General features: G+C 40.0%; 213 protein-coding genes, 33 tRNA genes and 8 pseudogenes (2 of these 254 running past the window's edge). 162 read left to right on the top strand and 92 right to left on the bottom strand.

The window, feature by feature from the left end:
* Positions 1-24: the 3' portion of a DUF6464 family protein gene (locus ACE1CI_RS15895; protein WP_413267175.1), read on the top strand. It extends 342 nt beyond the left edge of the window; the window shows 24 of its 366 coding nt (coding positions 343-366); the start codon falls outside the window, past its left edge; it ends in the stop codon at positions 22-24.
* A 7-nt stretch (positions 25-31) separates the two neighbouring features.
* On the opposite strand, the gene fmt is transcribed toward ACE1CI_RS15895, so the two are convergent.
* Both fmt and ACE1CI_RS15905 read right to left on the bottom strand, forming a co-directional pair.
* Positions 32-1,036 (bottom strand): methionyl-tRNA formyltransferase, encoded by a 1,005-nt coding sequence (fmt, locus tag ACE1CI_RS15900; protein WP_413267174.1) that lies wholly within the window; start codon positions 1,034-1,036, stop codon positions 32-34.
* Between the two features lie 55 nt (positions 1,037-1,091).
* Complete coding sequence (locus ACE1CI_RS15905; protein ID WP_413267173.1) at positions 1,092-1,862, bottom strand: OmpA family protein; 771 nt, start codon at positions 1,860-1,862, stop codon at positions 1,092-1,094.
* A gap of 227 nt (positions 1,863-2,089) precedes the next feature.
* Here ACE1CI_RS15905 and ACE1CI_RS15910 point away from each other — a divergent pair, with 227 nt between their 5' ends.
* On the top strand, positions 2,090-2,986 hold the full coding sequence (locus ACE1CI_RS15910; protein ID WP_413267172.1) for a hypothetical protein: 897 nt from the start codon (positions 2,090-2,092) through the stop codon (positions 2,984-2,986).
* A 45-nt stretch (positions 2,987-3,031) separates the two neighbouring features.
* On the opposite strand, the gene ACE1CI_RS15915 is transcribed toward ACE1CI_RS15910, so the two are convergent.
* Positions 3,032-3,523: a TIGR00725 family protein gene (locus tag ACE1CI_RS15915; protein ID WP_413267171.1), complete on the bottom strand. Its 492-nt coding sequence runs from the start codon at positions 3,521-3,523 to the stop codon at positions 3,032-3,034.
* A 21-nt stretch (positions 3,524-3,544) separates the two neighbouring features.
* Here ACE1CI_RS15915 and ACE1CI_RS15920 point away from each other — a divergent pair, with 21 nt between their 5' ends.
* On the top strand, positions 3,545-4,513 hold the full coding sequence (locus ACE1CI_RS15920) for a DUF389 domain-containing protein (RefSeq protein WP_413267170.1): 969 nt from the start codon (positions 3,545-3,547) through the stop codon (positions 4,511-4,513).
* A 493-nt stretch (positions 4,514-5,006) separates the two neighbouring features.
* Complete coding sequence (locus ACE1CI_RS15925; protein WP_413267169.1) at positions 5,007-5,630, top strand: hypothetical protein; 624 nt, start codon at positions 5,007-5,009, stop codon at positions 5,628-5,630.
* A 336-nt stretch (positions 5,631-5,966) separates the two neighbouring features.
* Here ACE1CI_RS15925 and ACE1CI_RS15930 read toward each other — a convergent pair whose 3' ends face one another.
* A complete protein-coding gene (locus tag ACE1CI_RS15930; protein ID WP_413267168.1) occupies positions 5,967-6,848 on the bottom strand; it encodes a 4-hydroxybenzoate solanesyltransferase in 882 nt (293 codons plus the stop codon).
* 244 nt (positions 6,849-7,092) lie between these two features.
* On the opposite strand from ACE1CI_RS15930, the gene ACE1CI_RS15935 reads away from it, so the two are divergent.
* The 5 genes from ACE1CI_RS15935 to ACE1CI_RS15955 all read left to right on the top strand — a co-directional run bounded on the left by ACE1CI_RS15935 (position 7,093) and on the right by ACE1CI_RS15955 (position 11,194).
* A complete protein-coding gene (locus ACE1CI_RS15935; RefSeq protein ID WP_413267167.1) occupies positions 7,093-7,305 on the top strand; it encodes a hypothetical protein in 213 nt (70 codons plus the stop codon).
* A 151-nt stretch (positions 7,306-7,456) separates the two neighbouring features.
* On the top strand, positions 7,457-8,380 hold the full coding sequence (locus ACE1CI_RS15940) for an Rpn family recombination-promoting nuclease/putative transposase (protein ID WP_413267166.1): 924 nt from the start codon (positions 7,457-7,459) through the stop codon (positions 8,378-8,380).
* A gap of 61 nt (positions 8,381-8,441) precedes the next feature.
* Positions 8,442-8,663, top strand: a complete 222-nt coding sequence (locus ACE1CI_RS15945) for a hypothetical protein (RefSeq protein WP_413267165.1) — start codon at positions 8,442-8,444, stop codon at positions 8,661-8,663.
* Between the two features lie 26 nt (positions 8,664-8,689).
* Positions 8,690-10,339: a Ppx/GppA phosphatase family protein gene (locus tag ACE1CI_RS15950; protein WP_413267164.1), complete on the top strand. Its 1,650-nt coding sequence runs from the start codon at positions 8,690-8,692 to the stop codon at positions 10,337-10,339.
* A gap of 66 nt (positions 10,340-10,405) precedes the next feature.
* Positions 10,406-11,194 (top strand): Rpn family recombination-promoting nuclease/putative transposase, encoded by a 789-nt coding sequence (locus ACE1CI_RS15955; RefSeq protein WP_413267163.1) that lies wholly within the window; start codon positions 10,406-10,408, stop codon positions 11,192-11,194.
* A gap of 517 nt (positions 11,195-11,711) precedes the next feature.
* Here the strand turns inward: ACE1CI_RS15955 and ACE1CI_RS15960 are convergent.
* Positions 11,712-12,002 carry a hypothetical protein gene (locus tag ACE1CI_RS15960; RefSeq protein ID WP_413267162.1) on the bottom strand — a complete coding sequence of 97 codons (291 nt, stop codon included), beginning with the start codon at positions 12,000-12,002 and terminating at the stop codon, positions 11,712-11,714.
* A gap of 454 nt (positions 12,003-12,456) precedes the next feature.
* Here ACE1CI_RS15960 and ACE1CI_RS15965 point away from each other — a divergent pair.
* The 4 genes and pseudogenes from ACE1CI_RS15965 to plsY all read left to right on the top strand — a co-directional run bounded on the left by ACE1CI_RS15965 (position 12,457) and on the right by plsY (position 15,823).
* Positions 12,457-13,258 (top strand): annotated as a pseudogene (locus ACE1CI_RS15965) (MlaE family lipid ABC transporter permease subunit).
* Between the two features lie 128 nt (positions 13,259-13,386).
* Entirely contained in the window at positions 13,387-13,773 is a 387-nt protein-coding gene (locus ACE1CI_RS15970; RefSeq protein WP_413267160.1) for a DUF3119 family protein, read from the top strand.
* Between the two features lie 22 nt (positions 13,774-13,795).
* The gene (locus tag ACE1CI_RS15975; RefSeq protein WP_413267159.1) at positions 13,796-14,941 is read left to right on the top strand and encodes a DUF3086 domain-containing protein; all 1,146 of its coding nucleotides are present in this window, start codon (positions 13,796-13,798) and stop codon (positions 14,939-14,941) included.
* Positions 14,942-15,172: 231 nt separating this feature from the next.
* Entirely contained in the window at positions 15,173-15,823 is a 651-nt protein-coding gene (gene plsY, locus ACE1CI_RS15980; RefSeq protein WP_413267176.1) for a glycerol-3-phosphate 1-O-acyltransferase PlsY, read from the top strand.
* Positions 15,824-16,182: 359 nt separating this feature from the next.
* On the opposite strand, the gene ACE1CI_RS15985 is transcribed toward plsY, so the two are convergent.
* Positions 16,183-17,889, bottom strand: a complete 1,707-nt coding sequence (locus ACE1CI_RS15985) for an NB-ARC domain-containing protein (RefSeq protein ID WP_413267158.1) — start codon at positions 17,887-17,889, stop codon at positions 16,183-16,185.
* Between the two features lie 204 nt (positions 17,890-18,093).
* Here ACE1CI_RS15985 and trpS point away from each other — a divergent pair, with 204 nt between their 5' ends.
* From trpS to ACE1CI_RS16020, 7 genes and pseudogenes are all read left to right on the top strand, one after another.
* Positions 18,094-19,527, top strand: coding sequence for a tryptophan--tRNA ligase (trpS, locus tag ACE1CI_RS15990; protein WP_413267157.1), 1,434 nt, complete (start codon positions 18,094-18,096; stop codon positions 19,525-19,527).
* A gap of 2 nt (positions 19,528-19,529) precedes the next feature.
* Positions 19,530-20,513, top strand: coding sequence for a hypothetical protein (locus ACE1CI_RS15995; protein WP_413267156.1), 984 nt, complete (start codon positions 19,530-19,532; stop codon positions 20,511-20,513).
* 24 nt (positions 20,514-20,537) lie between these two features.
* Positions 20,538-21,356: a hypothetical protein gene (locus ACE1CI_RS16000; protein WP_413267155.1), complete on the top strand. Its 819-nt coding sequence runs from the start codon at positions 20,538-20,540 to the stop codon at positions 21,354-21,356.
* Positions 21,357-21,442: 86 nt separating this feature from the next.
* Entirely contained in the window at positions 21,443-22,822 is a 1,380-nt protein-coding gene (locus ACE1CI_RS16005) for a M14 family zinc carboxypeptidase (protein WP_413267154.1), read from the top strand.
* Between the two features lie 10 nt (positions 22,823-22,832).
* Complete coding sequence (locus ACE1CI_RS16010) at positions 22,833-23,516, top strand: anthranilate synthase component II (RefSeq protein WP_413267153.1); 684 nt, start codon at positions 22,833-22,835, stop codon at positions 23,514-23,516.
* A 125-nt stretch (positions 23,517-23,641) separates the two neighbouring features.
* Positions 23,642-23,884 (top strand): DUF433 domain-containing protein, encoded by a 243-nt coding sequence (locus ACE1CI_RS16015; RefSeq protein ID WP_413267152.1) that lies wholly within the window; start codon positions 23,642-23,644, stop codon positions 23,882-23,884.
* Positions 23,868-24,026 (top strand): annotated as a pseudogene (locus tag ACE1CI_RS16020) (DUF5615 family PIN-like protein); the annotation flags it as partial. The gene ACE1CI_RS16015 and the pseudogene ACE1CI_RS16020, both read left to right, overlap by 17 nt.
* A 320-nt stretch (positions 24,027-24,346) precedes the next feature.
* Here the strand turns inward: ACE1CI_RS16020 and proC are convergent.
* From proC to der, 7 genes and pseudogenes are all read right to left on the bottom strand, one after another.
* Positions 24,347-25,147, bottom strand: coding sequence for a pyrroline-5-carboxylate reductase (proC, locus tag ACE1CI_RS16025; RefSeq protein ID WP_413267150.1), 801 nt, complete (start codon positions 25,145-25,147; stop codon positions 24,347-24,349).
* A 133-nt stretch (positions 25,148-25,280) separates the two neighbouring features.
* Positions 25,281-25,895, bottom strand: coding sequence for a cell division protein SepF (locus ACE1CI_RS16030; protein WP_496615514.1), 615 nt, complete (start codon positions 25,893-25,895; stop codon positions 25,281-25,283).
* A 385-nt stretch (positions 25,896-26,280) separates the two neighbouring features.
* Positions 26,281-26,964 (bottom strand): YggS family pyridoxal phosphate-dependent enzyme, encoded by a 684-nt coding sequence (locus tag ACE1CI_RS16035; protein WP_413267148.1) that lies wholly within the window; start codon positions 26,962-26,964, stop codon positions 26,281-26,283.
* Positions 26,961-27,230 carry a transcriptional coactivator PipX gene (gene pipX / locus ACE1CI_RS16040; RefSeq protein ID WP_413267147.1) on the bottom strand — a complete coding sequence of 90 codons (270 nt, stop codon included), beginning with the start codon at positions 27,228-27,230 and terminating at the stop codon, positions 26,961-26,963. The genes ACE1CI_RS16035 and pipX overlap by 4 nt, the downstream gene beginning before the upstream one ends.
* Positions 27,231-27,431: 201 nt before the next feature.
* Positions 27,432-28,391: an energy-coupling factor transporter transmembrane component T family protein gene (locus ACE1CI_RS16045; RefSeq protein ID WP_413267146.1), complete on the bottom strand. Its 960-nt coding sequence runs from the start codon at positions 28,389-28,391 to the stop codon at positions 27,432-27,434.
* 59 nt (positions 28,392-28,450) lie between these two features.
* Positions 28,451-28,808 (bottom strand): annotated as a pseudogene (locus ACE1CI_RS16050) (four helix bundle protein).
* Positions 28,809-28,879: 71 nt separating this feature from the next.
* Positions 28,880-30,241, bottom strand: coding sequence for a ribosome biogenesis GTPase Der (gene der / locus ACE1CI_RS16055; RefSeq protein ID WP_496615515.1), 1,362 nt, complete (start codon positions 30,239-30,241; stop codon positions 28,880-28,882).
* A gap of 281 nt (positions 30,242-30,522) precedes the next feature.
* Here der and ACE1CI_RS16060 point away from each other — a divergent pair, with 281 nt between their 5' ends.
* Together ACE1CI_RS16060 and ACE1CI_RS16065 are read left to right on the top strand one after the other, a co-directional pair.
* The gene (locus ACE1CI_RS16060; protein WP_413267143.1) at positions 30,523-30,726 is read left to right on the top strand and encodes a type II toxin-antitoxin system HicB family antitoxin; all 204 of its coding nucleotides are present in this window, start codon (positions 30,523-30,525) and stop codon (positions 30,724-30,726) included.
* Positions 30,723-30,950, top strand: coding sequence for a type II toxin-antitoxin system HicA family toxin (locus tag ACE1CI_RS16065; protein ID WP_413267142.1), 228 nt, complete (start codon positions 30,723-30,725; stop codon positions 30,948-30,950). The genes ACE1CI_RS16060 and ACE1CI_RS16065 overlap by 4 nt, the downstream gene beginning before the upstream one ends.
* A gap of 52 nt (positions 30,951-31,002) precedes the next feature.
* Here the strand turns inward: ACE1CI_RS16065 and ACE1CI_RS16070 are convergent, their stop codons facing one another.
* Together ACE1CI_RS16070 and ACE1CI_RS16075 are read right to left on the bottom strand one after the other, a co-directional pair.
* Positions 31,003-31,713 carry a tRNA1(Val) (adenine(37)-N6)-methyltransferase gene (locus ACE1CI_RS16070; protein WP_413267141.1) on the bottom strand — a complete coding sequence of 237 codons (711 nt, stop codon included), beginning with the start codon at positions 31,711-31,713 and terminating at the stop codon, positions 31,003-31,005.
* A 9-nt stretch (positions 31,714-31,722) separates the two neighbouring features.
* Positions 31,723-34,965: a PAS domain S-box protein gene (locus ACE1CI_RS16075; protein WP_496615516.1), complete on the bottom strand. Its 3,243-nt coding sequence runs from the start codon at positions 34,963-34,965 to the stop codon at positions 31,723-31,725.
* Positions 34,966-35,154: 189 nt separating this feature from the next.
* Between ACE1CI_RS16075 and ACE1CI_RS16080 the strand changes: the two genes are divergently transcribed.
* Positions 35,155-35,427, top strand: coding sequence for a DUF4212 domain-containing protein (locus tag ACE1CI_RS16080; RefSeq protein ID WP_413267139.1), 273 nt, complete (start codon positions 35,155-35,157; stop codon positions 35,425-35,427).
* 86 nt (positions 35,428-35,513) lie between these two features.
* Positions 35,514-37,202 (top strand): sodium:solute symporter family protein, encoded by a 1,689-nt coding sequence (locus ACE1CI_RS16085; protein WP_413267138.1) that lies wholly within the window; start codon positions 35,514-35,516, stop codon positions 37,200-37,202.
* A gap of 180 nt (positions 37,203-37,382) precedes the next feature.
* On the opposite strand, the gene ACE1CI_RS16090 is transcribed toward ACE1CI_RS16085, so the two are convergent.
* The 3 genes from ACE1CI_RS16090 to ACE1CI_RS16100 form a co-directional block, all read right to left on the bottom strand.
* Positions 37,383-37,847, bottom strand: a complete 465-nt coding sequence (locus ACE1CI_RS16090) for a QcrA and Rieske domain-containing protein (protein WP_413267137.1) — start codon at positions 37,845-37,847, stop codon at positions 37,383-37,385.
* A gap of 161 nt (positions 37,848-38,008) precedes the next feature.
* Complete coding sequence (locus tag ACE1CI_RS16095) at positions 38,009-38,293, bottom strand: peptidase (RefSeq protein ID WP_413267136.1); 285 nt, start codon at positions 38,291-38,293, stop codon at positions 38,009-38,011.
* 119 nt (positions 38,294-38,412) lie between these two features.
* A complete protein-coding gene (locus ACE1CI_RS16100; RefSeq protein ID WP_413267135.1) occupies positions 38,413-38,997 on the bottom strand; it encodes a hypothetical protein in 585 nt (194 codons plus the stop codon).
* Positions 38,998-39,207: 210 nt separating this feature from the next.
* On the opposite strand from ACE1CI_RS16100, the gene ACE1CI_RS16105 reads away from it, so the two are divergent.
* Positions 39,208-39,591, top strand: coding sequence for a DoxX family protein (locus tag ACE1CI_RS16105; RefSeq protein WP_413267134.1), 384 nt, complete (start codon positions 39,208-39,210; stop codon positions 39,589-39,591).
* Between the two features lie 22 nt (positions 39,592-39,613).
* On the opposite strand, the gene glsA is transcribed toward ACE1CI_RS16105, so the two are convergent.
* Positions 39,614-40,588, bottom strand: a complete 975-nt coding sequence (glsA, locus tag ACE1CI_RS16110) for a glutaminase A (protein ID WP_413267133.1) — start codon at positions 40,586-40,588, stop codon at positions 39,614-39,616.
* A gap of 118 nt (positions 40,589-40,706) precedes the next feature.
* On the opposite strand from glsA, the gene ACE1CI_RS16115 reads away from it, so the two are divergent.
* Both ACE1CI_RS16115 and ACE1CI_RS16120 read left to right on the top strand, forming a co-directional pair.
* Positions 40,707-41,675 carry an SGNH/GDSL hydrolase family protein gene (locus tag ACE1CI_RS16115; protein ID WP_496615517.1) on the top strand — a complete coding sequence of 323 codons (969 nt, stop codon included), beginning with the start codon at positions 40,707-40,709 and terminating at the stop codon, positions 41,673-41,675.
* Positions 41,676-41,736: 61 nt separating this feature from the next.
* On the top strand, positions 41,737-42,756 hold the full coding sequence (locus tag ACE1CI_RS16120; protein ID WP_413267131.1) for a sodium:calcium antiporter: 1,020 nt from the start codon (positions 41,737-41,739) through the stop codon (positions 42,754-42,756).
* Between the two features lie 142 nt (positions 42,757-42,898).
* On the opposite strand, the gene ACE1CI_RS16125 is transcribed toward ACE1CI_RS16120, so the two are convergent.
* The 3 genes from ACE1CI_RS16125 to ACE1CI_RS16135 all read right to left on the bottom strand — a co-directional run bounded on the left by ACE1CI_RS16125 (position 42,899) and on the right by ACE1CI_RS16135 (position 47,704).
* Positions 42,899-46,048, bottom strand: coding sequence for a tetratricopeptide repeat protein (locus ACE1CI_RS16125; protein WP_413267130.1), 3,150 nt, complete (start codon positions 46,046-46,048; stop codon positions 42,899-42,901).
* A 5-nt stretch (positions 46,049-46,053) separates the two neighbouring features.
* Entirely contained in the window at positions 46,054-47,217 is a 1,164-nt protein-coding gene (locus tag ACE1CI_RS16130; protein WP_413267129.1) for an AAA family ATPase, read from the bottom strand.
* Between the two features lie 292 nt (positions 47,218-47,509).
* Positions 47,510-47,704 (bottom strand): hypothetical protein, encoded by a 195-nt coding sequence (locus tag ACE1CI_RS16135; protein WP_413267128.1) that lies wholly within the window; start codon positions 47,702-47,704, stop codon positions 47,510-47,512.
* Between the two features lie 317 nt (positions 47,705-48,021).
* Between ACE1CI_RS16135 and ACE1CI_RS16140 the strand changes: the two genes are divergently transcribed.
* Positions 48,022-48,327, top strand: coding sequence for a Mo-dependent nitrogenase C-terminal domain-containing protein (locus ACE1CI_RS16140; protein WP_413267127.1), 306 nt, complete (start codon positions 48,022-48,024; stop codon positions 48,325-48,327).
* A gap of 59 nt (positions 48,328-48,386) precedes the next feature.
* On the opposite strand, the gene ACE1CI_RS16145 is transcribed toward ACE1CI_RS16140, so the two are convergent.
* On the bottom strand, positions 48,387-48,884 hold the full coding sequence (locus ACE1CI_RS16145; protein WP_413267126.1) for a 2TM domain-containing protein: 498 nt from the start codon (positions 48,882-48,884) through the stop codon (positions 48,387-48,389).
* Between the two features lie 291 nt (positions 48,885-49,175).
* Between ACE1CI_RS16145 and ACE1CI_RS16150 the strand changes: the two genes are divergently transcribed.
* Complete coding sequence (locus tag ACE1CI_RS16150) at positions 49,176-50,270, top strand: site-2 protease family protein (protein ID WP_413267125.1); 1,095 nt, start codon at positions 49,176-49,178, stop codon at positions 50,268-50,270.
* A gap of 69 nt (positions 50,271-50,339) precedes the next feature.
* On the opposite strand, the gene ACE1CI_RS16155 is transcribed toward ACE1CI_RS16150, so the two are convergent.
* Both ACE1CI_RS16155 and ACE1CI_RS16160 read right to left on the bottom strand, forming a co-directional pair.
* On the bottom strand, positions 50,340-51,032 hold the full coding sequence (locus ACE1CI_RS16155) for a hypothetical protein (protein WP_413267124.1): 693 nt from the start codon (positions 51,030-51,032) through the stop codon (positions 50,340-50,342).
* 5 nt (positions 51,033-51,037) lie between these two features.
* A complete protein-coding gene (locus ACE1CI_RS16160; RefSeq protein WP_413267123.1) occupies positions 51,038-51,667 on the bottom strand; it encodes an AAA family ATPase in 630 nt (209 codons plus the stop codon).
* 214 nt (positions 51,668-51,881) lie between these two features.
* Here ACE1CI_RS16160 and ACE1CI_RS16165 point away from each other — a divergent pair, with 214 nt between their 5' ends.
* The 3 genes from ACE1CI_RS16165 (at position 51,882) to ACE1CI_RS16175 (ending at position 54,133) form a co-directional block, all read left to right on the top strand.
* Positions 51,882-53,225 carry a cytochrome P450 gene (locus tag ACE1CI_RS16165; RefSeq protein WP_413267122.1) on the top strand — a complete coding sequence of 448 codons (1,344 nt, stop codon included), beginning with the start codon at positions 51,882-51,884 and terminating at the stop codon, positions 53,223-53,225.
* A gap of 217 nt (positions 53,226-53,442) precedes the next feature.
* Positions 53,443-53,745 carry a type II toxin-antitoxin system HigB family toxin gene (locus ACE1CI_RS16170; RefSeq protein ID WP_413267121.1) on the top strand — a complete coding sequence of 101 codons (303 nt, stop codon included), beginning with the start codon at positions 53,443-53,445 and terminating at the stop codon, positions 53,743-53,745.
* Positions 53,726-54,133 (top strand): helix-turn-helix domain-containing protein, encoded by a 408-nt coding sequence (locus tag ACE1CI_RS16175; RefSeq protein WP_413267120.1) that lies wholly within the window; start codon positions 53,726-53,728, stop codon positions 54,131-54,133. The genes ACE1CI_RS16170 and ACE1CI_RS16175 overlap by 20 nt, the downstream gene beginning before the upstream one ends.
* A 21-nt stretch (positions 54,134-54,154) precedes the next feature.
* On the opposite strand, the gene ACE1CI_RS16180 is transcribed toward ACE1CI_RS16175, so the two are convergent.
* Together ACE1CI_RS16180 and ACE1CI_RS16185 are read right to left on the bottom strand one after the other, a co-directional pair.
* Positions 54,155-55,321: a U32 family peptidase gene (locus ACE1CI_RS16180; RefSeq protein ID WP_413267119.1), complete on the bottom strand. Its 1,167-nt coding sequence runs from the start codon at positions 55,319-55,321 to the stop codon at positions 54,155-54,157.
* Positions 55,311-56,540: a U32 family peptidase gene (locus ACE1CI_RS16185; protein ID WP_413267118.1), complete on the bottom strand. Its 1,230-nt coding sequence runs from the start codon at positions 56,538-56,540 to the stop codon at positions 55,311-55,313. Before ACE1CI_RS16185 ends, ACE1CI_RS16180 begins: the two co-directional genes overlap by 11 nt.
* Positions 56,541-56,787: 247 nt before the next feature.
* On the opposite strand from ACE1CI_RS16185, the gene ACE1CI_RS16190 reads away from it, so the two are divergent.
* The 3 genes from ACE1CI_RS16190 (at position 56,788) to ACE1CI_RS16200 (ending at position 59,376) form a co-directional block, all read left to right on the top strand.
* The gene (locus ACE1CI_RS16190; protein WP_413261012.1) at positions 56,788-58,221 is read left to right on the top strand and encodes an MFS transporter; all 1,434 of its coding nucleotides are present in this window, start codon (positions 56,788-56,790) and stop codon (positions 58,219-58,221) included.
* A gap of 68 nt (positions 58,222-58,289) precedes the next feature.
* A complete protein-coding gene (locus ACE1CI_RS16195; protein WP_413261011.1) occupies positions 58,290-58,736 on the top strand; it encodes a hypothetical protein in 447 nt (148 codons plus the stop codon).
* Positions 58,737-58,791: 55 nt separating this feature from the next.
* Positions 58,792-59,376 (top strand): PspC domain-containing protein, encoded by a 585-nt coding sequence (locus tag ACE1CI_RS16200; protein ID WP_413261010.1) that lies wholly within the window; start codon positions 58,792-58,794, stop codon positions 59,374-59,376.
* Positions 59,377-59,379: 3 nt separating this feature from the next.
* Here the strand turns inward: ACE1CI_RS16200 and ACE1CI_RS16205 are convergent, their stop codons facing one another.
* On the bottom strand, positions 59,380-59,808 hold the full coding sequence (locus ACE1CI_RS16205; protein WP_496615518.1) for a hypothetical protein: 429 nt from the start codon (positions 59,806-59,808) through the stop codon (positions 59,380-59,382).
* Here ACE1CI_RS16205 and cmoA point away from each other — a divergent pair.
* Entirely contained in the window at positions 59,798-60,568 is a 771-nt protein-coding gene (gene cmoA / locus ACE1CI_RS16210; RefSeq protein ID WP_413261008.1) for a carboxy-S-adenosyl-L-methionine synthase CmoA, read from the top strand. The genes ACE1CI_RS16205 and cmoA overlap by 11 nt on opposite strands.
* A gap of 124 nt (positions 60,569-60,692) precedes the next feature.
* Entirely contained in the window at positions 60,693-61,676 is a 984-nt protein-coding gene (cmoB, locus tag ACE1CI_RS16215) for a tRNA 5-methoxyuridine(34)/uridine 5-oxyacetic acid(34) synthase CmoB (RefSeq protein ID WP_413261007.1), read from the top strand.
* A 247-nt stretch (positions 61,677-61,923) separates the two neighbouring features.
* Here the strand turns inward: cmoB and ACE1CI_RS16220 are convergent, their stop codons facing one another.
* The 3 genes from ACE1CI_RS16220 to ACE1CI_RS16230 form a co-directional block, all read right to left on the bottom strand.
* Positions 61,924-62,199 carry a helix-turn-helix domain-containing protein gene (locus ACE1CI_RS16220; protein WP_413261006.1) on the bottom strand — a complete coding sequence of 92 codons (276 nt, stop codon included), beginning with the start codon at positions 62,197-62,199 and terminating at the stop codon, positions 61,924-61,926.
* Between the two features lie 386 nt (positions 62,200-62,585).
* Positions 62,586-65,117 (bottom strand): endonuclease MutS2, encoded by a 2,532-nt coding sequence (locus ACE1CI_RS16225; RefSeq protein ID WP_413261005.1) that lies wholly within the window; start codon positions 65,115-65,117, stop codon positions 62,586-62,588.
* Positions 65,118-65,208: 91 nt separating this feature from the next.
* Entirely contained in the window at positions 65,209-65,391 is a 183-nt protein-coding gene (locus tag ACE1CI_RS16230; protein ID WP_413261004.1) for a hypothetical protein, read from the bottom strand.
* A 441-nt stretch (positions 65,392-65,832) separates the two neighbouring features.
* Between ACE1CI_RS16230 and ACE1CI_RS16235 the strand changes: the two genes are divergently transcribed.
* Positions 65,833-66,531: a PEP-CTERM sorting domain-containing protein gene (locus ACE1CI_RS16235; protein ID WP_413261003.1), complete on the top strand. Its 699-nt coding sequence runs from the start codon at positions 65,833-65,835 to the stop codon at positions 66,529-66,531.
* Between the two features lie 111 nt (positions 66,532-66,642).
* On the opposite strand, the gene ACE1CI_RS16240 is transcribed toward ACE1CI_RS16235, so the two are convergent.
* The gene (locus tag ACE1CI_RS16240; RefSeq protein ID WP_413261002.1) at positions 66,643-67,008 is read right to left on the bottom strand and encodes a VOC family protein; all 366 of its coding nucleotides are present in this window, start codon (positions 67,006-67,008) and stop codon (positions 66,643-66,645) included.
* Between the two features lie 151 nt (positions 67,009-67,159).
* On the opposite strand from ACE1CI_RS16240, the gene ACE1CI_RS16245 reads away from it, so the two are divergent.
* The 6 genes from ACE1CI_RS16245 to ACE1CI_RS16270 all read left to right on the top strand — a co-directional run bounded on the left by ACE1CI_RS16245 (position 67,160) and on the right by ACE1CI_RS16270 (position 75,525).
* The gene (locus tag ACE1CI_RS16245) at positions 67,160-67,417 is read left to right on the top strand and encodes a hypothetical protein (RefSeq protein WP_496615519.1); all 258 of its coding nucleotides are present in this window, start codon (positions 67,160-67,162) and stop codon (positions 67,415-67,417) included.
* Positions 67,418-67,527: 110 nt separating this feature from the next.
* Positions 67,528-68,721, top strand: a complete 1,194-nt coding sequence (locus ACE1CI_RS16250; protein WP_413261000.1) for an acyltransferase family protein — start codon at positions 67,528-67,530, stop codon at positions 68,719-68,721.
* A gap of 64 nt (positions 68,722-68,785) precedes the next feature.
* A complete protein-coding gene (locus tag ACE1CI_RS16255; protein ID WP_413260999.1) occupies positions 68,786-69,724 on the top strand; it encodes a sialate O-acetylesterase in 939 nt (312 codons plus the stop codon).
* Positions 69,725-69,932: 208 nt separating this feature from the next.
* On the top strand, positions 69,933-70,487 hold the full coding sequence (locus ACE1CI_RS16260) for a Uma2 family endonuclease (RefSeq protein WP_413260998.1): 555 nt from the start codon (positions 69,933-69,935) through the stop codon (positions 70,485-70,487).
* Positions 70,488-71,173: 686 nt separating this feature from the next.
* On the top strand, positions 71,174-75,271 hold the full coding sequence (locus ACE1CI_RS16265; protein ID WP_496615520.1) for an nSTAND1 domain-containing NTPase: 4,098 nt from the start codon (positions 71,174-71,176) through the stop codon (positions 75,269-75,271).
* A gap of 89 nt (positions 75,272-75,360) precedes the next feature.
* Complete coding sequence (locus ACE1CI_RS16270) at positions 75,361-75,525, top strand: hypothetical protein (RefSeq protein ID WP_413260996.1); 165 nt, start codon at positions 75,361-75,363, stop codon at positions 75,523-75,525.
* 731 nt (positions 75,526-76,256) lie between these two features.
* Here ACE1CI_RS16270 and ACE1CI_RS16275 read toward each other — a convergent pair.
* Positions 76,257-76,329: transfer RNA gene (locus ACE1CI_RS16275), tRNA-His, on the bottom strand.
* A gap of 116 nt (positions 76,330-76,445) precedes the next feature.
* Here ACE1CI_RS16275 and ACE1CI_RS16280 point away from each other — a divergent pair.
* From ACE1CI_RS16280 to ACE1CI_RS16345, 14 genes are all read left to right on the top strand, one after another.
* Positions 76,446-76,850, top strand: a complete 405-nt coding sequence (locus ACE1CI_RS16280; RefSeq protein WP_413260995.1) for a DUF4359 domain-containing protein — start codon at positions 76,446-76,448, stop codon at positions 76,848-76,850.
* A 112-nt stretch (positions 76,851-76,962) separates the two neighbouring features.
* On the top strand, positions 76,963-77,217 hold the full coding sequence (locus ACE1CI_RS16285) for a GUN4 domain-containing protein (protein ID WP_413261013.1): 255 nt from the start codon (positions 76,963-76,965) through the stop codon (positions 77,215-77,217).
* Between the two features lie 273 nt (positions 77,218-77,490).
* Complete coding sequence (dpsA, locus tag ACE1CI_RS16290; protein ID WP_413260994.1) at positions 77,491-78,045, top strand: DNA starvation/stress protection protein DpsA; 555 nt, start codon at positions 77,491-77,493, stop codon at positions 78,043-78,045.
* Between the two features lie 165 nt (positions 78,046-78,210).
* Positions 78,211-79,245, top strand: coding sequence for a GTPase ObgE (obgE, locus tag ACE1CI_RS16295; RefSeq protein ID WP_413260993.1), 1,035 nt, complete (start codon positions 78,211-78,213; stop codon positions 79,243-79,245).
* A 259-nt stretch (positions 79,246-79,504) separates the two neighbouring features.
* Positions 79,505-83,188 (top strand): PAS domain-containing protein, encoded by a 3,684-nt coding sequence (locus tag ACE1CI_RS16300; RefSeq protein WP_496615521.1) that lies wholly within the window; start codon positions 79,505-79,507, stop codon positions 83,186-83,188.
* A 304-nt stretch (positions 83,189-83,492) separates the two neighbouring features.
* Positions 83,493-86,897, top strand: a complete 3,405-nt coding sequence (locus ACE1CI_RS16305) for a type 2 lanthipeptide synthetase LanM family protein (protein ID WP_413260991.1) — start codon at positions 83,493-83,495, stop codon at positions 86,895-86,897.
* A 398-nt stretch (positions 86,898-87,295) separates the two neighbouring features.
* Positions 87,296-87,889 carry a Nif11-like leader peptide family natural product precursor gene (locus ACE1CI_RS16310; protein WP_413260990.1) on the top strand — a complete coding sequence of 198 codons (594 nt, stop codon included), beginning with the start codon at positions 87,296-87,298 and terminating at the stop codon, positions 87,887-87,889.
* Between the two features lie 192 nt (positions 87,890-88,081).
* Positions 88,082-88,705 carry a Nif11-like leader peptide family natural product precursor gene (locus ACE1CI_RS16315; RefSeq protein WP_413260989.1) on the top strand — a complete coding sequence of 208 codons (624 nt, stop codon included), beginning with the start codon at positions 88,082-88,084 and terminating at the stop codon, positions 88,703-88,705.
* A gap of 188 nt (positions 88,706-88,893) precedes the next feature.
* The gene (locus ACE1CI_RS16320; protein WP_413260988.1) at positions 88,894-91,701 is read left to right on the top strand and encodes a two-partner secretion domain-containing protein; all 2,808 of its coding nucleotides are present in this window, start codon (positions 88,894-88,896) and stop codon (positions 91,699-91,701) included.
* 92 nt (positions 91,702-91,793) lie between these two features.
* Positions 91,794-94,550: a two-partner secretion domain-containing protein gene (locus tag ACE1CI_RS16325; RefSeq protein WP_413260987.1), complete on the top strand. Its 2,757-nt coding sequence runs from the start codon at positions 91,794-91,796 to the stop codon at positions 94,548-94,550.
* A 21-nt stretch (positions 94,551-94,571) separates the two neighbouring features.
* Entirely contained in the window at positions 94,572-97,184 is a 2,613-nt protein-coding gene (locus ACE1CI_RS16330) for a CHAT domain-containing protein (protein ID WP_413260986.1), read from the top strand.
* A 26-nt stretch (positions 97,185-97,210) separates the two neighbouring features.
* Positions 97,211-98,836, top strand: a complete 1,626-nt coding sequence (locus tag ACE1CI_RS16335; RefSeq protein ID WP_413260985.1) for an NHLP bacteriocin system secretion protein — start codon at positions 97,211-97,213, stop codon at positions 98,834-98,836.
* Positions 98,837-99,517: 681 nt separating this feature from the next.
* Positions 99,518-101,707 carry an NHLP family bacteriocin export ABC transporter peptidase/permease/ATPase subunit gene (locus ACE1CI_RS16340; protein WP_413262582.1) on the top strand — a complete coding sequence of 730 codons (2,190 nt, stop codon included), beginning with the start codon at positions 99,518-99,520 and terminating at the stop codon, positions 101,705-101,707.
* A gap of 190 nt (positions 101,708-101,897) precedes the next feature.
* Positions 101,898-104,828: an NHLP bacteriocin export ABC transporter permease/ATPase subunit gene (locus tag ACE1CI_RS16345; protein WP_413262583.1), complete on the top strand. Its 2,931-nt coding sequence runs from the start codon at positions 101,898-101,900 to the stop codon at positions 104,826-104,828.
* A 99-nt stretch (positions 104,829-104,927) separates the two neighbouring features.
* Here the strand turns inward: ACE1CI_RS16345 and ACE1CI_RS16350 are convergent, their stop codons facing one another.
* Positions 104,928-105,344: a hypothetical protein gene (locus ACE1CI_RS16350; protein ID WP_413262584.1), complete on the bottom strand. Its 417-nt coding sequence runs from the start codon at positions 105,342-105,344 to the stop codon at positions 104,928-104,930.
* 372 nt (positions 105,345-105,716) lie between these two features.
* Positions 105,717-108,314 (bottom strand): EAL domain-containing protein, encoded by a 2,598-nt coding sequence (locus tag ACE1CI_RS16355; protein WP_413262585.1) that lies wholly within the window; start codon positions 108,312-108,314, stop codon positions 105,717-105,719.
* A 724-nt stretch (positions 108,315-109,038) separates the two neighbouring features.
* On the opposite strand from ACE1CI_RS16355, the gene ACE1CI_RS16360 reads away from it, so the two are divergent.
* From ACE1CI_RS16360 to ACE1CI_RS16385, 6 genes are all read left to right on the top strand, one after another.
* Positions 109,039-109,761: a DUF928 domain-containing protein gene (locus tag ACE1CI_RS16360; RefSeq protein WP_413262586.1), complete on the top strand. Its 723-nt coding sequence runs from the start codon at positions 109,039-109,041 to the stop codon at positions 109,759-109,761.
* Positions 109,762-109,954: 193 nt separating this feature from the next.
* A complete protein-coding gene (locus ACE1CI_RS16365; RefSeq protein ID WP_413262587.1) occupies positions 109,955-112,981 on the top strand; it encodes a PAS domain-containing protein in 3,027 nt (1,008 codons plus the stop codon).
* 199 nt (positions 112,982-113,180) lie between these two features.
* Positions 113,181-113,396, top strand: a complete 216-nt coding sequence (locus tag ACE1CI_RS16370) for a DUF2949 domain-containing protein (protein ID WP_413262588.1) — start codon at positions 113,181-113,183, stop codon at positions 113,394-113,396.
* A 139-nt stretch (positions 113,397-113,535) separates the two neighbouring features.
* Positions 113,536-113,772, top strand: coding sequence for a hypothetical protein (locus tag ACE1CI_RS16375; protein WP_413262589.1), 237 nt, complete (start codon positions 113,536-113,538; stop codon positions 113,770-113,772).
* A gap of 71 nt (positions 113,773-113,843) precedes the next feature.
* Entirely contained in the window at positions 113,844-114,251 is a 408-nt protein-coding gene (locus ACE1CI_RS16380) for an acyl-CoA thioesterase (protein ID WP_413262590.1), read from the top strand.
* A gap of 10 nt (positions 114,252-114,261) precedes the next feature.
* The gene (locus ACE1CI_RS16385; RefSeq protein WP_413262591.1) at positions 114,262-114,786 is read left to right on the top strand and encodes a GAF domain-containing protein; all 525 of its coding nucleotides are present in this window, start codon (positions 114,262-114,264) and stop codon (positions 114,784-114,786) included.
* Here ACE1CI_RS16385 and ACE1CI_RS16390 read toward each other — a convergent pair.
* Positions 114,779-115,042, bottom strand: coding sequence for a PQ-loop domain-containing transporter (locus tag ACE1CI_RS16390; RefSeq protein WP_413262592.1), 264 nt, complete (start codon positions 115,040-115,042; stop codon positions 114,779-114,781). The two genes, ACE1CI_RS16385 and ACE1CI_RS16390, sit on opposite strands and share 8 nt — an antisense overlap.
* A gap of 331 nt (positions 115,043-115,373) precedes the next feature.
* Between ACE1CI_RS16390 and ACE1CI_RS16395 the strand changes: the two genes are divergently transcribed.
* Positions 115,374-115,604, top strand: a complete 231-nt coding sequence (locus ACE1CI_RS16395) for a type II toxin-antitoxin system Phd/YefM family antitoxin (RefSeq protein WP_459564008.1) — start codon at positions 115,374-115,376, stop codon at positions 115,602-115,604.
* Positions 115,601-115,990 carry a type II toxin-antitoxin system VapC family toxin gene (locus tag ACE1CI_RS16400; protein ID WP_413262594.1) on the top strand — a complete coding sequence of 130 codons (390 nt, stop codon included), beginning with the start codon at positions 115,601-115,603 and terminating at the stop codon, positions 115,988-115,990. Before ACE1CI_RS16395 ends, ACE1CI_RS16400 begins: the two co-directional genes overlap by 4 nt.
* A gap of 151 nt (positions 115,991-116,141) precedes the next feature.
* Here the strand turns inward: ACE1CI_RS16400 and ACE1CI_RS16405 are convergent, their stop codons facing one another.
* The gene (locus ACE1CI_RS16405) at positions 116,142-116,516 is read right to left on the bottom strand and encodes a hypothetical protein (RefSeq protein WP_413262595.1); all 375 of its coding nucleotides are present in this window, start codon (positions 116,514-116,516) and stop codon (positions 116,142-116,144) included.
* 56 nt (positions 116,517-116,572) lie between these two features.
* Entirely contained in the window at positions 116,573-117,070 is a 498-nt protein-coding gene (locus ACE1CI_RS16410) for a hypothetical protein (RefSeq protein WP_413262596.1), read from the bottom strand.
* Between the two features lie 598 nt (positions 117,071-117,668).
* On the opposite strand from ACE1CI_RS16410, the gene ACE1CI_RS16415 reads away from it, so the two are divergent.
* On the top strand, positions 117,669-119,120 hold the full coding sequence (locus tag ACE1CI_RS16415; RefSeq protein WP_413262618.1) for a helix-turn-helix domain-containing protein: 1,452 nt from the start codon (positions 117,669-117,671) through the stop codon (positions 119,118-119,120).
* On the opposite strand, the gene ACE1CI_RS16420 is transcribed toward ACE1CI_RS16415, so the two are convergent.
* Both ACE1CI_RS16420 and ACE1CI_RS16425 read right to left on the bottom strand, forming a co-directional pair.
* Positions 119,117-119,563 (bottom strand): DUF29 domain-containing protein, encoded by a 447-nt coding sequence (locus tag ACE1CI_RS16420; protein ID WP_413262597.1) that lies wholly within the window; start codon positions 119,561-119,563, stop codon positions 119,117-119,119. The two genes, ACE1CI_RS16415 and ACE1CI_RS16420, sit on opposite strands and share 4 nt — an antisense overlap.
* A 75-nt stretch (positions 119,564-119,638) precedes the next feature.
* Positions 119,639-120,193, bottom strand: a complete 555-nt coding sequence (locus tag ACE1CI_RS16425; protein ID WP_496615522.1) for a hypothetical protein — start codon at positions 120,191-120,193, stop codon at positions 119,639-119,641.
* 136 nt (positions 120,194-120,329) lie between these two features.
* On the opposite strand from ACE1CI_RS16425, the gene ACE1CI_RS16430 reads away from it, so the two are divergent.
* Entirely contained in the window at positions 120,330-120,578 is a 249-nt protein-coding gene (locus ACE1CI_RS16430) for a type II toxin-antitoxin system prevent-host-death family antitoxin (protein WP_413262599.1), read from the top strand.
* A 246-nt stretch (positions 120,579-120,824) separates the two neighbouring features.
* On the opposite strand, the gene ACE1CI_RS16435 is transcribed toward ACE1CI_RS16430, so the two are convergent.
* On the bottom strand, positions 120,825-123,176 hold the full coding sequence (locus ACE1CI_RS16435) for a glycoside hydrolase family 31 protein (RefSeq protein ID WP_413262600.1): 2,352 nt from the start codon (positions 123,174-123,176) through the stop codon (positions 120,825-120,827).
* A 126-nt stretch (positions 123,177-123,302) separates the two neighbouring features.
* On the opposite strand from ACE1CI_RS16435, the gene ACE1CI_RS16440 reads away from it, so the two are divergent.
* The 3 genes and pseudogenes from ACE1CI_RS16440 to ACE1CI_RS16450 all read left to right on the top strand — a co-directional run bounded on the left by ACE1CI_RS16440 (position 123,303) and on the right by ACE1CI_RS16450 (position 124,437).
* Complete coding sequence (locus ACE1CI_RS16440; protein ID WP_413262601.1) at positions 123,303-123,512, top strand: type II toxin-antitoxin system HicB family antitoxin; 210 nt, start codon at positions 123,303-123,305, stop codon at positions 123,510-123,512.
* A pseudogene (locus tag ACE1CI_RS16445) lies at positions 123,505-123,716 on the top strand (type II toxin-antitoxin system HicA family toxin). The gene ACE1CI_RS16440 and the pseudogene ACE1CI_RS16445 overlap by 8 nt, the downstream one beginning before the upstream one ends.
* Before the next feature lie 22 nt (positions 123,717-123,738).
* Positions 123,739-124,437 carry a Uma2 family endonuclease gene (locus tag ACE1CI_RS16450; RefSeq protein ID WP_413262602.1) on the top strand — a complete coding sequence of 233 codons (699 nt, stop codon included), beginning with the start codon at positions 123,739-123,741 and terminating at the stop codon, positions 124,435-124,437.
* Between the two features lie 324 nt (positions 124,438-124,761).
* On the opposite strand, the gene eno is transcribed toward ACE1CI_RS16450, so the two are convergent.
* The 6 genes from eno to ACE1CI_RS16480 all read right to left on the bottom strand — a co-directional run bounded on the left by eno (position 124,762) and on the right by ACE1CI_RS16480 (position 134,140).
* Complete coding sequence (gene eno / locus ACE1CI_RS16455) at positions 124,762-126,048, bottom strand: phosphopyruvate hydratase (protein ID WP_413262603.1); 1,287 nt, start codon at positions 126,046-126,048, stop codon at positions 124,762-124,764.
* 171 nt (positions 126,049-126,219) lie between these two features.
* Entirely contained in the window at positions 126,220-126,471 is a 252-nt protein-coding gene (locus tag ACE1CI_RS16460; RefSeq protein ID WP_496615523.1) for a hypothetical protein, read from the bottom strand.
* The gene (locus tag ACE1CI_RS16465; RefSeq protein ID WP_496615524.1) at positions 126,468-129,911 is read right to left on the bottom strand and encodes an efflux RND transporter permease subunit; all 3,444 of its coding nucleotides are present in this window, start codon (positions 129,909-129,911) and stop codon (positions 126,468-126,470) included. Before ACE1CI_RS16465 ends, ACE1CI_RS16460 begins: the two co-directional genes overlap by 4 nt.
* A gap of 200 nt (positions 129,912-130,111) precedes the next feature.
* Complete coding sequence (locus ACE1CI_RS16470; RefSeq protein ID WP_413262606.1) at positions 130,112-131,644, bottom strand: efflux RND transporter periplasmic adaptor subunit; 1,533 nt, start codon at positions 131,642-131,644, stop codon at positions 130,112-130,114.
* A gap of 620 nt (positions 131,645-132,264) precedes the next feature.
* Complete coding sequence (gene mgsA / locus ACE1CI_RS16475) at positions 132,265-133,536, bottom strand: methylglyoxal synthase (RefSeq protein WP_413262607.1); 1,272 nt, start codon at positions 133,534-133,536, stop codon at positions 132,265-132,267.
* Between the two features lie 94 nt (positions 133,537-133,630).
* Complete coding sequence (locus ACE1CI_RS16480) at positions 133,631-134,140, bottom strand: DUF1269 domain-containing protein (protein ID WP_413262608.1); 510 nt, start codon at positions 134,138-134,140, stop codon at positions 133,631-133,633.
* On the opposite strand from ACE1CI_RS16480, the gene ACE1CI_RS16485 reads away from it, so the two are divergent.
* The 8 genes and pseudogenes from ACE1CI_RS16485 to ACE1CI_RS16520 form a co-directional block, all read left to right on the top strand.
* The gene (locus tag ACE1CI_RS16485; RefSeq protein WP_413262609.1) at positions 134,139-134,366 is read left to right on the top strand and encodes a hypothetical protein; all 228 of its coding nucleotides are present in this window, start codon (positions 134,139-134,141) and stop codon (positions 134,364-134,366) included. The genes ACE1CI_RS16480 and ACE1CI_RS16485 overlap by 2 nt on opposite strands.
* Before the next feature lie 150 nt (positions 134,367-134,516).
* Positions 134,517-136,178 (top strand): alpha/beta hydrolase, encoded by a 1,662-nt coding sequence (locus tag ACE1CI_RS16490; protein ID WP_413262610.1) that lies wholly within the window; start codon positions 134,517-134,519, stop codon positions 136,176-136,178.
* Positions 136,179-136,209: 31 nt separating this feature from the next.
* A complete protein-coding gene (locus ACE1CI_RS16495) occupies positions 136,210-136,467 on the top strand; it encodes a hypothetical protein (protein ID WP_413262611.1) in 258 nt (85 codons plus the stop codon).
* Positions 136,468-136,525: 58 nt separating this feature from the next.
* Positions 136,526-137,191 (top strand): hypothetical protein, encoded by a 666-nt coding sequence (locus ACE1CI_RS16500; RefSeq protein ID WP_413262612.1) that lies wholly within the window; start codon positions 136,526-136,528, stop codon positions 137,189-137,191.
* Positions 137,192-137,194: 3 nt separating this feature from the next.
* Positions 137,195-140,068 (top strand): CAAX protease, encoded by a 2,874-nt coding sequence (locus ACE1CI_RS16505; protein WP_413262613.1) that lies wholly within the window; start codon positions 137,195-137,197, stop codon positions 140,066-140,068.
* 190 nt (positions 140,069-140,258) lie between these two features.
* Positions 140,259-140,885, top strand: coding sequence for a DUF3611 family protein (locus ACE1CI_RS16510; protein ID WP_413262614.1), 627 nt, complete (start codon positions 140,259-140,261; stop codon positions 140,883-140,885).
* A complete protein-coding gene (locus ACE1CI_RS16515; RefSeq protein ID WP_413262615.1) occupies positions 140,878-141,930 on the top strand; it encodes an AI-2E family transporter in 1,053 nt (350 codons plus the stop codon). The genes ACE1CI_RS16510 and ACE1CI_RS16515 overlap by 8 nt, the downstream gene beginning before the upstream one ends.
* Before the next feature lie 81 nt (positions 141,931-142,011).
* A pseudogene (locus ACE1CI_RS16520) lies at positions 142,012-142,317 on the top strand (alanine:cation symporter family protein); the annotation flags it as partial.
* A 151-nt stretch (positions 142,318-142,468) separates the two neighbouring features.
* On the opposite strand, the gene ACE1CI_RS16525 reads toward ACE1CI_RS16520, so the two are convergent.
* Positions 142,469-145,555, bottom strand: coding sequence for a GAF domain-containing hybrid sensor histidine kinase/response regulator (locus ACE1CI_RS16525; protein ID WP_413262616.1), 3,087 nt, complete (start codon positions 145,553-145,555; stop codon positions 142,469-142,471).
* Positions 145,556-145,796: 241 nt separating this feature from the next.
* Between ACE1CI_RS16525 and ACE1CI_RS16530 the strand changes: the two genes are divergently transcribed.
* The 51 genes and pseudogenes from ACE1CI_RS16530 (at position 145,797) to ACE1CI_RS16780 (ending at position 165,487) form a co-directional block, all read left to right on the top strand.
* A complete protein-coding gene (locus ACE1CI_RS16530) occupies positions 145,797-147,155 on the top strand; it encodes an AAA-like domain-containing protein (RefSeq protein ID WP_496615525.1) in 1,359 nt (452 codons plus the stop codon).
* Positions 147,156-147,191: 36 nt separating this feature from the next.
* The gene (locus ACE1CI_RS16535) at positions 147,192-148,229 is read left to right on the top strand and encodes a hypothetical protein (protein ID WP_496615526.1); all 1,038 of its coding nucleotides are present in this window, start codon (positions 147,192-147,194) and stop codon (positions 148,227-148,229) included.
* Positions 148,230-148,329: 100 nt separating this feature from the next.
* Positions 148,330-148,866 carry a methanogen output domain 1-containing protein gene (locus ACE1CI_RS16540; RefSeq protein WP_459564010.1) on the top strand — a complete coding sequence of 179 codons (537 nt, stop codon included), beginning with the start codon at positions 148,330-148,332 and terminating at the stop codon, positions 148,864-148,866.
* Positions 148,867-148,903: 37 nt separating this feature from the next.
* Entirely contained in the window at positions 148,904-150,304 is a 1,401-nt protein-coding gene (locus ACE1CI_RS16545) for an ATP-binding protein (RefSeq protein ID WP_413262631.1), read from the top strand.
* Positions 150,305-150,307: 3 nt separating this feature from the next.
* On the top strand, positions 150,308-153,799 hold the full coding sequence (locus ACE1CI_RS16550; protein ID WP_496615527.1) for a WD40 domain-containing protein: 3,492 nt from the start codon (positions 150,308-150,310) through the stop codon (positions 153,797-153,799).
* Between the two features lie 632 nt (positions 153,800-154,431).
* Positions 154,432-155,028 (top strand): group I intron-associated PD-(D/E)XK endonuclease, encoded by a 597-nt coding sequence (locus ACE1CI_RS16555; protein ID WP_413262633.1) that lies wholly within the window; start codon positions 154,432-154,434, stop codon positions 155,026-155,028.
* Positions 155,027-155,100 (top strand) — tRNA-Asp (locus ACE1CI_RS16560). Before ACE1CI_RS16555 ends, ACE1CI_RS16560 begins: the two co-directional genes overlap by 2 nt.
* Before the next feature lie 7 nt (positions 155,101-155,107).
* Positions 155,108-155,185: transfer RNA gene (locus ACE1CI_RS16565), tRNA-Glu, on the top strand.
* A gap of 3 nt (positions 155,186-155,188) precedes the next feature.
* Positions 155,189-155,265, top strand: a tRNA-Cys gene (locus tag ACE1CI_RS16570).
* A gap of 11 nt (positions 155,266-155,276) precedes the next feature.
* Positions 155,277-155,352 (top strand) — tRNA-Met (locus tag ACE1CI_RS16575).
* A 3-nt stretch (positions 155,353-155,355) separates the two neighbouring features.
* Positions 155,356-155,426, top strand: a tRNA-Trp gene (locus ACE1CI_RS16580).
* Positions 155,427-155,580: 154 nt separating this feature from the next.
* Positions 155,581-155,655: transfer RNA gene (locus ACE1CI_RS16585), tRNA-Glu, on the top strand.
* A gap of 11 nt (positions 155,656-155,666) precedes the next feature.
* Positions 155,667-155,748 (top strand) — tRNA-Tyr (locus tag ACE1CI_RS16590).
* Between the two features lies 1 nt (position 155,749).
* A tRNA-Met gene (locus ACE1CI_RS16595) sits at positions 155,750-155,824 on the top strand.
* A 3-nt stretch (positions 155,825-155,827) separates the two neighbouring features.
* Positions 155,828-155,914: transfer RNA gene (locus ACE1CI_RS16600), tRNA-Ser, on the top strand.
* Between the two features lie 4 nt (positions 155,915-155,918).
* Positions 155,919-155,991: transfer RNA gene (locus ACE1CI_RS16605), tRNA-Arg, on the top strand.
* A 267-nt stretch (positions 155,992-156,258) separates the two neighbouring features.
* Positions 156,259-156,570 (top strand): hypothetical protein, encoded by a 312-nt coding sequence (locus ACE1CI_RS16610; RefSeq protein ID WP_374791898.1) that lies wholly within the window; start codon positions 156,259-156,261, stop codon positions 156,568-156,570.
* Positions 156,561-156,633: transfer RNA gene (locus ACE1CI_RS16615), tRNA-Phe, on the top strand. The genes ACE1CI_RS16610 and ACE1CI_RS16615 overlap by 10 nt, the downstream gene beginning before the upstream one ends.
* A gap of 58 nt (positions 156,634-156,691) precedes the next feature.
* Positions 156,692-156,767 (top strand) — tRNA-Asn (locus ACE1CI_RS16620).
* A gap of 9 nt (positions 156,768-156,776) precedes the next feature.
* Positions 156,777-156,852: transfer RNA gene (locus ACE1CI_RS16625), tRNA-Gln, on the top strand.
* 5 nt (positions 156,853-156,857) lie between these two features.
* A tRNA-Gln gene (locus ACE1CI_RS16630) sits at positions 156,858-156,931 on the top strand.
* A gap of 6 nt (positions 156,932-156,937) precedes the next feature.
* Positions 156,938-157,011, top strand: a tRNA-Leu gene (locus ACE1CI_RS16635).
* Positions 157,012-157,014: 3 nt separating this feature from the next.
* A tRNA-Pro gene (locus ACE1CI_RS16640) sits at positions 157,015-157,088 on the top strand.
* Between the two features lie 3 nt (positions 157,089-157,091).
* Positions 157,092-157,165 (top strand) — tRNA-Leu (locus ACE1CI_RS16645).
* 25 nt (positions 157,166-157,190) lie between these two features.
* Positions 157,191-157,267 (top strand) — tRNA-Leu (locus tag ACE1CI_RS16650).
* Positions 157,268-157,272: 5 nt separating this feature from the next.
* Positions 157,273-157,344: transfer RNA gene (locus tag ACE1CI_RS16655), tRNA-Lys, on the top strand.
* Between the two features lie 8 nt (positions 157,345-157,352).
* Positions 157,353-157,429 (top strand) — tRNA-Lys (locus tag ACE1CI_RS16660).
* A 75-nt stretch (positions 157,430-157,504) separates the two neighbouring features.
* Positions 157,505-157,807, top strand: coding sequence for an HNH endonuclease (locus ACE1CI_RS16665; RefSeq protein WP_413262634.1), 303 nt, complete (start codon positions 157,505-157,507; stop codon positions 157,805-157,807).
* A 58-nt stretch (positions 157,808-157,865) separates the two neighbouring features.
* Positions 157,866-157,939: transfer RNA gene (locus ACE1CI_RS16670), tRNA-Leu, on the top strand.
* Between the two features lie 11 nt (positions 157,940-157,950).
* Positions 157,951-158,028 (top strand) — tRNA-Met (locus tag ACE1CI_RS16675).
* A gap of 5 nt (positions 158,029-158,033) precedes the next feature.
* Positions 158,034-158,105: transfer RNA gene (locus tag ACE1CI_RS16680), tRNA-Thr, on the top strand.
* Between the two features lie 46 nt (positions 158,106-158,151).
* A complete protein-coding gene (locus tag ACE1CI_RS16685) occupies positions 158,152-158,781 on the top strand; it encodes a hypothetical protein (protein ID WP_413262635.1) in 630 nt (209 codons plus the stop codon).
* 489 nt (positions 158,782-159,270) lie between these two features.
* Positions 159,271-160,116: a TIGR02452 family protein gene (locus ACE1CI_RS16690; RefSeq protein WP_413262636.1), complete on the top strand. Its 846-nt coding sequence runs from the start codon at positions 159,271-159,273 to the stop codon at positions 160,114-160,116.
* 92 nt (positions 160,117-160,208) lie between these two features.
* Positions 160,209-160,279 (top strand) — tRNA-Gly (locus tag ACE1CI_RS16695).
* Between the two features lie 117 nt (positions 160,280-160,396).
* Positions 160,397-160,470 (top strand) — tRNA-Arg (locus ACE1CI_RS16700).
* 8 nt (positions 160,471-160,478) lie between these two features.
* Positions 160,479-160,553: transfer RNA gene (locus ACE1CI_RS16705), tRNA-Val, on the top strand.
* A 10-nt stretch (positions 160,554-160,563) separates the two neighbouring features.
* Positions 160,564-160,636, top strand: a tRNA-Arg gene (locus tag ACE1CI_RS16710).
* A gap of 891 nt (positions 160,637-161,527) precedes the next feature.
* A tRNA-Ala gene (locus ACE1CI_RS16715) sits at positions 161,528-161,598 on the top strand.
* Positions 161,599-161,652: 54 nt separating this feature from the next.
* A tRNA-His gene (locus ACE1CI_RS16720) sits at positions 161,653-161,726 on the top strand.
* A gap of 5 nt (positions 161,727-161,731) precedes the next feature.
* Positions 161,732-161,814 (top strand) — tRNA-OTHER (locus tag ACE1CI_RS16725).
* A gap of 104 nt (positions 161,815-161,918) precedes the next feature.
* Positions 161,919-162,050, top strand: coding sequence for a hypothetical protein (locus tag ACE1CI_RS16730; protein WP_413262638.1), 132 nt, complete (start codon positions 161,919-161,921; stop codon positions 162,048-162,050).
* A 123-nt stretch (positions 162,051-162,173) separates the two neighbouring features.
* Positions 162,174-162,407: pseudogene (locus tag ACE1CI_RS16735) on the top strand (chloramphenicol acetyltransferase); the annotation flags it as partial.
* A gap of 96 nt (positions 162,408-162,503) precedes the next feature.
* Positions 162,504-162,635 (top strand): annotated as a pseudogene (locus ACE1CI_RS16740) (EF-Tu C-terminal domain-related protein); the annotation flags it as partial.
* A gap of 112 nt (positions 162,636-162,747) precedes the next feature.
* Entirely contained in the window at positions 162,748-163,380 is a 633-nt protein-coding gene (locus ACE1CI_RS16745) for a Vat family streptogramin A O-acetyltransferase (RefSeq protein WP_413262639.1), read from the top strand.
* 92 nt (positions 163,381-163,472) lie between these two features.
* Positions 163,473-163,772: a BrnT family toxin gene (locus ACE1CI_RS16750; RefSeq protein WP_413262640.1), complete on the top strand. Its 300-nt coding sequence runs from the start codon at positions 163,473-163,475 to the stop codon at positions 163,770-163,772.
* A complete protein-coding gene (locus ACE1CI_RS16755; protein WP_413262641.1) occupies positions 163,735-164,010 on the top strand; it encodes a BrnA antitoxin family protein in 276 nt (91 codons plus the stop codon). The genes ACE1CI_RS16750 and ACE1CI_RS16755 overlap by 38 nt, the downstream gene beginning before the upstream one ends.
* 103 nt (positions 164,011-164,113) lie before the next feature.
* Positions 164,114-164,446: pseudogene (locus ACE1CI_RS16760) on the top strand (hypothetical protein); the annotation flags it as partial.
* A 98-nt stretch (positions 164,447-164,544) separates the two neighbouring features.
* Entirely contained in the window at positions 164,545-164,745 is a 201-nt protein-coding gene (locus tag ACE1CI_RS16765; protein WP_178381540.1) for a hypothetical protein, read from the top strand.
* Positions 164,745-164,999, top strand: a complete 255-nt coding sequence (locus tag ACE1CI_RS16770; RefSeq protein WP_413262642.1) for a ParE family toxin-like protein — start codon at positions 164,745-164,747, stop codon at positions 164,997-164,999. The genes ACE1CI_RS16765 and ACE1CI_RS16770 overlap by 1 nt, the downstream gene beginning before the upstream one ends.
* 26 nt (positions 165,000-165,025) lie before the next feature.
* Positions 165,026-165,172 (top strand): hypothetical protein, encoded by a 147-nt coding sequence (locus ACE1CI_RS16775; RefSeq protein WP_413262643.1) that lies wholly within the window; start codon positions 165,026-165,028, stop codon positions 165,170-165,172.
* Between the two features lie 48 nt (positions 165,173-165,220).
* Positions 165,221-165,487, top strand: a complete 267-nt coding sequence (locus ACE1CI_RS16780) for a ribbon-helix-helix domain-containing protein (RefSeq protein ID WP_413262644.1) — start codon at positions 165,221-165,223, stop codon at positions 165,485-165,487.
* A gap of 28 nt (positions 165,488-165,515) precedes the next feature.
* Here ACE1CI_RS16780 and ACE1CI_RS16785 read toward each other — a convergent pair whose 3' ends face one another.
* The 14 genes from ACE1CI_RS16785 to ACE1CI_RS16850 form a co-directional block, all read right to left on the bottom strand.
* Complete coding sequence (locus ACE1CI_RS16785; RefSeq protein ID WP_459564011.1) at positions 165,516-166,298, bottom strand: hypothetical protein; 783 nt, start codon at positions 166,296-166,298, stop codon at positions 165,516-165,518.
* A gap of 108 nt (positions 166,299-166,406) precedes the next feature.
* On the bottom strand, positions 166,407-167,615 hold the full coding sequence (locus tag ACE1CI_RS16790; protein WP_413262646.1) for an AAA family ATPase: 1,209 nt from the start codon (positions 167,613-167,615) through the stop codon (positions 166,407-166,409).
* Positions 167,616-167,678: 63 nt separating this feature from the next.
* Positions 167,679-168,230 carry an RNA 2'-phosphotransferase gene (locus tag ACE1CI_RS16795; protein ID WP_459564012.1) on the bottom strand — a complete coding sequence of 184 codons (552 nt, stop codon included), beginning with the start codon at positions 168,228-168,230 and terminating at the stop codon, positions 167,679-167,681.
* Positions 168,231-168,363: 133 nt separating this feature from the next.
* The gene (locus ACE1CI_RS16800) at positions 168,364-168,549 is read right to left on the bottom strand and encodes a hypothetical protein (RefSeq protein ID WP_413262648.1); all 186 of its coding nucleotides are present in this window, start codon (positions 168,547-168,549) and stop codon (positions 168,364-168,366) included.
* A 242-nt stretch (positions 168,550-168,791) separates the two neighbouring features.
* Positions 168,792-169,250 carry a DIP1984 family protein gene (locus tag ACE1CI_RS16805; RefSeq protein ID WP_413262649.1) on the bottom strand — a complete coding sequence of 153 codons (459 nt, stop codon included), beginning with the start codon at positions 169,248-169,250 and terminating at the stop codon, positions 168,792-168,794.
* A gap of 82 nt (positions 169,251-169,332) precedes the next feature.
* Positions 169,333-169,737, bottom strand: coding sequence for a hypothetical protein (locus ACE1CI_RS16810; protein WP_413262650.1), 405 nt, complete (start codon positions 169,735-169,737; stop codon positions 169,333-169,335).
* Positions 169,738-169,825: 88 nt separating this feature from the next.
* Positions 169,826-170,050, bottom strand: coding sequence for an NfeD family protein (locus ACE1CI_RS16815; protein WP_413262651.1), 225 nt, complete (start codon positions 170,048-170,050; stop codon positions 169,826-169,828).
* A 142-nt stretch (positions 170,051-170,192) separates the two neighbouring features.
* Positions 170,193-171,626, bottom strand: a complete 1,434-nt coding sequence (locus ACE1CI_RS16820; RefSeq protein WP_413262652.1) for a vWA domain-containing protein — start codon at positions 171,624-171,626, stop codon at positions 170,193-170,195.
* Between the two features lie 552 nt (positions 171,627-172,178).
* Entirely contained in the window at positions 172,179-172,619 is a 441-nt protein-coding gene (locus ACE1CI_RS16825) for a hypothetical protein (RefSeq protein ID WP_413262653.1), read from the bottom strand.
* Positions 172,620-172,627: 8 nt separating this feature from the next.
* Positions 172,628-173,014 (bottom strand): 50S ribosomal protein L7/L12, encoded by a 387-nt coding sequence (gene rplL / locus ACE1CI_RS16830; protein WP_413262654.1) that lies wholly within the window; start codon positions 173,012-173,014, stop codon positions 172,628-172,630.
* A gap of 70 nt (positions 173,015-173,084) precedes the next feature.
* A tRNA-Phe gene (locus ACE1CI_RS16835) sits at positions 173,085-173,150 on the bottom strand.
* A 550-nt stretch (positions 173,151-173,700) separates the two neighbouring features.
* On the bottom strand, positions 173,701-173,901 hold the full coding sequence (locus tag ACE1CI_RS16840) for a hypothetical protein (RefSeq protein WP_413262655.1): 201 nt from the start codon (positions 173,899-173,901) through the stop codon (positions 173,701-173,703).
* Positions 173,902-174,376: 475 nt separating this feature from the next.
* Positions 174,377-175,336, bottom strand: a complete 960-nt coding sequence (locus tag ACE1CI_RS16845) for a GNAT family N-acetyltransferase (protein ID WP_413262656.1) — start codon at positions 175,334-175,336, stop codon at positions 174,377-174,379.
* A 433-nt stretch (positions 175,337-175,769) separates the two neighbouring features.
* Positions 175,770-176,540, bottom strand: a complete 771-nt coding sequence (locus ACE1CI_RS16850) for an HAD family hydrolase (protein WP_413262657.1) — start codon at positions 176,538-176,540, stop codon at positions 175,770-175,772.
* 131 nt (positions 176,541-176,671) lie between these two features.
* On the opposite strand from ACE1CI_RS16850, the gene ACE1CI_RS16855 reads away from it, so the two are divergent.
* Both ACE1CI_RS16855 and ACE1CI_RS16860 read left to right on the top strand, forming a co-directional pair.
* Positions 176,672-177,235: a Uma2 family endonuclease gene (locus ACE1CI_RS16855; protein WP_413262658.1), complete on the top strand. Its 564-nt coding sequence runs from the start codon at positions 176,672-176,674 to the stop codon at positions 177,233-177,235.
* A gap of 295 nt (positions 177,236-177,530) precedes the next feature.
* On the top strand, positions 177,531-178,166 hold the full coding sequence (locus tag ACE1CI_RS16860) for a ThiF family adenylyltransferase (RefSeq protein WP_413262659.1): 636 nt from the start codon (positions 177,531-177,533) through the stop codon (positions 178,164-178,166).
* Positions 178,167-178,277: 111 nt separating this feature from the next.
* Here ACE1CI_RS16860 and rbp read toward each other — a convergent pair whose 3' ends face one another.
* On the bottom strand, positions 178,278-178,583 hold the full coding sequence (gene rbp / locus ACE1CI_RS16865; RefSeq protein WP_413262660.1) for an RNA-binding regulator: 306 nt from the start codon (positions 178,581-178,583) through the stop codon (positions 178,278-178,280).
* A 167-nt stretch (positions 178,584-178,750) separates the two neighbouring features.
* A complete protein-coding gene (locus ACE1CI_RS16870) occupies positions 178,751-179,842 on the bottom strand; it encodes a glycolate oxidase (RefSeq protein ID WP_413262661.1) in 1,092 nt (363 codons plus the stop codon).
* Between the two features lie 112 nt (positions 179,843-179,954).
* Here ACE1CI_RS16870 and ACE1CI_RS16875 point away from each other — a divergent pair, with 112 nt between their 5' ends.
* Together ACE1CI_RS16875 and ACE1CI_RS16880 are read left to right on the top strand one after the other, a co-directional pair.
* The gene (locus tag ACE1CI_RS16875) at positions 179,955-180,377 is read left to right on the top strand and encodes a lysozyme inhibitor LprI family protein (protein ID WP_413262662.1); all 423 of its coding nucleotides are present in this window, start codon (positions 179,955-179,957) and stop codon (positions 180,375-180,377) included.
* Positions 180,378-180,432: 55 nt separating this feature from the next.
* Positions 180,433-180,963, top strand: coding sequence for a hypothetical protein (locus ACE1CI_RS16880; protein ID WP_413262663.1), 531 nt, complete (start codon positions 180,433-180,435; stop codon positions 180,961-180,963).
* Between the two features lie 92 nt (positions 180,964-181,055).
* Here ACE1CI_RS16880 and ACE1CI_RS16885 read toward each other — a convergent pair whose 3' ends face one another.
* The gene (locus ACE1CI_RS16885) at positions 181,056-182,009 is read right to left on the bottom strand and encodes a DUF1350 family protein (protein ID WP_413262664.1); all 954 of its coding nucleotides are present in this window, start codon (positions 182,007-182,009) and stop codon (positions 181,056-181,058) included.
* A 219-nt stretch (positions 182,010-182,228) separates the two neighbouring features.
* Positions 182,229-182,906, bottom strand: coding sequence for a hypothetical protein (locus tag ACE1CI_RS16890; RefSeq protein WP_413262665.1), 678 nt, complete (start codon positions 182,904-182,906; stop codon positions 182,229-182,231).
* Positions 182,907-183,202: 296 nt separating this feature from the next.
* Here ACE1CI_RS16890 and hemC point away from each other — a divergent pair, with 296 nt between their 5' ends.
* Complete coding sequence (gene hemC, locus ACE1CI_RS16895) at positions 183,203-184,168, top strand: hydroxymethylbilane synthase (protein WP_413262666.1); 966 nt, start codon at positions 183,203-183,205, stop codon at positions 184,166-184,168.
* Positions 184,169-184,301: 133 nt separating this feature from the next.
* The gene (glgA, locus tag ACE1CI_RS16900; protein WP_413262667.1) at positions 184,302-185,708 is read left to right on the top strand and encodes a glycogen synthase GlgA; all 1,407 of its coding nucleotides are present in this window, start codon (positions 184,302-184,304) and stop codon (positions 185,706-185,708) included.
* A 2-nt stretch (positions 185,709-185,710) separates the two neighbouring features.
* On the opposite strand, the gene ACE1CI_RS16905 is transcribed toward glgA, so the two are convergent.
* From ACE1CI_RS16905 to ACE1CI_RS16915, 3 genes are all read right to left on the bottom strand, one after another.
* Complete coding sequence (locus ACE1CI_RS16905; protein ID WP_413262668.1) at positions 185,711-185,881, bottom strand: hypothetical protein; 171 nt, start codon at positions 185,879-185,881, stop codon at positions 185,711-185,713.
* Entirely contained in the window at positions 185,862-186,044 is a 183-nt protein-coding gene (locus ACE1CI_RS16910) for a hypothetical protein (protein WP_413262669.1), read from the bottom strand. The genes ACE1CI_RS16905 and ACE1CI_RS16910 overlap by 20 nt, the downstream gene beginning before the upstream one ends.
* Positions 186,045-186,912: 868 nt before the next feature.
* Positions 186,913-188,004: a peptidoglycan DD-metalloendopeptidase family protein gene (locus tag ACE1CI_RS16915; protein WP_496615528.1), complete on the bottom strand. Its 1,092-nt coding sequence runs from the start codon at positions 188,002-188,004 to the stop codon at positions 186,913-186,915.
* Between the two features lie 166 nt (positions 188,005-188,170).
* Here ACE1CI_RS16915 and ACE1CI_RS16920 point away from each other — a divergent pair, with 166 nt between their 5' ends.
* Positions 188,171-189,379 carry an HhoA/HhoB/HtrA family serine endopeptidase gene (locus tag ACE1CI_RS16920; protein ID WP_413262671.1) on the top strand — a complete coding sequence of 403 codons (1,209 nt, stop codon included), beginning with the start codon at positions 188,171-188,173 and terminating at the stop codon, positions 189,377-189,379.
* Positions 189,380-189,537: 158 nt separating this feature from the next.
* Here ACE1CI_RS16920 and ACE1CI_RS16925 read toward each other — a convergent pair whose 3' ends face one another.
* The 3 genes from ACE1CI_RS16925 to ACE1CI_RS16935 all read right to left on the bottom strand — a co-directional run bounded on the left by ACE1CI_RS16925 (position 189,538) and on the right by ACE1CI_RS16935 (position 191,980).
* The gene (locus tag ACE1CI_RS16925; protein ID WP_413262672.1) at positions 189,538-189,903 is read right to left on the bottom strand and encodes a DUF760 domain-containing protein; all 366 of its coding nucleotides are present in this window, start codon (positions 189,901-189,903) and stop codon (positions 189,538-189,540) included.
* Between the two features lie 249 nt (positions 189,904-190,152).
* Complete coding sequence (gene scpB, locus ACE1CI_RS16930) at positions 190,153-190,647, bottom strand: SMC-Scp complex subunit ScpB (RefSeq protein WP_413262673.1); 495 nt, start codon at positions 190,645-190,647, stop codon at positions 190,153-190,155.
* Between the two features lie 88 nt (positions 190,648-190,735).
* Positions 190,736-191,980 carry an IS1/IS1595 family N-terminal zinc-binding domain-containing protein gene (locus ACE1CI_RS16935; protein ID WP_413262674.1) on the bottom strand — a complete coding sequence of 415 codons (1,245 nt, stop codon included), beginning with the start codon at positions 191,978-191,980 and terminating at the stop codon, positions 190,736-190,738.
* A gap of 82 nt (positions 191,981-192,062) precedes the next feature.
* Here ACE1CI_RS16935 and ACE1CI_RS16940 point away from each other — a divergent pair, with 82 nt between their 5' ends.
* The 6 genes from ACE1CI_RS16940 to ACE1CI_RS16965 all read left to right on the top strand — a co-directional run bounded on the left by ACE1CI_RS16940 (position 192,063) and on the right by ACE1CI_RS16965 (position 197,058).
* Entirely contained in the window at positions 192,063-193,571 is a 1,509-nt protein-coding gene (locus tag ACE1CI_RS16940) for a UbiD family decarboxylase (RefSeq protein WP_413262675.1), read from the top strand.
* A 95-nt stretch (positions 193,572-193,666) separates the two neighbouring features.
* On the top strand, positions 193,667-194,149 hold the full coding sequence (locus ACE1CI_RS16945) for a DUF6232 family protein (protein WP_413262676.1): 483 nt from the start codon (positions 193,667-193,669) through the stop codon (positions 194,147-194,149).
* A gap of 139 nt (positions 194,150-194,288) precedes the next feature.
* Positions 194,289-195,071, top strand: a complete 783-nt coding sequence (locus ACE1CI_RS16950) for a DUF4058 family protein (RefSeq protein WP_413262677.1) — start codon at positions 194,289-194,291, stop codon at positions 195,069-195,071.
* 79 nt (positions 195,072-195,150) lie between these two features.
* Positions 195,151-195,846, top strand: a complete 696-nt coding sequence (locus ACE1CI_RS16955) for a Uma2 family endonuclease (RefSeq protein ID WP_413262678.1) — start codon at positions 195,151-195,153, stop codon at positions 195,844-195,846.
* Positions 195,847-195,912: 66 nt separating this feature from the next.
* Positions 195,913-196,155 (top strand): type II toxin-antitoxin system HicB family antitoxin, encoded by a 243-nt coding sequence (locus ACE1CI_RS16960; RefSeq protein WP_413262679.1) that lies wholly within the window; start codon positions 195,913-195,915, stop codon positions 196,153-196,155.
* A 123-nt stretch (positions 196,156-196,278) separates the two neighbouring features.
* Positions 196,279-197,058 carry a TdeIII family type II restriction endonuclease gene (locus tag ACE1CI_RS16965; protein WP_413262680.1) on the top strand — a complete coding sequence of 260 codons (780 nt, stop codon included), beginning with the start codon at positions 196,279-196,281 and terminating at the stop codon, positions 197,056-197,058.
* Positions 197,059-197,196: 138 nt separating this feature from the next.
* Here the strand turns inward: ACE1CI_RS16965 and ACE1CI_RS16970 are convergent, their stop codons facing one another.
* From ACE1CI_RS16970 to ACE1CI_RS16980, 3 genes are all read right to left on the bottom strand, one after another.
* Positions 197,197-198,237: a DNA cytosine methyltransferase gene (locus ACE1CI_RS16970; protein WP_413262681.1), complete on the bottom strand. Its 1,041-nt coding sequence runs from the start codon at positions 198,235-198,237 to the stop codon at positions 197,197-197,199.
* 118 nt (positions 198,238-198,355) lie between these two features.
* On the bottom strand, positions 198,356-198,592 hold the full coding sequence (locus ACE1CI_RS16975; protein ID WP_413262682.1) for a type II toxin-antitoxin system Phd/YefM family antitoxin: 237 nt from the start codon (positions 198,590-198,592) through the stop codon (positions 198,356-198,358).
* A gap of 11 nt (positions 198,593-198,603) precedes the next feature.
* A complete protein-coding gene (locus ACE1CI_RS16980; RefSeq protein ID WP_413262683.1) occupies positions 198,604-198,735 on the bottom strand; it encodes a hypothetical protein in 132 nt (43 codons plus the stop codon).
* Between the two features lie 110 nt (positions 198,736-198,845).
* Between ACE1CI_RS16980 and ACE1CI_RS16985 the strand changes: the two genes are divergently transcribed.
* Positions 198,846-199,184: a hypothetical protein gene (locus ACE1CI_RS16985; protein ID WP_413262684.1), complete on the top strand. Its 339-nt coding sequence runs from the start codon at positions 198,846-198,848 to the stop codon at positions 199,182-199,184.
* 69 nt (positions 199,185-199,253) lie between these two features.
* Here ACE1CI_RS16985 and ACE1CI_RS16990 read toward each other — a convergent pair whose 3' ends face one another.
* Positions 199,254-200,075 (bottom strand): SDR family NAD(P)-dependent oxidoreductase, encoded by an 822-nt coding sequence (locus ACE1CI_RS16990; RefSeq protein WP_413262685.1) that lies wholly within the window; start codon positions 200,073-200,075, stop codon positions 199,254-199,256.
* A gap of 612 nt (positions 200,076-200,687) precedes the next feature.
* Between ACE1CI_RS16990 and ACE1CI_RS16995 the strand changes: the two genes are divergently transcribed.
* The 3 genes from ACE1CI_RS16995 (at position 200,688) to ACE1CI_RS17005 (ending at position 203,720) form a co-directional block, all read left to right on the top strand.
* On the top strand, positions 200,688-201,623 hold the full coding sequence (locus tag ACE1CI_RS16995; RefSeq protein WP_413262686.1) for a bestrophin family protein: 936 nt from the start codon (positions 200,688-200,690) through the stop codon (positions 201,621-201,623).
* Between the two features lie 26 nt (positions 201,624-201,649).
* Complete coding sequence (locus tag ACE1CI_RS17000) at positions 201,650-203,380, top strand: WD40 repeat domain-containing protein (protein ID WP_413262687.1); 1,731 nt, start codon at positions 201,650-201,652, stop codon at positions 203,378-203,380.
* A 267-nt stretch (positions 203,381-203,647) separates the two neighbouring features.
* A tRNA-Glu gene (locus ACE1CI_RS17005) sits at positions 203,648-203,720 on the top strand.
* 115 nt (positions 203,721-203,835) lie between these two features.
* On the opposite strand, the gene ACE1CI_RS17010 is transcribed toward ACE1CI_RS17005, so the two are convergent.
* The 3 genes from ACE1CI_RS17010 to ACE1CI_RS17020 all read right to left on the bottom strand — a co-directional run bounded on the left by ACE1CI_RS17010 (position 203,836) and on the right by ACE1CI_RS17020 (position 208,474).
* Positions 203,836-205,524 carry an ABC1 kinase family protein gene (locus ACE1CI_RS17010; protein WP_413263850.1) on the bottom strand — a complete coding sequence of 563 codons (1,689 nt, stop codon included), beginning with the start codon at positions 205,522-205,524 and terminating at the stop codon, positions 203,836-203,838.
* A gap of 174 nt (positions 205,525-205,698) precedes the next feature.
* Positions 205,699-207,135, bottom strand: a complete 1,437-nt coding sequence (locus tag ACE1CI_RS17015; RefSeq protein ID WP_413263849.1) for a sensor histidine kinase — start codon at positions 207,133-207,135, stop codon at positions 205,699-205,701.
* Between the two features lie 427 nt (positions 207,136-207,562).
* Entirely contained in the window at positions 207,563-208,474 is a 912-nt protein-coding gene (locus ACE1CI_RS17020; protein ID WP_413263848.1) for a hypothetical protein, read from the bottom strand.
* Between the two features lie 225 nt (positions 208,475-208,699).
* Between ACE1CI_RS17020 and pgl the strand changes: the two genes are divergently transcribed.
* From pgl to ACE1CI_RS17045, 5 genes are all read left to right on the top strand, one after another.
* The gene (gene pgl / locus ACE1CI_RS17025) at positions 208,700-209,437 is read left to right on the top strand and encodes a 6-phosphogluconolactonase (protein WP_413263847.1); all 738 of its coding nucleotides are present in this window, start codon (positions 208,700-208,702) and stop codon (positions 209,435-209,437) included.
* Between the two features lie 82 nt (positions 209,438-209,519).
* Positions 209,520-210,275 (top strand): double zinc ribbon and FHA domain-containing protein, encoded by a 756-nt coding sequence (locus ACE1CI_RS17030; RefSeq protein WP_413263846.1) that lies wholly within the window; start codon positions 209,520-209,522, stop codon positions 210,273-210,275.
* A 30-nt stretch (positions 210,276-210,305) separates the two neighbouring features.
* Complete coding sequence (locus ACE1CI_RS17035; RefSeq protein WP_413263845.1) at positions 210,306-210,746, top strand: FHA domain-containing protein; 441 nt, start codon at positions 210,306-210,308, stop codon at positions 210,744-210,746.
* A 96-nt stretch (positions 210,747-210,842) separates the two neighbouring features.
* Entirely contained in the window at positions 210,843-212,954 is a 2,112-nt protein-coding gene (locus ACE1CI_RS17040; RefSeq protein ID WP_459564037.1) for a CBS domain-containing protein, read from the top strand.
* Positions 212,955-213,279: 325 nt separating this feature from the next.
* On the top strand, positions 213,280-213,687 hold the full coding sequence (locus ACE1CI_RS17045; protein ID WP_413263844.1) for an FHA domain-containing protein: 408 nt from the start codon (positions 213,280-213,282) through the stop codon (positions 213,685-213,687).
* Here ACE1CI_RS17045 and ACE1CI_RS17050 read toward each other — a convergent pair.
* Positions 213,663-214,424, bottom strand: coding sequence for a DUF2459 domain-containing protein (locus ACE1CI_RS17050; protein ID WP_413263843.1), 762 nt, complete (start codon positions 214,422-214,424; stop codon positions 213,663-213,665). The two genes, ACE1CI_RS17045 and ACE1CI_RS17050, sit on opposite strands and share 25 nt — an antisense overlap.
* Positions 214,425-214,566: 142 nt before the next feature.
* On the opposite strand from ACE1CI_RS17050, the gene ACE1CI_RS17055 reads away from it, so the two are divergent.
* From ACE1CI_RS17055 to ACE1CI_RS17065, 3 genes are all read left to right on the top strand, one after another.
* Positions 214,567-215,340, top strand: coding sequence for a PRC-barrel domain-containing protein (locus ACE1CI_RS17055; protein WP_413263842.1), 774 nt, complete (start codon positions 214,567-214,569; stop codon positions 215,338-215,340).
* A gap of 75 nt (positions 215,341-215,415) precedes the next feature.
* Positions 215,416-216,027 carry a Uma2 family endonuclease gene (locus ACE1CI_RS17060; protein ID WP_413263841.1) on the top strand — a complete coding sequence of 204 codons (612 nt, stop codon included), beginning with the start codon at positions 215,416-215,418 and terminating at the stop codon, positions 216,025-216,027.
* 210 nt (positions 216,028-216,237) lie between these two features.
* A complete protein-coding gene (locus ACE1CI_RS17065) occupies positions 216,238-218,196 on the top strand; it encodes a protein kinase domain-containing protein (protein WP_413263840.1) in 1,959 nt (652 codons plus the stop codon).
* A gap of 141 nt (positions 218,197-218,337) precedes the next feature.
* Here the strand turns inward: ACE1CI_RS17065 and ACE1CI_RS17070 are convergent, their stop codons facing one another.
* From ACE1CI_RS17070 to bchB, 6 genes are all read right to left on the bottom strand, one after another.
* Positions 218,338-218,601, bottom strand: coding sequence for a ParE family toxin-like protein (locus tag ACE1CI_RS17070; RefSeq protein WP_413263839.1), 264 nt, complete (start codon positions 218,599-218,601; stop codon positions 218,338-218,340).
* Complete coding sequence (locus ACE1CI_RS17075; protein WP_413263838.1) at positions 218,598-218,828, bottom strand: hypothetical protein; 231 nt, start codon at positions 218,826-218,828, stop codon at positions 218,598-218,600. The genes ACE1CI_RS17070 and ACE1CI_RS17075 overlap by 4 nt, the downstream gene beginning before the upstream one ends.
* A 304-nt stretch (positions 218,829-219,132) precedes the next feature.
* Positions 219,133-219,594: a DUF29 domain-containing protein gene (locus ACE1CI_RS17080; protein ID WP_413263837.1), complete on the bottom strand. Its 462-nt coding sequence runs from the start codon at positions 219,592-219,594 to the stop codon at positions 219,133-219,135.
* Complete coding sequence (locus tag ACE1CI_RS17085) at positions 219,591-219,812, bottom strand: hypothetical protein (protein ID WP_413263836.1); 222 nt, start codon at positions 219,810-219,812, stop codon at positions 219,591-219,593. The genes ACE1CI_RS17080 and ACE1CI_RS17085 overlap by 4 nt, the downstream gene beginning before the upstream one ends.
* Positions 219,813-219,967: 155 nt before the next feature.
* Complete coding sequence (locus tag ACE1CI_RS17090) at positions 219,968-220,243, bottom strand: hypothetical protein (protein WP_413263835.1); 276 nt, start codon at positions 220,241-220,243, stop codon at positions 219,968-219,970.
* A 79-nt stretch (positions 220,244-220,322) separates the two neighbouring features.
* Positions 220,323-221,849 carry a ferredoxin:protochlorophyllide reductase (ATP-dependent) subunit B gene (gene bchB, locus ACE1CI_RS17095; RefSeq protein WP_413263834.1) on the bottom strand — a complete coding sequence of 509 codons (1,527 nt, stop codon included), beginning with the start codon at positions 221,847-221,849 and terminating at the stop codon, positions 220,323-220,325.
* Between the two features lie 34 nt (positions 221,850-221,883).
* Between bchB and ACE1CI_RS17100 the strand changes: the two genes are divergently transcribed.
* The 3 genes from ACE1CI_RS17100 (at position 221,884) to ACE1CI_RS17110 (ending at position 223,142) form a co-directional block, all read left to right on the top strand.
* The gene (locus ACE1CI_RS17100; protein WP_413263833.1) at positions 221,884-222,156 is read left to right on the top strand and encodes a hypothetical protein; all 273 of its coding nucleotides are present in this window, start codon (positions 221,884-221,886) and stop codon (positions 222,154-222,156) included.
* 70 nt (positions 222,157-222,226) lie between these two features.
* On the top strand, positions 222,227-222,715 hold the full coding sequence (locus ACE1CI_RS17105) for a hypothetical protein (protein ID WP_413263832.1): 489 nt from the start codon (positions 222,227-222,229) through the stop codon (positions 222,713-222,715).
* A 262-nt stretch (positions 222,716-222,977) separates the two neighbouring features.
* Complete coding sequence (locus ACE1CI_RS17110) at positions 222,978-223,142, top strand: hypothetical protein (protein WP_413263831.1); 165 nt, start codon at positions 222,978-222,980, stop codon at positions 223,140-223,142.
* Positions 223,143-223,161: 19 nt separating this feature from the next.
* On the opposite strand, the gene ACE1CI_RS17115 is transcribed toward ACE1CI_RS17110, so the two are convergent.
* Positions 223,162-223,731 carry a CAP family protein gene (locus ACE1CI_RS17115; RefSeq protein ID WP_413263830.1) on the bottom strand — a complete coding sequence of 190 codons (570 nt, stop codon included), beginning with the start codon at positions 223,729-223,731 and terminating at the stop codon, positions 223,162-223,164.
* Positions 223,732-224,383: 652 nt separating this feature from the next.
* Here ACE1CI_RS17115 and ACE1CI_RS17120 point away from each other — a divergent pair.
* Complete coding sequence (locus tag ACE1CI_RS17120; RefSeq protein ID WP_413263829.1) at positions 224,384-224,830, top strand: DUF29 domain-containing protein; 447 nt, start codon at positions 224,384-224,386, stop codon at positions 224,828-224,830.
* A gap of 156 nt (positions 224,831-224,986) precedes the next feature.
* Here ACE1CI_RS17120 and rph read toward each other — a convergent pair whose 3' ends face one another.
* Together rph and ACE1CI_RS17130 are read right to left on the bottom strand one after the other, a co-directional pair.
* Entirely contained in the window at positions 224,987-225,715 is a 729-nt protein-coding gene (rph, locus tag ACE1CI_RS17125; protein ID WP_413263828.1) for a ribonuclease PH, read from the bottom strand.
* Between the two features lie 22 nt (positions 225,716-225,737).
* The gene (locus ACE1CI_RS17130; protein ID WP_413263827.1) at positions 225,738-226,301 is read right to left on the bottom strand and encodes an adenylate kinase; all 564 of its coding nucleotides are present in this window, start codon (positions 226,299-226,301) and stop codon (positions 225,738-225,740) included.
* Between the two features lie 186 nt (positions 226,302-226,487).
* Between ACE1CI_RS17130 and ACE1CI_RS17135 the strand changes: the two genes are divergently transcribed.
* The 3 genes from ACE1CI_RS17135 to ACE1CI_RS17145 all read left to right on the top strand — a co-directional run bounded on the left by ACE1CI_RS17135 (position 226,488) and on the right by ACE1CI_RS17145 (position 227,958).
* Positions 226,488-226,910: an NYN domain-containing protein gene (locus ACE1CI_RS17135; RefSeq protein WP_413263826.1), complete on the top strand. Its 423-nt coding sequence runs from the start codon at positions 226,488-226,490 to the stop codon at positions 226,908-226,910.
* Positions 226,907-227,152 (top strand): hypothetical protein, encoded by a 246-nt coding sequence (locus ACE1CI_RS17140; RefSeq protein WP_413263825.1) that lies wholly within the window; start codon positions 226,907-226,909, stop codon positions 227,150-227,152. Before ACE1CI_RS17135 ends, ACE1CI_RS17140 begins: the two co-directional genes overlap by 4 nt.
* Positions 227,153-227,397: 245 nt before the next feature.
* The gene (locus tag ACE1CI_RS17145) at positions 227,398-227,958 is read left to right on the top strand and encodes a P-loop NTPase family protein (protein ID WP_413263824.1); all 561 of its coding nucleotides are present in this window, start codon (positions 227,398-227,400) and stop codon (positions 227,956-227,958) included.
* A gap of 95 nt (positions 227,959-228,053) precedes the next feature.
* On the opposite strand, the gene ACE1CI_RS17150 is transcribed toward ACE1CI_RS17145, so the two are convergent.
* From ACE1CI_RS17150 to ACE1CI_RS17160, 3 genes are all read right to left on the bottom strand, one after another.
* Positions 228,054-229,649: a vWA domain-containing protein gene (locus ACE1CI_RS17150; protein WP_459564038.1), complete on the bottom strand. Its 1,596-nt coding sequence runs from the start codon at positions 229,647-229,649 to the stop codon at positions 228,054-228,056.
* A gap of 201 nt (positions 229,650-229,850) precedes the next feature.
* Complete coding sequence (locus ACE1CI_RS17155; RefSeq protein WP_413263822.1) at positions 229,851-230,381, bottom strand: deoxycytidylate deaminase; 531 nt, start codon at positions 230,379-230,381, stop codon at positions 229,851-229,853.
* Positions 230,381-230,686, bottom strand: partial view of a thymidylate synthase gene (locus tag ACE1CI_RS17160; protein ID WP_413263821.1) — the end only. It continues 1,185 nt past the right edge of the window; 306 of the gene's 1,491 nt are visible here — the last part of the coding sequence; the start codon falls outside the window, past its right edge; its stop codon occupies positions 230,381-230,383. The genes ACE1CI_RS17155 and ACE1CI_RS17160 overlap by 1 nt, the downstream gene beginning before the upstream one ends.

Genomic DNA, 230,686 nt, shown 5'->3' on the forward strand with positions numbered 1-230,686 from the left:
GAATCATCGGCTGCTGCCCAATAAAGTTCCATCACTGACCATTTTCTAAAACCTCTCCGACTGTTAAACGAGTTCCATTCACAAAATCCCATCCCGACTGGGGACGTTTACCAGCTATTTGAACTTCTCTAAGTAGCAAAAGTCCCTCTCCGGTTTGAATGATGGGCCCAATTCCCTTGGCAAGACTTACGACTTCCCCTGGTTTACCAACATGAGAAGATAAATTAGCCCAGTCTTTTTCTAACACTTTCAAGGATGGGGGTAAATCTGCCCAGTACTCGGAGCCAAGGGGGGCAGTAGCGGTAATTTTGAGCGAATTTCCCCGTAAAGTTGCTACACAATCGGGATAAAATCCTCTAATTTGGTTGTGTAATGCGATCGCTTTCCGTGACCAATCGATCGCATAATCCGGCTTTTTAATCAGAGAAGCATAAGTAGCTATGGAATCATCTTGAGGAATCGGTTCAATTTCTTGGCGCTGCAATTTTAACAGGGTTTCTATTAATAAATCTGCCCCTATTTGAGATAACACTTTAGCTAAATCTAGGGAATTATCTAATAATGCGATCGGTGTCTTTGCTTTTAACAACATGGCACCAGTATCCATCCCCGCATCCATCAACATGGTAGTAATACCCGTTTCCTTTTCCCCATGATACAGACACCATTGAATTGGGGCAGCACCTCGATATTTAGGCAAAATGGAACCGTGAACATTCACACAACCAATTTTGGGCATATCTAAAATTTGCACAGAAAGTATTTGCCCGTAAGCTACCACCACGAAAACATCTGCTGCTGTTTCTTGCAATAAAGCCAAAGTTTCTTCATCTTTTTTAATTCTGGTTGGTTGCCAAACTGGTAATTGATGAGTTAAAGCCAACTCTTTCACCGGAGAAGGTATTAATTGATTACCTCTACCCCGACGTTTATCCGGTTGAGTAACTACAGCCAAAACTTCAAACTCTGGATGATTTAACAGTTTTTCCAGGGTAGGAACCGCGAATTGTGGTGTGCCAAAAAAGATGATTTTCATTAATTAAGTAAAAGGAACAGGGAACAGGGACAAAAGGAAAGCGAAAATCTAAAATTTATTTGGGGGTTACTTTAATTTCTACCCGGCGGTTAAATTGCAGGTTGGTTTGATTTTCATCGTTAATTAAAGGATTAGTTTCGCCGTAACCTACAGGTATCCAGGTATAGGATCGATCCAAGGTAGAGGAGAGATATTGCGCGATCGCTTCTGCTTGGCGAAAGGATAACGCCAGATTGTTACTTGCTTCACCCACACTATCAGTATGCACGCCGATCGCAACCGTTGCGCCTGGGTAATTTTTTAACTCATCAACCAACTTATCCAAAACTGGTTTTCCCTCAGTTAATAGAAAACTTTGGTTATCTTCAAACAAAACATCCGCAGGAAATTTTGCCACCAGAGTATCTCGATTAATCAGCGGTTGGGTAGATAAAGCTAATTGACTAGCGCTTGGGAGTTGAGCCAAGTTTACCCGCAATTGTTGCCGAATTGCTTTAATTCTGGCTTCTAGTTTAGGGTTATTGCCCCTCGTCTTTAACTGTCTTTCCCAGCGTTGTAACTCTGTTTCCAGTTGCTTCCTTTGCGCCGTTGTCAATTGCGCCTTCGTCTGGGGTTGAGCAGCAACGTTAAGATTATTACTACTCTCATCAGCATCCATCCCTGGAATTATTTCCGGTACTTTAGCTACCAAAGGTTTTTGCGGCGTTGATGCAGGATAAACAGTAGCTAATGCCACACCCAACAGGGCAGCGAAACCACCTCCTACCACCAACAATAAAAGTCTAAACAGAAAAACTAAGAAAAATCGCCCCATATTGATTTTCATAAGTTTATCGGGAGCCAAAAAAACTTAATCCTGTTGAGCCTTTTTTGTCAAGTCACCTAAAGAAGTAAGTTCTATTTAACCCCGTAAAACAACTAGGGAAGGTATCTTAAAAACCATAAAAAAATTCCCACCTACTCTAGCAATTTGTCCAGATATGTATAGAATATGCTCAACCGTTCCTTTGGCCGTTCCTCCTTACACTAGAAGCGCTCTCAAGAGAAATAGCAATGTTTAAACGTCCACTGCATATCTGTCAGTATCTAATCAAACCACGCCAGTTAACCCTGACAACTGTGCTAGTTATCGTTTCCGCTTTAGTTGCGGGAAATTTATCGGCTTCTGCTAAAAGGGTAGTACAAGTAAAAGCTGTTACGGAGCAAGTACCTAATGAAAAAACTGTTCCCGCAGTTCGCCCAACTGTGCCAGTAACAGAACCATCTCAAGCTCAGGTCGATCCTTTGGACAGTCCCTATCCTGTACCTTGGAATTGGGTGATGTCAACTCATGAACAGGTGAGTTCTACTAAAGGTTCGGGAGTTCGCTTCTACCGCACTCCCTCAGTGATTTCGCCAGATGGTAAGTATGCGGCTTACAGTCGGGTGCAACTGCGAGTCAAGCCGGAACTCTATCAGAGTCATGTTAGTAGTGTGATGTTTGTGGAGAATTTACAAACTAAACAGTTGCGAGTGGTGACGGCTAGTTCTCCTTTAGCGAACAATCCGAATAAAGCCAAAGAAGCTGGGGATATGCCTGGGATTGTGACTATTTTAATCCCGGTTTCTTGGTCAGCAAGTGGCGATCAACTTTTGGCGCGTCAGTTTGAAGGTAGCCTCAGCGCCAGTGATGCTTCTGACTATGCAGTAGTTTGGGATCGCAATAGTGGTCGCAGTAATACAATTTCTCCTAGCAATGCTGCCGAATATGGTCAAGCAATTTTGCTAGGTTGGAGTAAAGCTAACCCAAAAGATGTGATTTTCCAAGCCGGGGAATTAGGCGACGAAAAACGTCAATTATGGGCAGTTAATATTCAGGGTAAGACGATCGCCGCTAAACTTGAAGATCAGCCGATCGTTTTTGGCAGCACCGTAAAACAAGCTTGGGCAGGCCCTCAAGCTGGTTGGTGATCTAGATCCCCTCTAGATCCCCGACTTCTTCAAGAAGTCGGGGATCTAGGTAGCCAAAAACTGAGTTACTAACTCAATAGCTGAAGCCGGATTTTGCGCGATCGCCACTTGATCTTTAGCTAAACTTTGAAAAAAAGCTTGGCTATTGTGATCATTATTTAACAAAATTACTTTTTTATTTGCCCTCAAAGCTAAAGCAATTTCGGAAGCAGTTCCAGCACCCATACCACAAGCAATAATCACATCGCTGGAAAGCACATTAATATTATTTCGCGCATTTCCTAAATCGGTAACAATGGCAATATCTACAGCAACAGAAGCAGTGGTAATATCAGAGGAAGGAAGAATACCGACGGTTAAACCATTGGCGGCTTTTGCACCTTTACTGGCAGCATCCATTACACCTTCATTTCTTCCCCCTGTGAGCAATACCCATCCAGCTTGGGCAATTAATTTTCCTAGCTGATAAGCATTTTCTAAATCCAGGTTTGTGGCGTTATTGCCAGGGCCCATGACACCAATAATAATTTTTCTCATCACAATCTCTAAGTTTTTAAAATGGCAAAAATATCTATAGATACTGTCAAACAAATGCGGCAGGAGTTGCAGGACGATTCCCAACTAAATTTTAACTTTATGATTCTGACCATAGGTGCTTGTTTGATCGCTACCTTTGGTTTAGTTAGCAATAGTGCAGCTGTAATTATTGGGGCGATGATTGTTGCACCATTAATGATGCCGTTGCGGGGAGCAGCTTTTGGGGCGTTGGAAGGAGATCCAAAGTTATTGAGCGAAGCTGTTAAATCGATCGCCATTGCCACTTTGCTTTCAACTCTAACTTCATGGTCGATCGGGCGTGTAATTGGTTTACCTGAATTTGGCTCGGAAGTTCTGGCTCGCACTGAACCAACTTTACTGGATTTGGGAGTGGCTGTAACCGCTGGTGCGATCAGTGGTTTTGCTAAGGTAAGACCAAAAATTAGTGATGCTTTCGCCGGAACTGCGATCGCCGTTGCCTTAATGCCCCCCATCTGTGTAGTTGGCTTAACTTTATCTCAAGGAATTTGGAATTATAGTTGGGGCGCTTTCTTACTTTATCTGACCAATCTTTTGGGCATTGTCCTTGCTTGTATGTTGGTGTTTATCGGTGCTGGTTATGCTAAGTACAACCATGCTTTCAATTGGACTTTAGGGATGGCTAGCATTTTAGTGATCCCTTTGGGAATCAGTTTTTTTCAACTCCTCAGACAAGCCCAACTTCACCACACGATCAAGACGATTCTCCTTAACCGTACTATTACGGTGGGTCAAATGGTGGAACTGAAACATACTAATGTTGACTGGTCAGCCAAGCCACCAGTAGTTTACTTGACAGTGCGAAGTAACAACCTGGTTACTCCCAACCAAGTTCACCTGGTAGAAAATTTCCTTTCCAAAGAAATGGGCAGACCTTTTACTCTGGTGTTTCAAGTTGAACAAATTCAGGAAGTCAGAGCCAAAGACTCCGTAGATTCACCTAAAGAATAATTTTTACTTCCGTACAAGAGGACTCCAAGGCAGAAAGTTCCCAGAAAAGAAGGTTTGTCTTCAGCTTTTTTTCCACAGTATAGTTATTTATGCTACGCTCCACTAGTTACTTCTACTATTATTTCTGGTTTGTACTGTTAACTAAGGGCTGCGTGTATTCACATAAACTTTAAACAGCCGCTTCTCAGGGGAATTGGCTGGAAACCTTGTCAACTTTATCTTTTGGTAAATCTCAAGTAAAAAAGCTCAGATGAGATGGTTATAAAGTTTATGTAAAATTACTGATAAGTGCTTGAGTTTACGGATAAACTTACATAAGTTAAGTAATAAGCAACAAAAAACAGAGTAAAATTACATAGTAATTTCTTCCCTCTGGTCTGTTCGAGTTACAAATTGCCTGAGTAGCTCTTACTAGCCTGAAGTGTTGGCGATCGTACTCCGTTAACATCTACTCAATCAAACGGTTAACTCTAGGGGAATCAGTAAAATGTATATGAGTAATACCATAGAAACCATTACAGGAAAGAATGGAATAAATAAGAGGAATAGTTATAAAGAATTAGTGGCAAAAAATTCGGCAATAAAGTTAGTTACAACTCCTGCCAAATTAAGAGCAAACGATATAGTAGATTGGTCAAAATTCGGTAAAGAATTTGATTTGCTTTCCAGTCCTTTGCGGGTTCATTCTCGCAATGGAGTCCAACTAAAAGTAAGTTCTAGCGGAAATTTTCTGCGACTTGATGAAGGTAGCGGAATCAAAGGAAAATTTCCATCAGGAGACAAATTACTGTTTTTAGAGTTTTCTGATAGTGCAATTACAATTGATTTTGCTACCCCTATTTTTGGTATTGGTACACAAATTCAAAGGGCATTTTTTGGGGCTTTCACAGGAGTAATTGAAGCTTTCGATCAGAGTGGTAAAAGTTTAGGCAAATTCAGTGTTCGCGGTAACAGTGACAATCCTGATAATGACTCAGCACCATTTATCGGTGTACTGAGTAAAACCGCTAATATTAGCAGAATCATCTTATATGTACCAGAAAATGGTGGTTATGGCTTTACTATTAACGGGTTGCATTTAGTCACTCGCAATTGGCAGCATAATGCAGGTTTTTAAACTACACCCCAAAAACCCGGTTTCTTAAAGAAACCGGGTTTTTTTTAATCATTGAACCGGGACTGTGGACGGGGAGGGGTTTGGGGTGGGGTTGGGTGCAGCGCATCTTCCTAGAGAATTGGTATGAGATCTTGCACCATGAAGCGGAGCCTGGAGTTTCTCGTTCCCTGGTTGAACCAGGGAACGAGGGAACACGAGGGAACGAACGAGGGAACGAGGGAGCCTCTGTTTTGCACCACGAGGCGGAGCCTCTGTTTTTCTCGTTCCCTGGTTGAACCTGGGAACGAGGATTGGGAGGTTCTACCTCCAAAAGTGGAGCAAGATTTGAGTTAAATATTAAAAAATCAATCCCCAAATCATTCCGGCAAGTAATCCAAACCCAATCCAGACGTTTTGGCGAAAGATTTGCCCATAAACGGGTCTTGGTAAATCGGCGTTGCGTAATTGGGAATAATGCCAAATCCAGCCAACTACGGCGGCGACAAAAGCTAACCAAAAGCCGAAATGTAGCTGCATATCTATCCCTAACCAAGCTAGCAAAAAAGCAGTGCCAAAAAAGAAAATTCCCACTGCTTCTGGTGCAAATTGACCAAAAAATAAAGCACTCGAATTAATCCCAATGCGGCGATCGTCTTCTTTGTCACTCATGGCATAAACCGTATCAAATCCCAGCGTCCAAAATACTGTCGCACCCCAAAGTAACCAAGTATCAAATTCTAAATTTCCTACTGCTGCACTCCAACTAATTAATACCGCAAAACCCCAAGCAATTGATAACACTAATTGGGGAATAGGAAACACTCGTTTAGCTGTAGGGTAAAAAATAATTACGGGAATTGCAGCGACGCATAACCAAAAGCTTAAAGGATTTAGATAAAATGCTAACACACCTGCACAACATAAAGCGATAATCGCGATCGCAATTCCGGTGCGAATAGATAAAGCGCGAGAAGCGAGAGGACGTTCTTTGGTTCTTTCCACTTGCGGATCGATATCACGATCCCACAAATCATTCACCACACAACCAGCTGCACTTGTAGCTAAACTCCCTAAGACTATTACCCCGACGAGTAGCGCTGGTGGTGTGCCCCTAGCAGCCAAAAACACTGCCCAAAGTGCAGGTATCATTAAAATTAAACGTCCTGCTGGTTTATCCCATCTCAACAGTCGAATTATGGTAGCGCCGGGAAAGTTTTGCTGTGTGTCTTGAGTGAGCATAGTTTGACTACGATATCAATACTTTACCTGTTATTTTTGTAACTCAATTATACAAGATATATACCTCTTTCTGTTATGTTGTTGTTGTTATAAGTAGGTGCAAATAAATAAAGTGAAAATAGTTATCTATCAATGGGGCGGGCTAGGAGAGCCCGACGAGAGTTTTACGCTAACCTAGAAATTCAAAAAGAGTAAAACTTTGGGAGTAAAACTTTAAGATCAAATATATTCTGGAGTAAACAATATGGAATTCGCTGTTTGCATCAATAACACAAATTACTCAGCTTCCTTAGAAGTTCGCAAAATTTATCAAGTTTTACCCGACCCTCAAGCCAACAATCATAAAATGATTCGCGTCATTGATGAATCGGGAGAAGATTATTTATACCCTAGCAGTTACTTTATGCCGATCGATTTATCTGAATCCCTTCAACAAGCACTTGCTACCTGCTTCTAAAATAAACTCAAAAACCGAGTTTATGCTCCCGTTCATCGAGCGATTAAAATTGGTTTACCATTGAGAAGCGTTGATGTATCGATCGCTCAATAAAATGGTAGAATTAGTGCAGTATATGAGATTATTTTGAGTTAGTCAAAAGAGAAAAAATATGAGATTTATTAGTCCCAAAGTCGATTATGCTTTTAAAAAAATCTTCGGTTCTTCCCAAAGCCAAGAAATCTTAATCAGCTTTCTCAACGCCATTATTTATGAAGGCGAGAAAGTCATTCAATCCTTAACCATTGTCAACCCTTATAATCCCGGTCAAATCCTCAGTTTAAAAGAAACATATTTAGATGTCAAAGCTATTTTAAATGATGGTTCTATCGTCCTCATAGAAATGCAAATAGCGCGAGTAAGTGCTTTCAGCAAAAGGATAATTTATAACCTGGGAAAAGCTTATACAAATCAACTAGGGATAGGCGAAAATTACCTCAGTCTTACCCCAGTAATTGGCGTGACAATAACTGATTTTATTCTGTTTAACGAAACTCCCGATGTCATCACCGAATTTGTGTTTCAGGAAAAGACGAAAAAATTTCCCTATCCCGATGCTGAATTGCAGATGATATTTATAGAATTGCCGAAATTTAAGAAAAAATTGTCAGAGTTAACAAGTTTAAGCGAGCGGTGGATTTATTTTATTAAAGAAGCAGCCACCTTAGATGAAATTCCCCAAACTTTAGGAGAAGTCAGCGAAATCGAACTGGCGTTAAATATTGCCAATCAAGCTAACTTGACAGTAGAAGAGTTAGAAGTAGTAGAACGCCGAGCGATGATGTTACAAGATGAAAAAGGACGGCTAACTTATGCCAAAGAAGAAGGGAGAGAAGAAGGCAGAAAAGAAGGCGAACAACAGGGAAAATCGCGATTAATAATCCGTCAACTGAAAAAGCGTTTTGGAGAAATATCAGAGGCGATAACGAGCCAAATTGAAAACTTATCTATTCAATATTTGGAAAGTTTAGGAGAAGATTTTTTAGACTTTAACAGTCTATCAGATTTGGAAAGATGGTTGGAAAGGCGTATTTAGGAAGTACTCGTTTTATCGATCGCTTATCCTAGAAATCCAATAATGCCAGCATGAAGGGCGTATGGATATTCTCTCACTGCCATCTAATGAATTTGAGCAGCTGAAAAAATGGTTGTTCGACTTAGATTATGAACGCTGGGACGAACAGCTAGAGCAGGACATTGCAGAGGGTAAATTAGAGGCATTAGCGCAAGAGGCGATCGCAGAGTTTGAAGCAGGACATTTTATCCATCGCCAGGAAAGTAGGCGAAAAACTGATATTATTCCTGAAGGGAGGGGGTGAAGGCTCTCACCCTAAATACAATTTTTATGGGAAATCCTGTTGTGGAAAATCAGGTAAATATTCCTAGTGCTACTGGGGAAAAAAATCGCATTCTCGCTGCTATTGATATAGGGACTAATTCGATTCACATGGTAGTGGTACGAATTATGCCGGAACTACCAGCTTTTATGATTATTGAACGGGAAAAAGATACAGTCAGGTTAGGCGATCGCGATCCCGATACCCACAATTTAAAACCGGAAGCAATGGAAAGGGCAATTTCGACTTTACATCGTTGTCGAAAACTTGCCAAAACTTTGAATGCAGAACAAGTTATTGCTGTGGCGACTAGTGCGGTACGCGAAGCACCTAATGGGCGAGATTTTCTCAAGCAAGTAGAAGCGGAAACTGGGTTATTTGTCGATCTAATTTCTGGACAAGAGGAAGCAAGAAGGATTTATTTAGGCGTTTTGTCGGGGATGGAATTTAATAACCAACCCCATATTATTATTGATATTGGCGGTGGTTCTACTGAATTAATTTTAGGAGATAGTCACGAAGGGCGATCGCTTAGTAGTACCAAAGTTGGTGCAGTCAGACTTAGCGCTGAATTTATTAGCACCGATCCGATTAGTAACTCGGAATTTTATTACCTGCAAGCTTACATTCGGGTAATGTTAGAAAGAGCAGTTGACGATCTAAAAGCTAATTTAAAACCTGGTGAATCTCCCCGTTTAGTCGGAACTTCGGGGACAATTGAAGCTTTAGCGATGATTCACGCTAGGGAAAAATTTGGCATGATTCCTAACCCTTTGAATGGCTATCAATTTAGCTTAAAAGATTTAGGAGAAATTGTAAATCGCCTTCGCAAAATGAATAACTCAGAACGTGCTGCTATACCGGGAATGTCCGATCGGCGATCGGAAATTATTTTAGCGGGCGCTTTAATTTTACAAGAAGCGATGTCTTTATTAGGCACAGAAAGTATTACTATTTGTGAGCGAAGTTTGCGGGAAGGTGTCATAGTTGATTGGATGCTGACTCATGGTTTAATTGAAGATCGGTTGCGCTATCAAAGTTCAGTTAGAGAACGCAGCGTATTCCAATCTGCTCAAAAATATCGAGTTGATTTAACACATAGTCAAAGAGTCGCGGAATTTGCGCTAAGTATCTTCGATAAAACTAAAGGTAAGTTACATAATTGGGGAGAGTTAGAAAGAGAATTACTCTGGGCAGGTGCTATTTTACATAATAGCGGACACTATGTTAGTCATTCATCACACCACAAGCATTCTTACTATTTAATTCGCTATAGCGAGTTACTTGGTTACACGGAAACTGAAATCGAACTAATTGCTAATTTAGCTCGGTATCACCGCAAAAGTACCCCCAAGAAAAAACATGAAAACTATCGGAATTTACCTACAAAAGAATATCGCCAAATGGTGAGTCAATTAAGTGCTTTCCTGCGAATAGCGGTAGCATTAGATAGAAGACAAATTGGTGCTATTAGTCGCTTGGAGTGTGAGTACCTCCCCCAATTGGCAGAATTGCGCTTAAAACTTTTCCCTTCTTTCCCAGATGATGATTGCGCCTTAGAACTTTGGAGTTTAAATTATAAGAAAGATGCTTTTGAAGCTGAGTATAGCTTGAAATTAGTTGCTCAATTGGAACCTACTGCTGTTACTGTTGGTTAAGGATACAAATAACTTGTCGAAGTTGAGATGGCGCGATCGACCCTCGATCTGCGAAAATGAAAGTTCATGAAAACAAACAGCCTGTTTTATCACCTATTGCAAAATTTTCCTAGTGTCTTTTTTGAACTGATTGGACACCCGCCCACAGAAACCAGCGGCTATGAGTTTCAATCTGTCGAAATTAAAGGTACAAATCAAAGAATTGATGGCATATTTATTCCCGCTAAACGCACCCGTCAACCAATTTATTTTGTTGGCGTACAATCTCAATTCGATGAAGATTTTTACTATCGATTTTTTACGGAAATCTTTCTTTATTTAGATCAAAATAAATCTAACAGAGATTGGTTTGCTGTGGCGGTTTATCCCCGTCGCCTGATTGAATCAGTAGTCCCAAGACCTTACCAATGGTTAATAGAAAGTGACCATATCAAGCGTTTGTACTTAGATGAATTAGGACTGGTTGCTAATCAATCATTGGGTTTGGGAATGTTAAAATTACTGGTGGAAGATGAAGCTAAAGCTCAACAAAGAGCCGAGTATTTAATTCATCAAATCCAGCAACTAAGTTCCAGTAAAGAACAAGCAACCTTGGCGGATTTATTGACAACAGTTTTAACATATAAATTCCCACAATTGGGAATTCAGGAGTTAACGAAAATGTTTGAATTAAGCGAATTAAAACAAAGCAAACTTTATCAAGAAGCTAAGACAGAAGGAAAATTAGAAACGGTTCCTCTGTTATTAGAATTAGGATTGAGCGTGGAGAGAATTGCTCAAGAATTACATTTAGATCTTGTCCAAGTGAAACAAGCGGCTAAAGAATTAGCTGGTCAAGAAACCACTTTGGAATAGCTGTTTTGGGGACTGGGGACTGGGGACTGGGGACTGGGGACTGGGGATTGAGGAATTTGTGTGAGTTGACACTCTCCGACCTAAAGGTACGGAGATTCTTAGTTCATCGAGTCCACTTAATACAGAAAATTACTTTTGAGCACCAGAGGTGGTTCTCTCCCTAAGCGTTTAATAGTTCGGGTATGCCCTACCCTACTTGAGAATACTAATATTGTGTTCTCTGTACTTGGTGCTTAAAGATTTTACCTGAACAAGCATTCCTGTTCAGAACCTCATATCTTTAGTTTTGAAGGTTCAATGTATCCGTTAGATACGAGGTTTTTAGAGAGGTTAATTACCTTTCCTCTGGAATCCACTGTAGCATATAAAGCCGTCCTTCTAGGACGGGGTTTTAAACCTAATTTTTTGATAAAGAACTGGCATAATGAAAAATAAATTTCGCGTAAAATTCCACAGGTGTTAAGACCACCAAAAATCACCAAGTCTTGAATTTGCTCAGGGTAAAGCCCAGGACTGTTTAATTTCCCCGCAGTGTTTGATACCTGTAGGAAGCATAAGTGTCAAAAATTGCCCCTACGACAGCGAAAGCAAACCCGATCGCAAAAACTCCTTCCATCGGGGAACCATCACCAAAAATTTCCAGAAACCTCGCCAGTCCCTCTATCCCAGACTGACAAAGAATTTCAAAACCGGGAACAAAACCCACCAAAGACAGACCAACTAAGATTGCACCAATCAGAAATACTGGAGCAACGAAGCTGAAAGCAGTGGTCAGCAGTAAGCGAAAGAACTTCGGTAGAATACTCATGTTCGGAAATGATATTGCAATTGAACTGAGTCACGGCAAGTTGATTGATTAACCTTGCCAATATATACAATAAGCGCTATACCCGAATTCTGACCCAAAGTTTAAAAATCTTAAATCTTCCTTAAGAAATCGTAGGGTAAAGCACAAGTTTTGTAATAAAGCCAGTTGCTAGTTATGAGCTTAAACATTTTCGATCCCCCTAAATCCCCCTTACTAAGGGGGACTTTGAAACGGTTTTTCCCTCTGGGGTAAGGAGGACTGTGAAAGGGTTTTTCCCTTGGGTAAGGAGGACTGAGAATCGGTTTTTCCCTTGGGTAAGGAGGACTGTGAATCGGTTTTCCCTCTTGGGTAAGGAGCACTGTGAATCGGTTTCCCCCCTTGGTAAGGGGGGTTAGGGGGGATCGGACCGACAATATTTGGGCTATTAGTGTAAAGCGGAACAGAGAAGAATATAGTGAGCCAAACAAGTTCTAATTCAGATTTAGAGAAATGGGGGCGGCGTTTAGTAGCGGCGATTTTCCTGGGTGGACAAGTTATAGTCCATTTACTCAAGGGTAAAATTCATCGGCGCAACACCTTAGAACAAATGGCAACAGTTGGGCCAGAATCATTATTAATTGCCTTGATCACAGCTGCTTTTGTCGGGATGGTGTTTACAGTGCAGGTGGCGCGAGAGTTCATCAGTTTGGGCGCAGGTAACACCGTCGGCGGAGTTTTAGCATTAGCCTTAGCCCGTGAACTCGCACCGATTCTGACTGCGGTAGTATTAGCAGGGAGAATTGGTTCAGCTTTTGCGGCGGAAATTGGCACAATGAGAGTCACAGAACAAATAGATGCTCTGTATATGTTAAAAACCGATCCGATCGACTATTTAGTGATTCCCCGTGCGATCGCCTGTTGCTTAATGCTGCCAATTTTAACGCTCATGAGTTTAATCACTGGCTTGTTTGGTGGGTTAATCATTTCTAGTACCCTATATGGAATCTCGGAGTCAGTATTTTTAGATTCCGTGCGGGGATTTTTTTCTCTCAGTTTGGGATATTTGTAGTGGCGAGATTAAAGCTTTTTGCTTTGGCGCTTTAATTGCGATCGTCGGTTGTAGTTGGGGTTTGACTACTTCCGGCGGTGCCAAAGGTGTGGGACAATCAACCACAACCGCTGTAGTAACTGCCTTGCTAGCGATCTTTATTAGCAACTTCTTTTTAAGTTGGTTAATGTTCCAAGGAACAGGCAGTGCGGTTTTTCAAAGTTTGTGAGTCAGGGGACTGGGGACTGGGGACTGGGAAAGTTCCAAGGAACAGGCAGTGCGGTTTTTCAAAGTTTATGAGATACTGACCATTTAAAATAGTAATGGTTTGTGTTTGTAAGTTAGGAAGGAAAGACGGTGACTACGGCTACTCCGATCGGATCGCAACAAACTGTTGAATTAGCTCCCAGCTACACCATACCTTTAGTTTTAGTTTTGGGCGCAATACCATTGATCGTCGTGCTACCTTGGCTGAGTTTGGTAATTGCGGTTTTTGGCTTGTTCCTGTTGTTCCAAACTGTCACCATTCGGCTAAAATTTACCCCAACAGCTTTAGAAGTGTATCGCTCTCAAAAATTGATTCGCAACTTTCCTTACTCCGAATGGCAAAATTGGCGGATATTTTGGCCTCCTGTACCAATTTTGTTCTACTTTAAAGAAGTTAAAAGCATTCACTTTTTGCCGATTATTTTCGATCCTCAAATGCTACAAACCTGTTTAGAACAGCGCTGTCCCCGGAATTAGTTGTTATTTGTTATTACTTTAAATGAATTCAGACTCATCCCCTTTGCAAAAATCAGACTCAGAACCGAATATCGATCCTTGGGCAGATCCCCCAAAGGAAACTACCACAGTTGAAGCTATTCCCACACCATTGCAAATTCCCACAACTGATTTGAATCCAGTAGTAATATTGAGTAATTCCTCACCAGAAAATGAAGTAAATACCTGGGAACAAAGAGTAGCCCAATTGCAGCAGCAAGAACGAATGCTCAAACAACAGATTGCTAGTTTGCAAGGTGACTACACGCAACAAATAGCAGAAATGCAAACTGCTATGAGTCGGGTAGTGCAAGAAAGTTTGCTTTCTTTAGAACAAAGGCGACAAACTTTACAATTAGCAGTAGAACAATTAGAACGTCGCCAAGAACGCATTCGCCAGGAAATGAAAACGACTTTTGCAGGTGTTTCCCAAGATTTAGCAATTCGCGTTCAAGGTTTTAAAGATTATTTAGTCGGGAGTTTACAAGATTTAGCAACGGCGGCGGAACAATTAGATTTAGTTCCCCAAACTGATGAATCAGAAATGGTGGAAGTTAAAGAGGCGAAACCAGCAAAAGATACCTCTGGAACTCCTCAATTTGCTGAACAAGGTTTTGAGGAGCAAGCAAAGAGAATTCGCAGATTATTAGATCAATATCGCACTCGCCCAGATTATTATGGCCCGCCTTGGCAATTGCGTCGTACTTTTGAACCAATTCATGCCGAAAGAGCTTCTCAATGGTTCTTTACTCAAGGTGGGAAGGGTGCGTTGCGATCGCTAGGAACTCGCTTACAAAATATCTTGGTTGCTTCGTCGATCGTTTCGGTTTTAACAGATCTGTATGACGATCGCCTCCGCACTTTAATTTTGGCAAATAGTCCCGAACGTTTGGGAGAGTGGCGACGCGGTTTACAAGACTGTTTAGGCATCTCTCGCGGCGATTTTGGGCCCGATCAAGGTTTGGTATTATTTGAAGCGCCAGAACCTCTGGCAATCAAAGCAGAAAGGATAGTTAAAGAAGGAGATTTGCCGTTAATTATTATTGATGAAACAGAAGATAAAATTAATCTTTCTGTGCTGCAATTTCCCCTTTGGTTAGCCTTTGCACCCGATCCGCAATCTCCTAACTATTCTTCCGATCGGTATTAGTTGGGGATGATGGCGAGGTTGGGGATGATGGCGAGGTTGGGTAAGGGAATAAACATACCTTCTCAGATCCCCCAACCCCCGAACCCAAGGGGGCTTTACAGATCCCCCAACCCCCGAACCCAAGGGGGCTTTACAGATCCCCCCCTTAGTAAGGGGGGTTAGGGGGGATCTAGGTTTCAGGGTTCAGTGCATAAGTCCTAAAGTATTAAAAAATTTACTGCAAAAAAGGTGATTGTTGTGGGGATAGCTATTAGTGTTGGGTTGTTGTTAGTGGCTTATTTGTTGGGTTCTTTTCCCACAGGTTTTTTAGCTGCTAAATTGTTGAAAGGTATTGATATTCGGGAGCAAGGTTCCGGTTCTATTGGCGCAACAAATGTCCTGCGAACTTTGGGGAAAGGGCCTGCAATTGTTGTATTGTTAGTGGATGCGTTGAAGGGTGCTTTGGCGATCGCTCTAGCAAACTGGATTTATCCTTTTACTAATAACCAAATACCTTTACCTTGGTTAGTTACTTTAGCCGGATTATTCGCTGTCATCGGGCACAGTTTACCCATTTGGTTGAATTTCAAAGGCGGAAAATCTGTGGCTACAAGTTTGGGCATTCTGTTAGCAATGTCTTGGCAAGTAGGTTTAGCAACTTTGGGTGTTTTTGCGTTTGTGGTGGCAATTACAAGGATTGTTTCGATTAGTTCGATTGCGGGTGCGATCGCAGTTTCCCTATTCATGATTTTGTTTAAACAACCACTGCCATATTTAATATTTTCCTTAGCTGGAGGTGCTTATGTAATTTGGCGACACCGCAGCAATATTCAAAGAATAATTGCAGGTACAGAACCGAAAATTGGGCAAAAATTAGTCACTGAAACCGAGCAAACTACTTAGAAACAGAAAGAATCATCAGGAAAATAGACTTCGTGCGGAATTACGATGATATCATGTCCGGTCGATTACCCATAATTAGGAGTAGAGACACGGCATAATTAACTTTATCTGTTTGTCCAAAATATTTATGATGCCGTGTCCCTACGCAACAACGTGGTGAGTTTTTATTGTGGGTAATTCAACGGACATGAGATGAAATTCTTTTTGGATCACAGGTTGACTAATTTTGTTATGTTCTTAACAGAACCTAATAAAGCCAAGTTTTTCAAGTTGGAAATCTAAATAATTCTCCAAGATGTCTAATGTAATTTACTCGCTTATTCTAAGTTTAGAGTGTAAGTCTCGGTTAAACTGCATATTTAGTCAAATGTCGATGGTTTGCTGCCAAGTATTTGTTGTGTTTGGGTATCACTAACCAGTGTTTCTGAAATATTACCTAAAAAACAAATCGCGTTTTGATCTACTTGATAACCCCATTGGCGCAAATATTCACACACACCTGAAACAATCTGTGCTGCTTGTTCCCAGTCTTCTGCTTGACAAGCATGATAGTGTGCTTGAATTAGAGGTTTAATATCTTCAATATTTTGCCATTCGGTTTCTGGTTTAAGAGGAAATTTTAAAAAGTAATGGTAGGCTTGTCTATGAGCCTTAAGGAGATGTTCGTAGTTTTGAGATAATATTCGATATGCTTTTTCTTGAATGATGGGATGAATTTGATAGCATTGTTTTACTGGGTGATAATAAAGTAATTGCCGACGTTTGAGGGCACGGAGGATGTTTTCTTTAAGTTCATATCGGCTTACCTCTGGCATTTGAGCCGCAATAGCATTATAGTTTAGGTTAAATTCTGAAGTTCGGTAAACAGAAAGTCGGCTAATACAATTTCTTTCTAACTCGCTGAGGCGCTGAAATATTTGCTCAAGGAAATTGTCAATTTCTTGAATGAGCAACCAGTCTCTATCTTGCAAAAATTTGCCGACGTTTCCCTGATATTCCTCATTATTACAAATTAAGTTGGCAATGAGTTGCAACGCTTTAGGGTGTCCTTGATAGCGATCGCTAAGTTCAGCTAATTCTGAAACCTCTCCTCCTTTCGGTGAAGGAAAAGAGTTAGGGAGGTTAGGTTCTAATTCTTGCGGTGTGTCAGTTAGATTAAAAGATTGCAATAGTGCAATTCCGGTATCTCGATCTAATCCAGTCAGCACAATTTCACGGGTAACAGTTGGGGGTAATTCTGCCAAGCTTTCCCGACTGATGAATAACAATTTGCTTTGATGTTCGGTGTCTAATAGTTGTTTAAATAACCAGGCATATTCTGTGTATGTTTCATCAAAATAGCCAGCCGTTTGTGCTAAACCAGTTTTTAAGATTGTTTCGACACTATCAAAGACAATCAGATAAGGTTTTTCTTTTACCAGTTTTATGAATTGCTCGATTTTTTGATGACAATCATTCGGTTTGGATAGAGCGATCGTGGTATCTGTATGGGAAAGGACACTGAAGAGGGAATCTATAAATACGACAAAATTCGGGGGTATATCACCACTTGTTTGTAAAGTTTGCCATGCAGCGGCGACAAAAGGTGTAGTTTCTCCTTGCAATTGGCGAACAAGTTGACTGGCAAGAGTGCTTTTGCCGATTCCAGGTAATCCAATAATAGAAATTCCGATAATGTTTGGATTGAAAAGGTGTTTTTTTATCGCTTCAATTTCTCTGGTGCTACCTACCCAATTTCTCACAGGGGGTAGGTTTTCTGGAAGTGCGAAGTTAGTATTTTTTTCACAAAGTATGGGTAAATCTGCGATCGCAGATGCTAAGAGTAATTCCGGTTCTTTAATTTCTCGCTCAACAATGTCTTGCCAGTTTTTTACACCAACAGCTTTACAAATATCTATAAATGTTTCTCGTCGAATTGGCTGCCGCGCCCAAAACCGTTTTAAGGTGGCTTTTGAAGTTAAGGCTGCCTGACACCAGAGATCATCTACTTTATTCCATCCCAGGTTTCGTCGTACCAGGTCAATTATTTTTAGCCCCTCTTCAGATCCTCTGAGCAAGCCAGCCATTTTACTCCTATAACACAATTGCGATCGACTTGAATTATACCTCAGCTTCGAGAGCCGAACAGTAAGCCAAATGAGCCAAATGAGCCAAATGAGCCAAATGATTGAGCCAAATAGTGAGCCAAAAAGTTAAACATTTAAGTAATTGCCAAGGGTAGTCTAGGAATTCAGGCACCCAAATGCCACAAATCCTTCCGTACTCTTGATATGACAGACGCAGCCTTACTCAGAGAAAAAAAATTTCCGCACAACGTTGTATACGAATTCGATCGCTCCAAGCAGATTAGAACGTTTATTTTAGAAAGCAGTCACCGAGCCTTAATTTTTGTCTGCGAAGACAACCTGGGATCTGAGGAAGCATTACTGGATTTATCGGTACTAGAGAAGTTACTAGAATCATCGCCAGTTACATACAACCCTGGTGGAGTAGTAGATGCACTTTCGCTTGTTGCTAAAGGGAATATAGAAAGAGTAATTCTTGATGAATCGGTTTTCGATCGAGATGTTGTCTATCTGCAAACAGTCGGACGGAATGCTGCTATTGAAATTCGACCAGATGACTTGCGAAAAATTCTGGCAGATTTAGGTTTTGACTCTGAATCTGATAAGCCAAAATTAATTAGTTATGATTTTGGTTACGCCGCAAGTGACGACAGTAGCAAACACAGAGTAATTTCCGGCATCCAGCCGTCAGGGGATATGACGCTGGGCAACTATTTAGGAGCAATTATTAACTGGAAAAAGCAGATTGAAAAGTATGATGAAAATTTCTTTTTCCTAGCCGATTTGCACAGTTTGACTGTGTTACCTGACCCAGCCGATCTGCGAAATAGAATTCGCCAAACTGTGATGACATTAATTGCTTGCGGTCTCGATCTAGAGAAAGCTGCACTGTTTCGTCAGAGCGATTTAGGCGGTTATCATGCTGAACTTGCCTGGGTTTTTAGCTGCTTAACTCCAGAAGGTCGGTTAGAGCAAATGACTCAATTTAAGGATAAAGCACAAAAGCAGCAAATGGTGGGTGCAGGTTTAAAAACTTACCCAATTTTGATGGCAGCAGATATTTCTTTATATCAAGCAACTCTTGTGCCTGTAGGAGAGGATCAGCGGCAACACTTAGAATTATGCCGCGAAATTGTGCGGCGATTTAATAACCGTTATGGTTATACAATGCCTGTGCCACAGCCTAAAGTGCCTGAAGTTTTAGCGCGTGTAATGAGTCTGACAGATGGCACAAAGAAGATGTCAAAGTCAGATGAAAATCGAGACAGTTGTATCTACTTGTTAGATAGTCCAGATGAAATTAATCGCAAAATTAAACGGGCGAAAACCGACCCGAATCCTACATTAAGCTTTGACGAAAATCGCCCTGAAGTTTTTAATCTGTTAAGTATCTATCAAGTTTTATCAGGTAAGGAAAAGGAAGCAGTTGAAGCTAACTTTGAAGGCAAGGGTGCAGCGGCACTCAAAAAAGAATTGACAGAATTGTTGGTTGAGGATTTAAAACCAATTCGAGAAAAATACAACGAGTTGACTACTAATCCCAGTTTAGTAGATGCTGTTTTGCAAAAAGGTAAGGAGCGGGTAGAAACAATTGCTAAACAGACTTTGGCGATCGCAAAACAGCGTGTAGGTTTATAATTATGCGACGTTTAAGAAGTAACGTCCTCGCTGTTGGATTGCTTGCCGCATTTTGTACGGCTATTTTCAGAGGTTTAGATAACTTCACCGTACATAATCTTATTACTGCTCCCGATAAGTTAACTGCGGCATTTGCTTACCTCATTATTGGCGGTTGGACTGGTGTAATAGCGGGAACATTCTTCTCATTAATTTTAGGGAGAAAACTCATCGATGATAAGTTTAGGAAGATTGTCTTTAACAACCGCCAGATGCACTGGTCTGCATTCATATCTGGGAGTATATCAGCAGGTAGTACACTTTTTATTTTGCTAGGCAATCAACTTGGCGATCCCAGCGTCATAGTAGCACTTTCCAGTCTTACTATTGTCTACACAATTTTGTACGACCTATCCACAGGACAAGCAGACTGGAAATACCTTTTTCTGCCATCGATTGTCACCATTACAGGTGGTATGATGGCTGGTTTTAGTGGGTCGCTATCAGTAACAGCTATAGGTCTTTTCTATGTCGTTGTTGTTTCTAATGGTTTAGGTGCATTTTCAGAAATAATTGAACAAAAGGGAGTTCGTGCTAGCGATAGTGTCAACCTTTTCATTTGGCGTTTTTTCTGGCTTGCTCTAACTGGCACTATCCTTGCCATTGTGGTTTCTTTGCCGCGTGGATATTTTAGTTTACTTGTAACAACAATTAAACAGGGAATGATTCATTTACCTTGGGTTATTACCACTATGTTTTTTGTCTTTGTTGCTATAGGACTGAAACTTTACTTAAAGGGAACTCAGGCAGTATCGGTAGTTCTATTAATATTATCAGCCCAAATTATTCTGGCATACCCGATTACTATTATTGCCGATCAACTTCAGCCTGGATTGTTTGGTGAACTTCCCACCATTTCAATATGGATGATTAGGATTGTCGGTGCTATTTTAATTATTTTCGGCATTTTTCAACTTAAAATCACCGAAAATATTGAAAATTTATAAAATCCGAATGGTGCTAAAAGAACTATGAACAAACTAACCAAAGACGCAGAGTATTACATAATTGTAGGAGCCACCGGACTCTGCGTTCTCGTATCCATTCTTGACTTTTCAGGACTGTTGAGTGCTATTCCTTGGTTAGCACAAAGAATACCTACATTTATGTTGTTAATGCTGAGTACAGTCTTAGGCTATTTAGTAGTTGAGAGAAAAAATAAGCTAGATGCGATCGAATTACTGACCAAAAGGAAAAGCCAGGATATCTTAGCAAGCATAGCAGAGCAAAAAGAGGAAATAATCAATCTTATACAAAGTGGTGATATTCGTCTGTTTGAACGCCCAGAAGATACCTACTCTTACTTTATCAAGAGAATTCACGAGGCTAAGCGATCTATTGACGTTACACACTTCTCCTCTAATAGACCTCCACGACCCGATCTAACAGATATTCCTAGTAGACATCAATATTATGAAATTCTCTCTAAGGCTGTAAAGGATCGCAATGTTAGACTCAGGCGGGTTCTTCTCGTGAAGGATCGCGAACATATTGAATGGATTAAAGAAGCGCTAACGGAATTTTCTGGATGTCCTTTTTATTTGGGTTGTTATCGTTCACCTTCGCCCGATATTCCTATGATTAGTCTAATGATAATTGATGGAGAAGAGGTTTGCTTAACTGGCGGAGAGAGAGGTCCAACCTGGGATCAAAAAACTATCGTAGTTAAGAACCCTTTCTTTACCAAAGCGATTCAAGAACACTTCGATGTATTATGGCGAAATTCATTGAAACTTAACGAGAGAGGTATTCGTAACCATCTTATAGATGAACTAGAAAAGTCTATTTAAAACTAAAATTTTATTCGCTGAATTAGAAACGATTTTGTGAATTGAATTTAGGCTAGGTAAAAAAGAGAGTAACACAGGTAAATAAAATGCTGGCACAAGATAAAATTTTAGATTTATTGCAACTGCTTAATTCTGACGCTCCATCTCATTGTCATCCTGACGAACTATTAACACAATTACAAAAGATCTATAACTACAATCCAAACCAAATCCGCATTGAAGAAATTGGTCATTCTCGCGATCGCCATCCTCTCTACGCATTGCTGATAGGCGATACAAATAACAAGCCTATCATTGCTGCTACAGGTAACTGTCATGCAGAAGAAGCGATCGGCACAACTACAATTCTAAAACTAGCAGAAGCGATCGCATCCCAACCCGACTTTCAACCCATCCTAGAAAATTACTCTTTTGCCTTTATTCCACAAGCTAACCCCGATGGTACATTAAAAAACTGGGAATGGCTAAAACTCGATCGTCCTACCTACCGCGACTACCTGCGACATTACTATCGAGATAATCGTTCGGAAGATGTTGAGCATGGTATTCCTACACCTGAAACCGCACAAGAATGCCGTCCTGAACCAGAAGCCATTGCTAAATTTTATCGTCGCTTTCCAAGAATTAGTTATTACGTTACTCTCCACTCAGCTAATATCTTTCCGGGGGCGATGTTTCTAGTCAGTCAAAAACCACCAGCCAATATTTCTGAAACCCTGCGTGCAGTTACCCATCAACAAAGTTTATCTTTGTACGAAGACAACGATAATGGCATGGATGGTTTTGAGTTTATCGAATCAGGTTTTTATGGGATTCCCCGCTTTGAAGTGATGCGGGAAAAAATGTTGGCGGGAGGAGATCCAGAACGCATTAAGAAATTTAAGCTTAACTCATTTCAATTAGTTGAAAGCGAATGTCAATGTCCGATGTCTTTAGTATCTGAGCTACCTTACTTTCAAGTGATGGGACTCGATGATTTAACTCCTTTGGCTGATTATATTCCTGTGGCTTGCGATCGCGAAGTCCTCAAACGCAAGCTGGTTGATTTTGAACAGGAAAGTGCCAAGCAGCGAATGAATTTGCTTTCTTGTCTATCAGCCTCTAATTTTTCCTCACCACTGATGGAGTTTTACCAAGAAAAAACTAAATGGTTGCTAGGAAATATAGCAGGCGATCGCCAAGATTGCCACAAAGTCAGGGGATGTCCGACTTTAATCAAAGACTTGCTCGAAGTTCGTATTCGACCTTTGATGCTAGAAGCTGAAGTAGCTGCTATGATGATTCGACTTTACTGTGAATCTGGAGAGAATTCGGATTGTATCCAGTCAGCTATTTCATACTATGAGGAAACATTTAATAACGCTTGCGATCGCATAGACAAAATTACCACAATCAAAACTGTTTCCCTAGCCGATCAAGTCAAAATCCAAGCGGGAATTATTCTATCTGGACTATTAGTAAGCTAAAGGTAGTGCAATGGCTAGAATTTTACTCATTGATAATTATGACAGCTTTACCTACAACGTTTCTCAGTGTTTTAGCGTTCTTAAACTCGGAACAGCTAACCCTATAATTGATGTGATCCGTAACGATCAAATTACTGTAGAAGAGGTGAAAGAAAAAGTGAAAGATGGTCACTATAAAGCAATAGTGATTTCACCTGGGCCAGGTCGCCCTTCAGACGCAGGTATAACAATGGATTTAATTAGGGATCTAGGGGCAAGTTATGAAACTGAAGAAGAATTTTGGCCTGGGATTCCTATTCTTGGTGTTTGTCTGGGACATCAAGCAATTGGTGAAGTATTTGGCGGTCGTGTTATCTTAGCACCTGAGCCAATTCATGGTAGAACTTCACCAATTTATCACCAAGGAAAAGGTATTTTTGCTGGCTTACCCGGATACTTTATGGCAACTCGCTATCACTCGCTGATTGTTGAGGCAGAAACCTTACCCGAAGTGTTAGAAGTTACTGCCAGAACGGAAGATGGCTTAATTATGGGTCTTCAACATCGTGAATATAGATGGATTCAGGGAGTTCAGTTTCATCCTGAAAGCATCTTGACAGACGCTAAGGTTCGTGAAGGGTTATTACAAAACTTTCTTAACCTTATTTCAAATCCTACAGAGGATGAATCTGTTGCTGGAGGTTGGGAGGTATAATTTTTGTAACTGGTTAATTGCTGGAACAGAACCGAAAGTTGGGCAAAAATTAGTAAATGAAACCGAACAAAGTTTAGAGGGCGGTTAAACATCAAAAGTCAACAACGGAAAATAGGCAATTTACGATGAAATTAGACCGAATTACCAGTAATCCGAATCGCATGAACGGACAACCCTGCATTCGGAATCTTCGTCTTACTGTTCGTCGGGTAATTGAGTTATTGGCAACTTATCCTGAACGAGAAGAACTATTCCGAGAGTTCCCAGAATTGGAAGAAGAAGACATTCAACAAGCTCTGATTTTTACATCTTCTTATTTAGACGATCGCATTATAGAGCTACCCAACTGTTATGAAACTGTTGCTTGATCAGGGTTTACCACTCTCTGCGGCAGCATTATTACGTGATGTGGGGATTGACACAATTCACGTTGGAGAAATTGCGCTATCCGCCGCTGAAGATGCAGAAATTATTCAAAAAGCAAGAGAAGAAGAGCGTGTTATTGTGACGCATTCTTTCTATCTGCGATTAATTCAACTTCTGTTCCTTCCCCGACGGTAATATTTCCATACTGCTGAAGAATTGTTTCAACTAAGTCGTAATAATTTAGTTTCTCCATAAAACAATATCCTTAGTTACAGAATTAAAAACAATTAGCTTCAGATCCTACTCCTCAACCATTTCCCAAATAAAATCAAATCTCAATAAAAAGCCGTTAAATCTACTTTTTGAAAATATATTTATTCTCTCCCCCCTGCCCCCCTGCCCCCCTGCCCCCCTGCCCCTCTGCGCCTCTGCCCCTCTGCCCCTCTGCCCCTCTGCGCCCCTTCTTAACCGCCTAATTCTTTAGATCTGCGATAAGCTGCTTTCACTGCTTCAATGATTGCCGATCGCAAACCTGCTTTTTCTAACTCGGCTATTCCTGCAATTGTCGTACCACCCGGACTTGTTACTCTATCTTTTAATTCAGCTGGGTGCATTTTTGATTCTTTCAAAAGTTGCGCTGTACCTAAGACAGTTTGTAATGCTAATTGTGATGCGATCGCTCTGGGTAAACCCGCAGCTACTCCACCATCACTCAAGGCTTCAATTAATATTGCCACATAACCGGGGCCCGATCCCGAAAGTCCAGTCACCGCATCCAACATAGTTTCGGGAACTTCCACCACTTCGCCCACCGCTTGAAAGATGCGTTTTGCTGCTTCGAGGTGTTCCGGTTTTACTAGCTTACCGGGTGCGATCGCACTGATCCCCGCCCCTACCGTCGCCGGAGTATTCGGCATTGAGCGAATTACAGGTTGCTGGGGAAATGCCGCTTCTAACTTGCTTAAAGGCACTCCCGCTAAAATCGAAATTATTAAAGAAGATGGGGAAACTTCGGATAATTCGATCGCCACCGTCTCAAATACCTGCGGTTTAATTGCCAAAAATAACACTTCAGCAGATGCCGCCACTTCCCGATTTTCTCCTGTTACCCCAACGCCGTATTTATCCGCTAAAAAACCGCGCCGCGAAGGTAAAGGATCGCTCACTAAAACATCCGAGCCTTGATAGATTCCCAGATTAATTAAGCGGGATAAGAGAGCTTCTCCCATTACCCCGCCGCCAATCACACCAAACTTACAAGTCATTTGTTATTTGTCAATAGTCATTTGAAATTTAAGTAGTAAGTAGCGGGTTCAAGTTTTAACTTTTCAATTAAGACACTCAAAAAGGCAACTCTACCCACTACCCACTACCCACTACCTACTACCTAGTACCTACTTAAAGAGACTGAATGAAACGTTGCTCAGTGGTATTTGTCCAAGTGGGTGTAGGAGTTGTCCGAACCGGACGTGCTGGTTGATTTTGAGGTACTTCGTGAATTACACCAGATTGAGTGCTAACTTGTACGCAGCTAGGAGTAAACAAGAAGATGCTTTCGCCAATTCTTTCTTGATGACCATCGATCGCGTAAGTACCACCTGCGATAAAGTCTACAGCCCTTTGCGCTTGGTCGGGGTCCATCATTGTCAGGTTTAATACTACTGATTTCCGTTCCCGCAAAGCTTGAATTGCTTGGGGCATTTCTTCAAAAGTACGTGGTTCCATTACCAGCACTTCCGAAAAGCCATTGTTAACTCCAGGCATTCCAATTACGTTGTTCATTGTTGAGCCAATATTTGTATTTGTGTTTGTGGTTTCTGGTACTACACTCATGCGATCGCGTAACCGACGACGTTGGCGACTGTCTTCTTCCGTTGTCGTTGGTTGGGTACTCTGTTCTTGGTAGCTGTTTTGGTACTTACCTCTTTCCTCTACCTCGTCGTATTCATCGTACTCGTAACTCGCTGGTTCATTAAGACCAACGAAATCCTTGAGTTTGCTAAAGATATTCACGGTTTTTTACACTCCATTGAAACTAGAGTTCAGTGACGTATGCCAGACTTTAAATGTGACACAGTTCAAGACTGGCTGCTCTTAAAAAGATTTGTCTTCCAGAGCGAGAGTTTTATAGTGAAGCTACGCCCAACTCCACTGGTGCGAGTATACCTGCATTAGTCAAGGCTACCCGACTTCAGGGCTGAGGTTCGCTTCCACGATTTAAACTAAGGTACTGAACCGAAAAAGCACCCTATTTTATTTATCACGTCTTGACGCTGCAAATATATTAGCGAATGCTTGGTTTAATTCTACAGGTGAACAAGAATAATCAATGCTGCATTTCCAGAAATAAATTTTTTCTTTAGTTTACAGCTTTGTTAGTCTCTAACACCATTCGATATTAAGACCGTTCTCCAAATAGTGTGCGTCCTAAGCGTACCATTGTTGCACCCCCTTGAACTGCTAAATGATAATCTTCAGACATTCCCATTGACAAGTGTTGCATTTGAATATGCGACCAATTTTGCTGCTGAATTTTCGCCGCTAGGGAGCGTGTATTTTGAAACAAGCTCAAAATTTCCCCTTCGGTTAAATTCAGGGGGGCAATTGTCATTAACCCACTGATTTGTAAGTTTTGGCACTGATTAAGTGCTGGTAAATCCTGAAAAAGTTCCTCCTCTGTCCAACCATACTTATTGGGATCGGGTAGCAGTTTTACTTGCAGCAAAACTTGAGGTTTTGTTGACAAAGATGTTGCCAAACGATCCAATGCTTGTGCTAACTTCAAACTGTCTAGGGAGTGAATCCACTGAAAATGTTCTAAGGCTTTTTTCGCCTTGTTAGTTTGTAAATGCCCAATTAAGTGCCAACTAATATCGGGTAAATCTTGCAGTTGAGATTGTTTGGCTGCGGCTTCTTGTACACGACTTTCACCAAAGTCGCGAATGCCTGCTGCGTATGCTTCCCGCATCGCCTCTACTGACACCTGTTTGCTCACAGCAATTAAGCGAACGGTTTCTGGTAATTGTTGGCGAATTGTGGCGATGCGATCGCTAATATTGGTAAACAATTGAGAGGAACTCATTGGAAAGTGCGCTGGTGAATCAACATCAGCTTATCGTATTCTTCAGCTTGACCTGCACGCCTTAACATTCTCAGGCGATTTTCTACCAATAAGCGCGAGTCAGAACGGCTAATTGGTTCGCAGGTAAGTCCACCAACGGACATCGTTACTAAAAAAAACAGACGCTGGGCATAGAGTGTGGTGTACAACTCTTTATGTTCCTCCAACACGCAAACTCGGTAAAGTAGGCCAAAAGTAGGATGATTTAGGTAAGTCTCGTTACTCATTAATTCTTCAAAGTAGGATATTTAATAACGGTTTCAGCTATAAAAATAGGCTAACCCCGTCGAACTGACGGTTTTGGGATAATCAATTAAGGCCCTTAATTACTCTATAGCAACTAGGGTCATTTGATGAAAGTAACAGGTTGCTATTTTCCCAAGAATTCTGACTAATGACTGATGGTGTCATTTGTTACTAAATATTTATTAAAGCGATCCATTACCCCAAATTACCCGCATTCCCCAAAATACCGCTAATCCTGCCATTGCTAACCAATCTATGCTTAAAAATCGCAGTTGATGCCATTTTACTTGATGTTGATTTGGGCTAGTGAAACCGCGCACTTTCATGGCGCTAGAAATTTGTTCGGCGCGTAGTAAAAGGTTTTGCAGTAGCCTTTCTGCTACCATCAACCAAACTTTGATACTTCTGCGAATGCCTAGTTTTTTCCAGTTAATTGCCCTTGTCCAGATCGATCGCACTAAGTTCTGAATCTCTTCCAATACTAACGGAATAAACCGCAAAGATAAAGTTAATGTTAGCGCAATTTCGGTTACAGGGAAATTAAATTTTCGCAGCGGTTGCATTAAACTTTCAATTCCGGTAGTAATTTCTTCCGGTGCAGTCGTTAATAAAAACAGATTGGTACTATAAATTAAGGTAAACAGTAAAGTACTAACGCGAATTGCTAACTCCAAAGACCTGCGAGTAACGGTAAATGGGCCGCTTTTGAATAAGATGTAATCATATTGGGAAAAATCCCAAGCTTTTGATTGTGGCGTTTGTGGTTGGGTAATTTGCGGAGTCTGGTTGTTTCTTGCTTGCTCAGTCGGGGGAATCACAGGTATTACGCCATTTTCGGGGAGTCTTGGTTGATAGCTTACTGCTAGTCCGTCGGGTGCGATCGCGCTTAAAATAAACACCAGAAAAGTTAAAATTAGCAACCAGCCCATTTGTTGTCGCCACACTCGCAAAGGAATTCTGGCTGTTAATGTCAGTATAATTAATAATAATACTAAGCCAATTCGCAACAGAGAATTTGCCAAAATTGGCGCAAATAAAAAACTCATTAACCAAGCAAGTTTTACTCTGGGATCGAGTTTATGTAACCAAGTTATCGGTTGTTCTAAGTAGAGTCCTAACGGTAGTGTTTTTAAGAGATCCATCTGGCAATTTTCGATTTTAGATTTTAGATTTTCGATTGGGAATTTTTTGATTCTTAGATTTATTTGGGCTTTGGAGTTAGCGTTTTGATGGAAGCGACTGTCATTGCTAAAATTTCATGGTTCTTCCAACATCAGACTTTTAAGCTTTTCGGCAGGCATTAATCCCGACTCTATTAACAACTCCATCCAATATAAACTTTCATCAGCCTCTTCTTCCACTATTCTGAGTTTCGCAATCAAATCCATTCTAGATTTAGCCCGACAAGCAGCACGGTAATTTGCTCCTACAGATGTAGCTGAACGTAGTAACTGCTTTCCTATTACTCCAGAGGTGGGATTTTGGGGAAGCGCATTTACCAAGCGAATTACTCTTAATGCGAATAACTTCGTTCTATTTTTAAACTGTTGCTCGTCCATGAGGATGCAATATTGTTGAGCTATTCTACCTCAAAACCAATCGAAAATCCCAAATCTAAAATCTAAAATCCCTAGACGCGAGTGGCACGGTTTTTACTGCCGCTTTCTACTTCACGGGTTTTCTTTCCTCGCCAAAGTAACCGTAATGGTGTACCTTTGAAGCCTAATTGTTTGCGAAATTGGCTTTGAATATAGCGGCGATAGTTATCATTAAAACGTTCGGGATCGTTGACAAAAAGTACGATCGTTGGCGGTTCGCTGGCTACTTGTGTTCCATAGTAAAGTTTGCCTTGTTTACCTTGACGGCTAACAGGTGGACTATGCCATCTTAAGGCTTCTTCGATTACTTCATTAATTACCGCAGTGGATACCCGACGTTTATGTTCGGCGGCGGCGACTTCTACCAAATCGAGGATTTTTTCTACTCTTTGTCCGGTTTGGGCACTCACAAAAATTCCCTCAGCCCAATCCATAAAATTCATCCGAGATTGTAGTTCGTTTTGATAATCATAAATGGTGTAGGAATCTTTTTCTACAGCATCCCATTTATTGACAACAATTACACAAGCCCGACCTTCTTCTTCAATGCGTCCGGCTAATTTTTGGTCTTGTTCGGTAACGCCATCTAAAGCATCAATTACTAAGAGGACGACATCGGCGCGACGGATGGTTTTGAAAGCGCGGTTAATGCCGAAGAATTCTGGGCCATATTCGACGTTTTTCTTTTTGCGAATTCCGGCGGTGTCAATTAACCGAAACTGTTTGTCGTTGTGTTGAATAACTGTGTCGATCGCATCTCTAGTAGTTCCCGAAATTGGGCTAACAATTGCCCGATTTTCTCCGACAAAGGCGTTTAACAAACTCGATTTTCCTACGTTGGGACGACCGACGATCGCCACTTTTATTTCTTCGGTGTCGTCTACTTCTTCAATTGGTGGCAAAAAGGTAACTAATCGATCGAGTAATTCCCCTGTACCGTTACCATGAATTCCAGAAACCGGGTAAGGTTCGCCTAATCCTAATTCCCAAAATTGGGCAGCTTGAGTTAAACCTTGATCGGGAGATTCGCATTTATTAACTGCTAAAAGAACGGGTACTTTTTGAGTGCGTAACCATTCGGCGATTTCTTCATCTCCTGCTGTTGGCCCTGCTTGTCCATCTACTACAAATATAGCGGCACTTGCTTCAGCTAATGCTGCCATTGCCTGTTCGCGGATCAAAGGTAAAAATTCGGTGTCGTCGTCAAAAACTAAACCGCCAGTATCAACAACGGTAAATTCCCGATCGCACCAGTATGCACGCCGATAAGTGCGATCGCGTGTTACTCCTGGTTCATCATGAACAATAGCATCCTTTCCCCCTGCCAAACGGTTGACAATGGTTGATTTGCCCACATTTGGGCGACCGATAATAGCGACTACAGGCAATGGCATGATTCAAAAGCAAAAAGGCAGTAATGGTGTTGAAGCTTCAACCTTACTATTCTAGCTACTAGTTCACAGTATGTAGTTGCGCTAAAGCGCCAAAAACCCCTAAATCCAAAAATTATCTGTTTTTTTGTATCTTTTTTTTACAGTAAAGCTATATCTAAATCTGTGTCCTAATAGTGTTCTTCTGCTAGTGCTGCATAACCTTTTATTTGCATTTGATAATTTTTTTATTTATCATAATCAGCATATATTAAAATGAAAAAGTCTATTAATTAAGCTAACTTATGAAACTAAAAGTCGTATTGGAACCCAGTGATGAAGGTGGATATACCGTCTATGTTCCCTCACTTCCTGGTTGTATTAGTGAAGGCGAAACGATTGAAGAAGCATTAGCAAATATCCAAGAAGCTATAGAACTTTACCTTGAACCAACAGAAGATGATTTAATAGTTAAAGAAGGCGCGATAGTCAGGGAATTAGCATTATGAGCAAAGTTCCTAACCTCCCCTACACTCAAATTATCGCAGCTTTAGAAAGAGATGGATGGATTGTTGTCCGCCAACGCGGTAGTCACATTCGACTAGAAAAAGCTTTGCCAGATGAAGTATTAAAATTAACTGTTCCCGCTCATCGTTCAGTGAAACGCTCTACTTTAGCTCGAATTTTAAAGCAAGCTCGTTTAGATGTAGCACAATTTTTAGATTTATTGTAGATTTGCGGTGATTTATTCCCAAATACGGAAAATAGAAAAAAATTGTTTTTTGCTAATACTTCAAATAAAAATTTTTCATCAAATTCCCAAATTCTGCACTGTAAATATGTCTCGCTGTTTCTATTACTAAGGTACTTTCTTGATACTCTAATGTATTTTTACCAATTTCTAATAATATGCGTTTAATTGGACTTTCTAAGGTTGATTTAACGTAAAGTTTGCGCTGGCAATAAAACCCAAAGGTTTCGGCTTTTTCTTGAAATGTTTGGGCTTGTTCGGTTGGATAAATTATGGCTAATCTGCCATCTTCACAAAGTAGCTTTTCGGCAATTTGTAATATATCAATTTGCTCAAGGTAATCACTATGTCTCGCTATGGTTCTGGCTTTAATGGCAGCTTTGGAAGCATTGGTGAAAAATGGGGGATTGGAAATTAATAAGTTGTAGCGTTTTGGACAATTAATTGTGTAATTTTGGATGGAATTATGATATAATTTAATACGGTTTGACCAAGGGGAATTATTGATATTTTCTTTGGCTTGATTACAGGCTTCTAAATCAATTTCTACTGCGTCAATTTGAGCGGAGGAACGTTGGGCTAACATTAATGCTATTAAACCTGTTCCGGTGCCAATATCGAGGATTTGTTGTGCGTCTTTGATGTTTGCCCATGCACCTAATAAAACGCCATCTGTGCCGACTTTCATGGCACAGCGATCGTGAAATACTGTAAACTTTTTAAAGCGAAAGTAAGGATTTGGCATGGGAATTGATTAGGAATTAACTTCGATAAAAAAACGATTACGTCCGTTTGATTTGGCTTGGTAAAGGGCGCGATCGGCTGCTTCAACTAAATCTAAAGGAACTGTTTCCGCAGTGGGAATTCTTGTAGCAATTCCGATACTAATTGTGACATATTTTGACACAACAGAAGCAACATGAGGAAGATGCAGTTCTTGGATGGCGTGATGAATTTTTTGGGCAACTTTCACAGCACCGTTACTATCAGTATGGGGTAAAATAATGGCAAATTCTTCACCACCATAACGGGCTACTAAATCGATCGGACGTTGTACTCCTTTTCTCAGGGCTTGGGCGACAAGTTTTAAACAAATATCTCCGGCAGTGTGACCGTAGTTATCATTATATTGTTTGAAATAATCAATGTCACAAAGGAGTAATGATAAAGGACGTTTTTCGCGAATTAAACGAGTCCATTCATCAGAGATTGTGCGATCGAAACAACGGCGATTAGCAACTTGGGTTAATTGATCGATTAATGCTAAATTTTCTAACTGTTTATTGACAATTTGTAATTGGTGGTGGAGTTCTGATTGTTGAATTGCGATCGCTACTTGTGTCGCCAATTGTTGCAGTAATTCGCTTTCCCAAGGATGCCAGTAACGCGGGGAACTACAATGATGCGCTACTAACAAACCCCAAAGATTATCACCTTGTAAAATAGGTACAACTAACTTAGCTCTCACTTGTAACTTTTCCAATAATTCTATATGACAATCAGCAAATCCAGCCTGATAAATATCAGGCGTGACTCTTATTGCATTATATTTATGTGACTGTCCTTGTCTCTCAACAAAATAAGTATCGGTTATTTCCATATTCAGAATTTTCAGCCAACCTTGGGCAACTGATTCTTTAACTACTATGCCACTCCAATCTGGATTAAAACGATAGATGAGTGCTCGATCGGTTTGCAGAAAATGTCTTACTTCATCAACTGTGGTATTTAAAATTTGCTCTAAATCTAAAGATTGACGAATGCGTTGGGCGATCGCATAAATCATCCTTTCTCTTTCCGCTTGCTGTTTTAAACTTTCTTCTGCTTGTTTGCGAATTGTAATATCTGTAAATGAGGTTACTACAGCATAAGGTTGAGTTTGATTTTGGTGAAATAAGGGTTGAGAATTAATCGAAATCCAACTTAAATTTCCATCAGGTTTGTGAACTCCCATGATAATATTAAATAGTGGTTCTCCTGTGTGTAAAGTTACCATTGCGGGATGTGTTTCTCCCGGAAAAGGTGAACCATCTTCGTGTATTGCTTGCCATCGCGGATCGATCGAACTTCGCCCCATTATTTGATCGGCAGTTAACCCTAAAATTCTTTGTGCACTTTCGTTACAAGCAGTAATTTCTCCATCAGTTTGCTGTAAGACAATTCCTTCTGCCATCGTGGAAATTAAAGAACGATAGCGTTCTTCACTTTCTCGCAAAGCTTCTTCCATAAGTTTGCGTTCAGTGATATCAGTATTTGTCCCAATCATTCTTAAAGGATGACCATCTTTTGTGCGCTCAATAACTTTACTCCGAGCTAAAATCCATTTATAAGTTCCATCCTTGCATTGAAGTCGGTATTCGTTAATGCACTGTTCTGTTTCCCCACGAAAATGCTGTTCAACTTCCTGAGAAACTTGCTCAATATCATCAGGATGAACCAATTTTTCCCAATCATTTAAATTATTAACAATTTCAGATTCGGCAAACCCCAGCATTTTTTTCCAGCTAAGGGAGAGGAAAAGTTCATTTGTCTGAATATTCCAGTCCCAAACGCCGTCTCCGTTTCCTTCTAAGGCATATTGCCAACGCGCTTCACTTTCTCGCAATGCTGCTTCAGCTTCGATGCGATCGCTAATATTTGCAGCAAAGGCAAAAACAAATTCTTCATCATTAAACTTGACGTAATTAGCACTAATTTCAACAGGAAAATCCTCACCATCTTTTCTTTGATGTCGGGAAATCAAAGTAATATTTTGGCGTTGTTTAAGTGCTTGCCAACCCTTTGACCATAACTCCTGAGAAAAATCTGGATCGAAGTCATAAACGTACATTGATTCTAACTCTGTACGAGAATAACCCAGCGATTCACAAGCAGCTTGATTGACGCGCAAAACTTTGCCATTTTTGTCAAACCAAGTAGCAGAAAGAGATAAAGATTCAAAGGAGAAATCTGTTAAGCGGAGAGATTTTTCTAACTGTTTACGCTGGCTAATATCTTCAAATATATATAACCTGCCAAAATAGCGATCGTAAATATCCCGAACTTGGCTAGAAAAGCGGCGAATTGTCCGCCCATCGACCAACAAAATTTCATCTTCAATTGCGATCCGGTTTTCTTCACTTTGCAACGGTTTACAACTCTCTGCAAATGCGGGAACATCTGCAATTAATCGCATACAATCAGGAATAATATCATTATTTTTTACCTCACCTCGCCCGATTTTTTCTGCTAAATGTTCAATCCCCCAAATTTCGCAAAAGCGGTGATTAAAATATAAAATTTCATCGTTACGGTTATTCACAACATAAAATCCCAACTGAGAACTATCAGTCATGGAACGCAAAAGAGCTTCCTGACCGCGTAGTTCTTCTTGAATACCTTGATGTGCTTGTAAAATTACTTGTTCTCTTTCCAAAGATTTGTTTTGTTGTCGTAATTGCTGCTGAATTTCTATCTGTTGCCAAGCAATTCCTACTTGTACTGCAATCAGTTGCAGAAATTTAATTTCTAAAGAGTGCCATTGGCGCGGACTACTGCATTGATGAACAATTAGTAAACCCCAAATCTCAGGAGAAGCAGTTGCATTTTCTGGAGGTTGTTGGCGCGTCAGCAAAATTGGTACAACCAAATTCGCTCGGATTTGTAAACGGGTTAATAAATTTTTGTAACAAGGTTCTAGAGGTTGGGCATCAATGTCTTCTAAAATGCCAATTTGCCCTTGTCGATACTGCATTTTCCAATTGGCATTGAAGCAAGGGTCATAAATTAGTTGTCCCAGAATTGGTTGCCATTCAGGACTTGCAGACTCTTCTGCTACTACTCCATCTCCATCAGGTAGAAAACGATAGATCGCAGCGCGATCGCTTCCCAACACTTCCCTAACTTCCTGCACCGTAAGGCTCAAAATCTCACTCAAGTCAAGGCACTGGTGAACTCGCAAGGTGTATCCCCTAATACGATCGAGTATTTGCTCTAAAGCAAAATCAGCACCAGACATATAACTCACAAACATAGTGAAAGCAGTATTATCTACTGTACTATTTAATATAATTTTTTCTGAGAAAATCCTTTTGTTCCAGCTAATACACAAAAAAACACATTACTTGCCTATCTCATAAGCGATCGCACAACCTCTGCGATGTAAACTAATTGCTACACAATATAATCTACAACTTTAATAACCACAATGAATCAAAACAACCAACGTGCCTATTGGAGAGCAAATACAGCATTGATTCGCAACTTATTAATTATTTGGGCTGTGGTTTCCTTTGGATTGAGCATATTACTAGTGGAACCTCTCAACAACTTCAGGATCGGTAGCGTTCCTCTAGGTTTTTGGATTGCACAACAAGGTTCGATTTATGTGTTTGTGGCACTGATTTTTTACTACGCTTACCGAATGGAAAAACTCGATCGCAAGTATTTGAGAAAAAACGGTGATTCGCAACAGGACTAGGAACTGGGGACTGGGGACTAGGAGAAGTCTTAATGACAAATGACAAATGACAAATGACCAATTACCCAAATCTTTGAGGTTTAATAATGTCAGCAGAAGCTTGGACGGTTGTATTAGTCATCATTTCATTTATTGTTTACATATATATAGGATGGCAATCGCGAGTTAGAGATACAAAAGGCTTTTTTGTTGCCGATCAAGGTGTGCCTTCTTTGGCGAATGGGGCGGCGACTGCTGCTGATTGGATGTCGGCGGCTTCGTTTATTTCAATGGCGGGAATTATTTCCTTTTTGGGTTACGATGGTTCGATTTTTTTGATGGGTTGGACAGGGGGTTATGTGTTGCTGGCGCTGTTGTTGGCACCTTATCTTCGCAAGTTTGGGAAATATACAGTACCGGATTTTGTAGGCGATCGCTATTACTCTAACGTAGCTCGTTTAGTAGCAGTAATTGCGGCAATTTTCGTTTCCATGACTTATGTTGCCGGACAGATGCGGGGAGTGGGAATTGTATTTAGCCGCTTTCTGCAAGTAGATATCAATACCGGAGTAATTATTGGCATGGTAATTGTTGCCTTTTTCGCCATTTTAGGTGGTATGAAAGGCATTACTTGGACTCAGGTTGCCCAGTATATTGTGTTAATTGTGGCTTATCTGATTCCAGCGATCGCAATTTCCATGTTGCTCACAGGTAATCCAATTCCGCAACTTAGTTTCACCTTTAGCGATATCATTGAAAGACTCAATACTATCCAAACAGATTTAGGTTTTCCTGCCTATACCCAACCTTTTGCTAACAAACCAATGATTGATGTGTTGTTCTTCACTATTGCTTTAATGGTAGGAACAGCTGGTTTACCGCACATTATTGTCAGGTTTTACACAGTTCCCGATGTGAAAGCGGCTCGTTGGTCTGCTGGTTGGGCGTTGTTGTTCATTGCTATTCTTTATACTACTGCTCCAGCTTTGGCATCTTTTGCCCGTTACAACTTAATTGAAAGCTTGAACAACAAAACCGTTGTTGAGGTGCAACAACTCGACTGGGTGAGAAAGTGGGAAAATACGGGATTATTGAAGTTTGAGGACAAAAACGGCGATGGGCGCTTTCAATTAACACCGGACAAAAAAACCAGTGAGATTACGATCGATCGCGATATCGTAGTACTCTCCACCCCAGAAGTTGCCAAACTCGCCCCTTGGGTAATTGCCCTTGTCGCCGCAGGTGGATTAGCAGCTGCTTTATCTACCGCTTCCGGGTTGTTGTTGGTGATTTCCAGTTCGATCGCCCATGATGTTTATTATCGAATGGTCGATCCGGGTGCTTCGGAATCGAAACGGCTATTTGTCGGTAGAGTGATGGTGGGAATTGCGATCGTTGTTGCTGGTTATTTTGGCATCAATCCGCCCGGATTTGTCGCTGAAGTAGTCGCCCTCGCCTTTGGATTAGCAGCAGCTAGCTTTTTCCCAATTATTGTGTTGGGTGTGTTTGACAAAAGGACTAATCGGGAAGGTGCGATCGCCGGGATGATTACAGGTTTAGTCATTACCACCTTCTACATCTTTAGCGTCAAATTCGGCGGAATGCAACCTTGGTTCGGCATTTCCGCAGAAGGATTCGGCACAGTCGGCATGATACTCAATTTCATCGTCACTTTAGCCGTTTCTCGCTTCACTCCTCCACCCCCCGCAGAAGTACAAGCATTGGTAGAAGAGTTACGAATTCCAGAACATGAACCCCCGGCATTACCTGACATTGGCGAAGAGCAATTAGATTAAGTTTTGGGGACTAGGGACTAGGATTTCTGATGTAGAGACGTTATATATAACGTCTCTACAAACTTTTGGATTAAGGATAACCGTGTTACAAATTCGCTGAAGCAACTTAAAATACTTCCCAGGTACGTTGTTGCGCTTCAGCGCTAACTCTAGCGCTAAAGCGCAACAACGTACTTTTTTTTAAATTGCTTTCACGACAACAGAATTTCCTTCAATTTTCGCTTGGTAAGTTGCTAAAGGTTTCTTAGCAGGGCCTTTTAAAACTTTACCATCTGGGGCAAATTCTGAATCATGGCAAGGGCAATCAAAAAGCTTTTCGTCTTTCTTCCATTTAACTGTACAGTTGTTATGAGTACAAGTAGGATTAACAGCAATTAAACTGTTAGAATCACTTGGATTTCTAATTACTAAAACAGAGCCTACGGGAGATTTTTTATTGATAATTTGCCCATCTTTATCTAGTGCTGCTACTGTACCAACAGATTGAAAACCGCTTGATTGGGCAATAGTAACTGGTTGATTTGTTGCGGGAGTTTCCGCGTTGGCTGAGTTGTGGGAGTCGGGGAGGCAAGTGGCGATCGCTACTGGCAAAGAACTCGCCACCGCGCCAACACCTACCCAACCTAAAAATTCACGACGATTCATAATCTTTTCCCATGATTTTTCAGAACACAAAGCAATTGAGAAGTATTAGTATCATTCGTAATCTATCGATACTGAATACTTCTCATTAAACTATACTACTTTTTTCCACCCTTCAAAATGCCATCAGGATATTAGTCAATTTGAGAGTTGAAAATTCAGAATTAGTTGCTCGAATTATCGGAAGGACGGCGTTTATTGAACAAACTAGTCATACTCAAACCAGTTCCTAGTAAAGCAATTAATGCTAACCCATTCAAAAGAGGAAAAATTTTCTCCAAATGTATAATTCTTAAGGTGTGAACTTGCAACAAGAATGTAGAGATCTCTTCTTGTTCAAACCACTCATCAAAAATAGTATAACCTAACCCAGAAATCACAGTTAAAATTAAAGGCAAGGCAGCGGCGATCGCTATTTGCCGATGATACTTCCGAAAAACACGATTCATAAATTCCCTCAAAAATCAATATAAACTCCGATTTTAAAGTAAGTAAGCAAGTAGAGTGCATCAGACTTAATAAATTAGTAAAAAGTAACAAGTTTAATATCTGACGCACCCTGCACAACCTAATTAAACCTAGCCAACAATTCTGCACGGGATAAATTAGATAATTGTAACAACAAAGCAGTTGAATCTGCTGGCGGTAATGCCAACAAAGGCTCAATAATTGCAGTTAGTTCCTCATCTAATTCCCCAAACTTAGCCCTCAATAAATTTTCCACAAAAATTCGCTGTCCTTGGTCAATACCTCGCTGAGTAGCTTCAGCTAAACGTTGTTCGTAAAGTGGTGACAAACGCATAATTAAATTTTCCTCATCTGGTGCTAAATTTTGGTTTACTTCTAATATAGCCTTGAGGTTACTTAATAACTCCAACACCACAATTCGCAAGGGGTCATTTTCTGGAAGTTCTGCTAATTGATCAATTGCTTGTTCCTGCACTCTCCCCTTGCCTAAAATTCGTAACCAAAGTGTTTCCGGGGTTGGCGGTAATAATTCAGTTGCATCGACAACTTCCGCCCTTGGTGCAAACCAAACATCGATTTCTCGAACTTCACCAGCAATATTCCGACTTGTTTCTACTTCTCCTAATGGTGATAACAATTCTTTGAGGTAGTCTTTTGCAAATTGGTCGTAAGGAAATACAGTCATCAGATTTAGTCATTTGTTATTTGTTATTTGTCATTGGTAATTAAATACTTCATCTTTCTAGTAACTGCTGATTACTTAAAATGTGCGTTGGCGTAGCCTGACGTAGGCATATCGCCTAATTCCCACCCTAAGATAGATGTAAGAAACTGTTCCAATCTATAAAGATGATAACTTTAATTCTTTCGCTCTGCAAACGGAATCTATACAGCCATGCAAAAATATATTCCTCTAATAGCAAGGGCTTTTCTTGCCGCAATTTTTCTGAAATCTGCTTTCGATAAAATCACAGGTTTTGCGGGAACACAAAAATATATGGCGCAGAATGGCATCCCGTTACAGTTAACAGGTTTGTTGTTAGTTGGTGCGATCGTATTTGAATTGTTAGGCGGTTTTTCTGTTTTACTTGGTTATAAAGCCCGTTGGGGAAGCATTCTCCTAATTATCTTTTTAATTCCTGCTACTTTGATTTTTCACACTAATTTTGCTGACAGGATGCAAGTAATTCAATTTATGAAAAACTTGGCAATTTTAGGAGGGTTATTAATGGTATACTATTATGGTTCAGGGCGAATTAGTTTGGATGAAAAACTATAAATTAATTTGGTTTCAGCGATAATCAATTTCCGTTAAACTTACAGCTTCCCCGCAAATAATCAAAAATATGCAACCCATATATTTGCGAAAGTTCCTCACATACTTTCACCCCCCGCACACTATTTCCTCGTTGATCCAAAAGAGGAGAGAACACCGCTATTCCCATTTTATTTGGTACTACTACAATTAATCCCCCAGAAACTCCACTTTTTGCCGGAAGACCCACTTTATAAGCCCATTCCCCGGCAAAATTGTACATTCCACAGGTATACATCACGCTTAAAATATCGCGGACATAATCACTTTTTACTGCCTGTTCTCCCGTTACTGGATTAATACCATTATTCGCTAAAGTTGCTGCCATTACTGCTAAATCTTGACAGTTCACCATTAATGAACATTGCTGAAAATATAAATCTAAAACTTCTTCTATTTTATGATCGATCATGCCAAAGTTTAGCATTAAATGAGCCATTGCCCGGTTACGATGTCCGGTAGTTCTTTCGGACATAAAAACAGAAATATCAATAAAAATATCATGACCAATATATCGTCGGAACATATCCAACATTCGGTTTAATCTTTCTGTTGGCCCAGAACCTTTAATTAAACTAGTAATAGCGATCGCACCAGCATTAACCATAGGATTATATGGTCGCTTCGACATTTCATCTAACACAATTGAATTAAAAGCATCTCCGGTTGGTTCGACACCAACTTTTTTTAAAACAGCATCTCGTCCATGTTCTTCCAACGCCATTCCATAAACAAAAACTTTAGAAATTGACTGAATTGTAAATAAATGTTGGTAATCCCCCACTGTAAAGATTTGCCCATCTATAGTCATGACACAGATACTAAACAAATCCGGGTTGACTTTCGCCAATTCTGGAATATAATTTGCTAACTTCCCTTCTTGTAAGTGCTGATACTTTTCATGTAACTCCTGTAAAACAGACAGCAAGGGCGATCGAATAACCTCAGATTCGTTAATCATAGTTTAGACAACTTACCTGCAAAATAACCTCAGCTATAACAATAACTCGAATTTTCTCTAAAATAGAAGAGAAAAACTATTAAAATAAATCTGGGAATTGCCAGATTGGGAAATGTCAATGAAAAAATGGTGGTTAGCGACTGTCGGATTTACAATCTCTTTAGCAATAATTTTAGGCTCTTTCAAGCCCATTTCAGCAGAAAATATTCCCCAAATTTATGTCTTTGGTGATAGTCTTTCCGATGTAGGTAATGTTTACCAAGCTACTAACGGTAAAAGTCCCCCAAGTCCACCTTATTTTAAAGGACGTTATTCTAATGGCCCTGTCTGGGTAGAATATCTCGCATCAGGGTTAAAATTAACCTCTAATCTAAATAATAACTTTGCTTATGGAGGTGCTAAAACAGGCGATTCGCAAGATTTACCACCAGGAGTTTTAGCCCAAATTCAAAGATTTAAAGTCAAAAATCCTACTGCCAATCCTAAAGCACTTTATATTATTTGGGCTGGTGCTAATGATTACCTTGGCGGCGCAACTGATACTACTACACCTATTAATAATTTAGCTACCGCAGTCAAGCGTTTGGCAGAAATTGGGGCGAAAAATATTGTTGTGGTTAACTTGCCAGATTTAGGTAAACTCCCAGCTACACGCACAACTGAACGCGCCAAATCTCTCAGCAGTTTAAGTCAGAATCATAACTCAGGATTAGCTGCATCGATGAAAACTTTACGTCAAAAATTTGCGGATACTAATATTCGCTATGTTGATGTTAATGCTTTATTTAATCAAGTTTATACTGCCCCAGGAAAATACGGATTTAATAACGTAACTCAAGCTTGCTTACGGGAAGAAGTTGTGTGCGATCGCCCCAACGAATACTTATTCTGGGATGGGATTCATCCCTCAACTGCTGCCCATAAATTATTAGTACAATTAGCCGCTTTTCAATTCAAATCTACTCCCAAATCTGCGGCTAATTCATCAAATAAATTAGCCCTACCGTTAAGTATTCTGATATTCACCGTTTTAGCTGTCAGTCTAATTATGTGGCAGCGAAGGAAACGGATCGGAAATCGTTCTTAAACATCTATTTTAAAATTTTCTTTAAAATAGAAGAGAAAACCCCTAAAAATCAGTATCTAACTTGAGTAACTTACCATTAGAAATTAGTATTGTTTTATTTATTGTCTCAGCTGCGGTAATAGTCGTCAGTGGTACTCTCATAGCTGGAATTGCCGATCGCCTAGCCCAAAAAACCAAACTCGGACAAGCATTAATGGGTGCTTTATTCTTAGGATTTAGCACATCTTTACCTGGAATTGTTACCTCAGTTACCGCTGCTTTAGGCAACTATCCAGTATTAGCTTTGAGTAACGCGCTAGGTGATATTGCTGTACAAACAGCCTTTTTAGGAATTGCCGATCTCACTTATTTAGAAGCAAATTTGGAATACGCCGCTGCTTCCGCTGCCACTTTAACTCAAGGCAGTTTGCTAATAGTTTTACTCACCATTCCTTTACTAGCAACTGCTTATCCACTAATTAATTTTTGGGGAATTCATCCGGCATCTTTTGGATTAGTAATTACTTATATTTTGGGCTTGCGTTTAGTATCAGTTGCCTACAGTTCTCCAATGTGGAAAACGCACGATACAGAAAATGTTGAAATATCGATCGAAGAGAAAGATAGTCCTTCATTAATTAAGTTATGGGTATATTTCATATTACTTGCTGCCGTTCTAGCTCTTGCTGGGTATGTTGTGGAACAAGCTGGTGTTACTATTGCTAAATCCACAAATCTTTCCGAAAATGCTGTAGGTAGTTTGTTCACTGCGATTTCTACTTCATTACCGGAGTTAGTCACTACGATCGCAGCTGTACAACGTCGCGCATTTACTTTAGCAGTAAGCGGCGTTCTCGGTGGCAATAGTTTTGATGTATTAGTTTTAGCTTTGTGCGATCTCGCTTATCGCAAAGGTTCCATTTATCAAGCTTTAACAGAACACCAAGTATTTCTTTTAGCTTTAACTATTTTAATGACTGCGATTCTACTCTTGGGCTTGTTGCGGCGCGAAAAACATGGCATTGGCAACATTGGTTTTGAGAGTTTTCTGTTATTACTGTTGTATTTGGGCGGATTTTTGCTTGTGTTTTTTTCGGGTTGATATAGCTAGTCTTAATGATTTGTGAAAAAGATTTTTTTTGAACCACGAAGACACGAAGGACACGAATAAAGAATAGAAGAAGCCGTTTTCACTATTCATTTAGACTAGCTATAAATGGGGTAATAGCGGAGATAAAACAAATTTACTTTTTGTATGCTTCCTCAATTTTTATTTCTTCTGTTAACAACTTACGTTCTTCAATGGGAAGTTCTAGTAAAACACGCCGATCGCCTTTTTTCACCTTATATTCAACAGCAGTTTTGAGCAGACGCAAGGGAATTTCAAATTCTTTGGCATCACCAACAATTTCTTGCCAAACTTCCAACCATGTTTGTGCTGCTTTGTCGCTTACCATTTCTGACATTATTAAGGGGATATTTCCCACGATTCCTTGTCCTAATTCTGAAACTGCTTGATGATTTTCATATAATTTGATAATGGGAAGTATGCGACTTTTCCAAACTGTTGAATCTTGCACACTCTTGAAAAGAATGTAAATAATTAAATTGGTGTAGCCTGGTAAAAGTTTATCTTTAGTTTTAGTCCGGTTAATGGCATCTTCTAAAGCGGTAATTCCTTCGCTCCAATTTAGTCCCATGATAGCCATAGCGCGGCTGAATAAAGCATTCCAATCATTGGCACCAAGTTCAATTGCTTTATTGCAAGATATCAAAGCTTCTTCATAGTGTCCAAGAAGATTCAACAACGCTCCTTTATAATACCAAGTTTCTTTCCGAGCGGGATTAATAGCTAAAACTTTGTCGAAACAAGCAATTGCTTCTTCTAATCTCTTCAAATAACCCAGTATTTTACCCCGATTGTTCCAGGCATTATCATAATCAGGATTAATAGCTAAAACTTTGTCGAAACAGGCAATTGCTTCTTCTAATCTACCCAACTTCCAGAGTGTAATCCCCCGATTGTTCCAGGCATCATCATAATCAGGATTAATAGCTAAAGCTTTGTCGAAACAGGCAATTGCTTCTTCTAATCTATCCAAATTACATAGTGCCATACCTTGATTGTTCCAGGCATCATCATAATCAGGATTGATTGCTAAAGTTTTGTCGTAAGATGAAACTGCTTCTTCAAAGTTACCTAACTTATAAAATACTTTACCCCGCAAGTACCAAGTATCGTCATCATTAGGATTAATGGCTAAAGCTTGTTCGTAAGAAGCAATTGCTTCTTCCAATCTGCCCAAATAACTCAGTATCCCACCTCGTAAATACCAGGCACTTTCATACTCAGGGTTGATTACTAAAGCTTGGTCGTAAGAGGCAATTGCTTCTTCCAATCTTTTCAATTGAAACAGTGTAATCCCCTGAAAATACCAGGTATCATCATTATCAGGATTAATCGTTAAAGCTTTGTCAAAAGAGTCAATTGCTTCTTCCCACCTCCTCAATTTACTGAGTAGAATCCCCCGGTTGCTCCAGGCAACATCATGCTCAGGATTAATTGCTAAAACTTTGTCAAAAGAGGCAATTGCTTCTTCCCATCTCCCCAAATCATTCAGTATACTTCCGTGAAAATACCAAGTATCGTCATCATCAGGATTAATGTTTAAAGCTTTGTCAAAAGAGTCAATTGCTTCTTTCAATCTTCCCAACTTACCAAGTGTAACCCCCCGGAAGTACCAAGCGTTTTCATTCTCAGGATTAATGGTTAAAGCTTTGTCAAAAGAGTCAATTGCTTCTTCCAATCTATCTAATGTACCTAGTATTAAAAGTCCTAAGTTATACCAAACCATATCACTAACAGGATTAGTTACTAAAGCTTTTTTGTAAGATGCTATTGCTTCTTCATAGCGTTTAAGTTCATATAAACAAGTTCCCTGTTTTAACCAATCCTCTGCGTCTCCGCGAACCAATACCAGTTTCTCAGCTAGTCGCAATGCTTGCATGAAGTCTTGTTGATCAATAAGAGCCTTAAATTCTTTTATGTAGGCTGCAACGCGGGGATCTTCCTCTGTATCTATTGGTTGTAGTGCTTGGCGCAGATATTCTTGCTCTAGTGACGTTTGTCGCAAACTTTCTGCCAAACTTGGATGTATGGATGTTTTATCAAATCTTTCAACATCTTTACTCAGAGTAAGACAACTTTCCCATTGCTGTTTCAGTTCCTCCCTTGTATACCAACTCCGTAATAAGTCCACAATCAAACTTATCGGTTCACCACGCTGTTTCTTTACTTCAAGACAAAATCGCATCAATACTTCTCGAAGTTCATAATAAGATTCTCGTCCAATTGATTCTGAACGAACATAACCCATTTCCAACAGCTTCTTAAGTTGACTTGATGCTGTTTGATGAGTAATAAAACAACGTTGAGAAATTTCTTTAACGGTAACAGCATAACGACGATCGCACAATAAATCCACAATTTTTCGCTGCTGAGGCGAGAGACACTTCATTCGATCCTGATAATAAGGTGTTAAATCATCCAGCATTGCCATGAACGCTTCCACCAGATCATCAAGGGATTTGCGGGTGAGAAATGCAGAGAAAATAATGTAGATTCGAGGATTACCACCAGCCAGGTAATGTACAGCTTGAATGCGATCGCGTCCTGTGGGCGTTCGGATGAAAGATTCTAATTCCCGATCGCCTTGTACTTTCGCTACCTTTGCTAACAACTCCACCGCTTCATCAAGCGTCAAATCTTTTAAATGACGGATGCGAAAAAAACCATAAAAAGGAGAAGTCTGAAGTTTTACTCCATTAAATAAACTTTGGGCTGTAGCTACTATTGTACAGAAAGAGTTTTCTTGTAAGTATGAACGCAGCTGCTTCTGTCCCTGATCGTCTAAACCAGCAAATACCTCGTCGAGGTTCTCTATTAATAACAGCAGTGTGCGATTTCCAATAGTTTCTTTTAGCAATTCACTTGCTGCACTTTCGGCATGATCAGCTGTTAGTTGGTAAAGTGATTCTATCCGTTTAGCAAGTTCGCTATCGTTATACTCTTTTTCGAGCGCTTTTAAAATCCGCACCACCAAATCCAGAAATGATGAGATACCCCATTCTTCTTCGTTTACCCAAGCAATTAACAAGCGATCTCGTAAATCTGCCATCTTGCAGATGCGGTGATAAATCAATGAAATAAGATGTGTTTTACCAATTCCTCGTGGCCCGATCAGTAGCGTGTAATGCTTTGATGGAGTAGTAGCACTTTCGCGGATTAATTCAATAATTTGCTCTGCTAAATTTTGACGCTGGACAAAGATCTGCTCTAATATTTCCGGCATCATCAAACTAGGAGTAAAGGGGGAAAGGTATATTAATTTCATACTGTTTAGCACCTTTGCTTCTTCCACCAGCTTTGAATTACTGAAAAGCGAAAGTAATAGCCATTAGATTGCAAATTAATATAGTGGTCTTGCTGAATTAAAGTTAATACATCTCTTGTCTTTTCACGGTCTACATTAACTAACTGAGACTCAAGTCGATTAAATAGTTCGTCAAATGGCAAAGGTTGATCAGTAACCGCCAGAATATCCAACAAATTTAGTACTAGCTGTTTTTCTTCATCGGTGTAGTAATTATTAATTCGTTCACGGTAGTAACGCAAATCCCAAGGATCTTGCGGATCAACCAGATAACTGTTAACAATTTCATCCACAATGGCGGGATTTGCTTCCAGATCTTCCGCTACCAAATGGTCAACAATATGATGAATAAAGTAGGGAATACCATCTACAGAATTGGCGATCGCCTGGGATGTTAATTGTGGTTCTTCTGTCTGAATTCCTTCTCCCTCCAACAACCGTCGCGCTAATTCATCAGCATCATCTGCTGATAAAGGTGGCACATCTACAGTTTTCATATCATTTGTTGGGCGGTTAATATATCCCGCTCGTTTAAGTGCTGTGAGGACATTGTGCAAACCTATTGAGCCAGTGTACACCATTCGCAATTCTGAGTGAGTTTGACGCAACGATCGCAATGTATCCAACACTTCCATTGCTGCATTTTCGCCCTCTTTCTTTTTGATATTGTCAAGCATCAAGGGCATTTCATCCCAAAGGAAAATTACCTTGCGGTCTTGTTGGTTCTCTACAAGATCTTCTATAGTTTTTGTTAGCAGGGCTTTCCACTGATCGGCAACATTATCGGGGAATTTTACCAGACCACCTATCTCAAAACCCGTTAAATTTTTCAGCCATTGCCTTGCTTTTTGGGCTGTTCGTTGCGAACCACTTAAATAGTTTTCTACATCATCAAAAATAGTCTGAGCAAATTCTAAGGGCGATCGAACTTTTTCCAGGTCACGGTACACAGGTAGCTTGTCCGCTGGAGCCTCCGCTCTCATCTTCTTAAGAATGCTAGTTTTGCCCATCCGCCGCTCTGCACTGAGCACTAAGCTTTGTCGCTCCAAAATTCGCCATAAACGTTGAATCAGCTTATCCCGCCCAAAAACCTCTGATGGAGCGATTTCTCCCCCTGGATTGGCTCTCATGTAACTTAACCCATTTCATGTACGATGAAAACATCATACGTCGAGTTTACCGTATTATTTTAAAATCTTCTAGCTTAACGTTTTTATATTTATAAAAAAATTACTACTCTTGGGCTTGTTGCGGCGCGAAAAACATGGCATTGGCAACATTGGCTTTGAGAGTTTTCTGTTATTACTGTTATATCTGGGCGGATTTTTGTTAGTGTTTTTTTCCGGCTAAAAAATCTGGTAAAACCGAAATTGATTATACCAGACCTATACTTGTGCAATACCTGTATTAATCTTGCTAAAACTAGTAACTATCTTGACCTGGAACTTTCTCAGTGTCTTTGTTGGATGAAGCTAAATTCAAAGCTGCGTCACGGATCGCTTGCCACTGGCAAAGGAGTTCGTTAACGTTTAAGTCTTTGGATTTGTATTGCTCGATCGCTTCTTCTAGTTCTTGAATATTGTGAAGAACAGGAACTTCATACGTAACTTCTGACATAATTCCACCTCCGTTGGCAGTGATGAGGCTGCGATGAACACCTATAGTTTTCTATTCTAATCAAATCCCACAATAAACTGTATCTGTAATAACAATATGTAACTGTAGTTAATTTAATTGTTATTAGTAATTACAATCTGTAATTAATTTTAACTAATGTGAGGTAAATCACTCCTGAAGCTGTCACAAGTCACTTGATAGGTAGAAGTACGATCGCAAATTTTATCCTCAACGATCACCAGCAATTACTTTGTCAAGTCACCGGAAAAACCTGCCGTAGGGATGAAGATAGAAATATGAATTATTGAGGTAACTATATGACTGTTATTACTAGCCACTATCACAAATCCCCCAGTATTGTAGATTACATTTTACATCCAGTTCGCCAATTTTTAGATGACATTGATGTGCGCGATCGCCAATTTGCCCAGTTAGTTTGCCGTTTAATTCCCTCTCAATGTCCCTTTGCTAGAGATATTAAAGTGTTTGGGAAAACAGTTTTACACATTCCCCCACTTTGTAAAATTAATCCTCTCTACGATCAACTGATGAGTTTACGCTTTCGGGCTTTGTCTTACCTAGCCGATCGATGCGGAGAAGATATCACCATTTATTGCGTTTAATTAGTGATTTGTCATTTGTCATTGGTCATTGGTCATTTGTTAAAGTTAATCACTAACAGCTACCAAGATTTTAATAACTTATCGAAAAAGCTGTTAACTGTTTCTTTAAATTGGTAGCGACGATACCACTGCTGAAACGCCCTTTCGTATTCTTCCCCATCGGATTGAAAGGTATTCCAGGCATTCAGTCCTAAACCTAAACCCCAGAGTAACAGAAGATAAAGCGACCAAGTTAAATGTCCAACTGCGACAAAGTTGAACAACATTAAAAATGAATTTGTAATTGCATATCTACCAAAGTGTCTTTTAAATTTACTCCGGCGATATAAGTTAAATTCTTGGCGCTTTCTTTGTTCTCCTTGTCTAGCTAACCATTCTGATTCCGCTAATTCTAATGTTTGCGGATCGATATCTAATTCTTCGGCTATTTCCCACAGTTGTTCGCGGGAAAATTCTCCATCGTTAGCTTGTCGAGAAATGGCTATTTGGAGAATTTGCTGGATGTCTTCTTGTTTGTAATAGCGAGTGACTTGGTTATTTTGGGATGCTGGTGTCATGGGATTTTTTATTTAAACTTAAATTTGTATATTTTCTAGGTTAGGTCTTGTGACTCTGACTTATGCTTTTTTTTGAACCACTCCAGGCACAGAGGAAGCAGAGAAAGAGAGGAGGGGTACTCTTATATTATGCCGAAATTGTTAGGTATTTTGTTTGCGATCGGCAAAACCGAACCGTAAATGACGGAAAATACGATAATTGAAAAATGAAAACAATAGTTACATTTTGTCACAATTGAAGATAACAGAAGGTAAAATTATCTTCTAGAAGCTGAAATCAGAGGCAAATAAATGAACGGTTCTATTCGCATTGGTAATTTGTTTGGCATTCCCTTTTTCGTCCATCCCACTTGGTTTTTCATTTTGGGATTGGTGACGTTAAGCTATAGCAGCCAACTGGGTATAGTACTGGGATTGATCGTAGCTTTATCGCTATTTGCCTCTGTCTTGGCGCATGAACTAGGACATAGTTTTGCTGCTATTCGTCAAGGAATAGAAGTCAAATCAATTACTTTGTTTTTGTTTGGTGGTTTGGCTAATTTAGCGGAAGAATCTAAGACTCCAGCGGGGGCTTTTTGGGTGGCGATCGCAGGCCCATTAGTTAGTTTTCTGCTGTTTGGATTGTTCACATTTCTTAGTGCGGGCGCTGGCATTTATGGGCCTTGGGCAGTGATTTTACCAATGCTAGCTTATACTAACCTCGCATTGGGTTTATTTAACTTAATTCCTGGCTTACCTTTAGATGGTGGAAATGTTCTGAAAGCCCTGGTTTGGAAAATCACTGGTAATCCTTTTAAAGGTGTGATTTTCGCTGGTAGATTTGGTCAAATTTTTGGTTTTCTAGGAATTAGTTTCGGGCTATCAATTGTTTTAGGATTATTGGGAACTGGCTTTGCTGGTGGTTGGTGGTACGCTTTAATTGGTTGGTTCTTGTTACAAAATGCTGGGCGTGCTGTTCAATATGCTAAATTGCAAAATCAACTCACCAATTTGAAAGCTGAGGAAGCAGTAAATCCTAACAGCCCAATTGTTTTAGAGTCAATTTCTTTGCGAAAATTAGCTAACGATTATGTGATTGGTAAAGACCTCTGGCGCAAGTTTTTAGTCATCGATGAACAAGGTCGGTTAGTAGGAGAAATTGCTATTGATGACATGAGAACTGTTTCCACCGATCTTTGGCCCTTCACACCAGTAAGAGATCTGACAAAACCTGTAGATCAAACTAAGGTAGTAAATTCAAATCAATCTTTGCTTGATGTGGCAAAGTTGATCGAACAAACTAACGTTACTGAACTACCTGTAGTTCAAGCTGATGGTGTGTTAGTGGGATTGCTGGAAAAGGATTCGATCGCCAAACTGTTAGAAGCAAAACTACAAAAACGCTAACTTTTTGAAGGCAGAAGGTAAGAGGTAAAACTTAGGTTAATTTCACTTACTTGCCAACTGCTACAAGTTCTAGTCCAGCAACCAAGTATTAGAGGCGAAATCATCTGAATTATCAGTTGCTTGTGAGGGGAAATGTAAGTGTTTCCCTTCTTTTCTTATTTGTCTAACTGGTAATGGTGCGGGGTTTGTTGCTAATGGTGCAGGTTTTGTTGGTAATTGTGCGGGTTTGGGTTGTAAGTCTTCCAATTTCTTTCTTAACTGTTTTACCTCTTCTTCAATTGCCGAGTTAGCATTTGCTAATTGCAGGGAAGTTTGCTTCGCTTCGTCTAACTCTTTTTTCATTTGGTTAGTTTTTTCTAACTTTTGTTCCTGCTGTTTCAGTAACTTTTTCTGGCTGTCTAATTCCGATCGCAAATCCGTCAGCTGTTTTTCTAATTTAGCTTCATTTTGCTGGGATTTTATTAAGTGCGATCGCAATTCCTCAACTTCTTTTTGCCAAGTTGCTTCATTTTCTTTAGCTGTGTCTAAAGCCGCTTGCAATTGAGTCACTGTTGTTTCTAATTCGGCTTTAGTAGAACTATTCCCTTTAGTAGAAGTTTGATCGTTTACATTTATGGTAACTTCTTCTGCTGTAACTTCCACTGCTTCTACTACTGGTACATCAATGATTCCGTTATCATTATTTTTCACTGTTTCATTTTCAGAATTTGTGTCCTTTTGTGCTTCTTGACGCAGTAAATCAGAAAGATTTTTTCTTGCCATAATTGTTACCTCCAATCTCGCTGTAATTCGTTAGCAACTCGACGGTAGTCAGCTTCAGCCTCCCGCGCATTTTTGCCGCGCCAATGTGTAATTGGTACGCCATCTAAAGCGGCTCTTTCGTGAGCTTTATAAGCCCGAACAAAAGCATGACAAGCGGGGATTCCTAGTTCTAAAAGCGTGTTTTGCGCCTCTAGTGCTTCGCCCAAACTCCGCGAATCAACTCTTGTTAGCAGTACCCGATGAGCGATACCTTTCGGTGTCACTGCTTCTCTGACTGTTTCAATCAGTACGGCTAAATCCATTGGTGCTGGAGGTGTGGGCAAAACTAGATAATCTGCGATCGCTATAACCGCTGCTAATGCTTCCGAGTGCAGCGCCGGAGGTGTGTCTACCACAACTAAATCATAGCCTTCTGTCTTGCGTAACCGATTCAAAAGTTGAGGATTTGTTTCCTGGGATAGATCGAATCCCCATGAATCCTTACCTCGCTCATACCACCAACTGGCGGAACCTTGAATATCTGCATCAACTAAAAGAACTTTTGATTTCTCCGAGAGGGTTGCAGCTAAATTAATAGCTGTAGTAGTTTTTCCTACGCCTCCCTTACCGTTTAGAATTGCGATGATTTTAGCCACTGGTTGCTTCCGACGCTCACTTTCCAGAATATACTGCTTTCTTCGACTTTTTTCTTAATTTTTTTATATTTAGTAAATAGGTTTTGCTCATCAGTAATTGGTAGTAGGTAGTAGGTAGTAGGTAGTCGGAAGATTTTTTCTCTCTTTGCTCTGTGGCATTTGTCAAGTAGAAATTGGCACAATAAACTAGATGGGAATTTAGCAAAATATCTTTATGACTCTCGATCGCACTCTTCCTAATGGGCCAAAAATGCCCGTATTTCTACGCCTGCTCAAGTTTGTTACTCGCCCAGTAGATTATGTGGAAGATTTTGCCAAAATTTATGGCGATTCCTTCACCGTCGGAGGCAGAAATACTCCCCTGGTTTACTTCAGCCAACCCGAAGCACTGCAAACAATTTTTACAGCTGATTCCCGACATTTTGAAGTAGGTAGGGGGAATGGTTTAGAATTTCTTTTGGGTGCAAATTCCCTACTGACTTTGGATGGAGAACGTCATCAGCGGGAACGTCAACTTTTAACTCCTCCCTTTCATGGCGAAAGAATGCGAACTTATGGTCAAACTATTGAGGAAATTACTCAACAGGTGATCGATCGATGGAAAATTGGCAAACCTTTTAATATTCGCCATTCAATGCAAGAAATTTCCCTGCGAGTAATCTTGCGAGTTGTGTTTGGTTTAGATGAAGGAGAAAAATTACAACAACTACAACACAAAATCAGTTCATTGTTAGAATTTCTCGGTTCTCCCTTGTTATCTTTCGCCTTATTTTTTGGCTCTCTCCAAAAAGACTTAGGTGCTTGGAGTCCTTGGGGTTATATGTTGCGCCAAGTAAAACAAATTGATGAATTAATTTATGATTTAATCAGGGAACGTCGAGCCGAAGTAAACACAAATCGCCAAGATATCCTCAGTTTAATGATGTCAGCCCGTGACGCAAATAATCAACCAATGACTGATGTAGAATTACGCGATGAATTAATGACTTTATTAATTGCTGGACATGAAACTACTGCATCAGCATTAACTTGGGCTTTGTATTGGATCGATCGCTTACCCAAAGTCCGAGAAAAAGTGTTAAGTGAATTAGAGACTTTAGGAGAAAACCCAGACCCAAGTATTATTGCCAGATTGCCTTATTTAACAGCAGTTTGTCAAGAAACACTGCGAATTTATCCCATTGCTTTGAATGCCTTTCCCCGCATAGTAAAAAATGCGATCGAAATTATGGGCTATAAATTAGAACCTGGAACAGTAATTATTCCCAGCATTTATTTAGCTCATCACCGAGAAGAAGTTTACCCACAACCCAATGAATTTAAGCCAGAACGCTTTTTAGAAAAGCAGTTTTCACCTTATGAATACTTGCCCTTTGGCGGGGGAAATAGACGTTGTATTGGTATGGCTTTTGCTCAGTATGAGATGAAGATAATTTTAGCAACAATCCTGTCACGTTTTCAAGTTTCTTCAGTCAATAAACGTCCAGTGCGCCCAGTACGAAGAGGCTTAACTTTAGCCGCACCCGCAGGAATGCGAATGGTAGCAAATTCTCGCTAGATTTTTCATATTTATTGGGCTTACGCAGCAATCATGTATGTAGTGAAAATTGATGAATTTTACCTACAAAACATAGTGCTTTTCCTAATGTCTGTGTAAGCCCATCTGAAACAATTTGACAGAAATAATATAATTTGTTAAATTTAGTAATGTAGCAAATGCAAAAAGGAACAGTAACTATGAAAAGTCAAAATAATTTACGAAGTAGAGAAAGATTATGCACGTTATTACTCCTGCAAAACTCAGAGAATTCTGGGAAAAACACCCTAATGCAGAAGCTAGCCTCCGTTTATGGAACAAACGCATAAAAAAGGGACAATGGCAAAATTTTGATGAATTACGCCAAACATTCCCTTCAGCCGATCAAGTCGGTAATCTTACAGTTTTTAACATTGGCGGTAATAACTATAGACTTATCACTTTTGTAGATTACAAATATCAAAAGGTTTTTATCCGCCATGTCCTCACCCATGCAGAATACGACAAAGAGGACTGGAAAAATGACAACTGGTACAACTAACACTAACGAATATATAGAATTACTCAAAAAATTTCCTCCTCGTCCAATTAATTCTGAGGAGGAACTACTAGCTACCCAAAAAGTAATTGATTCATTGATCGATCGAAGTGAATTAACATTGGACGAACAAGACTATTTGAACGTTTTAGGTACTTTAGTTTATGAGTACGAGCAACTTCATCATGAACCTATACCTGACATTTTTGGCGCAGAGCTAATTGAGGCATTGTTAATAGAATATAATTTACAGCCACAAGACTTAGTTCCTATTTTTGGGAATGAGTCAATTGTATCTGAAGTATTGAATGGTCAGCGTCAACTTACAGAAAATCAAATTCGTCAACTTGCTGATTTATTCAATATGTCGCCAGAGGATTTTGTGGAATAAGATATTTATACCTTTTATCCTCTACCCTTTACTCAAAAGTAAAGTTCCTGGTACTGCTTTTTTAATCCAATTTGTCACTAAAATTTGGTCAGATGTAAAAGTTTCTAATTGTTCGCCGTTTAAGTTACGAAAGACAATTTCCGGCGGGATTTTAATCTCTTCACCTGTGGGCATAATCATCTTTTGAATTTGTGATATATCGAAAGAGCGGAAAGTTTGAAAAACTACATATTTGCCACTTTCTCCGGTTAACACTTCCGCTAAACAATTTTGATTTCGGTAATCTGCTACTTTCGATTTCATTCTAGGAAAAAGCGCAGTAGTGCGATTTGCTTTAAAGAATGGGGCGCGAGTTTCTCTAAACCAATTTAATCGTAAAGTTGCCGTATCTTCGAGAATTTGACGGCAAATATGATCGATATCAACTGCGACATCGCCATTTTTTTCTAAATGTCTTAAGTCTAATCTTACTGTATGTAATCCTGCTGATTCTAATCCTTCCAATTTATCCAAAATAAACTGGTCTTTATCCAAAAACATGAATGTTCCATGTATAGTTTCTAATGTGGGAAAATGCCGATTCGGTGCATCTTCAAAAGCAGCAGTAGCTTCTAAATAAAGCGTTGAATTTAAATCATCTTCTGCTGCGAAAGGTTCAGCTAGTAGCGATCGCGGCGAGTAAAATAGTAAAATTTGTCCAACACCTAGTAGTTCGCAAGCTACAGGAAGTTTTTGGCAATATTCAATTAGCTTTTCTTCGGGGAGTTCGATCGATAATATCAACCTTTCCAAACTTTCCCCAAAAATTTCGCACCACCCAAGCAAAGATTCTAGGTTATGATTTCCCGTTTCCACAATTAACTGTATTGGCATTTTTGGGAAGTGAATTTTCAACCAATAAGCAACACCCGGATCGCAAACGCGAATCGCTGCAAATTGACTGAAATCCCAACTTTTTAACCTTTCACAAACATCATTCATTACCCGTTCCGGCATCAGAATATCCCAAACTAAAACCGAGCGCAATCCTCGTTTTAAAGCTTCCTCGGCTAAAGTTTTTACCTGATTTTCTGTGAGTTTTCCCTGACGTGCTAATAACATCGGTTCTAATAACACTTCCTGTAAATTAGGAGCATTAACGCACCGTTCTAAATCTGAAATTGATGAGATAAAAGTGTTAAATTGCATTTGCGACTTCTTTAACTGCTGATTTGAATCGAACTACATTATATTTGGCAATATTTGCTGCATTTGTTGCTGCGGGAAATTTGGGAATTCGCGCAATACTATCTTGGCGCATAAATTCTACGCTTTCACCTGTGATGGAGAAAAGGCGATCGACTCTCCCCCGAATCGCCTCCCCTTGAAATGGGATAATCTCAATCTCTTCTCCTAATGCTAAAGGTTCCACAAGTTGCAACACAATTTCTTCAGGAGTAGTATCAACAACTAAACCTAAATATTCGTAAGTTCCTGTATTTATCCCAGACAATTGTCCGAACACAGAATCTCTACTTGCTGGCGTTTCTAAAGAACCAGAAAAATAGTCTCGATTAGGCACAGATTGCAGTTCTCGCGCCGCAACTTGCAACATTTCTGCGTTCAATGTTCCGGCTGCATAAGCATCAATTAATTGGCGATAAACCTTACAAGTCAAGCCAACATAAAAAGAAGATTTCATTCGCCCTTCAATTTTTAAAGAGCAAATTTGATGTTGAAAAAACTCTCCGATTTGATAGATTCCCCACAAATCTCTCGAAGACATGAAAGTTATTAAATCATCTCGTTTCTTGTCTTCAGTTTCCAAGTGATAAGGTAATCGGCAAGATTGAATACAACCGCCGCGATTAGAATCTCGACCTGCGGTAAAATTAGAAATGGTGCAATGTCCCGAATAAGCCATACACATGGCACCGTGAGTAAACATTTCTACTTCAATGCCTGAGTTTTGTCGAATTGCGCCAGCTTCTGCGATCGTCAATTCTCGCCCCACAATTAACCGCTTCACTCCCATTTGTTTCCACAACAGCCCAGCATAAGAATTGAGACAAGAAGCTTGCGTTGATAAGTGAATATTTAAATTTGAACTGTTACGAATAGCCCGAATTACCCCTAGATCGGAAACAATAACAGCATCTACGCCAATAGATTCTAAAAATTGACAATATTCGGCTAATCCGACAAAATCCGAATCGTGAAGAAAGGCGTTTAGCGTAACATAAATTTTCGCATTATGTTGATGAGCAAATACTACAGCTTGCTCTAATTCATAGTCAGTAAAATTATCAGCACGCGCCCGTAAGCCGTAATTTTGCCCGCCTAAATATATCGCATCTGCGCCGTATGCAATGGCAACTTTGAGGCGTTCTAAGTTTTTGGCTGGGGCTAGAAGTTCGGGTTTCCACATGGTATTCTTTTGGACTATAGCTTGATTATATTGATTTTAATTGGTTATTAAGGTACGTTGTTGCGCTTCAGCGCTAAACTCTTGCGCTGAAGCGCAACAACGTACTTCAATATTTGCTACAAATTGTAGAGATGGGCGGGTTTTGTCGGAATTTCTATCGCTGGGTATTCAAATTCGTCGGCAAAAACCTTGTAACATTAAAACTCATTCTTTAGTAGTAAAACTCAGGAACTAAGAAAGTAACGAAATGACTACAACTTTAACTAGCCAACCTTTATCCTTTGAACAAAGGCTGGATGCTGCACCAGTAACTCGTGTTATGTGGTTACTTTGGGTATTATCTGCGGGATTAATTGCCTTAGATGGTTTCGATTTTTTTATTATTGGTATCGCCTTACCATTTCTTAAGCAAGACTTTAATTTAGGTTCGACGCAAGTTGGCGCTGTGGCGGTAGCTGCGATCGCAGGATCGCTAGTAGGAGCATTAACTTTAGGCCCAATTACTGATAAAATTGGCAGACATTTAATGTTAATTATTGATATTGCCATTTTTATCATTGCTACTGCTGGAACAGCATTTGCTTGGAATGCCACTTCACTTATTATATTTCGTTTTTTGGTGGGCGTTGGTATCGGTGCAGATTATCCAATTAGTGTTTCATATATTACTGAAAATGTTCCTTCTCGACTGCGGGGAAGAATGGTAATTGGTGCTTTTACTTTTCAAGCAGTTGGAGCGCTTTTGGGTGCGGTAACTGGATTAATTATAATTCATTTGTTTCAAGTAATTTATCCAGATTCAATATTACCAATTATTCAATATTCTTGGCGTTGGATGTTAGGAGTTGGGTTATTCTTAGCAATTATTGTGGCGATTTTACGGTTTAGTTTCTTGTTAGAAAGTCCCCGTTATTACATTGCTAGAGGCGAATATGAGGAAGCTTCTGAGGCGGCAACTACTTTATTAAATGAACCGATCGCAATTACAAAAGAAACCGATCCACCAACAAAAGAATCAAGTTTTTCTTACAGTTCCTTATTTTCTCCTCAATTCCTTCGCAGCACAATTTTGGCTTCAGTTCCTTGGTTTTTACAAGATATCGCTACTTATGGAATTGGCATTTATACACCAACAATTATTGGGGTTTTAGCTTTTGAAAATGCAACCAGTTTTATTGAACGAGAAATCGCTTCTGCTAGAGGTTCTGCTTTTGTCGATCTGTTTTTAATTGCTGGTTTTTTGATTGCGGTATTTTTGATTGAAAAAGTTGGACGAATTCGCTTACAAATTATTGGCTTTTGTGGCATGGCTGTGGGGCTTTTGGTGTTAGCAGCTTCTAATTTTATCGACTCAAATAGTTTTTTGGATATGGCGATCGTCTTTCTCGGTTTTTTAATCTTTAATTTAACCATGAATGCAGGACCAAATTCCACAACTTTCCTCTTATCTGGAGAAGTTTTTCCCACTTCAATTCGCGCCAGTGGTGCAGGTTTTGCTGCCGCTTTCGCCAAAGCTGGAGCCGTTTTAGGTACTTTCGCTTTACCAATTTTACAGAAATCAATAGGTATTTCCATCTTGCTGTTTTTGTTGGCGATATTTTGCGTATTAGCAGCAATAATCACCTATATGTTTCAGGTTGAAACTACTGGGAAATCTCTGGAAGCAGTGAATCGATTTTAGATTTTAAGCTACTCAGATCCCCGACTTCTTAGAGAAGTCGGGGATCTAGATTCAGATATACTTGAAATATGCGAGTAATTCAGCGCACTTTTACCTTACTAACTCTGCGGGAACGTCCCATTGGCATTTGGGTTTTGAGCAGTTTTACCGCAACAATTGGACTGCTAATTTTTATCTCTTCTCTACCTCCTGTTGATTGGTTTGGATTATTTTGCATCATTTGTGCTAATTTGATGATGTTTGGCAGCCCGGAAAAGACTTGTTTATTTGATAAGTTGGACAATCGGGTTACTTTTAAACAAAAAGGATGGCTAGGAAATCAACATAGTCATTTTCCGATTACCAAAATTTATTTAGTTGAAGTTGAACCTTTTAAATTATTTGGGATTCAGTTTTACAGATTAACCTTAAAGTTATTTTCAGGAGAAATTTTCTATTTAACTCCTATTCCCAGTACCGACAATCAACTATTACAGAATTTAGCTGTATCTATTCAACAATTTATTAAGCATTGAAGACAGAATAAACTAAACTATTAATTGGGAAACTAGATTACATTAAACATTTGCAATGGGTGAAATTTTTTTCCTGTCTTTAATTTCGTTGCTGCTATTTTTTGGGCCAGCGTTAGCTGCGATCGCAATTCGCCGTTCTCTATCAATTCCTTGGCAATTAGTTCTGCTGCTCATTTGCATTTTGTATGCAGCTTTACCCATACTAATAGCTTTAACAGGAGTGGATTTAGCAGAACGCAATGGTTGTACAGTTGATATCACCATCTATAAATGTCCCGGAAATCCCTCTTTAGGGGAAACAATTACACTAATGACTTTTGCTCATTGGCTGGCAATTCTTACTATTCCCTCTGGGATTTTAGGTGCGATCGCAATACTGATTTATTCCACAATAAGAAGTGCTAAACTGCGAAAAGGAGAACTAACAACTGTAGCACCATTTGCGATTTTTTACCGCAGTCGTCGTCATAAACTAATAGCCGGAATTTGTGCTGCGATCGCTAAAAAAACCAAATTTCCACTTTTAGCAGTAAGAATTGCCACAGTAATTTTAGCAATTGTTGCTCCTGGATTTGGCGCACCTTTATATCTTTGGTTGTGGTTAGCTTTTCCCTTGGAATCAGAGGTTATATCTATCTAAAAACTAATCCAAAGTTCCCGGTTTTGTCTCTCTTTTTGTTGGCAACAGCCAATAGATGAAGACGATCGCAAACAAGAGATCGCCACTCCCAGCAGATACAGTTAATAATGGTAAATCACCCATGAGCCAGAATGTAAAAAAGGAAAATGCAATTGCTAATTTACAAGTTGCTGCTACTGCGATAAAAAGGCGATCGGGCTTTGCACTAACCGCCATCCAAATGTATCCTAAACCAAAAATGAGAATCCAAGACGATACGATCGAAAGATATAAAGGATGAGCATTCTGAGGCAGTCCGAAAATCTCTCCTTTACCATAGATTGGTAGTGCAAATACAACTGCTCCTACAAAATTCATGATTGCAGTTGCCAGCAATGTAAACCGGAACCAGTTTGCCATAATACCTATAATCCCTAAGCGAATGACAGACAAAATTGATCCTAAAATTTATCCTACCGAACTTTATCTTAGTCCTGAAAAAGATGAACTGTTTCAAAAAGAACCTTGGCCCAAACCTTTTGTGTTTAACGAAGATGTGGTCAATGTTTTTGATAACATGATCTCTCGTTCAGTTCCTCTCTATCGTGAAGTTTTAGCCTGTGCTGCTCATTGGGCTAGAGCTTACTATCAACCTGGAACCAAAATTATTGATATTGGCTGTTCTACGGGAACATTTTTAGAATTAATCGGGCGATTTTTGCAGCAACCAGCTACATTAGTTGGGATTGATAATTCGTCACCAATGTTAGAAAAAGCTAGAGAAAAGTTGCTCCCAATTCAGCAAATACATCAAGTTGAATTAATTTGTGATAGTGCGGAAAACTGCTCTTTTGAAAATAGCAGCGTGGTAATTATTAATTACACTTTACAGTTTTTGCCTTTACAGGTGCGGCAAAAGTTGCTGAAGTCTATTTATCAAGGTTTAGTTCCTGGTGGTTTGTTATTTTTGAGTGAAAAGGTGAAATCACCTTATCCCTTATTTCAAGAAACAATTACCCGACATTATGAAGCTTTTAAGGCGTATAATGGTTATGCTCAAACGGAAATTGAACGCAAAAAGGAAGCGCTGGAAAATGTTTTAGTACCTTTAACTGAAACTGAGCAATTGCAAATGTTAAAAGATAGTGGTTTTCAGCAGGTTGATTCTTTGATTAAACTGCATAATTTTCTTTCGTTGGTAGCACTGAAATAGGAACAGGAATTACTGGCATAATAAGTAGGTGCGTCAGAAGTTCAAACTCTGCTCCTCTGGCGCAAATTTAGGCTCTGAAGCACCCTACAAATTTCGTTGGTAGCACTTAAATAGGAATTTTTGAATGTTTGATGAGTTTATTGGTTATCTTGCGCCTGATTATTGCGATCGCTATTCCACCCAACTAGAACGCGAGGCAATTTTAACCCTTCGTCAGGAACGCCAAGCTAAATTATTCACGCCGCCAAATCGTCAATATCAAGAAGCAGTTGCAGCTATTCAAGATATTCAAAGCAATTGGTTTGACTTTTCTGATGCAGTTGTGAAAATTGGGCAAAAAGATGAACTTTCCCCAGAACAACAACAGCGTTTTTTGCCATCACTAAAAACTTTTTGTCCTTGGAAAAAAGGCCCTTTTGAACTGTTTGGAATTAATATAGATGCTGAATGGCGTTCGGATTGGAAATGGGCGCGAATTTTACCTCATATTCAATCTTTAGAAAATCGTAAAGTTGCGGATATTGGTTGCCATAATGGTTATTTTATGTTTCGGATGACAGAACAAAAACCTGATTGTGTGATTGGGTTTGAACCTGTGGCTAAACACTTTTGGAACTTTCAATTAATGCAAAATATTGTCCGACAAGAAAATCTGACATTTGAGTTACTTGGTGTAGAACATATTAACTTTTATCCTAATTTTTTTGATACAATCTTTTGTTTGGGAATTTTATATCATCATCCCGATCCGATCGGGCTTTTAGGCAAAATGAAACAAGCCCTAGCACCCAAGGGAGAAATTATCATAGACTGTCAAGGAATACCCGGAGAATTACCAGTTTCCCTCACTCCCCGGAAGCGTTACGCACAGGCGCGAGGGATTTGGTTTTTACCCACTCAATCTTGTTTAGAAAATTGGTTAGCGCGTGCAGGTTTTACCCAGATTAACTGTTTTTTTGCTGCACCTTTGTCAGTTGAAGAACAGCGTCGCACTGCTTGGGCAGATATTGATAGTTTACAGGAATTCCTCAATTCTGATGATGATTCTTTAACGGTGGAAGGTTATCCTGCACCTTGGCGTTATTATGTTATTGCCAGGAAAGACTAAGTAGGTATAGGTAAATAAAGTGAAAACCAAGGCGGGCAGGATGCCCACCCCACAAGAGTGACAGCTTTCTTGTGGGGTGGGCATCCTGCCCACCCCACAAGAGTGACAGCTTTCTTGTGGGGTGGGCATCCTGCCCACCCCACAAGAGTGACAGCTTTCTTGTGGGGCGGGCATCCTGCCCGCCCCATCCTTAGATAACTATTATCACTTTATTTATTTGCACCTACTTAATCTGATAAAATTTGTCCTAGCTTCCTCTTAACTTTTGCTGCTTTTTCTGATAGTCACTCCAAATTAAATGCAAATTTTTTTTGGTGACTTTCTCCCCTAGTGCTTGTGAGAGATCTTGCCACAATTGAGAGCCAATGGTTTTGATATAAGCACTACAATAAGAAGACTCCTCTGCCATTTGAGTATAAGCTTTACCTAACCATGACTGATGCAAAATAAATCGCTCGATGGGAGTGAGTTTTCGGGATAGTAGCACCCTTTCTATGGTTTCTAGAATTTCCTCAAAATTCATTGATTAATTGGTTCTCAATCAACTATACGGTGTTAAGTGATTTGTCAACCGTTCTGATTAACAAAACGGTTCATATAATTTTCATTATCGTTATTATTGTACTTTCCTCCTTATGGCTGATGGCAAGAAAGAATTTGTAAAATTCCTAACTTTAATAGGACTTACGCACAGACAACTAAATACTGTGGACTGGTGCGTTACACTGACGTTAACGCACCCTACAAATAGAGTTTTGCGTAAGTCCTATTTAAGAATAGCTAAAGTTATATTTAAGTAGCCGTTATCAATTGTGTACACCAAACCCTCTGAAAAAGCAAAGTAGAGACATTTCATACAACATCTCTACTTTGCAGAATGTTTATTTTTAGGACAAATTTAGTCTGAGTTTAACGCAGATAAGCGATCGTCACTCCTGCACCACCTTCTTTAGAATCAGCTAACTCGAAACGCTCAACTTGTGGGTGTTCTTGCAAAAATTCATGCACACCTTGGCGCAGTTTTCCCGTACCTTTACCATGCACGATCCACAACACGCCAGCATTAGTCGCCGCACGAATTCCCCGTTCTAATTCGCTTTCCGCATCTGCGACTCGATAACCGCGAATATCAACGGTATTTTGTGAGGTGCGAATAGCGGGTGCGGGTGGTGGCGCTTGAGTTCCGCCTTTGTTTGGCGAAGTGCGAGGTGTTTCTTTTTCAGCGGGTTTTTGTTTAACTGGAAGTTCTGCTTTTTCCCCACTTAAAGATTCAACATCTGCTAAAGAAACGGTCATTTTCATGATGCCAAATCGCACGCTTAAGTTACCGTTTTCATCAGCAGCAGTTAAAACTTCCGCTGTTTGATTAAGTTTGGGAATGCGAATGCGATCGCCAACTTGCGGTTTAAATCCCGGTTTTGGTTTTGTTGGCGGTGGTAAATGTCGCTCTTTAATTTGATTAATTGCTGCTGTCGCTGCTTGTGCATCTTGTGCAGTCGCATTTCCCTGTTGTAAACGGCGAATTACTTGAGCAATTTCGCCTTTTGCTTGCGCGATCGCAGCTTGTACAGCTTGTTCTTGTTGTAGCCGCAATTGCTGCTCTCTTTCTTGTAAATTTGCCGCTTTTCTCGCTACTTCTTGATGCAATTTCTCCGCTTGTTTTAACAGTTCCGCTGCTTCTTCTGCCTTAGTTTCTTGCCGTTTTCTTTGCGCTTCCAAACCTGCAATTACTTGGTTAACATCTTCCGATGCACCACCTACATATTTTTGCGCTTCTTCGACAATTTCGGCATCTAATCCTAACCTTCGCGCAATTGTTAAAGCATTAGAACGTCCCGGAATTCCCCACAATAATCGATAGGTTGGCGAAAGCGTAAGATCATTAAATTCTACTGAGGCATTCTCAAATCTTTCATCTTCATATTTAAGTGCTTTTAATTCGCCAAAGTGAGTCGTCGCCATTGTTAATAAAGTAGTGTTGGCGAGATGTTGTAAAAGTGCGATCGCCAAAGCACTCCCCTCCGCCGGATCTGTTCCTGCACCCACCTCATCAAGTAGTACTAGTGACTGGGGGGAAGAGGTGGGGGGGTGGGGAGGTAGGGGGATGGGGGGATTTTCTAGTTCTACTCTCCCCATCTCCCCATCTCCCCATCTCCCCACTTCTTCTCTCCCCATCTCCCCATCTCCCCATCTCCCCATTCCCCCAGAAATTGCTGCTAAAATCCGACTAATTCTACGGATGTGACCAGAAAAAGTAGAAAGGCTTTGTTGCAGGGATTGTTCGTCACCAATATCGGCTAAAATTTGGTCGAACCAGGGAATTTCTACGGGTTCGCGTGCGGGGATAAATAACCCAACTTTTGCCATTAAAGCTGCTAAAGCCAAGGTTTTTAAAGTAACAGTTTTTCCCCCTGTATTTGGCCCCGTAATTGTGACAACTCTGATGTGAGGTTGAATTAATAAATCAACCGGAATTACTGCCGATCCTTGTTCATGTTTTTGTTGCCAAACTAACAGGGGATGGCGCAATTGTCGCAGAGTAATAGTTTCTTTTTGCGGTTCAATAAATCTTGGGGGATTTGCTTCTAACCATAAACTATATCTGGCTCTAGCGGTGGCTAAATCTAAAGTTGTAGCGATCGCCAATAATCGCTCTAAATCTGGTTTAACTTCTGCGACTTGTTGAGTTAAAACTCTACGAATTGCTTCTGCTTCGTTTTGTTCTTGACGCATTAATTGCCGCAGTTGATTTCCCAAAGATACGATCGAATTTGGTTCCACATAAAGCGTCGCGCCACTCATCGAAGTATCATGAACAATTCCCGGAATTGCATCTTTACTAGTTGCTTTTACCGGAATCACAAAGCGATCGCTTCTTTGGGTAATCACTTGTTCTTGAACAGCATTAGATTGCCGTTGAATTATTCCCTGTAAAATCTGATAAATTCTGTCTCGCTGTTGGCGCATTTGATGGCGAATACCAGCGAGTTTTTGACTGGCGCGATCGGCAACATCACCGCGATCGTCAATACAGCGATGGATCTCCTGTTCTAACTCTGGATAAGTGCGTAAATCTGCGACTAATTCTGTTAAAACAGGCAAATCTTCTTGGTTATCAATAACTCGGCGCAGTTGTCTTGTTCCAGCAAGAGTTGTGGCAATATTCAACAACTCCTCACCTGACAAAACCCCTTGTAATTCTGCTCTTTCTAAAGCATCACCAATATCAGTAATGCCATCAAATTTTAACCCAGAAACTAAGCGAGTTTCTAATTGGTAAACTTCCTTAGTTTGGGCTAAAAGTGTTAAACTTTGCGCTTGAGTTTGAGGGATTTGCAGGTGACGTGCTGCGATCGCTCCTAACTTAGTAGCAGCGAAGGTAGATAAATGATGGCACAAGCGAGGCCATTCGAGTAGTTCTAGAGTTTCGTTTTGAATCAAGGCTTAAAAAATCTAATTTCAATAGGGTAAATTAATTTGACAGTTACGGAATCTCGACAGGGATTTAGTTAATCAACTACAGAACAACCATTTAACAATCCAGACTAAATTCTTCCCAAAATTCCAGGATTAAATATTCAGGAATTAAAGGATAATTCTCGATATGATCTAGTTGATCCGCATCTAAATCAGCAAACATTTCCGTTAAAACTTCCTCATCTCGTTCATAAAAAGGTCTGAGTGGAGCCAAGTAATTGCCAGCCAAGATAATCATATTGAATCCTATTGCCTGAGCGCTTGTAAAGTTCTTGTTACAAACTAAGGCCGATCGAGGTGGTTAAACCTCTGTCAATCTGCTTAACCTGACTGGCTATTATCCCTCTCAAAAGTAGGATAACGAAAATTAAAGGCAAAAGGTACTGCTCATGAGCACGTTCACTACCAATTATAAAAGCAGTAAACCTTAAATAACTGACAAGTTGTACATCACTGTATTTCCATTTAACGAGGAATAGTCTTACCTAATTAAATTTAAGGAATCGATCGACCTAGCTCTGTAGATCTAAGTAGTCGATCGGGTTGCATCAGATCGAAATCAGGATTTTTACCTAGTTTTAAATCAGCAGACCTCTGCATTTAGTTTCATCAGTTCCTTTCCTTATTTGGTAAGGGACACGAGTTGTTTTGTCATCTAAATCACGGAGAAAACATAGACATGATTAGCAAAATTTATACAACAAGTTTGGGCGCGATCGCAATTGCCAGCAGTGTATTTTTTGGAGCAATTAATAACTTTGCACAAGCGGCAACATTAGATTTCGAGGGACTTCCTAGCACAACTCTGCCAACAAATACACCCAATCCAGCATCAGTACTGACAGACGATTTCATCTCTCAAGGGGTGCGATTCGGTAAACCAGGAGAAAGTGCAGGTGTCGCAGTTGTTAAGGAAGGATTTGGACTTGGTTCCGGTTCTGGCGTGAACAGCATAGTTGCGTTGGATAAAGATGGAAAAATTCCGCCTATTGTCACTGGCGATATGTTCTTCAGCTTTGTACAGCCGGGCTCTTTGACAGCCGCAGTAACCGATTTTGTATCATTTAACATTGGTGATACTGGTGGCGATTTAGACAACTACCAAATTCGCGTTTACGATTTAGCCGACTCACTAATTAACACCCTCAACTTCTCTAACACCAATCGTTTCCCAGTTTCCATTAACTTGCCAGGAATTCATCGCCTAGAGATCGATTTCACAGGAGCGTTTGGCTACAGCTTGGACGATTTGACTTTCAACACACCGACAAACAACAATCAGTCAGTTCCCGAACCGACTTCTGTATTGGGTTTGTTAGCTCTTGGTGGTTTAGGTGCAGCTACCTTAAAACGCAAGCAATCTAAACAATGTGCTTAATCTGACAGGCTATAAGTAGGATACAAGGCAGAAGGGAACAGGGAACAGACAAAGGTAGAAGGCAGAAGGTAAAATTTCTCCCCATCTCCCTATCTTCCCTGCCCCCCTACCTTAACTAGGAGTAGCGACTGGTACTGGCTCGTAAAGATACTCAAACCAGTTACCATCAGGATCGCGACCGTAAAAAGAAGCCGTCCCATCGCGATGTTCATGAATTTTGGTTAAGTGGATGTCTTGTGCCTTGAGTTGTTCGTAAGCAGTTTCCATTTCCTGACGCTCACTGAACACAAACCCAAAATGCGCTCCTGCTTGATCGTAACCTGGGCTCAACAGCGCCAAACCATCATCCCCAGCTTTCAGGTAAGCCCAGTCTGCATCTTTCCAGACTAACTCCATACCCAAGTTTTGGTAAAACTCAGCCGCTCGGCTAATATCTTGAACGCAGATGGCGACATGACCCAGACGTTTCAATTTCATAAATCAAAAATTTTAACGTTTCTTCCTATTTCTCATTGTATGGCAATTACTTTAAAACAGGTTTTAAAACTCTTCTTACTCCCGACAGATGTTTGTCCCCGATAATCATTCTGAAATTGCCCGAATTAAGTGTTTTTGAATTGATTAAATAGTGAGCGATCGCTTCCGGTTTAAAATGGCTAAAATCTACATTGGAGAGTGCATGACAGAAATAGAATCAGAGGGAGGCGAACAGGAGCGAAACTGGAAACAAGACAAGCTACTCACTCCCGTAGACTTAAAAAATCAACAACTTCTTACAGTATTTCGCGATCCGGTTGATGGTGACTATCGTTTAGAGCAAACATTGACCTCTGGAGAAATTTGTGCGATCGCTTTTCCCCATCTCCCCATCTTCATAGAAAATTGATAAATTAGCTTCCCAAATCCGGTAAAATCGATTTATATTTACTATAATAAGCAAGTTTGTCTTGTTTATTTACTCTCTTTTATCTAACGGCGCACTAGGAGTTAATAGCAATGGAGCTTTCGGCAAATTCAGGTGACTCTTATCAAAAGAGTGAACCAGCAACCCTGGCAAAGAAGGAGCAAAAATTTGAAGCATTTGATTTTCTCCGCGCCATCTTTTCCCTCGCCATAGTCGCATACAAAACCAAGATTTTTAATATCCCAAAAATCCTGGCACCGAATTCTTTTACTAAGTCATTCAGCGATTATGTATTGAGTGGAATGGTAGGTGCTCTCGCAGTTCCAGTGTTCTTACAAGTATCGCTCTTTCTTTTTTACAATAAAAGTGATAAAATTGGGCTGAAATACTTTCTGCAAAAACGTCTTCCTCGACTGATATATCTTTATCTTTTTTGGGTTGTTTCGATAACCTTATATGATGTCTTATTTGTCGGAGGATTTGAAGTAATCAGAAAAGCCACTTCATCAATGAAAGCTTTTTTAGAGTTTATCATGAGTGGCAACAGTACACCATATTTCTTCTTCTTTTCTCTGATTTTTGTCACAGTCCTTGCTGAAATTGTAGTCTTGTTATTTAGTAAAATAGAAAAGCCAGCGACAAAACTAAGCATCAGTTATTGGTTACTCATTGCCTCCTGCATCTTAGTATTTAGTTTTTCTACTATCCAACCAATCATTAAGTACACAGGGATTCAATCATCATTATTAAACTTTATAAATAACCTCACTGGATGGGACTATACTCCAGTTAATTTCTTGCCTTATGTCTTTACCGCAACTATCACGGCACAAGAATACAAAGAAGGAAAATTAGCGCAAGTAACTACATTTTTGCGACGAAAGTTATACGGCTTGTTTGGGTTAACATTATTCTTTTTTGCTTTAGAATGGATATTGACAAGTAAAGGTCTGCTAATTCAAGTAGACCAAGCACCTTTAGATCATTACTTGAGGTTATCTCTCGTTTTTGGCTCTTGGTTGCTCCTATATTTAGCTATAGTATCAAAACGCCAAGTTCCTGCCATTGTTGGATTTCTCTCCTATTGCTCTTTGGGAATTTATGGCTTCCACGTTTTCTTTACCTATCAAAAACCTCTACCTTTAGGTAGCATTCCTGTGCTGGGTAATTTATTTCAGGCAGTTCCAGTTTTGTTTATATTAGCTAATTTCTTTATAGTCTTGGGCGCTTCAATTGCACTGACCTTATTGTTTAAAAGAGTCAAAATGTTAAAACAATTCGTCTGAACCGCTTCCTCCATAACTCAAGAGCATTTTTGTAGTGACGGCATAATTAGGTACACCAAGCTTTATGAAACTCAAGAAAGGAAATATCTTACCTGCGATCGTAACTATGGTTCTTGCCTTACCCATTGGTGTAACAGTGGGCGCTTTTTTAGAAAAAAACTACGGTTTAAAAAATATACTCCAGGGTAATTTTCAGACAAATTCTCCCTCAGAAATAACCCAGACAAATCAAACTAGTATTCCGCAAAAGTATCAAGGAAAATTACAGTTGTTCATACTTGCTGGACAGTCAAATATGGCGGGAACGGGGGATATTCCGCCGCAAGCAGAACAAGCAAACACTGACTCCAAAATTTATGTCTTTGGTAACGATTATCGCTGGAAAGTAGCCAAAGAACCTGTCGATGATCCAACAAATCAAGTAGACAAAATATCCGAAGACAAACCCGCAGGTTATAGCCCCGCCTTATCGTTTGCTACGACTATTTTAAAGCAGCGTCCTGATATGATAATCGGACTAATACCTTGTGCTAAGGGTGGTTCTTCCATTGAAGAGTGGCAAAGAAACGGAAACTTAGACGAAAATACACTTTATGGGTCTTGTTTAAAACGAGTACGCGCAGCTTCAACAATGGGAAATGTTGCTGGTATTCTGTTTTTTCAAGGCGAAATTGATACAGTAGACCCCAAGGAAGATCCCAAAAGAACCTTTTCAGCCAATCAATGGGCAAACAAATTTACTCTTCTAGTCAGAAATTGGCGCGGAGATTTGAAATTGCCTAATTTACCTGTAGTTTTTGCACAAATTGGCAGTAACACAGAACCAGAAAGATTTGTAAATTGGAAAGTTGTCCAAGAACAACAGCGTCAAGTTAAGTTGCCATTTTCAGCAATGATTACCACAGATGACTTAGCCTTGAGAGACTACGTTCACTTTACTACAGAAAGTTATCAAACAATCGGTCAACGTTTTGCTAAAGCTTATTTGAGCTTGGAAAAATAAACCTTTGCAGGTATCGGTTAGATGGAAAAAGTTAATATTGTAGTCGAAGGCGCTGGCGAGAGCAACTGCTTCTAGTTAAATAGTGAGACTTGCAATAAGTTTAGCTAAGTTTTGTGTAGCAGATAATGTAATCTTGTATGATGCTACTTAACTTTAATCAACAAACCGATCTCTGCCATCAGACCCTAAAAGGTATCTGAGTGAGAAAATGAGTATAGCCACACAACCCCTAACTCTGGAGGAGTTCTTAAAACTCCCAGAAACTAAACCCGCCTCAGAGTTTATTAACGGAGAGATTGTTCAAAAACCCATGCCACAAGGGGAGCATAGCCGATTACAGTTTAAATTTTGTGCAGTTGTTAACGAAGTTGCCGAACCTCAGAAAATTGCGATCGCCTTTCCAGAACTACGCTGTACCTTTGGGGGAGACGCAATTGTTCCAGATGTTGCGGTGTTTCGATGGGAGAGGATTCCGGTTCGTGCTTCCGGGAGAATTACCAATCGTTTCGAGATTCATCCTGATTGGTCAATAGAGATTTTATCCCCCGATCAGAGTCAAACGAAAGTATTGGGGAAATTGCTTCACTGCTCCCAGCATGGCACAGAGTTAGGGTGGTTAATCGATCCAGAAGAGGAGACTATTCTAGTTGTGTTTTCCGATCAACGGGTGCAATTGTTAAGGGGGAATGCTCAATTGCCAATTTTGAAGGGAATTAGCTTGGAGTTGACGGTGGAACAAATTTTTGCTTGGTTAACACTCTAAGACCCAAGATGAGATAATACAAACCAGAAAACTCGATCGCAATTAATTTGTTAACGGTTGCAGAAAACAGTTAAGCGACATTAATCTGTTAATGACGACATTAACTAATTAATGTCATCCAGATTAATGGGGAAATTCAGAGATTCCTTAGCATTGCTTTTAAGCTGCTTTGAAGTAACGAAACCCAACTTAGAGCAGATTGCAGGTTTATCAAGTATACAAAAGAAACCGGGTTTCTTCAAGAAACCCGGTTTCTTTGTACCTCACTTACCTGAAAAGTGCTGTAACTGCTTGAGAGTGCATAAAACTCAAAAGTCAAACCTATAAACTATTAGACTTGCCAAGCAGTTTTGGCTTTTATCAGTCCTGTTCAAAATTATACACTTTAGGGACATCGCGATTCTTTAACCGTAACCGCACGAGTTTTTATGACTTTTAAAATTATTAAGTATAAAACAAAAAAAAATTATTTGCAAATTACTGGAAAAAGAATATTCTTAAATGAAGTATAGTAAATGATGGCTTTGCAGATTTTAGCTAGCGTAATCAAACCAAAAATAATATTTAGAGCTACCTAATCATTTTATCAAGGTAGTGCTAATTATCTCTATTTAATTTATAGGGATAAATCTACTGTTTCTTAATTCAATGCTATCTGCCGAAAACTAGAGGAGTTTCTTTTGCTTATGACTGACAGTACTTCTGTGAAGACAATTCTGATTCTGGCAGCTAATCCCACAAATACAGCACCCCTGCGATTAGAGGAAGAAATCCGGGAAATTGACGAGGGATTGCGACGGGGAAATAAAAGAGAACAGTATAAATTAGAGCAAAAATGGGCAGTGCGTTCCCGTGACTTTTATCGAGCTATTTTAGATTATCAACCCAACATAGTTCACTTTTGCGGACATGGTGCGGGAGAAGATGGAATTGTTTTAGAAGATGATACGGGAAAAATGGTGCTGGTGCAGACAAATGCCCTCGCTAGTATGTTTAAAGTATTTGCCAAAAAAAGTGTAGAGTGCGTAATTCTCAATGCTTGTTATTCCGAAGTACAGGCGGAAGCAATTAGCAAATACATTAAGTATGTTGTTGGCATGAATAAAGCTGTGGGAGATAAAGCAGCAGTTGCTTTTGCTGTGGGTTTTTATGATGCCATTGCTGCTGGATTCACAGTAGAAGATGCTTACGATTTAGGTTGCTCACAAATGATGGTTTCCTTGGAGCATGAAACTCCGGTTTTAAAGAAAAAAGAGTTAAAAGAGTTATTTCATGCTCCAATTGATGAGGTTTTAATTTCTTTTGAGGATGTGATTCCGCCTAACCCTTACCAAGGATTGTCTGCATTTAAAGAAGATGATAAAGATTTCTTTTTTGGACAGGAAAAATTTGTGAATAAGTTAGTAGAAGTAACTCACAAACAACCACTGGTAGCCGTAGTTGGGCCAAGTGGAAGTGGTAAATCTTCTGTGGTATATGCGGGTTTAATTCCCCAATTGCGAAAAGAGGGAAACTGGTTAATTGAATCTTTCCGTCCGGGAAAAGAACCCTTTGAGCCGTTAGCTTCTGCCTTGGTGCGGCTATTAGAACCAGAAGCAGGTGAAACCAAACAATTGCGGGAAACAATGGGGCTAGCAGGTGATTTGCGAAACGGTAGAATCACTTTGCAGCAGGTAGTATCTCGGATTTTGGCACTTAACCCAGGTAAAAGGTTGTTGTTAGTGGCAGACCAATTTGAGGAACTATACACCCTTTGTCAGGTGAAGGAAGAACAGGAGCGTTTTGCTGATGGATTACTAACAGCTATTGCTCAACAAAATATTACTTTAGTTTTGACTTTACGGGCTGATTTTTACGGTTACGTCCTTTCTTATCGCCCATTTCGGGATGCCCTACAAGAGTATACCCCGCAGTTACTCAGTTCCATGAACCGGGAGGAATTACAGGCAGCAATTGAATTACCTGCTCAAAAATTGGAAGTACAACTAGAATGGCAATTAACCCAACGCATTCTTAATGATGTGGGGCAAGAACCGGGGAATTTACCATTATTAGAATTTGCCCTAACTCGCTTGTGGGAAAAGCAGAAAAACCGGGTATTAACTCACCAAGCTTATGAAGAAATTGGCGGAGTGAAAAAAGCCATTGCCAATCATGCCGAACAGGTTTATCAACAATTGAGTGAAATAGATAAAAAGCAGGCACAGCGAATATTTGTGCAATTAGTGCGTCCGGGGGAAGGAACGGAAGATACTAGGCGCGTTGCTTCTCGTGCGGAAGTGGGGGAAGATAACTGGAATTTGGTCAGTTATTTGGCGGGATATCAAGCGCGTTTGGTAGTGACGGGACGACAAGAACAGGAAGATACAGTAGAGGTAGTGCATGAAGCACTGATTCGAGAGTGGGTAACTTTGCGCGACTGGATGAATACGAACCGTGAGTTTCGGACTTGGCAAGAACGGTTGAAGCTGGCGTTACGGGAGTGGAAAAATAACAACCATGACGCTGGAGGTTTGTTGCGGGGGACATCGTTGAGTACGGCAGAAGATTGGTTGCGAAAACGCGCAGATGAGATGACGCAGGAGGAACGAGATTTTATTCAGGTTAGCGTTAAAGAACGGGAGAGGGACAGACAGCAACGGAAACGTGGACGACGACTGCAAATTATCGGGCTAAGTGGCTTTTCGGTGATAGCTTTGGGTTTAGCAGGAGTAGCTGGTGTTGGTTGGTGGAGTGCTGCTATTAATGAAATTAATTCTCTGGCTCAATATTCCGATCCGCTTTTGAATTTAGACGAGTCAAAAGCTCTCAAATCTGTTTTAAAAGCCGTTGTGCAAATGCGACATACTCCTTTGGTAGATGCCGATACCCAAACCCAGGTAGAACTGTCATTATTAAATACAGTTTCTAATGTAGCAGCATCAAATACTTTGGGCGGACACGCAGACGAGGTTACTGGTGTCAGTTTCAGCCCGGATGGCAAGCTGCTGGCCACTGGCAGTCGTGACAAAACCGTCAAACTGTGGGATACCACCACTGGCAAGCAAATTAAAACCCTCACAGGCCATAAAAACTGGGTTAATGCGGTTAGTTTCAGCCCCAATGGGAAGTTGCTGGCCACTGGCAGTGCTGACAAAACCGTCAAACTGTGGGATACCACCACTGGCAAGCAAATTAAAACCCTCAGCGGACATACAAACTTGGTTTGGGGTGTCAGTTTCAGCCCCAATGGGAAGTTGCTGGCCACTGGCAGTCAAGATAACACCGTCAAACTGTGGGATATCACCACTGGCAAGGAAATTAAAACCCTCACCGGACATACAAACTGTGTTTGGGGTGTCAGTTTCAGCCCCGATGGCAAGCTACTGGCTTCTGGCAGTGATGACAAAACCGTCAAACTGTGGGATACCTCCACTGGCAAGGAAATTAAAACCCTCACCGGACATACAGACAAAGTTTGGGGTGTCAGTTTCAGCCCCGATGGCAAGCTACTGGCTACTGGCAGTAGTGACCAGACTGTCAAACTGTGGGATACCTCCACTGGTAAGGAAATTAAAACCCTCACCGGACATACAACAGGGGTTTATCCAGTCAGTTTCAGCCCCAATGGGAAGTTGCTGGCCACTGGCAGTGCTGATAAAACCGTCAAACTGTGGGATACCACCACTGGCAAGCAAATTAAAACCCTCAGCGGACATACAAACTGGGTTTATGGTGTCAGTTTCAGCCCCAATGGCAAGCTGCTGGCCACTGGCAGTGCTGACAACACCGTCAAACTGTGGGATACCTCTACTGGCAAAGTAATTAAAACCCTCAGCGGACATACAAACTGGGTTAAAGCTGTTAGTTTCAGCCCCGATGGCCAGCGGCTGGCTACTGGCAGTGGTGACAACACCGTCAAACTGTGGGATACCTCTACTGGCAAAGTAATTAAAACCCTCAGCGGACATACAAATAGGGTTAATGCTGTCAGTTTCAGCCCCGATGGCCAGCGGCTGGCTACTGGCAGTGCTGACAACACCGTCAAACTGTGGGATACCTCTACTGGCAAAGTAATTAAAACCCTCAGCGGACATACAAACTGGGTTAAAGCTGTTAGTTTCAGCCCCGATGGCCAGCGGCTGGCTACTGGCAGTGCTGACAACACCGTCAAACTGTGGGATACCTCTACTGGCAAGCAAATTAAAACCCTCAGCGGACATACAAATAGGGTTAATGCTGTCAGTTTCAGCCCGGATGGCCAGCGGCTGGCTACTGGCAGTGCTGACAACACCGTCAAACTGTGGGATACCTCTACTGGCAAGCAAATTAAAACCCTCAGCGGACATACAAACACGGTTAGGGCGGTCAGTTTCAGCCCAGATGGCAAGCGGCTGGCTACTGGCAGTGGTGACAACACCGTGAAACTGTGGGATACCTCTACTGGCAAAGTAATTAAAACCCTCAGCGGACATACAAGCTGGGTTAATGCTGTCAGTTTCAGCCCGGATGGCCAGCGGCTGGCTACTGGCAGTCAAGATAACACCGTGAAACTGTGGGATACCTCTACTGGCAAGGAAATTAAAACCCTCAGCGGACATACAAACACGGTTAGGGCGGTCAGTTTCAGCCCGGATGGCAAGCTGCTGGCTACTGGCAGTCAAGATAACACCGTCAAACTGTGGCGGTTAGATTTTGATTATTTAGTTAAGGAAGGATGCAATTTTATAGACAATTACCTCATACCTAATCCTAATGATAAAGATGCCCTGGAAATTGACAGAGATTTATGCAAGAAGCTTTGATAGTTTTAGATAGAAAACTGCATAAAAACCCCCAGTTTATTCCTATATAAAAATCAAACCTTTCCCAAACCCCTTACCCACCATCAACCATGACAAACCAAACCCCCAACTTCTACGCCCTCCTCATCGGTATCGATTTCTATTTCCCCCATGAGTTACCCGATGGACATTACAAAAACCTGCGGGGATGCGTCCAAGATATTAACCACGTCGAAACCTATTTAAAAAACACCTTCAACCTCACCCCCGACTAAACAGCATTAGACCAATCTCTAAAAGGTTTTGGTAATCAAAAACCGACCAATGCTTTGGAGGAATTATTGGCAGCTGTTATGGATGAAAATTCGCCAAAGAGAAATATGAAAGTTGTAACTTCTGCTAGAGCGCCAGTCCAGTAGAAGTATTTGACAAAATCAACTCACTGTGGATAGTTGCACAGGCTCCGGCAGGGCGAAGCATTCGGACATAAAATCTTGGGTTTTGTACAATAAATTGTTGCCCGAATGCTTCGCCCCTACATAGCACACATCTTTTCGTTTTTGTCAATCTCTTTTACTGGACTGGCGCTCTAGGATTCCTGATAAATCAAGCATTCTCCGACTTAATCAGGTTTACTTATTATTACATTTTGGCAAACTTGCATCTTAATTTGGCAGTTGGTGGAAGATTGCGATCGCTAATAACGCAAGTTGCTAGTTATTAATTATTTCCTGTTCCCCCCTTTAGTAAGGGGGGTTAGGGGGGATCTTTAGCTGTGATTACTAGGTTTAGATCCCCCCAACCCCCCTTAATAAGGGGGGCTAAGAAAGAGTCAGACTTGTAACTAGCAACTTGAGTTAATATCAAACAAAGGTTATGCGATCGCGATCGCTTTGACAAGAGTTTTGCAGCTTTCAACAACCCTCTCGGCTAGAGTTGGGTTGAAAGCTCTTTTAGAGTCCGATCGCATTTAGACGAAAAATAATGTGTTATTCAACAGGAGGAGGGCGAACGATGGGACTTGAACCCACGAATGGTGGAACCACAATCCACTGCCTTAACCACTTGGCTACGCTCGCCTTGCGATTACTTATCATAGCACTCTTTTCCCAAAAGGATCAAGTCCTTGACTCAGAGATGAAAAAATTCTTTCAGTGCTAAGCTAACTCTGGACTTAAACGGACACAGTAAATTGATGAAAAGTTGGAATCTTCCCCTATCTCTGGGTACTGCCATTGTAACCGGACTACTGGTGTCCTTAGCCATCAGCAATCCCAGTCAGTCAGAGTACGAGGAGTATGCTACCCAGGAACTAACCGAATATTTGCAAAAAAATGTCTGTCCTCAAGCACCGAAAATTTGGGGAAAGTCCCTCAAACGAGAGTGCAAAAGATTGGTTAATTCTAATCAATCTGAAATCAAAGACTTCATTTCTCAAGGTACGGAAAGATATAATTTTCTTCTGTTCAGTATTTACAAAACTGAGTTATCGATTACTCAAGTTTCGCCCTTCTTACCCTCTGGCTTATTACCTTCTTACCATTTTGGCACATTAGCAGTGGGGCATCAATTTTATATTTACCAAGCAGAACAGCAATAAGTTATTAATTATCTGAAATCACTCAAATCTCTAAAAGAGCTTAACATTAGTAAAATTTCTTTTCAGAAACCTTTGTAAACTGTCAACTATAAGTTAAGTATGTTAACAGACTATCGATCGCCTCTGGGTAAAGTACAGTCAACAACACTTCGGTTTCAGTATCCAAGCATACATTTTCCCTGCTGTTAATGATGATTATGGACGCTTTTGTGAGGCGGTTGGTTGGCCTGCACATCAAACCAATAATTCCTACTTAAAATTTAGCTTGTCAGCCCCAGTGGGACATCTGCCTTCACGTAGTTGGGTTGGTGGATCGCAATGGTGGCGACATGGGGCGACTATGGCATCCAAACTCAGCAAACATTAAGTTTCAGAAATTAACAGAGTGTCAATTATTCTCATCTAACTAAAAAGTAAAATTTTTATTTTTTACTTTTGGTAAGTGTGGTCGTTTCCTGACATATATAGACCTTGCCAAATTAGTTGATTGTGCTTCCAGCCAAACTCCAGCTTAAGCAAGTCTTAATTATTGATAAAATTTTTCATCTATTGCCAAAAGCCTAGTTGACTATTAAAAGGAAAGTGATAGATTGTCATTAGCTGCAACCAGAATCCTTAAGTAACAGGAAAAGGGGAAAATATGACCCAAGCTTTAGGTTTAAGACAAGCCGTAGATCAGATTGCTGACAATCCAGTTTTATTAGAAAAATCCGTTACTGGACCTGTATGTGAAGGATTAAATATCGCCTTAGCTAGCTTTCAAGCTTTGTATCTGCAATATCAGAAACATCATTTTGTAGTTGAGGGTAGTGAATTCTATTCTCTACATCAATTCTTTCAAGATAGCTACGGAGAAGTAGAAGGCCACATTCATGAAATTGGTGAACGTTTGAATGGCTTAGGCGGTGTTCCTGTTGCTAGTTTCACCAAACTTGCTGAACTGTGTTGCTTCACTCCCGAAGATGATGGCATTTTTACTAGCCGATCGATGGTAGAACATGATTTACAAGCGGAACAAGCTGTAATCAAAGTAATTAGAAGCCAAGCAGCACAAGCAGAAAGTTTAGGCGATCGCGCTACTCGTTATCTGTATGAAAAAATCCTGCTGGAAACAGAAGATAGAGCATTCCATTTAGCTCACTTCCTGGCTCATGATAGTCTGACTCTGGCTTTCGTTGCTCCTAGTCATAATTAAGGGCACAAGGCAGAAATAAAGCTGATATTTAACTCTAGATCCCCGACTTCTTGAAGAAGTCGGGGATCTGACTCTAGATCCCCGACTTCTTGAAGAAGTCGGGGATCTGGGCATAAATACTAAAATATAGGAATTAGTTTAAAAGTTAGGTAAAAAAGGAAAGTTATGCAGTTTATCGATCGAGTAGAAGTTGAAGTTGAGGCTGGTAAAGGTGGCGATGGAATTGTCGCATTTCGCCGGGAAAAGTATGTTCCGGCTGGTGGGCCTTCTGGTGGTAATGGGGGGAAAGGGGGTTCTTGTATTCTTGTGGCGACTTCTGACTTGCAAACTTTGCTGGATTTTAAATACAATCATCGGTTTAAGGCTGAGGATGGTTCGCGTGGGGGGCCAAATAATCGCACTGGGGCAAATGGTAGCGATCGCATTATTCAAGTTCCCTGTGGTACTGTCGTTTATGATGCCGAAACTGACGAAATTTTGGGCGATATTGTGGAAGTTGGGCAAACTCTTTGTGTTGCCGAAGGTGGTAAAGGTGGTTTAGGAAATCAGCATTTTCTCAGTAACCGTAACCGTGCGCCGGAATATGCTTTACCAGGGTTGCCCGGAGAACAGCGACTTCTCCGTTTGGAATTAAAACTGTTAGCTGAAGTGGGAATTATTGGGTTGCCAAATGCCGGAAAATCTACTTTGATTTCTACTATTTCTGCTGCTAAACCCAAAATTGCTGATTATCCTTTTACAACTTTAGTGCCGAATTTAGGTGTAGTGAAAAAACCGGATGGTGATGGCGCAGTTTTTGCTGATATTCCCGGACTGATTGAAGGTGCTCATTTAGGCGTGGGTTTGGGGCATGATTTTTTACGCCATATTGAACGCACTCGGTTATTGCTGCATTTAATTGACGCAACGGCGGAAGATCCGATCGCAAATTATCAAACAATTCAAGAAGAATTATTAGCTTATGGGCGGGGTTTATCCGAACGTCCGCAACTTTTGGCTTTGAGTAAAATTGATGCGATCGATCCTGCACAAATTAATTTAGAAAACCTGCGCCAACAATTGCACGAGTTAAGCGGAAATCAAGTTTTTCTCATTTCCTCTGCTACTCGTTCTGGACTAGAGAATTTGTTACAACAAATTTGGCAAATGTTGGAAGAAACCGAACAATTAGAATTAGAAACTCAACTTCTTCAATCCTAGCTTGAGAAATTAATTTATCTGTGCGGTTGGCGGTAAGGGGGGTACAGGGGCAAGGGAGAGAGGTTATTATAACTCAAATTTAGTTGAAAACTTGCCTTAGAGCTTCGTACTTAATAAGAAAACTACCGCCAGACATAAAGTAGAAGTAACCCTTGGGAAATTCTGCCAAAAGGCAGAGCAGGAGTTTTGCAGTTTGATCGAAAATTAAAATGGTTGAATCTGCTGATTTAGGAAAGCAATTGCCATCTGGGTTGAAAAAATGGAACAAGAAGAAATGTTGAATATAACCCTTCTCGATCGAATTGCTGCACTAGAACAGCGAGTTCAACAATTAGAAGAGTTGGAAAGGGAATGTCAAAAAGAAAAGAAAGCTCTGCAACAAGAACTGGCGGAAATTAAGGACAAGAGCGATCGCTTAAAGCAATTAGAGCAAGTTGAAGACAATCTTCGCCAAACTGAAGAAGTGTTAAAGTTAGCCCTCCACTCTGCCCAAATGATTGTCTGGGACATGAACTTAAAGACAAATCAAATTGTATGTTGTGAAAATGCTCCCCAAATCTGGGGCATTCAAACAGGTTCAGTGGAAGAGTTTTTCGCCCTTGTGCATCCAGACGATCGGCAAAACATAATCCAATCTGTCAAACGGGCTTTAGCTGGCGAAACTGCCTACAATCAACAATATCGGGTAATTAGTCCTGATGGACAGATGCGCTGGTTACATAGTCAGGGAACTGTATATTTTGATGCGGCGAAACAACCAGAACGCTTAATCGGGATTTCTGTAGATATCACGGAACGCAAACAAGTAGAAGCGGAATTACGGCTAAGAGAGCAACGCTTTACTACCTTGTTCAATGGCATGGAAGATTGGGTGTTAGTGTATCATATTACGCCTGATGATCAACCGGGAAAGTTGATCGAAGTTAATGAGCAAGCTTGTAAGCGCTTAGGTTACAGCAGAGAAGAACTGTTAACCATGTCTGTTACCGATATTGTATGTTTCACAAATCTGACTCCGCAATTTCTGATTGAAAAACTGCAAACACTCAAACATTTTGTCTTAGAATCTATTCACCGTACCAAAACAGGTGAATTAATTCCTGTAGAAGTTAGTGCTACTTTATTTACTCTCAATGGTTTACCGACGATTCAAGCGATTTGTCGTGATATTACTAAACGCAAACAAGCGGTAGAAAAACTCCGCGCTAGTCAGGAACGTTTATTATTAGCAAATCAGGTAGGGAAAATTGGTACTTGTGAGTGGGACTTTAAAACGGGAAAATTAACTTGGTCTGAGGAAATGGAAGCCTTATTTCATTTGGCTCCTGGAAGTTTTGAGGGTAGTTATGTACATTGGTTAAAACGGGTACATCCAGACGATCGCGCCCATGCAGACGCAGCCGCTCAACGTACCGCAAGGGAAGGAGTTGACTTTGATACGGAGTTTCGGATTCTACTTCCTGATGGGAGCGTGCGCTGGGTAGTAGGTAAAGCGCGAATATTCAAAGACGCTTCAGGAAAACCTTACCGTTTGATTGGTGTAAATATGGATATCACCGATCGCAAACGAGTGGAAGAAGAACTACGCACAAGTGCTCAACGCTTAAGTTTGGCGTTATCAGCTGCCAAAATGGGCGACTGGAGTTGGGATGCAACAACGGATATGGCGACACTTTCGCCAAGGGCGGCCCAAATATTTGGCATTCCATCAGGCGCTTACATGACTTGGACAGAAATGCAAAATTTATTGCATCCAGAAGATAGTAATCGGGCAAAATTAGCAGTAGAAAAAGCTATTGCTGAAAACAGCGATTATGATATCGAATATCGAGTAATTCTGCCTGATGGAGAAGTGCGTTGGGTTGCTGTCAAGGGAAGGGCGCAGTACAATGCTTCCGGGCAAGTTTTGGGAATGTTGGGCGTGCTTCTAGATATCAGCCCCCGCAAACAAGTAGAAGTGGAAAGAGAAGAATTATTGTTACGAGAAAAAGCTGCTAGGGTGGAAGCGGAAAGCGCTAAAGAAGAGATTACGAAAATTTTAGAAAGTATTACTGATGGTTTTGTAGCTTTCGATCGCCAATGGCGTTTCACTTATGTTAACCATGAAGGTAGTCGTACTTTAGGAAAATCTCCCCAAGAGTTGCTAGGAAAAAATGTTTGGGAGGAACTCCCGGAACTAACAGAAACTAGCTTTGGTCGTTTGTATATTCAAGCCGTCGCCCAAGGAGTACCGTTAGAATTAGAAGATTATTACCCACCTTTTAATGCTTGGTTTTCAGTGCGTGCTTATCCCTCAGATGCCGGACTTTCTCTATATTTTCGCAACATTAGCGATCGCAAACAAACTGAAGCCGAAATTGCTAATTTAACCCGCAATTTACAAAACCGAATTAACGAATTACAAACTTTGTTTGATGTAATTCCGATCGGCATTTTAATTAGCGACGATCCCGAATTTAAACAGGTACGTGCTAACCCAGCCTTTGCTAAAATTCTCGGAACTCCTGTTAATGGTAATGCTTCCAGCACACCACCAGCAGGTAATTCTCCACCTAATTACAAGATTTTTAGTAATGGCAAAGAACTCACCCCGGAAGAAACACCTTTGCGTTATGCAGGTATTCACAATGTCCATTTGCAAGGAGTAGAAGTTGATATTTTGCGCCCAGACGGAGTATTGTTTAATTTATATGGCTATGCTTCTCCTTTGTTAGATGAACAAGGTAAACCTAGAGGTGCGGTAGGAGCTTTTTTGGATATTAGCGATCGCAAACGCGCTGAAACCGAACGCGAACAATTATTAGCCAGTGAAAAACTTGCCCGCGAACAAGCTGAAGCAGCTAACCGGGTAAAAGATGAATTTTTAGCCGTTCTTTCTCACGAGTTGCGAACTCCTTTAAATCCGATTCTTGGTTGGACAAGACTGTTACAAACAGGAAAATTAGACCAGCAAAAAACTGCTTTAGCCTTGGCAACAATTGAACGCAATACTAAATTACAAACTCAATTAATCGAAGATTTATTAGATATTTCGCGGATTTTACAAGGTAAATTAACTTTGCACGTATATCCAGTAGATTTAGCCATGATTATTGAAGCGGCAAAGGAAACAATACGTTTAGCCGCTGAAGCCAAAATGATTGAAATTCGCACAGATTTAAAATCAGAAATTCGGGTGATGGGTGATGCTAATCGACTGCAACAAGTTGTCTGGAATTTATTAAGTAATGCGGTAAAATTTACCTCCAACGGCGGACTAATTGACGTAAAGTTAGAAATAATTGACCGTTATGCTCAAATTACGGTTAAAGATACAGGTAAGGGAATTATTCCTGAATTTATGCCTTATGTATTTGAGTATTTCCGACAAGCAGATAGTTCAATTACACGCAAATTTGGGGGTTTGGGTTTAGGTTTAGCGATCGCTCGACAAATTGTAGAACTTCACGGTGGTACTATTAAAGTAGAAAGCCCCGGAGAAGGATTAGGTGCAACTTTTACAGTGCGATTACCCTTAATAAGAGCTAATACACCAACCAATCAAAAAAGTAGTCAATTAAATGATAATTTGAACATAGAAAATAAGCAAATTTTGGTTGTAGATGATGAAGCAGATACGCGGGAATTAATTGCTTTTGTCTTGGAAGAATTAGGCGCAAAAGTAATCACCGCTACCTCGGCAAAAGAAGCATTAACTTTGCTAGAGGAATTAACTCCAGATTTATTAATTAGTGATATTGGAATGCCAGAGATGGATGGTTATAGTTTAATGCGTCAGGTGCGATCGCTAAACCTAACTAAACAAATTCCCGCCATTGCTTTAACTGCTTACGCCAGCGAAGCAGATCAAAAACAGGCAATTCTCGCTGGTTTTCAATTACATATTGCTAAACCTTTAGAAATAGAGCAATTAACTCAGGCAATAATTAGTTTACTAAATTGATTGGCAAGTGGCGATCGGGAACTGGGTACGACAATTGCTGTTAAAAAACTTTCTGAGGATGGAGAATTTTCCAAATTATAGAAAAAGCGAAATCGATATGACTACCAACTTTGCAAAACTTGAGAATTTCCCTAACTACCGAAGCAAGATTAATTGCTAATTTGGGAATAATAAAGCTGATGAGATTTTCTGCAAAGACTATGATAAGCTTGCTCTTCTCTTTTTAGCTCTGTTTCGGTAGTCGGTAATCAACTTTTTTATTTATACCAACTACCAGCTAGCGATTACCAAATACCGTAATAATATGAAGATCACAAAAACCGACTTAGCAAAAATTGTAGCCCAAGCTAGCTCTCTGTCAGAGCGCCTCTCAGTAGAGTCGTTTGCAGTTAATGATACAGGTATCCAGGCACCACCCGATCCGCGCCTCGATCGCTGGTGTCAAGTGGTGGCGCAAGGGAACTGGGAAAAGTTTGCCAAACGGTTGATTTGGGATGATTTGAATTTAGAGCAAGCAAAGCAAATTGTGCGATCGCATCCGCCTGAAAATCCTGAAATTTTGCCAACATGGGCAGAAACTTTAGATGAAATTATCCAAGCTGCTTGGTTATTCGTTAACGATCCAGAAAAAAGGGCAGAAATTTTCGCCTGTGAATTAAAAGATCACCATGATTTTGCTTATCAAGACGACTACAATTATCCAGCAACGAATCAAATCGATAAATTACCGCTAGATCCCGGAATCAAATTACCCTTCAAAGAAGTATTACTTCCGGCGATTTCCGTAGCGAGGCAGAAATTATTAAATTCTCTAAATTGTGCGACATCTTTACCTTTAGAATTACTTTCTCATACAGCTTATTTTACTTTAGAGCGTAATTTATTAAATCAACTATTAAATCTAAGTGGGAAAACTTTAGAATATGAATTTGCGCGTTCTCGTCCTTTAGGGCAGAATTTGCTGAACTTGTTACGGCAATCTACTGGCGATCGCGCCCAAATAAAAGTGCAGTACGATGCTTTTGTACACAAACTTTTGCAAGATGGAATGCTAAGTTTTTTCCAAAATTATCCTGTGCTAGGTCGCTTAATCGCAACAGCAATTGATTTTTGGGTAGAAGCAACAGCCAAATTTTTACAAAGATTGCAAACTAACTTAAATGAAATCCAGCAAGTATTTCAAACCGAACAAAACTTTCTGAATTTAGGAAAAGTTATTAAAATTAAGCCTGCTCTTTCCGATCCTCATAATGCTGGGGATACTGTAATTGCTCTCACCTTTGAATGTGGATTGCAGCTAGTTTATAAACCCAAAAGTTTAGGAGCAGAAGTCGCTTACACGCAGTTTTTAGAATGGTGCAATCAGCAAGGAATTCCTTTGCAATTTAAAGTTTTAAAAGTTTGCGATTACCAAACACATGGCTGGGTGGAATATGTAGAACATTTACCCTGTGAAGATCAAGCCGCAGCCAAGCGCTTTTATCAACGTTCTGGAATGTTATTATGCCTACTTTATGCACTACGAGTAGTTGACTGTCACCGGGAGAATTTAATTGCTAATGGAGAACATTTGGTGTTAATTGATATGGAAACTATCATGCACCAAGAAGTCAATCCTTTAGCTCAATTGCAGGAAGAAACCGAAGCCGAAACAACTGTAAATTTTCATTTTGCCGACTCAGTTTTACGCACAGGTTTATTACCCCGTTGGGAATTTGGCAAAAACAAACGTTTGGCTTATGATACCAGCGCATTAGGTAGTATTGAAGCTCAAATAACCGCACCTCATGAAGAACATGGGGAAACAAAAGATTTGCAATTTTCTATTCCTGCCAATATACCTATTTTAAATAATTTTCCCCTTTCTCCCAATGATTATTTATCAGAAATAATCACAGGATTTGAGCAAATGTATTGCTTTTTGATGGAAAAACGAGACATTTTGCTATCAGCTAATACACCATTATTATTAATGAAAAATCAGAGGGTGCGGTTTATCTTTCGCGCCACTAGAATTTATTGGACAATTTTACAGAAAACTTTTGCGCCACAATTTCTGCGTGATGGGATCGATCGCAGCATCGAACTAGACATCCTCGCTCGTGCTTTTTTAGTTACTAACCAAAAACCAGAAGCTTGGTCAATATTTCATGCCGAACTCAAAGCAATGGAGCAAATGGACATTCCTTTCTTTGCTGCTTATCCTGACAGTCGAGCTTTAACAATTGGGTTAGATCAACCAATAGAACAATACTTTAAAGAATCCAGTTATCAGGAAGTAATTTCACAATTACAAAATTTAAATGAAACCAATTTAGCCCAACAAATAGAGATAATCAAAGGTTCATTTTATGCCAGAGTAGTGCGGAATAATTTAAGTAATAACCCCATAACCGCCAACTTATCCACCTTAATTCCCACAGATTTATCACAGCTTCAACCTTTAACTAAAAAACAATTAATTCAAGAAGCAACTCGCATAGCTACAGAAATTGAACAGCGAGCCATTTGGGGAAAAGATGGCAGTGTTAAATGGATTAGTTTTGCCTACATTCCTAACGCCGAAATATTTCAACTAATGCCTTTACCAGAAGACCTTTACAACGGTAACGGCGGGATAGCATTATTTTTATCAGCATTAGATTATGTCAGAGGTACACAACAATTTCATCAACTAAGTTTAGCTGCCTTTCAATCAATTCGCAAATTCCTGCAAACTGCTGATTTTGAATCTACTCGCAGATTCGTTCGCTTAGGAATTGGCGGAGGTACAGGACTAAGTTCTATTATTTACGCCTTAGTAAAAACTAGTCACTTTCTCCAAGAACCTATACTTTTAGAAAATGCTTTAGCTATTGCTCAGTTAATTACTCCCGAACTCATCGCTGCTGACAAACAATTTGATATTATTGGCGGTGCCGCCGGAGCAATTTTAGGATTGTTGGCATTATACGCCCAAACCAAAGAACCAAAAGTTTTAGCAACAGCGATTAATTGCGGTCAACATTTGCTCGCTCATCAAACAGAACCAGTCAAACAATTTTATTATCCAAATCTGCCAATTCAAAATCCTAAATCAGGCAAAGCTTGGAATATTTTAGGACAAAAATATTACACAGGCTTTTCTCACGGCGCAGCTGGCATTGCTTATGCTCTCTTACGGCTTTATGCAGTCACAGAAAACGAAGCCTTTTTAACAGCCGCCACTGATGCTATTACTTATGAACATAGTGTCTTTTCTCCCACTGCCGCGAATTGGCCTGATTTCCGGGCATTCGCTCAACAAAATGGTCAACCTGGTTTTATGGTGAGTTGGTGTCATGGCGCAACCGGAATTGGTTTAGCTCGGTTGGGTGGTTTCTCAGTATTCAAGACAAATCAAATAGAACAGGATATAGAAATTGCTTTGCAAACAACTAAAAAATATAGTTTGCAGGATGTAGATTGTGTTTGTTGTGGTAACTTTGGTCGCATCGAACTGTTGCAGGTAGCTGCCCAAAAATTGTCCCGTCCCGACTTAAAAGAGATTGCCGAACAGAGAACTACTTGGGCAGTACATTGGGCAGAAAAATCTGGTGGATATAAATTACCCAATTTGCCCAACTCTGTATTCAGCCCTAGCTTTTTTCAAGGAACATCGGGAATTGGCTATGAATTACTCCGGTTAGCATACCCAGAACTGTTACCTTCCGTTTTGCTGTGGGATTAGTCATTAATAATCATAAAGATTAAGTAAACTTTGCTATGAGTTAGTACTCACTAGATTGAAATACCTTGATTTTTATACAGAATTATACTGAGTTTTCATATTTCTAAATAAAAAATCTTTACAGAGTGATGAAGATCACAACTAGTAAATTTTTTTTTAATTATTACTTAACCGTATATTTGCGTATTTTTTATCTTAAAAACCTTGAAAAATTATTGAAGTCTTTAAAAGCAATTTATGCTTTTTTAAAAAAATTGAGTTTAAGCTTTATTTAAGGTTGAGCTAAGTGCAGAAGTGAGGATAAGAATTACATCAATCAAAGCTGAATTTAATTAATTTAACAAAAAATTACGCTCAATCTACATAATTAAAACCGCTCGTTTTTATAAACAAAAGTCATGGTGTCACATCTTCCGGTTCAATCAATTAATGGAGAAGAGTTGCCTGCCCAAGAATACAACTTCTTGAAAACTCAACAAGCTATCTACAACCTTTGTAGAGATATAGAAAATGATGCGGCGCTCAAATCACGAATGGAGCAAACAAATGATGTGGATTCTTTTCTGAGAATTGCTGTTGAGAATGGCTATGAATTCACAGCTTCTGACTTGCAAATTGCCCTAAGTTTGGGATTAGAAAATACTTATGTAAGTTCTGATGAATTTGATGATTATGAACTGGATGAAGAAGAGTTAGAAGCAGTCGCAGGTGGTGGTCGAGCCGCAACCTTGAACAGCTATTGGCATGAAACAGGAATTGATATTGATGGTGAATGTTTCTACTTGTTACAACAATCCGCAGAACAGCGACAGGTAGTAATGCAAGCGCTACGGGATATGGAGAAATGGGAATGGCTTGGTAACAATTCAGTTAGGGTAACTGATACTAATGGAAATTTGGGTTCGTTCTTAATATCTAATATCACTTATAACGGTGCTTTTACGCGAGATGTCAGAACTTTAGATCCCTCTGTGTGGGAGACAATTTTATAACAGTGAAGCACAAGCAAAATTCAATCATGATTCTTTTATAAAAGTTGAGATTTTTTTGATAACCTCAACTTTTATAAATTTTAAACCAAATACATTAGCTTTTTTGTCATGTGCTTAAAACTGGGAAATTAAATTAATCATATACAAATACTCCTATGATTAGGAGCTTAATAGTGAAATTTGGAGGAGTTAATGATATTACAAAACTCGATCGAGCCAATCAATGCAGAAAATTTACCTGCCAATGAATATCGTTTTGTCAAAGCTCAACAAAACATTTATGAACTATGCCAAAACCTTGACCAAGATCGAACATTAAAATCTGCTTTGGAAAATGCCAAAAATCCCGAAGATTTTCGGAAAATTGCGGCTGAAGCTGGCTACGAGTTTACAATCTCAGATTTGCAATTTGCTCTATATTGGGCTAGGCAAAAAACCGACCCGCATTTTGATGAATTAGATGACTATGAACTGGATGAAGAAGAGTTGGAAGCAGTGGCAGGTGGTGGCAGAGCAGCCACTCTAAATAGTTACTGGCATGAAACTGGTATTCTAGTTAACCAACAATGTTTTCATTTAGTTGAGCAATCAAGTGAAGCACGCACTCAGATAGAAACAGCACTGAAAACAATGGAACTTTGGGTATGGGAAGGCAACAACACCGTATCACTGATCGATCTCGATGGACAGTATAGCTCGTACAAGTTGACTAATATTGCTTATGATGGGGTGGCTTTAAGCCCGTTACAGAATACATCGGATCAAAATACTTGGTCGAATTACTCTTCTGGTAACATCACAAACATTATTCTTTAAAATACTCAGAGCATAATTTTGCAAAAATGTAGAGACGTTTCATGAAACGTCTCTACATTTTTCTATGCTTACCGCTTCAATAGCGATCGACCAGTTATAATAGTTCCGTCTTGATTAGCTTGTGTAATATATATAACTTCACAGAACTGTTAAATTTATTATTTTTTTTCCGCAAGGTGGTTGATAAAATGCAAACTTGTGCTTGGAGAAGATTTGCTTGGCAGTTGAGTCAGTTAGGTTACTTAAGTTTTAGTGGAATTGCTTTATCAAGTCAACTTAGTTTAGCTGAGGTCGTTCCTGATGCTACTTTGGGGAATGAAAGCTCTGTAGTTACTCCTAGTGTAATTAGAGATCTTCCTAGCGATCGCATTAACGGCGGAGCAATTCGTGGTAATAATTTGTTTCACAGTTTTCGGGAATTTAATGTTGGTGCTGGGCGAGGGGTTTATTTTACTAACCCGGATGGAGTGGCGAGGATTTTGACCAGAGTAACAGGAAATAATGTTTCCCAAATTTTAGGAACTCTGGGAGTTTTGGGTAATGCTGATTTATTTTTGATTAATCCGAATGGAATTATTTTTGGCTCAGGTGCAAAATTAGACCTTAACGGTTCATTTATTGGTAGTACGGCTAGTAAAATTAGATTTGCTGATGGTTTAGAATTTAGTGCTACTAATCCTCAATCGCCCCCATTACTGAGTGTGAATGTTCCTATGGGATTGCAATTTGGCACAAGTCCCGGTCGGATAGTGAATCAAAGTACAGATGAAGGAAACAATATCGATCCACTGCGTCCATATTATCCCGTACCTAGATTAAGAGTAGTTCCGGGAAGAACTTTTGCATTAGTAGGTGGTGATGTGCTGATCGAAGGCGGCACAATGGGAGCTTCAGAAGGAAGAATTGAGTTAGGTAGTGTTGGTGATAATGGTTTTGTGGGTTTGAGTCCCATTACACAAGGTTGGGCATTGAATTACAGCCAAGTCCAAAACTTTGGTGATATTAACCTCACTCAAAATGCTGTGGTTGATACTAGCGGGCAAAGAGGCGGCGATATTCAAGTACAAGCTAGAAACTTAAGTCTCAGAGAAGGCGCAGTAATTTATTATGTCCATGAAGGCTCAGGAGTTGGAGGAAACATAGATGTTACCACCACTGATTCAGTAGAACTTATTGGTGGACTTAATCCGTTTTTTTCTGTTCCTACCCTTGATACCTATACTCAGGTCGGTGCTGCCACAAGGGGAACTGCAACTGGAACTGCTGGTAATCTAACAGTTAAAACCCGCAGATTAACTATTCGAGATGGGGCAAATCTAAGTAATATTTCCAATGGCAATGGAAATGCTGGAAACTTAACAGTTTTAGCCTCAGAATTAGTAGAACTGACTGGTGTAACACCAGACGAGTTCGCTCTTCCTAGTGGGATATTTAATCAAACTTTCAAGATCGAAGGGGAAGATGTACCCATTGGTAACGCTGGAAATGTCACCATTGAAACCAAACGACTGCTAATTCAAGATGGAGCGCAAGTAAGTAGTGGCACTTATAGCGCAGGTCAGGCGGGAGATTTGAATATTAAGGCTACGGACTCCGTAGAAATAATTGGTGCAACCCATGATTCTTTATCCCTAACAGGGATTGCTGCAACAGTTGAGTTTGACTCATTCACCAATATTCGAGCTACAGGCAATGGTGGTAATTTGACGATTCAAACCAGAAGATTATTACTTCAAGGTGGAGGACAAATCGCTAGCTCTACCAAAACAGATGGAAATGCAGGTAACTTAACGATCGATGCTTCTGAGTCTGTTGAACTGATTGGCACTGACCCATTTGCTGATGCAGAACTAGGTAGCAGTGGTTTGTTTGTTTCCGCAGAAAGAGCTAGAAATGGAAACCCAGGAGATGCTACTGGTAATGTAGGAAATTTAACAGTTAACACGAGAAGGTTGCTGGTTCAAGATGGAGCAAGAATTTCTGCTGATAATTTTGGCTCTGGAACAGGAGGAGATTTAACGATTAATACCAGAGACTTGAGCATTGAATCTGGGGGAACAGTAAGAGCAAGTTCTTTTAGCTCAGGCTCTGGGGGAGAGTTAACTGTAAATGCTGAAAATGTGAGAATCGGTGGTAGCAGAATTTTAGGAAATCAGTTAGTTAATAGTGGCTTATATGTAAATAGTACTGGTTCTGGTGCAGCAGGTAGTTTGGCTGTTAATGCTGCCACGATTCAACTTGATAATACAGGCAGATTGGTGGCTGATAATGAAGCTGGGATTGGTAATATCAGGGTGCAAGCAAGAGATTTATTATTGTTACGCAATAATAGTCTGATTAGTACTAATTCTACAGGTGCAGAACCAGGGGGAAATATTAACCTGACAACCAATAATTTAGTAGCTATAGGCAATAGTGATATTACTGCTAATGCTGCTAATAGCCAGGGTGGTCGGGTAGCTATTAACGTAAATGGTATTTTTGGTCTGCAATATCGACTCACAGGAAACCCCAATACTAATGATATTACGGCATCAGGAGGAAACCCTCAATTAAACGGAGTTGTAGAGATTAATGCGCCTGATTTGGATGTGAGTTCTGGGTTAGTTTCTTTACCTACAAATTTGATTGATGTAGCTGGATTAGTTGCTCAAAATGCTTGTACGCCACAACGGGCGGAGGGTAGTTCTTTTGTGGTGACAGGTCGGGGTGGTTTACCTCCAAATCCTGCTCTTCCGGGAACTAATGAAGCGGTAATGGTGGAGTGGGCAAGAGTTGCAAATGTGAATCAAAATGTTAGTTCACACGGAGGTAAAAATAGCAGGAGTAATTCTGATTCTACGGTGGCAAGAAACAATGAGCAAATTATCGAAGCGCAAGGTTGGTTAGTTGGGGCTGATGGCAAAGTTGTGTTGACTGCTGAAGGAGGAACAGCTACTCCGCAAAACGTGGGCTTAAGACATCCTGGCTGTGATGTTTTACCAATTCAAAAGTAATTTTTTAGGCAGGAAGTAGTAATGAGAACTAAGAATTTGTTGATTATTTGTTTGGGAAGTTTACTTATTTTTGCTTCAAGGTGGTTAGTAAAATGCAAACTTGTGCTATAAAAAAATTTGGCTGGCAGTTGAGTCAGTTAGGTTACTTAATTTTTAGTGGAATTGCTTTATCAAGTCAACTTAGTTTAGCTCAAGTCGTTCCTGATGCTACTTTGGGGAATGAAAGCTCTGTAGTTACTCCTGGTATTATCAGGGATCTTCCTAGCGATCGCATTAACGGGGGAGCAATTCGTGGTAATAATTTATTTCATAGTTTCCGAGAATTTAATGTTGGTGCTGGGCGTGGGGTTTATTTTGCTAACCCCGATGGGGTGGCGAGGATTTTAACTAGAGTAACAGGAAATAATGTTTCCCAAATCTTAGGAACTTTGGGAGTTTTAGGCAATGCAGATTTATTTTTAATTAATCCTAATGGAATTATTTTTGGTCTGGGTGCGAAATTAGATCTTAATGGTTCTTTTATTGGCAGTACGGCTAGTAAAATTAGATTTGCTGATGGCTTAGAATTTAGTGCTACTAACCCGGAAGCGCCGCCATTATTGAGTGTTAATATTCCTGTAGGCTTACAATATGGCACGAATCCTGGTCGAATTGTGAATCAAAGTAATAATGGAACTTCTAGTGCTTCTTTGCAAGTTAGTGAGGGAAGAACTTTCGCGCTTGTAGGTGGTGATGTACTTTTAGAAGGGGGTACAATGGCAGCACCACAAGGAAGAATTGAGTTAGGTAGTGTTGCTAATAATGGATTTGTTGGTCTGACTCCCATTACACAAGGTTGGGCTTTGAATTACGATCGAGTACAAAATTTTGGCGATATTAACTTAACTCAAAGTGCCTTTGTTGAAACTAGTGGGGAAAGGGGAGGCGATATTCAAGTACAAGCGAGAAACCTAATTCTTAGCGGTGGGGCATTAATTTTTTATTCTCAAGATGGAGCAGAAACTGGGGGAGAAATAAATATTACTACTACTGAATCAGTAGAATTTATCGGTGAACTTAATAGGTTTTTTTCCGATCCTTTGCTTCCTGTTTATACTGGAGTCACCAATTCTACTATAGGAACTGCAACAGGATCTACTGGTAATTTAACAGTTAAAACCCGCCGATTATCTATTAGAGACGGAGCATATTTAGGTAATTTGTCTAATGGTAATGGTAATGCTGGAAACTTAACAGTTATAGCCTCAGAATTAGTAGAACTAATTGGTGTGCCACTAGAAAATCCCTTTCTTAGTGGTGGCATATTTTCTCAAGCTTTAGCGCTGGACAATAGTGGTGATGTACCGATCGGGAATGGTGGAAATATTACCATCGAAACCCAAAGATTAGTAATTCGAGATGGGGGAACAGTCAATACTGCCACTTTTACCGCAGGTCGAGCGGGGGATGTGACTATTAAGGCTACGGAATCTGTAGAATTGATTGGCACCAACCCCGATTATACCATCCTTGGAGGCATTCTCACAGGGGTTGAGATCGATCCAGTGTTTGCGATTCGGGCTACAGGCAATGGTGGCAATTTAACGATTCAAACTAGACGATTATTGCTGCAAGGTGGGGGACAAATAGTTACTGCTACCAGAGCAGATGGAAATGCAGGTGATTTGGTAATTAATGCTTCTGAGTCTGTAGAAATAATTGGAACACGCGCAAATGCTGATGCAATAAAAGGTAGCACTGGTTTGTTTGTTTCCGCAGATCTAGGTGGTACTGGGAATGCCGGAAATTTAACGATTAATACGAGAAGATTGCTAGTTCAAGATGGAGCGAGAATTTCTGCTGATAATTTTAGCCCCGGAACCGGGGGAAATTTAACGATTAATACCAGAGAATTGAGCATTCAAAGTGGGGGAACAATCAGAGCAAATTCTTTTGGAGAAGGCTCTGGAGGAACGTTAAGTGTGAATGCGGAAAATGTGAGAATTAGTGGCAGTAGAATTTTGGGGGAGCAGTTAATTAACAGTGGTTTATTTGTCAGCGGTACTGGTTCGGGTGCGGCTGGTAGTTTGGAAGTTAATGCGGCAAGGGTTGAACTGGAAAATACTGGAAGATTGGCGGCTGATAATACGGCTGGGTCTGGGAACATTAGGGTGCAAGCACGAGATTTATTAGTGTTACGTGGGAATAGTCAAATTAGTACTAATTCTACAGGTGAAGAAGCAGGGGGAAATATTAGCCTGACAACAAATAACTTAGTAGGTATAGGAAATAGCGATATTACTGCTAATGCTGCTAATAGCCAGGGTGGTCGAGTAAATATTAATGCAACTGGTATTTTTGGTCTGCAATATCGACAAGAACAAACTCCCAATAGTGATATTACAGCAACGGGGGGAAATCCGGCATTAAGCGGAGTAGTGGAAATTAATACACCTGATTTTGATGTAAGTTCTGGGTTAGTTTCTTTACCTACAAATGTGATTGATGTAGCTGGATTAGTTGCTCAAAATGCTTGTGCGCCACAACAAGCAGAGGGTAGTTCTTTTGTGGTGACAGGAAGGGGTGGTTTACCGCCAAATCCTGCTCTTCCTGCAACTAATGAAGCGGTGATGGTGGAATGGGCAAGAGTTGCAAATGGGAATCAAAATGTTAGCTCGCACAGGGGTACAAATAGCAGGAGAAATTCTCATGCTACGGTGACAAGAAGCAACGAGCAAATTATCGAAGCGCAAGGTTGGGTAGTTGGGGCTGATGGTAGAGTGGTGTTGACTGCTGAAGCAGGAACAGCTACGCCGCAAAATGTGGGCTTAAGACATCCTGGCTGTGATGTTTTACCAATTCAAAAGTAATGTTTCAGGTGGGAATTAGTAATGAGAACTAAGAATTTGTTGATTATTTGTTTGGGAAGTTTATCTTTTTGTGGGGTGATTTGGTGGGGAAAAAATGCCATGTCACTTGCTGCGTTTCCAGATAGTCAAGTAATTTCAAAACAATTAGTTGCTGATAATTCAATTAGTAATGGGGAAGAACAAGCAGAGAAACTTTATACAGATGGTAAGTTTGGGGAAGCGATCGCTCTTTTACAACAACTCAATAATAATTATGCTGCTCAAGGCAATGAGTTGGGGCAAGCGAGAGTGGCGAGAAATTTGGCTTTAGTTTATCAACAAACTGGAGATTGGTCTAAGGCTCAGTCAGCAATTTCCCTGAGTCTTAATTTGCTGGAAAAACAAGCTAATAGCAAAGAACGTCAACAACTGTTAGCTCAAGCTTTGGAAGTGCAAGGGCTTTTACAATTAGCGATCGGTCAGACGGAAAAAGCTTTGGAAACTTGGCAAAAAGCTACAGTCAATTATCAAGAAATTGGTGATTTTGCTGGAGTATCTCGCAATCAAATTAATCAATCTCAAGCTTTACAAAGAATGGGTTTATATCGTCTGGCAATTAAAGCTTTGGATGAGTTAAATGTAACTTTGCAAAAGCAACCGGATAGTTTAATCAAGGTGAAGGGTTTGCAAAGTTTAGGAGATGCTTTGCGGGTGGTGGGGGAGTTAGAGCGATCGCAAAAAGTTCTCACCCAAGGTTTAGCTATTGCCCAAAGGTTGAAAGTGGATGATGCGATCGGTGCAATGCTTGTAAGTTTAGGCGAAACAGCGAGATTAGAGCAAGAATTACCTACAGCTTTAGATTACTATGAAAAGGCAGTACAAGCTACTAATTCTCCCTATATTAAAACTCAAGCAATGTTGAATAATTTAAATGTTTTAGTTAATCAAAAACAAGGAGAAAAAGCACTAGCCTTGGTGCCGCAAATTCAAGCTAATATAAATCAGTTACCTTTGAGTAGACAAGCAATTTATGCGCGAATTAATTTAGGTAGAAGGTTAATGCAACTGAGGAAAGAGGGAAGTAATCAATTATCGCTTCCTTCTAATACTGAAGTTGGCAAAATGTTAGCAACCGCAGTCCAACAGGCTGAAACTTTACAGGATAAACGAACATTATCTTATGCTTTAGGAAATTTTGGAAGGTTGTATGAAGAAAATAAACAATGGGATTTTGCTCAACAATTAACGAATAAAGCTTTACTGTTATCTCAAAGTGTTAACGCTAATGATATTAACTTTCGTTGGCAATGGCAATTAGGGAGAATTTATAAACAGCTAGGGAATCGTCAAGGAGCGATCGCAGCTTATAATCAAGCTGTTAATTCTCTAGAATCTATTCGCAGCGATTTAGTAGCAATTTCCGCAGAAGCTCAGTTCGATTTTCGCGATAATGTGGAGCCAGTTTATCGAGAATTAGTAGATTTGTTGTTACCAGTAGGAAAAGATGTAGAACAATCAGATTTGCAAAGGGCGCGAAGTTTAATTGATTCTCTACAATTAGCTGAATTGGATAACTTTTTCCAAGATGCTTGTTTAAAAACCAAAGCTGTTAGCATTGACCAAATCGATCCAAAAGCAGCGGTTTTTTCGACAATTATTTTAAGTAATACAAGTACTTCCCAAGTTAACGAACGAATAGAAGTAATTGCAGCATTGCCAGGAAAACCTTTGCGGCGCTACACAAATGTTTTACCTAACCAAGAAATAGAAGAAACAATCAAAAAAGCTAATGATGCTTTGACTATTCCTCGGCAACGACTTTCCCAAAAAACCTATTTAGTCGCTGCTGAGAAATTCCATGATTGGTTAATTCGTCCGATGGAAACTGATTTAGCAAATAGTGGCATCCAAACTTTAGTATTTGTGTTAGATGGTTCTTTAAGAAATATCCCGATCGCAGGTATTTATGATGGACAAAAGTATTTAGTGCAAAAATACGGTGTGGCGATCGCTCCAGGGTTACAATTAGTAGATGCTAAACCTTTAGAGCACAACAATATTAAAGTGCTAACGGCGGGATTAAGCGAACCGCGTCAAGGATTTGCACCACTTCCTAATGTAGCTATCGAATTGAGTAATATTGCTAAAGAAGTTAGTACTCAAGAGCTACTAAATCAATCTTTTACAGCATCTAATTTTAAGACAAAAATCCAAAGTGATAAATTTCCGATCGTTCATTTAGCAACTCATGGGAAATTTAGCTCTAAAGCAGCTGACACTTTTATTTTGACTTGGGATAAAAAGATTAATGCCAAGGAATTAGATACGCTTTTACGTAGCAATCAGAGCATTAGTCACCCCATAGAATTATTAGTTTTTAGTGCTTGTCAAACTGCTGCTGGAGATAATCGAGCAACTTTAGGATTGACGGGAGTTGCTGTGCGGGCTGGAGCGCGAAGTACTATAGCAACTTTGTGGAATGTTGATGATGAAGCTACTGCTTTGTTTATGAAAAATTTTTACAAAGAGTTGAATAATAATAAAATTACAAAAGCAGAAGCTTTACGTCGTACTCAACTGTTATTGTTGCAGGATAACCAATTTTCTCATCCCTATTTTTGGTCAGCTTTTGTTTTAGTAGGAAATTGGTTATAAGTTTAGTAATTAATATTAAATTACCCATGAATAGCCAAGGTAAAAGAAAGATTTTTCGTAAAGAATCACTGAATTATTTATCTACACCAGAACGTTTAGATGAGTTAATCAAAGTAATTAGTCCTCAAGATTGGATTCCTTTAGCGACATTAGGTGGATTGGTATTAGTTGGTTTAGTTTGGAGTATTTTTGGTAGAATTCCAATTACGGTGGCTGGTCAAGGGGTTTTATTGCGATCGCGCCAAGTAGTAGAACTGCAATCGCCAATTTCAGGACAGTTGCAAGAGTTAAAAGTAAAAGTGGGTGATTGCCTGCCAAATGCCCAAGAAATTATTGCTACTATCGATCCACTGGAATTAAAGCAAAAACGAGACTTGGAAATGCAGAAATTAGCAGAATTACAAAAGCAAGACCGGGAAGTTAGTGCGATCGCATTACAAAGAACTCAACTGGAAAAAATAGAATTAGAGCAACAAAAAACCAGCTTAAAACAACGGTTACAAGATGCTCAATCTCTGACTCCATTGCTGAAAAATCAAAGTACTAGTTCGATCGCTAAACAACGAGAAAGTTTACAACAACGCCTGCAAAACTTACAATCTTTAACGCCTGTTCTTCGCAGTAAAAGAAGCGGCGCAATTCAACAGAAACGAGAAAGTTTACAACAACGTCTGCAAGATGCTAAAGCGCAAGCACCTGTTCTGAAAGAAAGGTTAGAAATCCGCCAAGGATTAGAAAAACAGGGAGCGATTCCCAAAGATCAAGTATTAGAAGCAGAACGACAATATAGAGATAGTTTGCAAAATGTAGCTGAAGTTCAAGCTCAATTAAAGCAATTAGATGTTGATGAAACTCAATCAGAACAAGCTTACTTAGAAAATCTGAATTCGATCGGTGAAATTCGATCGCAGCTAAAAAAGCTGGAACTTGACAAAACGGAATCCGAACAAAGATATGTCGATAACTTGAATAAAATTTCTGAAATTGAAACCCAGTTAAAAGAGTTAGATACTAAAGCAAAAACCCTGGAACAACAAAATTTAGATGCTGCAAATAATCGCAAAAATCAAATACTAGAAGTAGACAATCAAGTAAAAGCTTTTGAACAACAAATTCAAACGAATAGCGTTATTAAAAGCCCTTATGAGGGATGTATTCTCGAACTTACTGTTACCAATGGTCAAGTTGTCAATCCGGGAAGTCGCATTGGTTCAATTCAAATTCAAAAATCTGCTCAACCGCTATTAGCAGTTACCTATTTTCCTGTGAGAGATGGCAAGCAAATTAAACCGGGAATGCCAATTCAAATTACACCGAGTATTGTGAAACGAGAAAGATTTGGGGGAATTGTGGGAAATGTGATTTCAGTTTCACCTTTTCCGGTTACTAAACAAGGTGCTGCTAGTACAATTGGTAATTCTGAAATAGTAGAAAGTTTCCTGTCTCAATCTAAAGAAGCACAAATAGAAGTTTGGGCAGAATTAAAGGAAAACCCTCGTAATTTTAGTGGCTATGAATGGTCTTCTTCTCAAGGGCCATTAGATGTAAAAATATCTACTGGTACGACTACTTCCGCACAAGTTACTGTACAACAACGCGCACCTATTGAGTTTGTTTTACCATTTTTGCGGGAGTGGAGTGGCATTAAGTAATATCAAATAGGAGATCCCCCTAAATCCCCCTTAATAAGGGGGACTTAAAGCCGAGTCTTATTTTACGTTAACAGAGACTTAAAACTGAATCTTGTTCCCCCCTTAATAAGGGGGACTTAAAGCCGAGTCTTATTTTACGTTAACAGAGACTTAAAACTGAATCTTGTTCCCCCCTGATTAAGGGGGGCTTAAAGCCAAGTCTTATTTTCCGTTAAGAAAGACTTAAAACTGAATCTTGTTCCCCCCTGATTAAGGGGGGCTTAAAGCCAAGTCTTATTTTCCGTTAAGAAAGACTTAAAACTGAATCTTGTTCCCCCCTGATTAAGGGGGGCTTAAAGCCAAGTCTTATTTTCCGTTAAGAAAGACTTAAAACTGAATCTTGTTCCCCCCTGATTAAGGGGGGCTTAAAGCCAAGTCTTATTTTCCGTTAAGAAAGACTTAAAACTGAATCTTGTTCCCCCCTGATTAAGGGGGGCTTAAAGCCAAGTCTTATTTTCCGTTAAGAAAGACTTAAAACTGAATCTTGTTCCCCCCTGATTAAGGGGGGCTTAAAGCCAAGTCTTATTTTCCGTTAAGAAAGACTTAAAACTGAATCTTGTTCCCCCCTGATTAAGGGGGGCTAGGGGGGATCTACGATGTGTAGCAAAGCAAATTTTTAGCTATTTGATCTCATTTATAACAATGGCAATTCCAAGTTTAAAAACTAACCTCGTCAAGACTCCGACAGTACTACAAATGGAAGCTGTAGAATGTGGTGCTGCTGCGTTGGGAATGATTCTAAGTTATTACGGCAAATTTGTACCTTTAGCGGAACTTCGGCAAGAATGTGGTGTATCTCGTGATGGGATTAATGCAGCTAATTTGTTGAAAGCAGCTAAACATTATGGGATGGAAGCTAAAGGTTATAAAAAAGGTTTAGAAGCTTTAAAAGAATTGCCAGTTCCTTATATAGTATTTTGGAATTTTGACCATTTTTTGGTAGTGGAAGGTTATGATCGCGATCGCGTTTTTCTCAACGATCCAGCTAGCGGTAGACGTAAAGTAACGAAAGAGGAATTTTCCCAAGCATACACGGGAGTTGTATTAGAAATAAAACCGGGAAATGAGTTTAAAAAAGGTGGACAAAAACGCAATACAATTCTGGCTTTACATGAGCGCTTAAAGAACTCTTATGATGCAGTTTTATTGTCTATTTTAGCTGGGTTATTTTTAACTTTTCCCCGGTTAGCAGTACCCGCATTTAGTCAAGTTTTTACTGATGAAATTTTGGTGCAAGGTCGGGAAGATTGGTTACGACCTTTATTAATCGGAATGGTGATTACTGCGATCGTGCAAAGTCTCTTAGCCAGATTACGTTTAATTTATTTACGGCGATTAACTATTAAGCTTTCTGTGGTAATGACAGGGCAGTTTATTTGGCATACTTTACGCTTACCAGTGGGATTTTATGCCCAACGTTTTGCAGGCGAAATTGGCAATCGCGCCGCCATTAATAGTAAAGTTGTCGGTGTAATCAACAGTATTTCCACTACTGTAATTGACAGCATGATGTTAATATTTTACGCAGCTTTAATGTTTATGTACGATTGGGTGCTAACAGTAATGACTATCAGTTTTGCTATTATTAATATTATCACATTGCAATTATTACGCCGGATACGTCTTGATGCTAACTTAAAAATTAGTCAACAGAGTAGTAAACTTTCCGGGGTAACAATTGACAGTTTACAATCAATTGAAACAATAAAAGCTTCAGGTTTAGAATCAGATTTATTTGCTAAATTTGCTGGCTATCACGCTAAAACAATTAACGCCCAACAGGAATTAGCTTTACAAAGTCAAACTTTAACTTTATTACCAACAATTTTAACTTCATTGGCAACAACTGCCCTTTTAGTAGTTGGCGGCTTCCGGGTAATGGATGGTAGTTTGACGATCGGAATGTTGGTAGCTTATCAAACTTTAATCAGCAGCTTTTTAGCGCCAGTTAATAGTTTAGTTAACTTTGGCAGTACTTTACAAATTTTAGAAGCAGATCTCGATCGCCTTGATGATGTTCTACAAAACCCTGTCGATCCAGAAGTTACCAGAGAAGAAACAGCCAATCAATTAACTATTAATGATTTCCCATCTTTTAAACTACAAGGTTATGTTGAATTACGTAACATTTCTTTTGGCTACAATCGTTTAGAAACTCCTTTAATTGAAAACTTCAATTTATCATTAAAACCTGGACAGCGAGTGGCAATAATTGGTAGTAGTGGTTCTGGTAAATCTACCATAGCAAAACTAATCGCAGGTTTATATCTTCCTTGGAAAGGCGCAATTTTATTTGATGGCATTTCTCGCCAGCAAATTCCCCGCTTAGTGTTAGCAAATTCACTGGCAATGGTTGAACAAGATATCTTTTTATTCAAAGGTTCTGTTCGAGAAAATTTGACACTTTGGAATTCAACTATAAGGGAAGAAAACTTAGTGCAAGCTTGTCAAGATGCAGCAATTCATGACTTTATTTTGTCCAATCTGGGAGGATATGACGCGGAAATTTCTGAGGGAGGAATTAATTTGAGTGGCGGGCAACGTCAACGTTTAGAAATTGCTAGGGCGTTAGTAATGAATCCGACGATTTTAGTATTAGATGAAGCTACGAGTTTTTTAGATACGGAAACTGAATTAATTATCGATCGCAATCTGCGGCGACGTGGTTGTTCTTGCATTGTCATCGCACATCGCCTCAGCACAATTCGCGATTGTGATGAAATTATTGTTCTGGAAAGAGGCAAAGTTGTCCAACGAGGAACCCATGAAGAATTACAGCAGCAGGGAGGAACTTATGCTAACTTACTATTAACGCAAGTTGCTAGTTATTAATTCTTTCGGAGTTCCCCCCTTATTAAGGGGGGATAGGGGGGATCTTCGGCTGTGATTACTACGTTTAGATCCCCCCAACCCCCCTTAACAAGGGGGGCTAAGAAAGAGCCAGACTTGTAACTAGCAACTTGAGTTATTAGCTACTAGCTGATGGCAATTATTAGCTATTAGCAATTACTAGCTATTAGCAATGTTAAATTCTGATTTGTGTAAATTTCTGCATAATTTTAAAGGCAACCAACCTTTACTACTAGATAATCCCCAAAAATTTTGGGTAGTTCAATCTGGTACAGTGGCAATTTTTGTTACCAAAGTTGCAGCAGGAGAAGCAATAGGCGATCGGCATTATCTGTTTACTGTCAATGCAGGAGAAGCATTATTCGGTGTTCCTTTATGGGGAGAAGAAACACTGAAAAATTTAGAATCAGATAAAAATTACCAATCTTTTAACTATGGCATTTTATCAGTTGCTATTCAAGAAAGTGTAGTTTTAGAAATAGATTTCGCAGATTTAATTGCCCAGATAGCAGCAGCTAACAAAGAAGCAATTTTCCTTTTGGAAGGTTGGATCGATCGCATCAGTAAATTAGTTGCTAATCCAACAATATCAGCCACAAAAACCATAGTATCAGTAGCAAAATCTAGCCAACAAAAGTTATCTAAAGGGCAAATACTACAAGCATCTTCAAAAACGATTTATTGGGTAAAATTTCATCAAGGTAGTACAGCTTGGATGGGAAAGGAAGAATTAACCTTAGATGTTAAATCTGGTTGGTTTCCCCTCGCTGCTTCTACCTGGGTAGAATCACTTAATATAGTTGAATTTGACACAATTACAACTAGGGAAATTACGGTAGATTTATCTCACAGTTTATCCTTATTTCATACTTATGCTTGTCGCTATCTCCAAATCATACTTCAACAGAAATTAGAGGCAGAAATTCAACAATTTCAGCAACTACAACAGCTAAATCACCAAGTAACAGAAAATGCTTTTAATTACTTAGCTTCCGCTTTACAACCGCAAAAATTACAGCCAGAAGAAACGCCTTTGTTAATCGCTGCTGGCGCAGTTGCTAGGGCAATGGGGATTACAATTCGTCCACCCATCAAATCAGAAAATTTGCAGCGAATAGATCCGGTAGAAGCGATCGCCATAGCCTCAAAAATTCGCATAAGGCGTGTTACCTTAAATGGGCAATGGTGGAAACAAGAACATAGCCCTCTTTTAGCCTTTACAACTAATAACCATCCCGTAGCTTTGTTAGTTGATAAAAGGAAAGGTTATCGTTATTTCTTGTTCGATCCAGAAACTCGCACTCGCACATTAGTTAATCAAAATATTGCTGCTACTTTAGCTTCAGAAGCTTATATATTTTATCCACCTTTACCCCAAGTAATTAATCAAGCATTTGAGGTGTTTAAATTTGGCGTAAAAGGCTATGAAACAGAAACAATTAAAATTATCATCGTGGGAATTTTAGGCACAATTTTGGGAATGGCGGTTCCCCAAGCTACAGCAATTTTAATTAACCAGGCAATTCCTAATGGCGATCGCCTCCTCTTATTACAACTAGCATTAGGTTTATTAGCAGTATCTTTTGGTAAAACTGCATTTAATTTATATCAAGGATTAGTTGCTTTACGAGTTAGTAACGGAATTAATAGCACTCTGCAAATAGCTGTTTGGGATAGATTACTTAGATTAAAACCCTCATTAATTCGGCAATTTACCACAGGTGATTTGTTAGTACGAATTATGTCTATCAGCCAAATTTACAGCATTTTTAGCGGGGCTACTCAACGCACTTTATTAAGTGGTTTATTTTCACTGTTAAATTTAGGATTAATGTTTATTTATGACCTGAAATTAACCTTAGTAGCAATAGCAGTGACTTCGTTAGCAGTAATTTTAACTATTATTTATAGTTTAATTTTATTAGGTAAAGAGCGAAAACAAGAAGAATTAGGCGGCGAAATTCAAGGATTAGTGGTACAACTAATTAATGGTGTACCAAAATTACGAGTAGCAGTAGCAGAATCAAGGGCATTTGCAGCTTGGGCAAAAAAATATAGCGAACAAAACCAATTAACTAAGGAAATTATTCAAGTTAATGATGTTGTTTCGGTATTCAATGAACTACTATCTTTAGTTAGTTTAATTTTATTATATTGGTTTGGATTTTTAGCTATTCAAGGTTCCCGAACAGGTGAAAGTAGCTTAACACTAGGAACATTTTTGGCATTTAATGCTGCTTTTGGCATATTTTTTGGCGGTGTCACTTCTTTGAGTAATACTTTAATTAAAGTGATAGAAATTGCACCGTTATGGGAGCGATCGCAACCCATTTTACAAGGCAAATTAGAATTTGATGAACACAAAGCTAATCCCGGTCGCTTGAGTGGACAAATAAGATTAGAAAATATTACTTTCCGTTATCGTGAAGATAGTCCCATTATTCTTCATGAAGTGAACATCTACGCCGATCCAGGGGAATTTATTGCTATTGTTGGGCCTTCAGGAAGTGGTAAATCAACTATTTTTCGCTTATTATTAGGCTTTGAAACTCCTCAAAATGGCAAAGTTTATTACGATGGACAAGATTTAAGTGGCTTAGATTTACCAGCAGTGCGGCGACAATTAGGAGTGGTTTTACAAAATGGTCGAGTTACCCAAGGTTCGATTTTGGAAAACATTACTGGTGGCGCATTAGTTACAGTTGAAGAAGCTTGGGAAGCAGCAAGAATGGCGGGATTAGCTGAAGATATTGAACAAATGCCAATGGGAATACAAACGATCGTTAGTGAAGGAGGTACTAATCTTTCTGGAGGACAAAGACAAAGGTTATTAATAGCGCGATCGCTCATCTTCAAACCACAAATTATTCTATTAGATGAAGCTACTAGTTATCTTGATAATAGCACTCAAGCAATAGTCACAGAAAGTTTAGAAAAAATGAATGCAACCAGAATAATTATTGCCCATCGTTTGAGCACAATTCGCAATGCCGATCGCATTTACGTCTTAGAATCAGGTCGCATATTACAAGTCGGTTCTTTTACCCAATTAGTTCAACAACCAGGGCTATTTGCTAAGTTAGTAACCCGACAATTAGGGTGAAGCAAGGGAACTGATAAGCTGTTCTTCTGTTTCCAAACAATTTTCTTTAAATGTAGTGCAGAATGCCCTGAGAAGGACATCTAAGGGCATTAATTGATTTTATTGATGTGAGCAAAGTTCTGTGTAGATGACATCAGGATCAATTGCTAGTAGATTGGGATTCTTGGAAACATGAATTGCAGAACCATTTTTAAGAACGATAAGTGGTGGTTGGGTTGCCTTTGGGTTGTAGGCAGAGGTGTTGCTTGTGCGATCGCCATAAGGAGATAATCGATTCCAAATTGAAGGAATTGCCGAATTTGAAGCCAAGGCTCTTGGTAAACGGCAGATACTATCAGCCAAAGACTTGTTACTCGATACTAGTCCCAAGTCTTTGGAACCGAAGCCAACCAATCTTGCTTGCCCATCTATGTTGCGTAGGAACAGAAAGTTGTCAGAACGCTGTTGAGCGTTAGCAACCGTAGCACTTAAGCCAATCAAAGCAGTTATAGCAACCAATCCGAATCTAATTCTCATTTGACTAAAACCGTATACCCTATTCTTAGTATTCCCAATGGAACAGCTTTGCTAACGTAATTGTTCGTAGTTCACAGAAACTTTAATTTGAGTTTTTAGTTGGGACTGGGGACTGGGAGAAATAGGTAGGGAGGTGAGCAGAGTTTTGAGTTTGTAGGGGCGGGTTTTGCAAGAGAGATTGTCTGTGAGTGAAGAAGCTTTTTACTAAACCCGTCTTTACAGAGTTTTGAGTTAATAAACTTCCCCATCTCCCCATCTGCGAGAGCTCCCGGATGGGGCGGGCAGGATGCCCACCCCACAAAAGTTCCAGCTTTCTTGTGGGGTGGGCTCTCCTAGCCCGCCCCAGTTTTCACTTTATTTATATCTACCTACTTACCATTGAGGTTGTTCAGCTAACAACGCCGTTGCAGCTTCACTATTTAGCGGTTTGGAAAAATAATAACCCTGTACATATTCACATCCCAAATCTCGCAACATTTCCATTTGTGAGACTTTTTCAACTCCCTCAGCAACTACATCCATACCTAATTTATGACTGAGCATGATTACAGTTTCGACGATCGCTAAATTTTCACTACTATCTTCCATTCTGCTAACAAAGGAGCGATCGACTTTTAACGTATCTACAGGGAAGCGATGTAAATAACTCAAAGATGAATAACCAGTACCAAAATCATCAATACTAAAACGCAAATTCAAAGCTTTTAACCGTAAGATACTAGCAATAGTCTTTTCCACATCTTGCATTGCCATACTTTCAGTAATTTCTAGTTTTAAGTTATGTCCATCCAGCTTTGTTTCCTTGAGGATTTGTTCAACTCGTTCAGTTAAATCGGGTTGAGAAAACTGTTGACTGGAAAGATTAACACTTAATGATAAAGGTGATTGCATCTTAAATTGCTCTTGCCAAATTTTTAACTGACGGCAAGCTTCTTTTAATATCCATTCACCTAAAGGAATAATTAAACCAGTTTCTTCAGCTAAAGGGATAAACTCAGCAGGGGAAATGAATTTACCCGGAGGTTGCCAACGAATTAAAGCTTCAAAACCTGCAATTTTACCTGTTTTTAAAGAAATGATTGGTTGGTAAAAAACTATAAACTCCTGACTTGTTCCAGCATTTAACTCAGCGATCGATCTACGTAATTCATTTTCTAATTGCAAGCGAGAAACTATTTGGGTACGCATACCTGTAGAAAACAGTTCGTAACGTGCTTTACCCAGCGCTTTTGCCCGATACATTGCCGTATGAGCATCTCGCAACAGTTCCTCTGGTTGGCGATTAATTAATAATTCTATGTCATCAGGTTTGTCACAACCTATCTGATTAAAAGCAATACCAAAGCTAGCGGAAATAAATATTTCCTCACCTTTCAGGTTAAAAGGTAAACTCAATTGCTGCTGCATTGCATCGGCTACCAATGTTGCCTGATTGACATTAGTAATATTTGTTAGTAAGACAGCAAACTCATCTCCGCCAATCCGGGCTACTATATCTTGAGGACGTAGGCAAGATTTTAATCTTTTAGTTACAGCAATTAATAGTCGATCGCCTACTTGGTGGTTAAAATTATCATTAACTATCTTAAAGCGATCGAGATCTAAAAATATTACTGCAATTAAAGAGTTTTCCTGTTGTTGAACGGGAGAATTATTCTTATCTATTTGTTTAAGCAAAAAAGTTCGATTTGGTAAACCTGTTAAAGCATCATAAAAACTATCATGAAATAACTTATAAGCCGCTACACTACTGCCTGTAACTAATAATCCCAATGCTGGTACCATTAGCGGCACCCATCCTGCTTGTGCAAAGCTAACAGAGAAAACTGTCAACAAAATTACTAACGCTACAGATGTCGCAATTCCTAAGAATAATGGTCGGCGAAAGCGCCAAACTAGTATTCCTCCTATTAGCGACCAACCCCAGAGCCAAAACCATTCTACCCACTGAGGCCAAAACCAAAACAAAGGTTGATTATCTTCCAGAGTGCTGACAATTTGACTTACCATTTGAGCATGAATCAACACTCCTGGCATGGAGGCATTTTCGCGATCTGTCGCAGTGTATGGAGTGAAAAACAAATCTTTTTGACTTGGTGCTACCGTACCAATTATTACTATTTTATCTTTCACCAAAGCCGGATCTACTTCTCCATTTAAAATTTGAGTTAATGTTACCTGCGATGCTATATTTTGACTTCTACTCCGATATTTTAATAATATTTGATAGCCTCCTGTGTCAATATTTTGGTATCCTCCAGAATCAGGGTCTATATTAGGAAAAATTTTCTTACCCAATCTAAGCTGATGAGGCTCTGCTTTTAAATCAAAATGACGACCTTGCAAATATTTTAAACTGATTCGTAAGCCAAAAGAGTAGTATGGTGTGCCTTGTAGAGTAGCAAATATAAAATTTCGCCGAATTACTCCATCGGGATCGAGTACAAAATCATTAAAACCAATTCGTTGCTTCGCTGCACTGGGAGGCGGTTTTACACTTTCGCTTTCGCTTTCTCCCAATTTTGTAATTACAACTACATTTTGCGCTTGTAATTCCTTAACCAGTTCAGCATGACCGGGAGGATACGGCATTTCCCGGTATAAATCTAACCCAATAACTTTTGGCTGATACAATTGCAAGGTTGCTATTAGTCTAGCTAATATTTCATCTGAGAGCGGCCATTTCTTTTGTGCTTGGATATCTGCTTCCGTAATTCCCACAACCAAAATTCTCGGATCTGGTTTCATCTCCGGTTTTAATTGGGTGGCGCGATCGAACTCCATTAACTCCAACGGCTGCAAAACTTCCATCTGTCTGATTCCTAACAGCAAACCCGTCACCAACAAGCTAGTAATCAAAACAGGTTGTTGAAAAACTAGACGTGATTTGCAGCCAAATTTTTTAATCCCAGCCAGAAATTCCTTGTTGGACAATAGCTGAGGTAGTTTGTGAAAAAGTTGCTCAGGCACAGAATTAAGCAAAATTACTACCAGACATAAATTTTCAAGTGTTTTTCTCTAGGTCTAAAATGATGAATTTGATCTTCTCCCTGATTTGTATCCCATACCATCTTACTTTTTTTAGGTATAAGTCAGATTTCTCAGACCATCTTATCCTCACATTAGCAAAATTCTTTTTTCAACCTATATTACTTGTAACATTTTAGCTAATCATGTTACTAGAATTTTGCTTTGCTTAATCAAACTTTAGATTTTACCACTTAATAGCTTAATAGTCAATTTGTAATAAAAAGTTTCTAAATTTAATTTATGGCAAGCGAAGTAAAGGTTAGGACATAATTAAATGCTTTGAGCATTGCCTTGTTAGCTTTTACCTTCTGCCCTGGAGCCTTCTGGCTTTTGCTATGGGTGGCAGATTTTAAACGATTAATTAGCTAAAAAATGAAATTTATTTCTTTGTGCAGATGTCAACAGGCTAAGATTTTACCAGTCAACACTTAGGTAGCTGTAATCAAACAATAGAATAAAGAATATAACAGTTTTTGGTTTTTCACATTTTGAACCAGCCAACATGGTGAAATATACAGATAAAAAAAAATGAAAAATTCTGTGTTTTTACGGAATCCTTTGTCTCAATAATCTGATTATAATCAACATAAGAATGTTCCCTGATTGATAGTAACAGCTTTTGTTGAGTAACCATAAGACTTATTCCACTTAACAGTTGGTTTATATGCGTAGTATAATCTTGCCTCAAATCATTGCAGCCTTTTGTTTATTATCACTATTGGCTTTTTTTTCTGGTAGCGGAGCGAAACAAGCACTAGCGGAAGATGTTAGCCAAGCCAGAGAAGGTTTACCAGGAAGACGAGTTGGCGGTGGCACTCGTTCTGATATGTTCATTTCGGAAATGCCTTTAGTAGCCTTAGTTCCAGACAATAATCAAGGGTTAACCGGATCGGCAACACCCACATTATTGTTCTATGTTCCTAAAACTCAGAAGCCGCAAATGGTTGAATTTGTGTTGGTTGACGAAAATGAACGTCCGATATATGAAACACAATTTACAACTGACGGAAAATCAGCAGTAGTTGGAATTACAATTCCCGGAAATGAACCAGCAAAAACCCTGGAAGTGGGCAAAACTTACCGTTGGTATTTTGCGATCGTTCCCAATCGGGAAAATCGCCGTTCAGATATTTATGTGCAAGGTTCCATCAAACGAGTCGCACTGAACCAGGAATTAGAGAATAAACTAAAACAGGGCGCTTCTTTAGACCTAGCTCAGACATATCAAAGCAATAATCTCTGGTACGATGCAATGGCAACGCTAGCTGAATTACGTCGTTCCCATCCTACTGATACAGCCGTAGCAACTAAATGGGAACAGCTATTGAATTCTGTTAATTTGCAAAAACTATCACAAGAACCTTTAATGAGCTACAAGCAACAGTAATCTTAACAATTAAAGTCAAAGGTGCTTTTCTGCTTTTTCGCTGCGCGATCGCGTAAACCCGTAGATTAAGTATACGGGTTTTCCGTGCGATCGCGGATGTTTTACTTAGCCAGTACTGATTTAATTAACATAGCTCAATATATTTTTAGTAAATTTTAATCGTAGTAAATTTACTTACTAGAGGTTAGTAGTAATGGTTAAGAGCAAAACCGAGAGCCTTGAAATAGAGGGTGTATCTACTTTGAAGACAACTCAAGGACTTTTGGAAACAATTATTGACGATCTGCCTTTTCCGATCTGGGTTAAGGATAATTCGGGATGCTATTTATTAGTTAATTCGGCTGCTGTACAAATTTTTCAAAAACCTAAAGAAGAAATTATCGGTAAAAATAGCTATCAAATATTTCCGGCTGAAGTAGCCACAAAACTGAGTCAAAAAGAGCAGCAAACAATTAATGATTATCAGCAGCAAATAATCCGAGAAACTTTTCAGGTAAAGGGAAGGGAAAAAAGTTATCTCACTACGATTAAACCTTGGAACGACGAACAAGGAAATATTGTCGGAATAGTGGGAATTTCTCAAGAAGATCCTTTAGCAATTGAAAATAGTACTAATCTCCTGCATACCGTAATCGAATCAATCCCAGAAACATTCTTTGTTAAAGATATTCAAGGGCGATATGTATTAATTAATTCTGTGGGAGTTGCCAATGTTGGCAAAACAGTCAGTGATTTTATCGGCAAAGATGACACAGAGATATTTCCTTTAGAATTTGCTCGCCAACTGCAAGAGAACGATCGCCAGATCATGAATACAGGAGAACCACAAATTCTCGAAGAAACTGTCAATTATGGAAATCATCAGCAAGTTTTCTTATCACGCAAAAATGTTTGGCGAGATTCCCAAGGAAACATTATTGGTTTAGTTGGTTTTACTCAGGATATTACTACGCAAAAGCTCCAAGAAGTAGCTTTAAAACAACAAGCAAGAATTTTAGATCAATTATATGATTCCGTAGTTACCACCGATCTTAATGGCATAGTTACTCGTTGGAATAAAGCAGCAGAACGTCTCTATGGCTACAGTGCAACCGAAGCAATAGGTGAGTCAATAACTTTTCTTTATCCACCAGAAGAACAAGAATATTTTGCGACCACAATTATTCCTACTTTGCAACAGCAAGGAGTTTATGAAGGAGAAATCAAAGTTCGTCGTAAGGAAGGAGAAATTGTTGACATTTTCCTCAACATTTCCTGGGAAAACAACGAACAAGGAGAAGTTGTCGGCATGATTGGCTATGCGATCGATATTACCGAACGCAAACGCATCGAAGAAGAACGCTGCCGACAGGAAATAGCACTGCGGAAAAGTGAAGAACTTTCTCGCACATTAATAGAACATATTCCTAATGGTTCAGTATTTTTGTTCGATCGCGATCGCCGCTTTTTAATCGCAGGTGGTTCCGAACTGACAAAAGTTGGACTTTCCCCTGCTGATTTAGAAGGTAAATTTCCTCATGATATCTGGCCTCCCAATGAATATCAACTATTTGATAAATTTTACCAAGCTGCTTTAGCAGGCCAAATGCTTAAAGATGAAATATCTTACTACAATACTGTTTACCTGGCACAAGCAGTACCAGTGAAAAACTCTTCAGGAGAAATTTTTGCTGGATTGCTAATTGTGCAAAACATTACTGAACGCAAACAAGCCGAATCAGCTATTGAAGAATCAGCAAATCGGCTAGAACTTCTTAATAGAATTGCTGGACAAATTCGGGCTTCTCTAGATTTAGATACTATCTTAGAAACAGTAGTGACTAGTATCCGGGAATTATTGGAAATAGATGCCTGTACATTTGCTTGGTATTTAACCGATAATTATCTAGCATCAGACGATGAAAGTTTTTTGGTATCTCTGAGCAATTCTTACGATAATGGAGAAACTGAAACAGCAGTTTGGCAAACAGTTAAAGAAGCCAGAAATCCCAGTTTACCTAGTTTTATTGGGATTTATCCTGACTCAGTAGTTAAACCACTTTCTCAAAAAGCTTTGCAACAAGAAATAATGATTGTAGATGATACAGAAGCAGTTAACGACCTTAGTCTAAAGCAAGTTTTGCAATCCTTTAATTGTCTATCTCTTTTGACAGTTCCCTTTCAAACTCAAGGGGGTAAATTTGGGATATTAAGCTGTTCAAATCACACAATAAAAAGAACTTGGAAAGAAAGTGAGATAGAATTAATTTTGGGAATAGCTGATAATTTAGCGATCGCCATATCCCAAGCCGAACTTTACCACAATAGCCAAAAGTCTGCCAAAATTGCCTCAGAAAGAGCATTACAATTAGAAAAAGCATTACAAGACCTGCAACGCACCCAAACTCAGTTAATTCAATCAGAAAAAATGTCCTCTCTCGGACAATTAGTAGCCGGAGTCGCACACGAAATTAATAACCCGGTTAGCTTTATTTATGGCAACATTACTCCTGCACAACAATACATTTCTGATTTACTCGAATTGGTGGAATTATATCAAAGCGAATATCCGCAACCCACAGCAAAAATCCAGTCCCAAATTGAATTAATTGATTTAGACTTTTTAATGGAAGATGTGCCAAAAATTCTCGATTCCATGAAAGTAGGGGCGGAACGTATTAGAGAAATTGTGCTTTCCCTGCGGAATTTCTCCCGTATGGATGAAGCACAGATCAAAAATGTTTGTATCCATGACGGAATTGATAGCACCTTAAGATTGCTGCAAAATCGTCTCAAAGCTAAACCAGAACATCCAGAAATTTTAGTAGTGAAAAACTATGGACAATTGCCTTTGGTGGAATGTTATGCAGGACAATTAAATCAGGTATTTATGAATTTGCTGACTAATGCGATCGATGCTGTAGAAGAACGGGATAAAAAGCGATCGCTAACAGACATTAAAGCTAACCCTAGTCAAATTCAAATCACTACTCAATTAGTTGATTCTGGGCTAATCGCAATTACTTTTAAAGATAATGGCCCAGGAATGTCGCCAGAAATTCAAGCACGAATCTTTGACCCGTTCTTTACTACTAAACCAGTGGGTCAAGGTACTGGTTTAGGATTAGCAATTAGTTATCAAGTAGTTGTGGAAAAACATTTGGGTAATTTGCGCTGTCATTCTGTACCGGGTGAAGGGACAAACTTTACTGTGGAAATCCCGATTAAGCAAAAACCTTAAAAACCCTAGCAGGATAAATGACTAATTACACAAACAACTTTGACCGATCCGGAAAAATTTAGTTAAAATTATGTTATCTTTAGCTATAAGAAAACCTTTTTTTCAGAACTAATAGCCTTCCCTAGTTTTTCCCGATCGCTTCCTAAATTGATAGCTAACGAAAAAATACTATTCGGCAAATTATACTTAAATAAAGAAAATGGAAGCGATTCGATTAACAAAACTAGTTAAGTTTTTACAAGAGGAGTTAAAAATCCCCGCTAACTCCCTTTCCCTAGCCCTGCGGCATTGCGAACAATCTACCACATCTTTACCCATGACGCTTTGGCAGTATGGGTTAGTCAGTCTCAATCAATTAGAAAAAATTTTTGATTGGCTAGAAACAGCCGCCATTCCTGCATCTTTGCATCAGTAAATTCTCAATTATTGATATTGCTTTGAGATGGAGATAAAATCTCTTCTCAAAGTAATATAAAATTAGCCAAAAATTAAATCTATCTTAGGGAAGATGTATTAAATAGTGATATGCTGCTGAGAGCAGAGTTAGATTCACTATGAAAAAAGTATTTTGGAAAGTAGAAACTTGCCCTAAATGCACCACTTTTGCGGTAAAAAGCTTAGATGAGTTTTGGGGATGTTTGAATTGTGCCGACTTGTCAGAAACCGCAATTAACAACTTTTTAGCCGGGAATTGTGCTTTTTGTGGCAAACCGATAATTCCCCTTATGGATGCTTGCTTATGCTGCGGCAATCAGCCAAAGTATTTAAGTACAGCTTTAAAAAACTATTAATTCTGTTCATTTCAAGCGAGATCCCCGACTTCTCCAAGAAGTCGGGGATCTATGTACCATAACGAATGACCATGCAAAAATTCACCACGCAACTAAGGGTAAGACATTATGAAATGGATGCACTTGGTCATGTAAATAATGCAGTTTATCAACATTATTTGGAACAAGCTGCGATCGAACATTCCGAACATTTAGGCTTTACAGTCGCCCGTTACCGAGAGTTAGGCGGTGTCTTTGTAATGCGGCGAGTCGAAATTGATTATCTGCGTCCTGCTGCTTCCGGCGATATTTTAGAAATTACCACTTGGGTAAAAGAAATACGGGGAACTCGCAGCAAAAGGCATTATGAAATCCGTCTTTTGGGGGAAGAAGATTTAGTAGTAAAAGCGGAAGCTTTATGGGTATGGGTGGATGCGGCAACTATGCGACCTCGACCCATACCAGAGGAACTATTAACAGCTTTTTTGTCACAAGCTTAAACGGTTAGTTATGCAGCAAAATTTACCTAGTGAGATTGAGGAAGTTTTCCGCAAAAACAACAAACCAGATGCAGTGTTTTCGGCTTTGTTACCTGCGTTGGGTGAGGTGTTGAAGTGCGATCGCGTTTTCCTATATTTAAGAAATCCTCACACCCAAATTGGTAAAACCGCTTTCTGTTGGCGACGGAGTTCTGATTATCCTGATGCTACTACCTCAGATTGGCAAAAAGAACCTGAATCATTACCAGATGAAGACCCATTATTTGCCGCTGCATTGCATACTAAACCCTCGGTTTTTGTTGAAGATGTTGAGACAGCTAACCCCGAAGTACTTAACAAAGATTTTGAACATCAAAATTTCGGACATCGCGCCTTAATTCATGCTCATTTATGTGAAAATAATTTATTGTGGGGAATTTTGCAACCTGCTATTTTTGGAGAACCGAGAATCTGGACTGAATTTGACCATTTTGTGATTGATGAAGTCACAAAAAAAATTACACCGATAGCTATTGAGTACGTACAATCTACCTGAAACGATAAAATATCGCTAAACAAGTCACAACTCCACAACTGATCAAACTAATTAAATTACCATAAGCCAAAATCATATCATTTTGGTAGTAACCATAAAGAACACCATTCAATTGAATTAAATTAAAGCCAATAAAAGTAATTATAGAGACACCTTTGGCGCTTTTAGTTTGCCAAATTCTAATTGCTTGGGGAATAAACAAACTGGCATTAAATACAAATCCCAAACCGAATAAAAAAGTAACAATCTCTCTCATACAGCCTCAATAAAGTTTGTTGAAAGCGCTGAAGCGCTTTTCCCACGCGAGAGTGGGAACAACGAACTATGATAGTAGATTTTCTCAAAGCAGTGAGGTAATTTGACTGATGTATTTAGGGAAAATTGCGATCGCTAAAGAACAGGCTACGCGATCGCACTCCAAAAAAAGAGCGTTCGCGTAGCGTGCCGTTAGGCATATCGCTGTTTCATTTTAGGCGATCGCTAATCTGAAAAAAGAAAGGATGTAACAACGGCAAAAATCTATCATTCTGCTTGCTAAGCATCGGATTATAATAATAGAAATAGATCGGATTGTGAACGAGCAAAAAATGACACAAATTACCACGACAGAATTACCCCAAAAGCTTCAGACTTTATTTATCGAGGTTGAACGTACCAAAACCCCTGTAACCGTCATCCATGAAGGAAAACCCTTAGTGATTATCTATCCAGCCACTACCCAAGCTTCACGACCCGTTTTTGGGGTGATGAAAGGAAGCGGTGAAATATTAGGAGATTTAATCGCTCCTGTAGCTGAACCTTGGGAAGTTTTACAATGAAACTTTTACTCGATACTCACATTTGGCTTTGGTATTTACTCGGCGATCAACGCCTTTCACTGCAATTACAAAATGCGATCGTTGATTATAATACTGAACTTTGGCTCAGTCCAATTAGTATTTGGGAAACATTGATTCTTGCAGAAAAAGGACGGATATCTTTACAGCCCGATCCTATTACATGGGTTAATTTAGCTTTAAAAACTCTGGAAACTCGTGAAGCCCAAATGAATTACGACATTGCTATTTTAAGTCGCCAAATTGCACTTCCCCATCAAGACCCCGCCGATCGATTTATTGTCGCTACAGCTGTTTACTATGGATTAATTTTAGCTACAGTTGATGTTAATATTACAGGCAATTCGGCAGTACAAACAGTTAGTTAGATTAATAATAACCCATTAGCGACGATTCACTGAGTTTGCTCTCAGGTAATTTGACTGATGTCTTTGGGTAAAATTGCGTTCGCGCTATAAAAAAGAGCGAACGCACCTGAGAAAAAATCAAGTGCGTTCGCTTTTTCATTTTAGGCGATCGCTAATCAGGTTTCATCCATCCCTTAATGATAGCTTTACCTATATTGACGTAGGGGTTATCTAAAAACTCCTCAATAGCAACTTCACCTCCAGCTTGTAGTGCGCTAACCGCACGACGTTTGAACTTAGGACTGGTTTCATCATTCACATAATCAATTTTATCGGCATCAGTAGCAGTCGGATTAGTTTGCTCTAATTGTTTCAGAAGTTGCTGAATCTCTTTGGCTGCTTCAGCAAGATTTTGGCGTTTTTGTGAGTTGTCTGTATTGAACGAGCCTTGCACATTCTTATTATTAATTGAACCATTGACATGACTCGTTACAATATTTCCTTGGTTATGTCCACCAATATGGATATTCGGTGATTTTTCTTCCATTTAGCCCCCATGCTATTAGATTATTAGAAAATTAAATTTTTGCAACAGGTAAAGTTCTATTTATTATAGACTTTACCGTAAATATCGCCAACAACTATATTGCCTTTATTATCGCTTTCAACTGTTATGTTAACGTACTGAAAATCTTGCGGATTTTCCATGAAATCTTTGAGAGTCCTAACTGCACGATTAAGTAAATCGATGTTCTTTGTTGCAAATACAATTTCATGCCCGGAGTTCAAGTATAATGACAAACCATATACTTTCGGACGATTAAAGTTATAGACAACTGCACCAACTACAAGCACCCAAAACATTAAACTCCAGCCGCCAAAGCCTGGTATATTACCTGACGCAAATGCAATTATAAACAGAATGAATATAAGGTTAAAGGGAATGCCTTTCGTTTTAACCTCACCTACTGCAAACCCAGTTACATTGCGGAATTGGTAGACATCATTCTGAAGTTTAACCGTATTCTTTGTAATTTCTAGAAAGCCTTGTTCTTCAATTGTTTGCTTGTCATTAGCTGCAAGCATTTGATTTAAAAGCATAGTTTTATCGCTCCAGTAAAACTGAAAATAGTACAATATAATTTAGTGCGTCAGTTAATCCTCTGCTCTAAATTTTCAAGGTTTTCTGTCAGATTTCACTAAGCCTGCAACCAATAAACCTCCGCTAGCTCCAAACGTTATGTATGGCAGAGTTTGAAGCAAATTTGCTGTTCCTGAATCAATTTTTGTTCCTGTTGCATTAAAAATGTTGTCGCCTGAAGTTACGATTATGCACTCCCCAAAGACGCACATCACCCTTTTGGAGTAGAGAAGGCTACCTACTCCTAAAGCAAAACAAATAGCTGCCATTATTAGTAACCCATTTTTGCTCATTAGAATACTACCTTGCCATAATTAAGTTTTCAATTCATGTTATAAATTAATACTTTTGATAAAGTGTTTCCGAAGGAGAAAGCTAACTAAATCTTATTCCATCATTCCTTAGAAATCAAAGCTTTGTCTAGCCCAAAAATGTACTATTTTGCTGACAATTTTACCCTGCCTTTCTATCTCTTCAAGCCAATTTTGTACGAAAATGTACGAAAATGTTGACAGATGTGCGCTACAATACCGAAAATGTTCCTATCTACCTACCCCGATGAATCTTAAAGAAATGTTAAAATTCGCTGATGACATAGTGTTTGCCAAAACGGGTCAGCACCTTGATGATTTGCAAGAAGCGATACTGCGGGGAACTCTAGAACGGGAGACATATAAGGAAATAGCTAAAGATTTTGATTGTTCTGAAAGTCGGGTTAGGGAAGTGGGATCGGAATTATGGCGAATACTTTCAGAAGAGTTAGGGGAAGAGGTTAGTAAATCGAATTTTCGATCGGCAATGGAGAGGTTGCAAGTCTCCTTATTCTCAAAACATTTTGCGCTACAACAAGACTGTGTGCAAATAAGTTGCGTTAATTATTGTGCAGAAGCTAGACAACCACCAGATATACCAAAATCACACGCAGATAATGAGAAAACAGCTAACTCGAAACAAACTAAAATTTCGCATCAAGATTTAAGTGAAATGCCAGAGTTGGGTGTTTTTTACGATTCGCCTAGCGGCGATAGCTTCGCTTCACGCACCCCCCAACTAGAAACCCTAAAAACATTAATCTTAGAACAACGCTGTCGCTTAATAGCACTAACAGGTATCAGCGGTATCGGCAAAACTACATTAGCAGCGCAACTCGTACAACAAATAAAAGATGAATTTGAGTATGTTATTTGGTGCAACTTAGAAACTTCTCCTACTTTAGCTGAGTTTCAAGATCAACTAATCCAGTTTTTCTCGCAGTCGGAAAAGCTAGATTCACCTGCAACTAACCAAAAACCTTTACCATTAATTAAGTATTTACAAAAATATCGCTGTTTAGTAGTTTTGGATGACATTCACAACCTTTTCAGTAGAGGTGAATTAGCCGGAAAGTATAAACCTGGATATGAAGAATATCGCTCTTTATTTAAAAACATAGAAACATTATCTCATCAAAGTTGCTTTCTGTTAATTGGTTGGGAACAACCCAGAGAAGTAACTCAAGTAAAAAACCAAAATCCTACTATTTGTACTTTACAACTTACTGGTTTAGATATTGAACCTGCACGGGAATTACTCAGACATTACGGATTAGGAGAAATTGAGAATTACTCAGCAATAATTGAACGTTACCAAGGCAACCCATTCTGGTTAAAAAGTGTAGGTAATCTGTTTCAAGAGTTGGGAGGAGGGGTGACTGAGTTATTGCAAGATGATACTATTTTATTACCGGAAGATTTGCAAGATAATTTACACCAAGCGGTTAGCCGCTTATCAGATTGGGAAAAAGAAGTTCTTTCTTTGATGGCGAGAGAAGGTGACGGAATTAAATTGGTAAAATTAATAGAAAATACCAAAATTCCCCCGTCAGATTTAGCGAATGTAGTGCAATCTTTATGGCGACGCTGTTTGATAGAACAACAGGGAAGTTGTTACATTTTGCCTAATGTATTGAGGGAGTATATGAAATCTAGATCCCCGACTTCTTCAAGAAGTCGGGGATCTACTGATAGTTAATCGGGGTAAAAATTTGAATCTAACACCTCATCTAAAGCGTACTCACAGCTTTCGGGGAAGTAGTCTTCATCCAATCCAGTTTCGTTAGCCGCAGACAGCACAGCAATTTCATAGGCATCGGTTAGCTTTTCCTCAATTTCATATTTTAAGCTGGGGCTATCTTCTAACAATAACGAAATCCGTTTGCGCTGTTCCCGAATCGTTCGTTGCCAACTTTTCGATCGCTTTTCTGGTTGATATTGCCATTTCAAAAGATGTGCTAGGAGTACCGCCAAGCGATTAACTAACTGCCGTTTATCACTCCTCGCCATGCCTTCGAGTTCCTCAGCAATCTGTTCTAAATCCAGTTCTGCAAATTCCCCTCGCCGCAACAGTTCAGCACTTTTGAGTAACCAGGCATAAAAATCTGTTTCGTAAGTAGCGTTTGCTATTGAGTGGTTCATACATATCCTGAATGAGTCCATCATTTTTTATTTTAAAAGTTATTAGCCAGAGTTGATGGCTCAAATATTGCATTGTTAATCTGATGCAGCACCATGTATTAGCAAGCATCTTCTTTGTTCTCTATTCACAATCAAAAATGTGAAGCCCCAAATTATGAAATCCCATAACTCATCATCTACGCCGAAGGCGGGATTGTACTGAAAAACTCTAGAATTCTCATAATCAATACAGGCGCTGACATTACGCCAAAATCCTACAGTTAGGCTCTGCTTTTTATGCCTGTCCACATTCTTGAACCCATCTGACGGATTTATGCGTGCAATAAAGGTATTGACTCTGGTAGTCAACAATGTCGGACCATGATGGCACTCACATATTGTTGCAAGATGAGGCTTTGTTCCTGGATAAGCTAATTGCATTAAACTCTGTAATTCTGAATTAGGTGTTACTTCCTGAAAATTTTCTCGAATCGCTAGATTATCTAATGTCTGTGAGTCTAAGTCATTATCCTCAAGTTCTATTCCTTTAGCATTGAACCAGATCACATAGTTGCAACCATTCAAGCAATAACTCATCGCTTCCATGTAGCCGTTCAATTTAGCAAGTTCAGGTGTGTTATGTAATTTCATGTAATTAAACAGTTTACGAATAGGTGATTTTCAAGTTTACTATTATTGTAGATGAGGAAGAATCGATCGTGGATATCCGTGCGATCGGAATCAAGGAAGGGAATCAAGTTCGCATTGCTGGGGAGATAATTGAATTATGAAAAAAGTCGAAATCAGCGAAATTTCTTCAGTGTTGGAGAACTACCAGAAAACCGAACAGCCTCTCATTTTAACTCGCAACGGTGAGCCTATTGCTGCACTGTTTCCGGTTGAAGATGTTGACATGGAAACTTTGAGCATTAGCATGAATCAAAAATTCATTAGTATCATTGAGAAATCGCGTCAAAGCCAAAAAGAAGAAGGCAGAATCTTTTTAGAAGATATCGACCTTGCTTTAGAAACATAACTTCAATTAAGCAGATTAAGGTTGCCTACGCAGGTTAGAAGTCCGCGTAGGCGGATTTTGTTTCTATAGTCGCGGTTTTAACCGCCAGAAACTTTTAATATCATGTCCGATCAATCAACCATAATATCCTTAATCAAAAACCCTGTAGAGACGTTATATATAACGTCTCTACATTATGGGTAATCAACCGGACATGATATAAAACATCTTTCGATCGCTTTTCCCACTGAAGTGGGAACAACGAACCTAGAAGGTTAATCTTCTTGCGGTTCCATCGTCTTGAATGTGTTGTTTGCCAATACCAATAACTTGTACAATTACTTCGCGATTTGGTGGTTTCCATTCTCCTTGACGTGCGGCAATTTCTACAATTATCTGTTGTTCTTGGTGGTAAACTTTGTAATTTGTCGTGGCATAAATGCCGTTTTCATAAGCGAAAGTTTCGCCATCATCTTCATAGAAAATTAACTCGCCACTTGCACCTGGGTAAATTCGCAAAGTTAAAGGATCGATCGCCCTTTCCCCCACATATTGCATCACGGGAGACATAGGAATTATTGCTCCTGCACGCACAAAAAGTGGCATTTTTTCTAATGGTGCATCTGCTAAAATATGGGTTGCACCTTGATACTTTTCACCTGTCCACCAATCATACCAAATACCTGCGGGTAAGTAGACCGATCGACACTCCACCCCCGGACGATAAATTGGTGCAGCTAAGATATTAGAACCGAGTAATACTTGATCGTAAAGATGATAAGTTTTCTGGTCATTTGGATAATGATAAAGTAGCGGTCTTAAAATTGGTGCGCCAGTGGTTGCAGCTTCCCAAAAAAGTGTGTAAATGTAAGGGATTAACTGATAGCGTAACTCGATATATTCTCGACAAATCTTTTCTACTCTTTCCCCAAAAACCCAAGGTTCATGTCTTGCGGTACTTAACGCTGAATGTCCGCGCATTAATGGGTAAAGTATGCCTACTTGCATCCAACGGGCGAACATTTCTGCCGTTGCATTGCCAGCAAAACCGCCAACATCGCAACCAACAAATGCGACTCCTGATAATCCCATGTTACAAAGCATTGGCAGGGACATTTCTAAATGTTCCCACAAAGATTGATTATCGCCCATCCAAACGGATGACCATTTTTGGATGCCAGCAAAACCCGATCGCGTCAACACAAAAGAACGTTTGTCTCGATGTTTTTTCAACCCTTGAAAACAAGCTTTTGCCATCGATAAACCGTATAAATTATGTGCTTCGGCGTGGGTTGTGCGTTCATCTTTTGGCCCTTGGGGTGCATCTAAAGGAAACCAAATTTTATTACCTGGATCTCCGAAAGGTCGATCGTCTAAAGCGGGTTCATTCATATCATTCCAAATGCCAGCAACCCCGATATCTGTGAGAGATTTTTGTAAGTCTCCCCACCAGTTTTGCACATGAGGATTGAGAAAATCAGGAAATACTGCTTTATCGGGCCAAACATAACCATGAAACAATTTTCCTTCAGCATGACGCACAAAGCAATCTTGTTCTATTCCTTGGTCAAAAACATGATAATCTGCTTCTGGTTCGTACTTTACTCCCGGATCGATAATGGTGACAGTTTTAAAACCATTATTTGCTAAATCTTGAATTAATTTTGCAGGTTCCGGGAAACGTTTCGGACTCCAAGTAAACACCCGATAACCGTGCATATAATCAATGTCTAAATGGATGACATCGCAGGGAATTTTGCGCGATCGAAATTCTTTTGCTAATTCCCTAACTACTTCTTCTGACTCATAACTCCAGCGACATTGATGATATCCCAAAGACCATTTTGGCGGCATGGGCATTCGTCCGGTTAATTCGGTATAAGTGCGAAGAATTTCGGGAATTTCCGGGCCATAAATTATGTAATAATCTAACTCTGGGGCGTGAGTTCCCATTTGCAAAATTCCCGGTTGTTGGGCACCAATATTAAATTGACTCCAAAAAGTAGTGTTAAAGAAAATTCCATAAGCAAACCCTGTTTCCTGTTCATCTGGGCGCAAAGCAATAAAAAAGGGAATTGCTTGATACATTTCATCGGTAAGAATGCCATAATCTAAAGCATCAACCGTCCAATTAGTTTTAATTTCACTTAATTTATTGAGTAAACCTGTGCGTTCGCCAAAACCATAAAAATTTTCGTTAGGTTCGATCTTTTTCCAAGCTGCGACACTACCCATGCGCCAACCCATATTTAACTGTGCATCATGGGCGAAGGGACGGTCATATTTATCAAAACAAGCGATCGCACAAGGTTGACGTTGAATGTAAACTCGAATTTGGTCGGTTTCAAGCTCGATTTTTTCTGGTGTTTCGCGGATTTCAAACTTTACCTGTAACCATTTTGGATCGTCCTTGGTCACGGCCCAAGAACGACGGGGAAAAATGTCTCCAATTGGAGACATTTTTACTCGGACAAGGTTAGGTGCTAGGATAGCGATCGCCACAGTTGCGCCAACACACTCACATAAAACGCCACGTTCATCGCGTTTAACAGTTTGTACCGCCCCAATAGATGACCAAGCTTGTTCATTTACGGGTAATTGTCCGAAGTATTGTGGCATAAGTTTATGAATTAGCAGCTAAAAGCATATAACAACCCAAAAGGGAATGCGATCACCTATCGAGAGGTAGGTTTAAACATTTGGGACGTTCTAGAATTATATAAGGAACAAAAAGAGACAAAGAATATGCGATATAAGGTCAACTTGAAAAAAACTGATGAAGGATACGCCGTTTGGTGTCCTTATTTACCCGGTTGTTGTTCCCAAGGTGAGACAGAAGCAGAAGCATTGGAAAATATCAAAGATGCGATCGAATCATATCTAGAAGTAGTTAATGAATTAAATCAAGGTGATGAGTTTCGCTATGTAGAAGTTAAAGAACCAACTTATGCCTAGTTTGCCAGGAATAAACCATCTAAGGGCTGTTAATGCTTTTGAAAAAGCAGGATTTTTATCATTAGGCAGGGAAAACATATCATTATGAGTAATGGCGATCGTGTAATTACGATTCCCAGAGCAAATCCCATTAATGCCTACACAATGGGAGCTATTATTAAAGGTTCTGGGCTAACTATTGAAGAATTCCAAAACTTTCTGTAAAGTTTTATAGGATAAATTTGCCATGTCTCAACCGCTACGTGCAGCAATATCTATTCCACCTTTGGAAAATGGCGATCGCTTAATCCGTCCTGAGTTTGAACGCCGTTACCATGCTATGCCCGATGTGAAAAAAGCTGAATTAATAGAAGGTATTGTTTACATGGCATCTCCCCTAAGATTTGAACCTCATGCCGAACCACACGCTGATTTAATGGGTTGGTTATGGAATTATAAAATCGCTACTCCTGGTGTAAGACTCGGTGATAATGCGACAGTGCTACTAGATTTAGATAACGAACCTCAACCGGATGCAGTGTTATTAATTGACAATTTATCAGGAGGTCAATCTCGCTTCAGTGCGGATGGTTATATAGAGGGAGCACCAGAATTAATTGCTGAAATTGCTGCTAGTACTGCGGCAATAGATTTACGAGATAAAAAACGTGCTTATCGTCGCAATGGAGTACAAGAATATATTGTTTGGCAAGTGTTTGAACAAAAAATTGATTGGTTTAGTTTACAAAATGGTGATTATGTATCATTAATGCCCGATGAAAATGGTGTAATTTGTAGCTTAATTTTTCCCGGTTTATGGTTATCAGTATCGGCATTGGTGTTAGGAAATATGCAGCAGGTTTTAGCTGTATTGCAAGCAGGGTTGAGTTCAGAAGACCATAATACTTTTGTGCAAGAGTTGGCAAATGCACGCCCAAATTATTAGATTTTTTTTACCACAGATAAACACAGATGAACACAGATAATATTTTATTAGAGTTGTGAACCCTTTCTTCTCTTCCTTCGCGTCCTTTGCGTCCTTCGCGGTTCAAAAAAAAATCTTTTGCACCCAACAAAGAAGATTCTTATACTTAGATCTTGCACCAGTCCCAAAATCCGCCTGCGAATTGATTCGCAGGCGGGCTAAAACGCAGGTGCAAGCTCTCAGTATACTTTAAACCTCTGGGAAACATCCGAGTTTTTCTGTTTAACCGCAGACGAAAAGAAAGAAGAGAAAATTACGTTAGTTCTCTCCTCTTCCTTAGATTACTTATCCTTTTTTAAACTTTGACCAACCGGAATAAACCGCTTTACTTCCTAACTCTTCTTCAATGCGAAGTAGCTGGTTATATTTAGCAAGTCTTTCACCGCGACAAGGCGCACCAGTTTTAATTTGTCCTGAACTAGTAGCAACCGCTAAATCTGCGATAAAATCATCAGGAGTTTCGCCAGAACGGTGACTTGTCATGTTAGTATATCCGGCGGCGCTAGCTTCTTTAATGGCGTTTAAAGTTTCAGTAATAGAACCAATTTGGTTAACTTTAATTAACACAGAATTACCTACGCCATCTGCGATCGCTTTTCGGATAATTGCCGGGTTGGTAACAAATGCGTCATCACCTACTAATTGAATTCTACTGCCCAAACGTTTGGTGATCAGTTGCCAACCTGACCAATCTTTTTCGCCTAAACCGTCTTCAATAGAAATAATCGGATATTGGTTTACCCAGCTTTCCCAAAGATCGATCATTTCTTCGGTAGTTTTGCGACTTTTATCCGACTTGTAAAACTCATATTTACCGTCTTCTTCTCGGTACAATTCGCTAGTAGCAGGATCTAGGGCGATCGCAATATCTTCCCCAGCTTTTAATCCTACCTTATCAATACCTTCTAAAATTACCTCAATTGCTTCTACATTACTTTTCAAACTAGGGGCAAAACCGCCTTCATCGCCTACTCCAGTACCGTAACCTTTTTTCTTCAAAATCGACTTTAGGGCGTGATAAATTTCTGCCCCCATGCGTAAAGATTCGCTGAAAGTTGGTGCTCCCACAGGTCCGATCATAAACTCTTGAAAGTCTACGTTATTATCAGCATGAGCCCCACCGTTGAGAATATTAAACATGGGCACAGGCAGTAATACCGCATCATCGCCGCCCAAGTAGCGGTAAAGCGGTAAACCTGCCGAAACTGCTGCCGCCCTTGCCACTGCCATCGATACGCCTAAAATTGAGTTTGCGCCCAAGTTAGATTTGTACTCGGTGCCATCCATTTCCAGCATTTTGTTATCAACTGCTGCTTGATCGCTGGCATCTGCGCCGATGAGGGCAGGGGCGATGATTTCATTGACATTTTTGACTGCCTTGAGTACGCCTTTGCCCAGATAGCGAGGTTCTGAGTCTCTGAGTTCCAAAGCTTCCCGACTTCCGGTAGAAGCGCCAGAGGGTACTGCTGCCCGTCCTTTGCTACCATCTTCTAAGACAACATCAACTTCAACTGTTGGGTTGCCGCGAGAGTCGAGAATTTCTCTGCCATGAATAGATGCGATCGCTACCATAAAATCAATTTCCTTTGTTTATCTCTAGTGGTACTATCCGCTAACGATTAAACCAGAAGAATTGATTTGCCTCTGGGTACTTTTGTATTCTTTTAATCTACTTTGCCCAGATCCCCGACTTCTTCAAGAAGTCGGGGATCTAGATTCAGCAAAACTAAATTTTAAATTAAATTATTCTCCCCTGCCCCTGGAGCCCCCATACTCCTCTTCCTCATCTCGCTGTTTTTTCAGCTGTCTAATTGATTCTTGACAACCACCAATAATTAATCCACCTACACCACCTACTAAAGCATAATTGCGGTGGATATCTCTATAGATTTGACTGCTAAATTTGGGGCGAAAAAGTCCACCCGCAACCAACCCGATCGTTGCCCCAATTAATGCAGTTATTAAACTAGAAAAAACTATCATTTTCAAATTCATTTCTTTTCCTCCACTGTTTCTGAACTTTCAGAAGATGTAGAAGAAGGCATTTCCTCAGTATCATCTGTATTCTCATTTGAGGAAGTAGTTGAGGGTGGATAGTAAATAGTGGGCGATTCGCCATTACCTACTACTAACGAACCTCGAAGTTCGGCATCGGAACTAACAGGGTTAGCAGATGATTCTTTAGGCTTAGATAAATTTTGGGAAGCCATTTCTTCAGTTTGTTCTATCTCTTTTTCTTCTTCCGTTCTGCGTTCAATTGGTGCTTCCTTTACTGCTACAAGTTTACCTTGTTTCTTCTTACCACTAAACACAAATTCTGCCAATTGCTTAATTATCACATACAACACTGGCACCAAGAAGAAACTCATAATAGTTGCTACTAAAAAACCGCCAAAAACTGCCACTCCTAAAGACCAACGACTAGCAGCAGAAGCACCAGAAGCAACAACCAAAGGCCAAAAACCCACCAAAGTTGAAGCAGCAGTCATCAAAATTGGGCGAAAACGTTCCTTCGCTGCATTCGCCGCTGCTTGGGGAATTGTCATCCCGAAACTTTCTCGCGATTGGTTAGCAAATTCTACGATCAAAATGGCGTTTTTCGCCGCTAAACCTATCAACATTACTAAGGCAATTTGGCAATAAAGATCGTTTACTAAATCTCTGGGGTCAAGGGAAATAAATAGCATTGCCCCTAAAACTGCCATCGGTACAGTCAGCAAAATAATCAAAGGATCGATGTAATTTTCGTATTGTGCTGCTAATACTAAAAACACAATAACTAGACCCAAAGCCATAATTAAAGCACTTTGACCACCTGATTGCACTTCCTCACGGGTGAGTCCAGACCATTCGTAACCTAAATTAGGAATTCCTGCTGATTTAAACACTTGATCCATCGCCTGAATTGCTTGTCCTGAAGATTTACCGGGGGCGGGATTTCCTTGGATTTTAATACTCCGAAATAAGTTAAAGTGCGAAATTACTGATGGGCCAACAATTTGTTTGATTGTGGCTACTTCTTTGAGTTGAATTAGTTTATCATTGCGCGATCGCAAATATATCTGCCCTAAATCTTCCGGCGCATTACGAAACTGTTCATCTGCTTGCACATACACCCGGTAACTACGTGGCCCAAAGTTAAAATCATTCACATAACGACCACCAATATAAGCACTTAAAGTCGTCATCGCTTGAGCAAAATCGATATTTTGACTTGATAATTTATCCCGGTCAATATCAATTTCAATCTGCGGAGTATTAGCGGTAAATTGCGTAAAAACTCTACTTAAATCTGGGTTTTGATTTGCCTTAGCAATAATCTGATTAGCATTACCAAGGAATTGGTCAAAAGTCAATTTTCCACCCGATTTATCTTGTAACTGAAATTCCCAACCACCCGTAGAACCAAATCCCGGTACTGCGGGTAAGTTAAATGCTTGCACAATTGCTTGTTGATTTTGGGCAAACTGTCGATTTAGTCTCCCCAAAATTGCCTTCACACTTTGATTTTTCTCTGTGCGTTCTGCCCAATTTTTTAACCTAACAAAAAATGTGCCTTTATTTGGGCCACTACCATCTAAACCAAAACCACTGACAATTAGTGAACCTTGAATTTCTGGCAGTTTTTTAAGCTCTGAGTAAACTGAATCTGCGACTCGGTTGGTGTAATTTAAAACCACTCCTTCCGGCGCTTGAATCATCCCCAAAAACAAACCTTGGTCTTCTTCTGGAATAAAACCTGTTGGTACTGACATATAAATCAAACCTGTCGCTACCAACAAGGCAATAAATATTCCAAAAACAACTAGTTTCAACTTAATCAAAAGATTAATAACTTTGCTATAACCCGCATTAATCAAATTAAACACGCGGTTAAATAGCCGAAAAAAGAAAGCTAATGGCCCTCTACCTTCTCCCTGTTTATGTCGCAACAATATTGCCGCCATACTCGGAGAAAAACTCAAAGCATTAAACGTTGAAACCACAATGGAAAAGATAATAATTAAAGCAAATTGTTTGTACATAATCCCTGTGGCACCAGGGAAAAATGTCACTGGTAAAAACACAGCTATCAACACTAAAGAAGTGGAAACAACTGCACCCGCCAATTCATTCATTGACTCTAAAGCAGCTTGACGAGGGTTCATTCCCTGTTCCATTTTACCAGCGACCGCTTCCACCACCACAATTCCATCATCTACCACTAAACCTGTTGCCAAAATTAAGGCAAACATAGTCAGGGTGTTCAGCGAAAAACCAAAGGCTAAAGCAAACCCCATTGTGCCTAGTAAAGACACTGGAATTGCCACTGCGGGAATAATCGTAGTCCGCCAATCTTGTAAGAAAATGAAAATAATTAAAATTACTAAAATAATCGCTTCAATCAGAGTTTTAAACACTTCTTGTAAAGAAGTTTCAATAAACTCGGTGATATCATAAACCAAAGAACTTTTTAACCCAGGCGGAAAATCTTTTTCTAAATTCGCCATTGTTTCTTTGATTTTTGCCGCCACATCAACCGCGTTACTTCCGGGTAATTGATATATTGAAATACCTACCCCTGGTTGACCGTTTACTAAAGCTTGAAAATCGTAATTTTCTGCCCCTAATTCTGTGCGCCCGACATCTTTTAGTTTGATTAAAGTGCCATCTGGTTGTACTTTAATCACTAAGTTGGCAAATTCGGTTTCATCTTTTAATCTTCCCTGCACTCTTACCGGAAAAGTGTATGGTTGATCCACAGGCGCAGGTTGACTGCCAATTGTCCCGGCACCAATTTGCACATTTTGCGATTGTAAAGCGGAAATTACATCAGCTGCGGTTAATCCTCTGGCTGCCATTGCATTAGGATTAAGCCAAACTCTCATGGCATATTGCCGTTGACCGAGAATCGATAAATCTCCCACTCCCGGCACTCTTTTGAGAGTATCTGTAACGTACAAATCTAAGTAATTGCTGATAAAAGTAGCGTCATATTTGTTGTTTTCGGCATTGAAACCATAGACTAACAAAATACTAGTTGAAGCTGTTTTTACTACTACCCCAGTTTGTTTTACTGTGTCTGGTAATTGAGGTTGAGCGAGGGCAACTTTGTTTTGGACGTTTACTTGGTCGATGTTTTTATCTGTGTCGATGCCAAAGAATGCTTGAATCGAACTTGCGCCAGCGTTGGTACTTTGGGAAGTAATGAATTCTAAACCTTCAACACCGTTAATTTGCCTTTCTATGGTTGTAGTAACTGTGTTTTCTACTGTTTGAGCATCAGCACCACTGTAGTTACTGCTTACTTGTACTTGAATCGGCGCAATATCAGGTAAGTTGTTGATGGGTAATAGGGGAATACAAATAGCACCAATCAGCACAATTAGGATTGTGCAAACTGTGGTCAGGACTGGTCGTTTGATAAAGTTATCTGAAATTGAGAATATAGCCATCTGTTTAAAAAGTTTTGAGTTTTAAGTTTAGGACTTAGGCAAAAAAACCCGGTTTCTATGAAAAATCCTGGGTTTAGACGATCGCTCTTGACGCAGAAACCGGGTTTTTAGCCCTGCGTAAGTGCTGAAGTTTTGAGTTTTGAGTTGAAAAAGTTTTTTAGATAAAACTCAACACTCAAATTTCAGAACTGGGTTAGCGATTACGGTTCGGGAGTAATTAGAGTACCATTTTTTAATTTGAGAATATTGCTAACAGCGATACTTTCACCTGCTTTTAAGCCTTCTTTTACTTGATAACTACTTCCTTGAACTGGCCCTAATTGCACGGGTTTTTGCTCGACGATCGTTTGTGGTTGCCCTTGCTGATTTTTGCTTTGCTGCGCCACAAACGCAAAAGGCTGATTGCCTATTCTGGTGACAGAAGTTGTAGGAATTAAAATTCCTGTGGTTTGGTTCCAAACAATTCTGGTTGTAACTGTCAGCTGATCTCGGAGATAATCTTTGATGTTGGGAAATCGCGCTTTGATTAAGATTGTTTGGGTGCTTTGATCGATTTGCGGCGAGATAAAGTTAATACTTCCTGTGACGGCGGGTTGGTTATTTTGTGGGTTAATAATTTGGACTGGCAAACCGATTTTTAGTTGCGGGGTGCGTTTGACGGAAACGGGAATTTGCAGTTCAAAAGCATTGTTTTGAATAATAGTTGTCAGTGTCTGTCCGGTATTAACGTAATCTCCTACTTTTACCGGAATATTTCCCACTACGCCATTAATGGGGGCGACGACTTTGTTATAACCTAAAGTTGTTGTGGCAGATTTGACATTTGCTTGGGCTTGGGATACGCCTGCTTGGGCTTGGGATACGCCTGCTTGGGCGGCTTTGATGTTGGCTTGGACTTGGGATACGGCGGCTTGGGCGGCTTTGATGTTGGCTTGGGCTTGGGATACGCCTGCTTGGGCGGCTTTGATGTTGGCTTGGGCGCTGGCTAAGGATTTTTGGGCGGCTGCTAGTTGTTGGTTGGCAACGTTGACGGCGGCTTTGGCATTATTTAATTGGGCGGCTTTTTGGTCTAAGTCTTGTTTGGGTAATGCGCCTTGATTGACTAAGGATTTAGAGCGATCGTAATTCACTTGCGCTAGTTGCAACTGACCTTTTTTGGCTTGAATATCCGCTTGGGCGGCTTGCACTTGGGCTTCCTGACGGGCTACATCTGCAAGGGCTGCTGTAACTCTGGCTTGGGCGTTGGCTAAGTTGCTTTGTTGTGCTTGCACTTGGGCTTGGGCGTTGGCTAAGTTGCTTTGTTGTGCTTGCACTTGGGCTTGGGCGTTGGCTAAGTTGCTTTGTTGTGCTTGCACTTGGGCTTGGGCTCCTTGCACGTCAGCTTGGCTTTTTTCGGGACTCAACAGCATGATTGGTGCATTAGTGTTCACGCTTTGTCCTTGGGTGACATATATCTGTTGAATCCGACCGTTTGTTTGCGGTGCTAATGTGACTCTTTGCGCTGCTTGCAATTGTCCTTGGTATTGGTCTATGTCTTCAATCTTGGTAGGCTCTAATTTGAGTAATTTTACGGGAATCGCTGGTGGGGGTGCTCCTGCTGAGGCGGTGGTTTGTTTCTTTTGACTACAGGCTGTACTTGTTAGGGAAATTAGTAAGACTGTGCCTATTAGTTGAATCGGAAATGATATGTTAGCTTTTTTCTTATTGATAGTTGCAATATGAAGTTTTGTCATGATTACTTTTGATTAAGTTTGTAACTAAGCCCAATTAACAGCATTGGATTATACAAGTTATTTGGGCTGGATACGTAATTTTAAAGAATTTCTCAAGTTTGTAGTTTTAAGATGAGGTACGTAGTTGCGCTTTAGCGCTCTTATGCCAGCGCTAAAGCGCAACTACATACCCATTAACTAACGTAAGTTGCTAGTTATCATCCTTCGGGTGCGTCAGAACAAAAAATTACTGTTACTTGCCCAAAATTTTCGGTCTGACGCACAGGACAAACCACAAATTTACCCAAAATTAATAACTAGCAACTTGAGTTAACTAGGACTTGAGCTATTTAGATGATTTAGGTTAAAGGGTAAAAATAAGAATTTTATAAGACTTTTAAGTAGGTGCAAATAAATAAAGTGAAAATAGTTATCTATCAATGGGGCGGGCTAGGAGAGCCCACCCCACAAGAAAGCTGAAAATCTTGTGGGGTGGGCTCTCCTAGCCCGCCCTTGTTTTACTTTATTGAGATCTACCTACTTATAAGAGTTTAATTGAAAGATTGTGGAAAAAGCGTCAAACCCTCTCCCCTACTGCCTCAACAAGCAATTCAAATGATTAACAGTTTGAGATTTGGATGTTAAGCTTTGGGAGCCAAAACTGTTAATCCACCAGGGATACATTCGACTTCAATGGGTGTTGTGCCAATAATTTCTCCATCTACTACTACTTTTTGCGGTGGATTTGTGGTTATTTTCAGCCAGCTAGCCCGTCCATGAACGACGCTTTTATGTTCAAATTCAGTTCTGGTGATTGCTGCGCCAAACATTCTTAACATGGCGGAAACTGCGTCTAATTTGTTTTCTGGTGTGGCAATGGTGACATCTAGTAATCCATCATCAAAAATTACTTGTCCTGCACCTTGAGCTAATACGGAAGTTGGCGGTGCAGCATTGGCAATTGTAATTGCTGTTGCTTGAAAATTATAATTTTTTCCTTCTTCTGTTTCGATTTCTGTATCAAATAAAATTGATTCATCAAGTAATTGCCAACCTGCCATTAAGTATGCCATCGCACCCCAACGATCTTTTAATTCTCGACTGGCTCTTTCTATTGTTGCGGCTTCGTAACCTATGCCTGCTAGTAAAATCATTGGTAAGTTATTACATCTAGCAACGTCTACTGTGCGAATGTTGTTGGCTAAGATTATTTGACAGGCATTTCTAATTGGTAATAATCTGGGAATTCCTAAAGAAACGGCAAAGGCATTTGCTGTTCCTCTGGGAATAATTCCTAATGGAATGCCGCTACCAATTAAGGCTCCGGCAACAGCGGAAACTGTGCCATCTCCACCGGAAGCAATTATTATATCGGCATTGGTGGCGATCGCTTCTTCCGCCAAAGTAGCCGGATCGACTTCTGGTTCGGTAAAGTGAATTTGTAAATTTAAATGTGGTTCTAATAATTCCCGAATTAATGTTAACTCTTGTTCGGCGTTACCTTGCCCGGAAACAGGATTATAGATTAAATGGGCGACTAAGGTTTTGGCTAGGGAGGTGGCGATCGCTTCTGCTGTTGCTAAATTAGTAGCTATGGCAACATTATGCACCTGACAAATTTGTAAAATTGTCTGCACGTTCGGTTCATAAGGTTGGACATAAAAAGACTCAACTAAAAAGATCACCGCAATAATATTACCTGTAACCACTTCGGCGGCAATTTGTACATCTCCGCCCATACTACCAGCAGCAACTTTTTCTATACTCAACCCCGTTTCTGAGGCAATACGTTCTCCAGTATTAGCTGTGGCAATTAATCTATAACGCCCTAACAAAGGCGCGTGTTTTCTAGCAAAGTTAACGATATCGTCTTTCTTGGCATCGTGAGCAATTAAGGCAATTGTTGCAGGCATAATTCTTTTCAGTTTAGGTGAGACAGATCCCCGACTTCTTGAAGAAGTCGGGGATCTAGTCGTATATTAATCCAAAACTTGCTCAAAATTTAGGTTAGGAAGCAGTAGCGGGAGTTGCGGAAGTACCACTCAAAGCATCTTGCAATTTCTTTTCTGCATCAGGAGACAGAGAAGTTCGCAATACTGTGGCATGATATTTTGCTAGTTCTGGTAATACCTTTTCTGGTGTCGCTTTTCTGACTAAAACAAACAGCGCTGAGGTGCCAGGTTGCATCGACTGTGCCAATTGTTTCATAAATTGGTCATTAACACCAATGTCAGATAAAGCACCACCAATAGCACCGGAAGCAGCACCCACTGCGGCACCCAAAATAGGCATTAAGAAAAGAGTACCAATCAACAATCCCCAAAAGCTACCACTAATCGCCCCGGTAGCAGTTAAGTCTACTGCTTGTTTTAGCTTAACTTTGCCTTCTTTGTTTTTAACTACTACTGCGGCATCTTCTAAGTCAACTAAATGCTCTACTTGCATTTTAGCTAGGTCAAGACGAGCTTCTTCCGCTTTATATTCGTCATCAAAACCAAGTACAATTAATTCACTCATGATGTTTAAAAGACTCCTTGAGATTTGCTCTGGACAAAAACCGATTTTAGTTAGTAAGCCACCTAAAAAACATCTTTCATTTTGGGTAAATTTTGCGGTGGATTTGGAAAAACAAGGGGAGAAAAATTTAGTTTTTGTTCCCGGCTTAATCCCAGCCGCTATTTTTCTTAAATTGAATGTAAACTTAATAACTCTGCGTTTCTCATATTGTGCAATAGTAATATAATCCCTTGTATTGTTTTACTCTATGTTCCTAATCACAACATCCACCAAAAGAAATAAAAAGCCCCAGTCCACTAAGCCAGTTGCCCTTTCATCAGTAAGCCAGAAAAATTTATTAAAAATTTTCTCTGTGGGTTGTTTTTTAACTTTAGGTATGGTATTTACAGCCTTAAAACCGAAACCAGTTTTAGGTGCCGAAACAATTTTTATATCTTATGGGCCTTTAGATTTTTCCTTGCCAGTAAGTTCTTTAGAAAAATTTGCTAAGACTGGGGAGGTCGATCGAGATTTAAATTTTTATGCTAGGTTTCTCGGAGAAAATGGTTTAGTCAATTTTCGGGAATTCTTACAAAGACGTTTAGATATTAGTCCTGTAGTAGTATCCCAATTAACATATACACCAATTGGCGAACAACTACTGCAAAGATTAGGAACTGTGATTCGCACAGAAGGAAGATTAGATGGTTTTTATGCACTGAGGGCAGCTTTAATATTAGCAGCTGCTGACCCAGAAGGAATGACGATGATTAATATTATGCGAAAGTTTCCTACGTCAGGAATTCGCATGGATGCTAATCAATTATTACAATTACAAAGACAATTTACTATACTTGTTAATTACCAAAGAGCAGCTGTAAACGCAGTTACCCAAGCAACGGAACAAGAAGCAAGAGAATCAAGTACTAAAGTTCCATTACCTAAAAATTTACAGCTACGAGGAAATATTCGTTTTTCCCAACGTACATTACAATTAACTCGAAATACTCAATCTTTAGGAAGAAATAATTCTCCCCATAGTTTTCGGGTGGAATTATACATCCCAGAAGGGTTATCTCAACCTGCGCCAGTGGTGGTAATTTCTCATGGTTTAGGGTCCGATCCAAAAGCGTTTGCTTATTTGGGAGAACATTTAGCTTCTCATGGTTTTGTGGCGGTTTTACCGCAACATATTGGTAGTGATGCTTCCCTGAGACAAGCTTTACTTTTAGGAATAGCTAGAAGCAGTATCGATCGCATGGAATTTGTCAATCGCCCATTAGATGTTAAGTATACTCTCGATGAATTAGAACGATTATCGCGATCGGAATTAGCCGGAAAAATGAATCTACAACAAGTTGCGGTAATTGGACATTCTTTTGGCGGTTATACTGCTTTAGCATTGGCAGGAGCAAAATTAAATCAAGCACGGATAGCGCAAGAATGTAACAACCAAAAAATCAGCCTCAATGCTTCTTACTTTTTACAATGTTTGGCGGTAGATTTGCCTCCGGTGACTGAGGATTTAAGCGATCCGAGAATTAAAGCTGCGATCGCACTTAATCCTTTAACGAGTATAGTTTTCGGCCCAGAAGGTATGGGTGATATCAAAATTCCTACCCTGATTTTAGGCGGAAGTGCTGATATTATTGCTTCGGTAGTTGAAGAACAAATTCAACCTTTTATTTGGATGAAGAATCCCGAAAAATATCTATCAGTAATTATTAAGAGCGGACACGCTGCTGCCGATCAATTTGATGGTACAGATCAAGACCCACAACCGAATAGTTTGGGATTTTTATTGTCTGGCAGAGATCCTAAGTTAGCACGAGATTATATTAAAGGCTTAAGCTTAGTCTTTGTCCAAGCTTATCTCAATGGTCGCTCAGAATATAAAGGTTTTCTTAATGCGGCTTATGCTCAATCTGTTAGTCGGGAACCGCTTAAACTAGATCTAATTCGTTCTTTAACTCCCGAACAATTAGAACAGGCTTTTGGTAGAAGACCACCAATACCGATCGTACCTGAACCGATAAATTCTGATAAACCCAGGCGATAATTTTTCACTTTCGTTAATTTAGGAGGAAAAAATGGAGATCGATCGCCCTAATGCTCAAGAAGCAACTGCACAAGAGTTACAGCAACTAGAAAAACTCAAAGGTATCATTGAAAGAGCCATAGCAGATGGCAAAGTTACTTCTGATGAGTATCAAAAAATTAAATCAGAAATTTATGCTCATGGAAAAACTTCTGCCGAGCAATTTTATCGGGAAATTGAATTGTACAGAAGTTTAGTTCAAGAAAAGCTAGAAAAAGGAGAGTTAGAGTACGAAGCGCCGGGAATGTAGTTTAATAGTAGTCTAGTAGGGTGCGTTAATAACGCACCTTACATATAATCATTGAATTATGAATCTATCTGCATTCGATCAATTCTGGGAATTAATTTGGGGAGCGATCGCACTAAAACCAGAGGCATTTCAACAGATAACCACTCTGCCTGATGGGGTATTATTAGCTTTGTTGATTGTCCTCTTAGCTGGGTTATCGAGGGCGATCGGTCAAGGGATTGTTTTATTTCTCAATCGAGTTAAGCCCTTACGATATTTTTTAAGTTTATTAGTCGGGGCAATTTTGTTTGCTTCTAGTTACATTTTTTGGGTATTAAGCACTTGGTTAGTCAGCAGTTTAATCTTTAGGGAAAATACTTCTTTAATTTCCTTCGCTAGTACTTTAGGATTATCATATACCCCTTTAATTTTAGGAATTTTCATTGCCTTGCCTTATCTCGGAGTTCCAATTTCAATAATTCTTTCTCTGTGGAGTTTTTTAGCTTATTTGGTGGGCTTAAAAGTCGCATTTAGTAGTAATACTTGGGAAGCTTTTTGGGCGGGTGTATTAGGTTGGGTTGTCTTTGAAATATTACAGCGTACTATCGGTCGTCCGATCGCTTATATTGGTAAGTGGTTAAAAACTTCTGTAGCAGGAGTTAACTTAGTTACTAGCCTTAAAGATGTAGAAGAAATTTTAATCAAAGGAACGCAGTCAGGTAAAAATCGCCGAAAAAATCAATAAATTATGCCAAAAATTGTTAAGTTCATCGCATTAGGATTAATAGGTTTATTACTGGCTGTACTATTTCACCAAGTAAAAAATTTATGGCAAGTAGCTTACATAGCAATGGGGGCAACTTGGCAATTAATGTTGGATATATTGACTATAAGTTTAATAACCTTTATATTTGCAGGTTTATTAGTTCCCTTTGAAGCATTAGGTTGGTGGGCGGGATGGTACGGTGAGGAAGTAAACACTAATCTTCATCCCGGAGAATTAGTCAGAGATTCACCTACAAATACTTCAGCTTCTGGTTATGTAATTTATCTCGATGGCATTGCTCAAGCTAAATTTGAATACTTGGCAGACGCAACTAATTTTCTAGAAGAACTCGAAGCTGTTTTGCCAGACGAAATTTTAATAATTAAAGGATTAATGCCCTATTCTCCAATAAATAGACCCCTGACAGAAAATGGTATTTTATCCTTTTTTTGGCGCTTTGTTGACCAGATTCAAGTATCAAAATCCGGGGGGATTATTGGGTTTTTAATGAGTTTAACAATTCAGTTACGTAATGTTATTGTAGTTGCTATTTCTGTAGATGGACGCTACGGGCCAATTTATAATCAGGGAACAGCCCAAGTCATGTATAACAGCCTGATTAATCATGGTTATCAACCTGATAGTGCTGTACCAATTACATTAGTAGGATATAGTGGTGGGACACAAATTGCTTTAGCAGCAGCACCTTATTTAAAAAGAGCATTAAAAGCACCAATTGAGATAATTTCTATTTCCGGTGTTTTTAGTGGCAATAATAACATCCTAGCCTTGGAACATTTTTATCATTTTGTGGGCGACAAAGACATCTTAGAAAGACTGGGTGCAATTGTTTTTCCTCAACGTTGGAAAATTGCCTTTTTATCCTATTGGAATCGAGCCAAAAAATATGGTAAAGTAACCATTACTTCTTTAGGGCCAGTGGGTCACAATGATGCTGGAGGGCCATTCGATCGCCACAAAAAACTACCTGATGGTCGCAGTTATTTTCAGCAAACTGTAGACTATGTGGCGGGAATTGTTTTAGGCAATTCGCATTTAATTAAAGAATCTTTTCCCTGTAAAAGTAGTAATTACGAACTTTATCAACAAGCTGAATTTAATCAACCCAGTTATTATCCGATTAATCAACAAGTAAACTCGGAAATTTATCGCCCGATCGCTAATTGGATGGGTCGATTAATTTTGCCAACTCCCGAACAAAGAAAACAGGTAAAAGGTGTTTTGTTGGAAGTTTATCATGCTGAAGCTGGTTATGAAAATTTAGTTGGGCAAATTGTGAATTTGCGCTGGAGTAAAAATGCGATCGTCCAAGCATTAGTTCGTTCAGTAAAAAAAGATGTACATTTTAGTGAAGATACTAAATATAGTCAAAGGCAAGGGGCGATTCATCCCGATCGCATCAATGGTTGGCGACAAGTAGATCCATTAGAATCTTTAGCAGGTTCTAGACCAAATGATGATGTAATTGTCAAGTTATCTGAACCAATAGAAGTGCAGTTCCTAGTAGGAGAAAAGCGCCCAACTTTAGTAATTTCTGAAGAACCAATCCAAATTACTGGACGCTTTTACGGATTAGTCAGAATTTTACGACCAATAACTAACTATGGGGAAACAAAAGATTACTTCCTTGTCGTTCATTTTAATCGAAAATATCAGCAATTTGATGGAGTTCAAGAAGTCGTCAGAATTCCCCAAGTTGTTGCTGATGTAAATGGTATTTTTCACTCAACAAATCAGAACTTACACAAGTCTCGACTTAATATTACAGGTTGGTATATTTATGGTGCGTTAGATAGTTCTGGTATATTTATTGTCCAAGCAATTGCTCCCCTTGCTTTGTTACGTTTGCAACCACATCAAGTAATTTCTGGCGAATCTGACAGTTGGGATTATATTAAAAATAAAGCTTGGAATGTCAAAGGAAAAAAAGGCAAAATTGAATCCGTCTTACTAATTCCTAAGTCGCCAGTAAGCAATCCCCAATGGCAAGAAGGCGATCGCGCTTTAGTATTGCACGTTTACGGGGGAATAGGTGGCACTAAACGCGAACCCGCTGCAAAAACCCCCATTTTCTTAGGGCATTTTGCTTATGGCATTGCCCAAGTAATTAGAGAACCTTTAGCTAATGAATTGATTTTTGATATTGTTTATTACCAAGTTTACACACATAACGTAGATGGAATTATAGCAGGGAAAATAGCTTGGAATCGGTTTATTGGCGATCGGCAATTTGGTTGGTTAGGATCTCGTCCCATCGCCGACACACTAATTAAATTTGACCCTGTAACCGACGATTTTGATGTGAACGGCACAAAAATTTCTGCCCTCGATCTTTTAGCATATCAACTAGAAATAATGGTGGCACGCTATCGCATTGGCGACGGCACAGGCGGCACTTATGTTGGCCCTGCATACAACTGTGCTCAAGACTCCAATCAAGCACTTTATGGCATAATTAAAATGACGCGAGAAGCCATTAAATCTCACCCTGAACTGTTAGAATGGTTGCAAGATGATCCCGGAGAACCAGAACAATTAGAGCAATTATTAAAACTAGGTAAATCCATCAGAGGGAAACTTTTGCCTTTTGGTAGCGCCCGTGCTGATTGGGAAAATAATCAAAGTAATTTGGGCATTAGTCCCGAAGAAGATTTATTTGAAAGATTATTGACAGGGTTACTAAGTTGGCGCACACTTTTACCCCGCCTTACTAGCGAAACAGTAACAAGAATATTTCTGAAACAGGGAGCAACTATTTGGGTACTACGCGCCAATCAAATAGGTGCAGAACCTCACATTGAACCTATTGCACCCACACCTATTGGTTGGCAGTAAAATAAAAACCTAAAAAATCCGGTTTCTGGGCACAATCGTTGGTTTAAATGAGCTAACTTAACCCAGCAACCGGGTTTTTAACCCACGCTGCGTAAGTTCTGGTTTGGTTAATTATTTTTGCTGTTTGTATAATTATTCAGCGAAACAAGTTAAAATTTTTCTGGCTTATTTTGGGATAGATTAATCACGAATGTTGAAAATACTGGAATCAAATTCTCCTCCCCCAAGCGTGCGGCGCATTGCTACAGAAATGCGGATAATTGGCTGGACTGGTTTTTGGTTACAATTGTTTTTTGGTTTTATTCCCGTTGCTTTCGCAGTATTTTTTCTGTTTATTCCCAGAAATCCTAATAGATTGGGTGGTTCTGGAACGGTAGCATTCTTTTTTGGTTATGCTTCGCTAATTGCCCTAGTTTTCACTATTTATTGGTGTTTTCGTTATACCAGAATCGGACAAAAATTAACAAATCCTGATTTACGTCCTTCTAGATTTGAAGTTACTCGCACTTTATCAATTGGCTTACTTGTGAATCTAGCAGGCTTGATTTTTGCGGTAATTGTGGCAATGTCCCAAGTTAATAATTTGTTGGTTAAGCTACTATCTTTACCTCAAGGATCGTCTACCATATTTAGTCCCAATCAGGGCGCAGCTGTGATGGCAAAAGTGCCAATTACGCCATTACAAATGATGGGATTGCAAGCAGTAATTAGCGCGATCGCAGCACAAACTATCGGCTTAATTGTCGCCTTTTGGCTACTACAGCGAGTCAACCAACGCTCACAAATGGAAGTTAAGGAAAACTACTACGATGAATAAACCACCTAACAATAGTATTTGGCAACAACTCAGTAATTCATCGCAAGTTCGGGCTTTACTAATGTTTTTGTTGCTGTTTATCTGTGGTTGGGCATTTGTACAGTTAATCACTTACTTTAGTACGCTGATTTTTGTGTTTACCACAGCCGCAATTTCCGCAGCTTTACTCAATTATCCAGTCAACTGGCTATCTCGGTTAATTCCGCGAAAATTAGCTGTTGCAGTAGTTTTTATCACTAGTTTGTTATTGATAATCACTTTTGTTGTCACTCTCGGTTTAGAAATTTTAAATCAGGGACAAGGATTAGTCGCCAGACTGAAAGAATTTATTGAAACTGCTGAACCAACTATCCCACCATTAAGAAATTTGAGATTAGAAGAAAACTTTGATAGGATTTTGCAAACCCTCCAGTCAGGCTTAGTTACAGGCTTAGGTTTTTTACAATCTTTATTTTCCAATTTTCTGCTATTTATCCTTATTGCTGTGATCTGTTTATATATGTTATTGGATGGCAGTAGAATTTGGCACGGGGTTTTAAAATTAGTACCTTTGGATGTGCGCGATCGCTTCGCCTACAAAACCCAAAAAAGCTTTTTAGGCTTCTTTCGCGCCCAATTAACTTTAATGGCATTTCTCACCATTGCCAGTTTAATAGTCTTCAATATTTTGGGAACTAGATATTCCTTAATTTTGTCCATAGTTATCGGAATTATGGACGCAATCCCCGGAATTGGCGCAACATTGGGAGTGCTTATAGTTACCACATTAGTCCTATCTTCCCAAGGCTTTTGGATGGCAGTAAAAATTTTAGTAGCTTGTATAGTGTTACAACAAATACAAGATAACTTTGTCTCTCCCAAAATTATGAAAGATTCCCTGGATTTACATCCAGTATTACTATTCTTTGCCATATTCGTCGGCGAAAGAGTCGCTGGAGTCTTAGGTATTTTTCTCTCAATCCCGATCGCTGCCATGATTGCAACTTGGACTGATGAAAATGATTTAGCTGAACCAAAATTAGAGACAAAATTAGAAAAAGATTAAAGATTTAACACCTATAGATAAATCTGGTTTATCCTGAGAATAGCAGTTGCCCAAGTCATGCCTTAGTTTCCCTATCTTCTCGCAGTTTGTATCTTCTTATTTGCCTTTTCTACCGTCATGACTTGGGGTTACTTTGGTGAACTTTGCTGGGAATATCTATTTGGTACGAAAATCACCATAGCTTTTAAAATAGCCTTTTTGTTAATTGTTTACTTAGGAGCCGTCATTCAACCCAAAGTTTTGCTCGAACTCAGCGATTTAATGTTTATTTCGATCGCTTTCCCCAATTTACTCGGTTGTTATTTCCTCTCAAATGATGTCGCTTTAGACATGAAAAATTATATGTATCGTCTGCGAAGAGGAGAATTAGAAATTAGCCAGATCTAGCCAAACCAGATCCCCGACTTCTTCAAGAAGTCGGGGATCTTAAGGATCTAAAAGCCAGATCCCCGACTTCTTCAAGAAGTCGGGGATCTTAAGGATCTAAAAGCCAGATCCCCGACTTCTTCAAGAAGTCGGGGATCTTAAGGATCTAAATTTATTCAGATATTGAATTAGTGAGTTCTATTAATTGCTCGAATTGATAGTCTTCCACTAACTTAGTTAAAGCTTCAATTAGCAAAGTTTGATCGGCTGGAATTTGAGCAATTAATGTAATACTCCTGGCATCATCACATTGGGCTACAGCATTATGAAATTCAGCAATCCATTCTGAAGGCATAATTGTGAGAGCCTTTGCATCTAGAGAGTAATTAGGTTCTGGTTTTACGTAGGTTATCGGATTGATTACCTCTGTTTCATAACTGTATTGTACACCTAAATATTGAGCTAAAATTTGGAGAAGTTCTGCTCGACGAAATGGTTTGCTAATAAAATCATCACAGCCAGCTGAGAAACATAACTTTTGTTGTTCGGTAAAAGCACCTGCTGTAATTGCCACAATTGTCGGCATTTTTGGTAATTTTAATTGTTTGATTTTCCCGGTTGCTTGATAACCATTCATAATCGGCATTTGCATATCCATGAAAATTAAATGAGGTTGCCATTCTTGGCAAATATTGATCGCCACCTCCCCATTTTCCGCTTCCCTAACTTCAAAACCCAAATAGCTCAATAATTTAACTAACAGTAACCGATTCACCGGGCTATCTTCCACAACCAGAATTCGATATTTTGGTTGTCCCGGCGCTAATCCTGAAACATTATTAAGAGTTAAAGATGTTTTAACTGGTGCCACTTCAATCCAAATTACAGGAATTTCAAACGAAAAACAACTACCTTGATTAAGCACACTTTTTACAGTAATATTCCCTCCCATTAATTGCACAAACTTTTGGGAAATTCGCAATCCTAAACCTGTGCCTTCTTGAGCTTCTTGCCCTACCTTTGTCTGCTTAAATGGCTGAAATAAATTATCCATTTCCTCAGCAGCAATTCCCAATCCAGTATCTTCAACTTCAAAACGTAGATGACAAGACTGATTATCTATTTCTGGCTTTAATTTTACCCGGAGCGTCACACTACCTGTTTTGGTAAATTTAATTCCATTGTTCAGTAAATTAATTAATACCTGTCTAAGTTTTTTCTGATCGGCTTTAATGAATTGCGGAACGCTAGATGCCAACTCAAATTTTAATTCCAACCCTTTGGATTTAGCTTTGAGTTGCAACATATTGTTCAACTCCTGCAACAATTGCAATACACTAAATTGGGTTTCATATAGCGTGACTCTTCCCGCTTCAATTTTCGACATCTCCAACACATCATTAATTAGTGACAATAAATGTTCGCCACTTTGGTAAATAATGTCGATGTATCGTTGATAGTCAGAGCGCAGAGAAGTATCTCTTTGCATCAATTGAGTAAAGCCTAAAATTGCATTCATCGGTGTACGAAGTTCATGACTCATGTTAGCTAAAAACTCACTTTTGGCGAGACTAGCAGCATCAGCAGCTTCCTTAGCGCGTTTCAGTTCTTCTGCTTGGTATTGTGTTTGAGCAAATAATTCTGCTTGTTGTACAGCAACTCCTAATTGATTACCAATTTGGGTGACTATTTGGACTTCTGCTTCTTGCCAATTTCGGGGCACATTATTTTGGTAAACTCCTAACAAGCCCCAAAGTCGATCGCCACAAAAAATCGGTGCAATAATATAGGCTCTGGCTTGTAATTTCGTCAAAAATTCCAAATAACAGGGAGTAAAACCAGCTTGGTAGATATCTGAAATACAGCAATAATTGTTTTTTTTGCTATAAATTTTCTCGGCATTGTCTTGCAAATAAGTATCATTAATTAGCATCTGAGAACTGCCCATAAACTGAACAGAGCAGTTGGGATAATCAACAACAATATTAGTTAATATGGAATCATTTATTTGTTTAGGTAATAGTATATTCCAACCTTCAGCAACCGACTCCGAAACTAATTGTCCACTCCAGTCAGAATTGAAGCGATAAATCAGAACGCGATCGCACTTAATAGCCTGTCTCAGTTCCGCAGTAGTAGCCTGAAAAATAGATTGTAAATCCAAGCTTTGCCGCATTCGCATAATAACTTTATTAATCGCTTGTTCGCGCTCTGCCATCAGTTTCATTTTCTCTTCTGCCGCAATTCTTTCTTTAATTTCCCTCTCTAATATGATATTAGCTGCTACTAGTTCTGCTGTACGTTCTTGCACGCGAATTTCTAATTCTTCATAAGCGCGATGCTTTTCTTCTTCTGCCCATTTTCGTTGTAATTCCGTTGCGGCTCTAGCAGCAAATACACTGAGAACAGCTTTAGTACAATTATCTATATTTAAAGGTTTGGCATCAATCACACACAAATTGCCGATCGCCTTTTGATTACCATCTAACAAAGGAACACCTATATAACTTTTCGCATCAATATCTTTCAACCATAAATCATCAGGAAACGACTCCTGTAAATTTTCTCCACAATAATAAACCTGTTTATTTCGCACCACAAGCTCGCAGGGAGTATTCTCTAACTGATAATCAAAATCTGCAATCAGCCGATTTTTAGACCAGAAAGCAAGACTACGAAAGTAATCAACCGAATTACCAATTTTTTCTGACACTATTACATAAGGAACATTCAAAGCAACAGCTAAATTTTGCACCAAAGCCGGAAAAAAATCTTGTCCAGTTACAGAAGCAGTACCACTAATAATCATTCGCAAAGTTTCTTCCGCTCGTTGACGTTCTGCAACTTGGATTTGTAATTCTTGATTGATGATTTCTAGCTGCTCAGGCGTTTGTAGTGCCAGAAATTTTGGCAAAAGTTCTACTAATTGTAAAGCAGTATAACAAGAAACTAAAGCAGTCAAAGCTCGCTCAATCCCAGAAATCCAGTAGTCAGGATACCAAAGCGTCCAGATATCTAGGAGATGACCTACACCACAGAGAATAATAAATGTACTAAATAAAACAAAGACCCTTGAGAAAGAAATGTCTCTACGTTTGCCAACGAAATACATCAACATTGCTGGAATGGAGAAGTAAGCAACAGCGATTAGTGCATCACTAACTAAGTGCAATCCAACTAAGGGAGTTTGCCAAAGGTAGCAATGTCCATGAGGAATATATGAACGAGTGTGTAGAAAATGGTTCCATAATTCCAGCATTAAAAACTTCTCCTAGCTCTTTTTTGTCACCATCGATCAAAACCATGACAGGTCACTCGACAAAATCTGCCTAATCCTGTTCTTTATTAATGGTTGCATTAGAGAATTTATTGCACCATCCACGATCGAACTTTAAGGCGGTAACTTAAGAAGGAAATCAAGAATTTTATTTTTCCACCAATAAGGCAGCGTGTACAATGAATCACAAGTAACGTCTAGCAAAATGGTTTTTGTAGTACTTGTGACTTCCCCAGACAGAATCCCCGAACAATCTTTATCTGCAAAACGAAGAAGAGGCGTGATTCTGAGCGCTCAAGGCTGGCAACGCTTACAAGCTGCTGAATATTTATCCGCTGCCAGAGACAACGCAGGTAATCCTTATACTTTAGAACAATTGAGCGATCGCACTGGAATTAGCACAAAAACCTTAACCAAAGTACGTCGCCGCCAAAATCCCGTCGATCAACCCACATTAACTGAGTACTTTAAAGCCTTTAATCTTTCCTTAGAAAAAGATGACTACATCAACCAAGATCCAGACCCAGATGCTTCTTTTGCCACTTTAACTAGCTTATTGCAAACACCTTTAAAAGGACAATTAACGATCGACTCTCCACTTTATATTTATCGTCCTCCCGCCGAAAAACTTCTACTTAAAGAAATTGTCCAGCCTGGTGCCTTAATCCGTATTCGTGCGCCGCGACAATTTGGCAAAACTTCCTTAATTGCTAAAGCATTAAATCATGGGGAAGAAAATCACTTTCGCACCGCAGTAGTCAGTTTACAACTAGCAGACAGCGAAGTTTTGGGAAGTTTAAGCCAATTCTTGCAATGGTTGTGTGTCATGGTGAGTCGCAGCCTTGGCTTACCCAACTATTTAGAAGAATATTGGAATCCCATGTTTGGCAGTAGCTATAGTTGCAATGATTATTTTGAGAGTTATTTACTGCCTGCTGCTGACAACCCAATGCTATTAGTATTAGATGAAGTTAACTTACTGTTTAATTATCCGAAAATTGCCGCCGATTTTTTCGGGATGTTGCGTGCTTGGTATGAGCGATCGCGACACAACACCAACGGCAGCGAATTATGGCAAAAACTGCGTTTAATTATTGTTTACTCCACAGATGTATTTTTACCTTTAAATATACATCAATCTCCCTTTAACGTAGGATTATTAGTTACATTATCTACCTTTACTCAAGAACAAGTTCAAGAACTCGTCATCCGTTACGGATTAACACCAACCGAATTTTATGCCACTAAATTGCTAAAATTACTCGGCGGAAATCCCTACCTAACTCAACTAGCACTCTTTCACCTAAGTCAACAACAAGTTACCCTAGAACAAATTACAGCAACTATACTTACTCCTGATAGTATTTTTGATAGTCATCTACGCCAACAATTAGGATATTTAGAACAGCATCCAGAGTTAAAAGAAGCCATGAAAGACGTAGTTTTAAATCCCAAAGGAGTAGAACTGCATCCAGCCAAAGCCTTTAAACTACAAGGAGTAGGACTAATTCGGTTTGAAAATGGATTAGCAATTTCTAGCTGTGAATTATACCAAAGCTACTTTGCTCAAATTTTGAAATGAAACAAACAAGAAACTAGGAAACGTGGGGCAGGCAAGATGCCCACCCCACAGGAAAACTCTAACTTTTGTGGGGCAGGCAAGATGCCCACCCCACAGGAAAACTCTAACTTTTGTGGGGTGGGCATGATGCCCACCCCACAGGAAAACTCTAACTTTTGTGGGGTGGGCATGATGCCCACCCCACAGGAAAACTCTAACTTTTGTCAGGCAGGCAAGATGCCCACCCCACAGGAAAACTCTAACTTTTGTCAGGTAGGCAAGATGCCCACCCCACAGGAAAACTCTAACTTTTGTCAGGCAGGCAAGATGCCCACCCCACAGGAAAACTCTAACTTTTGTCAGGCAGGCAAGATGCCCACCCCACAGGAAAACTCTAACTTTTGTCAGGCAGGCAAGATGCCCACCCCACAGGAAAACTCTAACTTTTGTCAGGCAGGCAAGATGCCCACCCCACAGGAAAACTCTAACTTTTGTCAGGCAGGCAAGATGCCCACCCCACAGGAAAACTCTAACTTTTGTCAGGCAGGCAAGATGCCCACCCCACAGGAAAACTCTAACTTTTGTCAGGCAGGCAAGATGCCCACCCCACAGGAAAACTCTAACTTTTGTCAGGCAGGCAAGATGCCCACCCCACAGGAAAACTCTAACTTTTGTCAGGCAGGCAAGATGCCCACCCCACAGGAAAACTCTAACTTTTGTCAGGCAGGCAAGATGCCCACCCCACAGGAAAACTCTAACTTTTGTCAGGCAGGCAAGATGCCCACCCCACAGGAAAACTCTAACTTTTGTCAGGCAGGCAAGATGCCCACCCCACAAGAAAACTCTAACTTTTGTCAGGCAGGCAAGATGCCCACCCCACAGGAAAACTCTAACTTTTGTCAGGCAGGCAAGATGCCCACCCCACAGGAAAACTCTAACTTTTGTCAGGCAGGCAAGATGCCCACCCCACAGGAAAACTCTAACTTTTGTCAGGCAGGCAAGATGCCCACCCCACAGGAAAACTGTAACTTTTGTGGGGTGGGCATCCTGCCCGCCACTGAAAGATTTATTAAAAATTCTGATTCCCATCCTTAAATTACTGACTTAAGGTTCGATTTTGGATGGTGGTTTCACTACACAGATGCCACCATTAATTTACGACCAACTTTTAACCTTTTTTCCCCATATCGAAATTATGAATAATTCTTGTGTAACAGACTCTTCCATTCATGAACTTGATATACCCCTAGACAGAGATGTATTTCTCCGTACTTTAATCCGCGAACTTTCTGGAACGTTACAGGATGTCGTTGGATTAGAAGAAGCATCCGGTTTTATTAGCGTTGTGGGTCAAACAATAGGTAAACAAATTGACGACGCTTATAAATCAGCTTTGCAAGTTTCTCATCTTTCGCGTTCCCAAGTAGCGGAAGTTTTAGTAGATTTGAAAAAACGGATTCAAGGTGACTTTTATATTATTGAAGAAAGCGACGAAAAGATAGTTTTTGGGAATCGAGTTTGCCCATTTGCCCAAAAAGTGATCGATCGCCCTTCCATGTGCATGATGACTTCTAATGTTTTTGGATCGATCGCCGCCGAAAATCTCGGTTATGCCAAAGTAGAACTGCAAGAAACGATCGCAGAAGGTGCATCTGGATGCCGAGTTGTACTTTATCTCCAACTTACGGAAGAAGCAGAAGAAGCAGAAGGTAGAGAATACTTCAGAGCATAACATCTTTAAACCCAGAAAATCTAAAAGTAAAATCATTATGACTCCTGAACAGTTCCTTGAATTTGCTCGTGTTTTGCCAGAACCTTTATTACTAATCACCAGTCAAGGAGAAATTTTGGCAACCAATCGCCCCGCAGCTAACCTTTTGGGGTGTAGCAGCAAGGAACTTCAGGGGAAATTTTTGTCTGATTTAGTGACAGAATCAGCGGAAAAAGTTAGTAAATATTTACACAATTGTGCCAGAAGTCGGCAAATGATCCTTGGCACTTTGACCTTTGTGTTACCAAAGGGAGAAAATCTCAGTTGTCGTTCTGAAGGCGCAGTTGTGAAACCTGCTTCTGCTGAATCTCCAGCAGTGAATCTTTTACGCTTAGAAAATCGAGCCACTGCTACAGGAGAATTTGTCTTACTGAATCAAAAAATTCATGAGTTAAGCAAAGAAATTTATCAACGACAAAAGGCTCAATCCGAGCTTGTGCGTAAAAACGAGGAGTTACAGGAAGCATTTCACCAACTGAAAAAGGCACAAATTCAGCTTGTTCAAAGTGAGAAAATGTCCGGTTTAGGGCAACTAGTAGCGGGTATAGCTCACGAAATTAATAACCCAGTTAATTTTATTCACGGTAATTTGAGTCATGCAGATGAATACATCGCAAATTTATTGGATTTGGTACAACTTTATCAGCAAGAATATCCTAACCCCAGCCCCAAAATTGCCGACAAAATTGCCGATATTGATTTAGAGTTTTTGCAGGAAGACTTGCAAAAATTATGGCAATCCATGAAATTAGGAACTAATCGTATCCGAGAAATAGTTCTATCTTTGCGTAATTTTTCGCGTTTAGATGAATCAAAAGTAAAAGAAGTTGATATTCACGAAGGGATCGAAAGTACTTTAGTAATTTTACAGAACCGTTTGAAAGCAAAAGCAGAACGTCCTGAGATTAAAATAATTAAAGAATTTGGTAAGTTGCCTTTGGTTGATTGTTACCCTAGCCAGCTAAATCAGGTATTTATGAATATTTTGAGTAATGCGATCGATGCTTTAGAAGATTCATTTAGAAAAGGTGATTTATCAGCTCGAAAAAACCATCAAGATAATTTGACGATTCGCATTCGTACTGAGAAAATAGGTAGCGATCGCATCAGCATTCGCATAGCAGATAATGGAATGGGAATCCCCGAAAAGGTGCGTCAGCAAATCTTTAATCCCTTCTTTACTACCAAACCAATTGGTAAAGGAACAGGTTTAGGATTATCTATTAGTTACCAGATTGTTACAGAAACCCATCACGGTCAATTATTTTGTCACTCCGAACCTGGACAAGGAACCGAATTTATTGTAGAAATTCCCATTCATCAGCAGGTATCAGAAACAATTGAAACTACTGGTTATATTCAATCAGAACTTGAAAATATAATTAAAGTCACTAATTAATTTATGTTTACTTCTTCCAGAGCTAATCCAGTTTATCAGGTAGGTGGCAGTTTACCTTTTAACTCTCCGACTTACGTGCAAAGACAAGCAGATAAATTAGTATTTGAAAATTTACTAAATGGGGAATTCTGCTATGTATTTAATGCCCGACAAATGGGTAAATCAAGCTTGCGCGTACAAACTACCCATCGCTTGAAATCAGCAGGAGTGCGTTGTGGAGTAATTGATATTTCAACAATTGGTACCCAAGAAATTACCTCAGAACAATGGTATGCTTCCATTGTGGGACTTTTAACAAAAACTTTTCAACTTCAAGTTAATTTAATGGCTTGGTGGCGAGAAAGAAGTCATCTTTCTTTAGTGAATCGATTAAATGATTTTTTAGAAACAGTTTTACTAACACAAGTTTCCGAACCCATTGTTATTTTTATCGATGAAATTGATAGTGTTCTCAGTCTAGATTTTTCCACAGACGATTTTTTTGCTTTAATTCGGGCTTGTTACAATAAACGAGCAGAGCAACCTGAATATTCCCGCTTAACCTTTGCTTTATTTGGGGTAGCTACTCCTTCTGATTTAATTTCTGATGCCACTCGCACTCCGTTTAATATTGGAAAAGCGATTGAACTAAAAGGTTTTCAAGTAATAGAAGCAACTCCGCTACTTTGGGGATTAGTAGAAAGTATTTACCAGCCAAAAACCGCTTTAAAACGAATTTTGCATTGGACTGGTGGACAACCATTTTTAACCCAGAAATTGTGTCAATTAGTAGTAGCAAATAAACCAGAGGAAACCGAAGATATAGAAACTGTTGACGCGATGGTTTCATGGATCGATCGCTTAGTAGAAACCTACATTTTCCAGAACTGGGAAACTCAAGACGAACCAGAACATTTAAAGACAATTCGCGATCGCCTCCTATACAATGAACAACGAGCCGCCAGATTACTCGGACTATATCAAAAAATATTAATTTCCTACTTAGAAGATCATACCCCAGGAATTCCCGCCGATAATAGCCCCGAACAAACCGAACTAATATTAACCGGATTAGTGGAAAAACGCGCCGGATTTTTACAAGTCAAAAATCCCATTTATCAAGAAATTTTTAACTTTGAGTGGGTAGCCAAAGAATTAGGCAATTTACGCCCCTATTCGCAATCAATTAATGCTTGGATTGTTTCCGGTTGTCAAGATGAATCTTGGTTATTGCGGGGAAAAGCTTTGCGAGATATCTTAAATTGGTCACAAGGAAAAAGCTTAAGTGATATTGATTATAAATTTCTCGCAGCCAGTCAAGAATTCGATCGCCAAGAAGCACAAAAAATCTTAGAAGCAGAAAGACTCAAAGAAGTAGAAGCAAGATTAGAATTAGAACGACAGCGATCGCTAGAACAAAGACGCAACCTCAAACGACAACAAATACTATTGGGATTTGTTAGTGGTGTCATGTTTATTGCGATCGCTCTTGGCTTAATAGCTTACCATCAATATCAGCAAACAGCCGTTAGTGAAGTGAGAGCGATCGTCCTATCCTCAGAAGCTCTCTATGCCTCTAACAAAAGATTCGATGCTTTAATCCAAGCAATTAAAGGCAAAAAACGCTGGCAAAATCTCAAAATAGTAGATCCAAAACTGCAAGCAGAAGTTGATTCAGCCTTACAACAAGTAATTTTAAACATTCAAGAATACAACCATCTCAACGGGCACACAGCAGCAGTTTTAGCCGTAGATTTTAGTCCAGACGGTCAACAAATTGCCACCGCCAGTGTCGATGGCACAGTCAAACTTTGGCAGCCAAATGGAACTTTAATCACCACCTTAAAAGGACATCAATCAATAGTCCGCGCCGTGCAATTTAGCCCAGACAACCAAATAATTGCCTCGGCTGGAGATGACAAAACAATCAGATTGTGGCGACGCGATGGTACATTACTAAAAACGATCGACTCCCAAACAGCTGGAATTTGGAGCCTAAAATTTAATCAAACAGGTAGTAATTTTGCTGTATCTGGGGCAGGGAGTACGATCGAAATTTGGAACCCCCAAGGACAACTATTAAAAAGGATTGAAACCGGAACCTTGGGAGTTCGTGATGTTGCTCTGAGTCCTGACGGTAAACTTATTGCAGCCGGACTTACCAACAACCTAATCAAACTTTGGAACACAGACGGCACATTACAAAAAAATTTGCCCGGACATGAAGCAACTGTGCAAGCCATTACCTTTAGCCCAGATGGTAAACTCCTCGTTTCTGGCAGTTCAGATGGTACGATCAAAATCTGGAATCAAACAGGCAAACTATTAACCACCCTAATCGCTCATGATGCTTCAATTTGGAAACTAGCCTTTAGTTCCGATGGCAAAATGTTTGCCTCTGCTAGTTTTGATAAAACCGTCAAAATATGGAATCGCAATGGTACCTTAATTACTCACCTCAGAGGACATGATGCCGCAGTTTGGGGAGTAGCCTTCAGTCCAGATGGAAAAACAATAGCCTCCGCTGGAGCCGAAAACATCACTCGTCTGTGGAAAATTTACAATCCTTTTCAGAGAACTTTGTACGGATTAACAGGTACAACTTTGCGAGTAGTCATTAATCCACAAGGTACAACAATAGCTTTAGTCGGCACAGATAAATTAGTCAAAGTTTTCCAACTTGACTTTACACCCTTAAAAATCATCAACGCTCATGAAGCTGCCGTTTTAGGAGTAGATTGGAATTCTGATGGCACTCGCATTGCCTCGGCAAGTGAAGATAAAACCGTCAAAATCTGGAAACTAGATGGTACTCTGCTCAAAACATTTAAAGGGCATTCAGCTAGTATTATATCTGTCGCCTGGAATCCCCACAGTGACATCCTCGCCTCTAGCGGCGTAGACGGAAATATCTTACTGTGGAAATCTGACGGCACTTTATTAAAAACATTGAAAGCTCATGATAGTTCAATTTGGGATATCAAATTTAGCCCCGATGGACAAACCCTAGCATCAGCCAGCAATGATGCAACCATTAAACTGTGGAACACCAATGGCAAACTCTTGCACACCCTGAAAGGGCATCAAGCAACCGTTTGGAAACTTGCATTTAGTCCTGATGGTCAACTCCTCGCTTCTGGAAGTGGAGATAAAACTATCAAACTTTGGACGCGAAATGGTCAACTGCTCAAAACTTTAACAGGACATACCGCAGCAGTTTGGGGGATTGCTTTTAGTCCTGATGGTTCCCTGATTGCTAGCGGTAGCGTTGACGAAAGCATCAAGCTTTGGCGACGGGATGGGACTTTGATTACTACTTTAAAAAGTCATAGTGCAGGCGTGCGAAATGTACTCTTTCATCCGCGTCTTCCCATCCTGATTTCCGCAGGCGATGACCAAACTCTGATTGTCTGGAATTTAGCAGAAATTCTACATCTCGATCCCTTGTCTTACGCTTGTCGCTGGATCAAAGATTATTCACAGGCGAATCCAACAATAGACAATCTCTGCTTGTAAAGCTTATGTCATGTCCGGTTTATTACCCATATTATGGCTGATGATCGGACATTATTTAAACCCCTGCTGCCAGCCAAAAAAATACCCGCCCAGTTACAGAGCGGGAAGTTGAGGAACGATTGCATAACCCTTTACCTTATATATATGTCTGAGCCACAGTTACTTATGCAGTATTGAATCAATTGCGATCGCAAATCCCCAGCCCTGAGTTGTATTACCCAATTCAGGGCTATTCAATTTTGTATTTTTTGTAGTACGACAAGCTTCCTTAGCTTAAAACCCTTGTTGCTATTGGTCTTCAGCCCTCAACAAAAAAAAAGAAAAAAATTTTTCCCAAAACCCTTGACACTTTTGTAGTATATTTTGTAGTATATAAATGTAGCGCGAAAGGGAAAGAGACAAAAGCCTCACCCCAAGCGCGATCGAACCTTGAAAACTAAATAAGAAAGCCCATTTAAATTGTTAAGCAAAGAAGTTGACACAGGTAGAAAATACCTTGTTGCAACGAGTGCAGTTAGCTTTCTTTCTGAACCAACGATTTAATTTAAAGTTTAAATATTCGTTGATTCATCAAAGATAGTCTGATGCCGAAGGATTTAAGCTCAGTCAAGCTAAAGGTAATCCAACTACGAGTGAACAAACACTTATCACTCAGGGAGATTCACCAGCAAACAGGAGTGTCCAAAGGAACGCTGAGTAACTGGTTGAAACCCTATCCTCTCCCAGAGGAGATCAGGAAAGCCAAACAAGCTATTGCTTATGAAAAGCTGCAAAACTACGTTAAAACTGTACGCAAGCGTCAGAGGCCAATAGAGTCTAAATACCATCAGGCATTGGGCGATCGAGAGCTAACCACATATCAGAGAACTGCTATCTCTGAAGCTGCTGTTCTATTTCGCCTTACCTTGTACGGTTTTAAGGTGTATCGATCGCAATTTGATAGTAGAACAGCAGATTGGCTCGTTGAAAGTCCCACTGGTAAACACCTAAAAATACAGGTTAAGTCAGCTTACATCGACGGAAGAGGATTACCAATCATTAACCTGCGTTGTAGCGACAGTAGAACTGAGTTTAGGTGTTATAGAGAAGGCGAGTTTGAGTTTATAGTTGGCTATTGCCTGTTCTCAGATACAGCTTACGTCCTGTCATTTGAGGAAGTTAAGGGTAAAACCGCTCATGTTCCTCAAGAACAAGACGAAGAAAGGTGGGATAAATTGTTTGATTCATGAGGCTGTAGCTCAGTTGGGAGAAGCGTCGCCCTGTCAAGGCGAAGGTCGCGGGATCGAGACCCGTCAGCCTCGTTCAAATAGTCCCGTAGGCGAATTGGTTCAAGCCGTCACCCCCTCAAGGTGAAGATTGCGAGTTCAACTCTCGTCGGGACTACCAAATGGTCAGGTAGCCAAGTGGTTGAAGGCATCAGACTGCAAATCTGATTTTCGTCGTGGGTTCAAATCCCACTCTGACCTCTTGGTAACATCGCAGCGTAGCTTAACCAGCAAAGCCCCAAGCTCATAACTTGGTTGATACGGGTGCAAATCCCGTCGCTGTTACCAAATGCAGGGATGGTGCAACGGTAGCATAGGGGTCTCCAAAGCCTTTGGTCTGGGTTCAAATCCTAGTCTCTGCGTTCTACTGCGTGACCTCACAAAGAAAGCTTACACACATCTGGTGAAATGGTTCGTCCAAAGAATCATAGGTAGGTTCGATTCCTGCAACCTCCGCCTAACTTGGAGGTTATCAAAAAAAGCTTTTTAAACTTGCACGGAGTAGAAATTTCCCATAGTGCTGTACGCAAATGGCTTAAGCGGCTTGACTTTCAATCAGGTGATTTGCGGGTTCAAATCCCGTCAGCACTATCAAAATTCTTGGGTTGGCTCACCTATTGGCGTAGGTAGCTGTCTGTAAAACAGTAGCTTAAAGCGTTGCAAGTTCAAATCTTGCCCGACCCATAGCGGGATAGAGTAGTGGTCACTCACGAGTCTCATAAGCTCGTTCACGAAGGTTCGATTCCTTCTCCCGCGCCCAATTGGAGAGGTGGCCGAGTGGCTTAAGGCACTTTCCTGCTAAGAAAGAGCGGTGTAACAGCCGCCGAGGGTTCAAATCCCTCCTTCTCCGCCTTGAGAGCGTGGTGTAACTGGATAACATCTCAGCCTACGAAACTGAAGAAGGGGGTTCAAATCCCTCCGCTCTCGTTCCCCCCGGTAGCTCAGTTGGTAATACAATATTCTTGTACTACTAAACTACCTAACTATATGCCAATATGTGAGTACTGTGGAGCTAAGTTTCCAGTCAAACTAATGATTGATGGGAAAAAACGTAATTTTCAACGGCGAAAGTATTGTCTGGAATGTTCACCGTTTGGAAGCCGAAATACGAGAAAGCTAGTACTCAATAAGCGTCCTCCAATTGAACAAAGTTGTCCAATATGCTGTAAATCTACTACTGGTAAGAGAACAAAAATGTGTGGTGGTTGCAGGACAAAGGTAAGACGCTACATCACCAAAAATGCAGCAGTCAAGCTTCTAGGAGGTAAGTGTCAAAGGTGTGGTTGGCAGGGGGCATTACCGGGGTATGAATTTCATCACATAGACCCTGATACTAAAGAGTTTCAAATCGGTAATGTTGCCAACAAAAGTTGGGAAGTGATACAGCGAGAGCTAGAAAAATGTGAATTGTTATGTGCTTGCTGTCATCGAATTGAACACAGTAAACACGATCAAGTACTTATCGATCAAGCTGCAAAATACAAAGGTCGTCTTTTGGGAGGATAGCTGAGTTGGTTCTAGCGCTTGTTTGAAGAGCAAGAGACGTAGGTTCAATTCCTACTCTTCCCATTCCCTCAGCTTCTAAGAACAAGAGGTCGTCAGTTCGATACTGACCTGGGGGGTTCGTTGTCCTGTAGCTCAGTGGCAGTAGCAGTCGCCTGTTAAGCGAATGGTCGTAGGTTCAATCCCTACCAGGACAGCCATTTATTTATTGCCGGGTGGACGAAAGGCAAAGTCGCATCGTTCTGAACGATGAGATTGCAGGTTCGAGACCTGCTCCGGCATCCACCTATTGGGAAGTACGCAAACAGGTAAAGCGACTTGATTTTGGATCAAGTGTTTGAGGGTTCGATTCCTTCCTTCCCAGTTTTATGCTCCTGTAGCCCAATCGGAAGAGGCAGCAAGCTTAAACCTTGCTCGTTGCTGGTTCAAATCCAGTCAGGAGTATTACGGGGTGTAGCGCAGCTTGGTAGCGCGTCTGCTTTGGGAGCAGAATGTCGTAGGTTCAAATCCTGCCACCCCGATATGCCCCTGTGACGTAATTGGAAACCGTCGCCAGCTCAAACCTTGCGTTTTGCAGGTTCAAGTCCTGTCAGGGGTACTTGGCTAATAGCCAATTTATTTATGCTCCCGTGACGGAATAGGGATACGTGCTGGTTCGAGAAGCCAGATTTTACAGGTTCAAGTCCTGTCGGGAGTACCAAATTTGGGTCGTTGGCAGAGCGGATATGCAGCTGCCTTTTAAGCAGTGTGATCCAGGTTCGACCCCTGGGCGACCCACTAATTATGGGTGTTTGGCAGAACGGTTATGCTCCTGACTCTTAATCAGGTTGACATGACACAGGTTCAACTCCTGTAGCACCCATGAATTTTGTCATAATTAAGAAGGAGAAAGTAAAAATGTCTGAAGATCGATCGCAATTCCCAATCCCACTAAAGGATGAATTTCAAAGTTTTGCCCAAAGAAACATTGCCCTGTGAACTCTGCGAACGAGCGATGGATAAGTTAACCGTCCATCACTTAATTCCCCGACAAAGCACTAAACGCAAGAAATTAGATCCAGGCCCAACAATTGATATTTGTTCAGCTTGTCATCGCCAGATTCATGTATTGTTTGATAACAAGTATTTGGCTCAAGAATTAAACAGCAAAGAAAAGCTGAAAAGCGATCCACAAATGCAGAAATTCCTCGCTTGGGTGCGGAAACAAGACCCTGGTAAACGGGTAAAGGTCGATCGCTAAACTTACAAAATATGGCAGGCAAGATGCCTGCCCCACAAGAATTTTTTCATCAATATATGCCCTTGTAGCCCAACCGGAAGAGGTGCTTCGCTTAGAACGAAGAGGTTGCTGGTTCGACTCCAGTCAGGGGCATTTGGTGACATTGCAGGGATGGAGCAACGGCGGCTCATCAGGCTCATAACCTGAATATCAGATAGGTTCAATTCCTACCCCTGCCACCAAATTTGCAGGTGTGGTGTCAATGGCAACACAGCAGTCTTGTAAACTGCCTATGCGAGTTCGAGTCTCGCCATCTGCTTGTTAATAAAAAAGGTCGATTTTTAAACTTTAAGGAGTAGAAAACTATGGTAATGATGACGGTTACGGATGCTTTGGCAGAACTAACATTATTAGAAAAACGCATCGATTCTGCCAGATTAGGATTAGATAATAATGCTTTAATTACAGTTTTGGAAGTTGGCAAAGTCCCAACAGGTTTTAGATCGAGAGATGAGTATCAGGTAAAAGCTAGAGCAGGTTTGCAAAGAGTTGACGATCTGATTTCTCGAAGACGTACTATTAAAAGAGCGATCGTACTTTCTAATGCTTCCACAACCGTCACCATTGCTGGTCAAGAAATGACTGTGGCAGAGGCGATCGAAATGAAAAGTTTTATCGCTTACTATGAGTCAGTTCTGAACACAATGCAATCAGCTTTTACTCGCGCCCGTCGAGATTATGACATAGCGCAAGCGAAAGTTAAAGAGCGTCTTGATAAACTAGCGATGGAAGTTTTGGGTAAGAATGCTGCTTCCGAGAAGTATCAATCTTTGGCTGATAGCTTCCTAGCAAGAGAAGGCGTTGAGTTGCTAGACCCGACAAATTTAGCAGAAGAGATTGCTAGACGACAAACATTTATTGAGGAATTTAAATCTACTTGCGATCGGGTTTTGTCAATTAGCAACGCTCGGACAACGATCGAGATTCCAGATTAATAGCAAGTTGCTAGGTCGATTCGCTCCCCCCTAACCCCCCTTATTAAGGGGGGAACCGGATTTAAAGTCCTCCTTCTTGTGAGGGGGAACTGGATTTAAAGTCCTCTTTCTTGTGAGGGGGGAACTGGATTTAAAGTCCCCCTTGTTAAGGGGGATTTAGGGGGATCAAAAACGCATAAACTCATAACTAGTAACTGTAAGTTAATATAATTGCTGGTCACTTGAAAATCTCTAAATTTATGGTTCTGAGATGGATCTACATTGGCAGGTAGAAAACCATCTCCTACTTTAGTCAAAGCTTAAAATTCAAAGCTTAAAGATTAAAGTTCAAACCTTAAACCTTAGCCAATCAAAACTCAAACCCTAAAGGTTAAAGTTCGATAAAATCCAGGGTTTTGGTTGTAGGTTCCATAAAACCTTGAGGTTTCCACCAGGCTGAGTGGTCAGCATTCTTATCTCTTTTTTCCAAGTGAGGATGAAGCAAAAATTATGGATCGAAAAGCGATCGCTCAAGACACTCTCAAAATCTTAGAAGATGGTTATTACCAATCTCCTGAAGGCAAACGAGTGGATATTGCCAGAGAATTAGTATCATGTATCGCTCAAACAAAATGCTATGACTTACCGGAAATTGAGCAAATCCAAAAAGCAGTTATTGCTGAAACTCCTAAATTCTCTAATACGGTATTTGCGGTCAAAAATGAGACGACGTTGATGGGTGCAGAATTCATGGCACGAACCAAACAATTTGAAAGGATTGGTGTTTTGAATTTTGCTTCAGCTAAAAACCCTGGTGGTGGATTTCTCAGAGGTGCTCAAGCGCAGGAAGAGAGTTTAGCCCGGAGTTCTGGACTTTACAAAAGTCTGTTGAAATGTCCCGAATATTACAATTTTAATCGGTCTAATGGTTCGCTTTTGTATTCGGATTACATGATTTATTCCCCTGGTTGTCCAGTCTTCAAAAAAGATGATGGAACCTTACTATCAACATCATACATAGTAGATTTCATTACTAGCCCCGCCCCCAACGCTGGCGAAATTGAAAAGAAACAACCCGAAGACCAAGAAAAAATCAACGAAGTTCTCTATATTCGCGGTGCAAAGTTATTAAGTTTAGCAGCTTACCATGAATGTGATGCCTTAGTTTTAGGTGCTTGGGGTTGTGGAGTATTCCGAAACGATCCGGCAATAGTCGCCCAAATGTTTGCCGATTTATTATTAGCGAACGGGCAATTTTCGGGAATATTCAAAAGCATACTTTTTTCAGTTCTCGACACTAGAGGAGAGAGAAAGATTTTTACCGAATTTTCTAATCGTTTTGGGTCAGACAGATAAATTCAAACTAATTATTTTATGAAATGTTTGATTTATAAAAAATCCCAGTCCCGTAGGACAGGCATCTTGCCTGTCATCCCCAGTCCCCATTCGCGGATATGGTGTAGTGAAAGCATATAAGCCTTCCAAGCTTCAGGCACGAGTTTGAACCTCGTTATCCGCTTGAAAAAATGCGGGTGTGATGTAGCGGCTAGCATCTGAGTGCGCCACACTCAACGCATGGGTATCTCCTTCGGAGACGCTTCGCGAACGAGTCCCATCACTCGCTTGAGAACTATCTGGGAGTATAGCTCAATTGGACAGAGTTTCAGGTTTCGACCCTGACGGTTGTAGGTTCAAGTCCTACTACTCTCGCTGTTCTTAGTCCTGTAACTCAATGGCAGAGAACTTGCCTTACAAGCAAGTGGTCGTAGGTTCGATTCCTACCAGGACTACCAAATTTATCAAGGGAATGTCGCCTAAAGGATCGGGCATCGATCTTCTAAATCGATTGGTGTAGGTTCAAGTCCTACCATTCCCGCTGAATGTTTTGATAACTTAAAGGAGGTGTGTTAAATTCGTCTGTTGATATTTTTGCGGAAAATGGCGATCGCATCCCATCGCGTGACCTAACATCCGAGAGCCTACATACTTTAGTACGAGAGGAAAAGTACTGCTGGCAAAAACAGCAGGCGCGTGGGAACGGGGAGTGCAAAGAACCTGGGAGGTTTGCCTGAAGGTAGCCATCCTTTAAAGAGTGTGTAATAACTCACCAGCGGAGTCCCCCTAGTATCTGAGAAAGCGCAAAATGCTCTGGTAACTTGCACGCTTTTTATCTGATGCGATATGCACATTGCAAAATGGGTCTGTAGCTTAACTGTTCAATTCTGACTACGAACGTCAAAGAAGGCTTAGTCATTTACTGAATTCGCCACCTACCCGTTTTAGTCAAGAAGTGATGTTCGCAATGACAGTTAGGACACAAAATTTCCAGATTTTCAGGACAGTTATCAGACCGATTTCCATTCTTATGATGTACCTCAAGTATTTCAATATATTTATCGTATCCACATCGTGAACAAACTGGTTTATAGTGACGCAGTGCTATCTGTCTGTAACCAGCGTTTCCATCCTTATAATGCCGAGGATTAAGTACTGATAAACCTTCTATTCTTTGAGCATGGTCTTTGCAATTTCTGGAGCAAAAAAATAGTCCACTTTTTGACTTTCTTATTTGATTGGGGGGACGGTAAAAAGCGGTCTTACAAAAAAGACAAACACAATTTGGTGGTTTTGGAGAATTTATTTTCTGTGCAATCCCCTTTCCTGCACAAGAGCGAGAACAATATCTTCCATTTCCGCGCTTGACTTCTTTTAGGTTAGCCAAAAAAGTCGTGCCGCAAAATTCACATAATTTGCTGATAGTTTTCATGGGGACTTGGTGTAACGGTAACACACGATCCTTGCAAGGTCGTTACAGGGGTTCGACTCCCCTAGTCTCCATCATATAAGGGAGACATAAAAGTTTACGCAAACTCTTATGTTTCCCAAAACTTGGTGTCTGAAGTCGAAGCGGTGGAGACACTGGTTTGTGGAACCAGTCAAAGCGGGTTCAACTCCCGTCAGATACCCTCAAGGAAGATGCCGCTGAATGGACGGCAACTGGTCTTGAAAACCAGGGCAGGGTGACACCTGGGGGTTCGAGTCCTCCATCTTCCTTTCCCCACCGGAGGCGGAAATAGTGACGCGCACAACCGATAACTGTGTCTTAGAAGGGGCAGTACCTTCCCGGTGGATTAGTTTTATCAAGAGTGGTCTAAAATATGGTATTCAATATGAATTTATGTATAGAAGCATTTAATCAGGCTACTCAACGCAGGCAAGAGGTTAAACCTTACCATGAATTACTTCAGCGCACAGCACAAAAGATCCGAGAAATCGTAAAATCAAGTTAAGTAGGCTTGAAAATTCGTTTTAAAAGACGATGTACTATACTTTAAAGAAGACAAACAAGAATTAGTATTGATTTTTTCGGTTATTGATTTACAGGAAATCTAAAAGTTTTTTGAGATGTGGTAATGCCATATCCCGATCGCAAACTTTTACATCCAATGCCGGGTTTTCCCCAAATTTGTTTTATTAAAAATCCAGTTTCAAATCCTAATATTATCATTGGCGACTATACTTATTACGACGCTCCAGAAGATTCGGAAAATTTCGATCGCAATGTCCTCTATCACTACCCCTTTATTGGTGACAAATTAATCATCGGCAAATTCTGCGCTATTGCCAGAAATGTGAAATTCATCATTGAAAAGATTACGAGAAACTTGGAAAAAATTGTCGGTGCGGATATTGAAGCATTGAAAAATTGCATAAATTGAGATTTAACTATTATATTTATAATAGTACCAGGCGATCGCGTTAACATGACCGTTGAACTACTCGACCCAATTGCGATCGAGCAAGGAATGCGCTTTGCTATTCGTGAAGGCGGTCGCACCATCGGCGCTGGCGTTGTCTCCAAAATCTTGAAGTAGATTTCCTCCAGACAAACAGGTGCAGAAAACTCACTTAGCCCGGAATTTAAATTCCGGGCTAATAGCTTTATCCTAAATTAATAAGTTCATCACTCGCGTTTGAGTTCTTGCAATGCAATATCCCGATCCGAAAGTTTTACATCCAATGCGGGGTTTTTCCCAAATTTGTTTTATTAAAAATGTAGTTTTAAATCCTAATATTATCATTGGCGACTATACTTATTACGACGATCCAGAAGATTCGGAAAACTTCGATCGCAATGTCCTCTATCACTACCCCTTTATTGGCGACAAATTAATCATCGGCAAATTCTGCGCGATCGCCAGAAATGTCAAATTCATCATGAATGGTGCATATCATAAAATGTCTGGGTTTTCCACCTATCCATTTAACATTTTTGGTAATGGTTGGGAGCGAGTTACACCAGAGCCTAGTGAATTGCCTTTTAAGGGTGATACCGTAATTGGCAATGATGTCTGGATTGGATATGAAGCAGTGATTATGCCAGGAGTTAAAATTGGCGATGGCGCAATTATTGCTGCTAAGTCTGTTGTTACTAAAGATGTGAAACCTTACACGATTGTTGGGGGAAATCCAGCACAGTTAATTCGCCAACGTTTTTCTGATGAAATAATCAATCTTTTGTTGGAAATTGCCTGGTGGAATTGGGATATTGAAAAGATTACGAGAAATTTGGAAAAAATTGTTGGTGCGGATATTGAAGCATTAAAAAGTTGTGTGTGATTGAGAAATAGGTCTAATTAGGATAGACAAAGATATCGGTTTTCAAGTGATGCCTAGTTGCTGTAACTACAATTTGTCGTTACAATGACGCTATGGAATTTGAGTGGGATGAAGCCAAGCGTCTTACTAATCTCCGCAAACACGGGATTGACTTTGTTGATGTTCCGGCAGTTTTTGATGGAGACATAGTGACTGTGGAGGACGATCGCTATAACTATGGCGAACAACGTTTTATTACCCTTGGTTTATTGCAAGGGCGAGTCGTTGCTATTGTCCACACAGAAAGAGACGATTCTCTTCGAGACGGCGAAGCCGAACGCACTCGCATTATTTCGGCAAGAAAAGCAACTAGATATGAGCAAAGAACCTATTTCGAGCAAATCTCAAACTGATTGGCAACGCCTAGATGCCATGACTGATGAAGACATCGATTTATCTGACTGTCCAGAAATCACACCAGAAATGTTTGCCAAAGCAGTAGTTCGACGGGGATTACCAACTGCTAAGAATAAATCCCAAGTTACATTGCGGATTGATAGTGATGTTTTGGAATGGTTTAAATCTCAAGGGCGCGGTTATCAGACGCAAATTAATGCTTTGTTACGAGCTTATATGGAAGCTCATCGCTAGCAAAATATTTCAGGGCAAAACGCTATTTTAATATATTGATGGGTGTACTTCCTCACTCACTATTCTATTTAGGTTAATTGCATGGATATCACAGCTACTTTGAAGAGTGGAATCTGCAATCAAAAAGTTCAGAAGCTATCGCTCGTCTTTAGATGAAAAACATGATGCAATTCGAGATTTGGCTGATGTCCTTGAATTCCTGCGACCTAAAATAAAATAGTTAGCGAAAAAATCTAAACCAGATGAGCAATATTTATATAATCTCACTGAGAACACATATGATATCGCTAATAACTGTGGGATACGACACCACAATAATAAGCAAAAACAGGATTATGACAAAGATATTTGGTACAATTGGATATTCTATTATTATCTTGCAACTATACACGCTTTTGTGCGGTTGATAAAGAAGGCTGAAAGCCAGTCAATTTGAGGAAGGGAGCGATCGCCTTTCTCAAGATGTACAATCATTAATTGCTAATTCTCGCAATGATGTTTATATTAGTCAGGCTAGCTTGTGGGAAATGACCTATGTTGACACTTGAACAAATTGAAGATGCTATCCTTAAACTTACACCCGATGAATTTGAAAAACTTTTGAAATGGGTTGCCGATTTAGATTATCAGCGTTGGGATGAGCAGTTAGAAAAGGATATTGCTGATGGCAAATTAGAAGCTTTAGCGCAGGAAGCAATTGCAGATTTCGAGGCGGGAAACTGTGAGCCAATTTAATGCACTACACAAACCGCAGATTTTGGGAATACTACAATGCTCTACCTGAAGATGTACAACGAAATGCCGATCGGTGCTACGAACTACTCAAAACTGATCCGTCTCATCCATCTCTTCATTTCAAAAAGGTTGGTAAATATTGGTCAGTTAGAGCCGGAAGAGATTATAGAGCATTAGGTATAGAAGTTGAAAAAGGCATTTTGTGGTTTTGGATCGGCACCCACGCAGAATATGACAAATTAACTAGCAAGTAACATAGCTTTGAAAATAGGAGGTTGAGATGAAACCAGATAAAGAAAACTCTTCTTCTGAAAAGACTTTTGTCGTCCAACCCCGTCAATTTGGCTGTGGTAAAGGCATTTTTACTTACATCGCAGATGATTTTGATGAAACACCTCCTGGTTTTGAAGAATATATGCTGTTATGAAATATCTCATCGGTATAAAATAGTTGAGAGTTGGAACAGAGATTTTTTATGAGCATTAATCTCACCCTTGACCAAGAACGCTTTATTCAAAGTAAGCTCCAAGCTGGGAAATATCGCTTTGCAGAAGAAGCGATCGAAATAGCTTTGCGGTTGTTTGATGAATACGATCGCGCCGAAGCTGAATGGATCGAGAATGTGCGAGGGAAAATTGATGCAGCGATCGCAATTTTAGAATATACACCACCGATCGACGGTGAGACTTTCATCAACCAAATTCTAGACCGATTCCAACAAGAACATCAGGCACAAGAATGAGTGCCTAATGTTCATTTGCGGTTAATATTCAATCCCTATTCTCAATTACGCCAACGAGAGATTGTAAATCAAAATCCCGATCGCGTCCACTCAAACAAATTCCCGAACTAATAACAGTTAAGTCACTTTTAGAAATTGCCGAAGTGTGACGTTGACCATCAGAAGTTGTCCATTCTACCACCCAATGATCTTGACGATCGCGAAATTCGCGCATTTCCCCACCACCAATTTTTAAAGCTTTTCGCAGACGTTGTTCATCTGTTTGTGCTGCAAATTCTTGGTTTTTTTTGGTGGTTAATTGGTAAAGCGATCGCATTTCCGGCGTAATACCTTTAAAGTGCAATTCTTCCAGCGAAGTAGCATTTTTGAGATGTTCTTTCAGGTTTTCAGTGAGTAAGGGATCGGGACGGCGATCGTAATCATCAAACCACCAAGAACTACCATCAAACCGCGCAATAATTGGCTCAAAAGTCGCACCCTCACTCACCAAATGCACCGCGAAAGGTTTAGCAACACCAAAACGTTGTAAAGCATCACCTTCATTCATTGGATAAGCCAACCAAGTTTTACCTCGTAAAGCAAAAGCTAAACGCAACCTTAAAGGTTTTAATAACTTCAAATACTCCGCCAACTGTGGCAAACTTGGTTCATCAACCACCTGAGCAACTTTCTCATCAACAGGCTGAAAAATTCCCCAACCCTCAAAATTTCGTGGTTGCGGAGCAAAACTATAAATAATATTAGCAACCCTAGTGCGAACCAACCCACCACGCACGCAGGGTGCAAGAAATTGAGTTTCCTTTAACTGCATCTCTTGTGCAGCAACTTGATTCAAAAGTTTGCGAATATCCACACTAGGCTCACCTTTTTCTCTCTTTATTCCCTTCGCGCTCTTTGCGTCCTTTGCGGTTCAAAAAACTCAAACAAACTTGTGTCCAAACTCATACATCAAATCAACCCTTCCCTTCCTTAACATCGCCGGATCTAACCTTTCAGTAGTATTACAAGTCAACAACACCACGAATTTTTGTTGCTGCTGAATACCCCCCTCTTCAATCACACTTTGATACAAAGTACCATCCAATAAACTCAAAATATGCTCAGTTCTAGTATTACCTTGAGCCGCTGCACTTCCCCGATCTTGAGCCAAATTATCCGCCTCATTAATGATCAGACAAATTCGCTCCAAATAGCTCGGCGGAATGAAATTTTCCACCGCATCATGATCCAAAATAAAGATGACAAAACCCAAAGGCATCAAAATTTCTTTAGCTACCGCTTGCGTCCATGCAGTCTTACCAGTACCCGGTTCACCATGCACCAAAACAGCTAACTGACTTTGGTCAAGAACTGCTTGCTGAACTTTATCAGTAAAGCTTTGAATATCCTCTGGAAAACTGCGAATCGGAAACAAGCTATTAACCTGTCCTACACGACTTTTATACCCACTAAGAATCACCGCCAAATTGTAAGTTGCTTTGTTAATTAATGGCGCTAAATTTTTCGCCATCAAACTATACCAACGTCGTCCCTTTTCATAGCTTTCTATTTGCAACCAAACTTGGTATTTCGACCAATAGGCGTAAATTGTTCCCGGAGTTTCCAAGCGTTCCCAGTTGCTAAATTGAGACACTGGGTAATAGTAATATCGCTCCATGAAATATTGAGTAATAATATCAGGACGACCCAAAATTTCCAGGATTTTCTTAACAGTAAGTTCTTGGAGACGATTCAAAACATAATCAATAGGAATGCTATCCCGACTGACTGATTGATTGATAGGAGTTTCCGTTGTCAAAACATCTTTGAAACGGTAATCTGGCATAGAAGGTTCGGGAGTCAAGTAATTCCAAAACACATCTACTTCATATTTGACGTTATCGGAAAATAGATTTAAAACATTAGCCCACCAAGTATATTCATTGCGCCCCAAAGCATTAGCAAGGTCACTAATTACATCAGCAGTTTTCTGAGTCAATTCGTTGTTATCATTCCATACTAAATGCAAAAAATATTCTAAATTAAACTGTCTGGATAAAGGTCGCCAGCCTGCTCCTAATAGACCTTTTGATTGCTGATTGTTCTGGCTGTAATTTTCTTCGTTGTTTCCGAAATATCCAAATGGCATAATTAAATTTCAGTGCTATGGTGGCTAATTGTCGGAGATTTTTACTAGTTTTAATCAGCAGCTTTAATTTGGCAACTGTTGTAAATACTTAGGTGGCACGCGATCGACTAACCAAACTCCATTTTCCGAACAATAAAATTCATACTCATGCTTGTGCATTGCTGCTGCATCTATAGCAAAAACTACAGGTTTACCATGCCTTGTTCCCACTTTTTTAGCAACACTAATACTTGTAGTTAAATGTACATGATGTCGAGACATTTTACACAGACCATTTTGCAAAATAGATGCCACCGCATTAGCTCCTGTTCCGTGATATAACACATCTGGCGGCAAAGTGGGAGTCAACTGCAAATCAACCTCTACACTGTGACCTTGATTTGCGCGAATTAATTTGCCAGTAGAATCAAAAGAAAAGCGCTTTTTATCATTTTTAGCAACTACTTCATCTAATTCAGCACGAGTGAACAAAAATCCGTTTTTTTGACTCGCTTCCATTAATTCTTCAACCGAAACCCAGCCTCCTTCTGCTAGTTTAATACCTATTTCCTCCGGTGTATGCCGCAAATGTTTACTAAGATATTTGCTAATTTTAACCAAGCGAGAATTGTTCAACACCATATCTTTAAAATTAATTAATATTCCTCCCCCACTTCGCATCCCTTACTTGAGCGTACACAAACTATTGTCTTATATTGTAATACAAATTGCTAGAAACTGATTTCCGATGCTTTGTTACATTTTATTATCAATAGCTGAGCTTGTGAAAATAACGACTATTTCGCAAAAATTGCACGCTGTTTCGAGAAAGCCTTTTCACTTTTTTACTTGCGCCTTTAGGTATAGGCGACTCAAAATCGGTAACATTTAACTCAGCGAGTCGCTGTTGCACTTCTAAGGCGATAAGTTTGTATACAGATTGCATATTACTCATGACACCACCTACTTTTTTCACTTTCAAAAACTTTTGATTAAGCAATTAACCCCTAACCCACCCTCGCTAAAATCAATAGATCAGTACATGGTTGTAACTTTAACAATGCACTTTACGTTTGTGACAATACTGGGCGTAATTTGTCATACGATTTGGTATTGCCCCTAATACCTGCCAAAAGCCAATCTATCAGATTGTAAGTAAGGTTATACTCGCCTCTATTGCTTTAGCTACCAGCTTGCTTAATCGATTAATTCAGTATTCCAGTTTGCCGCTTGAATTGTTGTATCCAATTCTCGACATTCTCTAGATAAGCGATCGACTTGTGCTTGCAATTCAGTAATGTTTACTGTGCTGAAATACTTGATTTCAGATTGACTATATCGGTTTTGGTTTAACGCTGCTGCGTTAACTAAAGAATCATAAATGCTGCGTTTTAGTAAGAGTGTATCTCTTTGTGCTAAGGCATCAGATAAAGTCACTCCTTCTCGGAGATTTGTCAGAGAGTTAGTTTTGTTAATTCTCTGAATTAAGTCAGTTAATTCGCGCAATGTAGTTTCTAATTCTGCAAGCAATGTTGAGGGATTTTCTGGTGGTTGTTCTCCCTCTTGCACTTTGGCACTTCTGATCAATCTTTGGCGCAGTTGCTCAATTCTTTTTTGGCAATCTGCTCTTACGATTAAAGCTTCTGATAATTTCATAGTATTTAAAAAGATGATTATTTTCTTTACCCGCTAGGTTAATGGTGCGTTACGGCTGCGCCTAACGCACCCTACTTTTCACCTAGAAAGGTGGGATTTTTAGGCTTGTTGGTAAATTTGTTTGGGGGTCAATTTCACCTCGAAAATCTTCGCCATAGTAAGCAGCCACAACTTGAATTTTACCAATAATATGACGGTTTAATTCTGTTAATTCTTCTGCTGGTACCCACAATTCTTGGCAAATTCGACTGCCTACAGTTTGCACAGGAAATTTTTTCACATAACTATCTTGTACCTCAAATTTGGTAACAAAACCAGCAAAACTATTGCTTTTCGTATTCCAATCACGGGCAATTTTTTGGGCATACTCAAAATTGAGTACCGGATAAAAAATTGGTTGTACAGGAAGACGGGGAGGGAAAGCTGTAAAATTTGCTCTGGCAATTAAGTCGAGTTCTTTTAACCCTACAGGGCGATAGAGAAGCATCTTTACCTCACCTCACTTATTCGGGGATTGGTGACTGAGAAAAGTTAGAAATTTTCCCAGTCGCTAATTACTAATCCCCTTGATTCAGTTAAGAAACAGGAATTACTAACAAAGTGATATCCCGAATTCCAACTATTAAAATTGGTGCGTCAGGAGGTAGATGCTTTTGCTCATTTGCTTGGTAAAATTCAGCAGGCCAATAACTGCCCATTGCTTTCACTCTACCACGTTGATGGGGTGCAATTGTTTGCACTACAGTACCTTGCTTTGGTTCTGTAAACATTTCCACTTGCGAAAGGAACAATTGACTCATCAGCTGACCCCCTTTAGCTTCCGAGCAGAAAAATAAGTACGGTGATGGTAGAATTTATCACCCCTTAGTTCTTCAATTCCTCTACTATGGATTCCGTATTCAAGTGTTTTTTTGGCAAAGTGGGCATTGCCCACCTTGCTTGCTATTTATCATCGCGGACTGGTAATGGTGTGTCTAAAATTTCCATTAGCAGTTCCAAACGAGAGGGACGAGACAGCAGAGGAACTAAATTTGGTAATGAGTAGTAATCACCTGCAAATGTGAATGTTTCTACTGGTACTTGCTTTTGTTTGAGTTGACTTTCTACATAGTTAGAAGCAGAACCAACTCGCACAATTACTACGTTTGGCATTACCGCTAAGTCACGGCAATAAGTTTGGTAAGTTTGAGCAAAGTATGGTGCAGAATTTTCGCCTTCGTCGGTGACAATGATTATTTGTTCTACTGACTGCTTTTTCAAGCGCATTGTTTCCAATGCACAACCGATACTAGTTCCGCCATCTGCTCTAAGATGCTTAAAAGCACGTTCCCAGTCACTCAATTCTTTACCGTTTGCTTTTACTGGGTAAGGCATTGTGTCAAAAGCATAGACGAATAAATCAGCGTCAGAAATACCAGAAATTAATGCAGCTAGTCGCTTACCAACTTCTATGGCATTAGTCATTGAGCCTGATTTATCTACTAATAAAGCGGTTGATTTAGCAATTTTGCCACGCTTTTTCACCTGTTCGTCGGTGACTTTTTCCAACTTGGCAGTTGTTTCGGCATCTAGTTTGCTAACATCGGCAGCAACACGCGCTTTGTAAGCAGAAATTCGGTTAGAATTTGTCGCTTCTTCCAATTTTTGATCGATGAGTGCTTTCACTTCTGGGTGATTCATTGCACCTCGTTCTTGGAGAGATTTGAGGTTATTAATTACCTCTTGCGGCGACATGGAATTAATCAGCGCTACTAAGACTGTTGGTGTTACTTGTTTGACTGCACCGATCGCAACTGCATAAGGTATATTATGCTCCACAATCAAAGCTGCCTGTTCTGCCCCAGTTGCAGATTTTGCCAATTGCTTCAAAATAAAAGCAAGGCTATCTGTTGGCGGCGCATCTTTGAACAATACCGCATCTGCACGTAGATTTGGCTTAATGTGCAATGTCGCATACAAATGCTTCATCGCTTTGCGTCCTCGCAGTGCTGCGCGATCGAAAAATTGTGCGCTTTTTTCCCGTTCTCTCAAATAACGAGTCACAGCTGTGCGTGCAGAACGTGGAACTTTTCCTCGATGCTGCTTCATGAAGTCGATAATCCGGGAAACTTCATAAGGCGGAAACTGTTGTAACATGACAAAACCAGCATCTCGATGTTCTGTCAAATTACTAGTTAACAAATTACCCACGAACACTTCTTTATGGTCGCGCACATCACCGTGTCGCTGATACCAAACTGCTAAATGTCCGTAAAAAATTGGGTCAAGTTCCACAATTAACTTGTGAATTTCTGCTACTTCTTCCAGCTTGCGGTGGGGGGTAGTCAGCAAGCTGTTCAGCATTTCTAAACGCAAGTCACGTTCTGTAGTATTCATGGCTACCTCCTGAATAGTTTTTATTAAAGTTTGTGATTTTAGATTGAAGATCCCCCTAAATCCCCCTTACCAAGGGGGACTTTGAAAGCAGTTCCCCGCTTAACAAGGGGGACTTTGAAAGCAGTTCCCCCCTTACCAAGGGGGACTTTGAATTAATTTAGTTTCCTGAGTAATCTTAATAGTAAAGCTTCCTCTGGTTCCCCCCTTGGTAAGGGGGGTTAGGGGGGATCTGACTCATTTTTGAAACGGGTTTTTATCATCTAAAATCCAAAATTGTCAGGGGCAGATATCGCACGCACGGCAATATTAATAATAATAAGCCGCGCAAGTTGAGGGAGCTAAATTTGCCTGCTAATAAAGGCCCAGGCTTGCATCCTACTATCCAATGTAGGAACCTATCTATCTTGGTAGGATAGAGCTACCTGTGAGGTAGCTGTGTGTAAGCTCCCCCTGTTAGGGCGCGGCGATAACTGCTATTTTTGTTATTTGTTATTTGTCATTTGTCATTTGTTATTTGTCTTGCTCTTTTTACTAATGATCAATGACTAATGACTAATGACTAAACTGTTTTAAGTCTGGTTCTACCCAATTTGTTCTCGCTTCCCAGGACATGAGTAAATCATGGCTGTAGTATTCAAAGGGTAGGTTTTTGTTTGCATAATTTTCGATGATGCCATTGGCTAAATTTAAAACTTCTTCGTTAGATTTAGTTGCTAGATATTGGCTGATGATGCGAATCCAAAATAAAGTTATGGTTTCGTGATAGCCGCTATCTTTGGTGGTTTTAATTCCCTTGGCTGAGTTATAGCGCTGAATATGATTACGGATGCAATTTGTTGCTTCTGTTTCAGAATAATGAGTTAGATACCATAGTGCAACGGTTAAATGTGCTGGATGTGTCCACTCACTTCTGGATAATGTACAGTCCTCGAAGGCGCGGATTAGATTTTCTATCTCACTGAGAGTTTGGTATGTTGCATTTTCCGCAATCATATTTAGCGTTATTTGAGGGAAACTTTTGCACCGACTGATTCTAACTGATGCTTGATGTCTTCAGCAATGTCGAGATCGATCGCACTTTTCAGCACTTGCGGTACTGACTCAACCAAATCTTTTGCTTCCTTCAAACCGAAACCAGTCAATTCTCGCACAACTTTAAGAATGGCAATTTTTTTATTGGCTGGTACTTCTTCCAAAACCACATCAAATGTTTTGAATTCAGGTGGATCTGGGTCTATGATGCGATCGATAATCGGAGGAATAGAGATAACTTTGTTAACTGAAGCATCAACATCGAAAGTCGCCTCAATCTGCTTAACTAATTCGGCTGTTTCCAGCAAAGTTAAAGATTTTAATTGTTCTAGAATTTCAATAGTTTTGGCAGACATAGCTACCTCCTCTAAACAATAAACAAGTTTGGTAAATTAACACTTCGCACAAGTTGAAAAAGCCGTTTGTTCACACGCAGGATTTGAACCTGCATTATCCTGATCTTCAATCAAGCGCCTTTACCATTTGGCTAGTATGTAAGCTTTTTCCGTTAGGGTGCGAAGTGCTAATTTTGTTTAGTCATACAAGCTTAATTTAATTAGGTTTGTTGTAGCGACTTTAGTCGTACTTCCAAGGTAGAAGGACTAAAGTCCTCACAACGAACCAGTGTTGAGTAAAATCACTTCGCGCAAGTCAAGAAAGCTGTTTGTTCATACGTAGGATTTGAACCTACTACTTTTCGTTTATGGAACGATCGCTCTACCAATGAGCTAGTATGTAAGCTTTCTAAATTGGGGCGCGAAGTGTTTGTCCTCCAACTAGTAAGAAATAAGGTTGTTCCGCACAAGTTAAAAGAGCTAGTCACTTGCAGTTCTACTAATTGAACTACGGCTCCAAGAAACAGACAAAAGAAAGGCGTGTTTCTTCCTTTTGTCTTTGTCTTTCTCCTTTTCACTTCCGAAAGTGGAGCCGATAGGATTTGCACCTATAACCTCTCGCTTATCAGGCGAATATGTGTGTAAGCTTTTTGGGTTAGGGTGCGGAACAAACTATTTGGCATTAAGGGGTTGCAAAACTTTTTGTGTTAGCCGTAAACCGCTTCTGGACGGATAATTAAATCTCCACTTGCTCGTCTGTCAATTACGTAGTGTTCTAAGCGATCGCATCCCACATCTAAATGTCGTGCTAAATGTTCCTTAATCGCTTTATCATTCATTCCTGGGGTAACATTTAGCTGTCTCTCAGTTACATCGTAAGAGCGTCCTTCAAAGCGAATATGTACCATTTTAGCACCTCCTTATTGTAGATTTTATTCAAGACTTTTCATAAAGGAGGGCTGTTTAAAAGCTCATAAATCTTACCAAAAACAACGCCGCTCTAAATGATAATCTTGTTGAATTTGTCTGTGTTTCTCATTGATTTCAGTTTGTCTGAGATGTTCAGAATGTTGGGTGTTTAATTCTGTCTCAGAGGGGTTGGAAGTCAAATTTTTCTGCTCGTTTTTTGAGTCAGATTTTGTAGATGGCTTTCCAAATAACTTGGTGTAAAGTATCAACATGATAGACCATCCCTAAATAAGGGTTTCTCAATTTCGTCTGAGAATTATTACCCAATTAATTATTCAGTTTTCAAGGTGCAGATTTCGCAAGCGAGGTGAAGAAAAATCTTTTCTCAACTCACCATGTTTATATACTACATACATAATACAAAAGGTGTCAAGGGGTAAAACAAACTTTTTTTGATGGGGTGGGAAAAGAAAGCTAAATCACTTTGTAGTACGATACCCAGGTATAAAGTTTGCGGAAACCAACGGATTCATAAAGTTGTCTCGCGCCGTTGGGATTATCGTAATCTACACCGAGTTTGGCGATGTTCATTCCCGCAGCAAGTAACTTTTGCATTCCGCTAAGTAACATTGCTTTGCCAAGTCCTAAACGACGAAAACCGCGTCTAGTTCCGAGAGTGTTTACCCAACCTTCTTGACGATCGCTGCGTTTGTTGTCTTCGGGATAAATGGCACAGTAACAGTAGGAAGCAAAGGTGTCATCGGGAGCGATCGCAACTAAATCCAACTCCGGTCTATAATCTGGATTGCTGCGCCAATGTTTGTATTCGTCTACTGCTATATCGTGATGATTCCAGTGATCGATAAACGATTGGTTGTGCATTTCTACCCAAGCTTCGGCATCTTTTTCGGGGATTACGGAACGAACTGTAAAACCTGCGGGAAATTGAGGTTCTGCAAGTGGTTCTTCCAGACTGCGTTCCATTGTGAGAAAATAGCGATCGGCATTGAAACCGTTTTCTTGTAGTATGGCTATGCGATCGGTCCGATCGTCCCGACTCTGACAACGCAATTTAACAGAATTAACACCCTGTTCTTTTGCCAATTCCCGAAGACGTTCTTCTCCCCAATTGATAATTTCCCGTTCTAAAGTTCCCCCACGAGCATCAGGATGAACGTGAAACCCAAGATAACCATTAGTTAATTCCCCAAGCCGATGCCACAATGTAGCAGAAGCTATTAATTTACCTGTGTCATCTTCCCAAAGTTGTAAATCACGTTGCTTGTCGAAAGATGGATCATTAAAATCGCGTTCCAGTTCGGAAACTGTTGTCCATTGTTCCAGTCGATCTACTGCTTCACAAGCTTCCCAGAGATTGACGATCGCTTCTAAATCTGTTTCACCCCCGTAGGGGCGCTTTGTTAGAGTTAACATAAGGTTTGTAATTCAGATATACTTCAATATATTACCTAATGTATTATAGAGTAGTATGGGGTTAACTCCTCCGATCGGGTGAACTGAGATCTTGCATTTGTGCTTTTAGCCCGCCTGCGAATCAATTCGCAGGCTAATAGCTCAAGTCCACTTAAGTGGACTGAAAGTAGTAACGAAAAACCGGGCTTCGACCTGATCTCAGCCGAAGGTTTATTGGCTTATGGTGCGTAAGTCTTATTGATTTCAAATATTTTAGTCCTCTTTAGAGGAGTTTCGCTACTCGCGGTGCGAATTGATTCGCAGGCGGATTTTGGGACTGGTGCAAGATCTGAGCCCCCAAAGGGCGCGATTACACGCCCCCAATAGATGAAAGAAACACAAAGAATAAGAGTTTGAGCAAATGTGTTTGTTAGGAGTGAAGCAAGGGGAAAACTCAAAACTTATCGAGTCGTAGGGGCGATTCATGAATCGCCCCTACCCCAGTCCCCAATCCCCATTCAATCAACTCAGTGACACCTGCACCTCTACTATTTGTAGTTACCAAATCTACTCGATCTTTCACAGCAGGAAGAGCATTAGCAACAGCAACGGAGTAACCGCAAATACTTAAAAATGCCAAATCATTTTCCGCATCTCCTACACCAACGATCGCATCAAGCGAAATCCCCAACTCATTAGCTGCGGCAATTAAACCTGTTTCTTTATCAATACCGTTTGGTAAAATCATCACTGCACCTTTATTCAGAATTACTTGTAAATCCAGGTTCATTTCCTGAATCAAAGCAAGTGCTTCTACGCTGTAAGGTTCCCAAGTTGCAACGATAATTTTACCAACGCCGACTACTGGATAATCTGATTTAATATGGGCGAATTCTTGAGAACTTTGTTGATTTTCAGCTTGAGTTGCTTTTTGAATGCGATCGATCAACTGTTGAATAAACTCTGCTGATGGAGGTTCAGCTAATGGTTTTTCAAACTTACTAGCTGGTTGATAAAGCATTGCGCCGTTCTCCGCTACCACCCAATCAAAAAAATCGAGACAAGTAGCAATTTTTAATAAGTCATCTACCTGACGACCTGTGATTAAAATTAGTTTGCGTCCAGAATCTCGCCATTGTTGTAATGCTGCTAAAGTGCGATCGTCAACCTGTCCATCTGTAGCAAGGGTGCCATCATAATCTGTCGCTAGTGCAAGGTAAGTCATGCGATTTTAGATTTTGGATTGTTATTGCTGAAATTGCTAATTCTCGGATTGCGATCGCGCCAACTAGATTGAGCTATCTGTAGAATAACAAATAGCAGCCGTGCAACTTACCCCTGATCGGGAAACTTTAAATGGTAAAGACCCCTGCTAAACTCCTGAGTTTAACTGAATTCTTAAGTCTACCAGAGACAGATCCTGCTTGCGAATATATTGATGGGCGTATCATCCAAAAACCGATGCCGCAAGGAGAACATAGCGCAATTCAGACAGAGTTAGCACCTGCAATTAACTCAATTTTAAAACCGAAAAAGATTGCTCGTGCTTTCTCGGAACTTCGCTGTACTTTTGGCGATCGCTCAATTGTACCTGACATTTCTGTATTTATTTGGGAGCGAATTCCCCGTAAAGAAAACGGTGGAGTTGCTAATATTTTCTCCATTCCTCCAGATTGGACAATTGAAATTTTATCTCCCGATCAAAGTCAAACTAAAGTGACTAAAAATATTCTCCATTGCCTGAAGTATGGAACTCAGATGGGATGGCTAATTGATCCCGATGAGCGATCGGTTTTGGTTTACTTTCCAGATCAACCAACTGCTGTTTACGAAGAACCAGAAACATTATTGCCAGTACCGGAATTTGCTAAAGATTTCCACCTAACAGTAGAAGGTTTATTTAGCTGGTTGCTGGAGTGACGAGTGGTTATACTAAATTAAGTAGGTAGATGTAAATAAAGTGAAAACCAAGGCGGGCAAGATGCCCACCCCACAAAAGTTACAACTTTCTTGTGGGGTGGGCATCCTGCCCGCGCCCCATCCTTAGATAGCTATTATCGCTTTATTTATTTGCACCTACTTACTTCGATAATAAATCTATGTACCCTACCGTAAAGCTGCATTTACATCTGCGTACCCTACGGGAAAGCTTCGCTAACATCTGCGTTTATCTGCTTTCATCTGCGGTTAAAAAAAAGATTATCTCGGAGGCGTTATGTCCATCTTCTTCCACGAACAACTCTATAGAACCTCAGAAATAATGGCAAAAATTAAAGATTTTTCCATTACTATTTGTGGCGCAGGTGCTTTAGGTGCAAATATTACCGAAAATTTGGCGCGTTCTGGTTTTACTAAATTGAGAGCGATCGATCGCGATCGCATCGAAGAACGCAACCTTTCCACCCAACCATATTATCGCTCCGATGTCGGTGCTTTCAAAGCCAAAATTCTCGCTAATTCCCTTTATCGTGCTTTGGGAGTAACCGTAGACGCACAAACAAAAGAATTAACTGCTACAAATGCGGCGCAATTAATTTCCCCTAACTCTTTAGTTATTGATACCTTTGATAACAGCATTGCCAGAAAAGCAGTTAAAGATTACTGTGAAAATGCTCATCTTCCTTGTTTGCACGTCGGACTAGCGGGAGACTACGCCGAGGTAATTTGGAATCAAGAATATCGCGTTCCTTCCCCTGCAAATGATGATGTCTGCGACTACCCTTTAGCACGCAATTTAGTTACCCTTGCAGTCGCCGTTGCTTGTGAAACAATTGTTACCTTTGTCGCCACAGGTAAACAAAACAATTTCACTCTCACCTTGGCAGATTTGGCAATTCAATCCTATCACTAATTCTTCACAATAAAAAGTCCTGTAGTTACTGAAAACGACAGGACTAAAAAACTAATTGGGGTAGAACAATAGGAAATTACTTGTTAATATAATTTCCCATTTCCCTATAGTTTAGTAACGTCGTTGCCGATTATTACCACCCCAGCCGCCACCCGCAGAAGCTTTTCTATTATCTTCACGAGGTTTAGCTTTATTGACTTTTAAATCGCGACCCATCCACTCAGCACCATCCAAAGCTTCGATCGCAGCATCTTCTTCTGCATCTGTGGACATTTCCACAAAACCAAAACCTTTTGGACGACCTGTTTCCCGGTCTGTTGGTAAGTGAACTCGCTTAACAGTTCCATACTCTGCAAACACATTAGTTAAATCGTCTGCTTGAACTGAGTAAGAAAGGTTGCCTACATAAATGGACATGAATGATCTCCGAAGCCAGAGTAGTCTAAATTACATAGCAATTGAGATTCGGAGACAAGTCTGCCTATATTATCTGTAAATACTAAAAACACACGCCGCACCGAATTCAATCTCGCTACATCAGTATAACATTAAAACTAAAATCTTTTATAGTATAAATTCAAGTTTTATATCAATAGTTCCCCTGATCTAACCATACTGGGATCAACATCTTTCAAAGTAGCACAGCCACTTAAAGCCATAACTAAATCTAATTCATCCGTTAGCAGTTCTAATACCTTTTGTACGCCTAGCTGTCCATCAACAGCTAAACCCCATAATACAGGTCTTCCTAAAAGTACTGCTTTTGCTCCCAATGCCAAAGCTTTTAAAATATCAGTACCGCGACGAATACCGCCATCTAGCAGAATTTCTGCTTTGTCTCCCACCGCTGCGACAACATCAGATAAAGCATCAATAGAAGCGATCGCACCATCCAATTGTCTACCCCCATGATTGGAAACAATTATCGCTTTTGCTCCACATTCTACCGCCCGCAAAGCATCATCCCCCCGCAAGATTCCTTTTATTACTAAAGGTAGAGGCGAAATCGACTGTAACCATTCTAAATCTTTCCAAGTTAAAGCCGGGTTAAGCTGTTCTAAAAAATAACTAAATAACCCAGATTCACCTTGATGATAAGGAATTTCTAAATCAGTCATACTGGCTAAATTTGCCAGTTCCATTCCCGGAGGTAAAACAAATTGATTGCGTCTGTCTTTTTCTCGTCTCCCTAAAACTGGTGCATCCACAGTTAAGCATAATGCTTGAAAACCTGCTTTGTAAGCCCGTTCTACTAATGATTTAGTAAGGAAGCGATCGCGATGCACGTATAATTGAAACCAGCGCAAACTATCAACCGCCGCCACAGTTTCTAAACTCTTAGTCGCCAAAGTACTTAATACCATTATTGTTCCCAATTCTCGCGCCGCACAAGCCGTCGCCACCTCTCCTTCTGGATGCGCTAAACACTGAAAAGCCATTGGCGCAATTAAAATTGGCATCGCCAACTTTTGTCCGAGAATAGTAGTACTTAAATCTCGGTGACTCACATCCACTAACATTCGCGGACGTAATTTATACCTATTAAAAGCCGCACGATTATCCTTTAATGTGACTTCATCCCAAGCTCCACTAGCATAATAATCAAATGCCATTGGCGATAAACGCGCTTGCGCTAGCGGTTCGTAATCAAATAAATTAATAAGATTAACAGACATTCGATTTTAGATTTTAGATTTACCACACAGAATACTGATTATCCAATTGTATCCTGGAACGAAAATAAATTTCTGCTAACTTAGAACTGATGGTTATTTGAATCTATAATATATGTCAAAGTTTTTCTTTGCGATCGCTAGCATTGCAACCATTTTTCCCCTATTCCACGCCATCAGCACTTTCGGTATTGTCCCACCTCAACCACCAGCCCTGCAAGTAGCTCAACAACCCAATTGTAAAGATCCGCAAACACAAGTAGAAATTAACACCTGTGCTGGCATAGAATATCAAAATGCCGACAAAAGACTCAATCAAGTCTACCAACAATTAATGCCCAAATTATCAGCCACCAGAAAACAAAAACTAATCTTAGCTCAAAGAGCCTGGATTAATTTTCGAGACGCTAATTGCGAATTTGAAAGGAGTCAATTTGAAGGCGGAACAATGGCTCCCGCAGCCCAAGCTGGTTGTATGGCACAATTAACAAAAGCTCGTACAGCACAGTTAGACCAATACATTGAAGTGGGGTTTTAGCCCTAGACAATAAATAATATTTCTGTTCTTTCTTAGAGATCCAACCACAATTTATATGCAACACAAATCAATTCTGGCATTAGTAGCTACTTGCACCGTTATTAGTAGCAGTTTTTTCGCGGTAACTTGGCAACCACAAACAGTTTTAGCTCTCACAAACGTTCCGGTAAGTCAAGTTCTTTCCCCAATTAAAAGAAAGGCAACAGTACCAATATTTATCCCTAGCAGATTACCTTTTTCCGAACCAGAAAAAGTCTATTATATCAGCGAAGTAACAGACAAAGGCTACAGCGTTTCATTTAATTATACGCCCGATTGTCAAGGAACACCTTGTTATATTGGCTCTATTGAAGCTGAAAGAGGGGGAGAATTTATTAAGCCAGAAACAGGAATAACTAAGACATTTAGAAGGGTTAGGTTAGCCGGAGGAAATACGGGAGTATTCCATAACGGCTGTGGTGCCTATTGTACGGCTACCTTGGAATGGAAACGTCAGGGGATTTTGTATCGAGTAACTGTTAAGAATGGAGATGAAAGAGATTTAATTGCGATCGCTAATTCGGCAATTTTATCGGGAAGACGTTAAATTTTAGCTAAGATAGTCAAGTAAGCGATCGCCATTTCCCCTGTGCAGCTAAAGTTAAGAAATTGCGATCGCTCAATGCCTTAATCAACCTCTTACAAAAGCTTTTCCCGTTCCTGCAACTCCTGCAAAAACTGTATTGCTACCCTTTCTAACCATCGCTCCTTAATCAGTTCAATAAACTTATCCAAAGGATTTAAATCAACAACATAATCTCCAAATTTAACACCTACTGGTTCTAAATGTTTACCTGGGATTTCCCTGATTAAAGGTTGTAAATCATCAGGTAAGTTTTTGGAATTTAACAGTTCAATAAACCACAAAACATCACTTTCTTTCTGCTGCTTAGGCGATTGATTAATATCATTTTTATTTCCAGCAATAGTATCCTTGTCAAAAGAGATTAATCCTGTTAAATTAAACAAGTTACTGTCCGCGATAAAACATTGAGTATCTTTCCTAGTCGGTTTAACTCCTAATCCAATATCGTCTAAAAACTTCGCTATTGCTGGTACAGGGATTGCACTTTCTGTATTACTAATATCCGGTGCAATTAATAGGGAAGCTTGTCCTTTAATAGATACTTTTTCCCTACCAATGATTGATTCAACAACATTTTTAATTCTGTTTAGTCGGGAATTACCTACACACTTAGCAACAATTTGTTCCCAATTTGCATCGCTCAAAAATTCTAGCATTGCTACATACTTGCAACCCAAACTATGAGCTACCCAAAGATAATTAGATTTTTTTTGATAAACATTGTATTCGTAACCCCGCTTTTTAGCGATCGCAATTAATTCTGCACTAATCACTTCTTGTTCTTTTAATAGACTAACAGCGATCGGCCAATGACGAAAGCTAAACCGAAAAGGCAAAGCAATAATTGTATATCCCTCAGCAAACAGTTGGCTAAGAAAATACCGATAAAACAAAGTCGGGAAAGTACCAAAAAAAGCCCCACCAATAAATTGAACTACTCCTTTAGGATTTGGATGAATAGCAACCCAACTAGAAGAAATAGGCTGAAATTTGAATACTGCTTGCATGGTTATTTCAGGTTATTAGGTTAATGCTTTTCAGACAATTGCTCAAAATATTTTACATTATAGTTACCTAACACTCCGCCTAATTTACTAATTTTTAATTATTTTAAAATAGGCGGCAGTGCAGGCAAAAAATGTGATTTAACTAAACGGTTAACGGGGACAATGAAAACTCAAAAATATACCCTAATAAGACTAACTCTATTTACATAAGTTGCAGATTTATCGAGCCGCAGAACGCTGTTCTAACTCCTTCATCTGTTCTGCCATCATCCCGATCATTTCCTGCATCTCACTAGCTGAAATAGAAACATCAGATGTTCTACCATTAGTAGCAGGAGTTATAACTGGTGGAATTATAAGTGACTTCAGCTGATAGAGACTGCTACCATTGGCTGTTGGCAGAGCATAAGCTAACTGATCGAAATCAGGAGTGGGAGCATTTATATTCTGAGGTAAGAAAGTTCCGCGATGTTCAGGAGTCAGTAACAAATTATAATCTTGCCCAAACAAGCTCGATCGGAAAACTTCCACATAACCACGAATTTCTAGATTTTTATCTGTTACTACATTAGGAGCAACTAGATCGGGCAATAAAGTAAATAAAATCGTATCATTGCCAGGAACAGTGATATTGAAATTGAACTTAGTTGGCTCGGAAGTAGGAATTAAATCGCCCTTGACATTGGTACCATTAATATCGATAAAAGTGGCAGTTTTTGCCAGGTCTATATTGGGTTGATTTGCCGTAAATTGCAACCGCAAGTTAGCCGGAATATTACCAGTATTAGCAATAGTCAAAAAGTAACCTTGAGCAACAGTTCGCGCCACAACCGCAGGGCCAGTACCAGCAGGGGCAATTGGTTTAACCAATAATTCAAAAGTAGAAACTAAAGCCATGATTTAACCTTCCGTAAATTGAGTTTTATCTGGTAAACAAACCCTTAATTTCTTTAGGTTTGTTTCATCAATAAATCCATTGTGGAAGAAATCGTTAAGAATCAGCAGTACCCTTGAGGGTACTCTTGAGGGGTGGGGAGATGGGGAGAAATTGAAGCAACAAACTCCCCCCATTCCCCCATCCCCCTACCTCCCTACCTCTTCAGCCTTCTGCTTGCAAAATGTAAGTCAGAGGGTCACGCACTGAGGTAGTCTAGATCAAGTGATTTGATACGCTCCTTTGACAATATTGCTTTATGGCCCCTGCTGTTTCCAGTCCCCCGCGCATTATCCGCATTGCTTCTCGCAAAAGCCAACTTGCCTTAGTGCAAACCTACTGGGTGCAAGAACAACTCCAGAAACACTTCCCTGACAGAACCTTTGAAGTCCATACCATGAGTACTCAAGGCGACAACATCTTAGATGTTGCCTTAGCCAAAATTGGCGATAAAGGACTATTTACCAAAGAACTAGAAGTGGGAATGTTGAAAAACGAGACAGACTTTGCCGTTCATTCCTTGAAAGACCTGCCCACTAAACTACCAGAAGGCTTAGTTTTAGGCTGCGTTACCGAAAGGGAAAACCCCGCCGATGCTTTGGTAGTGCATGAAAAATTCAAAGACAAGCAATTAGAAACCTTACCCGAAGGCGCAGTGGTGGGAACATCTTCCTTGCGACGGTTAGCACAGTTGCGCCATCGCTTCCCTTATTTGACATTTAAGGACATTCGGGGGAACTTGAATACCCGACTGGCGAAATTAGATGCCGGGGAATTCGATGCTTTGATTTTAGCAGTAGCGGGATTACAAAGATTGGGAATGGGCGATCGCATCCACCAAGTCATCCCTAGCGAAATTTCCCTCCACGCCGTCGGACAAGGCGCACTAGGCATCGAATGCCGCAGCGACGATGCCGAAGTTCTCTCCCTAATCAAAGTACTAGAACACACCCCCACCGCGCAACGCTGCTATGCCGAACGCGCCTTCTTGCGGGAATTAGAAGGTGGTTGTCAAGTACCCATTGGCGTTAACACAGTCATCGAAGGCGAACAACTTACCCTCACCGGAGTAGTTGCCAGCTTAGATGGACAAAAACTAGTCAAAGATAGCATTACCGGAAATGCTACCGATGCCGAACAACTAGGTACACAACTGGCACACAAATTGCGCGAACAGGGAGCAGCGGAAATTTTAGCCGAGATCTTTGCTGAAGTCGGACGGTAACATAGATGAGTTATGAGTTATGAGTTTTGAATTAACTTAAAACTCAAAACTTAAAACTCAAAACTTTCTAGATGCAGTATTCTTTCTTGCTAAACTTCTGTAACGAACTATTTCAGGCAACCCCAAAAATAAAATGCGGATTCTATTTGTTGCAGCTGAAGCAGCCCCCCTAGCAAAAATAGGCGGTATGGGGGATGTCGTCGGTGCCCTGCCCAAAGTCCTCAGAAACATGGGGCATGACGTTCGGCTTTTTATGCCTTACTATGGCTTCTTGCCGGACAAGATGGACATTCCCAAAGCCCCAGTCTGGAACGGCAATGCTATGGGGCAAAACTTCGCTGTCTATGAAACTCTCTTCCCCAACAGCGATGTTCCCTTGTATTTATTCGGTCATCCAGCATTCTGGCCCCGACGGATTTATTTTGGAGAAGATGAAGACTGGCGGTTTACCCTGTTTGCCAATGGCGCAGCCGAGTTTGCCTGGAATTACTGGAAACCAGATATTATTCACTGCCATGACTGGCACACGGGTATGATTCCAGTGTGGATGAATGAAGATCCAACTATTAAAACAGTCTTTACCATTCATAACTTGGCATATCAAGGCCCTTGGCGTTGGCGTTTAGAGCAGATTACTTGGTGTCCTTGGTATATGCAAGGTGATAACACGATGGCAGCGGCAATTCTGTTTGCTGACAAAGTGAACACCGTTTCGCCTACTTATGCCGAGCAAATTAAGACTCCCGCTCACGGTGAACGTCTGGAAGGTTTGTTATCTTACGTAAGTGGCAAGTTAAGCGGCATTCTCAACGGCATTGATACTACTAGTTACGACCCAGCCACAGACAAACACATAGCCAGAAATTTCACAGTCGATACTATTGAAGAACGCCGCTTCAACAAAGTTGCTCTCCAAGAAGAAGTCGGTTTGGAAGTGAATGCTAATGCCTTTTTACTTGGTTTGGTGTCGCGGTTGGTAGAACAGAAGGGAATCGATCTGATTATTCAGATTTTAGACCGCTTCATGTCCTATACGGATTCGCAGTTTATCCTTTTGGGTTTGGGCGATCCATACTACGAAAATCAAATGTGGCAAATTGCCTCGCGTTATCGTGGTCGGATGTCAGCTTATATCCTGCAAAGTGATTCTTTAGCCAGAAGGGTTTATGCTGGGACGGATGCTTTCTTAATGCCCAGCCGTTTTGAACCTTGCGGAATTAGTCAAATGCTGGCGATGCGTTATGGTTGTGTGCCAGTTGTCCGCCGTACTGGTGGTTTGGTTGACACTGTTACTCACAATGAACCGATGGAACACACAGGTACAGGTTACTGTTTCGATCGCTACGAACCTTTAGACCTTTATACCTGTTTAGTTCGGGCATGGGAAGGTTTCCGGTACAAGAAGGACTGGCGCGAACTACAACAACGCGGAATGCGGATGGATTTCAGTTGGTATAAGTCCGCTTATGAATACGAGAAGTTGTACCAATCTCTTGTCGATCCTTCAACGGATCAACAACCAGAATTAGCTAATGCTTAAAGCTAAGATGCAGTTGAGTTAAATTTTGTTGATTTTGGTTGACAAATAAAGTGCGATCGCCTTTCGTGGTGCGATCGCACTTTATTTGTAGGGTGCGTATAGCCTGCGGCATTTAAGAAAAGTGCCAACGTAACGCACCATTCCACCATATTTTTATTCGGCGTTTGTTTCATTGCGATCGTTATCTTTATCCTCATCTCTATACTTATTAATTAAACATAAAATTGCTAACGGAGTCACCGCAATACCGACGAACACATTGCAGGTGTAAATACTAACTAAAACAGACGCAGTTGCTAAAGCATCTAGGATAAAATCAGTGTATTTGCGTTTCATAATATGCTTCTCAAAACTCACATTTTTATGAAACAACACTCAATCACAAGTACGATCGCAAGCAGATAAAACTAATTACCAAATTTTTCCCAACTTATTCCCAACTTATTCCCAAGCTGTATTTAAGAACTTGTTATTTCCTGCAAAAACCGCCTCAGAATCAATTCTGAGGCTAATAGCGAAACTCCACTAAAGTGGACTGGAAATCATTAACCCTGTAGAGACGTTATATATAACGTCTCTACATTTCCTCGTTTCCCCCTCGTCCCCCTCGTTCCCAGGTTCAACAAATGGAACGAGTTCTGGGAGGTGGAACCTCCTTTTTAAAACAAGATCCAAGTAATAGCAAAACTCCACTCAACCTGAACTAAAAACCATGATTTATCAGTCCTCTTCAGAGGACTTAAGCTATTAGCCTGGGAATTGATGATACTGTTGGCGAATTAATTGGGGGGTATTATTCGCCAACAGTATCATTGATTTCCGGGCGGGCTAACAGCGCAGGTGCAAGATCTCAGTAAACAGAAGATCGCTTATTGTTTATCTCGAAGGAATTAGTGGGATGGTGCGTTACACTGGCGTTAACGCACCCTACGCATAGAGTATGGGCAAATTTTTGGGGTTATGGTGGGCGATCGATCTTCTGTGCAGCAATAATTAATGAAACACCATTAATAGCAAAGAAGGCAGAAGGCAGAAGTAAAAATTCCCCTTGTCCCCTTGTCCCCTTGTCCCCTTGTCCCCTTGTCCCCTTGTCCCCTTGTCCCCTTGTCCCCTTGTCTCCTTGTCCCCTTGTCCCCTTGTCCCCTTGTCTCCTTGTCCCCTTGTCCCCTTGTCCCCTTGTCCCCTTGTCTCCTTGTCCCCAAGACTACTGCACGCTACCCGGAGGTGGTATAGGGATATTGATAGGTTGACTGGGTTGTACTATTCTTCCGGTTCCGGGGGGTAGGGGGATGATGGCGGGTTTATTGCGATCGCCACTATCTCCTGTTGCCGCTGGGGGTGGGGGTAGATTTGCGGGAAGGTTGAAAGTCGGCTGTTGTCCGGTTTCTGGAACTACTAGCGGCGAAGGATTGGGATTTTCCGCTGTTCCTACCATTTGCCGCAGATAGGACTTGGGATCTTCTGCTACCCAACCTAATTGAGAGTTATAACGGATTTCAAAATGTAAATGGGCAGTTTCAATATCCGGGCTACCTGTACTCCCAACAGTTCCTAATTGTTGCCCTTGTCTTACTGGTTGTCCAGAGGTAACAGTAATACTACCCAAATGTGCATAGCGAGTTTGTTGTCCTTCTTGATGATTTACAACTACTAAATAACCATAATCTCCGCGATCGCCAGCATAAGCCACTATGCCATCCCCAGCCGCTAAAACTGGCGTACCGGGGTTAGCAAGTAAATCTAACCCACTGTGAAAAAATACTTTGCGCGTACTCGGATGTAGCAACCAACCATATCCCAAAGCTACAGGCGCAACAGTTGGCAAAGGATAGCCTTTGAGAGTGGTATTCTCAATAAAATTATCGCTGCCTGCTGGCGACCAATTTACCCCAGGCAAAAACACAACTCTGAGATCTTCCTGACAACCATTGGCTTCATATACCAACACATCTCGCACCTTATAAACCGCCGCAACATCTCGCCAAGTTTGATTTGCGGGAACTTCCACCGCTATGCCATTAAAGGGCGGAATGATTATTTCACTCCCCGCCCGGACTTCACCTTGTCTGATGCTGGGGTTCATTCCCATCAGGGTAGCCGGAATCAAGTTATAAAGTCTGGCAATACTCTCAATTGTCTCCCCAGGCGCAACTAAGTGTTTTTTGAGCCGGGATAAAGCTGGTTCAGGACAGTTGAGGTTGTTAGCCTCTACTGCGTTGGCTTTTATTCCGGCAATGGGAATATTGAGCGATAAAAGTGCGATCGTAAGGGTCAGTTGTCCTTTGTTAATTTTCATTTGCCAAGTGTTCCATTTCCTTCGCCATTTGTTATCTTCAATTTTTTATAGCCCTTTGTTCCAAGCTATTTTAAGCTTGACTGCTTAAGATCAGGCAGGTCGCCAGCAAAGAACAGGCTAAATTAGATTTCATTACTAGTTTCTGTTTGTTTGGGCATCATGAATTATGAGTTTATCTTTTAAACAACTGACTCTTTATTTAACTTTACTGAGTTTAGGTGGTGGGGCAGGAATCTTAGGCAACCGCTATCTACAATCAGAAAATCCTATCAGACAGACTGCTTCAATGACACCCGTAATCCAGCAGCCGCTACCGCCTCAGCCTAGCCCTTCGTTAGGTAGACTCCCGATTTCACCGGGTAATGTTAATTTTATCGCTGAGGCTGCCCAAAAAGTTGGCCCAGCAGTGGTTCGCATTGATGCGGCGCGGAAAGTGGAAACTCCTTTACCAGAACTGTTTCAAAACCCTCTATTTAGAGGGTTTTTTGGTAGTGAGAAGCCTGTTCCATCCGATGAACGGGTAGAACGGGGTACGGGATCGGGTGTGATTTTGTCTGCGGATGGGCGTTTGGTGACTAATGCTCATGTGGTGGCAGGAGCCGATATTGTGAGAGTAACGCTCAAAGATGGTCGCTCTCTGGATGGTCGGGTGATTGGTGTGGATCAGCTTACCGATCTAGCGGTGGTTAAAATTGAGGCGAAGGATTTACCTACGGTAAGTTTGGGTAGTTCGCAAAATTTGATTCCGGGAGACTGGGCGATCGCGATCGGTAATCCCTTGGGTTTGGATAATACTGTCACTGTGGGGATTATCAGCGCTACGGGACGTTCTAGTTCCCAAGTGGGTGTCCCAGATAAAAGAGTTAATTTTATTCAAACTGATGCCGCGATTAACCCCGGAAACTCTGGCGGGCCTTTGTTAAACTCAAATGGCGAAGTGATTGGGATTAATACAGCGATTCGCGCTGGTGCTCAAGGGTTGGGTTTTGCGATTCCGATCGAAACTGCTCAAAGAGTCGCTAATCAACTCTTTGATAAAGGTCGTGCAGAACATCCATTCTTGGGCGTTCAGATGGTGACTCTCTCTCCAGAGATGAGAAACAAAGTTAGTCAAGAAACTGACTTGAAAATTACTCAAGATCGGGGAGTCTTGATCGTGCGAGTTCTGGAAAAATCGCCAGCCGAAAAATCAGGTCTACGCGCAGGTGACATCATCGAGAAAATTGGCGACCTGACTGTTCAAGATACTTCTGCTGTACAGCAAGTGGTCGAATCTAACGAGGTTGGTGTGGTTCTGGAAATGGAAGTGAACCGCAATGGTCGCAGACAAAAGCTCCAAGTAAAAACAGGAGTTTATCCAAAACGGCTGAATTAGCACCAATTTTAGATTTTAGAATGTGGATTTTAGGTTCTTTGGTTGATTTATGCGATCTTCTTTGGTTGCCTCACTAAGAATCTAAAATCTCAAATCTAAAATTAACCTAAAATTGATCCTGGTTCACTTCTTTTCTAAGTACGGGCTGTGCCATTGGTTTAAAACGGTGACTCACTGGATTTTTCATCTTTGCCTGAGTCTGAGAGTGTATGCGACCCTAGAAGACTCTCTTCTAGCTGCATTCGTTGTTCCATCTGGCGCAGAAAATAGCCAGTCATCATCGCTGAAGCTAACAACCCAGCCAGGTTTTCCCGGTCTGTAGTAATTTCGACATTAAAATGTTCCCCTGGCAACATCCCGACTAAACCTTGGACGTTCTGGGAAATAATTTGTTTGATTTCGGGACTGACTGACTTAGCTACACGCTCCAAAACTTCCGGCGACTGATGCTGGAGATAAGTCAACAACTCATTAGTTTGAGTATCTTGGGCGTTGCTACTGAGATGGTTGGGGTTAAAGACCATGTGAATCCCACTTGTTTTACTACTACTAATCTAATCGATTTTGATATCAATGAAGGGGATTGGGGCGGGGTTAGGGGTTAGGGGTTAGGGGTTAGGGAGGTAGGGAGAGTTTCTCGTAAGGAGAGTTTTGAGTTTTGAGTTAAACTTCCCAAGAGTCCCAAGAGTCCCAAGAGTCCCAAGAGTCCCCATCTCCCCATCCCCCCATCCCCCCAGATCCCCAGATCCCTAACTCCTAACCCCCAACCCCTATCATTTCTGTGCTAGCTGTTCGATCGCTTTGGGGAGTTCTTCGAGTTGAAAGTATTGGTAAAATTTATCTGTGACTTGTAGCCAGTATGACCGACTATCTGTTTGGCGGCGTTTACGAACATAGCCTAATTCTACTAGTTCTTGTACTTGTTGATACGCTCCTGAGCCTCTTAAGTCTACTAATTCTGTTTGGGAAATTGGGCCTTTGAGGGCGATCGCAGCTAGTGTTCTTAATGCCCCGACTCCTAGTTCTGGGGGAATTAAATTTTGCATTAGGTTATGAAAGGTCGATCGCAATTGTAAGCTGTAACCTTCTGGTGTTTCGACTACTTCTAGGGCACTGTCGCGATGTGCGTAGTCGTTGATTAGTTCGATCAGTGCTTCTTTGACTTCGGAGCGATCGCAGCCAGCATACTCAGCGATTTCTGATAGCGAAAGTGGCTGACCTTTTAAATACAGAATTGCTTCAATTTTAGTTGCTAAACGATGCGACATCTGATGTTTCAGTTAAATGTTACCATTTTCGAGAAACTGGTGTTTCTGGATCTAGCATGATAGCATTTTCGCTATTGCTCATTACTGTTTAAGTTAATTCTATTTTGAATTTATTTCCTTTTTGTTTCACATTAAAACAATTACAGGATTTGAGAAATTTGCTTAAGGTGCCACTTAAACCTAATTCTTTAATTACAGACCGAGGCGGTTTGCCATAAATAGTCATAAATTCTTTGGCTAATACATTCAGAGAAATATCTTCTTCTGGATTTTGTGACTTGATTTTTTTCATTAATTGAATCAAGGCTTTTTCTAATTTTTCCTTGCTGTCGATCGATTCTAGGTTGTTTCCCTTATTTGCTGCTCCATTTTGCACCCCATTTAGAGAATTATTGAAGTTATTATTGATTTGACTGGGATTTAAAATAACTTCTGGTTGTAAATTGTTGCTATTATCGGACTTTGTTGGAGTTGCGTCTAATTTTTCAATTACACTATTTTCTTGTTTAACGATGTTACATCTAGCTTGGAATAGTGCTGAAAAAGCAGAGATTTTAGAGATTCTTTCATCGATCGATTCTCGCTCCAACTGAAGCAAACTTTCTAATTGACTCATTAACATATCTAACGGGGGAATTTCTGTCTCTAAGCTAATCGAGTAATGTTTGGTTTTTCCTGTGTGGCGATTTTCGACTATTAATTTTTCTTCTTTACGGCGAACCCAATAAACTACTATACCATGATTTTGTAACTGATGACAAAGGTGCATCAATAACCCATCCGAGGAACAAATAAATACTTCTTTAACCAGGGGATAGGGTTTAAAAATTGATGCGCCAAAAGCAATCATTTTGGCATCGGCGCTGTTTTTGCCGTTGGGTACATGAATTAATTGATAACCGCGATCGTACAAATCTGCATCTTGTTTTGCTAGCGACGCATTTCTCCAATTCGCAAAAGCAATTTTAATTAACTGTGGCGATCGGGCTAAACTAAGGAGAAACTTTTCCGCATTCTGGTCAATTTTCAGGTTTTCCGCATCTAAAAGCAACACAGAAACTACACTTTCAGCATGAGAGATAATTTCCTCATCCATCTGCATATCTGAGGGCAAATTTTCAGGTTCATTACTCTCACTAACAGGTGTGACTTCTGTGATTGACTCCGATTCTAAAACGGTGGCAACTTCTGGGGCATAAATTTCCGTAGTTGACAATACAAAATTAGCTGTCTCTAAAAATTGTCGCCCACAATTTTTGCACAAATAATTTTGTCTGCCATTGCGACGACCATTTTTGCGATAAGAAGTAGATTGGCATTGGGGACATTTCATGTTTATCCTCAGAGAAACTGTCCTGACTTAGTGCATCTTTCTCACATAATATAAAAAAGGATGTTTTACAAATCTTAAAATAATGGCTAGGGATTTACGGGGATTTATTAAACTACTGGAGGAACGGGGACAATTACGGCGAATTTCGGCGTTGGTTGACCCAGATTTGGAAATTGCCGAGATTTCTAACCAAATGCTACAACGGGGTGGGCCTGCGTTACTATTTGAAAATGTTAAAGGTTCTCCTTTTCCTGTCGCGGTGAATTTAATGGGGACAGTGGAAAGGATTTGCTGGGCGATGAATATGCAGCATCCTTTGGAGTTGGAAGATTTGGGGAAAAAGTTGGCAATGCTGCAACAACCAAAACCTCCAAAAAAGATTGCCCAAGCGGTAGAGTTTGGTAAAGTGTTATTTGATGTGCTGAAGGCGAAACCAGGGCGGGATTTTTTCCCATCTTGTCAACAGGTGGTAATTCAAGGTGATGATTTAGATCTTAATCAAATTCCGATGATTCGCCCTTATCCGGGTGATGCGGGGAAGATTATCACGCTAGGATTGGTGATTACTAAAGATTGCGAAACGGGAACACCAAATGTAGGGGTTTATCGTTTGCAATTGCAATCTCGCAACACTATGACTGTGCATTGGTTATCTGTGCGAGGTGGGGCGAGACATTTACGCAAGGCGGCGCAACAGGGGAAGAAGCTGGAAATTGCGATCGCTCTAGGTGTAGATCCTCTAATTATTATGGCAGCTGCAACTCCCATTCCCGTAGATTTATCTGAGTGGTTATTTGCTGGATTATACGGCGGTTCTGGTGTCCAGTTGGCGAAGTGTAAAACGGTAGATTTGGAAGTTCCCGCAGATTCAGAATTTGTTTTAGAAGGGACAATCACACCAGGGGAAATGTTGCCAGATGGCCCATTTGGGGATCACATGGGATATTATGGCGGGGTGGAAGATTCGCCTTTGATTCGGTTCCAATGTGTGACGCATCGGAAAGATCCGATTTATTTGACGACTTTTAGTGGTCGTCCTCCGAAGGAAGAAGCGATGATGGCGATCGCGCTTAATCGCATTTACACCCCAATTTTACGCCAACAAGTCTCCGAAATTGTCGATTTCTTCCTGCCAATGGAAGCGCTAAGTTACAAAGCAGCGATCATTTCCATTGATAAAGCATATCCCGGACAAGCAAGACGCGCCGCATTAGCTTTTTGGAGTGCGTTACCTCAATTTACTTACACCAAGTTTGTAATTGTGGTGGATAAAAATATCAACGTGCGCGATCCCCGCCAAGTCGTTTGGGCAATTTGTTCAAAAGTAGACCCAACCAGAGATGTATTTATTCTGCCAAATACGCCTTTTGACAGTTTAGACTTTGCTAGCGAAAAAATCGGTTTAGGTGGCAGAATGGGCATAGATGCAACTACCAAAATACCACCAGAAACCGAACACGAATGGGGCGCACCTTTAGAGTCCGATCCCGGCATAGCGGCGATGGTGGAAAGACGCTGGGCGGAGTATGGTTTAGCTGATTTGCAATTAGGAGAAGTCGATCCGAATTTGTTCGGTTATGATGTGAAATAGATAGCTTTATTTACCCAATTTAATTGGGTGCAGGATACCGTTTCAAAAATTTCATAGTTGTCGGGTGGGGGTGACTAGCTACCCACCCGGAGGGTATGTTTGGGAAAGTTGAAAAACTGTTCCCAAGCAAAGCTATTTATCTTAATCCCACAACTTTAAATAGCTTACAAATGATTACTCCCCAAGAAACACTTTACGATAAAGGCGGTATCAGAATTACTTCAACTCTATTGGGAAATGGAAATACATCCTATCGAATCCGCGATTTGCATCGTTTTACTAGAAGTGAAGAAAAGGTGATTGTTCAACAATCACGAACTGACTTAGTAATTCTTGGTGTGCTGTTATTAATGTTTGGTCTTTTGTTGCAACCCTTGGCACTTATCATAGCAATTATTATGATTATCCTGGGGTCAAATAGTAGTTTTGAGCAAGTGGAATATGTCCTAACTATTATTACGAATAAAAACCAAGAAATTAGGATTGCCAAAACGAGTAGAGAAGAAATGAACACAATTCAAGAAGCTTTAGAAAGAGCAATTTATTATTCCGCACCTGGAAGGGAAGGTGCTAATTAACAAATTGAGTTTTTAGTTGAAAATGCACTATACTTTTTGTAAAAGTTCCAAGTTTTGTTTTAAACGCAGATGATTTAATTAGATATTTCGATCGTGGCAAGAGATATAATGTTTTTATTGCGATCGCAGAGGTAATCCAATGCCTTCTCCATTTCCGGGCATGAATCCCTATTTAGAAAATCCTAGCTTATGGCCTGGTGTACATCACTGGTTGATTACTGAAATTGCCAGGTTTTTATCACCTCAATTACGTCCTAAATATATTGTTGCTGTGGAAGTGCGAGTTTATGAGACTTTTGGGGAAAATTTGTTAGTTGGGGTTCCCGATGTAACTGTGCAGCGTCAAAAAAATCCACTAAATCCCACTTCAACCAATGTTACTGTTGCTGCACTTCCAGCACAACCAATAACGGTAGAAGTTCCGGTTGCCGAAAGCATTAGACAGGGATATTTAGAAATTCGAGATGTGGCGAAAAAAGAGGTAGTAACAGTAATCGAAATTCTCTCACCTGTAAACAAACGTCCTGGAGATGGAAGGGAAACATACACAGCAAAACGAAATAAAATATTAGGGAGTTTAACGCATTTAGTAGAAATTGATTTACTGCGGAATTGGCAAGCGATGCCGTTTTCTAGCAATGGCATAGAAAGTGATTATCGGATTTTGGTTTGTCGTGGCGATCGTCGTCCGTCAGCAGAGTTATATGCTTTTAATTTAGCAAATGCAATTCCTAAATTTCCAATTCCTTTAAGGTCGGAAGATGAGGAACCTGTGTTAGATTTACAGAATATATTGCCTAATATTTATGAGATTGCTGGTTATGATTTACAGATTAATTATAGTCGGGAATGTGTGCCAGCTTTGTCAGAAACAAATGCAGCTTGGGTTGATGGGTTATTGAAAGAGAAAGGATTACGATAAACATTAAGTTAAAGTGTTAGCTGTTGATAGTTCAAGCTAAACTAAGAGAAAGCATTTTTTGTGTGGAGGCGCGATCGCTATGTCTCTTGCCAAAGATATCGATTCATTGGAAAATGTAGCAGAAGAGATTGTCGTTCCACCTACAAATTTATGGAGTGACGAACCACCATTGGAAAGCGATCGCCATCGAGAACAAATGGACTTATTGATCGACTGCCTTAACTGGTGGTGGCGCGATCGTACCGACTTTTATGTTAGTGGCAATCTAACCATTTATTACAGTCCAGAGCAAATAAAAAGACAAGATTTTCGTGGGCCAGATTTTTTTGTTGTCTTGGGAACCGAACGCCGACCTCGCAAAAGTTGGGTAGTTTGGGGTGAAAATGGCAGATATCCGAATTTGATAGTTGAGCTTCTTTCACAAAGTACCGCAGCAGTCGATCGAGGTTTGAAGAAACAGATTTATCAAGATATTTTCCGCACACCAGACTATTTTCTATTCGATCCTGAAACATTAGAGTTAGCTGGATTTCATTTGCTTGATGGTCAATATCAAGAATTAATTGCCAATGAAAAAGGGTGGTTGTGGAGTCAGCAATTAGAGTTATATTTAGGAATTCACCAAGGGAAGTTGCGGTTTTTTACTGCAAATGATGAACAGTTAGTTTTGACCGAAGGAGAAGATGAACGGCGACAGAAAGAATTAGCGGAACAAAAGGCAGAAAGATTGGCAGCAAAATTGCGAGAGTTGGGTGTCGATCCTGATGATTTATAGTAATATCAAGAGTTAATTAAATAATGATTTTGGTGTTTGGCGATCGAACTTAGGCAGAGATAGATAATGATTCCAGAATATATTCAAAAAGCAATGGAAGCAGCGCACTACGAAATGCTTGAGGAAGATGAAGGTTTTTATGGGGAAATTCCTGGCGCAACTGGTGTATGGGCAACAGGTAGTACTTTGGAAAGCTGTCGCAAGGAACTATTAGAAGTGCTGGAAGAATGGATACTGATTGGAATTGCTATGGGTCATAAACTGCCAGAATTTGACGGCGTTACCTTAAAAGTCGAATCTGTCGCCTGATGCCCACCTTTTTATGTTGATTTTTTGGTAGTTCGATAAGGGCAAACTCATTTTAGGGTATTGCACTAATGCCAAAGTATAGGATACTGAAGGTCTGTAAATATTTTAGGCTCTATCTTGACTATGAATGTCCAGTTGAAAGCTCAGATCAAGCAAAACTTAGAAACTTCTCTGCAAAAATTCTTTCGCGACAAAGAGGTTAAACATTCTCATTTATTAGACTTGCTATTTCCTAATGAAAGACGAATCAGGTCGTTAGTAGGTGGTTTGGAGACAAGTTTAGGTGTAGTTATTTGTAAACCGATCGCCCAAGTCCTAGCTAAAGCAAATGGTTTTCTAGTCGAAGATAAAGACCTATTAATGCCTAATCCTTTTCCTGAAATTCTGTCCCAAGAGGTTGAACAACTTAAACAGTCATGGCAAAATAATACTTTAATTACTACAGAAGAATATGTCAATAGGTTGAAAGAATCTGCACTCAAGTCAGACCGAGAAAATTTAAATTATGTTAATCCTGCTGCTAAAAAAACTGTAGATCTTTATTTGTTTAAGGATGGAAAAGAATATGCTTTTGATCTCAAAAGTGTACAAATTAATAAAAGAAGCGGTATCGATTTTAAACTACAATTAATTGATTGGTATTCCTATAGATTTTGTCAAGATCCGGCAGCAAATTTCACTGCTAAAATTGTCTTTCCTGTAAATCCTTACAAAGTAGATTGGTGGAAGCGCCAAGGAGAAAGAGCTTATCCGCTGGAAAAAGGCAAAGATGCTTGGGTGCAAGATGAATTTTGGGATTTTTGCTCAGGTAGAACAGATACTTGGGCGGAAATAATCGAAATTTTAGATGAGTTAGGCAAAGAGGGTTTTGGAGAGCAATTTAAGGAAATATTTTATCGTTAAACCACTAAAAATTGCTTAGAAAAGATAAAATCAATTACTAACATGAGCTATCTACCCTACATTTCTGATGAAAAATTAAGTGAAGAGAAAAAAGCCAGCTTTAGAACATTGTTCGATCGCGCTTACTAGTGAATAATCTCATTCACCTGATAAAGCATTAAGAATTGCTCGTCCCAAATGATATGCAAGATTAACGGGTACTGCATTGCCAATTTGTTCATATTTTGAACTTATACTGCCTATAAATTCCCAATCATCAGGAAAGGTTTGGATTCTGGCATATTCTCTAACTGTAAATGGTCTAGTTTCATCTGGATGACAGCGTTCTGTTTGCTTTTGTAATGGCGAAGTTGTGAGAGTTAAACTGGGTTCATCCCAAGAAATTCGGCGTGCCATTCCAGTTCTGCCACCTGTGAGATAATAGCTTTTTTTCATGTAACTTTTTTGGACATCTTCCGGCAAATTACGCCAGCAACCACCAGGAGGTACTAAAGCTAAAACGGCAGCTTTTTGTGGACTGTATTTCATTCCTTCAGAAATGGGGACATCTTTCAGAGCATCCCTTAAAGTAAGAATTACCGGAGAAGGTTCTGGGAAACGAAATTGAATGCTAGGAAGAGTGCCAACAATGATGATTCTTTCTCGCTTTTGGGGTACGTCGTAATTAACAGCATTCAGCAATCGATACTGAACTTTATAACCTAGCGATTCTAAAACAGATAGAATAATTTTTAAAGTTTGGCCTTTTTGATGACTGATTAAACCTCTGACGTTTTCTGCTAAAAATATTTTGGGTTTTACTTCTTTAAAACTGCGAGCAAATTCATAAAATAAAGTTCCACGAGTATCTTCTAAACCTAAACCTTTTCCAGCATAACTAAAAGCTTGACAAGGAAATCCCCCGGTAACAACATCTGCACTCATGCCTTGAAAAGAAACTTGAGAAATGTCGCCGTGAATCACATTCCAATTTGGACGATTATGCCGGAGTGTGGCAACAGCATCTTTATTAATTTCAATCAATGCTTTAGCGTCCAATCCTGCCTTTTCTAAGCCTAGTGCTAAACCACCTGCGCCAGCAAAAAGTTCGATGACAGTAGTACTACTAATTACTTCTGCTTTTTGCGGTTCAGTATATGGCAGAGGTGGTGGTTCAAATAAATTTAGCTGTATGTGCATGAGAGTTAATTTAACGTTATATACAAGCTATATTCTATGATTTAAGCAGCTAACTTAGCTGCGGTACTCAGTGCTTCTGGCAAATAGAAAGGAACAATAACACTGGTATCTAAATAGATCAATAGCGCTCCTCTTGTCTTAATTTGATTACTGTTTGACTCATAGGTTCACCCTTCAACTCAATAGAAGCACGGAATTTATCCATTTTGTTTAACCACTGCTCTTTTGAGAGCGGCGCTACTATTCTAGCTACTGGTTTTCCTGACTGTAGGAGTGTTACTTCTTCTCCTTTTGCTACTTTTTCCAGAATGGCTTGGAGGTTTTGGCTGGCTTCTTCAACAGTAATTTTAGACATTATAGTAGTGGTTATGGTACACCTTCAAGGCTACACCAATCGATCTGGGGATGAAAAGTGCGATCGCTTTTTTCCCATCGATTAGCTTTAAATTGAGAAGTGCGATCGCCTTTAACAACCCTACTTTTTGGTATATTCCGCAAGTCTTATGTAATCCTACTTAATCCATTTGACACAAACCCCTAGTATGACGCATTATCTTTACTAAATGTGGCAATTTATTAAGTAAAGGGACTTAGGAGCACCAGAATTGATGTATCAACCAGAGGAATCAGAATCAAAAAAGACTGAAAAAACTACTGATATCCGTGTTGCTGCTACTACAAGAATTTGGTCTTTTGCTACGGGAATGTTTGCTTTGTGGATGATTTTTTCACCAGAAAAAACCAATGTTACTGTACCAGTTATACTTGCTTCTAGCGCGGCAGCAGGGACAGCTTTTGTCTGGATCTCTGATGAAAAATCATCAGAATCTTTAGCAGAAGACGAAGTAGAAAAAATTGAAAAACGGCTGGATAAGCTAGAGACAATTGCTGCTGCTGAAGATTTTGAAATGTGGTTAAGAACCAAATATATAGCATCAAGAAATTAAAAAGTACGTAGTTGCGCTGTCTTCGCTAATAAGAGCGCTGAAGCGCAACTACGTACCTGTACTTGTTAATTAACTAGAGATTCCCGCCTCTCGTAATCGTCGGTAACGTTTAGGTTTATTCTCTGGCAAAGGTGCAGCCATGAGTAAAACTCTATCTAACAGCCAAGGGGCTATTTTTTGACAGATAACTGCTAAATGACTTTGCCATCCGATTAAAATTTCCGATCGTTCTTTTTGCAATCCAGTAATTAGCGATCGGGCAACTTTTTCGGTAGTTGTTGCTTGTACCCATTTAAACCATTGCAATTCTTTAACCATGTCGGTATCTGTTAAAGAAGGTAGCAAAGCTACAACTCGAATATTGTGTTGTGCTAGTTCACCCCGCAAAGCTTGAGTAAATCCTAAAATAGCAAACTTGGTAGCTGAATAAGTTGCCATTGTCGGTGCAGCTATCTTACCCATTAAGCTAGAAACATTGACAATTGTACCTTCTTTTTGTGCTGCCATGCGTCGCGCAATGATCCGCGTCATGGCATACATTCCCATCAAGTTAATCGCGATTTCTTGCTGAACATTTGGCAAAGGCGACTTCAAGAAAGGTGATTGATGCGCGACTCCAGCACAGTTAATTAAAAGTTGAATTGGGCCATAATCTCGCCAAGCTTGAGCCATTGCAATATTCACCTTTACTAACTGCGATAAATCCAAAGGTAGGGTGATAACTTCGACTCCTAAAAGTTCTATTTCGGTTGCAACTTCTGCTAAACGTTGGCGATCTCTAGCTACTAATAACAAACGTTTTACACCATTTTTTGCTAGTTCAAGAGCGATCGCACGACCAATTCCACGAGAAGCTCCAGTAACTAGAGCCGTTTTTCCTTGAATGTTCATAAAAACCTCCAGAGTAGGAGTCTCACACCACTGTCAGTCACCGAGGTTGAGAATTTTTGCTAACAAAATCTCGGTAGGGAATGAGACAAAAATCACTCACGATCGACTAGAAAAACTCAAGACATTTCTCAGAAACATTGCAGGGAACCTAGTTTTCGGAAATTTAATCTGAGATCTGCCTTAAAGTTGGAATCAGAAAAGTTTTTTTGATAGAAACTACCCAAAGTAACCGAGTCAAGTGCCAAAATTATTAGTCATAGACATAGTTCAACCAACAACAAAGATGTTTCTCCTCCGCCTAGTGAAACAATAAACGTGGAGCCGTCAGAAAAACATCTTCAGGCAATTCTGGAATCACTCACAATGTAGAGCATGGGTAGTACATCTCCTAAAATACGAGCATCTGTCGAATCCAGCCATAAGCACACATTAGCAACTAAATCAAGAAATTGCAATATTTTTTTATGAAAATTCTGTGACGTTTATGTGACAAAAATGAGAAACAGAGGATTTGTGAGTGAAAATGCCCTCCCAGTGAGGCTTATAGCAACTGAGAAGATAAAAGTAGTATCATTGGTGACAAGTTGAAAATAGTTTGGAAGACAAAATTAAATGCCTAAAGAGAGATTTTACTGGTATAAATCAGCTATTCAGCTGCGAGGTTCAGTTCTGCCAAATGTTTTACCAAGGGCTATATTTTGCGGTTTAGTAGGTTTGATTATTTCGATAATGTACTATTTTGGCTGGGCGGTATCTTTGCCTACTTTGGCTAGCTTGATCCCAAATGTTGTATTGGGTTTACTATTAGTTTTTCGGACTAACACAGCTTATGAAAGATTTTGGGAAGGACGCAAGCTTTGGGGAATAATTACTAATAATACCCGTAACTTAGCTCGAGGAATTTGGGTTTCAGTTGAAGAAAAAGAACCACAAGATAGAGATGTGAAAATCGCAACATTAAGACTTTTAGTTGCTTTTGCTGTCGCTACTAAATTACACTTACGAGGCGAGTCTGTTAATGAAGAATTAGAAGGAATAACAACGAAAAATCAATACTATAAACTCAAGGAAATGAACAACCCCCCCTTAGAGGTTGCTTTTTGGATTGCAGATTATTTGCAACAACAATATGAACGTAATTGTTTGAATAGCTACCAGTTAACAGCATTACAAGAATTGCTCAATAGCTTAGTAGATTGTTTAGGAGGTTGTGAGCGCATTTTAAGAACACCAATTCCCTTAGCCTATGCTATTCATTTGAAGCAGCTTTTACTACTTTATTGCCTATCATTACCATTTCAGGTAGTGAAAGATTTCGGTTTTTTCACTGGAATAATTGTCTTAATAATTAGTTTTACATTATTAGGTATCGAACAAATAGGCGTAGAAATTGAAGATCCTTTTGGTAAAGATCCCAACGACTTACCTCTGGATACAATTTGTGCTAATATGCGCCGCAATATCGAAGATTTAATTAGCTTAGCTCCCTATGTTAGAGATGGGCAAAGTGCTAAAATTTCCGCAGTGCCAAGGCAGGTAGAGAGTTAGTCAATAACGTTAGTTTAAGTAAAAAAATGGACTGGACTACCCCACTAAAATTCCTCCAAAATGACTTTATTCACCGCCTAAAAAAGCAAAAAGTTGTGCCACATTCCCTGCTGGAAGCAAAAATTCGCGGTTGTCATAATGAAATGATTACTATTAGCGAAGAACAGCTTGAAGAAATCCAAAAATTGTGCCAGCATCAAGCTGAAAGACTAGCGCAAAACCCGCCGGAAATCCCAAATAATTATGACTTTTGGCTAGAATTTCAAGAACACTTCCAGCAGGAAGCTTATGAATATTTACTGCGGGAACAATTGGTTGATGCCAGTCTTAACTACTGTTTAGGAACTCAAGTTAAAAAACTGGAAATTGCTCCCATTGAGAATATAGAATTAGATGCAGAAGGAAACTTGGTTAACGAAAGTAAATTTACTTATATCCTAACTGATATACCAAGCGTAAAAATTCAGGTTCATGTTGGCGATCGCCAAAGTTTTAATAGCCTCAAAAAAGATAAAGTTCGCTGGTGCATTACCCCAGATGACCTAAAAAATCACCAAGTCTTATTATTTATGTGTTTACTGGGGTTTCCTGACTCTCCGACAGTAGCAGAAATTCCAACTATTTTTACAGGTTTTATTCCCACAAACCAAATTACATTCACTGGGCCGAAAACATATTTGAAATTAACTGACCTACTATATACAGGAGGAATTGGTTGTTATTTGGCATCTTTTCATCAAGCAAACATAGCGATCGCAGAACAAATTATCATCTCAGACAATCTCCAAAACTTAGCTGATGATAATTCTTTATCTCCAGAAGTTGTAGGCTGGAAATCTGCTTACACCCTGACAGGACACCATAACGGAATTAATAGTTTAGCTATCAATTTAGCAGGGGAAATTTTAGCTAGTGGCAGTCGCGGAGAAATTCGCCTTTGGGATTTGACAAATGGAGAATTAATTAGCACCCTTTCAGAATATCCTTGGGTGAAAACTTGGGAAATAGATGAAATTAACGCCTTAGTTTTTAGCCCAGACGATCGGACTCTGATTAGTGGTGGAACAGACACAACCTTAAAAATTTGGCATCCCGGCGCTCAAGATTTAATTGATATTTTGGAACAGCATACTGGTGTAGTTCGTTGTTTAAGTTTTAGTGCTAACGGACAAATTTTAGCTAGTGGTGCAGACGATCGCAAAATTCATTTATGGAACCGTCGCCAGCGAGAAGCATCAGGTACTATTTCTTGGGGTGATGGAGTTCCCCATTCCCTTACTTTTAGTCACGATGGACTTTTTCTTGCCAGTGGTAGTTACCGCAAAATTAAAATTTGGTATTTGCAAGATGAAACAGGATCGGAATCTCCCAATGCTAAATTACTGCATACTTTAACAGCCCATTCTCACATTGTTACCGGATTAATCTTTTGCCCGGATAATCAAACTTTAATTAGTAGCAGTCGCGACGGCACCATTAAAGTTTGGCACTGGAAAACTGGAAAACTAATTCACACTATTAAAGAAGATACAGGTGCCATTTATGCGATCGCCCTAGACCCCAAAGAAGGAATCATCGCCAGCGGCAGCGAAGACAACACCCTTCGCCTCTGGCATCTCACTTCAGGAAAACTCCTTGGCACCTTCACAGGTCACACCCTACCCGTAAACGCCGTCGCCTTCACCCCCGACGGAAAAACCCTCGTCAGCGCCAGCCAAGATAAAACCATCAAGGTTTGGCAACATCAGAAGAAGTGAGGAGATGGGGAGATGGGGAGGTGGGGGGAGTGGAGGGAGTGTTGGAAGTGTTGGAAGTGTGGGAAGAAAATACTTCGCGTACTCCCCCATCTCCCCATCTCCCCATCTCCCCATCTCCCCATCTCCCCATCCCCCCATCTGTTCAATTTTCTTTGATGACTTCGGAAGTAGCCCTGGGGGTGCAGGAAAAATTAGATCAAAAAAAACGAAAAAAGGGGTTGACACCTTGGGAAATAGTGGATAATATTATAAAAGTGTGGACGACACGCCCCCATCGTCTAGAGGCCTAGGACACATCCCTTTCACGGATGCGACGGGGATTCGAATTCCCCTGGGGGTATCCCAGATAAAGACAAAAATACGAAAGGCGAAAGAAAAAGATTTTCTTATCGCCTTTTGTGTACTTTAGGGGAAAATGCCCGCAGGGGAAAGGAATAATCCCCGGCTTAACCCACTTACTTTTCCGCCAATTTATCCAGCTTTTCTCGGACAGTTAAATTGAATAGAGAGCGTACCAAGAACAACAAGCATAACCCGGATAAAGCAAAAGCGATCGGAGCAAAAGCACGATACTGTCCCAAAAGTAACACAGCACCACCCAGCAGGGTAAACCCAGTTAAACAGGCCCAAATAAGAGTTTTAATGGCTAGATGAATGCGTTTGAGAATGCGATCGCTAGCCTCAGACTTACTCCGAAATTGTAACTCACCACTAGCAATTCTTTCCTCCCAACGTTGCAGCGCCAGTTCCGTTTTACTAGGTTGCCGTAACCTATATTTAATATAATCTCGCGTTTGTCTGGCTAATTCCCCAACACTATTAATTCGTCCTCTAGATAAAGTAAGACTTCTCACAAAAGGTTGAGCCGCCGCGATTAAACTATACTGGGGATCGAGAGTTCTCGCCACTCCATCGAGAGTAGTTAAAGACTTTAAAATATAAGTCATTTGTGCAGGTAATCGGAAAGGTTGTTGCTCAAACATTACATACAATTCTTGGCGAATTTCCCCAAAAGCTTGGAAATCGATCGGCTTTTCCGTAAACTTATCTAATAAAAAAGTAATCAATCGCTTCACCGGAGTCATATCAGCCACAGGCTCAATTAAACCCATATTAATTAAGCTGTCTAACACCGTAATGGTGTCCTTTCTTAAAACCGCAAAAAAAGTCTTCAGCATTTGATCTTTTGCCAAAGACTTAACTTCTGCCATCATCCCAAAATCATAAAATATAATTCTCCCTTCCAAGCTAACAGCCATATTACCCGGATGAGGATCGGCTTGAAAAAAACCATCAATTAATAATTGTTGCAAGTAACAACAAATACCGATTTGATTAAGTTTTTTCAAGTTTAAACCACAACTTTCCAAACTTTTCTTGTCATCTATCTTAATTCCGGGAGCATATTCTAAAGTTAACACCTTGGTTGTAGTGTATTCCCAATATACTTTCGGCACCCAGATATCAGGATTAGTTTGAAAATTTTGCCGAAATCGATCCGCGTTTTTACCCTCTTGAATGTAATCAATCTCTTGATATAAAAGATTAAAAAACTCATTATAAATAGCTGATAAATCATACTTAATTGTCCCAGGTAAATATCGCTGACAAAAATGTACTAATTGACGGAGAATTTTAAAATCTAACTTAAGTAAATTTTCTAATCCTGGACGTTGAACTTTAACAACTACCTCTTCTCCCGTGTGTAACCAAGCGCGATGTACTTGACCTAAACTAGCAGCTGCGATCGGACAAAGTTGAAAATCACGATATAACACATAAATAGGCTTACCCAATTCCGATTCGACTACCGAAATAGCTTCTTGAGCCGTAATTTGGGGAACCTTATCTTGCAATTCCGATAAAGCTTTAACATACTCTAAAGGTAACAAATCCGCACGAGTAGATAACGCCTGTCCAATTTTAATAAAAGTTGGCCCCAAATCCACTAAAGTTGTCTTTAACCACTCGGCCCGACGTTTTTTATGTAAAACAGAATTATTCCGAAAAGTAGCATCCCACCACAAATAAAAGATAAAAGTTATAGCTGCACTAAAAATATCGATTTGACGAGTCAGCTGAGAATATTTAGGTCTTTGCCAGCGCGACAGTTTTGGCGGATTTAGCGTAGCAGTTATAGCCATAGAATTTAGAATCAGGAATTCCAGATTGGATCTCAAAGATGATGAGAGTAGAAAAACCCACTCCAAGCGAACCAACTCTGGTTTGAATCATGAAGCTCAGCAATCATCAGATTAACTTATGGGCTGTAGATATTTCAATTAGTACAACACCATCAGAAAAGCAAAATTTGTTCCTCACCCCTGCATTTGCGGTAAAGTCAGGGTAAAGCAAGTTAACCATGACTGACTATCGCTCATCGGAGAGCTAGAAACAGTAATTACCCCATTCAAATGTTCTACCAAACATTTGACCAAAGCTAATCCTAAACCAGTACCTTGAATTCCTTTTTGCATCACTCCCTCACCGCGACGGAACTTCTCGAAGATATATTCCTGTTCTGCTGGTGAGATGCTAGAACCAATATTCGAGAGTGACAAAACAATTTGTGGCACTTTTTGATTAGCTTGGTAAATAGCACGCAACACAACTTTTGTATCTGGTTCTGAGTACTTACCTGCATTGGTGAGTAGTTCGGTGAGAATGCGGTTGACGCTATCAGCATCAGTATCTAAAACTAGCGATCGCTTTGGCAGATGCACCTCCATACTTAATCCCTTAACCGACCACTTCTGGGTAAAAGACTGCTCTAACCTTTCAATCATCTCCCTTATATCAACTTTTTGTGGTTGCAGTTGAGATTTGTGAGACTCCAACTCTTGCAAAGTTAGCAAGTCATTGATCAAATTAATCTCTAAATTACACTGTTGCTCCAAAATATCCAGATACCTTACCTGACGCTCTAGAGGCAACCCTGGTTGACGTAACATACAAATTGCCATTCTCATGCTTGCCAAAGGGTTTCGCATTTGGTCACTCATCGTACTGAGAAACTCATCTTTGAGCGCATTTAACCGACGTAACTGGTCAATTTGTTGGCGAGTCTTTTCATACAGCTTAGCCTGAACAGACAAACTCCACTCTAACTGAGCCGTTCTTTCTTCCACCAAAGCTGAAGTTTGCCGCAATGTCTGAAACTGGAGAACAGCGATACTCAACTGAGCACTCACTAACTCTACCAATTCCAACTCTTCAGTTAGCCAAGCACGGGGTTGACGTTGCTGTAACGCCAAAAAACCCAACACTGTCCCCTGACTTTCCAAAGAAATCAACAGTAAGTTTGGCATACTGTCGAGGTCAAAAACTGTGGCTACACACTCAGCAGAATCATTACAAGAAATGCAGCGTTTGTCTTTCAAAATTAACGGCTTGGGAGTATGTTGGTAAGCCATCTGACACAAATCACATTCCGATAGCCAAAAAGATGAGTTAATTGAACTTGGCGAGGGTTGATTTCCTTCCGAAGTAGGGGTAAGCCATTCATAAATCACTGTGGCTTTAGCTCTCGGAATTGGCTTTTGGGAACGATTTTTGATCAGTGGATCTACGTATTTCAATAATAAGATTAGACTCCGCTCAATCTGTAGAGTCCGCACTAGACCATCAACAGCTAACTTGAGAATTGGATCTAGTTCGGTACAACTACGGATGGCGATCGTTAATTGATTAAGCAAAGCTTGATACCTTGATGAGGTGTCAAATTGTTTATACAAATGAACTTGTGATATTGCCATTGTTATTTAGTCCGACAAAGCTGAGAATTTTTGCTGTTTTTGATGCAGTCTGGCAGTAGGAACTAAATCCCAAAAGCAACATTACCCTGTTAAGATTTAAACTTGCTTTATGGTAAATAAGGTTACTTATAAGCAGTTTGCTTTTGGGTAAAAACGATAAATGTTCGGAAGTATTTGAGTACTGGAAACATTCATCCTCCGCTAACAATAATTTTTGGGAGAGTTTTTCCATCTAAGCCTGATTTGATATATATGTATTTTTGGCAATATGGTATTTGCCTAATAAGTCAGACTTATAGAAAGTGCTTTGACAGAACCTCTATTACTGACACAACTGGCACTAGATTATCCTTAACGGACAAAACTAGCATCCGTGTTTTCTCTAGAGATCAACTAAATTGAAGTACTAAGGACAAAAAATTCTTACTTAACGCTGAGTTGAGCGCTTTTTTTGGGCTTCTTTCAAAGCTACTTCGCTACTTTGGCGATACAGCACCTTACGATTTTGCGCTAATTTGTAGCGATCGTCATCAACTGGTACATTACTCATGTAATCCGAAGCCTTTTGCCAGGTAGCAGCTATTTCTAACCACTGCGCCGGAGTTTCGGCAACTTGACCTGCGGCTACAGCTTCTTCTGCTAGTTTCACCGCTATGCTAAAGGAATCAGTGGGTAGGGATACACTGGTTTGCTGAACCACAGCTTTGGCAGTGTTGGCTTTCTGATTAGGGAATGATTTGTTGGGCCAAGTGGGTGCTATCGCATCTAATCTTTTCGCCCTTGTTTGACTTGTTGGGCGAGTTATACTCTGATAAATCCAAGAGCTAACTAATGACACTGATAAGCTCAATAATGCTCCGACGATTATGCCTCGCCTCCATTGTTGCCGAGAACGTTCCACTGGAGTTAAACAAGCTTTTAGTGTCGGTTGCTTACCCAAGCTAACTTTTTGCTCTGATAAAATTTCTGCCCAGCTATCCCAGAAATGACGCTTGGGTAGTTTGATTTCCTCTACCCAGAGTAATTTATTCTCTGGATCGCGGTTAATTTCTTCTAACCAGATTAATTTCTGTTCCTGAATAATGCGACTATTAATTTTAGCCCGACGAATATGGCGCGGGCTAATACTGGTCAAGATTTCCTGGATTTGCGGCACTAAGGTGGATTTTTCCAGTTTATCGGCCTTTTCAGCTTCACATAGCAATTGTAATAAGTCATTTTCTCGCACGGCTCTAGTTCTGACTCCAGTATCAGCCAGTTTGTCATTAAGGAGTTGAATGATGGCCGCTACGCTTCCACTTCTTGCTTGCTTAGCAACGTTCTCTCTGGGATTTACCATTTTCGGATCAGCAATTGTTAGCTAGTTGCTCATAACAGGTAAGGTCAAATCATTAGTTTAGAGTAGCAGTTACACAGGTAGACGCAAATACAGTTAACTGAAATTTTTTTAGTTTAAGGTTACTATTGACTCTGCCAAATGGCAAGATTAACACAAAAGTTACTCTTTATTCCTGATAAATTATGCTTTACTCGGAAACAAACAAAGCTAAAGGGGTGGCAACTCATGGGTAAAATTGTGGAAGTACTTCCTTCTCAGGCCGATTTAATTTCCCGCTCGCTGGGTCTAGTGGGCGAAAAAATTACCGAAGCGATCGCACTACGGGGAATTTGTACCATTGCCCTTTCCGGCGGCAGTACACCCAAAGCACTTTATGAAGCGATCGCCACCCAAGACCTCCCTTGGGAAAAAATTCATGTATTTTGGGGCGACGAACGCTACGTCCCACCAGACCATCCCGACAGCAATCAAAAAATGGCTCGACAAGCTTGGCTAGATCGAGTAAACATACCCAGCAGCAATATTCATCCCATGCCCACCAAAGCAGACAATCCCGCAGCGGACGCAGGGCAACACGAAAGTGAATTACGAGAATTCTTTTCCTCTTGGGCTGGGGAGTTGCCAATTTTTGATATTGTTTTATTAGGAATGGGAGATGATGGGCATACTGCTTCTTTGTTTCCCCACACAGAGGCACTGCAAGTAAGCGATCGTTTAGTTACTGTAGGCAACAAAGACGGACAACCCCGCTTAACCTTTACAGTACCTTTAATCAACAACGCTCGTAATGTGGTATTTATTGTTGCGGGTGCCAATAAACAGGCTGCCCTAGCCGAGGTTTTTGCTCCAGAAGCCGACGCAATGACCTATCCTGCCCGACTAATTCAACCTCAAGGACAACTTTGGTGGTTATTAGATGAATCAGCAGCCAAAAATCTAAATTTAGTTACCTCAGAACCATAATAAAATTTATTTAGGAGAGCAACTGGAAATACTTAAAATTCCCCCAAATCCCCTTGACAATAATCTCTAGGTAAAAAACTTCATGATTGTTTGTCCAAACTGCAATCACCAAAATCCAGATGGCGCAGTACAATGCGAAGCCTGCTACACCCCCTTACCCGCGACTACTAGTTGCCCCAACTGTGGTGCGCCAGTACAAACAGATGCTAGTTTCTGTGGTCAGTGCGGTTTTAGTCTCCAGAATAAAGCAGAAGCAGAAGCAGAACCACAAACAGCGGCACCCCCGACAGTGGCAATGACTCCCTCAGCGCCACCTGTAATGCCTTCTTTACCAGCACCAGATCCCTTAGTGGAACCAGATCCCTTGGTTGTCGGTTCTTCACCCAATCCCGAAAATTTGAGTGTTCCATCAACTGTACCCCCATCCCCGGCACCTGTAACCCCAGTGATGGCATCAGGTAACAGCGCCGCTCCCAATCAAGGAACCATTGCTCCGACTCGGATTCAGCAACAAAAAGCTTTGCTGAATCATGTACAAACTAAAACCAATATTGAATTACCACAAAATTTATCAATTATTCATTTGGGAAAACCTAATGAGCAAATTCCTCCAGATATCGACGTTTCTGGATTTCCCAATTCTGAGGTAGTTTCCAGAATCCACGCAGATATTCGAGTTGAGGGAGATGCCTACTATATTGAAGATGTGGGAAGCTCTAACGGAACATACATTAACCATACGCCTTTGCCAAAGGGTAATCGACATCGATTGCGTTCTGGCGATCGCATTTCCCTGGGTAAGGGAGATCTTGTAACATTCTTATTTCAGCTTTCCTAGCCGATTTGACCCAGAGTTGACACTACCAATGTGATTACACTAAACCTACTACATCCGCTTCAGTCGATTCCCATTCAAAGCTGGACTTTTGAAGCAGAATCGCTGATTCGGATCGGACGTGCCACCGATAACGATGTGATTCTTTATAGCGCCGTAGTCTCCCGCTATCATGTGGAACTACGTCGCCAAGGTTCCAATTGGGAAGTAATTAATTTGGGTGCTAATGGCACATACTTAGAGGGTAAACGCATCACTGAAGCACCGATTAAAGATGGAGTGATGATTCGATTAGCTCGCTCAGGGCCCCAAATTCAAATCCATCTGGGAAGTTCTGGTACGAAAGATGGACAAAAGACGACTTCGCAAAAACCAGTATCAGGAGAAGCGAAGCCGGGAGAAAAGTCCAGAGATACTTTAATTTATCCCAAAGGTGAACAACAAAAAGAAGACAGCACCGAATTAGATTATTAACTCAAGTTGCTAGTTATAAGATTGAGGCTGGTATGCAAAATGTTATAAGCTGATTTAATGTGGTGATGTGGTAATCATCACATCATTTTTATCTCCATGCAGCTTAACGGCGCAGCGCCTTACTCCCTGTCTCTAAAAAGTGCCATTGACTCTCATACCGTGACAGTCACTCTGGATACTCCTGTAATTGATGTACTGCACCTGATGGCCCAGATGCGAAGTAGTTGTCCAGTAGATACTGGGTCACGATCAGAACAAACAGATGTGAGTTCTCCACAGGCTTTCAAGAGAGCTAGTTGTGCTTTGGTGATCAAAGACTCTGAGTTAGTCGGGATATTCACCCAAAGGGATATTGTGCGGCTAACGGCTAACGGCATGAACTTCCAAGGGGTGAAAGTCGCACAGGTGATGTCCAGTCCGGTAATTAAGCTGATCGAGTCAGATTCTCAAGATATTTTTACGGCTTTGTCAGTTTTTCGTCAACATCGGATTCGCCACTTACCTGTTTTAAACTCCCAAGGTGAATTGATGGGACTGCTGACACCTAAGAGTATTCGCGCCTCCATGCAACCAGCTAATTTGTTGACGCGGTTGTGGTCTGTGGAGGATGTGATGAGTACTCAGGTGATTCGCGCACCCATGACTACATCGGTTTTGCATTTAGCTCAGTTGATGGCAGAGTACAAAGTAAGTTGTGTGGTAATTACCAGGGTTGAAGAGAACAAAACTTTAGAGATTGGTAATCCATTACGAAATTACATAGTACCTGTGGGAATTGTCACTGAGGGGGATATTGTGCAGTTTCAGGCGCTAGAACTGAATTTATCCCAAATGCAAGCCCATGAGGTGATGAGTTCGCCACTGTTTTGTTTAAATCCTTCCGATTCATTATGGATTGCTCATCAACAGATGCAGCAGAGTCATGTCCGGCGTTTGGTAGTCACAGGTGAGCACGGGGAGTTGTTGGGTATTGTTTCCCAAACTAGCTTGTTGAAAGTTCTCGGTGCTACGGAAATGTATGGGGTGATTGAAGAGTTACAGCGAGCGGTGGAAGAACGGACGACGGAATTAAGAGAAGCTAATCAAAGATTGCAGAGGGAAATTTTTTCCAGGGCGTTAGCGGAAGTCGAATTGCAAAAGGCTCACGATCATTTGAAAAGGCAAGTTGAGGAACGAACTGCTGAGTTAAAAGCGGCTAATGAGTTGCTCAAACAAGATATTGCCAAACGACAAAAGGTGGAAGAGGCTTTGCGTCGCCGAGAGGTAGAATTACAAGAACAAGCGGCTCAGTTAGCAGCTACTTTACATCAGTTGCGATCGACTCAAGCTTCGCTAATTCAAGCGGAAAAAATGTCTAGTTTGGGACAGTTAGTGGCGGGAATTGCTCACGAAATTAATAATCCAATTAGTTTTATTCATTGTAATTTGCCTTACGCTAGTCAGTATGCGCGAGATTTATTAGATGTGGTTCAACTTTATCAAAAGTATTATCCGCTTCCAGTACCAGAAGTTCAAGTTCGGGCTGAGGAAATTGATTTGAATTTTGTGTTGGAAGATTTGCTAAAGTTACTTAGTTCGATGCAAATTGGGGCAGAAAGAATTCGCCAGATTGTTTTGTCTTTGCGGAATTTCGCTTTGTTGGATCAAGCAGAAATGAAACCTGTGGATTTGCATGAGGGAATTGATAGTACTTTATCTCTTCTGCAAAATCGGTTGAAGGGAACTCCAGAATATCCAGGGATTTTGGTGATTAAGGAGTATGGGGATTTACCTCTGGTGGAGTGTTATCCAGGACAGCTAAATCAGGTGTTTATGAATGTGCTCAATAATGCGATCGATGCTTTGGAAAGATGCGATACTGGTCGGTGTTCTGCGCCTTGTATTCGCATTCGCACCGAGTTGATTGAGGGTTTGGGGGAGAATGCGCGAGCTAATCAATCTCGACAAAATTCTTCTCGTTCTATTGGTAAGTTTCCTTGGTTGGCAATTCGGATTCTTGATAATGGCCCTGGTATGTCTGAGGATGTTAGACGTAAACTCTTCGATCCTTTTTTTACCACTAAACCAGTAGGTCAAGGAACTGGGTTAGGATTATCAATTAGTTATCAGATTGTCGTAGAAAAACACGGTGGTCAATTAAAGTGTATTTCCGCGCTAGGACAGGGTACAGAAATGGTGATTGAAATTCCTATTAGGCAAAATAAATAACTTAAAGTTGGTAGTTACTAGCGAGCGTGATGGGAGAGTAATTGGTAGTAGGTAGTAGGTAGTGGGTAGTGGCTAGTGGCTAGTGGGTAAGTGCTAATGGTATTCCTTCTACCCACTACCTATTATCAGCCTCAATCTTATAACTGACAACTTGAGTTTAATAAGTTAAATAATTGTCAGTATTCGGTTTACAGTTAGTTACATCGGAATTTGGTAACTATACTATTGCGGGAATTGTCGAACCATTCTTTAATTGATATGCTGGACATAAGCGGCGCAATGTCGTAACAATTATACACATAAATATGTTCCCAATTTTATAGCTGTGATTACTTTAAATCTGTTACATCCTAGCCAATCTACCCCGGTTCAAAGTTGGACTTTTGACGCTGAACCTGTAATTAAGATTGGTCGTTCTAAAGAGAATGATGTGGTGGTTCTTAGCTCGGTGGTGTCTCGGAAACATATTGAGCTAGTACATAATGGTTCGGAATGGGAAATTGTTAGTTTAGGTTCCAATGGAACTTATGTGAACGATCGCCCAGTGAAAAAGACAAAAGTTAATGATGGCATGATTGTCCGTTTGGGAAATTCTGGGCCGAAAATTCAAATTCAATTAGAAGTGGGAGATGCTGATAAAGTTAGCAAGAAATCGGAATCTCAGCGCTCGTCTGGGAATGATTCAGACCCATCAAAAGATCAAATGACTTACTTAACTATTCCTCCAGAATAATCGCGAAGTAATGATTTTTTATAGCTAATGCTGCATTCACAAGTTCTACCAAAATGTAGCATCACTGCTGAAGAAAGACCCGCCCATAAAGGTGTATCAACATCAGCTTTTCGTAATGCTTCTGCTGCCCAATTATTACAAGTTCTCAGTATTGAGTAACTCCCATTTGCGGCATAAAATCCACTACTAGATAAGTGACCATTGGCTATTCTAATTGGCTGATTCTGCGAATTGAATTGAAAAGTATTCTGGATAAATTGAGTTAATTTTAAGTAATCGGTTTTAGTAACTTTGACGCATTTAAGTTCTCGATTTTGGGGAAGTTTGGCAAATCCTTGGACAAGAATTGTGGAAGGAGTAGGTAAAAATAGTGCTTTGACAGCAGTAATGAGATTTAATTCTGCCAGGGTAGGAGTTTGAATATAGAAATCTCGATCGCCCCAACCAAAAGTAAGATATTTATAATTAGCTGTAGCATCTTTCCCAATAGCGGAAATATTAATAAATTCGCGCCAATCAACTAAGCTATTGCTGACCGGAAGAACAATATTTATGTGCATTCCATCGTTAATAACACAAACGGAAAAATCACATTTTTCTTGGGCAATATCGCAGTTGATTACTGGTGTAAAATAACCAATAGCTAACAAGGTAAGCAAGGATAATTTGCCTAATAAAGAATAGTAGAAAAAATTTTTGAGACGCTCTTTTTTATTTCCAGTTAGCCATTTAATCATAAAATTTTTCTTAAATATAGGCGTGGTTAATTAAGGTTAATCTAGTTTAGGGAATTGAATCTGATTCTGGATAGAGTAAAATTCCACTATATTTTACTTATAATTTTACAGCAACGTTATTTCAGAGGTTAGGAGGTAATTTATGGATACACAAGAATCAGTGATTAAGCACAGCCAACTAATTAATCTGTTAGTGCTCGATCGCCGCACCGCAGAAGAGTTAGGACGAATAGACCATTTATGGTTAAATCTGCAAACTCATCAAGTATTAGGTTTAACTTGTAAGTCAGGTTTTTTAGGTAGCAGTAAACAACGGGTACTTTGGCAACAAATTGAATCATTTGGCGAACATAGCATTTTGGTGAATATTAATCGTGAAGAATTTGCTAATCCAGATAAACCTGATGAAGCATATTCTTTAATCGGTCATGAAGTCTGGACGGATACTGGTAGTAAAGTGGGAAAATTAGTAGATTATTTAATTGTTCCTGAAACTGGTGCGGTAATTAATTATTTATTTACTTCTAGTGGGTGGAAGGGAATTTTAAATGGTCTTTACATTCTACAAATTTCTAAAATTCAGAGTATTGGTAGTAAGCGGTTAATTGTGGAGGAAGCAACTTTTCAAGAACCGGAGTTTTATTCTGAGGGTTTAAATCAAAAAGTAGGGCAGTTTAAAGAATTGTTAAAGACAGATTTAGAGGAGACAAAGCGCCATTTAGATTCTCTGGCAAAAGGGGCGCAGAGTATTGCGGAACAAGCTAAAGATAAGGCGAAAGAATTAGCAGATCAAGCAAAAGAACAACTTTCTGAAACTCAACAAAAATCAGAAAATCCTGCTTTACCGGAAGCGCCAGAGATTATTCAAATTAAAGCTGAGTTGGTAGAAGATTCTGAGGAGAAGAAAAAAGGTTGATTGGGAAAGTTGGGGGAAGTGCGATCGGCATTTCTCCCAGTAAGTTGGAAAATATCTAGTTAGGAGAATTAGCCAATGACGGGAATTATCCAAGCAATTGAAAAGCGTTACTACTCTCCAGAGGAATATTTAGCATTGGAAGAAGCGGCGGAATACAAAAGTGAATATTACGATGGGGAGATTGTACCGATGACGGGTGGAACTACTAATCACAATCAAATTGCACTGAATGTAAGTGTTGCTTTAAGCATTGCTTTCAAAAGAAAAGATTATCGAGTTTTTATGGGTGATGTGCGTTTGTGGATACCTAAAAAACGAAGTTACACTTATCCAGATGTGATGGTAATTGCGGGAAAACCGGAATATTTTGAGCAACGAAAGGATACAGTTACTAATCCTCAAGTAATCGTGGAGGTGTTATCTAAGTCTACTAAAGATTACGATCGAGGTGGGAAGTTTCAGTTTTATCAGACGATACCTAGTTTTCAAGAATATATTTTGATTGACCAAAGTCAGAGGTTTATAGAACAGTTTTCTAAACAGGAAAATAAACGGTGGTCTTATTGTGTTTATGATGAGGAAGATTTGGCGTTAGTTTTTAGTTCTTTTGCGGTGGAGGTGTCTTTGGAGGATATTTATGAGAAGGTTGATTTTGATGCGGAAGAAGTAGAAGATGTGGGGGAATGAATAGTTGAAATTGAACCGCAGATGAACGCAGATGAACGCAGATGTAGTAGGGGGTTTTTTGTGGGGGGTGCGATCGCTTTTTTTAACGCAGATGAATGCAGATGAACGCGGATGAACGCAGATGTAGTGGAGATATTTAGATTTTGTGTTAATCCAGCGGCATTTTTGGGAAAACTTACTGTAGAGTCAGATTAGAGATTTCTTGTAAGTATGAGTTACTGTTTAAATCCCGACTGCCAAAAGCCTCAAAACGCTGAGGGTACAAAATTTTGTCAAAATTGTGGGTCAAAGTTGTTCCTCAAAGAACGCTACCGAGCTATTAAACTTATAGGTCAGGGTGGTTTTGGCAGAACTTTCCTATCAATAGATGAAGATAAGCCTTCTAAACCTCGTTGTGTCATTAAGCAGTTTTTTCCACAGGCACAAGGTACTAGCAATACTCAGAAAGCAGCTGAGTTATTTGAACAAGAAGCTGTTCGATTGGATGAATTAGGTAAACATCCTCAAATACCTGAACTCCTAGCACATTTTACTCAAGATAACCGCCATTACTTAGTGCAAGAATTTATCGATGGGCAAAATTTAGCTAAAGTATTAGAGACAGAAGGTGCTTTTAGTGAAAGCCAGATTCGAGACTTACTTAAGAACTTATTGCCAGTACTTGAATTTATTCACTCTCACAATGTTATTCACAGAGATATAAAGCCAGAAAATATAATTCGTCGCCATGATGGGCAGCTAGTTTTAGTAGATTTTGGTGCGGCTAAATATGCAACGGGAACTGCCCTACTCAAAACAGGAACTAGCATTGGTAGCCCTGAGTATGTCGCACCCGAACAAGCTAGAGGTAAAGCAATTTTTGCCAGCGATTTATATAGTTTAGGGGTAACTTGTATCCATTTGATGACTCAGATTTCGCCTTTTGCACTATTTGATCCGGGTGAAAATACTTGGATATGGCGACATTACTTAGTTAATAATCCTGTTAGTAATGAACTTAGTTTTATGTTGGATAAGCTGAGTGAAAGTGCTACCAATCGGCGCTATCAAGAAGTATCGGAAGTTCTCAAAGATTTGAATCAAGCATCATCTAAAGTATCTTCCAATTTACAACCACAGCCTCAGTCTTATCAAGAAAGTTCTCGTCGCTCTTTATCAGAAACAGAAAAACAACAAGCACCCAGAGTAACTAATCCTAAATCTGATAATGAATTTGAATTTAAGTCTTGGCAATGTTCATTAACTCTTGAAGGGCATTCAAGCAGTATTAATGCAGTTGTTATCACCCCAGATGGAAAGATGATAGCTAGTGGTAGTGATGACACAACTATTAAATTATGGAATTTTGAAACAGGTAAAGAAATTGGTAGTTTAGGTGAAAATTCTTCTAACTGGTTTGCAGGGGTTAAGTCGATCGCTATCAGCCCTAATGGAAAAATACTAGCAAGCGGTAGTGAAGACAAAAATATTAAAGTCTGGGAGTTAACTACTGGTAAGGAAATCTATACTATTAGCGGTCATTCAGGAGCAATTAGGTCTGTTAGTATTAGTCCCAATGGTCAGCTTTTAGCTAGCGGTAGTGATGATAAAACCGTTAAAATTTGGCAGTTAAATACTGGTAAGGAAATTTCCGCACTTGCAGGAAATTCAGATTGGTTTGCTGGAGTTAAGTCTGTTGCTTTCAGCCCTGATGGTGAGTTTTTAGCTAGTAGTGGTGATGACAAAACTATTAAAATATGGCGAGTTAGTACTGGTGAAGAAGTTTTAACTTTGGCAGGGCATTTAGGATCTGTTAAATCTATTATTTTCAGTTCTAATGGGAAAATTATTATCAGTGGCAGTGAAGACCGGACAATTAAATTATGGAAACTGAGTACAGGTAAGGAAATTTACACTTTTACCGGACATACAGCTTCGGTTAATACTCTGGCAATTAGTCGGAATGGAGAAATTCTCGTTAGTGGCAGTAGTGACCAAATAATGAAAGTTTGGTTCCTAAAAACGAAAGAAGATCGTACTTTTACTGTACATTCAGGTTCTATCAATTCTATAATAATTGCACCAGATGGACAGACTATTATAACTGGTAGCAGTGATAAAACAATAAAAATCCATACTGTCTATTCTCCCGATCTTCCACCTTTGATGAGTCCTAAATCTTGGTGGTAAAATTGAGTGAATTATTCCAATGGTGGTTGTTTGGTTGTTCTGGATAGGAGTTGATCTACTTTTTTTGCTAATCAGGGATTGAGTTAATTTTAGCGAGCGTTGGGGGGAAATGGAAGTTGGCGATCGCACAACCTAAACCTTTTACGAGAAAAACTGCTCGTAATCATCGTGACTTCCAATCCAAAACCAAGTAACTGTATCATTATCCAAAATTCCTACAGCGCGATAATTTCGCGTTATTCTTACAGACCAGATATTTTCTTCTTTATTAATACATTTGAAGTGCAATGATGGATGAAAGGGATTTTCTGACCACAGGCGATAAGCTTTTTTGGCTCTTTGTTGAATCTCGTTATCCAGAGAAGCGTAAGCAGTCCAAAAAGCAGGAAGAGTTGCGGACTTCATAACTGATCGTAGTCTAATGGTTTTGCTTTTCCTTCGGCAATTTCTTTTTTAGCACGTCGCGCCGCATCAATTAGTTGCTGTTGTGTTTTCTTAAAGGATTTATCCCATTTCCTCTCATCTTCTAAATCAGCAATATATTCTCGTAAATGTTCAGCTACTTGTTCTTGCAAATTTTCTGGTAAAGATTCCATCATAGCGATGATGGTAGTAATAGCTGGAGATGACATAACTATAATCCTCTTGTTGATACTCCTGAAAGATATGGGCTAACGGGTTTGACGTTACAAGCTGGGTGGCGTTTTCCTTGCTTCTGTTCTTAGCAAACACAAAATTAATTTACCCAACTTAATTTTACTACAGTAGTTAGCAAACACAAAATTAATTTACCCAACTTAGGTTTATTACATCGGTTAGCAAACACAAAATTAATTTACCAACTTAGGTTTTATAGCGGTTTTTTACAGACCTAAATTGTTGACACTTCTCATAACAAACATTTGATTTTAGACTTAAGCGATCGCACAATGAACCCTACTCATTTTCCCACTCACTCGCTTCCCCTGGATAGAAAGAATCTTCTAAAATCTCAGATAAACTATAGGGGCATTCTACCGGAAAAGTCCGACGAGACAATTCTGTTTCCTTAACAGCTAATTCCACACCTTTAATGTAAGCTTTTTGTAGTGCTTCTTCCAAGTAAGGTTTTAAACTGGGATTAACTTCTAGTAACTCGGAAACATCCAAACGTTGAATGCGAATTGTTGCTAACCAACTCCGAGTTCTGCGTTCTGATTGATACTCCCATTTTAGTAAATGTCCAATTAGCAAGCTTAAACGATTTCGCAGTTCTTGACGTTGCTGTTTACCCAAAGATTCTATTTCCTCAATTAAATTTTCTAAGTCAAGCTGACTCCATTGTTGATTGCGGAGTAAAGACGCTTGTTCCTGCGTCCATGAGTAAAAATCTTTTTCGTAAAGGTTTGGTGATGTCATTCTTCACTCAATAAATCTGCTTTAATATCTGCTAATGTTCCACGTTTAGCTGTTCCTGATTTTAGCGCTGTTAAAGTTTGATTGGCATTTTCAGCAATCTCCGCCCTTCGGTTTTCTATACGCCGCTTTTGGATGAGTTCAATTAATAAATCTTGGTCTTCTGGGGAGAGTGCTTCAACGTAATCAATTAGTGTTTGAAAGGTGATAGAGTTACTCATTATTTTAGTGTTCAAAGCTGAAATAAATTACTGCTGCTAACAAGCTGGTGTTTTCTTTTTTTAGCAAATACGGATTTATTTTTTCCCTGCGTCTGTATTTTAGCAAACAGGGATTTAATTGCAAAACAAATAGACGATCGCACATCCTCAATACATTATTCAGACCTCGTATTTCGTTCTATCCGACTTAGGAGGTCGATAATTGCTCTCAAAGCTTCTGTAATTACGTAAATAACTACACAGCTAATTAAAACATTAAATAAAGAAAAGAAAAAGAATGGGCTGGCGAATCCTCGGTTATAAAATAGTACAGAAGCATTAATTGCGACTACAATAAAATAACCGACAAACTGAAGTATTTTTAGATTAGTAATGAATCTGGTGTACAGTCGATTTTGATTTGAACTGTTATTGGATAAGTTACTGCTCATAAGTAAGTCCTTTTTTGTAATTTAAACTAAGCGAAAATTTTCGTAGGGTGAACATTGCCACCCTACTACTAACAGCTAACTAAGCACCGACTGCTTCTTTTGCTGCATACATTACTTCAACAGTAATCTGCGAAATGTTTCTTTCACGGGCAAACTTTTCGGTATTTCGCTTCACTTTACCCCGGACAAAACCAGGAACTTTATTCAATTCTGCTTGTGCTTCTTTCGTCCAACCTAAGTCAGAATCAGCAGAAATTCCTTTGGTAATTACTTCTTTGGTATCATGTCCGCCGAAGATTTCTAATAGGTGATCTTCCATTCCCAAGGTGAAGGAATTGTAGATTAAATCAACTATTTGATTTGTGCCTTCGTATCCGACGAAAGGTTTGTATCCAATGGGGAAGTTTTGAATGTGAATTGGTGATGCTATTACGCCGCAGGGAATGTCTAAACGTTTACCAACGTGACGTTCCATTTGGGTGCCGAAAATGGCGGAGGGTTCGACTCTGGCGATCGCATCTCCGATCGCACCATTATCATCACTAATAATCACTTCATCGCAATATTCGCTAACCTGTTCCCGGAACCAATCAGCATCATATTTACAATAAGTTCCCGCCCAAACTACATGAATTCCCATTTCACGAGCGAGAATTTTGGTAATAGCAGCAGCGTGGGTATTATCTCCAAATACAACCGCTTTTTTCCCGGTTAAATTCTGACAGTCAATGGAACGAGAAAACCAAGCAGCTTGCGAAACATACAAGGTTTGTTCGTTGATGAATTCTTCGTAGTCAACTTCCGCACCTTGGGCATTAATTACTTGTTGAATTTTGCGGATACAACGCGCCGTTTCTACCACTCCCATTGGGGTGATATCTATATAAGGTGTGCCGAATTCTTGTTCTAAATATTTAGCTGCCATTAACCCAACTTCCCGATAAGGAACTAAGTTAAACCACGCTTTCGGCAGATTTTTTAAGTTTTGAACGGAAGCACCTTCGGGAATAACTTGGTTAACTTCAATTCCCAGATCGGTCATTAACTTTTTCAGTTCCATGCAATCATGTTGATTGTGGAAACCTAGAGTTGTCACGCCAATAATATTAACTGATGGTTTTTCGGTTTTACCTTCAGGAAGATTGCCTTGTTTCCGCGCTTTCTCTATATAATATTGGACGATTTGATGTAAAGTGCGATCGGCTGCTTGCAGTTCATTCACGCGATAATGATTTACATCCGCTAACATCACATCGCCTTTCGCTTCTAGCTGGGCGCGATCGACAAAATTCTGCAAATCTTCTTGTAAAATACTAGATGTGCAAGTCGGAGTTAACACGATCAAATCTGGGCGTTCTTCCTGATCTTTGCGGGTAATATTATCAACAACCCTTTCTTGGGAACCTCTGGCTAAAACGTGACGGTCTACAATACTAGCAGTCACAGGTGTAAAATCTCTTTCCCGTTCTAACATCGATCGCATCACATTAAAATAATCATCCCCCAAAGGCGCGTGCATAATCGCATGAACATTTTTGAACGAACTGGCAATCCGTAGCGTGCCAATATGAGCGGGACCTGCATACATCCAGTAAGCTAATTTCATAGTGTTCTCCCTTATCCTGACAACCCAAAGATAATTGCTTGATTATCAAACCGTTTCTGATTCTCTCAGAGATACTGGGTTTTATGGAGTAGGTAATATTGCGGGTTTTGCTGGGTTTGCGATCGCTCAAAACCTTTTCCTGACTGGAATTTACCACTTATTAAAACAACAAAAGAGTTGTTTTAGAGCAATAAATCTTCATGTTTCAGTAAAATTTTGCAGAACTTTTTCTTGCACAAATTCCCCTAAAAGTCAACAAAATTTAGCCATTCGTAATTACCAAATGCCAATGACCAATGACAAATGACAAATGACGAAAACTTGAACCTTTTAGGAAACCTACCCGTCTAAAAACGCGGTTTTTGATTGAGTTAACTATGAACACGAAATTAATTGCAGTTTTGGGAACAACCGCCACCTTAGTTATGTCTACAGCTTGGGTAAATTTAGCTCAAGCAAAACCCCTATCCCCTACTTCCGAGCAACAGCTAATTTTGGCTCAAGGGAAAGGAAATCGACTGAATTTGACTGACGCGCAAAAAACCCAAATGCGGCAAATTCGGGAAGCGACTCGCACCCAAATTGAAAATGTTCTCACCCAAGAACAGAAAGACAAATTGCGTGCAGCTAGAGAACAAAGAAGACAACAAAGAGGAGAACAACAAGCTCAACAAGGTGGCGATCGTCGCGGTCAACGTGGTCAAGTTTGGGCTTCTTTGAATCTGACTGCGGATCAACAAGCACAAATTAAACGTATTAGAGAAGAATCTCGCCAAAAAATGCAAGCTGTTTTAACTCCTGAACAACAGCAACAAATGCAACAAATGCGCCAAGAACGTCAAAATCGTCGTCAACAAGCTCAGTAAGCTGTAACGCATTTGAATTAATTATTGAGCTTTATTCGTAGGGTGCGTATAGCCTACGGCATTCAAGAAAAACGCCAGTGTAACGCACCATTCCACCATATATAGTGTCAATGCGTAAGTCCTATAATTATTGAGGCAGCAAGGAAGCAGAGGAGAGAATTACAGCAATTTTCTCCTCTTTCCAAATTGACTCAGAAATTCGCTAGATCTACCCCTACGAAGAAGCTATGAGCCTAAACATTGGACTTTGGACAATTTTGCTGTGGTGAATTGGATTATAGAGCGATCGCCTCAACGACAACATCGAACAAAGATCCAAGTCAAAACTAAAATCTTTGTCCTATATAATTGCTGCTTATACTTGTTGGTAGTGTTAAACTTTTGCTGTGGCAAAATTGATGATGTAGCGATCGCCTTTTACGCTTAACCTAGCGGTTGGTAATCAACTACTGCGGTTTTAGTACATTATCAGCAAACTGCCCTTGTACATTTCCTGCGGGAGCATACTGACAAACTACATAGAAGCCATCGTATTTAGTACCCTCAATTGTTGCAGGGCCAGGTGCAGCACCACAGCCTACTTTGGTACTACCCTTCCAGACTACCTGAGTAAAATGTCCGGTTGCGCTAGAAAATACAGAGCTGGTGTAGTCATAGTCTTTAATTTCACTGTACCAATCCTGAACTGCTGCGCTACCTAAGTTTGTTGAGTCTCCAGTCCAGTATATGTTCTCTCCTACATTGTTTCGATTGGTACTGTGTTCTAAATTACCTTTAGCTGCTATGGTTTGTGCCCAAGCTTGTGCGCTCTGGTTGAGAGTCTCATCAATGGTCATGTTAGGACTCTGATGCTTGGCTCGATAAGTGTTGTGTGCAGATAAAGCATCGCTACGTAACTTGGCTAAGTCAATAGATGCCTGTCCTAAAACAAGGTGATTACTGATTGCTACTCCAGTGAGTGCAATAGCTAAAGTTGTAACTGTTGTTAAGGATAGAGTCGAAAAGAATTTATTCATGATTTTGTCTGTGTTAAGTTAACTTTTCCAGATCAATGCTTCTCGGAACCTATTTTCCCATGTCTTTTCACTTGGCGATCGTTTCTGTAAACCGTTTACAAGCAAAAAAACAAAACCGTTTTGTTTGCCATGATGACAATGCGATTTTTTTCTTCTAGACCACAGGTTTTGATATAATCTTTGTAACCAAATTAACCCATTCGTGAAATTGAAAATTACTTAAAAAATTTTTATATTTTGCCTCTTGCTATTAGTTGATTTCTTTGGTATTATTTGACTCATAATGGGAAAGATGCGCTCATATAACCCCTTGAAAAATAGGTGAAGTATGATGAAAGTATGCAGATTAATTTATATCCCACTTATCTTAATTTTGAGTTTTATTGCAACAGGCAGTTATTTCTTTTCTACTTGGGATGGATTGTATGTGCAACTGCTTTATCGGCAAGAACAATCAAAAGCCCTAGATAATGTGAGCCTAATTAATGAAGCTCAAAAAAAATACTGGTCTCAGCATGAAAACCACAATATAGAGAAAATAAAATTTTCTGCCCGAAAGGAACGAAACTGCTCTAAGTCTTTCAGATCCCCGACTTCTTAAAGAAGTCGGGGATCTAGCTAAAATATATTTGCAATGCTAGAAAAGTAAAATATGCCAACTCTACAAGATTGGGAATGGTTAGCGGCTAGTTCGGAATATCAAACTGCTGTCTTGGTTCAGCAACTTTTGGAAGAGGGAAAGTTGATGGAAGCAAATCAGGGACTCTACACTTTAATCGAATCAATGGGTAAATCGAAAAAGTTGGCAATGATCAGTCAATTAACTAGATTGATGGCTCATATCATTAAATGGAAATGTCAACCAGAGATGCGTAGTTCTAGTTGGAGTATTACCATTCGATCGGCGCGGTTAGAAATTGCCGATATTCAAGAAGAAGTTCCGAGTTTGAATCGGAATTATATAGAGTCTATTTGGCAGAAATGCTTAAAAAGGGCAATCAAAGATGCTGAAGACGAAATGGGTAAAAGCTGCGAGTTAACCTCTCTTTCTTGGGAAGATGTGTTTGAGGAAGATTACACCTTTTTTAAACCAAATTGAGTCATTTGTTCGCTGCAAAATTGCCACGAAAAATTTTATCTTTTTGCCTCTTGCTATTAGTTGATTTTTTTGCTAAAATAGAACCTAAAATGGGAAAGGTGCGCCCATATAACCCCCCTAAAAAAGTGAAATGCCCTCTACACAAGCATTTCAGACTTAGCTAAGGAAAGTTCCCAAGGTTTCCCGCTGCATTTCTAAGAGGTCACGAATGCCTTTTTCGGCGACATCGAGTAGTTGGTTTAGTTGAGTGCGAGTGAAAAACCCATGTTCAGCGGTTCCCTGAAGTTCAATCATGGAAAGGTTTTCATTCATTACCACGTTAAAATCAACTTCAGCGGAGACATCTTCGGGATAGTTGAGGTCGAGGAAAGGTTCGCCTTGCAGAAGTCCGACGGAGATAGCGGCGACTTGGTGAATAATTGGCGATCGCTCCAACTTACCTTCATTTAGTAATTTTGCGATCGCATCAGCCAAAGCTACAAAACCCCCAGTAATCGCCGTCGTTCGCGTTCCCGCATCAGCTTGCAAAACATCAGCATCAACTACGATCGTTCTCTCCCCCAAAACATTCAAATCCAAAGCCGCCCTTAAAGAACGACCAATCAACCTTTGAATTTCTTGCGTTCTTCCCGAAAGTTTCATAAACTCCCGTTCTTGACGTTGGGGAGTTGCGCCCGGAAGCATTCGATATTCCGCAGTTAACCAACCTTGACCCTTACCTTCCAAAAACTTAGGTACACTTTCTTGTACGCTTACAGTACAAAGAACTTGCGTATCGCCGCAGTGAGTCAACACCGAACCGGAAGCGAAACGAGTGAAATTGCGCTCAAACCGAATTGGGCGTAATTGGTATGGTTCTCTACCATCAGGACGTTGCCAAGACATCGCACTTGCCTCGAAATTTAAACTAGGATACAGCAGTTTGACTAATTCTTTTCAATATATTTTGCTGCACTTGTTCGGGAGTTTGTTCGCCATCGATCGATAAAAGCCTTTGGCGATAACCATAGTAATCCAAAATCGGCATCGTTCGTTCTTGGAATAATTGAATTCGCCGCTGGATAATTTCTGGTTGGTCGTCAATCAATCCCCGCTTTAAACAACGAACTTCTAAAACAGACTGGGGTACATCTAACCAAATTGCCCAATTTAGCTGTTGTCCCAAATCTTCTAACAAAAAATCTAACTCTTCTGCTTGAAAAGCCGTTCGCGGATAACCATCAAGCACCCATCCTTTAGCCACATCAGATAATAATAACCTTTGGCGCATACATTCAATCATAATCTCATCAGGTACGAGTTCGCCCTTTTCCACAAAAGCTTGCGCTTGCTTACCTAATGGGGTGAGAGTGGCGATCGCATCCCGTAAAATATCCCCAGTGGAAATCCAATGAATAGATAAATGAGAAGATAGCCTTTGCGCTTGGGTTCTTTTCCCCGCACCTGCGCCTCCTAAAATTATTAATCTCACAGCACAACTTCTCCCCAAAACTGCCATAAAAAATCGACATTAGCTTAACATTTAAGCTATTCTAATATTTTCTTGTTTATCATAATGCTTAGTTAGCTTGCTTACTCCCACCTTAGAGTCATACTTGGAGGAGATTGGGAACTATTGCGTTTTAAGTAGAATTGACAAAAGAGATGAGGTTTCATAGTGAGGTTCAACACAGCAATTTTTTATGACATAGAAAATCTATTAAAAGGGTATAGCTTCTCACAACAGATGATTGCCAATCTATCTTTAGAGGAGATTCTTGAATCAATTCGTAAAACCGAAAAAATTGGGCAAATTGCCGTTCAGCGAGCCTATGCAAATTGGAGTGATTCCCGCCTTTCAATCATGCGAGGCGAAATCAATGAACTGGGAATAGATCCAATTCAAGTCTTTGGCTTTTCTCGTGAACATAAGAAAAATGCCGCAGATATTCAACTTGCCATTGACGCTATTGATTTAGCGCACGTTCGTCCATCTTTAGAAATATTTACAACTAATAAAACTTTTCAAGCTGTTTGTGACGACTTTATTTGGATAACAGATCCAGATGAAGAAGATCGTCAGTATAAAGTAATGCATTGAATGGAGAAATTTCATCAGAAACAGTAAAGTTTACATTATTTAGTTTTATTTCGGCAGAAATGTTTATTCGAGAACCTGAAGGCGTTCAAATATCTGAACAAAAGTTATCATTGCGAAATGATATTCAGTCTTTAGAAAATATTATACGTATTTTGAAAAATGCAGCTATGCAAAAATTAAATACAATTCTTCCCTCTGTTAATGAAGAGGTATTGCAACAAATTTTGCCAAGTGCAAGCTGACGAGTTGATGAAGCATACAATTGAAGGATTTCGGTGAGGTTGTCAAAGTTATCCTACTGCTTATCTTGGTCGTTATTACTAAAGATTAAGAAATTCCCGACAAATTTAGTATTGACTTAATTGTATATATAGTGTTTTATTATGGATACTAAGCAAAAAATACACTATATTTTGTAAGGTAAGCCAACTGACAGCGCTAAATAAATAGTGCAGTCGGCTGGTTGCTGAACATCAATTATTGACTTATGGTAGCCCAGATAGAAACCCCAACTGTTAATTCTGTTCGTGAAAGTTACGACACCACACAGCGCGACATATTGCCGGAAATTGAAGGATTGGTACAAGTTTTTACCTCTTCCCATCGCAGTTTCTTCACCAGTGTCATGGCGCAAGCATTAAGAATTGCCGGACAAGGAACGCCTGTCTTGGTAGTTCAATTCCTCAAAGGAGGAATTAATCAGGGGTATCAACATCCAGTTCGTTTAGGACAAAATTTAGATTGGGTGCGTTGCGACTTACCACGCTGCATTGACACGCCACAATTGGATGAAGTAGAGATGAATTCTTTGCGGGATTTGTGGAAGTACACTCAAAAAGTTGTGGGCGAAGGAAAGTATGATTTGGTAGTTCTGGATGAGTTAAGTTTGGCGGTGAATTTTGGTTTAATTCCCGAAAAGGAAGTATTGGAATTTATTGCTAAACGCCCCCATCATGTCGATATTATTATGACAGGCCCAGAAATGCCATCTGCGATTTTGGATGTAGCAGATCAAATTACTGAAATTCGCCGCAGTCATCGTCCTTAGTTGGTACAGGGGAGAATTTTTAACCGCAGATAAACGCAGATAAACGCAGATGGGATTTGGATAATTCATCTATGTTTACCTGTGTTTTTTTTGCTTTATCTTTGGGAAACAGGTAAGGATTTGGTTTTTTCCACTAAGTTAATGAACTCAGCGCGATAACCAGCTAAGTCTACATCTTTAGACTGACGCGCTAAATCTAAAACTTGGTCTAAGTTTGCCCCACCTTTAAATTCGGAATCTCTTAAAATCATCCCAAATTCTGCCACTGCTGCGGCAAATTTTAAGTTATTTGAGGCATTGGTGAATGAGACATTTCGATCGATTAATGGTTGAGTAATTAATTGAGAAGTTGAGTCTTTGGGTGCTTTGTAACGCAATTTCACCAACATTAATTCGTTATTTTGGTAAGCTTGGGAATCAACTTGATTTTGTTGGTAACGCAAAGGATCAACTGAGGGTAATTTGACATCACTTTTCACACCTACAGGAATTATTTCATAAAGTGCTGTCACCGAATGTCCTGCACCTAATTCTCCGGCATCTTTTTTGTCGTTGTTGAAATCTTCAGCTTGCAACATCCGATTTTCGTAACCAATTAATCGGTAAGCTTGCACTTTCGTTGGATTAAATTCTACCTGAATTTTCACGTCTTTAGCGATGGTAAAAATTGTGCCTCCCATTTGGGTAACTAAAACTTTCTTTGCTTCTTGAAGATCGTCGATATAAGCGTAATTGCCATTACCTTTATCAGCGAGTTGTTCCATTTTAGAATCTTTCAAGTTTCCCATACCAAACCCAAGAACGGTGAGGAAAACTCCCTGATTCCGGTAATCTTCTATTAACTTAACTAATTCTCCATCGCTGGAAACACCGACATTAAAATCACCATCGGTTGCTAGAATAACTCGGTTGTTTCCTGATGGCAGAAAGTTCTTTTTGGCAATGTCGTAAGCAAGTTTAATTCCTTCTCCGCCAGCAGTGGAACCTCCTGCTTGTAATTGATAAATTGCTGAGATAATCTTGTTTTTTTGGTTTCCGGGAGTTGGCGGTAAAACTAATCCGGCGTTTCCGGCATAAACTACTATGGAAACGGTATCTTTGGCGGTTAATTGATTGGTTAATAAACGAAAACTTGTTTGTAAAAGTGGTAGTTTATTCGGTTCATCCATTGAACCGGAAACATCGATTAAAAATACCAGATTGCTGGGAGGTATGTTTTCTGAGGCGATGCGTTTTCCTTGTAATCCAATTTGTACTAATTTATGTTTGGGATTCCAAGGTGTTTGGGAAATTTCGGTATTGATGGTGAAAGGTCGATCGCCATTTGGTTGCGGATAATCATAAGTAAAATAATTGAGCATCTCTTCAATTCTCACCGCATCTTTAGGAGGCAATTGTCCTTCATAAATAAATCTTCTCACATTACTATAAGATGCTGTGTCAACATCAATGGAAAATGTTGATAATGGCTGATTCTTAACAGTTACAAATTGATTATCTTCAATCCGGTTATATTGTTCAGTGTTAGGTGTAGGTTGAACTGCATTATCAGCACGAGGACGTTTAGCTGTAGGTGCTGCTGCTGGAGATGCAGCACCAGGTAATTGTGGTGCTGGTGTTGGTGAACTAGCAGATAATTGTGGTGCCTGTTTAGCTTTATTTGCTTGTTCGCCGCCGCAAGCAGTTAACATTAATAAAGGGAAGCAACAGAATAATAATTTTACTTGCCAATATTGGCGATGGTTAGGTAGTTGTTTGTTCATAGTTTCAGATTTTTTGACTATTTTCTGAAATATATGTCTGTTGGGAATGAACATATACAGTTTCCCAGACAACTACAATGCTAACCTCGCCAAATCAGAAATTACTAGCTTTTAACCTTTTGTTACTGTTTAGCTTTTGATAGAAATAGGGTTTAATAAGAAATTTGCAGCTTTTTGTGCTGTTGCTTCGGAAATGTGAATTTGTTTTAAGGTTACTAAACCATCTTTAATAAAAGAATCTCTGACAATAGCATTATTACCACTATTAAAAGTTGTTTCGTAAAAAACTTCATGAATTCCCGCAGAAATGATTAATTTTAAGCAAGAAAGGCAGGGTTCTAAGGTAACATATATAGCAGCGCCTTCTGTGGAAATGCCATGTTTGGCAGCTTGTGCGATCGCATTTGCTTCTGCATGAACCGCACGGGAAGGCAAAGTACTACTAGCATCACAACTTTCCAATCCAGGATAACAAAAACCTTGGCTAATACAATGAGCCGTTCCCGAAGGTGAACCGTTATAACCTGTCGCCACAACTTGTTTATCTTTGACAATTACTGCACCAACCGGAAAAGCTAAACAAGTAGATCTAGTAGCAGCTAATTTTGCCAACATCATGAAATATTCGTCCCATGTTGGTCTGGGTGAAGTTTCGTACATTATCGATCCTGAATATATTGTTTACCTGTTTTTAAACACTCCCACGCCTTCTGCAATTCCATTCCTAAGTAAGCAGAATGTTCTGGCAAAATAGCTGGAGAAGCAGCACAAATTTCCCTAATAAGGTTTAGCGGTTTTTTGCCACTATAAGAAGTTACAACTTCACCGCTACCAGGAGTCATTTGCGTGACAATTATCTCATCATTTCTCGTTTCAATTAAAAAGTTTCCTGCTGGATCGTAATAGTCCCGTTGCTGGCAAATTGCGGCATATTGTTGTTCAATTAGGCGATCGGCATTCTCCCA

Source organism: Floridaenema flaviceps BLCC-F50 (genome assembly GCF_041929275.2).
GTDB classification, from domain to species: domain Bacteria; phylum Cyanobacteriota; class Cyanobacteriia; order Cyanobacteriales; family Aerosakkonemataceae; genus Floridanema; species Floridanema flaviceps.

Coding starts and splice junctions, on each gene's coding strand:
- ACE1CI_RS16090 (WP_413267137.1), bottom strand. CDS start 37,847: ATGAATCGTCGTGAATTTTTAGGTTGGGTAGGTGTTGGCGCGGTGGCG.
- ACE1CI_RS17030 (WP_413263846.1), top strand. CDS start 209,520: ATGATTGTTTGTCCAAACTGCAATCACCAAAATCCAGATGGCGCAGTA.
- ACE1CI_RS16340 (WP_413262582.1), top strand. CDS start 99,518: ATGGCAATTCCAAGTTTAAAAACTAACCTCGTCAAGACTCCGACAGTA.
- ACE1CI_RS16515 (WP_413262615.1), top strand. CDS start 140,878: ATGAATAAACCACCTAACAATAGTATTTGGCAACAACTCAGTAATTCA.
- ACE1CI_RS17055 (WP_413263842.1), top strand. CDS start 214,567: ATGGATACACAAGAATCAGTGATTAAGCACAGCCAACTAATTAATCTG.
- ACE1CI_RS17115 (WP_413263830.1), bottom strand. CDS start 223,731: ATGAATAAATTCTTTTCGACTCTATCCTTAACAACAGTTACAACTTTA.
- ACE1CI_RS16140 (WP_413267127.1), top strand. CDS start 48,022: ATGACTGTTATTACTAGCCACTATCACAAATCCCCCAGTATTGTAGAT.
- ACE1CI_RS16260 (WP_413260998.1), top strand. CDS start 69,933: ATGAGTATAGCCACACAACCCCTAACTCTGGAGGAGTTCTTAAAACTC.
- ACE1CI_RS17080 (WP_413263837.1), bottom strand. CDS start 219,594: ATGACATCACCAAACCTTTACGAAAAAGATTTTTACTCATGGACGCAG.
- ACE1CI_RS16510 (WP_413262614.1), top strand. CDS start 140,259: ATGTTGAAAATACTGGAATCAAATTCTCCTCCCCCAAGCGTGCGGCGC.
- ACE1CI_RS16170 (WP_413267121.1), top strand. CDS start 53,443: ATGCACGTTATTACTCCTGCAAAACTCAGAGAATTCTGGGAAAAACAC.
- ACE1CI_RS17070 (WP_413263839.1), bottom strand. CDS start 218,601: ATGAAGTCCGCAACTCTTCCTGCTTTTTGGACTGCTTACGCTTCTCTG.
- ACE1CI_RS16135 (WP_413267128.1), bottom strand. CDS start 47,704: ATGTCAGAAGTTACGTATGAAGTTCCTGTTCTTCACAATATTCAAGAA.
- ACE1CI_RS16420 (WP_413262597.1), bottom strand. CDS start 119,563: ATGAACCACTCAATAGCAAACGCTACTTACGAAACAGATTTTTATGCC.
- ACE1CI_RS16175 (WP_413267120.1), top strand. CDS start 53,726: ATGACAACTGGTACAACTAACACTAACGAATATATAGAATTACTCAAA.
- ACE1CI_RS16005 (WP_413267154.1), top strand. CDS start 21,443: ATGCTGGCACAAGATAAAATTTTAGATTTATTGCAACTGCTTAATTCT.
- ACE1CI_RS16790 (WP_413262646.1), bottom strand. CDS start 167,615: ATGCCATTTGGATATTTCGGAAACAACGAAGAAAATTACAGCCAGAAC.
- ACE1CI_RS16810 (WP_413262650.1), bottom strand. CDS start 169,737: ATGCTTCTCTATCGCCCTGTAGGGTTAAAAGAACTCGACTTAATTGCC.
- ACE1CI_RS15910 (WP_413267172.1), top strand. CDS start 2,090: ATGTTTAAACGTCCACTGCATATCTGTCAGTATCTAATCAAACCACGC.
- ACE1CI_RS16180 (WP_413267119.1), bottom strand. CDS start 55,321: ATGCAATTTAACACTTTTATCTCATCAATTTCAGATTTAGAACGGTGC.
- ACE1CI_RS16960 (WP_413262679.1), top strand. CDS start 195,913: ATGATTCCAGAATATATTCAAAAAGCAATGGAAGCAGCGCACTACGAA.
- ACE1CI_RS16190 (WP_413261012.1), top strand. CDS start 56,788: ATGACTACAACTTTAACTAGCCAACCTTTATCCTTTGAACAAAGGCTG.
- ACE1CI_RS16490 (WP_413262610.1), top strand. CDS start 134,517: ATGGTATTTACAGCCTTAAAACCGAAACCAGTTTTAGGTGCCGAAACA.
- ACE1CI_RS16430 (WP_413262599.1), top strand. CDS start 120,330: ATGAAAAAAGTCGAAATCAGCGAAATTTCTTCAGTGTTGGAGAACTAC.
- ACE1CI_RS16070 (WP_413267141.1), bottom strand. CDS start 31,713: ATGCCAAATCCTTACTTTCGCTTTAAAAAGTTTACAGTATTTCACGAT.
- ACE1CI_RS16310 (WP_413260990.1), top strand. CDS start 87,296: ATGGTGTCACATCTTCCGGTTCAATCAATTAATGGAGAAGAGTTGCCT.
- ACE1CI_RS16990 (WP_413262685.1), bottom strand. CDS start 200,075: ATGAACATTCAAGGAAAAACGGCTCTAGTTACTGGAGCTTCTCGTGGA.
- ACE1CI_RS15995 (WP_413267156.1), top strand. CDS start 19,530: ATGCGACGTTTAAGAAGTAACGTCCTCGCTGTTGGATTGCTTGCCGCA.
- ACE1CI_RS16525 (WP_413262616.1), bottom strand. CDS start 145,555: ATGCTGGAATTATGGAACCATTTTCTACACACTCGTTCATATATTCCT.
- ACE1CI_RS17010 (WP_413263850.1), bottom strand. CDS start 205,524: ATGGCTATAACTGCTACGCTAAATCCGCCAAAACTGTCGCGCTGGCAA.
- ACE1CI_RS16085 (WP_413267138.1), top strand. CDS start 35,514: ATGTCAGCAGAAGCTTGGACGGTTGTATTAGTCATCATTTCATTTATT.
- ACE1CI_RS16550 (WP_496615527.1), top strand. CDS start 150,308: ATGTTTACTTCTTCCAGAGCTAATCCAGTTTATCAGGTAGGTGGCAGT.
- fmt (WP_413267174.1), bottom strand. CDS start 1,036: ATGAAAATCATCTTTTTTGGCACACCACAATTCGCGGTTCCTACCCTG.
- ACE1CI_RS16220 (WP_413261006.1), bottom strand. CDS start 62,199: ATGAATTTTGAGGAAATTCTAGAAACCATAGAAAGGGTGCTACTATCC.
- ACE1CI_RS16080 (WP_413267139.1), top strand. CDS start 35,155: ATGAATCAAAACAACCAACGTGCCTATTGGAGAGCAAATACAGCATTG.
- ACE1CI_RS16315 (WP_413260989.1), top strand. CDS start 88,082: ATGATATTACAAAACTCGATCGAGCCAATCAATGCAGAAAATTTACCT.
- ACE1CI_RS16890 (WP_413262665.1), bottom strand. CDS start 182,906: ATGGCTTTAGTTTCTACTTTTGAATTATTGGTTAAACCAATTGCCCCT.
- ACE1CI_RS17085 (WP_413263836.1), bottom strand. CDS start 219,812: ATGAGTAACTCTATCACCTTTCAAACACTAATTGATTACGTTGAAGCA.
- ACE1CI_RS16265 (WP_496615520.1), top strand. CDS start 71,174: ATGACTGACAGTACTTCTGTGAAGACAATTCTGATTCTGGCAGCTAAT.
- ACE1CI_RS16045 (WP_413267146.1), bottom strand. CDS start 28,391: ATGGATCTCTTAAAAACACTACCGTTAGGACTCTACTTAGAACAACCG.
- proC (WP_413267150.1), bottom strand. CDS start 25,147: ATGACTTGTAAGTTTGGTGTGATTGGCGGCGGGGTAATGGGAGAAGCT.
- ACE1CI_RS16750 (WP_413262640.1), top strand. CDS start 163,473: ATGGAATTTGAGTGGGATGAAGCCAAGCGTCTTACTAATCTCCGCAAA.
- ACE1CI_RS16405 (WP_413262595.1), bottom strand. CDS start 116,516: ATGGAAGAAAAATCACCGAATATCCATATTGGTGGACATAACCAAGGA.
- ACE1CI_RS16250 (WP_413261000.1), top strand. CDS start 67,528: ATGGAGCTTTCGGCAAATTCAGGTGACTCTTATCAAAAGAGTGAACCA.
- ACE1CI_RS16665 (WP_413262634.1), top strand. CDS start 157,505: ATGAATTTCAAAGTTTTGCCCAAAGAAACATTGCCCTGTGAACTCTGC.
- ACE1CI_RS16855 (WP_413262658.1), top strand. CDS start 176,672: ATGGTAAAGACCCCTGCTAAACTCCTGAGTTTAACTGAATTCTTAAGT.
- ACE1CI_RS16000 (WP_413267155.1), top strand. CDS start 20,538: ATGAACAAACTAACCAAAGACGCAGAGTATTACATAATTGTAGGAGCC.
- ACE1CI_RS16270 (WP_413260996.1), top strand. CDS start 75,361: ATGACAAACCAAACCCCCAACTTCTACGCCCTCCTCATCGGTATCGAT.
- mgsA (WP_413262607.1), bottom strand. CDS start 133,536: ATGCCTGCAACAATTGCCTTAATTGCTCACGATGCCAAGAAAGACGAT.
- ACE1CI_RS16240 (WP_413261002.1), bottom strand. CDS start 67,008: ATGAAATTGAAACGTCTGGGTCATGTCGCCATCTGCGTTCAAGATATT.
- ACE1CI_RS16755 (WP_413262641.1), top strand. CDS start 163,735: ATGAGCAAAGAACCTATTTCGAGCAAATCTCAAACTGATTGGCAACGC.
- ACE1CI_RS16230 (WP_413261004.1), bottom strand. CDS start 65,391: ATGATTATCTTGGCTGGCAATTACTTGGCTCCACTCAGACCTTTTTAT.
- trpS (WP_413267157.1), top strand. CDS start 18,094: ATGACAGACGCAGCCTTACTCAGAGAAAAAAAATTTCCGCACAACGTT.
- ACE1CI_RS16400 (WP_413262594.1), top strand. CDS start 115,601: ATGAAACTTTTACTCGATACTCACATTTGGCTTTGGTATTTACTCGGC.
- ACE1CI_RS16925 (WP_413262672.1), bottom strand. CDS start 189,903: ATGGTCTTTAACCCCAACCATCTCAGTAGCAACGCCCAAGATACTCAA.
- glgA (WP_413262667.1), top strand. CDS start 184,302: ATGCGGATTCTATTTGTTGCAGCTGAAGCAGCCCCCCTAGCAAAAATA.
- ACE1CI_RS16015 (WP_413267152.1), top strand. CDS start 23,642: ATGAAATTAGACCGAATTACCAGTAATCCGAATCGCATGAACGGACAA.
- ACE1CI_RS16130 (WP_413267129.1), bottom strand. CDS start 47,217: ATGAGAGCCAATCCAGGGGGAGAAATCGCTCCATCAGAGGTTTTTGGG.
- ACE1CI_RS16920 (WP_413262671.1), top strand. CDS start 188,171: ATGAGTTTATCTTTTAAACAACTGACTCTTTATTTAACTTTACTGAGT.
- ACE1CI_RS17145 (WP_413263824.1), top strand. CDS start 227,398: ATGGTAGCCCAGATAGAAACCCCAACTGTTAATTCTGTTCGTGAAAGT.
- ACE1CI_RS16380 (WP_413262590.1), top strand. CDS start 113,844: ATGCAAAAATTCACCACGCAACTAAGGGTAAGACATTATGAAATGGAT.
- ACE1CI_RS15955 (WP_413267163.1), top strand. CDS start 10,406: ATGAAAACAAACAGCCTGTTTTATCACCTATTGCAAAATTTTCCTAGT.
- ACE1CI_RS16875 (WP_413262662.1), top strand. CDS start 179,955: ATGTCAAAGTTTTTCTTTGCGATCGCTAGCATTGCAACCATTTTTCCC.
- ACE1CI_RS16880 (WP_413262663.1), top strand. CDS start 180,433: ATGCAACACAAATCAATTCTGGCATTAGTAGCTACTTGCACCGTTATT.
- ACE1CI_RS16940 (WP_413262675.1), top strand. CDS start 192,063: ATGGCTAGGGATTTACGGGGATTTATTAAACTACTGGAGGAACGGGGA.
- ACE1CI_RS16390 (WP_413262592.1), bottom strand. CDS start 115,042: ATGAGAGAGATTGTTACTTTTTTATTCGGTTTGGGATTTGTATTTAAT.
- ACE1CI_RS16145 (WP_413267126.1), bottom strand. CDS start 48,884: ATGACACCAGCATCCCAAAATAACCAAGTCACTCGCTATTACAAACAA.
- scpB (WP_413262673.1), bottom strand. CDS start 190,647: ATGTCGCATCGTTTAGCAACTAAAATTGAAGCAATTCTGTATTTAAAA.
- ACE1CI_RS16820 (WP_413262652.1), bottom strand. CDS start 171,626: ATGAATACTACAGAACGTGACTTGCGTTTAGAAATGCTGAACAGCTTG.
- ACE1CI_RS16540 (WP_459564010.1), top strand. CDS start 148,330: ATGAATAATTCTTGTGTAACAGACTCTTCCATTCATGAACTTGATATA.
- rbp (WP_413262660.1), bottom strand. CDS start 178,583: ATGTCCATTTATGTAGGCAACCTTTCTTACTCAGTTCAAGCAGACGAT.
- ACE1CI_RS16375 (WP_413262589.1), top strand. CDS start 113,536: ATGAAAAAAGTATTTTGGAAAGTAGAAACTTGCCCTAAATGCACCACT.
- ACE1CI_RS16440 (WP_413262601.1), top strand. CDS start 123,303: ATGCGATATAAGGTCAACTTGAAAAAAACTGATGAAGGATACGCCGTT.
- ACE1CI_RS16915 (WP_496615528.1), bottom strand. CDS start 188,004: ATGAAAATTAACAAAGGACAACTGACCCTTACGATCGCACTTTTATCG.
- ACE1CI_RS16255 (WP_413260999.1), top strand. CDS start 68,786: ATGAAACTCAAGAAAGGAAATATCTTACCTGCGATCGTAACTATGGTT.
- ACE1CI_RS16370 (WP_413262588.1), top strand. CDS start 113,181: ATGGAAGCGATTCGATTAACAAAACTAGTTAAGTTTTTACAAGAGGAG.
- ACE1CI_RS16745 (WP_413262639.1), top strand. CDS start 162,748: ATGCAATATCCCGATCCGAAAGTTTTACATCCAATGCGGGGTTTTTCC.
- ACE1CI_RS16465 (WP_496615524.1), bottom strand. CDS start 129,911: ATGGCTATATTCTCAATTTCAGATAACTTTATCAAACGACCAGTCCTG.
- ACE1CI_RS16935 (WP_413262674.1), bottom strand. CDS start 191,980: ATGAAATGTCCCCAATGCCAATCTACTTCTTATCGCAAAAATGGTCGT.
- ACE1CI_RS16350 (WP_413262584.1), bottom strand. CDS start 105,344: ATGAGAATTAGATTCGGATTGGTTGCTATAACTGCTTTGATTGGCTTA.
- ACE1CI_RS15930 (WP_413267168.1), bottom strand. CDS start 6,848: ATGCTCACTCAAGACACACAGCAAAACTTTCCCGGCGCTACCATAATT.
- pipX (WP_413267147.1), bottom strand. CDS start 27,230: ATGAGTAACGAGACTTACCTAAATCATCCTACTTTTGGCCTACTTTAC.
- ACE1CI_RS17015 (WP_413263849.1), bottom strand. CDS start 207,135: ATGGCAATATCACAAGTTCATTTGTATAAACAATTTGACACCTCATCA.
- eno (WP_413262603.1), bottom strand. CDS start 126,048: ATGGTAGCGATCGCATCTATTCATGGCAGAGAAATTCTCGACTCTCGC.
- glsA (WP_413267133.1), bottom strand. CDS start 40,588: ATGATTAACGAATCTGAGGTTATTCGATCGCCCTTGCTGTCTGTTTTA.
- ACE1CI_RS16320 (WP_413260988.1), top strand. CDS start 88,894: ATGCAAACTTGTGCTTGGAGAAGATTTGCTTGGCAGTTGAGTCAGTTA.
- ACE1CI_RS16840 (WP_413262655.1), bottom strand. CDS start 173,901: ATGGTACATATTCGCTTTGAAGGACGCTCTTACGATGTAACTGAGAGA.
- ACE1CI_RS16415 (WP_413262618.1), top strand. CDS start 117,669: ATGAATCTTAAAGAAATGTTAAAATTCGCTGATGACATAGTGTTTGCC.
- ACE1CI_RS15975 (WP_413267159.1), top strand. CDS start 13,796: ATGAATTCAGACTCATCCCCTTTGCAAAAATCAGACTCAGAACCGAAT.
- ACE1CI_RS16470 (WP_413262606.1), bottom strand. CDS start 131,644: ATGACAAAACTTCATATTGCAACTATCAATAAGAAAAAAGCTAACATA.
- ACE1CI_RS16690 (WP_413262636.1), top strand. CDS start 159,271: ATGGATCGAAAAGCGATCGCTCAAGACACTCTCAAAATCTTAGAAGAT.
- ACE1CI_RS16410 (WP_413262596.1), bottom strand. CDS start 117,070: ATGCTTTTAAATCAAATGCTTGCAGCTAATGACAAGCAAACAATTGAA.
- ACE1CI_RS16780 (WP_413262644.1), top strand. CDS start 165,221: ATGAGCATTAATCTCACCCTTGACCAAGAACGCTTTATTCAAAGTAAG.
- ACE1CI_RS16105 (WP_413267134.1), top strand. CDS start 39,208: ATGCAAAAATATATTCCTCTAATAGCAAGGGCTTTTCTTGCCGCAATT.
- ACE1CI_RS16385 (WP_413262591.1), top strand. CDS start 114,262: ATGCAGCAAAATTTACCTAGTGAGATTGAGGAAGTTTTCCGCAAAAAC.
- cmoA (WP_413261008.1), top strand. CDS start 59,798: ATGACAGACAAAATTGATCCTAAAATTTATCCTACCGAACTTTATCTT.
- ACE1CI_RS17060 (WP_413263841.1), top strand. CDS start 215,416: ATGACGGGAATTATCCAAGCAATTGAAAAGCGTTACTACTCTCCAGAG.
- ACE1CI_RS16345 (WP_413262583.1), top strand. CDS start 101,898: ATGTTAAATTCTGATTTGTGTAAATTTCTGCATAATTTTAAAGGCAAC.
- ACE1CI_RS16460 (WP_496615523.1), bottom strand. CDS start 126,471: ATGAATTTGAAAATGATAGTTTTTTCTAGTTTAATAACTGCATTAATT.
- ACE1CI_RS16505 (WP_413262613.1), top strand. CDS start 137,195: ATGCCAAAAATTGTTAAGTTCATCGCATTAGGATTAATAGGTTTATTA.
- ACE1CI_RS16425 (WP_496615522.1), bottom strand. CDS start 120,193: ATGAAATTACATAACACACCTGAACTTGCTAAATTGAACGGCTACATG.
- ACE1CI_RS16335 (WP_413260985.1), top strand. CDS start 97,211: ATGAATAGCCAAGGTAAAAGAAAGATTTTTCGTAAAGAATCACTGAAT.
- ACE1CI_RS16300 (WP_496615521.1), top strand. CDS start 79,505: ATGGAACAAGAAGAAATGTTGAATATAACCCTTCTCGATCGAATTGCT.
- ACE1CI_RS16435 (WP_413262600.1), bottom strand. CDS start 123,176: ATGCCACAATACTTCGGACAATTACCCGTAAATGAACAAGCTTGGTCA.
- ACE1CI_RS17150 (WP_459564038.1), bottom strand. CDS start 229,649: ATGTTAACTGCTTGCGGCGGCGAACAAGCAAATAAAGCTAAACAGGCA.
- ACE1CI_RS17050 (WP_413263843.1), bottom strand. CDS start 214,424: ATGATTAAATGGCTAACTGGAAATAAAAAAGAGCGTCTCAAAAATTTT.
- ACE1CI_RS16495 (WP_413262611.1), top strand. CDS start 136,210: ATGGAGATCGATCGCCCTAATGCTCAAGAAGCAACTGCACAAGAGTTA.
- ACE1CI_RS17120 (WP_413263829.1), top strand. CDS start 224,384: ATGCCAACTCTACAAGATTGGGAATGGTTAGCGGCTAGTTCGGAATAT.
- ACE1CI_RS15920 (WP_413267170.1), top strand. CDS start 3,545: ATGGCAAAAATATCTATAGATACTGTCAAACAAATGCGGCAGGAGTTG.
- ACE1CI_RS16075 (WP_496615516.1), bottom strand. CDS start 34,965: ATGTCTGGTGCTGATTTTGCTTTAGAGCAAATACTCGATCGTATTAGG.
- ACE1CI_RS16845 (WP_413262656.1), bottom strand. CDS start 175,336: ATGTTAACTCTAACAAAGCGCCCCTACGGGGGTGAAACAGATTTAGAA.
- ACE1CI_RS16860 (WP_413262659.1), top strand. CDS start 177,531: ATGTCCATCTTCTTCCACGAACAACTCTATAGAACCTCAGAAATAATG.
- ACE1CI_RS16060 (WP_413267143.1), top strand. CDS start 30,523: ATGAAACTAAAAGTCGTATTGGAACCCAGTGATGAAGGTGGATATACC.
- ACE1CI_RS17105 (WP_413263832.1), top strand. CDS start 222,227: ATGAACACGAAATTAATTGCAGTTTTGGGAACAACCGCCACCTTAGTT.
- ACE1CI_RS16825 (WP_413262653.1), bottom strand. CDS start 172,619: ATGATTGCGGAAAATGCAACATACCAAACTCTCAGTGAGATAGAAAAT.
- ACE1CI_RS16185 (WP_413267118.1), bottom strand. CDS start 56,540: ATGTGGAAACCCGAACTTCTAGCCCCAGCCAAAAACTTAGAACGCCTC.
- ACE1CI_RS17065 (WP_413263840.1), top strand. CDS start 216,238: ATGAGTTACTGTTTAAATCCCGACTGCCAAAAGCCTCAAAACGCTGAG.
- ACE1CI_RS15960 (WP_413267162.1), bottom strand. CDS start 12,002: ATGAGTATTCTACCGAAGTTCTTTCGCTTACTGCTGACCACTGCTTTC.
- ACE1CI_RS16125 (WP_413267130.1), bottom strand. CDS start 46,048: ATGAAATTAATATACCTTTCCCCCTTTACTCCTAGTTTGATGATGCCG.
- ACE1CI_RS16985 (WP_413262684.1), top strand. CDS start 198,846: ATGTATCAACCAGAGGAATCAGAATCAAAAAAGACTGAAAAAACTACT.
- ACE1CI_RS16150 (WP_413267125.1), top strand. CDS start 49,176: ATGAACGGTTCTATTCGCATTGGTAATTTGTTTGGCATTCCCTTTTTC.
- ACE1CI_RS16765 (WP_178381540.1), top strand. CDS start 164,545: ATGTTGACACTTGAACAAATTGAAGATGCTATCCTTAAACTTACACCC.
- rplL (WP_413262654.1), bottom strand. CDS start 173,014: ATGTCTGCCAAAACTATTGAAATTCTAGAACAATTAAAATCTTTAACT.
- ACE1CI_RS16200 (WP_413261010.1), top strand. CDS start 58,792: ATGGGTGAAATTTTTTTCCTGTCTTTAATTTCGTTGCTGCTATTTTTT.
- ACE1CI_RS16945 (WP_413262676.1), top strand. CDS start 193,667: ATGTTTGGGAAAGTTGAAAAACTGTTCCCAAGCAAAGCTATTTATCTT.
- ACE1CI_RS17090 (WP_413263835.1), bottom strand. CDS start 220,243: ATGAGCAGTAACTTATCCAATAACAGTTCAAATCAAAATCGACTGTAC.
- ACE1CI_RS16770 (WP_413262642.1), top strand. CDS start 164,745: ATGCACTACACAAACCGCAGATTTTGGGAATACTACAATGCTCTACCT.
- ACE1CI_RS15950 (WP_413267164.1), top strand. CDS start 8,690: ATGGGAAATCCTGTTGTGGAAAATCAGGTAAATATTCCTAGTGCTACT.
- ACE1CI_RS16325 (WP_413260987.1), top strand. CDS start 91,794: ATGCAAACTTGTGCTATAAAAAAATTTGGCTGGCAGTTGAGTCAGTTA.
- ACE1CI_RS16100 (WP_413267135.1), bottom strand. CDS start 38,997: ATGACTGTATTTCCTTACGACCAATTTGCAAAAGACTACCTCAAAGAA.
- ACE1CI_RS16545 (WP_413262631.1), top strand. CDS start 148,904: ATGACTCCTGAACAGTTCCTTGAATTTGCTCGTGTTTTGCCAGAACCT.
- ACE1CI_RS16500 (WP_413262612.1), top strand. CDS start 136,526: ATGAATCTATCTGCATTCGATCAATTCTGGGAATTAATTTGGGGAGCG.
- cmoB (WP_413261007.1), top strand. CDS start 60,693: ATGTTTGATGAGTTTATTGGTTATCTTGCGCCTGATTATTGCGATCGC.
- ACE1CI_RS16235 (WP_413261003.1), top strand. CDS start 65,833: ATGATTAGCAAAATTTATACAACAAGTTTGGGCGCGATCGCAATTGCC.
- ACE1CI_RS16280 (WP_413260995.1), top strand. CDS start 76,446: ATGAAAAGTTGGAATCTTCCCCTATCTCTGGGTACTGCCATTGTAACC.
- ACE1CI_RS16165 (WP_413267122.1), top strand. CDS start 51,882: ATGACTCTCGATCGCACTCTTCCTAATGGGCCAAAAATGCCCGTATTT.
- ACE1CI_RS15985 (WP_413267158.1), bottom strand. CDS start 17,889: ATGGCTGGCTTGCTCAGAGGATCTGAAGAGGGGCTAAAAATAATTGAC.
- ACE1CI_RS16885 (WP_413262664.1), bottom strand. CDS start 182,009: ATGCAAGCAGTATTCAAATTTCAGCCTATTTCTTCTAGTTGGGTTGCT.
- ACE1CI_RS16365 (WP_413262587.1), top strand. CDS start 109,955: ATGGTTAAGAGCAAAACCGAGAGCCTTGAAATAGAGGGTGTATCTACT.
- ACE1CI_RS16480 (WP_413262608.1), bottom strand. CDS start 134,140: ATGAGTGAATTAATTGTACTTGGTTTTGATGACGAATATAAAGCGGAA.
- obgE (WP_413260993.1), top strand. CDS start 78,211: ATGCAGTTTATCGATCGAGTAGAAGTTGAAGTTGAGGCTGGTAAAGGT.
- ACE1CI_RS16065 (WP_413267142.1), top strand. CDS start 30,723: ATGAGCAAAGTTCCTAACCTCCCCTACACTCAAATTATCGCAGCTTTA.
- ACE1CI_RS16115 (WP_496615517.1), top strand. CDS start 40,707: ATGAAAAAATGGTGGTTAGCGACTGTCGGATTTACAATCTCTTTAGCA.
- ACE1CI_RS16010 (WP_413267153.1), top strand. CDS start 22,833: ATGGCTAGAATTTTACTCATTGATAATTATGACAGCTTTACCTACAAC.
- ACE1CI_RS16870 (WP_413262661.1), bottom strand. CDS start 179,842: ATGTCTGTTAATCTTATTAATTTATTTGATTACGAACCGCTAGCGCAA.
- ACE1CI_RS16800 (WP_413262648.1), bottom strand. CDS start 168,549: ATGAGTAATATGCAATCTGTATACAAACTTATCGCCTTAGAAGTGCAA.
- ACE1CI_RS16815 (WP_413262651.1), bottom strand. CDS start 170,050: ATGAGTCAATTGTTCCTTTCGCAAGTGGAAATGTTTACAGAACCAAAG.
- ACE1CI_RS15935 (WP_413267167.1), top strand. CDS start 7,093: ATGGAATTCGCTGTTTGCATCAATAACACAAATTACTCAGCTTCCTTA.
- ACE1CI_RS16950 (WP_413262677.1), top strand. CDS start 194,289: ATGCCTTCTCCATTTCCGGGCATGAATCCCTATTTAGAAAATCCTAGC.
- ACE1CI_RS16850 (WP_413262657.1), bottom strand. CDS start 176,540: ATGACTTACCTTGCACTAGCGACAGATTATGATGGCACCCTTGCTACA.
- ACE1CI_RS16905 (WP_413262668.1), bottom strand. CDS start 185,881: ATGAAACAAACGCCGAATAAAAATATGGTGGAATGGTGCGTTACGTTG.
- ACE1CI_RS15940 (WP_413267166.1), top strand. CDS start 7,457: ATGAGATTTATTAGTCCCAAAGTCGATTATGCTTTTAAAAAAATCTTC.
- ACE1CI_RS16395 (WP_459564008.1), top strand. CDS start 115,374: ATGACACAAATTACCACGACAGAATTACCCCAAAAGCTTCAGACTTTA.
- ACE1CI_RS15915 (WP_413267171.1), bottom strand. CDS start 3,523: ATGAGAAAAATTATTATTGGTGTCATGGGCCCTGGCAATAACGCCACA.
- ACE1CI_RS16535 (WP_496615526.1), top strand. CDS start 147,192: ATGCCCACCCCACAGGAAAACTCTAACTTTTGTGGGGCAGGCAAGATG.
- ACE1CI_RS16485 (WP_413262609.1), top strand. CDS start 134,139: ATGATGTTTAAAAGACTCCTTGAGATTTGCTCTGGACAAAAACCGATT.
- ACE1CI_RS16195 (WP_413261011.1), top strand. CDS start 58,290: ATGCGAGTAATTCAGCGCACTTTTACCTTACTAACTCTGCGGGAACGT.
- ACE1CI_RS17155 (WP_413263822.1), bottom strand. CDS start 230,381: ATGTACGAAACTTCACCCAGACCAACATGGGACGAATATTTCATGATG.
- ACE1CI_RS17075 (WP_413263838.1), bottom strand. CDS start 218,828: ATGTCATCTCCAGCTATTACTACCATCATCGCTATGATGGAATCTTTA.
- dpsA (WP_413260994.1), top strand. CDS start 77,491: ATGACCCAAGCTTTAGGTTTAAGACAAGCCGTAGATCAGATTGCTGAC.
- hemC (WP_413262666.1), top strand. CDS start 183,203: ATGGCCCCTGCTGTTTCCAGTCCCCCGCGCATTATCCGCATTGCTTCT.
- ACE1CI_RS15905 (WP_413267173.1), bottom strand. CDS start 1,862: ATGAAAATCAATATGGGGCGATTTTTCTTAGTTTTTCTGTTTAGACTT.
- ACE1CI_RS16910 (WP_413262669.1), bottom strand. CDS start 186,044: ATGAAACGCAAATACACTGATTTTATCCTAGATGCTTTAGCAACTGCG.
- ACE1CI_RS17000 (WP_413262687.1), top strand. CDS start 201,650: ATGGACTGGACTACCCCACTAAAATTCCTCCAAAATGACTTTATTCAC.
- ACE1CI_RS16330 (WP_413260986.1), top strand. CDS start 94,572: ATGAGAACTAAGAATTTGTTGATTATTTGTTTGGGAAGTTTATCTTTT.
- ACE1CI_RS16955 (WP_413262678.1), top strand. CDS start 195,151: ATGTCTCTTGCCAAAGATATCGATTCATTGGAAAATGTAGCAGAAGAG.
- ACE1CI_RS16970 (WP_413262681.1), bottom strand. CDS start 198,237: ATGCACATACAGCTAAATTTATTTGAACCACCACCTCTGCCATATACT.
- ACE1CI_RS16305 (WP_413260991.1), top strand. CDS start 83,493: ATGAAGATCACAAAAACCGACTTAGCAAAAATTGTAGCCCAAGCTAGC.
- ACE1CI_RS16975 (WP_413262682.1), bottom strand. CDS start 198,592: ATGTCTAAAATTACTGTTGAAGAAGCCAGCCAAAACCTCCAAGCCATT.
- pgl (WP_413263847.1), top strand. CDS start 208,700: ATGGGTAAAATTGTGGAAGTACTTCCTTCTCAGGCCGATTTAATTTCC.
- ACE1CI_RS16965 (WP_413262680.1), top strand. CDS start 196,279: ATGAATGTCCAGTTGAAAGCTCAGATCAAGCAAAACTTAGAAACTTCT.
- ACE1CI_RS17020 (WP_413263848.1), bottom strand. CDS start 208,474: ATGGTAAATCCCAGAGAGAACGTTGCTAAGCAAGCAAGAAGTGGAAGC.
- ACE1CI_RS16610 (WP_374791898.1), top strand. CDS start 156,259: ATGTGTGGTGGTTGCAGGACAAAGGTAAGACGCTACATCACCAAAAAT.
- ACE1CI_RS16360 (WP_413262586.1), top strand. CDS start 109,039: ATGCGTAGTATAATCTTGCCTCAAATCATTGCAGCCTTTTGTTTATTA.
- bchB (WP_413263834.1), bottom strand. CDS start 221,849: ATGAAATTAGCTTACTGGATGTATGCAGGTCCCGCTCATATTGGCACG.
- ACE1CI_RS17040 (WP_459564037.1), top strand. CDS start 210,843: ATGCAGCTTAACGGCGCAGCGCCTTACTCCCTGTCTCTAAAAAGTGCC.
- ACE1CI_RS16155 (WP_413267124.1), bottom strand. CDS start 51,032: ATGGCAAGAAAAAATCTTTCTGATTTACTGCGTCAAGAAGCACAAAAG.
- ACE1CI_RS16730 (WP_413262638.1), top strand. CDS start 161,919: ATGGTATTCAATATGAATTTATGTATAGAAGCATTTAATCAGGCTACT.
- ACE1CI_RS16775 (WP_413262643.1), top strand. CDS start 165,026: ATGAAACCAGATAAAGAAAACTCTTCTTCTGAAAAGACTTTTGTCGTC.
- ACE1CI_RS16995 (WP_413262686.1), top strand. CDS start 200,688: ATGCCTAAAGAGAGATTTTACTGGTATAAATCAGCTATTCAGCTGCGA.
- ACE1CI_RS16785 (WP_459564011.1), bottom strand. CDS start 166,298: ATGCAGTTAAAGGAAACTCAATTTCTTGCACCCTGCGTGCGTGGTGGG.
- ACE1CI_RS15925 (WP_413267169.1), top strand. CDS start 5,007: ATGAGTAATACCATAGAAACCATTACAGGAAAGAATGGAATAAATAAG.
- der (WP_496615515.1), bottom strand. CDS start 30,241: ATGCCATTGCCTGTAGTCGCTATTATCGGTCGCCCAAATGTGGGCAAA.
- rph (WP_413263828.1), bottom strand. CDS start 225,715: ATGTCTTGGCAACGTCCTGATGGTAGAGAACCATACCAATTACGCCCA.
- ACE1CI_RS15945 (WP_413267165.1), top strand. CDS start 8,442: ATGGATATTCTCTCACTGCCATCTAATGAATTTGAGCAGCTGAAAAAA.
- ACE1CI_RS16685 (WP_413262635.1), top strand. CDS start 158,152: ATGGTAATGATGACGGTTACGGATGCTTTGGCAGAACTAACATTATTA.
- ACE1CI_RS16450 (WP_413262602.1), top strand. CDS start 123,739: ATGTCTCAACCGCTACGTGCAGCAATATCTATTCCACCTTTGGAAAAT.
- ACE1CI_RS16095 (WP_413267136.1), bottom strand. CDS start 38,293: ATGAATCGTGTTTTTCGGAAGTATCATCGGCAAATAGCGATCGCCGCT.
- ACE1CI_RS16805 (WP_413262649.1), bottom strand. CDS start 169,250: ATGAAATTATCAGAAGCTTTAATCGTAAGAGCAGATTGCCAAAAAAGA.
- ACE1CI_RS16035 (WP_413267148.1), bottom strand. CDS start 26,964: ATGAGTTCCTCTCAATTGTTTACCAATATTAGCGATCGCATCGCCACA.